This window comes from Aestuariispira insulae, assembly GCF_003385955.1.
Lineage (GTDB): Bacteria > Pseudomonadota > Alphaproteobacteria > UBA8366 > Aestuariispiraceae > Aestuariispira > Aestuariispira insulae.
In genome coordinates this window covers 541893-768768 of sequence record NZ_QRDW01000001.1, presented here as the reverse complement: position 1 = coordinate 768768, position 226876 = coordinate 541893, and the positions used below count along the sequence as shown (strand labels likewise).

At 54.6% G+C, this 226876-nt stretch carries 229 protein-coding genes and 3 tRNA genes; 121 read left to right on the top strand and 111 right to left on the bottom strand.

All coding sequences use genetic code 11. The features are described from left to right. The first annotated feature begins 218 nt into the window (after positions 1–218). The gene (locus DFP90_RS03850) at positions 219–605 is read left to right on the top strand and encodes a diacylglycerol kinase (protein ID WP_115935071.1); all 387 of its coding nucleotides are present in this window, start codon (positions 219–221) and stop codon (positions 603–605) included. Between the two features lies 1 nt (position 606). Here the strand turns inward: DFP90_RS03850 and hutG are convergent, their stop codons facing one another. After that, the gene (gene hutG, locus DFP90_RS03845; RefSeq protein ID WP_115935070.1) at positions 607–1398 is read right to left on the bottom strand and encodes an N-formylglutamate deformylase; all 792 of its coding nucleotides are present in this window, start codon (positions 1396–1398) and stop codon (positions 607–609) included. Positions 1399–1553: 155 nt separating this feature from the next. On the opposite strand from hutG, the gene DFP90_RS03840 reads away from it, so the two are divergent. Together DFP90_RS03840 and DFP90_RS03835 are read left to right on the top strand one after the other, a co-directional pair. Then, positions 1554–2702 carry a TauD/TfdA family dioxygenase gene (locus DFP90_RS03840; RefSeq protein ID WP_115935069.1) on the top strand — a complete coding sequence of 383 codons (1149 nt, stop codon included), beginning with the start codon at positions 1554–1556 and terminating at the stop codon, positions 2700–2702. A gap of 165 nt (positions 2703–2867) precedes the next feature. Next, positions 2868–3641, top strand: a complete 774-nt coding sequence (locus tag DFP90_RS03835) for a substrate-binding periplasmic protein (protein WP_181905172.1) — start codon at positions 2868–2870, stop codon at positions 3639–3641. A gap of 18 nt (positions 3642–3659) precedes the next feature. Here the strand turns inward: DFP90_RS03835 and DFP90_RS03830 are convergent, their stop codons facing one another. Then, positions 3660–4568: a LysR family transcriptional regulator gene (locus tag DFP90_RS03830; RefSeq protein WP_115935067.1), complete on the bottom strand. Its 909-nt coding sequence runs from the start codon at positions 4566–4568 to the stop codon at positions 3660–3662. A 131-nt stretch (positions 4569–4699) separates the two neighbouring features. Here DFP90_RS03830 and DFP90_RS03825 point away from each other — a divergent pair, with 131 nt between their 5' ends. Next, positions 4700–5959 (top strand): MFS transporter, encoded by a 1260-nt coding sequence (locus tag DFP90_RS03825; protein ID WP_115935066.1) that lies wholly within the window; start codon positions 4700–4702, stop codon positions 5957–5959. A 77-nt stretch (positions 5960–6036) separates the two neighbouring features. Here DFP90_RS03825 and DFP90_RS03820 read toward each other — a convergent pair whose 3' ends face one another. The 7 genes from DFP90_RS03820 to DFP90_RS03790 all read right to left on the bottom strand — a co-directional run bounded on the left by DFP90_RS03820 (position 6037) and on the right by DFP90_RS03790 (position 14930). Beyond that, complete coding sequence (locus DFP90_RS03820; RefSeq protein WP_115935065.1) at positions 6037–6996, bottom strand: ribonucleotide-diphosphate reductase subunit beta; 960 nt, start codon at positions 6994–6996, stop codon at positions 6037–6039. 209 nt (positions 6997–7205) lie between these two features. Further along, positions 7206–8195, bottom strand: a complete 990-nt coding sequence (gene oppF / locus DFP90_RS03815) for a murein tripeptide/oligopeptide ABC transporter ATP binding protein OppF (RefSeq protein ID WP_115935064.1) — start codon at positions 8193–8195, stop codon at positions 7206–7208. After that, positions 8195–9160, bottom strand: a complete 966-nt coding sequence (locus tag DFP90_RS03810) for an ABC transporter ATP-binding protein (RefSeq protein ID WP_115935063.1) — start codon at positions 9158–9160, stop codon at positions 8195–8197. The genes oppF and DFP90_RS03810 overlap by 1 nt, the downstream gene beginning before the upstream one ends. Positions 9161–9163: 3 nt before the next feature. Continuing rightward, positions 9164–10069: an ABC transporter permease subunit gene (locus DFP90_RS03805; RefSeq protein ID WP_115935062.1), complete on the bottom strand. Its 906-nt coding sequence runs from the start codon at positions 10067–10069 to the stop codon at positions 9164–9166. A gap of 1 nt (position 10070) precedes the next feature. Beyond that, positions 10071–10994 carry an oligopeptide ABC transporter permease OppB gene (gene oppB, locus DFP90_RS03800; protein ID WP_115935061.1) on the bottom strand — a complete coding sequence of 308 codons (924 nt, stop codon included), beginning with the start codon at positions 10992–10994 and terminating at the stop codon, positions 10071–10073. Positions 10995–11069: 75 nt separating this feature from the next. Next, on the bottom strand, positions 11070–12677 hold the full coding sequence (locus tag DFP90_RS03795; protein WP_115935060.1) for a peptide ABC transporter substrate-binding protein: 1608 nt from the start codon (positions 12675–12677) through the stop codon (positions 11070–11072). A 459-nt stretch (positions 12678–13136) separates the two neighbouring features. After that, positions 13137–14930: a ribonucleoside-diphosphate reductase subunit alpha gene (locus DFP90_RS03790; protein ID WP_245956986.1), complete on the bottom strand. Its 1794-nt coding sequence runs from the start codon at positions 14928–14930 to the stop codon at positions 13137–13139. 565 nt (positions 14931–15495) lie between these two features. On the opposite strand from DFP90_RS03790, the gene DFP90_RS03785 reads away from it, so the two are divergent. The 5 genes from DFP90_RS03785 to DFP90_RS03765 all read left to right on the top strand — a co-directional run bounded on the left by DFP90_RS03785 (position 15496) and on the right by DFP90_RS03765 (position 20131). Beyond that, positions 15496–16038 carry a hypothetical protein gene (locus tag DFP90_RS03785; protein ID WP_147300927.1) on the top strand — a complete coding sequence of 181 codons (543 nt, stop codon included), beginning with the start codon at positions 15496–15498 and terminating at the stop codon, positions 16036–16038. Positions 16039–16067: 29 nt separating this feature from the next. Beyond that, positions 16068–16739: a PspA/IM30 family protein gene (locus DFP90_RS03780; RefSeq protein WP_115935058.1), complete on the top strand. Its 672-nt coding sequence runs from the start codon at positions 16068–16070 to the stop codon at positions 16737–16739. 3 nt (positions 16740–16742) lie between these two features. Further along, positions 16743–17435, top strand: a complete 693-nt coding sequence (locus DFP90_RS03775; protein WP_218044560.1) for a YqiJ family protein — start codon at positions 16743–16745, stop codon at positions 17433–17435. Between the two features lie 70 nt (positions 17436–17505). Then, positions 17506–19287 (top strand): flotillin family protein, encoded by a 1782-nt coding sequence (locus DFP90_RS03770; protein ID WP_218044559.1) that lies wholly within the window; start codon positions 17506–17508, stop codon positions 19285–19287. Between the two features lie 88 nt (positions 19288–19375). Next, on the top strand, positions 19376–20131 hold the full coding sequence (locus tag DFP90_RS03765) for an SOS response-associated peptidase (RefSeq protein WP_115935057.1): 756 nt from the start codon (positions 19376–19378) through the stop codon (positions 20129–20131). Between the two features lie 6 nt (positions 20132–20137). Here DFP90_RS03765 and DFP90_RS03760 read toward each other — a convergent pair whose 3' ends face one another. From DFP90_RS03760 to DFP90_RS03740, 5 genes are all read right to left on the bottom strand, one after another. Then, positions 20138–21154, bottom strand: coding sequence for a TAXI family TRAP transporter solute-binding subunit (locus DFP90_RS03760; protein ID WP_115935056.1), 1017 nt, complete (start codon positions 21152–21154; stop codon positions 20138–20140). Positions 21155–21292: 138 nt separating this feature from the next. After that, complete coding sequence (locus DFP90_RS03755; protein WP_115935055.1) at positions 21293–22066, bottom strand: amino acid ABC transporter ATP-binding protein; 774 nt, start codon at positions 22064–22066, stop codon at positions 21293–21295. 18 nt (positions 22067–22084) lie between these two features. Beyond that, complete coding sequence (locus DFP90_RS23395) at positions 22085–23614, bottom strand: amino acid ABC transporter permease (RefSeq protein ID WP_115935054.1); 1530 nt, start codon at positions 23612–23614, stop codon at positions 22085–22087. 2 nt (positions 23615–23616) lie between these two features. After that, positions 23617–24738: an amino acid ABC transporter permease gene (locus DFP90_RS03745; protein ID WP_245956951.1), complete on the bottom strand. Its 1122-nt coding sequence runs from the start codon at positions 24736–24738 to the stop codon at positions 23617–23619. Between the two features lie 245 nt (positions 24739–24983). Then, positions 24984–25997, bottom strand: coding sequence for an amino acid ABC transporter substrate-binding protein (locus tag DFP90_RS03740; RefSeq protein ID WP_115935052.1), 1014 nt, complete (start codon positions 25995–25997; stop codon positions 24984–24986). A 551-nt stretch (positions 25998–26548) separates the two neighbouring features. Between DFP90_RS03740 and DFP90_RS03735 the strand changes: the two genes are divergently transcribed. Next, positions 26549–26950, top strand: a complete 402-nt coding sequence (locus DFP90_RS03735; protein WP_115935051.1) for a hypothetical protein — start codon at positions 26549–26551, stop codon at positions 26948–26950. Here the strand turns inward: DFP90_RS03735 and DFP90_RS03730 are convergent. Beyond that, the gene (locus DFP90_RS03730) at positions 26933–27220 is read right to left on the bottom strand and encodes a hypothetical protein (RefSeq protein WP_115935050.1); all 288 of its coding nucleotides are present in this window, start codon (positions 27218–27220) and stop codon (positions 26933–26935) included. The two genes, DFP90_RS03735 and DFP90_RS03730, sit on opposite strands and share 18 nt — an antisense overlap. Here DFP90_RS03730 and DFP90_RS03725 point away from each other — a divergent pair. Together DFP90_RS03725 and DFP90_RS03720 are read left to right on the top strand one after the other, a co-directional pair. Further along, positions 27194–27823 carry a flavin reductase family protein gene (locus DFP90_RS03725; protein WP_115935049.1) on the top strand — a complete coding sequence of 210 codons (630 nt, stop codon included), beginning with the start codon at positions 27194–27196 and terminating at the stop codon, positions 27821–27823. The two genes, DFP90_RS03730 and DFP90_RS03725, sit on opposite strands and share 27 nt — an antisense overlap. Before the next feature lie 186 nt (positions 27824–28009). After that, positions 28010–28426, top strand: a complete 417-nt coding sequence (locus DFP90_RS03720; protein WP_147300926.1) for a flagellar basal body-associated FliL family protein — start codon at positions 28010–28012, stop codon at positions 28424–28426. A gap of 21 nt (positions 28427–28447) precedes the next feature. Here the strand turns inward: DFP90_RS03720 and DFP90_RS03715 are convergent, their stop codons facing one another. Continuing rightward, on the bottom strand, positions 28448–28924 hold the full coding sequence (locus DFP90_RS03715; protein ID WP_115935047.1) for a hypothetical protein: 477 nt from the start codon (positions 28922–28924) through the stop codon (positions 28448–28450). A gap of 177 nt (positions 28925–29101) precedes the next feature. On the opposite strand from DFP90_RS03715, the gene DFP90_RS03710 reads away from it, so the two are divergent. The 3 genes from DFP90_RS03710 to DFP90_RS03700 all read left to right on the top strand — a co-directional run bounded on the left by DFP90_RS03710 (position 29102) and on the right by DFP90_RS03700 (position 31493). Further along, positions 29102–29809 (top strand): ABC transporter permease, encoded by a 708-nt coding sequence (locus DFP90_RS03710; protein ID WP_115935046.1) that lies wholly within the window; start codon positions 29102–29104, stop codon positions 29807–29809. Beyond that, entirely contained in the window at positions 29806–30606 is an 801-nt protein-coding gene (locus DFP90_RS03705; protein ID WP_115935045.1) for an ATP-binding cassette domain-containing protein, read from the top strand. Before DFP90_RS03710 ends, DFP90_RS03705 begins: the two co-directional genes overlap by 4 nt. Before the next feature lie 71 nt (positions 30607–30677). Beyond that, positions 30678–31493, top strand: a complete 816-nt coding sequence (locus DFP90_RS03700) for an ABC transporter substrate-binding protein (RefSeq protein ID WP_115935044.1) — start codon at positions 30678–30680, stop codon at positions 31491–31493. Positions 31494–31524: 31 nt separating this feature from the next. Here DFP90_RS03700 and DFP90_RS03695 read toward each other — a convergent pair whose 3' ends face one another. After that, on the bottom strand, positions 31525–31965 hold the full coding sequence (locus tag DFP90_RS03695) for a hypothetical protein (RefSeq protein WP_115935043.1): 441 nt from the start codon (positions 31963–31965) through the stop codon (positions 31525–31527). Continuing rightward, positions 31965–32297, bottom strand: a complete 333-nt coding sequence (locus tag DFP90_RS03690; RefSeq protein WP_147300925.1) for a (2Fe-2S) ferredoxin domain-containing protein — start codon at positions 32295–32297, stop codon at positions 31965–31967. The genes DFP90_RS03695 and DFP90_RS03690 overlap by 1 nt, the downstream gene beginning before the upstream one ends. Positions 32298–32428: 131 nt before the next feature. Between DFP90_RS03690 and gor the strand changes: the two genes are divergently transcribed. Further along, positions 32429–33781 (top strand): glutathione-disulfide reductase, encoded by a 1353-nt coding sequence (gene gor / locus DFP90_RS03685; RefSeq protein ID WP_115935041.1) that lies wholly within the window; start codon positions 32429–32431, stop codon positions 33779–33781. Positions 33782–33802: 21 nt separating this feature from the next. Here gor and DFP90_RS03680 read toward each other — a convergent pair whose 3' ends face one another. Beyond that, positions 33803–34324, bottom strand: coding sequence for a GNAT family N-acetyltransferase (locus DFP90_RS03680; RefSeq protein WP_115935040.1), 522 nt, complete (start codon positions 34322–34324; stop codon positions 33803–33805). 209 nt (positions 34325–34533) lie between these two features. Here DFP90_RS03680 and DFP90_RS03675 point away from each other — a divergent pair, with 209 nt between their 5' ends. The 3 genes from DFP90_RS03675 to DFP90_RS03665 are packed head-to-tail and all read left to right on the top strand — an operon-like array spanning position 34534 to position 37522. After that, complete coding sequence (locus tag DFP90_RS03675) at positions 34534–35739, top strand: aminotransferase-like domain-containing protein (protein ID WP_115935039.1); 1206 nt, start codon at positions 34534–34536, stop codon at positions 35737–35739. A gap of 59 nt (positions 35740–35798) precedes the next feature. After that, positions 35799–36479 carry a response regulator gene (locus DFP90_RS03670; protein ID WP_115935038.1) on the top strand — a complete coding sequence of 227 codons (681 nt, stop codon included), beginning with the start codon at positions 35799–35801 and terminating at the stop codon, positions 36477–36479. Next, entirely contained in the window at positions 36476–37522 is a 1047-nt protein-coding gene (locus DFP90_RS03665) for a sensor histidine kinase (protein WP_115935037.1), read from the top strand. The genes DFP90_RS03670 and DFP90_RS03665 overlap by 4 nt, the downstream gene beginning before the upstream one ends. Positions 37523–37549: 27 nt before the next feature. Here DFP90_RS03665 and DFP90_RS03660 read toward each other — a convergent pair whose 3' ends face one another. Continuing rightward, a complete protein-coding gene (locus tag DFP90_RS03660; RefSeq protein ID WP_115935036.1) occupies positions 37550–38098 on the bottom strand; it encodes a cytochrome b/b6 domain-containing protein in 549 nt (182 codons plus the stop codon). Positions 38099–38119: 21 nt separating this feature from the next. Continuing rightward, positions 38120–38431: a PepSY domain-containing protein gene (locus DFP90_RS03655; RefSeq protein ID WP_115935035.1), complete on the bottom strand. Its 312-nt coding sequence runs from the start codon at positions 38429–38431 to the stop codon at positions 38120–38122. 291 nt (positions 38432–38722) lie between these two features. Between DFP90_RS03655 and DFP90_RS03645 the strand changes: the two genes are divergently transcribed. Both DFP90_RS03645 and DFP90_RS03640 read left to right on the top strand, forming a co-directional pair. Beyond that, complete coding sequence (locus DFP90_RS03645) at positions 38723–40105, top strand: class II 3-deoxy-7-phosphoheptulonate synthase (protein WP_115935033.1); 1383 nt, start codon at positions 38723–38725, stop codon at positions 40103–40105. Positions 40106–40179: 74 nt separating this feature from the next. Further along, complete coding sequence (locus DFP90_RS03640; protein WP_115935032.1) at positions 40180–41298, top strand: beta/alpha barrel domain-containing protein; 1119 nt, start codon at positions 40180–40182, stop codon at positions 41296–41298. 21 nt (positions 41299–41319) lie between these two features. Here DFP90_RS03640 and DFP90_RS03635 read toward each other — a convergent pair whose 3' ends face one another. After that, positions 41320–42153 (bottom strand): hypothetical protein, encoded by an 834-nt coding sequence (locus DFP90_RS03635; RefSeq protein WP_115935031.1) that lies wholly within the window; start codon positions 42151–42153, stop codon positions 41320–41322. A 144-nt stretch (positions 42154–42297) separates the two neighbouring features. Between DFP90_RS03635 and DFP90_RS03630 the strand changes: the two genes are divergently transcribed. Next, positions 42298–43971, top strand: coding sequence for an NAD+ synthase (locus DFP90_RS03630; protein WP_115935030.1), 1674 nt, complete (start codon positions 42298–42300; stop codon positions 43969–43971). A gap of 28 nt (positions 43972–43999) precedes the next feature. After that, a complete protein-coding gene (gltX, locus tag DFP90_RS03625; RefSeq protein WP_115935029.1) occupies positions 44000–45337 on the top strand; it encodes a glutamate--tRNA ligase in 1338 nt (445 codons plus the stop codon). 2 nt (positions 45338–45339) lie between these two features. On the opposite strand, the gene DFP90_RS03620 is transcribed toward gltX, so the two are convergent. Continuing rightward, positions 45340–45939, bottom strand: coding sequence for a TetR/AcrR family transcriptional regulator (locus tag DFP90_RS03620; RefSeq protein ID WP_115935028.1), 600 nt, complete (start codon positions 45937–45939; stop codon positions 45340–45342). 123 nt (positions 45940–46062) lie between these two features. Here DFP90_RS03620 and DFP90_RS03615 point away from each other — a divergent pair, with 123 nt between their 5' ends. Further along, the gene (locus tag DFP90_RS03615; RefSeq protein WP_115935027.1) at positions 46063–46797 is read left to right on the top strand and encodes an SDR family oxidoreductase; all 735 of its coding nucleotides are present in this window, start codon (positions 46063–46065) and stop codon (positions 46795–46797) included. A 39-nt stretch (positions 46798–46836) separates the two neighbouring features. Here DFP90_RS03615 and DFP90_RS03610 read toward each other — a convergent pair whose 3' ends face one another. Then, positions 46837–47577 carry a substrate-binding periplasmic protein gene (locus DFP90_RS03610; RefSeq protein ID WP_181905171.1) on the bottom strand — a complete coding sequence of 247 codons (741 nt, stop codon included), beginning with the start codon at positions 47575–47577 and terminating at the stop codon, positions 46837–46839. Between the two features lie 216 nt (positions 47578–47793). Between DFP90_RS03610 and DFP90_RS03605 the strand changes: the two genes are divergently transcribed. The 7 genes from DFP90_RS03605 (at position 47794) to DFP90_RS03575 (ending at position 54891) form a co-directional block, all read left to right on the top strand. After that, a complete protein-coding gene (locus DFP90_RS03605) occupies positions 47794–48123 on the top strand; it encodes a hypothetical protein (RefSeq protein ID WP_115935025.1) in 330 nt (109 codons plus the stop codon). 430 nt (positions 48124–48553) lie between these two features. Continuing rightward, complete coding sequence (cysS, locus tag DFP90_RS03600) at positions 48554–49927, top strand: cysteine--tRNA ligase (protein ID WP_115935024.1); 1374 nt, start codon at positions 48554–48556, stop codon at positions 49925–49927. Positions 49928–49941: 14 nt separating this feature from the next. After that, positions 49942–51534, top strand: coding sequence for a citramalate synthase (cimA, locus tag DFP90_RS03595; RefSeq protein WP_115935023.1), 1593 nt, complete (start codon positions 49942–49944; stop codon positions 51532–51534). Positions 51535–51568: 34 nt separating this feature from the next. Continuing rightward, a complete protein-coding gene (locus DFP90_RS03590) occupies positions 51569–52156 on the top strand; it encodes a hypothetical protein (protein ID WP_115935022.1) in 588 nt (195 codons plus the stop codon). Then, on the top strand, positions 52149–52802 hold the full coding sequence (locus DFP90_RS03585) for a class II aldolase/adducin family protein (protein WP_218044558.1): 654 nt from the start codon (positions 52149–52151) through the stop codon (positions 52800–52802). Before DFP90_RS03590 ends, DFP90_RS03585 begins: the two co-directional genes overlap by 8 nt. Positions 52803–52807: 5 nt before the next feature. Beyond that, positions 52808–53908, top strand: a complete 1101-nt coding sequence (gene mtnA / locus DFP90_RS03580) for an S-methyl-5-thioribose-1-phosphate isomerase (RefSeq protein WP_115935020.1) — start codon at positions 52808–52810, stop codon at positions 53906–53908. A 506-nt stretch (positions 53909–54414) separates the two neighbouring features. Continuing rightward, positions 54415–54891, top strand: a complete 477-nt coding sequence (locus DFP90_RS03575) for a DUF1203 domain-containing protein (protein WP_115935019.1) — start codon at positions 54415–54417, stop codon at positions 54889–54891. 9 nt (positions 54892–54900) lie between these two features. Here the strand turns inward: DFP90_RS03575 and DFP90_RS03570 are convergent, their stop codons facing one another. Then, a complete protein-coding gene (locus tag DFP90_RS03570) occupies positions 54901–56325 on the bottom strand; it encodes an aminotransferase-like domain-containing protein (protein ID WP_115935018.1) in 1425 nt (474 codons plus the stop codon). Positions 56326–56407: 82 nt separating this feature from the next. Here DFP90_RS03570 and DFP90_RS03565 point away from each other — a divergent pair, with 82 nt between their 5' ends. After that, positions 56408–57046, top strand: coding sequence for a LysE family translocator (locus DFP90_RS03565; RefSeq protein ID WP_115935017.1), 639 nt, complete (start codon positions 56408–56410; stop codon positions 57044–57046). A 220-nt stretch (positions 57047–57266) separates the two neighbouring features. Next, positions 57267–58592, top strand: coding sequence for a GGDEF domain-containing protein (locus DFP90_RS03560; protein ID WP_115935016.1), 1326 nt, complete (start codon positions 57267–57269; stop codon positions 58590–58592). Positions 58593–58595: 3 nt separating this feature from the next. Here DFP90_RS03560 and DFP90_RS03555 read toward each other — a convergent pair whose 3' ends face one another. Next, complete coding sequence (locus DFP90_RS03555) at positions 58596–59471, bottom strand: S-methyl-5'-thioadenosine phosphorylase (protein ID WP_115935015.1); 876 nt, start codon at positions 59469–59471, stop codon at positions 58596–58598. Between the two features lie 122 nt (positions 59472–59593). Between DFP90_RS03555 and DFP90_RS03550 the strand changes: the two genes are divergently transcribed. After that, positions 59594–60328, top strand: coding sequence for an RNA methyltransferase (locus DFP90_RS03550; RefSeq protein WP_115935014.1), 735 nt, complete (start codon positions 59594–59596; stop codon positions 60326–60328). A 34-nt stretch (positions 60329–60362) separates the two neighbouring features. Here the strand turns inward: DFP90_RS03550 and DFP90_RS03545 are convergent, their stop codons facing one another. Further along, positions 60363–61262, bottom strand: coding sequence for a DMT family transporter (locus tag DFP90_RS03545; protein ID WP_181905170.1), 900 nt, complete (start codon positions 61260–61262; stop codon positions 60363–60365). 223 nt (positions 61263–61485) lie between these two features. Between DFP90_RS03545 and rpsD the strand changes: the two genes are divergently transcribed. From rpsD to DFP90_RS03525, 3 genes are all read left to right on the top strand, one after another. Then, positions 61486–62100: a 30S ribosomal protein S4 gene (rpsD, locus tag DFP90_RS03540; RefSeq protein ID WP_115935510.1), complete on the top strand. Its 615-nt coding sequence runs from the start codon at positions 61486–61488 to the stop codon at positions 62098–62100. Between the two features lie 422 nt (positions 62101–62522). Next, positions 62523–64496: an ABC transporter substrate-binding protein gene (locus tag DFP90_RS03530; protein ID WP_245956950.1), complete on the top strand. Its 1974-nt coding sequence runs from the start codon at positions 62523–62525 to the stop codon at positions 64494–64496. Between the two features lie 19 nt (positions 64497–64515). Beyond that, positions 64516–66762, top strand: coding sequence for an ATP-binding protein (locus DFP90_RS03525; RefSeq protein ID WP_115935011.1), 2247 nt, complete (start codon positions 64516–64518; stop codon positions 66760–66762). A 131-nt stretch (positions 66763–66893) separates the two neighbouring features. Here DFP90_RS03525 and DFP90_RS03520 read toward each other — a convergent pair whose 3' ends face one another. Then, positions 66894–68195, bottom strand: a complete 1302-nt coding sequence (locus DFP90_RS03520; protein WP_115935010.1) for a D-alanyl-D-alanine carboxypeptidase family protein — start codon at positions 68193–68195, stop codon at positions 66894–66896. Positions 68196–68473: 278 nt separating this feature from the next. Between DFP90_RS03520 and DFP90_RS03515 the strand changes: the two genes are divergently transcribed. The 3 genes from DFP90_RS03515 (at position 68474) to DFP90_RS03505 (ending at position 70736) form a co-directional block, all read left to right on the top strand. Further along, the gene (locus DFP90_RS03515) at positions 68474–69190 is read left to right on the top strand and encodes a hypothetical protein (RefSeq protein ID WP_115935009.1); all 717 of its coding nucleotides are present in this window, start codon (positions 68474–68476) and stop codon (positions 69188–69190) included. A 201-nt stretch (positions 69191–69391) separates the two neighbouring features. After that, on the top strand, positions 69392–69889 hold the full coding sequence (locus DFP90_RS03510; protein ID WP_181905169.1) for a phasin family protein: 498 nt from the start codon (positions 69392–69394) through the stop codon (positions 69887–69889). Positions 69890–70133: 244 nt separating this feature from the next. Further along, complete coding sequence (locus DFP90_RS03505; protein ID WP_115935007.1) at positions 70134–70736, top strand: DUF1013 domain-containing protein; 603 nt, start codon at positions 70134–70136, stop codon at positions 70734–70736. A 67-nt stretch (positions 70737–70803) separates the two neighbouring features. Here DFP90_RS03505 and DFP90_RS03500 read toward each other — a convergent pair whose 3' ends face one another. After that, positions 70804–71325: a PAS domain-containing protein gene (locus tag DFP90_RS03500; protein WP_115935006.1), complete on the bottom strand. Its 522-nt coding sequence runs from the start codon at positions 71323–71325 to the stop codon at positions 70804–70806. 239 nt (positions 71326–71564) lie between these two features. Here DFP90_RS03500 and DFP90_RS03495 point away from each other — a divergent pair, with 239 nt between their 5' ends. The 4 genes from DFP90_RS03495 (at position 71565) to DFP90_RS03480 (ending at position 75634) form a co-directional block, all read left to right on the top strand. Next, entirely contained in the window at positions 71565–72575 is a 1011-nt protein-coding gene (locus DFP90_RS03495) for a cytochrome-c peroxidase (RefSeq protein ID WP_181905168.1), read from the top strand. After that, positions 72572–73033 (top strand): tetratricopeptide repeat protein, encoded by a 462-nt coding sequence (locus DFP90_RS03490; protein WP_115935004.1) that lies wholly within the window; start codon positions 72572–72574, stop codon positions 73031–73033. The genes DFP90_RS03495 and DFP90_RS03490 overlap by 4 nt, the downstream gene beginning before the upstream one ends. A 47-nt stretch (positions 73034–73080) precedes the next feature. After that, the gene (locus DFP90_RS03485) at positions 73081–74775 is read left to right on the top strand and encodes an adenylate/guanylate cyclase domain-containing protein (protein WP_115935003.1); all 1695 of its coding nucleotides are present in this window, start codon (positions 73081–73083) and stop codon (positions 74773–74775) included. A gap of 79 nt (positions 74776–74854) precedes the next feature. Then, positions 74855–75634: an SDR family oxidoreductase gene (locus DFP90_RS03480; protein WP_115935002.1), complete on the top strand. Its 780-nt coding sequence runs from the start codon at positions 74855–74857 to the stop codon at positions 75632–75634. Between the two features lie 12 nt (positions 75635–75646). Here DFP90_RS03480 and DFP90_RS03475 read toward each other — a convergent pair whose 3' ends face one another. From DFP90_RS03475 to DFP90_RS03435, 9 genes are all read right to left on the bottom strand, one after another. Next, positions 75647–76417: a substrate-binding periplasmic protein gene (locus DFP90_RS03475; protein WP_181905167.1), complete on the bottom strand. Its 771-nt coding sequence runs from the start codon at positions 76415–76417 to the stop codon at positions 75647–75649. A 117-nt stretch (positions 76418–76534) separates the two neighbouring features. Beyond that, positions 76535–77293 carry a substrate-binding periplasmic protein gene (locus tag DFP90_RS03470; RefSeq protein WP_115935000.1) on the bottom strand — a complete coding sequence of 253 codons (759 nt, stop codon included), beginning with the start codon at positions 77291–77293 and terminating at the stop codon, positions 76535–76537. An 89-nt stretch (positions 77294–77382) separates the two neighbouring features. Further along, the gene (locus tag DFP90_RS03465; protein WP_115934999.1) at positions 77383–78447 is read right to left on the bottom strand and encodes an ABC transporter ATP-binding protein; all 1065 of its coding nucleotides are present in this window, start codon (positions 78445–78447) and stop codon (positions 77383–77385) included. Between the two features lies 1 nt (position 78448). Continuing rightward, positions 78449–79297: a sn-glycerol-3-phosphate ABC transporter permease UgpE gene (gene ugpE / locus DFP90_RS03460; RefSeq protein ID WP_115934998.1), complete on the bottom strand. Its 849-nt coding sequence runs from the start codon at positions 79295–79297 to the stop codon at positions 78449–78451. A gap of 3 nt (positions 79298–79300) precedes the next feature. Beyond that, complete coding sequence (gene ugpA, locus DFP90_RS03455) at positions 79301–80182, bottom strand: sn-glycerol-3-phosphate ABC transporter permease UgpA (RefSeq protein WP_115934997.1); 882 nt, start codon at positions 80180–80182, stop codon at positions 79301–79303. Positions 80183–80282: 100 nt separating this feature from the next. Then, complete coding sequence (ugpB, locus tag DFP90_RS03450) at positions 80283–81590, bottom strand: sn-glycerol-3-phosphate ABC transporter substrate-binding protein UgpB (RefSeq protein WP_115934996.1); 1308 nt, start codon at positions 81588–81590, stop codon at positions 80283–80285. 28 nt (positions 81591–81618) lie between these two features. Further along, positions 81619–82482, bottom strand: coding sequence for an HAD-IIB family hydrolase (locus DFP90_RS03445; RefSeq protein ID WP_181905166.1), 864 nt, complete (start codon positions 82480–82482; stop codon positions 81619–81621). Continuing rightward, on the bottom strand, positions 82479–83255 hold the full coding sequence (locus DFP90_RS03440; protein WP_115934995.1) for a DeoR/GlpR family DNA-binding transcription regulator: 777 nt from the start codon (positions 83253–83255) through the stop codon (positions 82479–82481). Before DFP90_RS03440 ends, DFP90_RS03445 begins: the two co-directional genes overlap by 4 nt. Positions 83256–83273: 18 nt before the next feature. After that, positions 83274–84026, bottom strand: coding sequence for a glycerophosphodiester phosphodiesterase family protein (locus DFP90_RS03435; RefSeq protein ID WP_115934994.1), 753 nt, complete (start codon positions 84024–84026; stop codon positions 83274–83276). A gap of 270 nt (positions 84027–84296) precedes the next feature. Here DFP90_RS03435 and DFP90_RS03430 point away from each other — a divergent pair, with 270 nt between their 5' ends. Together DFP90_RS03430 and DFP90_RS03425 are read left to right on the top strand one after the other, a co-directional pair. Then, entirely contained in the window at positions 84297–85313 is a 1017-nt protein-coding gene (locus DFP90_RS03430; RefSeq protein WP_115934993.1) for a glycerophosphodiester phosphodiesterase, read from the top strand. Between the two features lie 82 nt (positions 85314–85395). Next, positions 85396–85836: a response regulator gene (locus DFP90_RS03425; RefSeq protein WP_181905165.1), complete on the top strand. Its 441-nt coding sequence runs from the start codon at positions 85396–85398 to the stop codon at positions 85834–85836. 20 nt (positions 85837–85856) lie between these two features. Here the strand turns inward: DFP90_RS03425 and DFP90_RS03420 are convergent, their stop codons facing one another. The 9 genes from DFP90_RS03420 to DFP90_RS03380 all read right to left on the bottom strand — a co-directional run bounded on the left by DFP90_RS03420 (position 85857) and on the right by DFP90_RS03380 (position 93775). Further along, positions 85857–86189 (bottom strand): hypothetical protein, encoded by a 333-nt coding sequence (locus DFP90_RS03420; protein ID WP_147300924.1) that lies wholly within the window; start codon positions 86187–86189, stop codon positions 85857–85859. A 181-nt stretch (positions 86190–86370) separates the two neighbouring features. Then, on the bottom strand, positions 86371–88305 hold the full coding sequence (locus DFP90_RS03415) for a propionyl-CoA synthetase (protein WP_281269686.1): 1935 nt from the start codon (positions 88303–88305) through the stop codon (positions 86371–86373). A 213-nt stretch (positions 88306–88518) separates the two neighbouring features. Continuing rightward, positions 88519–89328: a PstS family phosphate ABC transporter substrate-binding protein gene (locus DFP90_RS03410; protein WP_281269685.1), complete on the bottom strand. Its 810-nt coding sequence runs from the start codon at positions 89326–89328 to the stop codon at positions 88519–88521. Positions 89329–89408: 80 nt separating this feature from the next. Further along, a complete protein-coding gene (locus DFP90_RS03405; protein WP_115934988.1) occupies positions 89409–90038 on the bottom strand; it encodes a YbhB/YbcL family Raf kinase inhibitor-like protein in 630 nt (209 codons plus the stop codon). A 387-nt stretch (positions 90039–90425) separates the two neighbouring features. Further along, the gene (locus tag DFP90_RS03400; RefSeq protein ID WP_115934987.1) at positions 90426–90941 is read right to left on the bottom strand and encodes a PAS domain-containing protein; all 516 of its coding nucleotides are present in this window, start codon (positions 90939–90941) and stop codon (positions 90426–90428) included. A gap of 64 nt (positions 90942–91005) precedes the next feature. Further along, positions 91006–91422 (bottom strand): HIT family protein, encoded by a 417-nt coding sequence (locus tag DFP90_RS03395; RefSeq protein ID WP_115935507.1) that lies wholly within the window; start codon positions 91420–91422, stop codon positions 91006–91008. A gap of 77 nt (positions 91423–91499) precedes the next feature. Continuing rightward, positions 91500–92015: a rhodanese-like domain-containing protein gene (locus DFP90_RS03390; protein ID WP_115934986.1), complete on the bottom strand. Its 516-nt coding sequence runs from the start codon at positions 92013–92015 to the stop codon at positions 91500–91502. A gap of 87 nt (positions 92016–92102) precedes the next feature. Continuing rightward, positions 92103–92849 carry a TIGR02186 family protein gene (locus DFP90_RS03385; protein WP_115934985.1) on the bottom strand — a complete coding sequence of 249 codons (747 nt, stop codon included), beginning with the start codon at positions 92847–92849 and terminating at the stop codon, positions 92103–92105. Positions 92850–92851: 2 nt separating this feature from the next. Further along, entirely contained in the window at positions 92852–93775 is a 924-nt protein-coding gene (locus tag DFP90_RS03380) for a sulfite exporter TauE/SafE family protein (protein ID WP_115934984.1), read from the bottom strand. Positions 93776–93970: 195 nt separating this feature from the next. On the opposite strand from DFP90_RS03380, the gene DFP90_RS03375 reads away from it, so the two are divergent. Continuing rightward, a complete protein-coding gene (locus DFP90_RS03375; RefSeq protein ID WP_115934983.1) occupies positions 93971–94207 on the top strand; it encodes a sulfurtransferase TusA family protein in 237 nt (78 codons plus the stop codon). Between the two features lie 2 nt (positions 94208–94209). On the opposite strand, the gene DFP90_RS03370 is transcribed toward DFP90_RS03375, so the two are convergent. Further along, positions 94210–95574 (bottom strand): adenylate/guanylate cyclase domain-containing protein, encoded by a 1365-nt coding sequence (locus tag DFP90_RS03370; protein WP_245956948.1) that lies wholly within the window; start codon positions 95572–95574, stop codon positions 94210–94212. 267 nt (positions 95575–95841) lie between these two features. Here DFP90_RS03370 and DFP90_RS03365 point away from each other — a divergent pair, with 267 nt between their 5' ends. Next, the gene (locus tag DFP90_RS03365) at positions 95842–96381 is read left to right on the top strand and encodes a PAS domain-containing protein (RefSeq protein ID WP_115934982.1); all 540 of its coding nucleotides are present in this window, start codon (positions 95842–95844) and stop codon (positions 96379–96381) included. A gap of 29 nt (positions 96382–96410) precedes the next feature. On the opposite strand, the gene DFP90_RS03360 is transcribed toward DFP90_RS03365, so the two are convergent. Then, positions 96411–97103 (bottom strand): class I SAM-dependent methyltransferase, encoded by a 693-nt coding sequence (locus DFP90_RS03360; RefSeq protein ID WP_115934981.1) that lies wholly within the window; start codon positions 97101–97103, stop codon positions 96411–96413. Positions 97104–97248: 145 nt separating this feature from the next. Between DFP90_RS03360 and DFP90_RS23325 the strand changes: the two genes are divergently transcribed. Then, positions 97249–97383 (top strand): hypothetical protein, encoded by a 135-nt coding sequence (locus DFP90_RS23325; protein ID WP_281269669.1) that lies wholly within the window; start codon positions 97249–97251, stop codon positions 97381–97383. Between the two features lie 35 nt (positions 97384–97418). Then, positions 97419–97556, top strand: coding sequence for a hypothetical protein (locus tag DFP90_RS22770; protein ID WP_181905164.1), 138 nt, complete (start codon positions 97419–97421; stop codon positions 97554–97556). Between the two features lie 85 nt (positions 97557–97641). Here DFP90_RS22770 and DFP90_RS03355 read toward each other — a convergent pair whose 3' ends face one another. Further along, positions 97642–98178, bottom strand: coding sequence for a FliM/FliN family flagellar motor switch protein (locus DFP90_RS03355; RefSeq protein WP_115934980.1), 537 nt, complete (start codon positions 98176–98178; stop codon positions 97642–97644). Between the two features lie 99 nt (positions 98179–98277). Between DFP90_RS03355 and DFP90_RS03350 the strand changes: the two genes are divergently transcribed. Continuing rightward, positions 98278–99393, top strand: a complete 1116-nt coding sequence (locus DFP90_RS03350) for a tetratricopeptide repeat protein (protein WP_115934979.1) — start codon at positions 98278–98280, stop codon at positions 99391–99393. A gap of 44 nt (positions 99394–99437) precedes the next feature. Here DFP90_RS03350 and DFP90_RS22765 read toward each other — a convergent pair whose 3' ends face one another. The 4 genes from DFP90_RS22765 to DFP90_RS03335 all read right to left on the bottom strand — a co-directional run bounded on the left by DFP90_RS22765 (position 99438) and on the right by DFP90_RS03335 (position 102581). Next, entirely contained in the window at positions 99438–99608 is a 171-nt protein-coding gene (locus DFP90_RS22765; RefSeq protein ID WP_181905163.1) for a hypothetical protein, read from the bottom strand. Between the two features lie 490 nt (positions 99609–100098). Next, complete coding sequence (locus DFP90_RS03345) at positions 100099–100839, bottom strand: PEP-CTERM sorting domain-containing protein (RefSeq protein ID WP_115934978.1); 741 nt, start codon at positions 100837–100839, stop codon at positions 100099–100101. Positions 100840–101102: 263 nt separating this feature from the next. Next, positions 101103–101810 carry a PEP-CTERM sorting domain-containing protein gene (locus DFP90_RS03340; protein ID WP_115934977.1) on the bottom strand — a complete coding sequence of 236 codons (708 nt, stop codon included), beginning with the start codon at positions 101808–101810 and terminating at the stop codon, positions 101103–101105. Between the two features lie 210 nt (positions 101811–102020). Continuing rightward, entirely contained in the window at positions 102021–102581 is a 561-nt protein-coding gene (locus tag DFP90_RS03335) for a phosphoribosyltransferase (RefSeq protein ID WP_115934976.1), read from the bottom strand. Positions 102582–102776: 195 nt separating this feature from the next. Here DFP90_RS03335 and DFP90_RS03330 point away from each other — a divergent pair, with 195 nt between their 5' ends. Together DFP90_RS03330 and DFP90_RS03325 are read left to right on the top strand one after the other, a co-directional pair. Next, a complete protein-coding gene (locus DFP90_RS03330) occupies positions 102777–104174 on the top strand; it encodes a D-alanyl-D-alanine carboxypeptidase/D-alanyl-D-alanine-endopeptidase (RefSeq protein ID WP_115934975.1) in 1398 nt (465 codons plus the stop codon). Positions 104175–104436: 262 nt separating this feature from the next. Beyond that, positions 104437–105120 (top strand): PEP-CTERM sorting domain-containing protein, encoded by a 684-nt coding sequence (locus DFP90_RS03325; RefSeq protein ID WP_115934974.1) that lies wholly within the window; start codon positions 104437–104439, stop codon positions 105118–105120. Between the two features lie 118 nt (positions 105121–105238). On the opposite strand, the gene DFP90_RS22760 is transcribed toward DFP90_RS03325, so the two are convergent. Next, entirely contained in the window at positions 105239–105397 is a 159-nt protein-coding gene (locus tag DFP90_RS22760) for a hypothetical protein (RefSeq protein WP_181905162.1), read from the bottom strand. Between the two features lie 170 nt (positions 105398–105567). Here DFP90_RS22760 and DFP90_RS03320 point away from each other — a divergent pair, with 170 nt between their 5' ends. Next, positions 105568–106164, top strand: coding sequence for a dimethylsulfonioproprionate lyase family protein (locus tag DFP90_RS03320; protein ID WP_115934973.1), 597 nt, complete (start codon positions 105568–105570; stop codon positions 106162–106164). A 91-nt stretch (positions 106165–106255) separates the two neighbouring features. Here DFP90_RS03320 and DFP90_RS03315 read toward each other — a convergent pair whose 3' ends face one another. The 8 genes from DFP90_RS03315 to DFP90_RS03280 all read right to left on the bottom strand — a co-directional run bounded on the left by DFP90_RS03315 (position 106256) and on the right by DFP90_RS03280 (position 113113). Next, on the bottom strand, positions 106256–106810 hold the full coding sequence (locus tag DFP90_RS03315; protein ID WP_115934972.1) for a PEP-CTERM sorting domain-containing protein: 555 nt from the start codon (positions 106808–106810) through the stop codon (positions 106256–106258). Positions 106811–106893: 83 nt separating this feature from the next. Then, a complete protein-coding gene (locus tag DFP90_RS03310; protein WP_115934971.1) occupies positions 106894–107448 on the bottom strand; it encodes a hypothetical protein in 555 nt (184 codons plus the stop codon). Between the two features lie 242 nt (positions 107449–107690). After that, a complete protein-coding gene (locus DFP90_RS03305; RefSeq protein WP_115934970.1) occupies positions 107691–108953 on the bottom strand; it encodes a M48 family metallopeptidase in 1263 nt (420 codons plus the stop codon). 156 nt (positions 108954–109109) lie between these two features. Continuing rightward, the gene (locus tag DFP90_RS03300) at positions 109110–109652 is read right to left on the bottom strand and encodes an ureidoglycolate lyase (protein WP_115934969.1); all 543 of its coding nucleotides are present in this window, start codon (positions 109650–109652) and stop codon (positions 109110–109112) included. A 113-nt stretch (positions 109653–109765) separates the two neighbouring features. Further along, positions 109766–110770: an allantoicase gene (gene alc / locus DFP90_RS03295; RefSeq protein ID WP_115934968.1), complete on the bottom strand. Its 1005-nt coding sequence runs from the start codon at positions 110768–110770 to the stop codon at positions 109766–109768. Positions 110771–110913: 143 nt separating this feature from the next. Further along, on the bottom strand, positions 110914–111432 hold the full coding sequence (uraD, locus tag DFP90_RS03290; protein ID WP_115934967.1) for a 2-oxo-4-hydroxy-4-carboxy-5-ureidoimidazoline decarboxylase: 519 nt from the start codon (positions 111430–111432) through the stop codon (positions 110914–110916). 5 nt (positions 111433–111437) lie between these two features. After that, a complete protein-coding gene (gene puuE / locus DFP90_RS03285; RefSeq protein ID WP_115934966.1) occupies positions 111438–112355 on the bottom strand; it encodes an allantoinase PuuE in 918 nt (305 codons plus the stop codon). Positions 112356–112402: 47 nt separating this feature from the next. Next, positions 112403–113113 carry a GntR family transcriptional regulator gene (locus tag DFP90_RS03280; RefSeq protein ID WP_115934965.1) on the bottom strand — a complete coding sequence of 237 codons (711 nt, stop codon included), beginning with the start codon at positions 113111–113113 and terminating at the stop codon, positions 112403–112405. Between the two features lie 390 nt (positions 113114–113503). Here DFP90_RS03280 and uraH point away from each other — a divergent pair, with 390 nt between their 5' ends. The 20 genes from uraH (at position 113504) to DFP90_RS03180 (ending at position 133246) form a co-directional block, all read left to right on the top strand. Next, positions 113504–113854: a hydroxyisourate hydrolase gene (gene uraH, locus DFP90_RS03275; protein ID WP_115934964.1), complete on the top strand. Its 351-nt coding sequence runs from the start codon at positions 113504–113506 to the stop codon at positions 113852–113854. A 20-nt stretch (positions 113855–113874) separates the two neighbouring features. Next, positions 113875–115347 carry a xanthine dehydrogenase small subunit gene (gene xdhA / locus DFP90_RS03270; RefSeq protein WP_115934963.1) on the top strand — a complete coding sequence of 491 codons (1473 nt, stop codon included), beginning with the start codon at positions 113875–113877 and terminating at the stop codon, positions 115345–115347. Further along, entirely contained in the window at positions 115340–117685 is a 2346-nt protein-coding gene (gene xdhB, locus DFP90_RS03265; RefSeq protein WP_115934962.1) for a xanthine dehydrogenase molybdopterin binding subunit, read from the top strand. Before xdhA ends, xdhB begins: the two co-directional genes overlap by 8 nt. 34 nt (positions 117686–117719) lie before the next feature. Further along, entirely contained in the window at positions 117720–118796 is a 1077-nt protein-coding gene (gene xdhC, locus DFP90_RS03260; protein ID WP_115934961.1) for a xanthine dehydrogenase accessory protein XdhC, read from the top strand. Continuing rightward, positions 118793–120355 carry an ABC transporter ATP-binding protein gene (locus tag DFP90_RS03255; RefSeq protein ID WP_218044557.1) on the top strand — a complete coding sequence of 521 codons (1563 nt, stop codon included), beginning with the start codon at positions 118793–118795 and terminating at the stop codon, positions 120353–120355. The genes xdhC and DFP90_RS03255 overlap by 4 nt, the downstream gene beginning before the upstream one ends. After that, positions 120327–121442, top strand: a complete 1116-nt coding sequence (locus DFP90_RS03250; protein WP_425452141.1) for an ABC transporter permease — start codon at positions 120327–120329, stop codon at positions 121440–121442. Before DFP90_RS03255 ends, DFP90_RS03250 begins: the two co-directional genes overlap by 29 nt. 21 nt (positions 121443–121463) lie before the next feature. Further along, positions 121464–122387, top strand: a complete 924-nt coding sequence (locus tag DFP90_RS03245; RefSeq protein WP_115934958.1) for an ABC transporter permease — start codon at positions 121464–121466, stop codon at positions 122385–122387. Between the two features lie 98 nt (positions 122388–122485). Further along, entirely contained in the window at positions 122486–123562 is a 1077-nt protein-coding gene (locus DFP90_RS03240) for a BMP family ABC transporter substrate-binding protein (RefSeq protein WP_115934957.1), read from the top strand. A gap of 116 nt (positions 123563–123678) precedes the next feature. Then, positions 123679–125025 carry a guanine deaminase gene (gene guaD / locus DFP90_RS03235; RefSeq protein ID WP_115934956.1) on the top strand — a complete coding sequence of 449 codons (1347 nt, stop codon included), beginning with the start codon at positions 123679–123681 and terminating at the stop codon, positions 125023–125025. Between the two features lie 53 nt (positions 125026–125078). Then, positions 125079–126098, top strand: coding sequence for an adenosine deaminase (locus DFP90_RS03230; protein WP_115934955.1), 1020 nt, complete (start codon positions 125079–125081; stop codon positions 126096–126098). Positions 126099–126180: 82 nt separating this feature from the next. Continuing rightward, positions 126181–126771: a hypothetical protein gene (locus tag DFP90_RS03225; protein ID WP_115934954.1), complete on the top strand. Its 591-nt coding sequence runs from the start codon at positions 126181–126183 to the stop codon at positions 126769–126771. Between the two features lie 2 nt (positions 126772–126773). After that, complete coding sequence (locus DFP90_RS03220) at positions 126774–127295, top strand: GNAT family N-acetyltransferase (protein WP_181905160.1); 522 nt, start codon at positions 126774–126776, stop codon at positions 127293–127295. Positions 127296–127392: 97 nt separating this feature from the next. Next, on the top strand, positions 127393–127866 hold the full coding sequence (locus DFP90_RS03215) for a hypothetical protein (protein WP_115934952.1): 474 nt from the start codon (positions 127393–127395) through the stop codon (positions 127864–127866). Positions 127867–127972: 106 nt separating this feature from the next. Continuing rightward, positions 127973–128320: a DUF1801 domain-containing protein gene (locus tag DFP90_RS03210; protein ID WP_181905159.1), complete on the top strand. Its 348-nt coding sequence runs from the start codon at positions 127973–127975 to the stop codon at positions 128318–128320. Between the two features lie 111 nt (positions 128321–128431). Beyond that, a complete protein-coding gene (locus DFP90_RS03205) occupies positions 128432–129484 on the top strand; it encodes an ankyrin repeat domain-containing protein (RefSeq protein WP_147300923.1) in 1053 nt (350 codons plus the stop codon). A gap of 98 nt (positions 129485–129582) precedes the next feature. Then, positions 129583–130698: a response regulator gene (locus DFP90_RS03200; RefSeq protein ID WP_115934949.1), complete on the top strand. Its 1116-nt coding sequence runs from the start codon at positions 129583–129585 to the stop codon at positions 130696–130698. Positions 130699–130786: 88 nt separating this feature from the next. Further along, positions 130787–131326, top strand: coding sequence for a DUF2975 domain-containing protein (locus DFP90_RS03195; protein ID WP_115934948.1), 540 nt, complete (start codon positions 130787–130789; stop codon positions 131324–131326). Between the two features lie 10 nt (positions 131327–131336). Then, entirely contained in the window at positions 131337–131546 is a 210-nt protein-coding gene (locus DFP90_RS03190) for a helix-turn-helix domain-containing protein (RefSeq protein ID WP_115934947.1), read from the top strand. 190 nt (positions 131547–131736) lie between these two features. Beyond that, positions 131737–132276, top strand: coding sequence for a DUF2975 domain-containing protein (locus tag DFP90_RS03185; RefSeq protein WP_115934946.1), 540 nt, complete (start codon positions 131737–131739; stop codon positions 132274–132276). 142 nt (positions 132277–132418) lie between these two features. Continuing rightward, positions 132419–133246 carry a MipA/OmpV family protein gene (locus tag DFP90_RS03180; protein ID WP_147300922.1) on the top strand — a complete coding sequence of 276 codons (828 nt, stop codon included), beginning with the start codon at positions 132419–132421 and terminating at the stop codon, positions 133244–133246. 72 nt (positions 133247–133318) lie between these two features. Here the strand turns inward: DFP90_RS03180 and DFP90_RS03175 are convergent, their stop codons facing one another. Next, positions 133319–134854 carry a sensor histidine kinase gene (locus DFP90_RS03175; RefSeq protein WP_181905158.1) on the bottom strand — a complete coding sequence of 512 codons (1536 nt, stop codon included), beginning with the start codon at positions 134852–134854 and terminating at the stop codon, positions 133319–133321. 171 nt (positions 134855–135025) lie between these two features. Continuing rightward, positions 135026–135439: a GFA family protein gene (locus tag DFP90_RS03170; protein WP_115935505.1), complete on the bottom strand. Its 414-nt coding sequence runs from the start codon at positions 135437–135439 to the stop codon at positions 135026–135028. Between the two features lie 392 nt (positions 135440–135831). Between DFP90_RS03170 and DFP90_RS03165 the strand changes: the two genes are divergently transcribed. Beyond that, positions 135832–138306, top strand: coding sequence for a methyl-accepting chemotaxis protein (locus DFP90_RS03165; RefSeq protein ID WP_115934943.1), 2475 nt, complete (start codon positions 135832–135834; stop codon positions 138304–138306). A 58-nt stretch (positions 138307–138364) separates the two neighbouring features. Here DFP90_RS03165 and DFP90_RS03160 read toward each other — a convergent pair whose 3' ends face one another. The 4 genes from DFP90_RS03160 to DFP90_RS03145 form a co-directional block, all read right to left on the bottom strand. Beyond that, on the bottom strand, positions 138365–138943 hold the full coding sequence (locus tag DFP90_RS03160) for a sortase domain-containing protein (protein WP_115934942.1): 579 nt from the start codon (positions 138941–138943) through the stop codon (positions 138365–138367). Beyond that, complete coding sequence (locus DFP90_RS03155; RefSeq protein ID WP_181905157.1) at positions 138940–141045, bottom strand: marine proteobacterial sortase target protein; 2106 nt, start codon at positions 141043–141045, stop codon at positions 138940–138942. The genes DFP90_RS03160 and DFP90_RS03155 overlap by 4 nt, the downstream gene beginning before the upstream one ends. Positions 141046–141169: 124 nt before the next feature. Further along, on the bottom strand, positions 141170–143707 hold the full coding sequence (locus DFP90_RS03150; protein ID WP_115934940.1) for a methyl-accepting chemotaxis protein: 2538 nt from the start codon (positions 143705–143707) through the stop codon (positions 141170–141172). 105 nt (positions 143708–143812) lie between these two features. Then, positions 143813–144730 (bottom strand): LysR family transcriptional regulator, encoded by a 918-nt coding sequence (locus DFP90_RS03145; protein WP_115934939.1) that lies wholly within the window; start codon positions 144728–144730, stop codon positions 143813–143815. Between the two features lie 187 nt (positions 144731–144917). Between DFP90_RS03145 and DFP90_RS03140 the strand changes: the two genes are divergently transcribed. The 4 genes from DFP90_RS03140 (at position 144918) to DFP90_RS03125 (ending at position 148572) form a co-directional block, all read left to right on the top strand. Further along, complete coding sequence (locus tag DFP90_RS03140; RefSeq protein ID WP_115934938.1) at positions 144918–146111, top strand: aminotransferase class V-fold PLP-dependent enzyme; 1194 nt, start codon at positions 144918–144920, stop codon at positions 146109–146111. 17 nt (positions 146112–146128) lie between these two features. Further along, a complete protein-coding gene (locus DFP90_RS03135) occupies positions 146129–147343 on the top strand; it encodes a urate hydroxylase PuuD (RefSeq protein ID WP_115934937.1) in 1215 nt (404 codons plus the stop codon). A gap of 115 nt (positions 147344–147458) precedes the next feature. Then, positions 147459–148010 carry an NMCC_0638 family (lipo)protein gene (locus DFP90_RS03130; protein ID WP_147300921.1) on the top strand — a complete coding sequence of 184 codons (552 nt, stop codon included), beginning with the start codon at positions 147459–147461 and terminating at the stop codon, positions 148008–148010. Continuing rightward, the gene (locus DFP90_RS03125; protein WP_181905156.1) at positions 148003–148572 is read left to right on the top strand and encodes a transglutaminase domain-containing protein; all 570 of its coding nucleotides are present in this window, start codon (positions 148003–148005) and stop codon (positions 148570–148572) included. The genes DFP90_RS03130 and DFP90_RS03125 overlap by 8 nt, the downstream gene beginning before the upstream one ends. On the opposite strand, the gene DFP90_RS03120 is transcribed toward DFP90_RS03125, so the two are convergent. The 3 genes from DFP90_RS03120 to DFP90_RS03110 form a co-directional block, all read right to left on the bottom strand. After that, on the bottom strand, positions 148544–148930 hold the full coding sequence (locus DFP90_RS03120) for a DUF1761 family protein (RefSeq protein WP_115934934.1): 387 nt from the start codon (positions 148928–148930) through the stop codon (positions 148544–148546). The genes DFP90_RS03125 and DFP90_RS03120 overlap by 29 nt on opposite strands. 115 nt (positions 148931–149045) lie before the next feature. Then, on the bottom strand, positions 149046–149657 hold the full coding sequence (locus DFP90_RS03115; protein WP_115934933.1) for a glutathione S-transferase family protein: 612 nt from the start codon (positions 149655–149657) through the stop codon (positions 149046–149048). A gap of 110 nt (positions 149658–149767) precedes the next feature. Then, positions 149768–150250 (bottom strand): aminoacyl-tRNA deacylase, encoded by a 483-nt coding sequence (locus tag DFP90_RS03110; protein ID WP_115934932.1) that lies wholly within the window; start codon positions 150248–150250, stop codon positions 149768–149770. 319 nt (positions 150251–150569) lie between these two features. On the opposite strand from DFP90_RS03110, the gene DFP90_RS03105 reads away from it, so the two are divergent. After that, the gene (locus tag DFP90_RS03105) at positions 150570–151826 is read left to right on the top strand and encodes a pentapeptide repeat-containing protein (protein ID WP_115934931.1); all 1257 of its coding nucleotides are present in this window, start codon (positions 150570–150572) and stop codon (positions 151824–151826) included. A gap of 5 nt (positions 151827–151831) precedes the next feature. Here the strand turns inward: DFP90_RS03105 and DFP90_RS03100 are convergent, their stop codons facing one another. The 4 genes from DFP90_RS03100 to DFP90_RS03085 form a co-directional block, all read right to left on the bottom strand. Continuing rightward, entirely contained in the window at positions 151832–152611 is a 780-nt protein-coding gene (locus DFP90_RS03100) for an SDR family oxidoreductase (RefSeq protein WP_115934930.1), read from the bottom strand. Positions 152612–152781: 170 nt separating this feature from the next. Then, positions 152782–153825, bottom strand: coding sequence for a hypothetical protein (locus DFP90_RS03095; protein WP_115934929.1), 1044 nt, complete (start codon positions 153823–153825; stop codon positions 152782–152784). A 122-nt stretch (positions 153826–153947) separates the two neighbouring features. Beyond that, on the bottom strand, positions 153948–154400 hold the full coding sequence (locus DFP90_RS03090) for a GNAT family N-acetyltransferase (protein WP_115934928.1): 453 nt from the start codon (positions 154398–154400) through the stop codon (positions 153948–153950). 31 nt (positions 154401–154431) lie between these two features. Next, a complete protein-coding gene (locus DFP90_RS03085) occupies positions 154432–156834 on the bottom strand; it encodes a hypothetical protein (protein WP_147300920.1) in 2403 nt (800 codons plus the stop codon). Between the two features lie 387 nt (positions 156835–157221). On the opposite strand from DFP90_RS03085, the gene DFP90_RS03080 reads away from it, so the two are divergent. From DFP90_RS03080 to DFP90_RS03065, 4 genes are all read left to right on the top strand, one after another. Next, entirely contained in the window at positions 157222–158451 is a 1230-nt protein-coding gene (locus DFP90_RS03080) for a DUF3095 domain-containing protein (RefSeq protein WP_218044556.1), read from the top strand. A 234-nt stretch (positions 158452–158685) separates the two neighbouring features. Then, positions 158686–159402 carry a substrate-binding periplasmic protein gene (locus DFP90_RS03075; protein ID WP_181905154.1) on the top strand — a complete coding sequence of 239 codons (717 nt, stop codon included), beginning with the start codon at positions 158686–158688 and terminating at the stop codon, positions 159400–159402. 111 nt (positions 159403–159513) lie between these two features. Further along, positions 159514–160278 (top strand): Hpt domain-containing protein, encoded by a 765-nt coding sequence (locus DFP90_RS03070; protein WP_115934924.1) that lies wholly within the window; start codon positions 159514–159516, stop codon positions 160276–160278. A gap of 67 nt (positions 160279–160345) precedes the next feature. Continuing rightward, positions 160346–160720 (top strand): response regulator transcription factor, encoded by a 375-nt coding sequence (locus DFP90_RS03065; RefSeq protein WP_115934923.1) that lies wholly within the window; start codon positions 160346–160348, stop codon positions 160718–160720. 4 nt (positions 160721–160724) lie between these two features. Here the strand turns inward: DFP90_RS03065 and DFP90_RS03060 are convergent, their stop codons facing one another. Next, positions 160725–162278 carry a peptidoglycan-binding domain-containing protein gene (locus DFP90_RS03060; RefSeq protein WP_181905153.1) on the bottom strand — a complete coding sequence of 518 codons (1554 nt, stop codon included), beginning with the start codon at positions 162276–162278 and terminating at the stop codon, positions 160725–160727. A gap of 224 nt (positions 162279–162502) precedes the next feature. On the opposite strand from DFP90_RS03060, the gene DFP90_RS03055 reads away from it, so the two are divergent. Next, positions 162503–162721, top strand: a complete 219-nt coding sequence (locus DFP90_RS03055) for a hypothetical protein (protein WP_147300919.1) — start codon at positions 162503–162505, stop codon at positions 162719–162721. Between the two features lie 263 nt (positions 162722–162984). Next, positions 162985–163200: a hypothetical protein gene (locus DFP90_RS03050; protein WP_115934920.1), complete on the top strand. Its 216-nt coding sequence runs from the start codon at positions 162985–162987 to the stop codon at positions 163198–163200. 23 nt (positions 163201–163223) lie between these two features. Here DFP90_RS03050 and DFP90_RS03045 read toward each other — a convergent pair whose 3' ends face one another. The 3 genes from DFP90_RS03045 to DFP90_RS03035 all read right to left on the bottom strand — a co-directional run bounded on the left by DFP90_RS03045 (position 163224) and on the right by DFP90_RS03035 (position 165303). After that, positions 163224–163760 (bottom strand): hypothetical protein, encoded by a 537-nt coding sequence (locus DFP90_RS03045; RefSeq protein WP_147300918.1) that lies wholly within the window; start codon positions 163758–163760, stop codon positions 163224–163226. A gap of 138 nt (positions 163761–163898) precedes the next feature. After that, positions 163899–164429 carry a PAS domain-containing protein gene (locus tag DFP90_RS03040; RefSeq protein WP_115934918.1) on the bottom strand — a complete coding sequence of 177 codons (531 nt, stop codon included), beginning with the start codon at positions 164427–164429 and terminating at the stop codon, positions 163899–163901. A gap of 49 nt (positions 164430–164478) precedes the next feature. After that, positions 164479–165303 carry a DUF547 domain-containing protein gene (locus tag DFP90_RS03035; protein WP_115934917.1) on the bottom strand — a complete coding sequence of 275 codons (825 nt, stop codon included), beginning with the start codon at positions 165301–165303 and terminating at the stop codon, positions 164479–164481. Positions 165304–165436: 133 nt separating this feature from the next. On the opposite strand from DFP90_RS03035, the gene DFP90_RS03030 reads away from it, so the two are divergent. The 3 genes from DFP90_RS03030 (at position 165437) to DFP90_RS03020 (ending at position 166836) form a co-directional block, all read left to right on the top strand. Next, positions 165437–165769 carry a DUF6572 domain-containing protein gene (locus DFP90_RS03030; protein ID WP_115934916.1) on the top strand — a complete coding sequence of 111 codons (333 nt, stop codon included), beginning with the start codon at positions 165437–165439 and terminating at the stop codon, positions 165767–165769. Between the two features lie 180 nt (positions 165770–165949). Next, the gene (locus DFP90_RS03025; protein WP_115934915.1) at positions 165950–166180 is read left to right on the top strand and encodes a hypothetical protein; all 231 of its coding nucleotides are present in this window, start codon (positions 165950–165952) and stop codon (positions 166178–166180) included. A 104-nt stretch (positions 166181–166284) separates the two neighbouring features. Beyond that, entirely contained in the window at positions 166285–166836 is a 552-nt protein-coding gene (locus tag DFP90_RS03020) for a histidine phosphatase family protein (RefSeq protein ID WP_115934914.1), read from the top strand. Between the two features lie 79 nt (positions 166837–166915). Here DFP90_RS03020 and DFP90_RS03015 read toward each other — a convergent pair whose 3' ends face one another. Further along, entirely contained in the window at positions 166916–167107 is a 192-nt protein-coding gene (locus tag DFP90_RS03015) for a hypothetical protein (RefSeq protein ID WP_115934913.1), read from the bottom strand. A gap of 182 nt (positions 167108–167289) precedes the next feature. On the opposite strand from DFP90_RS03015, the gene DFP90_RS03010 reads away from it, so the two are divergent. Next, positions 167290–167967, top strand: a complete 678-nt coding sequence (locus DFP90_RS03010; RefSeq protein WP_245956947.1) for a nitroreductase family protein — start codon at positions 167290–167292, stop codon at positions 167965–167967. A 161-nt stretch (positions 167968–168128) separates the two neighbouring features. Beyond that, positions 168129–168692, top strand: coding sequence for a hypothetical protein (locus DFP90_RS03005; protein ID WP_147300917.1), 564 nt, complete (start codon positions 168129–168131; stop codon positions 168690–168692). 70 nt (positions 168693–168762) lie between these two features. Here the strand turns inward: DFP90_RS03005 and tyrS are convergent, their stop codons facing one another. The 3 genes from tyrS to pspF form a co-directional block, all read right to left on the bottom strand. Next, positions 168763–170043 carry a tyrosine--tRNA ligase gene (tyrS, locus tag DFP90_RS03000; protein ID WP_115935503.1) on the bottom strand — a complete coding sequence of 427 codons (1281 nt, stop codon included), beginning with the start codon at positions 170041–170043 and terminating at the stop codon, positions 168763–168765. Positions 170044–170236: 193 nt separating this feature from the next. Beyond that, complete coding sequence (locus DFP90_RS02995; protein WP_115934911.1) at positions 170237–171295, bottom strand: carbohydrate kinase family protein; 1059 nt, start codon at positions 171293–171295, stop codon at positions 170237–170239. Positions 171296–171482: 187 nt separating this feature from the next. Next, the gene (gene pspF / locus DFP90_RS02990) at positions 171483–172469 is read right to left on the bottom strand and encodes a phage shock protein operon transcriptional activator (protein WP_115934910.1); all 987 of its coding nucleotides are present in this window, start codon (positions 172467–172469) and stop codon (positions 171483–171485) included. 162 nt (positions 172470–172631) lie between these two features. On the opposite strand from pspF, the gene pspA reads away from it, so the two are divergent. The 3 genes from pspA (at position 172632) to DFP90_RS02975 (ending at position 174117) form a co-directional block, all read left to right on the top strand. Then, positions 172632–173324: a phage shock protein PspA gene (pspA, locus tag DFP90_RS02985; protein ID WP_115934909.1), complete on the top strand. Its 693-nt coding sequence runs from the start codon at positions 172632–172634 to the stop codon at positions 173322–173324. 68 nt (positions 173325–173392) lie between these two features. Continuing rightward, a complete protein-coding gene (pspB, locus tag DFP90_RS02980; RefSeq protein WP_115934908.1) occupies positions 173393–173641 on the top strand; it encodes an envelope stress response membrane protein PspB in 249 nt (82 codons plus the stop codon). After that, positions 173638–174117: a PspC domain-containing protein gene (locus DFP90_RS02975; RefSeq protein ID WP_115934907.1), complete on the top strand. Its 480-nt coding sequence runs from the start codon at positions 173638–173640 to the stop codon at positions 174115–174117. The genes pspB and DFP90_RS02975 overlap by 4 nt, the downstream gene beginning before the upstream one ends. A gap of 287 nt (positions 174118–174404) precedes the next feature. Here the strand turns inward: DFP90_RS02975 and DFP90_RS02970 are convergent, their stop codons facing one another. The 3 genes from DFP90_RS02970 to DFP90_RS02960 all read right to left on the bottom strand — a co-directional run bounded on the left by DFP90_RS02970 (position 174405) and on the right by DFP90_RS02960 (position 178314). Further along, positions 174405–174992 (bottom strand): MOSC domain-containing protein, encoded by a 588-nt coding sequence (locus DFP90_RS02970; RefSeq protein ID WP_115934906.1) that lies wholly within the window; start codon positions 174990–174992, stop codon positions 174405–174407. 66 nt (positions 174993–175058) lie between these two features. Next, positions 175059–175871, bottom strand: a complete 813-nt coding sequence (locus DFP90_RS02965; protein ID WP_115934905.1) for a hypothetical protein — start codon at positions 175869–175871, stop codon at positions 175059–175061. A gap of 1 nt (position 175872) precedes the next feature. Continuing rightward, positions 175873–178314: a putative bifunctional diguanylate cyclase/phosphodiesterase gene (locus DFP90_RS02960; RefSeq protein ID WP_181905152.1), complete on the bottom strand. Its 2442-nt coding sequence runs from the start codon at positions 178312–178314 to the stop codon at positions 175873–175875. A 207-nt stretch (positions 178315–178521) separates the two neighbouring features. On the opposite strand from DFP90_RS02960, the gene DFP90_RS02955 reads away from it, so the two are divergent. Beyond that, positions 178522–179241, top strand: a complete 720-nt coding sequence (locus tag DFP90_RS02955; protein WP_115934903.1) for a glutamine amidotransferase-related protein — start codon at positions 178522–178524, stop codon at positions 179239–179241. A 120-nt stretch (positions 179242–179361) separates the two neighbouring features. Then, positions 179362–179547 carry a hypothetical protein gene (locus DFP90_RS02950; RefSeq protein WP_115934902.1) on the top strand — a complete coding sequence of 62 codons (186 nt, stop codon included), beginning with the start codon at positions 179362–179364 and terminating at the stop codon, positions 179545–179547. Between the two features lie 14 nt (positions 179548–179561). Here DFP90_RS02950 and DFP90_RS02945 read toward each other — a convergent pair whose 3' ends face one another. After that, positions 179562–181352, bottom strand: a complete 1791-nt coding sequence (locus DFP90_RS02945; RefSeq protein ID WP_115934901.1) for an adenylate/guanylate cyclase domain-containing protein — start codon at positions 181350–181352, stop codon at positions 179562–179564. 284 nt (positions 181353–181636) lie between these two features. Here DFP90_RS02945 and DFP90_RS02940 point away from each other — a divergent pair, with 284 nt between their 5' ends. The 4 genes from DFP90_RS02940 to DFP90_RS02925 all read left to right on the top strand — a co-directional run bounded on the left by DFP90_RS02940 (position 181637) and on the right by DFP90_RS02925 (position 185268). Continuing rightward, a complete protein-coding gene (locus DFP90_RS02940; protein WP_115934900.1) occupies positions 181637–182176 on the top strand; it encodes a PAS domain-containing protein in 540 nt (179 codons plus the stop codon). A gap of 3 nt (positions 182177–182179) precedes the next feature. Continuing rightward, the gene (locus DFP90_RS02935; protein WP_115934899.1) at positions 182180–183328 is read left to right on the top strand and encodes a methyl-accepting chemotaxis protein; all 1149 of its coding nucleotides are present in this window, start codon (positions 182180–182182) and stop codon (positions 183326–183328) included. Positions 183329–183465: 137 nt separating this feature from the next. Further along, positions 183466–184893: a class II fumarate hydratase gene (fumC, locus tag DFP90_RS02930; RefSeq protein ID WP_115934898.1), complete on the top strand. Its 1428-nt coding sequence runs from the start codon at positions 183466–183468 to the stop codon at positions 184891–184893. A gap of 60 nt (positions 184894–184953) precedes the next feature. After that, positions 184954–185268, top strand: a complete 315-nt coding sequence (locus DFP90_RS02925) for an HlyU family transcriptional regulator (protein WP_115934897.1) — start codon at positions 184954–184956, stop codon at positions 185266–185268. 30 nt (positions 185269–185298) lie between these two features. Here DFP90_RS02925 and DFP90_RS02920 read toward each other — a convergent pair whose 3' ends face one another. The 4 genes from DFP90_RS02920 to DFP90_RS02905 all read right to left on the bottom strand — a co-directional run bounded on the left by DFP90_RS02920 (position 185299) and on the right by DFP90_RS02905 (position 189581). Further along, positions 185299–186327, bottom strand: a complete 1029-nt coding sequence (locus tag DFP90_RS02920; RefSeq protein ID WP_115934896.1) for a histone deacetylase family protein — start codon at positions 186325–186327, stop codon at positions 185299–185301. Between the two features lie 90 nt (positions 186328–186417). Further along, a complete protein-coding gene (locus DFP90_RS02915) occupies positions 186418–187215 on the bottom strand; it encodes a dimethylarginine dimethylaminohydrolase family protein (protein ID WP_115934895.1) in 798 nt (265 codons plus the stop codon). 90 nt (positions 187216–187305) lie between these two features. After that, positions 187306–188523: an ornithine--oxo-acid transaminase gene (rocD, locus tag DFP90_RS02910; RefSeq protein WP_115935502.1), complete on the bottom strand. Its 1218-nt coding sequence runs from the start codon at positions 188521–188523 to the stop codon at positions 187306–187308. An 86-nt stretch (positions 188524–188609) separates the two neighbouring features. Then, positions 188610–189581 carry an arginine deiminase-related protein gene (locus DFP90_RS02905; RefSeq protein ID WP_115934894.1) on the bottom strand — a complete coding sequence of 324 codons (972 nt, stop codon included), beginning with the start codon at positions 189579–189581 and terminating at the stop codon, positions 188610–188612. Between the two features lie 202 nt (positions 189582–189783). Between DFP90_RS02905 and DFP90_RS02900 the strand changes: the two genes are divergently transcribed. Continuing rightward, complete coding sequence (locus tag DFP90_RS02900; RefSeq protein WP_115934893.1) at positions 189784–190248, top strand: Lrp/AsnC family transcriptional regulator; 465 nt, start codon at positions 189784–189786, stop codon at positions 190246–190248. Positions 190249–190276: 28 nt separating this feature from the next. On the opposite strand, the gene DFP90_RS23320 is transcribed toward DFP90_RS02900, so the two are convergent. Then, entirely contained in the window at positions 190277–192121 is a 1845-nt protein-coding gene (locus tag DFP90_RS23320; RefSeq protein WP_181905151.1) for a type I secretion C-terminal target domain-containing protein, read from the bottom strand. 228 nt (positions 192122–192349) lie between these two features. Between DFP90_RS23320 and DFP90_RS02890 the strand changes: the two genes are divergently transcribed. Continuing rightward, a complete protein-coding gene (locus DFP90_RS02890; RefSeq protein ID WP_115934891.1) occupies positions 192350–192676 on the top strand; it encodes a hypothetical protein in 327 nt (108 codons plus the stop codon). Between the two features lie 43 nt (positions 192677–192719). On the opposite strand, the gene DFP90_RS02885 is transcribed toward DFP90_RS02890, so the two are convergent. After that, on the bottom strand, positions 192720–193667 hold the full coding sequence (locus DFP90_RS02885; protein ID WP_115934890.1) for a LysR family transcriptional regulator: 948 nt from the start codon (positions 193665–193667) through the stop codon (positions 192720–192722). A gap of 62 nt (positions 193668–193729) precedes the next feature. Here DFP90_RS02885 and DFP90_RS02880 point away from each other — a divergent pair, with 62 nt between their 5' ends. Beyond that, a complete protein-coding gene (locus DFP90_RS02880; RefSeq protein ID WP_115934889.1) occupies positions 193730–194455 on the top strand; it encodes a CTP synthase C-terminal region-related (seleno)protein in 726 nt (241 codons plus the stop codon). On the opposite strand, the gene DFP90_RS02875 is transcribed toward DFP90_RS02880, so the two are convergent. Then, positions 194432–195100: a hypothetical protein gene (locus tag DFP90_RS02875; RefSeq protein WP_147300916.1), complete on the bottom strand. Its 669-nt coding sequence runs from the start codon at positions 195098–195100 to the stop codon at positions 194432–194434. The genes DFP90_RS02880 and DFP90_RS02875 overlap by 24 nt on opposite strands. Before the next feature lie 122 nt (positions 195101–195222). Here DFP90_RS02875 and dapA point away from each other — a divergent pair, with 122 nt between their 5' ends. The 5 genes from dapA to DFP90_RS02850 all read left to right on the top strand — a co-directional run bounded on the left by dapA (position 195223) and on the right by DFP90_RS02850 (position 198422). After that, entirely contained in the window at positions 195223–196137 is a 915-nt protein-coding gene (gene dapA / locus DFP90_RS02870; protein WP_115934887.1) for a 4-hydroxy-tetrahydrodipicolinate synthase, read from the top strand. Between the two features lie 4 nt (positions 196138–196141). After that, positions 196142–196756: a GNAT family N-acetyltransferase gene (locus tag DFP90_RS02865; RefSeq protein ID WP_115934886.1), complete on the top strand. Its 615-nt coding sequence runs from the start codon at positions 196142–196144 to the stop codon at positions 196754–196756. Between the two features lie 109 nt (positions 196757–196865). Further along, positions 196866–197453, top strand: coding sequence for a TetR/AcrR family transcriptional regulator (locus DFP90_RS02860; protein WP_115934885.1), 588 nt, complete (start codon positions 196866–196868; stop codon positions 197451–197453). A 91-nt stretch (positions 197454–197544) separates the two neighbouring features. After that, positions 197545–198105 carry a peroxiredoxin-like family protein gene (locus DFP90_RS02855; RefSeq protein WP_115935501.1) on the top strand — a complete coding sequence of 187 codons (561 nt, stop codon included), beginning with the start codon at positions 197545–197547 and terminating at the stop codon, positions 198103–198105. A gap of 95 nt (positions 198106–198200) precedes the next feature. Continuing rightward, positions 198201–198422: a hypothetical protein gene (locus DFP90_RS02850; protein ID WP_115935500.1), complete on the top strand. Its 222-nt coding sequence runs from the start codon at positions 198201–198203 to the stop codon at positions 198420–198422. A 2-nt stretch (positions 198423–198424) separates the two neighbouring features. On the opposite strand, the gene DFP90_RS02845 is transcribed toward DFP90_RS02850, so the two are convergent. The 3 genes from DFP90_RS02845 to DFP90_RS02835 all read right to left on the bottom strand — a co-directional run bounded on the left by DFP90_RS02845 (position 198425) and on the right by DFP90_RS02835 (position 200297). Continuing rightward, a complete protein-coding gene (locus DFP90_RS02845) occupies positions 198425–198937 on the bottom strand; it encodes a hypothetical protein (protein ID WP_115934884.1) in 513 nt (170 codons plus the stop codon). 187 nt (positions 198938–199124) lie between these two features. Next, a complete protein-coding gene (locus tag DFP90_RS02840) occupies positions 199125–199715 on the bottom strand; it encodes a pseudouridine synthase (RefSeq protein ID WP_342767787.1) in 591 nt (196 codons plus the stop codon). Positions 199716–199850: 135 nt separating this feature from the next. Further along, positions 199851–200297 (bottom strand): PAS domain-containing protein, encoded by a 447-nt coding sequence (locus DFP90_RS02835; RefSeq protein ID WP_115934882.1) that lies wholly within the window; start codon positions 200295–200297, stop codon positions 199851–199853. A gap of 266 nt (positions 200298–200563) precedes the next feature. Between DFP90_RS02835 and DFP90_RS02830 the strand changes: the two genes are divergently transcribed. The 5 genes from DFP90_RS02830 to acuI all read left to right on the top strand — a co-directional run bounded on the left by DFP90_RS02830 (position 200564) and on the right by acuI (position 205266). Continuing rightward, on the top strand, positions 200564–200944 hold the full coding sequence (locus tag DFP90_RS02830; protein ID WP_115934881.1) for a response regulator transcription factor: 381 nt from the start codon (positions 200564–200566) through the stop codon (positions 200942–200944). Further along, positions 200937–201533, top strand: a complete 597-nt coding sequence (locus tag DFP90_RS02825; protein ID WP_115934880.1) for a chemotaxis protein CheX — start codon at positions 200937–200939, stop codon at positions 201531–201533. The genes DFP90_RS02830 and DFP90_RS02825 overlap by 8 nt, the downstream gene beginning before the upstream one ends. Further along, positions 201514–203544, top strand: a complete 2031-nt coding sequence (locus DFP90_RS02820; protein ID WP_181905150.1) for an ATP-binding protein — start codon at positions 201514–201516, stop codon at positions 203542–203544. Before DFP90_RS02825 ends, DFP90_RS02820 begins: the two co-directional genes overlap by 20 nt. 89 nt (positions 203545–203633) lie before the next feature. Further along, a complete protein-coding gene (acuR, locus tag DFP90_RS02815; protein WP_115934878.1) occupies positions 203634–204281 on the top strand; it encodes an acrylate utilization transcriptional regulator AcuR in 648 nt (215 codons plus the stop codon). Positions 204282–204285: 4 nt separating this feature from the next. Then, positions 204286–205266: an acrylyl-CoA reductase (NADPH) gene (acuI, locus tag DFP90_RS02810; protein ID WP_115934877.1), complete on the top strand. Its 981-nt coding sequence runs from the start codon at positions 204286–204288 to the stop codon at positions 205264–205266. A gap of 77 nt (positions 205267–205343) precedes the next feature. Here the strand turns inward: acuI and DFP90_RS02805 are convergent, their stop codons facing one another. The 3 genes from DFP90_RS02805 to DFP90_RS02795 all read right to left on the bottom strand — a co-directional run bounded on the left by DFP90_RS02805 (position 205344) and on the right by DFP90_RS02795 (position 208338). Continuing rightward, the gene (locus DFP90_RS02805; protein WP_245956946.1) at positions 205344–206405 is read right to left on the bottom strand and encodes a TRAP transporter substrate-binding protein; all 1062 of its coding nucleotides are present in this window, start codon (positions 206403–206405) and stop codon (positions 205344–205346) included. 80 nt (positions 206406–206485) lie between these two features. Further along, positions 206486–207829 carry a TRAP transporter large permease gene (locus tag DFP90_RS02800; RefSeq protein ID WP_115934876.1) on the bottom strand — a complete coding sequence of 448 codons (1344 nt, stop codon included), beginning with the start codon at positions 207827–207829 and terminating at the stop codon, positions 206486–206488. Continuing rightward, a complete protein-coding gene (locus DFP90_RS02795; protein WP_115934875.1) occupies positions 207826–208338 on the bottom strand; it encodes a TRAP transporter small permease subunit in 513 nt (170 codons plus the stop codon). The genes DFP90_RS02800 and DFP90_RS02795 overlap by 4 nt, the downstream gene beginning before the upstream one ends. Positions 208339–208605: 267 nt before the next feature. On the opposite strand from DFP90_RS02795, the gene DFP90_RS02790 reads away from it, so the two are divergent. Then, the gene (locus DFP90_RS02790) at positions 208606–208965 is read left to right on the top strand and encodes a RidA family protein (RefSeq protein WP_115934874.1); all 360 of its coding nucleotides are present in this window, start codon (positions 208606–208608) and stop codon (positions 208963–208965) included. Positions 208966–208976: 11 nt separating this feature from the next. Here the strand turns inward: DFP90_RS02790 and DFP90_RS02785 are convergent, their stop codons facing one another. The 7 genes from DFP90_RS02785 to DFP90_RS02755 form a co-directional block, all read right to left on the bottom strand. Further along, positions 208977–209468, bottom strand: a complete 492-nt coding sequence (locus tag DFP90_RS02785; protein WP_115934873.1) for a GNAT family N-acetyltransferase — start codon at positions 209466–209468, stop codon at positions 208977–208979. A 3-nt stretch (positions 209469–209471) separates the two neighbouring features. Continuing rightward, a complete protein-coding gene (locus DFP90_RS02780; protein ID WP_218044555.1) occupies positions 209472–210428 on the bottom strand; it encodes an ABC transporter ATP-binding protein in 957 nt (318 codons plus the stop codon). Then, a complete protein-coding gene (locus DFP90_RS02775) occupies positions 210425–211273 on the bottom strand; it encodes an ABC transporter ATP-binding protein (protein WP_218044554.1) in 849 nt (282 codons plus the stop codon). Before DFP90_RS02775 ends, DFP90_RS02780 begins: the two co-directional genes overlap by 4 nt. Continuing rightward, on the bottom strand, positions 211270–212232 hold the full coding sequence (locus tag DFP90_RS02770) for an ABC transporter permease (protein ID WP_115934872.1): 963 nt from the start codon (positions 212230–212232) through the stop codon (positions 211270–211272). Before DFP90_RS02770 ends, DFP90_RS02775 begins: the two co-directional genes overlap by 4 nt. Before the next feature lie 5 nt (positions 212233–212237). Beyond that, positions 212238–213215: an ABC transporter permease gene (locus DFP90_RS02765; RefSeq protein ID WP_115934871.1), complete on the bottom strand. Its 978-nt coding sequence runs from the start codon at positions 213213–213215 to the stop codon at positions 212238–212240. A gap of 78 nt (positions 213216–213293) precedes the next feature. After that, positions 213294–214997 (bottom strand): ABC transporter substrate-binding protein, encoded by a 1704-nt coding sequence (locus tag DFP90_RS02760; RefSeq protein ID WP_115934870.1) that lies wholly within the window; start codon positions 214995–214997, stop codon positions 213294–213296. A gap of 153 nt (positions 214998–215150) precedes the next feature. Next, positions 215151–216530 (bottom strand): OprD family outer membrane porin, encoded by a 1380-nt coding sequence (locus DFP90_RS02755; RefSeq protein ID WP_115934869.1) that lies wholly within the window; start codon positions 216528–216530, stop codon positions 215151–215153. Positions 216531–217119: 589 nt separating this feature from the next. Between DFP90_RS02755 and DFP90_RS02750 the strand changes: the two genes are divergently transcribed. Next, a complete protein-coding gene (locus DFP90_RS02750) occupies positions 217120–220374 on the top strand; it encodes a hybrid sensor histidine kinase/response regulator (RefSeq protein WP_181905149.1) in 3255 nt (1084 codons plus the stop codon). 28 nt (positions 220375–220402) lie between these two features. On the opposite strand, the gene DFP90_RS02745 is transcribed toward DFP90_RS02750, so the two are convergent. Both DFP90_RS02745 and DFP90_RS02740 read right to left on the bottom strand, forming a co-directional pair. Continuing rightward, positions 220403–222361 (bottom strand): beta-N-acetylhexosaminidase, encoded by a 1959-nt coding sequence (locus DFP90_RS02745; RefSeq protein ID WP_181905148.1) that lies wholly within the window; start codon positions 222359–222361, stop codon positions 220403–220405. Positions 222362–222521: 160 nt separating this feature from the next. Further along, positions 222522–222597 (bottom strand) — tRNA-Thr (locus DFP90_RS02740). Positions 222598–222739: 142 nt separating this feature from the next. On the opposite strand from DFP90_RS02740, the gene DFP90_RS02735 reads away from it, so the two are divergent. From DFP90_RS02735 to DFP90_RS02725, 3 genes are read left to right on the top strand one after another with little or no spacing between them, the layout of a single operon-like run. Further along, positions 222740–223450, top strand: coding sequence for a hypothetical protein (locus DFP90_RS02735; RefSeq protein ID WP_147300915.1), 711 nt, complete (start codon positions 222740–222742; stop codon positions 223448–223450). A 19-nt stretch (positions 223451–223469) separates the two neighbouring features. Next, a complete protein-coding gene (locus DFP90_RS02730) occupies positions 223470–224726 on the top strand; it encodes a M48 family metallopeptidase (protein ID WP_181905147.1) in 1257 nt (418 codons plus the stop codon). Between the two features lie 17 nt (positions 224727–224743). Then, a complete protein-coding gene (locus DFP90_RS02725; protein WP_115934864.1) occupies positions 224744–225301 on the top strand; it encodes a hypothetical protein in 558 nt (185 codons plus the stop codon). A gap of 82 nt (positions 225302–225383) precedes the next feature. Here the strand turns inward: DFP90_RS02725 and rlmB are convergent, their stop codons facing one another. Then, positions 225384–226265: a 23S rRNA (guanosine(2251)-2'-O)-methyltransferase RlmB gene (rlmB, locus tag DFP90_RS02720; RefSeq protein ID WP_115934863.1), complete on the bottom strand. Its 882-nt coding sequence runs from the start codon at positions 226263–226265 to the stop codon at positions 225384–225386. A gap of 219 nt (positions 226266–226484) precedes the next feature. Here rlmB and DFP90_RS02715 point away from each other — a divergent pair. From DFP90_RS02715 to DFP90_RS23415, 3 genes are all read left to right on the top strand, one after another. Next, positions 226485–226569: transfer RNA gene (locus tag DFP90_RS02715), tRNA-Tyr, on the top strand. Between the two features lie 81 nt (positions 226570–226650). Continuing rightward, positions 226651–226724, top strand: a tRNA-Gly gene (locus DFP90_RS02710). A 57-nt stretch (positions 226725–226781) separates the two neighbouring features. Further along, on the top strand, positions 226782–226876 hold a 95-nt coding region (locus DFP90_RS23415; protein WP_425452147.1), incomplete at its 3' end, for a GTP-binding protein.

The following is a 226876-nucleotide window of genomic DNA, read 5'->3' as shown; positions in this document are numbered from 1 at the left end:
CCATAGTCCCTCAAACGCAGGCAATTGGCGAAATTTTGACAGATTATCTCTATATCAGAGAAAATAAAGAGACAATGCTGGTCGATCTCTGCCTTTGGTCTGTCAGTGGTATACTGGATAAACGATTGTCATATATTTGAAATCTGGTTTTGGTTGTATGTGGAATTTGGGGTTCCTATGTTGAGCGCGCTGTCAGATTTTGAAAAGGCTGGATTGGAATGAAGGGAAGCACCAGTATTTTTTCCGTAAAGCGGATCTGGAACGCGGTGGGTTATTCCATTGAGGGGTTTAAATCGGCCTTTCGCACGGAAACCGCATTCCGCCAGGAAGTGGTCTTGTCACTGGCTTTGGTGCCGGTGATTTTGTTTCTTGATGTCACGGCGAAATCGAAATTAATGCTGGCCGGAAGCCTGTTTTTGGTCTTGTTTGCCGAATTGATCAATTCAGCGATCGAGGCGGTGGTGGACCGGGTTTCGTTCGAGCGCCATGAACTTTCAAAAAAGGCGAAAGATATTGGCAGCGCCATTGTGTTCCTGGCGCTGGTCTATGCAGCCATTATCTGGGCGGTGATTCTTTGGCCTCTGTTTTCCGACGGTTTTGTTTAGTTCAGGGTTTGAACCTGATCATTTCCTCAATCAAGTTGCGCAACACGGGCTTGATGCCTGCAGCCAGATCTTCCCGATAGGCAAAGGGCGGTTCCTCATTCATATAGGTGATCTGGGAAAGCTCCAGCTGAACCGCATGAATGTTTTCATCCGGTTGTCCGTAATGCCGGGTGATATGCCCGCCCTTGAACCGTCCATTCAGGATTGATGTGTAGTCATTGGTTTCGCAGGCTCTGGAAAGCAGCTTGTCAGCCAGGGAGGCGGCACAGCTTTTGCCATTGGCGGTGCCGATATTCAGGTCTGGCAGGCGGCCACTAAAAAAGCGCGGCACCTGGCTGCGGATGGAATGGGCATCCCATAATAGGGCATAGCCATGTTTTTCCCGCAAGCGATCCAGCGTTTCCCGCAATTTGTCATGGTAGGGTTGCCAGTATAGCGGCACGCGCCGGGCGATTTCAGCCGGATTCGGCTGATCCGTCTCATTCAGATAGATCGGCCTTTCGTCGAAACAGTCGACCGGGCAAAGGCCGGTTGTGTTCTGACCGGGATACAGGTTCTTGTCATCGGCAGGCCGGTTCAAATCAACCACAAACCGGGAATGGGTCGCCACCAGAAGGCTGGCACCAACTTCGTCGGCAAAATCATAGAGCCGGTCCACATGCCAATCCGTGTCGGGCGTGGTCTTTGCGTTTTCCGTCATGCGGTCCGCGATATCCACGGGCAGATGGGTGCCCGCATGAGGGACAGAGATCAGAAGTGGGCTGTCGCCAGATGAGAAATGATAAATATCCATGGTCAAAGGATATAGCCCCCTAGCCGGGCAAGCTCAACCGGGGTCGGGCGGGTTTGGTTGAGTTTTATTGCAGCGGATGTGAGGAATTCTCAGTTTACGCTGAGGCCGTGCCGGGCGTATGGAATGCAGAGACAGTTTTGCGGAGGCTATCCACCATGACCAACATCAATGCCGGTACCATCCTTTCAACGGTTGAGAGTGATACCCGAGATTTGCGCGTGACCTGGGCCGATGGCCATGTCAGCCGTTTTCACCATATCTGGCTGCGGGATAACTGCCGCTGCCCGTCCTGCCTGCATGTGCAGACACGGGAACGCATTCACGATACTTATGGTATTGATCCCAATATCCGCCCGGAAGCGGTTTCTATTACTGATGAGGGCCATCAACTGTCCCTGACCTGGCCCGACGGGCATCAGACCGACCTGCCGGGCAACTGGCTGCGCCTGCGTTGCTATAGTGAGGCCGCACGGGAAGAACGTCGTGTCAGGCCGACACTCTGGGGCTCGGAAATCCTGAAAAATCTGCCCGAGGTTCAAGCCGGTGATGCGCTTGAAACCGATGAGGGCCTGCAGGATTTTATCCAGAAGATCCGGGATTACGGCTTGGCGGTGGTCCGCAATCTGGATTGCACGGAAGGCATGGTGGAAAAGCTGGCGGGTCGGATTTCCTATCTGCGCCAGACTAATTATGGCGTGGGCTTTGATGTGGAATCCAAGCCGGATCCCAATAATGTGGCCTATACCGCGATCGAGCTGAAGGCGCATACGGATTTGGCCAACTGGGAAAGCCCGCCGGGTATCCAGTTCCTGCATTGTCTGGATAACTCTGCCGAGGGCGGGGAAAGTGTTCTGGTTGACGGGTTTGCCGCTGCAGAAATGCTTCGCCAGCGCGACCCGGAGGCTTTCCGCCTGTTGAGCGAGGTGGAACTGCCTTTCCGTTTCATCGACAAGCATTGGGATCTGCGCTGGCATGCGCCGACCATTTCGCTCAGCCTGCAAGGGGATTTCCGGGAGATCCGGTATCATGCGGCTCTGTGCGCGCCCTTCGATCTGCCCCATGATCTGGTGGAGCCGGTCTACGCAGCGCTCAGGAGCTTCACGCAGATCCTGCGGGATCCGGCGCATGAGATTCGTCTCAAGATGGGGCCGGGCGATGTTATCGTGTTCCATAACCGCCGGGTTCTGCATGGACGCTCGGCTTTTGACCCCAATTCCGGGCGGCGTAAGCTGCAGGGCTGTTATGTGGATTGCGACGATGCCTGGAGCCGCCTGCGTGTTTTGAAAGGCGAAAACACGAACTGATACTTGTGACCGAACAGGTCCATTCGAAGCGTCGGCGGAATAACCGCCGACGTTCTTGCTTTTGGATAAAGCTCGAACGCAGATTTGCAGTTTAAACAATTGTTAATGAGCTAAGGAGGAAAATAGACTAGGATACATTAACTGAGGCTTGTCAGGGAGGTGCGGGTGAAAGTTGGGCTTTTCGGTATATGGCTTTTGGCAGCATTGGCCGGGATTTCACAGGCCCGTGCGGAAAAGGTTATTATCACCACCGGTGAATACGCGCCCTACAACTCACCTGATTTCAAACATTATGGTTTGATGCCGCGGTTGATTTCCGAGGCTTTCCGCCTGCGCGGGATCGAGGTCCAGTTCCGTTTTTATCCCTGGGCGCGGGCTTATGAATTGTCGAAACATGGTAAGGTCAATGGCACAGCCCATTGGTATGATTCTGCAGAACGCCGCGAGGATCATTTTTACAGCGACAATATTCTAGATGAAACCGTGGTTTGGTTCCATTTAAAGGCAACCCAGTTTGACTGGAATGAGTTGGAGGATGTCGGTAAATACCGGGTCGGCGCGGTGCAGGGATATACCTATAACGCGGCCTTCTATGAGGCGATTGAAAAAGGCCTCTTGCATGTCGAGTTTGTGCCGGAAGATACCCAGAATTACAAAAAACTGCTGATCGGGCGGATTGAGGCGGTGCCGGAAGTAATTGATATCGGCATGTATATCCTGCACCAAAACTTCCCGAGGGAGACGGTGGCCCTGGTGACCCAGCATCCCAAGCCCTTTTTCCAGGCCAGCACGCATCTGTTATTGTCGCGACAGATTGAAGATTCCGAACGCTTGATCAAGCTCTTTAACGAAGGCCTGGCGGAATTGAAGGCAAGCGGCCTTTATGATGACTATCTTCTGGAATCTCGTCAGGGACTTTATGCGCCTGCACCAGACTAATCTCTGCAGACAGGTGGTTCATTGTACCCGTGCACGGCATGTTTCTAAAATTTGCGAACGGATCCATCCGCAGGCCGGATCATGATGGCTGCGGCTATGCCAATACTGGTAAACAGCTAGGTCAGGTACTTCGACCGGGGGTTTGAAGGTTTTGATGTTGAGTGCCTCGCTGTGAATCCGGGCCATGCGTAAGGGGAGTGTGACGATCATATCGGATTCCTCGACAATCTTGGGAATGACCGACACATGGGGCAGGCGCAGGGCAACATGACGTTTGAGTGATTGCCGGGCAAGTGCAGTGTCAACAAGGCCCGGTCCCTGGCCCTCCAAGGAAAAAAGAATATGTTTGGCCTGGCAAAATTGCTTCAGGGTCAAGTCATCCCGGATCGTGCTGTGGGAATTAGAGACCAGAGTGACATAGGGATCCTTGAACAAAAGCTGTTGATACATGCCAGGCCCGTCCAGCTCCGTTGAAATCACCAGGTCATGTCGCCCGGTCCGCAGCATCTCGTATGCCCCTTTCCGGTCCACATGGCGGAAGGTGAGATCCACATGGGGGGCATTATCCTGAAGCTTTGCAATCAGTTCGGGCAGGATCAGGGAACCGATGATGTCGCTAAGCGAGATCCGGAAGTGGTTCTTGGCCTGGGCAGGATCAAAGCTTAAATCCGGCGTCAGGCAGGATCGCAAATCATCCAGGGCCTTTGCGATTGTTGGTTGGATTGCAACAGCATGATTGGTGGGCACCATGCCTTCGGCGGTGCGAACAAACAGAGGATTGTTCAGAGTTTCACGCAGACGGCGCAATGCGTTGCTCACCGCCGGCTGGCTCAGCGAAAGACGTTCTCCCGCCTTGCTCAGATTACGCTCAGTATAGATGGCTTCAAAAACGAGAAGAAGATTGAGATCAATGCCAGATAAATTCATGATGTGAATAATACATTATTTCTAATATCCATTTCCAGAATTTTAGTGGCTGCACTAGGTTTAATCGGAAGGCGGCGATAGCCTTTTCCTGATATAACGACCCCTGAAATTGATAAAAGAAGGCATGGCCAATGTCCTCAGTTAACCCCAACGTGGCGGGTACCCGCTTGTTTTCGCCGGTTCTGATTGCCGGTTGCCTGATCTTGCTGACCGGATTTGCGATCCGGGCCAGTTTCGGCGTTTTCCAAATTCCCATCGCAGAACAGTTCGGCTGGCTTCGGATTGAATTTTCCATGGCGATTGCGATCCAGAACCTGGCCTGGGGCGTGGGCCAACCGATTTTCAGTGCGATTGCTGAAAAATTTGGGGATCGCAAGGCGATTTTCCTGGGGGCGATCACTTACGCTTTGGGACTGGTTTTGAGCAGTTTCGCCGTCACGCCCGAGGCGCATCAATTTCTAGAGATCCTGGTGGGGTTCGGCATTGCGGGAACCGGTTTTGGCGTGATTTTGGCGGTGGTCGGGCGCAGTGCCAGTGCGGATAACAGATCTCTGGCGCTGGGTATCACGACGGCGGCTGGTTCCGCCGGCCAGGTGGTCGGACCGCCGGTGGCAGCGGCCTTGCTGGAAGTCATGCCTTGGAGTTCTGTTTTCATTGTCTTTGCTGTGGCGATCATTGCCGTGTTGCTGGCTCTGCCTTTCCTGCGGGCGGATGAGACGGGTGCCCAGGCACAACAGAAGCAAAACCTGGGTGAGGTCCTGCTGAAGGCGCTTAAAGACCCATCCTACCTGATGATCTTTGCAGGCTTCTTCTCCTGCGGCTTTCAATTGGCCTTCGTGACAGCCCATTTCCCGGCCTATATCGCAGAAGTCTGCTCCGCAATTCCACCCAATAGCGTGCTTCGCAGCATGGGGGTCAGTACGACGACGGCGCTTGGTGCCTTTTCCATCGCCTTGATCGGCCTGGCCAATATCATTGGAGCTGTGGTGGCCGGTGCGTTGGGTAAGAATTTTTCCAAGAAATATTTACTGTCCGCGATTTATACCGGGCGCACCATTGCCGCGGCCCTCTTCATCCTGTTTCCGATGACACCGACCACGGTGGTGCTCTTTTCCATCGTGATGGGTGCGCTCTGGCTGGCGACCGTGCCGTTAACCTCTGGCCTGGTCGCCCAGATTTACGGCCTGCAGTATATGGGAACTCTCTATGGGATTATTTTCTTCTCTCATCAACTGGGCTCTTTCATAGGCGTATGGCTGGGGGGTGTTATGTATGACGGCTATGGGTCCTATGACATGGTCTGGTGGGTTGGCGTGGGGGTCGGGGCCTTCTCGGCGATCATCCATCTGCCGGTTCGGGAGAATGCCAGGTTCCAACCTGCGGCAGCCTGACAAGGCCATCTTCCACAAAGAAAAACACCCCCGCCATTGGCGGGGGTGTTTCATTGAACGTCTGTCCTGGATCCGGTTCAGTCGAACGCTTCTTCCCAGGAGCCTTGCGTGGAGGCCCTGGAATATTCGGTTGCCCGGTTTTCAAAGAAGTTGGCATGCTCGACCCCGTTCAGGATCTCATCCATCCAGCGCAGCGGGTTTTTCTCGGTCTTGTAGATCGGCTGCAGGCCCAACTGGGTCAGGCGGCGGTCGGCAATATAGCGGATATAGTCCTTCACTTCCTGCGCGGTCAGCCCTTCAATCGGCCCCATCTCAAATGAAAGATCGATGAAGGCATCTTCGTGATCAACAATGGTCTCGCAGGCCTTGTAGAGGTCGCGCTGCAAATCCTCATCCCAGATCTCCGGGTTTTCAGAAATGAAGGTCCTGAACAGCTGGATGATGGATTGGGTGTGCAGCGATTCATCGCGCACCGACCAGGTGACGATCTGGCCCATGCCCTTCATTTTGTTGAAGCGCGGGAAATTCATCAGCATGGCGAAAGAGGCGAATAGCTGGAGCCCCTCGGTGAAGGCGCCAAACACGGCCATGGTCTTGGCAATATCGCGTTTGGTATCCACCCCCCAGACCTGCATGTAATCGTATTTGTCCTTCATCTCCTTATATTTGAGGAAGGCTTCATACTCGGTCTCGGGCATGCCGATGGTGTCCAGCAAATGGCTGTAGGCAGCAATATGGACGGTTTCCATATTGGAGAAAGCCGCCAGCATCATTTGAACTTCGGTGGGCTGGAAGATCCGGGAATACTGTTTCATATAACAGTTATTCACTTCCACATCCGCCTGGGTGAAGAAACGGAAAATCTGGGTCAGCAGGTTGCGCTCGGCTTCGGAGAGCGTCTTGTGCCAGTCTTTCACATCATCGGCCAGCGGCACTTCCTCCGGCAGCCAGTGAATGCGCTGCTGGGTCAGCCAGGCATCATAAGCCCAGGGATATTTAAAAGGTTTATAAACTGGACTGGCGTCGAGAAGTGACATGGACACACCCTTACTGTTCACGGCCTGAATTCTGGATCCTGAGGCGCGTGATTATCCTGTTCTAAATGATTTGCCAAGGCGGGGAACCAATCCGTCACGGAATAAATTCAATGACTTGGGAAATTCCCAGAATGGCCTGTGCCTCGGCAAATCATCTTATACCATATCTAGTGGGTGTGTGAAAGTTCCTTATACCAGATATATTCCAGTTACCCGCCGAGCTTTTGCCAATGCAGACAGGATACAGTATGCCCGGCCTCAACGCTTTCCGGCTGCGGTGCGGTTTTGGCGCACTCATCATCGGCAAAGGGACACCTGGTCCGGAACACACAGCCCGATGGCGGCGCGATCGGCGAGGGTAGGTCCCCCTGTAAGACCACGATCTCCTTATTGCGTTCCCGGTCCGGATCGGGAATGGGAACCGCAGAAATCAGCGCCTTGGTGTAAGGGTGGCGTGGATCGGCATAGATCGCATCTTTCGGCGCGATTTCCATCACCTTGCCCAGATACAAAACCATGATGCGGTGGCTGATATGGCGCACCACGGAGAGGTCATGGCTGATGAACAACAGTGACAGGCCGAACTCTTTTTGCAGATCCTGCAGCAGGTTGACCACCTGTGCCTGGATGGAAACATCCAGCGCTGAAACCGGCTCGTCACAGACAATAACCTTGGGTTCCAGGATCATAGCACGCGCAATGCCGATACGCTGGCACTGGCCCCCGGAAAACTCATGGGGATAACGGTTGATCATTTGCGGTAGCAGGCCGACTTTATCCATCATCTGGCGGACTTTTTCACGCCGATCCTTGCGGCTGATTTCCGGATAATGGGTTTTGAGCGGTTCGCCGATAATCTCACCGATGGTCATGCGCGGGTTCAGGCTGGCCAGCGGATCCTGGAAAATGATCTGCATGTCCTTGCGATAAGGCCGCATGGTTTTGGCATCCAGGCCGGTAATGTTGGATCCCAGCCAGGCGACATTGCCACCTGTCGGTTCGATCAGTTGCAGAACTGCCCGGCCAAGCGTGGATTTGCCACAGCCGGATTCACCAACGATCCCGAGGGTTTCACCGGACTTCAGCTCGAAGCTGACACCGTCGACCGCCTTCAGCGGCACTCTGCCGCCGAAAAAGCCGCCGCGCGGCACCTGGAAATGGACCTTGAGGTCTTCCACATTCAAAATCGTGTCGGACATTACGAGGCCTCCCGGAAACAGGCCTTGGCACGGCCTTCGGCAAATTCAATCAAGTTGGGGATGCTGCTGAGGCATTGATCCTTGCGATATTCACAGCGGTCCTGGAATGCACAGCCCACCGGCAGGTTTTGCAGGTTGGGTGGCTGACCCGGAATGGCATGCAGCTTGCTGGCCTTGGCTTCGTCCAGGCGCGGCATGGATTCGAGCAGCCCTTGGGTATAGGGATGCTGGGCATCATAGAAAATGTTCCGGACATCCCCTTTTTCCACGATCCGGCCACCATACATGACCATCACCCGATCACACAGGCCGGCCACCACACCCAGATCATGGGTGATCATGACGATGGCGGTATCCAATTCTTTTTTCAGATTGCGCATCAGATCAAGGATCTGTGCCTGTACGGTCACATCGAGCGCGGTGGTCGGTTCATCCGCGATCAAAAGATCCGGTTTGCAAAGGAGTGCCATAGCGATCATGACCCGCTGGCGCATGCCGCCGGAAAATTCATGCGGATACATATGAACGCGTTTCCTGGCTTCCGGAATGCCGACCAGATCCAGCATCTGAATGCTTTCCTTCAGGGCTTCCTCTTCCGTGCGGCCCTGATGCTCGATCAATACCTCATTCATCTGTTTGGAGATTTTGAGGTAGGGATTGAGCGAGGTCATCGGGTCCTGGAAGATCATCGACATGGTAACACCGCGGATTTTGTTCAACTCCCCGGTTTTCATGCCGATCAGTTCCTGGCCCTTGAATTTAACCGAACCGGTGGAGCGACCGTTTTTGGCCAGAAGGCCCATGATGGAAAGAAAAATCTGGGTCTTGCCCGATCCGGATTCACCCACCACACCGAGGCTTTCGCCTTTATGCAGATGGAAATCGATTCCGTTTACCGCGCTTACTTCACCATCCAGGGTCTGGAAGCGGGTTTCGAGATTTTTAACGTTTAGAATAGGAGACATGGATCACCGATCCTTCGGGTCAAGCGCGTCACGCAACCCGTCACCGATAAAGTTAAAGCAGAATAGCGTCACGGCCAAGAACGCCGCCGGATAAATCAGCATCCAGCTTGCGGTTTCCATCTGTTTCGCCCCTTCGGAAATCAGCACCCCCCAGCTTGTCAGGGGTTCTTGTACACCAAGCCCCAGGAAAGAAAGGAAGCTCTCGGTCAGGATAACCTGGGGGATCGTGAGCGTCATATAGACGATCACGGGTCCTAAGATATTCGGGATGATATGGCGGAAGATGATGGTCCGGTTGGATACGCCGCCCGCCTGGGCTGCCTCAATGAATTCCTTCTTTTTGACCGCCATGGTCTGGCCACGTACGATTCGGGCCATGGTCAGCCATTCAACGGCACCCAGCGCGATGAAGATCAGGAAGATGTTACGGCCGAAAATGACCATCAACAGGATCACGAAAAACATGAAGGGCAGGGAATACATGATGTCGACGAAACGCATCATGATATTGTCCACCCGGCCGCCGAAATAGCCGGCCACTGCACCATAGGTCACACCGATCACCAAAGAGACCGAGGTCGCCAGGATGCCGACCATCAGTGAGATCTGTGCGCCATAAAGGGTGCGCACAAACATGTCGCGGCCGTTATTGTCGGTACCGAACCAATGAGCGGCATTGGGAGCGCCAGGAAAGTCGGCCTCCCAGTCGATATCATCCAATGCCCATTGCGAAAGATAGGGCGCCAGGATCGCCATCAGCGTGATGATGGAGAGCAGGATCATTGCTGTGACGGCGGCTTTGTTCTTGAGCAGACGCGCCCGGGCATCCTGCCACAGGCTGCGGCCTTTGATTTCCGTCTGGGCCTGCAGAGGGGCCAGACGGTCAGCATTTGCACCAATATTTATCATATCAGCTTACTTTCAGTTTCGGATCGAGGAAGCTGTAGATCACGTCGACAATCAGGTTCAAAGAGATGATCAGGGTTGCGTAGAAAACCACCACGCCCATCACCACCGGATAGTCCCGGTTCAAGGCGCCATTGACGAAATACCGGCCAATGCCCGGTACATCAAAAATGGTTTCGATCACAACCGAACCGGTCACGACAGCCGCTGTTGCCGGGCCCAGGTAGGATACTACCGGCAACAGCGCGCCTTTCAGGGCATGGCGGTTGACGACCAGCTTTTCCTTCAAGCCCTTGGCCCGCGCGGTCCGGATATAGTTGGAGTTCAGAACCTCGACCATGGATCCCCTGGTCAGGCGGGCGATATAGGCGATCTGGGGCAGAGCCAGGGCAATGACCGGCAGGACTTTGTTGTAAAAGGAACCTTCTCCCCAGCCTGCCACCGGCAACCAGGAGAGATAGACCCCGAAAACCAGGGTCAGGAAGGGGGCCATGACAAAGTTTGGTATCGCAATTCCGGTCATGGCGATTCCCATGACTGCGTAATCGGTTCCTGAATTTTGTTTAAGTGCGGCCAGCGCACCCAGGCTGACCCCGATCAATACAGCCAGAATAATGGCCATTCCGCCGATCTGGAGGCTTGCGGGGAAGCCTTCAAAAATCAGGTCGGTTACGGTGAAATCACGAAATTTATAAGAAGGGCCGAAATCCAGAACCAACAGGTTGCCGACATAGTCGATATATTGTTCGACCAGTGGTTTATCCAGATTATAGGCGCGCAGGATGTTGGCCTCGATTTCGGGCGGCAGGTTGCGCTCCTTGTCGAAAGGCCCACCAGGGGCGGCCCGCATCATAAAGAAAGAAATGGTGATGACGATGAGCAACGTCGGGATCGCGCTCAAAAAGCGTTTTGAAAGAAAACTTAACATTATCTGTTGTCCAGAAGTTTAAAAAGGCCGGGATGAGGCGCATGAAGCGCACTCATCCCGCCGGAAACCAGACGCTTATTCCTTGATGGAAATATAGCGCCAGCGATGGATATCCTGGGCGTTGTCCACCCAACCGTCGACCTTCTGGGAAACGAGGTTTTTGGATACGTAGTAGTAGATCGGAATGATCGGTTGATCTTCCATGGCGATGGCTTCAGCCTTGGCCATGATCTCCGCACGCTTCTTGATGTCGCCTTCCTTTTCAGCATCCATCATCAGTTGGTTGAACTTGTCATTGTCATACCGGCCATAGTTATTGGCGCCGGTCCGTTTTTCCAACAGGGACAGGAAGTTCTGCGGATCGTTATAGTCACCGATCCAGGCCGCGCGGGCGATCTGGAAATCCGCCTGTTTCAGGTCGGCATAGTGAACTTTGACTTCCGCGTTGAACAATTCTGCTTCTACACCGATCTGTTTCCACATACCGGCGGCAGCAATGGCAACACGTTTGTGGTTTTCAGAGGTGTTGTAGCGCAGAGTGAATTTCAACGGGTTGTCTTTGGTGAAGCCAGCTTCGGCCAGCAGTTCCTTGGCTTTGTCCAGGCGTTCCTTGTAACTCATGCCTTTCCAGGACACATAGGACGGCTCGTCATAGTTACCGATGCCCGGGGGTACAAAGCTGTATGCTGCGATTTCACCGGTTTTCAGCACTTTGTTTACGATGGCTTCCCGGTTGATTGCCATGGAAAGCGCTTTGCGGACGCGGATATCGTTGAACGGCTCGATCTGGGTGTTCATCGGATAATAGTAGATGCCCAGATACGGTGCGATCTTGGTTTCCGCCGGCAGGTTTTCTTGCAGCCAACCGATCTGGTCGGAGGCAAAGTCGCGGGCAACATCGATTTCACCGGCGCGGAAGCGCTTCTGGATGGCGACACGATCTTCCTGGGTGTGGAAGACCAGGGTGTCGAGATCCAGGCTTTCCTTGTCAAAATATTCCGGGTTTTTCACCAGCTTAACGGTTGCGTTCGGCACCCAGCTCGCCAGGGTGTAAGGACCGTTCACCACGATATTGTCCGGCTTGGACCAGTCCTTGCCATGTTTTTCAACAACATGTTTCGGCACCGGATAGGCGGTGTAGTGGGTGAGGGCGGCCAGGAAATAAGGCGCCGGTTCATTCAGGGTGATTTCCAGCGTCTTGTCGTCGATGGCTTTAACCGCCAGCTCTTCCGGCTTCGCTTTACCGGTGTTCACCTCTTCGCCATTCTTGATGATATACATCAGGTAGGCGTATTCGGTGGCGGATGCCGGATCCAGCAAGCGCTGGAAGGAAAATTCGAAATCAGCCGCCGTGACCGGGGTACCATCGGACCATTTGTGGTCACGAATTTTAAAGGTATAGACCCGGCCGTCATTGCTGACATTATAGCTTTCGGCTGCACCCAGGATCGGCTCGGCTTTCGGATCCTCGGTCATGAGGCCCAGGAACATTTCACCGACAATGTTGTTTTCCCAGGTACCGCTAACATAATGCGGATCCATGGAGGCCGGCTCGCCCATCGGGGCAATGTTCAGGACTTTTTCAGCCCATGCCGCACTCGGCATGGCGCTAAAGGAAACGCTGGCACCGATCGCGATTGCGGTCAGGGCAGAGATCCCTTTCAATTTGTTGATTGCTTTCATCACAGTTCCCTCGGTTAAAACCTATGTTTTATTATGGTAACCCATGGGAAGACGGTTCACGGTTCACTGACCTGTGGCTATCAGTTTCCGATTATCGTTGTGGTTGTCTCCCCCGCGACTGTTCCGCCGCTTGTTTATAGCTGAGAACGGTAGTGGGATTGCGGCGCTGAATCAAGCAAGATTGTTGTAATTTCAAGCGAATTGGCTTTTGTGTCTGGTGCTGTTTTTCGCGAAATGAGAGAAAATTCAAGAAAATCAGTCATTTGCATAATGCTATGGCTGATCGGATTAGCATGTAAAAATACTATGGCTTGATACGTGAAAATACGGATGGCGATGGGTGAATTCATAAGGGGCGGCAACGGCACCGGGGGGCCAAGAAAAACCCCCGGACCCTTATTGGATTCCGGGGGCTTTCACTCTAAGAAACCGGTTCTATTGCTTGAAAGCAGCAGGGCCTTATTGGCAGGCGAGGCATTCTTCATAATCGGTGCTGGCCGGTGCTTCGCTGCCATTGACCTTGCCCATATGGGGGACGGCCACGGCGGCGGGACGGTGTTCGGCACCGGCTTCTGCGCGCTGGATTGATTTCGAGCGGCAGTAATAGAGGCTCTTCACACCCTTCTTCCAGGCTTGGTAGTGGATCTGATGGAGATCACGCTTATGCACGTCGGCCGGCAGGAAGATGTTAAGCGACTGTGCCTGACAAATCATCGGCGCTCGATCCGCCGCATGGTCAATCAGCCACCGCTGGTCAATTTCAAAGGCGGTCTTGAAGGTGTCTTTTTCGTCATCACTCAGGAAGTCCAGATGTTGGACAGACCCTTCATTGACCGTAATGGAGGACCAGACATCGTCGTTGTCCATGCCTTTTTCTTCCAGCAGTTTCTTCAGGTGCCGGTTTCGCACGTTGAAGGAACCGCTGAGGGTCTTGTGCGTGAAACTGTTGGCCGCGATCGGTTCGATCCCAGGCGAGGTGCCGCCGCAAATGATCGAGATGGACGCGGTCGGAGCAACGGCCATCTTGTTGGAGAAACGCTCCATGATGCCAAATTCGGCAGCATCCGGGCAGGCGCCTTTTTCTTCCGCCAGCTTGACGGAAGCCGCATCGGCCCCTTTGCGGATATGGGCAAACATTCGTTTGTTCCAAACCTTCGCCATGACACTTTCCACCGGCATGTTATTGGCCTGCAGGAAGGAATGGAAACCCATGACGCCCAAGCCGACGGAACGTTCGCGGGCGGCGGAATATTTCGCCCGGGCAAACTCGTCTGGTGCGTTGTCGATAAAATCCTGCAGGACATTGTCCAGGAAGCGCATGACATCTTCCAGGAACATCTCGTCGCCTTCCCATTCCTGGTATTTTTCCAGGTTGAGCGAAGAAAGGCAGCAAACTGCGGTTCTGTCGACACCATCCTTATCAATACCGGTGGGCAGGGTGATTTCCGCACACAGGTTGGACGTCTTGACAGTGAGGCCCATCAATTTTTGATGTTCCGGGATTGCCCGGTTCACGTGATCGATATTGATGATATAGGGCTCGCCGGTCTCAATCCTGGCGGTCAGGATCCGGATCCAGAGCTCACGGGCATTGATCTTGCGAATAACGGATTTGTCTTTCGGGCTGGTCAGCGCCCATTCGCCGCCTTCCTCGACCGCACGCATGAAATCATCGGAAATAAGGATGCCATGATGCAGGTTCAGCGCTTTCCGGTTCGGATCACCACCGGTCGGGCGCCGGATCTCGACAAATTCCTCGATCTCGGGATGCCATACCGGCAGATAGCAGGCAGCGGAACCGCGGCGCAGGCTGCCCTGAGAAATGGCCAGCGTGAGGCTGTCCATGACGCGGATGAAGGGGACCACGCCGGATGTTTTGCCGTTGGCACCGACTTTTTCTCCGATCGAGCGCAGGTTCCCCCAGTAGGAGCCGATGCCGCCGCCACGGGCCGCCAACCACACATTTTCGTTCCACATATCAACGATGCCTTCCAGGCTGTCGTTGCATTCATTCAGGAAACAGGAAATGGGCAGGCCGCGTTTGGTGCCGCCGTTGGAAAGAACCGGGGTGGCCGGCATGAACCAGAGTTTGGAAATGGCGTCATAAAGCCGCTGGGCATGGGCGGAATCATCGGCAAAATGCATGGCTACGCGGGCAAACATATCCTGATAGCTTTCGCCCGGCATCAGATACCGGTCTTTCAGGGTTGCCTTGCCAAACTCGGTCAGCAGGGCATCGCGGGTCCGGTCCATGACCACGCTGATCCCGCGCTCATTTTGCGCATGATCCCGCGTTTCCGTATCCAGATTGGCTTCGCCGGACTGTCCTGCCAGCATCGCTTCGAGGCTTTCTAGCCCTTTTCCATCCGCGTCCAAGGCGGCATCCATCATACCTTCAGGCACGTTTCTTTTCCCCTTCTTCCACCTGTTTATCCACAGGCGCTCAGCTCTGAGAGTACTGCACCACAAGCTGTTACGCGATTTACCCACAGCTGTGGATTTTTATGTTCTGAAAAGCCGGGAGAGCTTACCATATCTCGTGTTCCCTCCGAGCTGTGTAACAAGATATAGCGTGTTCATAAAACTGTCAAAACCAAACTGGTTCGACCGTTCGGTCAGGATGAGGCGAATCCGGGGAAAACCGCCATCTATTCGCATGCGGAACGATTCCGACGCCGCTGCCAAGGACAGTTTTTACGCGAATTTCACAAAAATCTGCTTCCTAATACTTGAAAGTATGCAAATGCATACTAAATAGTACATATGTCATGACAATAACCACATATGTGTGAGAATTATGCCGAACAAGATGATTCCGTTGAGCGTTCGGATTACGGAGGACGATGCCGCCTTCCTGGCCACGCTCAGTTATGACGGAGCTGCCAGTTTGAGTGAAAAAACACGGGCCTTGATCGCTGAAGCGCGGCGCCGGCGGGAAAATCAAGGCCATCTGGACGAGGCACTGCGGGTGCTGGAAGACATCCACAGCGCGCAGGACAGCCGACGCCGTGAGGTGGAACGACAAGAGGAAGCCCATTCCGAATTGTTGTCCCAGTTCTCCCGATGGCTCATGGATACACATATCCTGTTTCTGGAGGGGGCGGAGGCGGCCGGACAGTCTAAGTCGAAGGAGCGCGAGGGTGGGAAGGAAGCTAAGGGCTCGCGCCCATCATCAAAAAAGGCTGTCCGGCACGAATCGATTATCGCGTATGAGCGGCGTATGGCCGATCAGATCTTCCTGCTGATGGATCTGGTCATGCGTCAGGGATTAACGGAAAACAGCAGGAATTATGATCCTAAGGTGATTTCGAGCCGCATGGTGGAAATTTTGGAGTTGAGCCGCCTGCTGCAGAAAGATTAAATCTCTATCCAATTTCAAAGGGGGAAGTCATGAGAGATAATTTGTCCAACCGGGTTGGCCGGCTGATCAGTGGTACCGTGAACCGGATCGTTGATATGGCGGAAGGCGTGAGTCCGGATATGGTGATGGAGCAGGCGCTCCGGGAGATGGAAAAAGCCATTGATGATGTGCGCACCGAATTGGGCCGCGTGATCGCCGAAACCCATCTGGCAACAAATCGCCTGGCCAGTGAAAATCAAAAGCATGAAGAACTGGGGGCCAAAATCAAGCTGGCCCTGAATGAAGGTCGGGAAGATCTGGCCGAAGCGGCGGTGAGCCAGGTATTGGATATCGAGGCGCAGATTCCGGTGCTGGAAAATACCATTGCCCAGGCCAAAGCGCGTGAGGTGGAACTGGAAGGCTTTGTCGCTGCGCTGAAAGGCCGACGTGCGGAAATGCAGGAGGAATTGCAACAATACCGCAGATCTGTCGCCGAGCCGGCCATGATAGGCGAAGCGAATCCAACCGCGATTACCGGCAACCGGGTAGAAGCGGCTGTGGGCCGTGCGGAAACGGCCTTCAACCGTGTGCTGGAAAATGCCGGTGGCATGCCTGGACAGTCGCCGGATCTGAAAACCGCTAAACAGATGGCGGAATTGGAAGAGCTGGCGCGGGAACAGAAAATCAAAGACCGGTTGTCCCAGTTCCGGGACGGGAGCTGATCGGTGTTTGCCTTTTTCCTCAGTCCGGAAAACATGCCCTTCACTATTTCATTGGGGGTGATGTTGGCGATTGCGGTGCTGGAAGGCACGATGACCTTGTTGGGGGCCGGGCTTTCCGACGTGATCGACAGCCTCATCCCGGATCTGGATGGCGGCCCAGATATCGAGCTGGATCTGGATGCAGATGCGGCGGAAGGATTGGACGGGGTAGGACCGTCCGCCCTTTCCCAGTTCCTGGGCTGGCTCTGTTTTGGCCGGGTACCGGCGCTTATCTGGCTGGTCGGATTCCTGACCGTGTTCGGTCTGACCGGTCTTATGATGCAGCGGCTGCTGGCTGGATTCGGTCTGGGCTTGCTGCCTGCCTGGATTGCCTGGGCACCGGCATTGGCGATCTCCCTTCCACCGACAAGGCTGATGGGGCTCGGTTTATCCAAACTGGTGCCTAATGATGAAAGCTCTGCCGTTTCATCGGTCTCCTTCATCGGGCGCACGGCAACCGTAACCCTGGGGGTCGCCCGATCAGGCAAACCTGCTCAGGCACGGCTGACGGACCAGCATGGCCAGACCCATTATGTCATGTTGGAGCCGGATATGGATGGAGATGCCTTTCCAGCGGGAACGGACGTGATCCTGGTGAGAAAAGCCGGCGGCTTGTTCCGGGCGATTAAAAACGATCGGCCATCCCTGGCTGATTGATCCTAAACCTTTAACACTCTCCGGCCCGGCTTTGGCCGAGCCTCAGTAATCCACTTTTTTGGGGGAAGATATGAACTATACTTCTAATTATATGTCGGACACGACATTCATTCTGATCGCCGTGGCGGCGGTTGTGGTTGCGCTGGTCACATTCGGCTTGATCTGGGCGCGCATGTATACACGAGCCTCGAAGGAGATTTCCTTTGTGCGTACCGGTCTTGGCGGCCAGAAGGTTGTGATGAACGGCGGTGCGGTCGTTCTGCCGGTGATGCATGAAACCATTCCGGTCAATATGAATACCCTGCGCCTGGAAGTGCAGCGCCATAACCAGCAGGCCCTGATCACACGCGATCGTATGCGGGTCGATGTGCTGGCGGAATTTTATGTCCGTGTTCAGCCGACCATTGAATCCATTGCCAATGCGGCCCAGACATTGGGTAAACGGACCATGTATCCCGATGCCCTGAAGGAGCTGGTGGAAGGTAAGTTTGTCGACGCACTGCGTGCGGTGGCGGCGGAAATGACCATGGAAGAGCTGCATGAACAGCGCGTTGAATTTGTCCAGAAGGTGCAGGCTGCGGTTTCCGAGGATCTGCTGAAAAACGGTCTGGAGTTGGAATCGGTTTCCCTGACCGGCCTGGATCAGACCGACCGTGACTTCTTCAATCCCAATAACGCGTTTGACGCCGCCGGTTTGACCAAGTTGACTGACGAGATCGAGCAGCGCCGCAAGCGCCGCAACGAGATTGAGCAGGATTCTCAGGTTGATATTGATGCCAAAAACCTGGAAGCGGAACAGCGCAAGCTCGAGATTGCCAGGGATGCCGAATATGCCAGGCTGTCCCAGCAGCGCGAGGTTGAGGTGCGCAAAGCCGCCCAGGCATCCGAAATCGCGGCCCAGCAGGCGGCGCGTAAGAAGGAAGCCGAATCCGCCCAGATCGAAGCGGAGCAGGAAGTGGCCCTGGCGAAACTGATTGCCGAACGCAAGGTCGAGGAAGAGCGTCTGGGCAAGGAACAGCAGGTTCGCGAGCGTGAGATTGTCAAGCAGCGTTCCATTGAATCAGCGGATATCGAGCGCGAAAAAACCGTTGAGCTGAATAACCAGGAACGTGAGATCGCGATTGCGGAACGCTCGCGGGCAAAATCCGAAGCCGAGGCGGAAGCGGCTGCCGCTCGCGCATTGGCGGTCAAGGCAGACGAACAGGTGATCACGACCCGGGAAGCGGAAATTGCCGAACGCCGCAAGCAGGTTGAGTTGATCGAAGCCCGCCAGGCGGCGGAAAAGGCGGCGATTGAAGTGACCTATCGTGCGGAAGCCTATAAACAGGCCTCCGAGGATGAGGCGGAAGCCACCCGCATTATGGCCAATGCGGCCGCTGAGAAAGAAACCATTGAGGCGACTGCACGCGCGGAAGCAGAACGCCAGTTGGCGGCGGCGAAGGAAGCAACCTATGCCGCGGAAGCGGCCGGTCGTGAGGCGCTCAACAAAGCGGATAACCTGCTGGGAGCCGAGATCGTCAATATGAAGGTGAAATTGGCGCTGATCGAGAACCTGCAGAATATCATCCGCGAATCCGTCAAGCCGATGGAGCAGATCGACGGCATCAAGATCATCCAGGTGGATGGCCTGAATGGTGGATCGGCTGCGGCGGCCGCGACCGGTGGCGAAGGCAGCGGCAACCTGGCGGACCAGGTCGTGAACAGCGCGCTGCGCTACCGTGGCCAGGCCCCGTTGATCGACAGTCTGATGCAGGAAGTTGGCCTGTCCGGTGGTGATCTGGATTCCCTGGTCGGTGCGATCAAGGAAGGCGGGATCAAGAACAATGGCAAGGCGCTGCCCGAAGCGGACTGATGCCGGTTCGGCCTGACCTTTCCAAAAGGCTGGCTTATGATAGGGTGCCCGGAAGCGGGCACCCTTTTTTTATCGAAGGCAGGAAACCATGTGCGGCCGTTTTGCTCTTATGTCCCCTTTGGAAGCGATCCGGAAACTGTTTGGCCTGTCCGCGTCGGATGCCGGGCAGATGCCGAATATCCCGGCGCGCTACAATATTGCGCCGACCCAGGCGGTCCTGGGCCTGCGACCGGGCATGGGAGAGGATCTTGATCATATCAATCCGGGGCCTTTGAACCTGACCAGCTTCCGCTGGGGGTTGATCCCCAACTGGTCCAAGGATCCGGCCATGGGGGCGAAAATGATTAATGCCAGGGCAGAGACGATTGCGGATAAGCCGTCTTTCCGCACGCCGTTCAAACGGCGGCGCTGCCTGATCCCGGTGGATGGATTTTATGAATGGCGCACAGAGGGCAAAGGCAAGCAACCCTATTTCATCACCATGGAGGATGGCGACCCCTTTGCCTTTGCCGGGCTATGGGAATACTGGATGGGGGCGGACGGCTCCGAGGTGGAGACCTGTACCATTGTCACGACCACGGCCAACCGCATAGTGACACCGGTGCATCATAGAATGCCGGTGATTTTGGATGCTGAGGATTTTCCCACCTGGCTACGTGGCAGTGCAGATCAGGCGACAAGACTGATGAAACCCTATCAGGGCTATCGGGAAATGACGTACTTTCCGGTCGCCAAGGCGGTCTCCAACGCCCGGAACGAAGGGCCCGGCCTGATTGAACCCATTGAGTTGGAGACAGATCCGCGCAAGGGCGGCGAGGCAGGGCAGTTTAACCTGTTTGGCTGAACTGATTTAGGGCGCCAGCAGGCCCGCCTGCTGGTAATAGCGGGTGGCGCCAGGATGCATCGGAATGCTCTTTTCCGGCACGCCATAGCGCGGGTCGGGGAAGGTGTGGCGCGGGTTGTTGCGGTTGAAAAGCGCGCTGGTATCGCTTTGCCACAGGGCCTGGGTGATCTGTTCGATCAGCGTTTCGTCCGTATCTTGCCAGACAACCCACTGGACACCCATTTTCACGGTTTGGGTTTCCTTGATGCCTTCATAGGTGCCGCCGATGATGGCGTCGGTCTCAATGAAGGGGAAGAGGCTGAACAGCTGACGCCGGGGATAACCTTCCAAAGGCAGAAGGCGCAGTTCCATCCGTTCGGCTAGATCGGCAATGGCGTCAACGGGGGCCGCGCCGACCAGGAAAAGTGCGTCCAGATCCCCTCGATACAGCGCGTCGGAAGCCGGGCCTGGTTTCATGTAGCGCAGTGAAAGGTCACGCGGTGCAAGGCTGTTGGTCCGCAATACAATCAGGGACAGGTCCCTGGTGCCGGACCCCCTGGCGCCAACGGATATCCTTTTGCCGCGCAGATCCCGAACCGAGTTAATATCGGAACCAGCGGGCACCACGATATGGAGCGAGACCGGTGTCAGATTAGCAATCACCCGCAGGTTTTCCTGGGCCCCTTCATATTTGAACGGGCCGCCGCCGTGATAGGCCTGGAACGCCACATCGGCGCGAACCAGGGCGGATTCCAATTCACCACGCATCATGGCAAACAGATTGTCGATCGAGCCCGAGCGCGATTGTGCGACCGCAATCAATCCAGGCACGCCGCACACACCGCCTTCATTGCAGGGCAGGCTGCCCGGCGGGCGGCTGATACCGGCCGAAATGGCTGTCGAAAGAGCATAGAGGGTTTCTGTGGTCGGCCCGGCCCCGATCCTGAAAAAAGTCAGGCGCGGCTCACCGGCCAAAGCCTGTCCGGTCTGGCCCGCAATGGTCATGAAAAGGGAGAGCAGGGCGATCCGGATCGATTGTTTCATTGGCCTGTGATTTGGCGAAATTATTGTTTGCTTACATTCATTTCTACGCCTGCTGGGGGAGGCGGGCAAGAAAAAAGGGGCGGACACCAGGCCCACCCCTTTCACAATCAGATGATTGCCTTATGCGTGATCCGGACCTTAGTGGTTCAGGATCTGGCTGAGGAACAGCTGCGTCCGCTCGGACTGCGGATTGTTGAAGAATTCCTCTGGCTCATTCTGCTCAATGATCTGGCCGCCATCCATGAAGATGACCCGGTTGGCCACCTTGCGGGCAAAGCCCATCTCATGGGTGACGCAAAGCATGGTCATGCCTTCCTGCGCCAGATCGATCATCACGTCCAGAACCTCGGAGATCATTTCCGGATCCAGGGCGGAGGTCGGCTCGTCAAACAGCATGATTTCCGGGTTCATGCAAAGCGAGCGGGCGATCGCCACACGCTGCTGCTGGCCACCGGACAACTGGCCCGGATATTTATGGGCCTGCTCAGGGATTTTCACCCGCTCCAGATATTTCATGGCGGTTTCCTCGGCCTCTTTCTTCGGGACCTTGCGGACCCAGATCGGGGCGAGGGTGCAGTTTTCCATGATGGTGAGGTGCGGGAACAGGTTGAAATGCTGGAAGCACATGCCAACCTCGCGGCGGACCGCGTCGATCTGTTTCAAATCGCTGGTCAGTTCGGTGCCGTTGACGATGATCTGGCCCTGCTGATGCTCTTCCAGGCGGTTGATGCAGCGGATCATGGTGGATTTGCCGGACCCGGAGGGGCCGCAGATCACGATACGCTCGCCGCGGTTGACGGTGAGGTTGATGTCTTTCAGCACATGGAACTCACCATACCATTTGTGCATGCCATTGATTTGAACGGCGATTTCGTCGGTAATCTGTGCGCCGTTGGGATTTGCGTTCGCCATTATTCAGGCTCCCATATCTTAACGTTTATGACCAGTATGCAACTTGCGTTCGAGATAGCGGCTGTATTGCGACATGCCATAGCAGCAGACCCAGAACACGAATGCGGTGAAGACATAGCCGGTATAGGCCACGCTCTTGGCATTCCAGTTGGGATCCGCGATGGATGCCTGAACAGCGCCGAGCAGATCGAACAAGCCGATGATCAGAACCAGGGTGGTGTCCTTGAACAGGCCGATGAAGGTGTTCACGATGCCGGGAATCACGATCTTCAAAGCCTGCGGCAGGATGATCAGGCGCATTTTCTGCCAATAGGTGAGGCCGAGCGAGTCAGCGCCTTCATATTGGCCTTTTGGAATGGCCTGCAGGCCACCGCGCACAACTTCCGCCATATAAGCAGCAGAGAAGAGGGCCACCCCGATCAGCGCACGCAGCAGCTGGTCGAAGCTGACGCCGGGCGGCAGGAACAGCGGCAGCATCACGGAGGCCATGAACAAGACCGTGATCAGCGGCACACCGCGCCAGAACTCAATGAAGACCACACAGAGAACCCGGATCGCCGGCATGTTGGACCGGCGGCCCAGTGCCAGCAAGACACCCAAAGGCAGGGAGGCCACGATGCCGGTCAGGGCGATGACCAGGGTCAGCATGAAACCGCCCCACTGTTTGGTGGGGACTTCGACCATAGACACGACAACTACTCGATCTACCAACGTCATATCAAGTGAAGATGGTGCCGGTAAATCGAAGAAGAAACCAAGAACGAGGATTGCGAAAACAACAAGCATCGCAATACCGATTGTACCTCGGCGTTCCATCTCACCACTTTTTGTCAAAGCAAAGAGGCCAAGGAACGGAATTAATGTGATGATGATTGTGTCTAGGCGCACAAGCGAATAGATGACGGTGGAGCCTATCCATAGCTCTGTTTTGCCTGCTGCTGTCAATCCTAGCAGCAGTGCAATGGCAAGCAGGTAGAAAGCAGTCAGCACTATTCCGATTGTGCGTGCGGAGGGCAACCTATCATAAGATAGCAGGGCTATTCCGACGATAGGAAGCAAAACAACGATGACGTTGTACAACGAGATATTCGGAGTACCCCAGTCTCCACCCAAAAGCATGATCCAGGACAGGATCGGGTAGCCGATCAGCATGAACATGCCGATCCATTTCCGTCCCGGTGTTTTTTCGTACACCAGGGCGGCAATGCCGGCAAACAGCAGGATCAGCATGATATCGACCCGCCAGCGCTCGGTTTTCTCGTAGAAACCATAGACAAACTGGTCGAAACGGGCCCCGACAAAGGTCCAGCAGGCTGCGTCTGGGTTGGCCCGGCAGGCATCGGCCCCGCCGCTCCAGACCGCACTGGTGAAGAGCCAACTGACCATGGGCGGTACCACATAGGCCAGCAAACCAATGGAGACCACGGTCATCAGGATGTTGGCCGGGGACGAGAAAAGATGCTCGCGCATCCAGCCGACCGCGCCAACCGTGCTGGCCGGAGGCGGAAGATCCGGATGTCTTTCGTCGTTTACATAAGCTTTAGACATGATTACCGCTCCACCAGGGCCATTTTGGCGTTATACCAGTTCATGAAGATCGAGGTGCCGACACTCAAGGAGAGGTAGACAGCCATGGTAATGGCAATGATCTCCACTGCCTGACCCGTCTGGTTCAAAACCGTACCTGCAAAGACGGAAACCAGATCCGGATAAGCGATCGCGGTCGCAAGGGAGCTGTTTTTCGTCAGGTTGAGATATTGGCTGGTCAGGGGCGGAATGATTACGCGCAAAGCCTGCGGGATCACGATCAGACGAAGCGTCGGGCCGTTGCGCAGACCCAATGCATGGGCTGCCTCTGTCTGGCCGTGGCTGACCGCCTGGATACCCGAACGCACATTCTCCGCAATAAAGGCAGCCGTATAGACCGACAATGCGATGAAAAGGGCGATGAATTCCGGGATAATCACAAAGCCGCCATCCAGCTGGAAGCCTTTCATGACCGCATATTCAAAGGTAACCGGAGAGGATCCCATGAAGACGGTAGCCATGAGGTAGCCCAAGATCGGCAGGCCGATGATCAGACCAAGGCCGGTATAAAAGACCGGGAATTGTTCGCCGGTATTCATCTGGCGTTTGACGGCCCATTTATCGATCACGATGGTGGCGATGATGCCGACGATCAGGCCGATCCAGATCAAGTTGGAACCGTCCCCGAAAACCGGATCCGGCATGTAGGCGCCGCGGTTGTTGATGCCAAAGGCGATTTCCTCACCACGTTCATAGATGGAACGCGGGCTTGGCAGCGGTTTCAAGACCGCATGATACCAGAAGAAGATCTGCAATAGCAGCGGGATGTTCCGGAAGGTTTCGATATAGGCTGTCGCCAATTTCTGGATCAGCCAGTTATGCGACAACCGGGCAACCCCCATGATGAAACCCAGGATGGTTGCTGCCACCACACCGGTAAAGGCGATGATGATGGTATTGATCAGCGAGACCAGGAAGGCCTGTCCATAGGTGGATTCCTCGGAATATTCGAGGCCTGCCGTCTGGATGATGCCGAAACCGGCGGTGGATTCCAGGAAGCCAAAGCCGGACGCGATGCCGCGGGCTTCCATATTTGTTTGTGTATTGTCCCAAATGGACCAGCCGAACCAAAGAACGGCGATCAATGCAACAATCTGATAAAAAATCGCCCTTATTTGTGGGTCGTTTATTATTGATGACTTGGCCGGAGCGGCCTCTGAACCTAGCGTCATGTTAAATAGCCCCCTATCCCTGACGCGTGACCATGTACGGTTTCCCGTACAGCACAGCCATTACTGTCCTTCCCCACAGCATATTCGACAGTAATGGTTAAAATTGAGAAAAGGCGGCGCGTGAAGAACACGGCCGCCTTTTCCCTTAAACTACATCCTTAGCGAACCGGAGCCGCGTACAGGATACCGCCCTGGGTCCACAGCGCGTTCACGCCACGGTCCAGTTTCAGCGGAGTGTTCGGACCTACGGTTGCATCATAAACTTCACCGTAGTTACCAACCTGCTTAACGATGTTGTAAGCCCAGTCAGCGCCCAGGCCCAGGTCAGCGCCAACGCTGCCTTCTGTGCCCAGCAGACGCTTGATGGACGGGTTGTCGGAACCCTTCATTTCATCAACGTTTGCAGAGGTGATGCCCAGTTCTTCGGCATTGATCATGGCATTCAGGGTCCAGCGGGCAATGTCGCCCCACTGGTTGTCGCCGTGACGGACAGCCGGGCCAAGCGGTTCTTTGGAAATGATTTCCGGCAGAACCACATGGGCTTCCGGATCAGCCAGTTTCACACGCTGAGCAGCCAGACCAGAACGGTCGGTGGTGTAAACGTCGCAACGGCCGGCGTCATAAGCGGCCACAACTTCGTCTGCTTTTTCGAACGCAACGACGGTGTAGTCCATGCCCTGGGCACGGAAATAGTCAGCAACGTTCAGCTCGGTGGTGGTGCCGGTGTTGGTGCAGACAGCTGCGCCGGACAGTTCAGTGGCGCTCTTCACACCCAGGTCCTTACGAACCATGAAGCCCTGACCGTCATAATAGTTCACACCAACGAATTCCAGACCCAAGCTGTTGTCGCGGGTCGCGGTCCAGGTGGTGTTACGGGACAGAACGTCGATCTCGCCGGACTGCAGCGCGGTGAAACGCACTTTAGCGGACAGCGGGGTGAATTCAACGGCATTGGAATCGCCCAGAACAGCAGCAGCCATCGCACGGCAGAATGCTACATCCAGACCGGACCAGTTGCCTTCGTCATCCGGGTTAGAGAAACCCGGCAGGCCCTGGCTTACGCCACATTTGATTTTGCCGGCGGCTTTAACATCGTCCAGCGTGGCAGCGGATGCCATGGTGGTGCTGAACGCAATTGCCGCACCTGCGGCCAGAAGTGTTTTAAACTTCATTGGTATTATACCCCTATTGCTTCGGTTGTTGTGAGGCGCTGCTCGTCATCAGCCTTATGCTCCCTCAGGATTACACTCCCTCAAGATGTACTCCCATAATGGCTGTTTCGCACAGCTCTCTTAAGTCGTCCCAAACGGAGACAGTGAAATTAGTGCCTCCCTGCTTCCGTTGAGTCAAGTGACCTGTTCCACCAGTTCACAAAACTGCTTCCCGCTCATTCTGTAAACCTTGTTATTATTGGTCGAACGGTCACGGCCTCACAGTGACAGGTTCGGGCCGGTCTTTCCACTTCTTTTTGACCTTTTCGGTCACGATATTGGTATTCCAGCGACAGGAAAAAGTATGTTCATTTCAGCCCTTTGGCGAATGGGTGTGAAAAATTTCAAAAATCAACAGCATTTTAAATAATTGTTAATGAAGGATAATTTATAACTGATGCAGGTTTTGGCACGGCATTCGCATAGCATTCGGCACAAACAACTGCCGGATCAAAAATACCGGTAAAAAAAACTACTGCTTGGTTTTATTTTTTCGCCGGGAGAACTGGACGATGAATGATGAATTCGAAATTAAGATGAATGCCCTGGCGGGCAAAGACGTCGCGGATATGATTGATGAAATGGCACTGCCATTCCTCGATCTGGCCGAGAAACTGGAAGCCGCCCGCCTGAACGGGGCCGACAAGGCCACCTGGACCGCAATCATGGAGACCAACATCTTCCTTTGGCGGTTCATAGCAAACTTTCTGCCGAAGAATTTCGACCGGGAAGTGCCGGCCCGTGGCGGCGCAATGCTTGAAATGATTGCTGATTTCATGACCCGGGCATCAATGGCCATGCCGGACAATCCGGATACGGAACTGGTCGACAAGCTGGTTCGTCTGAATCTGAATATGTGCCATCAGATTCTCAGCATGCGCACAGATCAGGCCGATTCAGCCAGCGCCGCCTGAAACGCGCTCTGACATCGCCAGAAATCCCAGCCGCGCTTTCCATGTTTGGAGGGCGCGGTTTTGATTCCTGTCTTGGAAATGCAGTGCCTTCATTCGGATTTTAGGCAAAAGCGAATCACTGGGAATCTTTTTCCCGGAATCTTTTTTATCGGAATCTTCTGCCTTTCCGGTAACTTGCACCTGTTGCTGCTCCGGCAGGATCGCTTCATCTCCGAGCGGCTTTTTTGAAAAAAGTGAGAAACCTTGTTCTATCGACCAGAAGACGGCCATGGCCTGCCGCATAATCCCTTCAACGCCATTGTGGCACCCCGGCCCATTGGCTGGATCTCCAGTCTGGATGAGACAGGATCCGCAAACCTGGCGCCCTATTCCTTTTTCAATGCGGTGGCTTATGAGCCGCCCCAGGTAATGTATGCCTCCACGGCTGCGCCGGCCGGCAAGATGAAGGATGGCCGTGCGGTGAAAGATACGGTCTGCAATATCGAAAAGACCGGCGAGTTTGTGGTTAATCTGGTGACTTGGGACCTGCGTGAGGCGATGAACAAAACGTCGGTGAGCGCCGAGGCCGGGCAGGATGAATTTTTGTTGGCAGGGCTCGAAAAAGTGCCGTCAAAGGTGGTGGCGGTGCCGGGTGTGGCGGCGTCACCGGTGCGTTTGGAATGTCGTATGACGCAGATCGTGCCATTGAAATCTGCTGATCCTGATACACCCAATCTGGCGGTGTTTGGGCAAGTTGTTGGTATTCATATCGATGATGGTGTCTTGACGGATGGCCTGCTGGATATGGCAAAAATTGGACTGATCAGCCGCCTTGGCTATCGGGATTATGGGCGCGTTACCGATATTTTCCAGATGACACGGCCTGACGAATAGACCGCATGTGCCAAGACCGGGCCCGGAGAAAGTCCCTGGCATTAACAATTCGGTCAGAGAGTTCGATTAGTATCGTTTTTATGTGATTGTAGATCGACAGGATCAATTTTGACCGGCGGCCTGACATCGTGGATCGTCACCATGGAATAGAAGCCGCCGACACAGAGACAAGATAGGGAAGAAATCGTGATGCCGCCGATGGTCCAGAAATTAAAACGCCTGCTGTCCCTGGCGTGTCTGATGCTTGCGCTCGGCTATATGGGCGGGCATGCCGCTTATGCTGAAGATGATGATGGCGAAGCACTTCCCACATATTATCCGTTGCCGGGGCTTGCGGTACAATATGAGAGCAAGAATTGCGGTTATCGGACGGTGGTCATCGAGGCGCAGTTGCAATTGGCAGATGCCAAGCATATAGAGCGGGTGACGGCCTATTCACCGCGGATCATGGCGGATCTCTATGCTGCCGTTTCCAGATATCTGGACAAAAATAAAAAGATCAATGACAACCCGGTGAAGCAGATCATCAAGACTGTTTCCAACAAGACTCTTGGCCGGGGTCAGGTGACCGATGTTTTGATCATGAATGTGTTGAACCATTGATCATCCGAAACGGCAAAGTTCCTAGAGATGGCGGCTGAGCAGGCTGATGGCAAAAGCACAAGTACCCACCAGGCCGATCCCCATGAAAATCAACAGAGTGTAGCGGTGAAACGCCGCTTCCAGCGGCATCCGCAGGGAACGGACCAGCCGGAACAGGTTGGACATTTCCGCCCCGATCGCCCGCAGTTTCTGGCGCTCCATATTCTGCAACAGCTGAAAAACCAGCAGGATATAAATAGTGCCAGCGGTGACAACACAGCTGGCGATTATGGTGACGGGCACCAATGTCTTGACCCGCGGTGCGACATATTCCCCAAAGATCAGCAATCCAATGATGACCAGCATGCCAATGCCCAGGGTCTTCCACTGCATGCCCTTGGCAAATCGGATGGAATTGGCCGCTTCTTCATACATCATCAGCATTTCCGCATGTGTCTTTTCTTCCAACTCGGATGGCTGAAGTTCAAATTTCTCTTCTGTTTCCTCATTGGAAGTCATCTATCAAGTGCCTTTTGGTTAATGTTTGAGGATCACAACCTCTTTATTATGCCTCAAGACGGCAATGTTTCGGAAGACTTGTGTTAATCTGTATCTGCCTGCATTTCTTGACAGTGTGTTCGATTGCTGGTCAAAGCAGGATATTGATATCGTCTTGAGGCAGTGGTCTGACCGCAAATGGATGCGCTTCTTGATGCCGTGATGACGGCATTTTCCCTGATTTTGACAATGGATGCGGATCTGGTGGAGATTGCGGGCCTATCCCTCAATGTCAGCCTGACCGCCTTGTTGATCGCTTCTCTGATCGGCCTGCCTTTAGGCAGTTTGCTGGCGATGGCACGTTTTCCGGGCCGCCGGGTTTTGATCATTGTGCTGAATGCCTTGATGGGCATGCCGCCGGTGGTGATCGGTCTTCTGGTCTATATCCTTTTGTCGCGCTCGGGGCCGTTTGGTGTATTCGGTCTGCTTTTCAGCCCGACCGCCATGATTATCGCTCAGGTGTTGCTGGTGGTGCCGATCATCGCCTCCCTATCCCGGCAGGTGATGGAAGAACTCTGGCGGGAATATCACGAACAGTTCCGCTCTCTTGGGGTGGGGCCCTGGCGCACGGTTCGTGCGCTGATCTGGGATGGCCGGTTTTCCCTGCTGACTGCCGAACTGGCAGGGTTCGGGCGCGCCATAGCCGAGGTGGGTGCAGTCATGATCGTTGGAGGGAATATCGATCATGTGACCCGTGTGATGACAACGGCCATCGCCCTGGAGGTGAGCAAAGGCGATCTGGCGCTGGCGTTGGGCTTGGGACTGGTGCTGATCCTGCTGTCGCTGGCGACCAGCCTGGCGGGCTATCTGGTCAAGGAATTTGGTGAAAGGCGATATGGCGCATGACGGACCAGCCCCTGACAGCAGTGTCGCGCGGGATTTTGCCGCTTGAGCTTAGGAATGTCTCATACCAGGCGGGGGATAAACGCCTGGTCAAGGATGTTACCTGTCAGTTTCAGGCCGGACACCGCTATATGGTGATTGGCCCGAATGGCGCGGGAAAGACCCTGTTGCTCCGGCTGTGCCACGGCCTGCTCAAACCGGCGGCTGGACAGGTGCGTTGGCAGGAAAAGGACAAACGTCGGGTCATCAAGGGCCAGGCCATGGTCTTTCAACGCTCGGTCATGATGCGCCGTTCGGCGGCGGAAAACATCGCATTTGCGCTCGCTGCCCGGAATGTGGCGAAGGCGGAGCGCCGGGAAAGAGTCGAGCAGGCCTTGTTCCAGACTGGCCTGACGCGGGTGGCTGATCGACCGGCCCGGGTCTTGTCCCTGGGGGAGCAACAGCGCCTTTCCATTGCCAGGGCCTGGGCGTTGCGGCCAGAGGTTTTGTTCCTGGATGAACCTTGTGCCAGTCTGGATCCGCCCGCGACACATTCGATAGAAAAGCTGTTGATGGAAATATCGGCGGCGGGCACGACCTTGATTATGACCACCCATGATCTGGGGCAGGCGCGGCGTCTGGCGCAGGATGTCCTGTTTATGTTTCGCGGGCGGCTCAAGGAGTTTTCGGAGGCGGAGCGTTTTTTTGCCGGGCCGGAAAACGATCTGGCGCAGGCCTATTTAAAGGGTGATCTGCTCTGGTGGAAAAGGCGCCCGGAAGAAGATTGCGTTCAGACGCAAAACAAACCAAACAGGACGTGATTCCGGCGGTATTTTTTTTGAAGCCACGTTAGAAGACAGCATTGATTTTCATAAGAAAAATAGAGGTTTCTATGTTTTGTCGTGCGCTGACCATCTTGGGTGGCCTTTTTCTCGCGCTAAATGCCCAGATAGCGATTGCTGCCGAATTCATCACGGTTGCATCCACCACCTCAACACAAAATTCCGGCCTGTTTGATCATATTCTGCCGGCCTTCACGGAAAAAACCGGGATTGAGGTCCGGGTGGTCGCTGTTGGTACGGGGGCCGCGATCAAACTGGCGAAGAATGGCGATGCGGACGTTTTGTTTGTACATCACAAGCCGTCGGAAGAGCAGTTTGTTGCCGAGGGATATGGGGTTGAGCGATTCGATGTCATGTATAACGATTTCATCATCGTTGGCCCGAAAGCAGATCCGGCCGGCATCAAGGGGATGACGGATGTCACGGCTGCGCTTGCACAAGTTGCTGACCAAGGCGCGGCATTCGCTTCGCGCGGTGATGACAGCGGCACCCACAAGAAGGAACTGGGTCTCTGGAAGGAAGCCGGTGTCGATCCGACGGCCAGCTCAGGCAATTGGTACAACGAAACCGGTTCCGGCATGGGGGCGACCTTGAATGTGGCGGCAGCGAAAGATGCCTATGCGCTCTCTGACCGCGGCACCTGGCTCAGCTTCAAGAACCGCGGTACCCTTGGGATCCAGGTGGCGGGGGATACACGCCTGTTCAATCAATATGGCGTAATCCTGGTGAACCCGGACCGCCATGGTCATGTAAAGGTCGCAGAAAGCCAGGCTTTCATTGATTGGCTGCGTTCCGATGAAGGCCAGGCGTTGATTGATGGCTTTACCATCAACGGCGAGAAGCTGTTCAACGCCAACGCCCAATAAGGCGAAGTCAGATTAGGTTGGTGACGCCGGGTCAGAGGTTGCTTTCAACCGCATAGACCCGGCATTCGGACGTATTGTCGAAATCAAACAGATAAACCTGATTCAGGCCCACCCTCCGGTCCGGGTCATGCAGGTTGAAACCGGTGGAATCCGCATAACCAAATCGTTTTTTGCGACCGTCATCCAAATTGACGATGACATAATATCGTTTGTCTTTTCTCTGGTTGAAGCGCCCATGTGCGCAGGCGGTCGACAGGTTCTGGGAGAGAATGTTGGGCAACTGGCCTTGCGCGACAAAAAATTCAATTCTTTTGCCGCCGCGCCGGAATTGCGGTTTTCGCGTTTCGCTGGGGTAAAGTGCTTTACCCAGTCCGCCCAGCGGGATCCAATCCTTGCGGTTGGATTGCGCAAAGCCGGATGCCGCGCCGATCAAGATGGTTGCCGCAGTCACAAGGAAAAGGGCGCGCTTCATCACGAAACCTCCGCTTTCTTGGTTGTCGATGGTTCTGCAAACCGGTTCGCCAGATCTTCATAACGGCCTTTTTCCAGCAAATCGAGAATGGTGTCGATGTCGTTTTCCTGGACCCCGAACAGCATCGGGCCCTGTGGGATCAACTGCAGTATCGGGCCGATATGGCATTTGCCCATGCAATGCACGGTTTCCAGCTCCAAATCGCTGGTTCCGGCGGCAAGGCCCTTTTCGAGCGGATCAATGAGGCCGCGGCTACCATTTTGCCCGCAGGAGGGCAAAACGTCGCCGGCCCGCCAATTGATGCACAGGCGCAGCTTTGTATAGGGTTTCATCGGGCGGCTCATCACGATAACGTCAAACCAATTCAGTCTTGCAGCTTGCCTCACGGAACCCCATGTTAGGGCGCACGTCAACCGACAGAGTGCTAACCTAACCATTATACCAGTTATTCGAAGGAATTGTGATGACCAGCTTTGATTATGATCTTTTTGTCATTGGGGCAGGTTCTGGCGGGGTCCGCGCTAGCCGGATGGCGGCATCCTTCGGGGCGCGTGTGGCGGTTGCAGAAGATATGTTTCTGGGCGGCACCTGTGTGAATGTCGGCTGCGTGCCCAAGAAGTTATTCGTTTATGCCTCCCATTATGCGGAAGAGTTTCATGACGCCAAAGGGTTTGGCTGGTCCGTGGGCGCGCGCGACCATCATTGGCCGACCCTGATCGGCAATAAAAACAATGAAATTGAGCGGCTGAACGGGATTTACGGCAATCTCTTAAAAAATGCCGGTGTCGAGCTGATTGATGGCCGGGCGACGATTGTGGATGCCCATACGGTTGAGGTGGGCGAACGGACATTCACGGCGGAACGGATTCTGGTGGCGGTCGGAGGCTGGCCGATGGTGCCGGATATCCCGGGCAAGGAATTTGCAGCCACATCCAATGAGGCCTTTTACCTGGAAGAGCGCCCGGAACGGGTGATCGTGGTCGGCGGCGGTTATATCGCCGTGGAATTTGCCGGGATCTTCAAAGGTCTGGGGTCGCAGGTGACCCAGCTTTATCGCGGGCCTTTGTTCCTGCGCGGCTTTGACGAGGATGTGCGTCATCATCTGGCCGGAGAGATGCGCAAGAAAGGCGTCGATCTTAAATTCGACAGCAATATTGCCAGTATTGAAAAGTTTGAAAAAGGCCTGCGCGCGACGTTGGAAGACGGTTCCGTGCTGGAAGCGGATTTCATCATGTATGCCACGGGCCGGGTGCCGAAAACCGAGGGGCTCGGCCTGGAGCAGGCCGGCGTTGAGCTGGATCGCAAGGGCGCGATCAAGGTGGATGAGGATTTCCGGACTTCGGTCCCCAGTATTTATGCCATCGGCGATGTGATCGACCGGGTGGCGCTGACCCCGGTTGCCCTGGCGGAAGGCATGGTGTTCAGCCACAATAACTATAATGGCGAAGCGCGGAAGATGGATTATCAGTTTATTCCAACCGCCGTTTTCAGCCAGCCGAATATCGGCACCTGCGGCCTGACCGAGGAAGAGGCGCGGGCGCAATATGGCGAAGTCACACTCTATAAATCCGAGTTCCGCGCGTTGAAACACACCCTTTCAGGCAGCGATGAACGCACCTTCATGAAGCTGATCGTGGATAAGGCTAGCGACAAGGTGGTCGGGGCCCACATGGTTGGGCCGGATGCGGGCGAAATTATGCAGGGGATCGGGATCGCCATGAAAATGGGCGCGACCAAGGCGGATTTTGATGCCACTATCGGCATCCATCCGACCAGTGCGGAGGAGTTTGTCACCATGCGCACGCCGGCCAACTGATTTTTGGCGTGCGCGTCGGTATTAAAGATTACTCAGAGTGAACTGATCAAATTGACTGCCCCAGGCTTGTCTTGTCCCATCAGCTGTGAAACCCAGTTTCCGGGCAACGGAGAGGGACCGCTTGTTCTCCGGGGTGATCAGGCAAAGGATCTTATTAAGCGCCAATTCCATGAACGCGTGGTGTAGAAGGGCTTTTGCGGCTTCGGTCGCAAAGCCCAATCCCCATTGATCTTTGCGCAGGCGCCAGCCGATTTCGGTTTCCGGGCCGATATCTCCCACCGGCAGCAGCAGGATTATTCCGACAAATGCCTGGCCGGGGGCACGTTTCCGGATCGTCCAACATCCCAGGCCATCCGGATAGTGCGAGTTGCTGATACGATCCCGAAGCGTTTGACGATAATCGGCTTCCACAAAATTATCCCTGAATTCCGGAGTAATATGCCGCCGGACTTCCTGATCACGATCCATGGCGATGCAATCATCTAGATCATCCAGGGTCCGCGGTGTCAGAATGAGGCGCTCAGTTGTCAGTGAAGGCTGCATGATTTGGTAGTCAACAAATTGATTTCAAACGATTAAATCAATGATAAGGGAGCGTTTTTTTGCCGGCAAGATCATTTTGGTTTTGTAATAAATGCAAAAATATGCGCGTCACCACGAAATTTCGGTAAAAATCTGATTGACCCTGACTAAGAAAGCCATCATTCTTGCGGAAATAAAGGTCAATAATGCTGACGTAAATGGAGCGAGTCATGGATTGGGCAAAATCATTTTCAATGGATGCGGCGGCGGTACGTGGTTCTGAAATCCGCGAGCTCTTGAAAGTGCTGGCCGATCCGCAGATCCTCTCCTTTGCTGGCGGCATTCCGGATCCGGCTTTGTTCCCGTTGGAGGAATGCACCGCGATCCAGTCCCGGCTGCAGCAGGATGAAAAGGCCTTCCGTGCGAGTTTCCAATATTCCCAGACCGAGGGTTATACGCCCCTGCGCAGCTGGATTGCCGATCAGGCTGGCGGCGAGGCTTCGGGCATTGGCACAGCCAATACCCTTGTCACCAACGGCGCACAGCAATCCCTGTCGTTGCTGGCCAAAGCATTGATCAATCCGGGCGACAGGCTGTCGGTGGCCAATCCGACCTATCTGGGCGCGCTTCAGGTTTTTGGCAGCCGCCGTCCGGATTATTTGACGGTTGCAACCGATCAGAACGGGTTAATCCCTGAGGCGGTTGAAGAGGCGTTCAAGGCGGGGGCCAAGATCCTCTATACCATACCGGATTTTCAAAATCCGGGCGGCTTCACACTATCCGAGGAACGTCGTCATGAAATTCTGGCGTTGGCTCATGAATATTCTGTCATTGTCATTGAGGATACGGCCTATAGCGCGCTCTATTTCGATGCGCCGCCGCCGCCAAGCCTGTTTCAACTTGAATGTCAGGGCGATTGGGGGGCGGAGGACCGTCTTGTGGTCCAGCTTGGCACTTTTTCCAAGACATTGATGCCGGCTTTGCGGGTAGGCTGGACCCTGGCACCGGTCGCTTTGATTGAGAAGCTGGTGATCCTGAAACAGGCGGATGATCTCCACACCTCGACCATGAATCAGATTGTGGGCCATGAACTGGCCTCCACCATTCTGGCCCAGCATATGAGCGGTTTGCGCCATGCCTATGGTCAGCGGCGCGATGCCATGATGGCGGCTCTTGACCAATGGATGCCGGACACAGTGCGCTATACCAGGCCGGGCGGCGGGATGTTTGTCTGGCTGGAACTGCCGGAAGGATTAAGCGGTGTAGAACTGCTGAAACGCGCGCTGAATGAGGAAAAGCTGGCCTTTGTCCCGGGCGGCGCCTTCCATGCGGATGGCAGCGGCGCCAACACCATCCGGCTCTGTTTCTCCACCTGTAGCGCTGCTCAGATTGATGACGGCATCCGGCGTTTGGCCGGTCTGATCAAAGCGGCGTGAATGTCACCGCGTTTCCTGCTATATCTGAAAAACTTAAGATGAAGAGATATAGCGGGAAAATGCGGCTTTTATTCGTTGAAGATAATCCGGATCTGATGGAACTGGTGCCCAAAGGGCTCTCACGGGAAGGTTTTACCGTTGATCATGTGGCCGGGGTGGAAGACGCCTATGCAGCGCTGGAAACCACCCGTTATGATGCCCTGATCCTGGACCTGGGGCTGCCGGATGGTGAGGGGCTGGACGTGCTGCGCCGGCTGAGAGGGGGCGGCGGGGAAGCCCCGGTTCTGATCCTGACAGCCCGCGACGGCCTGGAAGACCGCCTGACCGGGCTGAATAGCGGTGCAGATGATTATCTGATCAAACCTTTTGCTCTGGAAGAGCTGGTGGCCAGGATTCGTGCGCTGTTGCGCCGGCCGGGCGGGGTTCTGGGTGTTACGTTAAACCTGGCGGCTGTTACTCTGGATACGGTTGCACGGGATGCGTCGGTGAATGGTGTTTCCCTAAAATTGCCGCGCCGGGAATTGGATATCCTGGAAACCCTGATGCGTCGGGCGGGCCAGGTTGTGCCAAAGGCGGTGATAGAAGACCGGCTCTATGGCTTTGATGATGAATTGTCGTCCAATGCGGTGGAGGTGAATATGTCCCGCCTGCGCAAGAATCTGGAAAAGGCGGGCACCGGGATCACGATCCATACCGTGCGCGGTGTTGGTTATTTGGCAACCGGCGGAGAGGGCGCATGACGGATAAAGGGCGGTCGATCACCATTACCCTTCTAAAACGGCTTTCGCTGATCGCGCTGGCGGTGTTGGTGATCATTTCCGCCATCATGCTGCATGAATATCAGGAAATTCTTGATGGTTCCGAAGGGGCGGACCGGATTGCCGATGAATTGATGATCGAATTCATCGAGGAATTTGGCTGGGTCATGGTTGCGACCATAGCGGCCGGTTTCGGCGTGATCATCCTAACCGTGCGCAGCAGCTTGAAGCCACTCATGGCTGTGTCGGAAGAGGCGGAAAAACTGGGGCCGGAAAACATGGATCAGCGCCTGAGCACCAACGGTGTTCCGAGGGAAATCCGGCCGCTGGTTGATCGGGTGAATGAGGCCTTGGACCGGATGGAAGCGGGTTATAAGCAGCAAAAGGCCTTTACTGCGGATGTCGCGCATGAATTGCGTACGCCATTGGCGGTGCTGCGCGCCCGGTTTGAGGCGGATATTGATCCACGCGCGGCTGAACCCTTCATCCATGATCTGGATTCCTTGGACCGGCTGATCGGACAGATGCTCAAAGCCTCGCAGGTGGAAACCCTGATTTTGCATGAGAATGACCAAACTGATCTATCGGCCATTGCGGCACGCGTGGTAACGGATATGGCCGTTCTTGCTATTGCGGAAGGGAAATCTGTGGAATTGATCGGAGCGGAAAATCCGATGATCGTGCCGGGTTTGGAGGAGGCGCTGTACCAGGCGGTCCGCAACTTGGTTGAAAATGCGCTACGGCACAGCCCGGCGGCTGGCGTTGTCTCGGTCATTTTGCGGGAGAATGGCCAACCGGTTATCGAAGTGCAGGACCGTGGCGAAGGGCTTGCAGCGGGGATCGAGGACAAACTGTTCCAGCGCTTTTGGCGCAAGGATCGCATGGGCGGTTCCGGGGCGGGCCTGGGGCTTTCCATCGTCGCCCGGATCATGGAATTGCATGGCGGGCGGGCCAGCGCAAAAAACGCAGCGGAGGGCGGGGCGGTCTTTACCTTGACCTTCCCGCCCTCTCCAGCAGCATCCTAAGTGATCTGCGGGGGTGTCAGATCAATCTCAGGAACTTGCTTTACGCGGATAGGGTTTGCGGCCGGTAACCATGGCCTTGACCAGGTTTTCCCGGTGCCAAAGTCCAGAGACGATCACGCCGCAGACATGGACAGTGATAATGAGCGGCAATGTTTCGGCAAAAGCCTCATGAATGCCTTCAAACAGTCCCTGTCCTGCAAATGAGGGCAGCGCCAGCATGCTGCCGGTGCCAGCCGTCACGGCAAGCCAGCCCAGCAAGAGCAAAACCATCCAGCCTCCGGCTGGGTTATGACCCAGATAGTGACTGTCATGGCCATAAATGAAGCCTTTCAGATAGGCCTTCACTTCCGTCGGGCGGGCCACGAAGTTTTTGAACCGGGCATGATGCGGACCAACAAATCCCCATAAAATCCGGAAGGTCAGCAATCCCAGCACGGAATAACCGGCCAATTGATGCAACTGTCCTTCTTCGTCATTCATCAGGTTGAACAGAACCATGATGACCAGGGTCCAATGGAAGACCCGGATCAGAGGATCCCAGACCTTGATGCCTGGTTCCCCGTTCTGGTTATTCATGTGCCGGGAGCTTCGCATGGTTTAGTCGTCCTCTTTCTGTGCGAGGATCCGACCTGATGCCGGGTCGATGGAAAGCTCCCATTCCTTGCCCTGGGCGTCGCTGACTTCAACTTCCAGGCAATTGTCTTCGCGCTCAATTTCCATGACCTTGTAGCCTTCGCCTTCGAGCATGGCGGCGATTTTTTCGTCGGCTAGGGCCGGGGCATTGGCAGCGCAGGAAATGCTGTCATTCGCGCGGGCGTCCGTAACACTGTAAATGGCGGCCCCGGTGGCCAGGCCGAAAACAGCGGCCATGGCGGAAAGGGTTAGCAGGCTTGTGTGGTTTTTCTTCATTTCTGATCTCCGTCGTCTGAGGGGTACGTTTTGGATGAGACGGAAAATGCGGCATGAAGCTGACGGCAACCTTACGAGATTTTGGAAAGTGGAAAAAAATGCTTCGGCTGCCCAGCCGGGTAGGAAAGGGGCTGAACTGGCGGGGAAATTTGCTATCTTTATGGGTGGAGCATGCGATTTCCGGTGGTCAAGGCTGGAAAAGACCGCTAGAACGCTTGTTCCCGAAATGTGCAGCAAGACGCACTATATGTACATTTGGGACTGAAATTTTGTAATCGTTGGAGAGAGAAAATGGCCGGAGAATGGACGCCGCAGAGTTGGAGGACAAAACAGATCCAGCAGGTGCCCGAGTATCCTGATCAGGCAAAGCTGGAAGCTGTCGAGGATGGGCTTCGTTCCTGTCCGCCGCTGGTATTTGCCGGGGAGGCCCGCCGCCTGAAGCGTGAATTGGGTGCCGTGGCGGAGGGCAATGCCTTCCTGCTGCAGGGCGGCGATTGCGCGGAAAGCTTTGCCGAATTCTCCGCCGACAGCATTCGCGATACCTTTAAGGTGATGCTGCAGATGGCCCTGGTTCTGACCTTTGGCGCATCCTGCCCGGTGGTCAAGGTCGGCCGAATGGCCGGTCAATTCGCCAAGCCGCGCTCTGCCCCCAACGAAGTGATCGACGGTGTGGAACTGCCCAGCTACCGCGGTGATATTATCAACGGTATCGACTTCACTGCTGACGCCCGCATTCCCGATCCGGAACGGATGATGCGCGCCTATAACCAGGCGGCCTCTTCCCTGAATTTGTTGCGTGCCTTTGCCCAGGGCGGCTTTGCCAACCTGCACAAAGTGAACCAGTGGAACCTGGATTTCGTGATCAATAGCCCGCAGGGCGAGCGGTTCCAGGAACTGGCCAAGCGCGTGGATGAAGCCTTGAGCTTCATGGAAGCCTGTGGCGTCAGCGACGAAAATGTCCCGCAATTCCAGGAAACAAACTTCTATACCTCCCATGAGGCACTGTTGCTTTGGTATGAAGAGGCGCTGACCCGCCGCGACAGCCTGACCGGGAAGTTCTATGATTGCTCGTCACATATGCTGTGGATCGGCGACCGGACCCGTCAGCCGGACAGTGCCCATGTTGAATTCCTGCGCGGTGTTGATAACCCGATCGGCATGAAATGCGGGCCGACCATGGACCCGGACGAACTGATCCGCCTGATCGATATGCTCAACCCGACCAACGAAGCCGGTCGACTGACCCTGATAGCGCGCATGGGCCATGATAAGGTGGAAAAACATCTGCCTGCCCTGGTGCGCAAGGTACAGAGCGAAGGCCGCAAGGTCGTCTGGTCCTGTGATCCGATGCATGGCAATACCATCAAGGCGGACAATGGTTTCAAGACCCGCCCGGTTGAGCGGATCCTGACCGAGGTGCGTGGCTTCTTTGATGTGCACCGTGCGGAAGGCAGCCACGCGGGTGGTGTTCATTTTGAGATGACCGGCAAGGACGTGACCGAATGCCTGGGCGGAGCCCAGGAAATCACGGAAAATGATTTGTCCATGCGTTACCACACCCATTGTGATCCGCGTCTCAACGGTGCCCAGGCGCTCGAACTGGCCTTCCTGCTGGCAGAAGAGCTGAAAGCGGCGCGTGAAGGCGGAGTCTCTGAACTGGCGGCGGCTTCCTGATCGGGAAGCCGTCTCCAATCCACCGGGTTCCGGCCCGATAAGACAATAACGATCTAGCGGTTCATGAGGGGAAAATGGCTGCGACGCCGGATATTCCAAACTGGACGGATGCCTATTTCAGGCGCACCCGTGAAATTATCGGTCGTTTTGGCGACAAGCCAGTAACCTATGCCATCTTCATGCGCAGGCCGGTGATTTCCGCGCCGCGCCTGGCCCTGGAATGGCTGGATCGGGTGGCAAAGGAACGTGGGTTCGACTATGAGGTTGATCTGCGTTTTGACGAAGGCCGTTGGGTCGGGGCCGGTGAGCCGCTGATGTATCTGACCGGGTCTTTCTTTAACTTGGTGGAATTGGAAACCCTGTTCCTGCAGCGGATCGGGCCTGCCTGTGTTGCGGCCTATAACGCCTTTTCCATGTGTATGGAATTGCGTGAGACTGCTTTCCTGGCCATGGATGCCAGACATTGTGCCGGGCTGGAAATGGCAGAAATTATGGCCTATGCGGCTTCCGTCGGCTCGGAACGGGCCCAGCGCAAAGGGGGCGCTGTTGGCTTTATCGGTAATGCGACAGATGCAACAGCACAATATTTTGGCCAGCCACGCGGTCTAGGCACCATGCCACATGCCCTGATCGGCTATGCCGGTTCCACCGTGCGCGCCGCCGAGATGTATCACGAAACCTTCCCGGACGAACCGGTAACGGTCCTGGTCGACTATTTTGGTCAGGAAATCACCGATGCCTTGGCCGTTTGTGACCGTTTCCCGGAACTGGCCGAAGATGGCAAGCTGGCTATGCGGCTTGATACTTTGGGCGGGCGTTTCTGCGAGGGGCTGGACCCTGCGGCAAGCTATGCGGTGCTGGAACGGCATTGCCCGGATGCGATCCGCGGCTATCGCACCGAGAGTGAGCTAAACTACCTGATCGGGCCTGGCGTTTCTTCCGCCGCGATCTGGCATATGCGGGAAAATTTGGACCGGGCCGGTTTCAAAAAGGTTCGCATCGTCGCCAGCAGTGGCTTCAGCCCGAATAAGTGCCGCACCATGGCCTTGGCCAAGACCCCGGTTAATGTGGTCGGTACGGGCAGCTATCTGCCGGAAAAATGGTCGGAAACCTATGCGACGGCCGATATCATCGAATATGGTGGCAAGCAATCCGTGAAAGTGGGGCGTGAGTTCCTGCTGCGAAAAAGCTGAGCTAAGATTATTGAGGGGCGGTCAAAGAACCGCCCCCATATCATCCAGCAGGGCCTTTTCGACATCCTCAAGCGCGGTCAGGCGTTGGTCTCCATAGCGCATACGCAGGCCTGCCAGCGCATCCTTGTCTTTGAGCATGTGAAAGAGGTCTGCATAGAGCGCATTGACCAGGATATGAAATTCCTCATTCCCAAAGCTCCATTCCATCTCGCCGGCGGTGGTGGCGGGTGGCATGTTGCGCAGAAAGATATCAATCATCCAGACACGCCTTTTCGGCACATCGCGGAAATATTGCGCGATATAGACGATGATATCCTGGGCCAAGATATTGGCGTTGGGATCATTGTAAACCAGTTCCCAATCAAAATTGTTACCGGCCTTGTTTTGGATTTGATCCACAATCTCCCGGCAACGGCTTTCGTAATCTTGCAGCAATTCCTTGCCGATCATCTGGGAAAGGGCCGCTAGAAAAGCCGGGATCACCCGTCGTGACAGGTTCTGGCCGGAGACCGCGTTCGATCCGCGCGGTGCCAGATAGGGCTCAAAATGATGAATGATCAGTCGTTCCAGCGGATAGCGCCGTTCGTCCCGCCATTGGGCTTCTTCTGCCGCCCGGACCATCTCTTCCCAACCATCATTGATCAGTTGAAGCAATTCAGGATCGTTGAGTGATTGCAGGTCCGTGATCACTTCGCCAAAGTCCTGCTGGGTCAACTCTCCGCTGTCTCGGGCGGCTCTCGAGGCCACACGGTCTTCCACCAGATCCAGGATCCGCGCGGTCAGTTGGGCCAGTTTGGATGGGCCATAGGGCAGGGCGTTATCGTTGGGTGGGGCGGTGTCTTCGGTATCTGACAAGTGTTGGCTTCCCTTCTTGCATGGTAAACAACCGGGCGCAGGACTTGATTTGTCGCCTGATTAAGGATAGTCCGGCAATTGCTGAAATGCCAAGCTGAACATTGGTATGATGAAAATCAGGTTTCACAACATGGATGCCTTTAAATGACCGACAGGTTGACCATCGCCCTTGCCCAGACAAACCCGACCGTAGGTGATCTTGAAGGCAATTTCGCCCTGATCCGGGATGTGCATGCGCGCGCGGCGAAGGCGGGGGCCGACCTGGTTTTGTTCAGCGAAATGGTTGTGGCCGGCTACCCTCCGGAAGATCTGGTCAAGAAACCATTTTTCCTGGATAAGGTTGAAGCTGTTGTGCATCGCCTGGCGGAATTGACCTACAAAAATGACACAGCGATGATTGTCGGTGCGCCCTGGCGGGTTGAGGGCAAGCTCTTTAACGCGGCGCTGTTGCTCGATGGCGGTGAGATAGCGGCGGTGCGGGCCAAGCATGAGCTGCCTAATTATGGGGTGTTTGATGAAAAACGCCTGTTTGATGCGGGTGATTTGACCGGCCCGGTGGTGTTCCGTGGTGTGGCGCTGGGCCTGATGATTTGTGAAGATATGTGGTATCCGGACGTGACCGAATGCCAGCAGGAATGCGGCGCGGACATCCTGCTGGTGTCCAACGGCTCGCCCTTTGACCGACGCAATGTGGAAAGCCGGATGCAATCGGCAGTCGCAAGGGTAACGGAATCCGGCCTGCCGATGGTGTATGTTAATCAGGTCGGCGGTCAGGATGAGTTGGTCTTTGACGGCGCGTCTTTTGTCTTGAACGCAGATAGGGGGCTGGTGCTGCAGTTGCCGTCCTTCGAAGCGGGCTTTGCCATCAGCGATTGGCAGCGCGGGGCCGAAGGTTGGCAGGCCGCTGCAGGCGAGATGATCAAACCGCCGGAGGACATGGAGACTATATATCGGGCGATGGTGGTGGGCCTGCGTGATTATGTGACCAAGAATGGTTTCCCAGGTGTGGTTCTGGGCATGAGCGGTGGCATTGATTCCGCCCTGTCGGCAGCGGTTGCGGTGGATGCGTTGGGTGCGGACAAGGTGCATTGTGTAATGATGCCGTCGCCCTATACCAGCCATGAGAGCCTGGAAGATGCGGCGGAAGCGGTGAAACTGCTGGGTTGCCGTCTGGATGAGATCAATATCGGTCCGGCGATGACAGCCTTTGATGAAATGCTGAAGCCGCTGTTCGGCGACCGGAACGCGGATATCACGGAAGAAAATATCCAGTCTCGTGCGCGTGGCCTGACCTTGATGGCTATCTCCAACAAATTTGGCAAGATGGTGCTGACCACCGGCAACAAGTCTGAGATGTCAGTCGGCTATGCCACACTCTATGGTGACATGTGCGGCGGTTATTCGGTTTTGAAGGATATCTACAAGATGGATGTCTTCCGTCTGTGCCGCTGGCGCAATGAGGGCAAGCCGCAGGCCTGGGCGGAAATTCTCAAAGGGCCCGACGGGCCGGTCATGCCGGAACGGATCATCACCAAGCCGCCATCGGCGGAATTGAGGCCCGACCAGAAGGATGAGGATAGCCTGCCGCCCTATGAGGTGCTGGACGATATCCTGGAATGCCTGATCGAGCATGAGATGGGTGTTGGCGAGATTACCGCCCGGGGGCATGCGCCGGAAACCGTTCAACGGGTCTGGAAACTGCTGGACCTAGCGGAATATAAACGCCGCCAGGCCCCGCCGGGTGTTAAGGTGACCAGCCGGGCCTTTGGCAAGGACCGGCGTTATCCGATCACCAATGCCTTTCGAAAAATCATTTGATTAACATATTAGAAAACAGGTTTTTTCCATGTCTGTGAAAGTTCGTTTCGCCCCCAGCCCCACCGGTGAGATGCATGTTGGCAATGCCCGCGTCGCCATCATGAACTGGCTGTTTGCCCGGCATTCCGGCGGGCAGTTCCTGCTGCGTATGGATGATACGGATGAAGCCCGCAGCACCAAGGCCTATGAAGAAGGGATCATGGCTGATCTGGAATGGCTTGGCATGGATCATGATGAATTCGCCCGCCAATCCGACCGCTATGGCCGCTATGACGCCGGCGTTGAAAAATTGAAGGCCGATGGCCGGCTGTATGCCTGTTATGAAACCCCGGAGGAACTGGAGCTGAAACGCAAGATCCAGTTGGGTAAAGGGCAGGCACCGGTATACGACCGGGCCGGTTTTACGCTGGGTGACGAGGAACGGGCCAAGCTGGAAGCGGAGGGTCGCAAACCTCACTGGCGTTTCAAGCTGAATGATGTCGCCGTGGAATGGGATGATCTGGGCCGGGGATCGGTGCATTTTGAACCTGGCCACCTCTCTGATCCGGTGCTGATTCGCGAGGATGGTCGTCCGCTCTATACGCTTTCCTCTGTGATTGATGATGGTGAACTTGGCATCACTCATGTTATCCGGGGGGAAGACCATGTGGCCAATACAGCCGTCCAAGTGCAGTTGTTCGAGGCGCTGGGTTTTGCCGTGCCGGCCTTTGCCCACACCCCGCTGATGATGGGGGCGGATGGCAAGGGACTGTCAAAACGGCTGGGCAGTTTGTCTTTGCGTGAAATGCGTGAGGCGGGCACGGAACCGCGCGCGGTCATGGCCTATCTGGCGAAGCTGGGCACACCGCATGCCCCCGATGGCTCGGAAACGTCGGCTGATCTGGCGCGCGATTTTGATATCGGCGCTTTTGGCCGGTCCAGCCCGCGCTATGAGCCGACCGAACTGGCTGCTCTGAATGCCAAGGTCTTGCATCATCTGCCGCTGGACGAGGTGCAGAGCCGCCTTGGCCGACTGGGGCTGGGCACGGTCAGTGAAGAATTTTGGCTCGCGATCCGTGGCAATATCGAAGTGATTAGTGATGCCCTCTATTGGCATGATGTCTGTTTTGGCGATATTGCGCCGGTGGCTGATGGTGAAGACCGGCCTTTCTTGAACGATGCAGCGGATCTGCTGCCGGAAGGGGATTGGCCGCAGGATGTCTACAAGGACTGGATCTCAAAAGTGAAAGAGGCGTCAGGCCGCAAAGGCAAGCAACTATTCCTGCCGATCCGCAAGGCGCTCACCGGGCGGGATAACGGGCCGGAATTGAAAGACCTGCTGCCCTTGATGGGGCGTGAGAGGGCAACTGAGCGTTTGAAGGGTTAAACTCAGCCTCTTTCAGGCAGAACGGATAGGGCGGTGTTGACGAAATTCTGCAATACCGCCCGGTCGGTCCCCGCCCGACCCATGACCGCAAGTGCAAGAACCTGTCCGGAAAAATAGTCGGCCAGGCTGTCAATCTCCGCATCTTGGGATAGCTCCCCCTTGGTCTTTGCCAGTGACAGTCGCTGGTGAAACGCATCCCTGCGTCGGCCATCCAGATCCTTGCCGAGATTGCCCAGGCTTTCAGGTAAATGACTATTCTCCACCAGGGAATTGGCGACAAAACACCCACAGGGATAATCTCCGCCGGTGACTGCATCGGCGACGGTTTCGAGGATTGACCGGATCGCGGCTCTGTAATCTCCCGGATGATTGCAAAAATCATCCAATAAGGGTTTTCCGAGCGCATTGAAATAATGATCCAGCGCTTTTGCATAGAGCGCTTCCTTGTCACCGAAATTGGCATACAGACCCGGCTTGGCCATACCTGTCGCCTCGGTCAGGTCACTCATGGATGTGCCGTCAAACCCCTTTTCCCAGAAAAGGGTCATCGCGGCTTCCAGGGCTTCTTCGGGATCCGTTTTTCTTGGTCTGCCACGGGGCATGGGGGTTCTTTCCAAATTAAATTACCGATCAGTATTTTATTCTCTTGCATTCTTTCCGCAAGCAGATAATTTAATACCAATCGGTATTTAAATATTGAACTGCTTTCCAGGAAAGGAAGAAAGATGGCGAAGATTGAAAATCAAGTGGCCTTGGTGACGGGTGCCAACCGCGGGCTTGGCAAGGCATTTGTTGAAACCCTGCTGGAAATGGGCGTTAAAAAGGTTTACGCGGCAGCCCGGTCGATTGAGACACTCCAGGCGGATTTCCAGGATGATCGGGTCGTGCCGGTGCGCCTGGATGTCACGGACCATGTGGCAATTAATGCGCTTGCGGCTGATTTGAAGGATGTCTCCTTGCTGATCAATAACGCGGGCATTGCGGGTTTCTCCGGCTTCCTGAAGCCGGAGGATATCAAGGTTGCGCGTGATGAAATGGAGGTTAACTATTTTGCCCCGCTGATGATGATCCGTGCATTTGCGTCGGCGCTTCGGGAAAATGGCGGAGGGGGCATCATCAATATTGCTTCCATTGCCTCCTATTTCAATTTTCCGGCCCTGGGCAGTTATAGCGCTTCGAAAGCGGCGACACATTTCCTGACCCAAGGAGCGCGGTCGGAGTTGGAGAAACAGGGAACCCACGTGGTGGGCGTTTATCCTGGACCGATAGAGACGGACATGACCGCAGCGGTGGATATGGAAAAAACAGCGCCGGCGGTGGTGGCCCGTCGTGTTTTGGAAGGTTTCCTGGCCGGAGAAGAGGATACTTTCCCGGATCAGGCCTCGCAGGAAATGTATGCCGGTTTCAGGGCGGATCCCAAAGCTATGGAAAAACAGATGTCCGAAGCGATGCCTGCCTGATAAAAAGGGGCGGGTAAAACCGCCCCTCTCTCCCAATCGTCAGCGATATTGGGCAACGATCTGATCGATAGCGCCGCTTTTCTCCATCTCTGTCAGCAACCGTTCGAACCGAACCTTTTCATCAAGGAAGGCGGATTGCCGCGACAGGGCGATATAGGAGATTTTACCAGGGGCGTGATAGCTGGCTTTTTTTAACGGAAAACCCAGCTCCCGCATCAGGTAATCGCCCTGCTGTTCGGGAATGATGCTGGTCCGATCTTTATGGCGGCGCAGACTGCGCAGGGCGACCGCATAATCATTGACGGCGATTTTTTTCATCGCCTGGTCTTGATCAAACGGGTCGAAATAGCGCGCGCCCCGCAGGACATAAACGGAGAAGCCGGACAATCCATCATAGGATTTGATATCCGGCGCATCGGGATGCAGGTAAAAAGCCTTGGTTTCCCTCGGCAGTTCTGCATCCAGATAGATCATATAGGCTTCGCGTTCGGGGGTGCGGTTCGGTCCCAGCATGATATCGGCCGTGCCCGCTTCCATCATGCTGAGCGCCCGTTTGAACGGGACTTCCTTATAGGTAATGGTGATCTTGGCCCGTTTGGCCACTTCACGGAAGATATCGATGTAAATACCGGAATAGGCCGGTTTTGATGTGTATCCGCTGATAATGCGATAGGGAGGCGCGTGATTTACCGCAACGATCAGGGTATCTGCCTTGGCAGATATTCCTGCGAGGAGGAACAGGAAACAGCAACCGGTTAATTTGAGCAACTGACTGAACATGATCATCCCATCAGCAATAGCGGTTTGATTTGATTATACGATACCCAGGTTAATAAGCGATAAAATACTGTGTCTTTTGTTTTGGACATATGCCGGATGATGGGGTGATCCGGTGAAGGGCAGAGGGCGTAAAAGAGAAGGGTGATGGGAAGCGCAACCAGATTTTGCGATGGAACGGGAAACGACTATTAACCTTGCAGCACATAGGAGCCATCCATGGAACAGAGACCATTCGCCCGTTTGAAAAACGCCCTGTCCCCAATCAATGCATCAACGGCCAATGATAACGATGATCCCGATGGTACCCGTTTGCAACGGGTCACTACAAACCTGGAACAGGCCCAGCGGCAGTTGCAAAAGAATCTTGCCGACTATCGGGCGACGCTGAAGGACTTGAAAAAAGCGATGGCGGGACTGGGGGCTGGTGTCACGGTTTATCAGGAAAAACTGGTTTCTCTGAAACAGGGCATTGACGGGTTCGGGGGGCGGTCACGCCATCTGGCGCGTGCGATGGAGGATGCGCTCCAATCCTGTCCGAAGGGCTGAAAATGGTGTGCGGTGGGTAAGAAAATGACCCATTTCTCAAAAGGTTAAGAAGATTCTGACATATTTCTGCAAAGGACTGTTGTAAGCCCAGTTGGGCACGGCTATAGTCCTCGCAACAGCAACAAAGTAACGGGGACTATAATGCAGGTATTTTCTCAACTGATCGAAGTTGCACCCTTCCTTGGTGCTGCGATTGTGTTGGCTGCATTGGCTATCCAGACCATGTCTGCAAATATGCAGGCAAAACCCGTGAAAATTAGACGCGACTGTTGTCGCCGGTCCAGATAACGGGACCCGTCAACAGTCGTATCCGGCCATTGACGCCGTCCAGGTCCCGTAAAATCCGTCATTTGCTTGAATAAGCAGCTCTCTTTGGGCTAAACACGCCTGAGATTTGAGTAAGCTGTGCTGACACCGGACCTGAGAGACCATGTCTTTGAAAATTTATGATACCGCGCGCCGTGAAAAGGTGGCGTTTGAACCCATCGATGCTAACGATGTGCGTCTGTATGTCTGCGGACCGACGGTCTATGACTATATCCATATCGGCAATGCACGCCCGCTGGTGGTGTTCGATGTCCTCTATCGCCTGCTGAAGGCCAGCTATCCGTCGGTCAAATATGTCCGCAACATCACGGATGTGGATGACAAGATCAACGCGCGCGCCAGAGAGAATGGCGAAAGCATCCGCGATCTGACCGAACGCACCAATGATCAGTTCCAAAGCGATGCCAAGGCGATTGGTTGCCTTGAGCCGGATGTCCAGCCCAGGGCGACAGAGCATATCCAAGAAATGCAGGATATCATTGCTCGCCTGATCGCGCGCGGCCACGCCTATGCGGCGGAAGGCCATGTCCTGTTCGACACCAAATCCTGGGATGATTACGGCAAATTTGCCAATAAGGATCTGGAAGAATTGGAAGCGGGCGCGCGTGTCGAGGTTGCCCCTTACAAAAAGAACGCTGCCGACTTTGTGCTGTGGAAACCCTCAGATGACGATACCCCCGGCTGGGATAGCCCCTGGGGCCGTGGCCGTCCGGGTTGGCATATCGAATGCTCGGCCATGTCTGCCAAGCATCTGGGTGAGAGTTTCGACATTCATGGCGGCGGGCTCGATCTGATTTTCCCGCATCACCAGAATGAGGTGGCGCAATCCTGCTGTGGGAATGAGGCCGATCGCGGTTTTGCCAAATACTGGATGCATAACGGCTATCTGATGTCGGAAGGCGAGAAAATGTCCAAGTCGCTTGGCAATTTCTACACCGTCCATGAATTGCTGGAAGATTTCCCTGGCGAAGCATTGCGGTTGGTTATCCTGCAGACCCATTACCGCCAGCCGCTGGATTTCTCCAAGGACAAACTGCGCGAGGCCAAAGCCATGCTGGACCGCATGTATGGCGCGCTTCGTGAGGTGGCGGATGTGGAAGCGGTCATAACCGACAGTGATCCGGTGCTGGATGCCCTGACGGATGATGTGAATACCGCCAAAGCCATGGCGGCCTTGCATGAGGCTGTCGGTGATCTGAATAAAGCAGCAACAGATGCCGATAAAGCGGCGGCAAAAGGTCGGGTCGAACTGGCCGGACGTTTGCTGGGGATCCTGCAACAGGATCCGGAAGCCTGGTTCAAGGGCGATGCCGGGGATGATGATGCGGGCGAGATCGAGGCTTTGATTCAAAAACGGGCTGACGCGAAGGCGGCAAAAGATTTTGCCACCGCCGATGCGGTGCGCGATGAATTGACCGCCCGTGGTATCGTGCTGGAAGACAAGCCCGGCGGCAAAACCGAATGGCGCCGTAGTTAAGGGAGGGCTGATCCATGGCCGATCGCATTTATTTGTTCGATACCACCCTGCGGGATGGTGCGCAGACCACCGGCGTTGATTTCTCTGTGGCGGACAAGATCGCCATCGCAGAAGCATTGGACGAGATCGGCATCGATTATGTGGAAGGCGGCTGGCCGGGCGCAAACCCGACCGACGACACGTTTTTCACTGAGCCGCCTAAGCTGAAAGGCGCCAAGCTGGTGGCTTTTGGCATGACGCGTCGGCCCGGCCGCAGCGCGGAAAATGATCCGGGACTGGCCCCGCTGGTCAATTCCAAGGCCAATGCGCTCTGTCTGGTCGGCAAGGCGTGGGATTTCCACGTGGATGTGGCGTTGGAAATCGAGCATGACGAGAATGTCGCCATGATCCGCGATTCCATTGCCTTTGGCCATGCCCGCAAGGGTGAAGCCATGTATGACGCGGAACATTTTTTCGACGGGTATAAGGCCAACCCGCAGTTCGCGTTGAAATGCATAACCGCCGCTTATGAAGCGGGCGCGCGCTGGATTGTTTTATGTGACACCAATGGCGGCACCATGCCCGACGAGGTAGAGCGGATCGTGCGCGAAGTGAGCAAACATGTGCCGGGCGACCATCTGGGCATCCACGCCCATAACGACACTGAGCAGGCGGTTGCGAATTCTCTGGCCGCCGTGCGGGGCGGTGCGCGCCAGGTTCAAGGCACCATCAACGGACTGGGCGAACGTTGCGGCAATGCCAATATGATGTCGCTGATTCCCAGCCTGATGATTAAGATGGGTTTTGACACCGGTATCAGTCCGGTCAACCTGAAAAAACTTACCCATCTGTCGCGTATGCTGGACGAGCGGCTCAATCGCGCGCCCAACCGCCATCAGGCCTATGTGGGCGAGAGCGCCTTTGCCCATAAGGGCGGGCTGCATGTTTCCGCCGTGGCGAAAGATCCAAAAACCTATGAGCATGTGGAACCGGAATGCGTCGGCAACCGCCGCCATATCGTGGTGTCCGACCAGGCGGGCCGGTCGAACCTGCTGGCCCGTTTGGATGATCTGGGGATCGAGATGCCGGGCGAGGATAAAATTCGTCTGTTGCTGGACAGCCTGAAACAGCAGGAATTCAAGGGTTATGCCTATGACGGTGCGGAAGCCAGCTTTGAGCTTCTGGCGAGAAAGGCCATGGGCGAGGTGCCGGTCTATTTCCGCCTGTCCCGTTTCCGGGTGATGGATGATCGTCGCTGGTCCGCCAGGGGCGAGCTGGTCACCGAATCCGAGGCCACCGTCACGGTAAAGGTCAAGGAAGAGGAAGTCATGCGCGTTGCCATGGGCAATGGCCCGGTCAACGCGCTGGATGTCGCCCTGCGCCAGGCCTTGGTCGAATGCTATCCGACCCTGCAGCATATGCATCTGGTGGATTATAAGGTGCGCATCATGCCGCCCCGGGCCGACGGCACCGGCACCGACGCGGTGACCCGTGTGGTCATTGAAAGCGCCGATGCGGAAGGCCACCGCTGGTCAACCGTCGGGGTTTCCGCCAACATCATCGATGCATCCTATGTGGCTTTGCGCGATGCCTATACTTATATGCTATATCGCGAGGGTGTTCGCTGATTCGCACAGCCGGTAAGCGATCTTGGGGGGATTGATGGTTACTGAGGACAAAATGGAACCCGATGCAAAGAAGCAGGCGTCAGGCCTTTATGGCAATTGGATCCTCTCGATGCGAAATAAACCGAGCTTAACGCAAAAGCTGGTCAGTTTACTCGGGTTTTTGCTGGTGATCTCAGGCATCATTTTTTTCGGATTTGGATTTGGCAAGACTCAGATTTATCTGGTGTGTCTTCTTTGGGTCGCTTGGCTGTTGGCTTCGCTCTTTTTCCGGGTCGTTTCCACATTCGTTTGGGGCATGATTATTTTTCACCCGCTTTTGTTAAAAGCGCCGGACCGCAAGATGATCGTCTTGCGACGCGTCTGGTTTGTTGGCACAGGCCTCTCCCTGCTTCCGCTGTTGCTTGCAACTAATTGGGCGAGCGCGCTGGGCCTGTTCATAATGATGGATCTGCTGTTGGCGCTGACCTGGACTTCGGCACAAATGAACCATGCCGAAATGCCGGGACATGAAGATGAAATTCGAAACGCTGCTCTTCTCTCAGGCGATCCGATGGCATTGACCTTTGCGGCACGGGATCCGGACAGTTCTTCTCGATCAAAGGAGCAGCCAAAGGGTGACTGAGAATAAGTATAGTCTCTCCCAGCAAATCATCGACACATGCTTGTCAATGAATGCCAGCGGCATCAACCATGGCACATCAGGCAATGTCTCCGCGCGTTTTGGCGAGGGTTTCCTGGTGACACCATCGGGGGTGCCCTATGAGGATTTGACGCCGGAGAAAATTGTCGAGATGGATTTGAACGGCGGTCACAAGGGCGATCTGCTGCCCTCGAGTGAGTGGCGCATGCACCGGGACATTTATGCTTCCAGGGCAGAGGCTGGTGCGGTGGTCCATACCCATTCGGCCCACGCGACCGCGCTGGCTACATTGCGCCGCGGCATCCCTTGCTTTCATTATATGATCGCGGTGGCAGGCGGCACGGATATCCGTTGCTCCGATTATGCCACCTTTGGATCTGCCGAGCTTTCCGAAACGATGTTGAAAGCCATGGAAGGACGCAAAGCCTGCCTGCTGGCCAATCATGGCTATATTGGTTTTGGCGCGGATCTTTGCAAGGCGCTGGCGCTGGCGGTTGAAGTCGAGGGGCTGGCCAAGCAATATTACACCGCCCTCCAGATGGGCGAGCCAGTCATTCTGAGCGACGATCAGATGGCTGAGGTCCTGGAAAAATTCAAAACTTACGGCAAGCAGCCGAATAAGGGATAAGCGGCATGAAAATCAATGGCACCCATTATCGTACCATCTGGCTGGCGGAAGACGGCTGGGGCGTGGAGATCATCGACCAGACCAAGCTGCCCTACGCGTTTGAGACTGTGACCCTGTGGTCCATGGAAGAAGCCGGTGTTGCGATTAAGGATATGCTGGTGCGCGGCGCGCCCCTGATCGGTGCGACGGCGGCTTACGGCATGGCACTGGCCATGCGGGAGGACCCCAGCGACATGAACCTGGGCAAGGCCTATGACCATCTGCTGGCAACCCGCCCGACGGCGGTCAATCTGCGCTGGGCGCTGGACCGGATGCGCGGCAAGCTGCGCTATCTGGCACCGAAAGAGCGCGAGGATTTTGCTTATCGCGAGGCGGCGCTGATCTGTGATGAGGATGTGATGATCTCGGAAGGGATCGGCCGTAGCGGCCTGGAAATCATCCGCGAGATCGCAAAGACCAAGAAGGATGGTGAGCCGGTCAATATCCTGACTCATTGCAATGCGGGCTGGCTGGCCACCGTTGATTGGGGCACGGCAACCGCGCCGGTATATATGGCCCATGAAGAGGGCATCAATGTCCATGTCTGGGTCGATGAGACCCGGCCGCGCAATCAGGGCGCCAGCCTGACCGCCTATGAACTGGGCCATCATGGAGTGCCGCATACCCTAATCGTCGACAATGCCGGTGGTCATCTGATGCAGCATGGGCAGGTGGATATGTGCATTGTCGGCACCGACCGCACGACCGCGAAGGGCGATGTCTGCAACAAGATCGGCACCTATCTGAAAGCCCTGGCAGCGCATGATAATGATGTGCCATTTTATGTGGCGCTGCCTTCCACCACCATCGACTGGACGGTGATGGACGGGGTGAAGGAAATCCCGATTGAAGAGCGCGGCGGGGAAGAGGTGACCCATCTGACCGGCAAAACCGCCGACGGCCGGGTCGAGACCATCCTGATCACGCCGGAAACCACCCAGGCCGGAAACCCTGCCTTTGATGTGACCCCGGCGAAATATGTCACTGCTCTGATCACCGAGCGCGGCGTGGTCAAGGCCGATGAGGCGGCCCTGGCCGAGGCGTTTCCGGATTTAGCTGCGGCTTAGTTTCTGACTCTTTCCGTAAGGTCAGATACATTCGGATGAGCAACTGAAACAGTAGCCCAAATACACGGTAACACCGATCGTCCAAAGGTTTACGCAGACTGTGAATACTCCAAGTTTTCGTGGGAATGCTCTGTGGCGGACAAAAGGCAGTGAAATCGCTAGCAGGAGCCATGCAATCATTTGGAAGGGAACCGAAGTTGACAATATGCCGGTTTCGCAGATCACCGACCGATAGTTCGTTTGTACAAGATATGCAGTGATGATGAGGTTTAATATCATGGCTGCAATCAGAATTACGCGAATAGGATTTATCGATTCCGCATTCATTTTTTTAAGCTTCATTACCAACCATTGTCTTGTCACCGAGAGGAGTCTTCATAGTCTGGATTGATAGACAAATTCGGAAATAGGCTCAAAAAAAATCGAATCGCAAGTATCGGGTGGGTTTGAAAATCCAGGCTTGGCATTCTCCTGTCAGACACACAAACTGACAGGAGCCTAGAGCGATGACCGACATTAAATTTTCCGCGATGCCGACTGAAGATGCGATGAAGTTTTGGGCCGGGGGCGAAGATGCTTATGGCATGAAGCCGGAAACCCAGATCTCGGATGGAGAGGGGGTTCCGTGCCGCCACTGTCTGGAGGATGTGGGCAAGGACGAGCCTTTCCTGATCCTGGCTTACAAGCCCTTTGCCGAAGACCAGCCCTATGCGGAAACCGGCCCGATCTTCCTGCATGCGAAATCCTGCCAGCGCCATGGGGAAACCGACCAGACCCCGGAAAGCTTCAAGAAGCGCCCCAGCTATCTAATGAAGGGCTATTACGCCAATGACCGGATTGTCTATGGCACGGGCCGGAATGTGGAGCCGGACGGGATTGAAGCCTATGCAAAGGAATTGTTCAGCGGTAATCCGGATATCGCCTATATCCATGTGCGCTCCACCCTGAATAACTGCTACAGCGCGCGGATCGACCGCGCCTAACCGAAACAATCAGACGAAGGACATGTCCGGCGCGGGCTCGGCCTGCTGCCGGATTTGTTCGAGCGCCAGGGCCAGCCGTTCAATACCCAATTCAAACTGCCGGTCTGTCGGGCAGGAGAGCAGGGCGACACGGATATGGCCATGATCGGCGATGATGCGGTTTGAAAAGCGGTAACCTTCAGTGATCAAAACCCCATGGCTTTTGGCTATGGGTTCCAGCATTTCATCCGTGACACCTTCGGGCAGGGTGATCCAGGCATGGGGGCGGCAGGCCTCAATCCCCTGAACCAGACCGCCCAGGCGTTTGCTGAGGGTGGCGGCGCGGGCTTTGGACCGCGCGATGCAGTCATCCGCCATCTTTGACAGCTGGTCATCGCGTTCCGCGATGTCGGCGGCGGCAGCGGCCAGCAAAGGGGACACCATCCAGCATTGGGTGGTGATGGTCTGGGCCATCAGCAGGTTTTGACGGGTCGGCACCAGGGCAAGCCCGACCCTGAGTGCCGGTGCGACCCGCTTGGACAGACCGGTCAGGTAAATGGATTGCTCGGGCAGCAGGGCGGCATAGGGCGGCGGGCTTTCGGGGTAGAGATGGCCATAGATATCATCCTCCACGATCAGAAGATCCCGCCGACGCGCGACCTCGCAGATCGCCTGCCGCCGTTCCAGGCTTGTGGTGATGCCGGTGGGATTCTGGCCGGTCGGTGAGGTGAGGAGCAACCGCACACGCCCATCGCGGCAAACCATGTCCAGCGAATCCGGCAGGATACCGTCTTCGTCCGTTTCCACCGAATGGCAGGTCAGGCCATGCTGGGCGATGATAGCGCGGATGCCGGGATAGGAAAGCGGTTCGACCGCAACCCCGTCGCCTTTGCCGGCCATTCGGCTGAGAATAGTGTAGAGCGCATGCTGGACCCCATGGGTTAGGATCAAGTCGCCGGGATTCAGATCCTGCAATGACGGATCAAGCAGGGGCATGAGGCGAGGTTTCATCTCATGATGGCCGCTGCCGTCGCCATAGCCTGTGATCATCACGCTGGGCAGTTTTTCCGCTGCACGTGCCATGGCCTGACGCACCAGGTTCTCGGCTTGCGAATGATGAATCTCATTTTGCACCAGATTGATCATGGAGAGGTCCGCCGACCCGCCGCTGCCGGGCGGCAGGATCACATTGGCGGTAAGACTGTCCGGTTCCTTGACGAAGGTGCCGCGGCCCACTTCCGAGGTGACCAGCCCCTGGCGTTCCAGCGCGGAGTAGACGCGCGCCATGGTACCAAGCGAGCAACCGGCCTCCCAGGAGGCCTGGCGCAACGGCGGCAGTTTGTCACCGGGTGTCAGCGTACCATCCTCGATCGCCCGGCGGAACAATTGTTCCAGATGGGGATATTTCGGGCCGGTTTCGGGCGCATTGTCCCGGATCATTTCCATTATTGTCATTAGAACAATTTAAATATTGTTCAATGAACAATCAAGGCGCAAATAATATGGCAGACCAAATCCGATCCGTTGGAGATGTACAATGCCTGTTCTTTTCCCCATTGAAGCGCTGATCCCGGCCAGCCTGTTTGCCCTGATGATGATTTCAACGCCGGGGCCGACCAATATGATCCTGTTGACCATGGGGGCGCATTTCGGGGTGCGCCGGTCAATGCAGTTCATTATCGGGGTCAATTGCGGCTTCCTGGTGGTATTGTCCCTGGTGGGGTTGGGGATCGGGGCCTTGTTCGCGGTTATGCCCGGCATGCGTATGGTCTTCATCCTGTTGAGTGGGGTGTATCTTTTGTATCTTGCCTGGAAAATTGCCCGGTCCAAACCGCCGCAGACGGATAATTCGGCACAGCTGGACCAGGGGCAGGCCGGCTTTTTCAAGGGCGTGTTGACCCATGTGTTCAATCCGAAAACCTGGGCGACAGTGACCACAGCCATGACTCAGTTCACCGACCCGGAATTGTCCCCCCTGATGGTGCAATCCATGATTCTTGGCGCCATATTCGTGTCCATCGGTATTCCGGTGAATATGGTCTGGACCTGGGCAGGAGACCGGATCATCGGTGCGATTCAGCAGGAGCGTACCAGGATCATGGTGAACGGCACATTGGCGCTCATGACCGTCGCGATTGTGCTCTATGTCATGATCGGCCAGTTTCTGGGCCATTAAGCCCTCAGCCTTATAGCGAGGCACCTATTTATCTGCTATGATCTGTCTGCCGGATGAATGGCCTCTTGCCGGGGCCGCTTCCGTCAGGACCCAAACAAGCTGGACCCGGGTTCCGAGGGGCAGGAATAAGGATGGCCTCGGGGCGAGCGTTGACGGGTTTTTGATGATGCCGGAAACCCAGGTGCGGGCGGGGATACCTGTTTGGAAGGAATGACAGGCCATGCAGGAAGGCGCGGTTCTTCAATTTCCCATTGCCGCAGTGCGGACCAATGCCGAGGGGACGGTTGATGCGATCAATCAGTCCGGGGAAAGCTTTTTTTCAGAATTGGAAATCCCCATCCGGCCGGGGGTTAATCTCAAATCAACGCTGGCGGGGCTGGATGACCGGGCCTGGTTCCTGGATGATGAAGGGTGCTGCCCGGTACAGCGATTGTTCAAGGAGACACCCGGCAGCATCCTTTTGCGGTTTTGTTCCGGTCGCTGGGTTGAGGTCCGCAACACCCCGTCATCGGCGGGCCAGGGTTCGGTATTTGTGTTCCAGGATGCGTCCCAGAATATGCTGCGTGACCGGGCTCTGGCGAACTTATGCCGGGCGGATATCTCGGATCCGGATTTTTACGATCTCGCCGCCAAGGCGCTGGCGGATGGCTTGGGGTACCGCTGGGCCTGGGTGACCCGGTTCCTGCCACAGGGCAATCATTGCCAGGTGATCGGGGCCCATGATGGCGACCAGATGATCGGCCAAGTCTATGCGGTGAGACACACACCCTGCGAACTGGTGGTGCAAAACCGGGAATTTACCTTCATTTCCACCCGGCTTGCGGAGTTTTACGCAAAAGACAAACCATTGGTGGATATGGGCGGTGAAGCCTATGTGGGTCAGATGTATTTCGGTGCGGATGGTGAGCCCTTGGGGCATGTCTTTGCCATTAACGATCATCCGGATTTTGACCGCTTAACGGCCCAGGAGGTTGCCTATCATGTCTCGCGTCAGGTTTCCTGGGCACTGGAATATCGGCGTTTGAAGCGCGATCTGTCGCATCAAAAACGGGTGGCTCGCCAGGATGGGCTGACCAATGCGCTGAACCGATCGGCCTTTGACCATGATGTGCGCCGGATCGCGGACCAAGTGCGCGATGGCCGCATGCCGGATTGCCTGATGGCTTATATTGATATTGATGGGTTGAAAAATGTGAATGACAGCCGTGGCCATATTGCGGGGGATGAACTGCTCTGTCTCTTTGCCCAGTCCCTGATCGAGGAGATGCGCGGCGACGACCGGGTTTATCGGATCGGCGGTGATGAGTTCGCAGTGCTCTGGCCGGGCACGCCTGGCATGAATGCGGCGCAGCTGGCCAACCGGGTGGCAACCGCAGCAAAGATTTTGCCGGGAGCGGGCTTCCCGGATGCCGGGGCCAGTTTCGGAATCTCCGCCATTTCAGAAGCGGACGGCGACCCGGATCAGTTCATCCGGATCGCCGATCAGCGCATGTATGAGGAGAAGGAGGATAACCGACAGAAACGGTCATCTCCGCCGGAAGCCTGAATTTCAGCCTTTAAGCACGCGTCCGGCAATGGCATCCATTTTGGCGACCAACGCGGGGTCGCGTTTTTCCGGGGCGGTCATGATCGCCATATCCAGGATCGTGTCGGTGCCACAGTTGGGTTCGCTGTCCCGGTTGTTGATATTGTCCGCAAGGAATTTGACCAGTGCTTTGGCTTTGTCCGCATTATCCAGCAGGGTCTTGATGACCATCTGCACATCGACGCTGTCATGGTCGGGATGCCAGCAGTCGAAATCGGTGACCATGGCGACTGTGGCATAACGGATTTCGGCCTCTCGGGCGAGCTTGGCTTCGGGCATATTCGTCATGCCGATCACCGAGCAGCCCCAACTGCGGTAAAGCTCCGATTCAGCCAGTGTCGAGAATTGCGGCCCTTCCATCACCAGATAGCTGCCGCCGCGGGCATAAGGAACTTTCTGTGCTTTCAAACCGTCTTCGGCGATGTCACCCAGCCAGGAGGAAACCGGGTGCGACAGGGGAACATGGGCGACCAGGCCCTTGCCGAAGAAGCTTTTTTTGCGGGCAAAGGTGCGATCGATGAACTGGTCCACGATGACAAAGGTGCCGGGTGGCAGCTCTTCCTTGAGCGAGCCGCAGGCGGAAAGCGAGAAAATGTCGGTAACGCCCAAGCGCTTCAGGGCATCAATATTGGCGTGATAGTTGATGTCTGACGGCGAGACCGCATGTCCGCGGCCATGGCGCGGCAGGAAGACAACTTTGGTGCCGCTGATCTCGCCGACCAGAAGGTCGTCGGACGGTTCGCCCCAGGGGCTTTCCACCGTCACCCATTCGGCACCGGTCAGGCCCTCGATGTCATAGAGGCCGCTGCCGCCGATGATCCCCAACACATGTTTGCTCATGATCCGACTTTCCTAGCTGATTGTTGGCTGGTCTGCCGTTGATAGTGCGCGCCGTTTCATTTGACAAGTGAATGGTGAATTATGGTAGAAGCCCGCAGGAAATCTTGAGGAAACAGAGCAAAATGTCAAAACAGCCCGTCATCATCCTGGTCGATCCCCAGATGGGAGAAAATATTGGCATGGTCGCCCGCGCGATGCTGAATTGCGGCCTGACGGAATTGCGTGTGGTACGTCCTAGAGACGGCTGGCCGTCCCAGCCGGCCAGGGATAATGCGGCCGGTGCGGATATCGTGATTGATGGCGTGAAACTGTATGACACCACGCAAGATGCCGTTGCGGACCTGCAGCGGGTCTATGCCACCACCGGTCGGCCGCGCGGCATGGTGACCCGCGTGGTGACGCCCCGGCATGCGGCGGGTGAGCTGCGTGAGGAAATTGGCCGTGACGTGAATTGCGGCATCCTGTTTGGCGGTGAGCGTTCCGGTTTGGTCAATGACGATGTCGCGCTGGCGGACGCCGTGATTTCGGTGCCGCTCAATCCCGATTTCAAGTCCCTGAACCTGGCTCAGGCCGTGCTGCTGGTTGCCTATGAATGGCTGATTTCGGTGGATGATACGCCGCCCACCCAGCTGGAGGCCAACGAAAATCCCCCGGCCAGCATGGCGGAACTGGATAATTTTATGAGCCGCCTTGGTGCCGGCCTGGACGAGGGGCGTTTTTTTAAATCGCCTGAGATGCGCCCGGTCACCCTGCGCAACATCCGAAACCTGTTCCAACGGGCTGAACTGACCGAACAGGATGTCAGGACGCTGCACGGGATCATAAAAGCCCTCAGGAATGCCGGGCCGCAAGGGTAGAGCCAAACTCTCGCCAACCCGTCATTTCTTTTAATCAGCCAGGCCCCAGAGGCTGGTTGCTTTTGGCTTTGCGCAGCCTGCGCAGGGAATGAATCAGCAGGGTTGCAATCACAATGCCGCCACCGACAAGGGCATTACCGCCGGGTTCTTCGGTGAGGACCAGCCAGACCCAGAAGGGGCCAAGCACGGTTTCAAGCAGCAGGAGCAGGCTCACCTCCGGCGCGGGTATATAGCGCGGGCCGATGGTCAGCATGCCAAAGGGGATGGCCTGGACGAGAATACCCATGACCAGAATATAGCCCCATTGCTGGGGGGGGTAGTCAAAGCTGCCGGCCTGGCCGATCATCAATGGGAACATGATCGCGGCGACCAGGAAACCGGAAAGGGAGGTGGCGGGAACCATGTCCACGTTTTTTGACCGGCGGATCATGGTGAAGACGGCTGCCATGGCGATCGCTGTGCCCAGGGCAAAGAGATCCCCCACCATATGACCGCCGCCCAGATCCTCCCCGATGACGATGAGGATGCCGACGAAAGCGCTGGCAATGGCGATCAAGGTGGCCCTGGAGACCGTCTCTTTCAGCACCAGCCAGCTGAGCAATGCGGCAAACATAGGCGCGGTGGCAATGATGATCAATGTGTTGGCAACGGTCGTGTTGGTGATCGACCACACGAAGCAAAGCGAGCTGGTGGCATAAAGAAGGCTGATGATCAGGCCGGACCGGCCAATAGCGCGATATTTGGCAAAAACGCCGGATCGATATTGCAGGCCGCTCCAGGCCAGAAGGGACAGCCCCATTAGGATTCCGCGCCAAAAGGAAGTGCTCCATGGATCCAGATTCACCAATCGAATCAACAAACTGTCTGGGGTCAGGATCAGGATGCCGAGGAAGGTGATCAGGAAACCTTTGGCATGATCGGAACTAAATGACATAAAGACCCTCCAGAAAAACCGCAGATATCCTTGAAAAAAGGCGATATCGGGGTTTGACAACCATCTAAAAATACATATGATGCGCCCGCTTCCCGGGAATGCGGATGGCCTGTCGTGCCGTCCCGCCGTCATGAAGTCAACACATGTTTCTTTGAAACAGTTGATGGAATTGCCGGACTACCGGGCCAAAAATGACACCGACTTTTATACGGGATATATTATTATGAGTAAGCGTCTTAGCTCTAAGTACAAGATTGACCGCCGTTTGGGCGTGAACCTTTGGGGTCGCCCGAAAAGCCCGATCAACAACCGTGAATACGGTCCGGGCCAGCACGGCCAGCGTCGCAAAAAGCCGTCTGACTTCGGCATCCAGCTGATGGCCAAACAGAAGCTGAAAGGCTACTACGGCAACATCGGTGAGAAACAGTTCCGCAAATATTTCGCAGAAGCCACCCGCCGCAAAGGCGATACCGGTGAGAACCTGGTTGGCCTGCTGGAACAGCGTCTGGATGCGGTTGTTTACCGCGCCAAGTTTGTTCCGACCGTGTTTGCTGCGCGCCAGTTCGTGAACCACGGCCATGTGGAAGTGAACGGCAAGCGCGTGAACATTCCGTCCTATATCGTTAAAGAAGGCGACGTTGTCACCGTTCGCACCAAGAGCAAAGAGATCCCGATGGTTCTCGAAGCTGTTGCAAGTGCCGAGCGTGAGATTCCCGATTACATCGACGCCGACCATAACAAACTGTCCGCCACCTTCGTTCGCGTACCGAAACTGGAAGACATTCCGTATCCGGTACAGATGGAACCGAATCTGGTGATCGAATTCTACTCCCGTTAAGTCGGGAGGGGGCGGCCGCCTTATATGGGCCGTGTATTCAAGAAAAGGCTTCCGGAACATTCCGGAAGCCTTTTTCTTTTTGCCATGTTCATTTGGATGACGGGCTCTCGGGAGAAGCCTGGTTTTATCAAATTTTTCAAAACTTTGATCGCAATCTCCATATCCTTAGGAGTTGAAGAATCCGATGCCAGAACACCAATAGGATTTGCCGTGAACGATTTGTTAACTAGCAAAACTGCATAATGAATTCATCCTTTAGCTGTGTTTTGCTGTGAAAATCAAGCTACCTGGGATAGAGAGATTGGCATTCAATATGTAATCGGTGTAAGCACCTTTAGACGGTATCAGAAAGATACGGGTCAAACCCGTGTCTCTGCCGGGGCTAGTCTGGGGGACGGCGAAGCTTCAGGGAGAAGATAGAAATGTATATCCGGAGCTCCAATCGGCAGCCAAGAACGCAGACAAATTGCCTGGGGCATTTGTCTTTCACCTGGATGAATGCGGCGTTTATGGCGCTGGCACTATCAGCGATGATCATCTGCTCATCTTCTGTGGCCTGGGCCGGGATCTACCGCCAGGCGCCCATGCTGGAAGCCAAGGTGGCCGAGGGCAGTCTGCCAGATGTCGATGCCCGGCTGCCATCCAACCCGATGTTGGTACAGCCGGTTGAAGAGATCGGGAGATATGGCGGCAATTGGCGTATGGCAATGCGCCGGGGGCGCGACCATGCTTTGCTTATCCGGACTATTGGTTATGAGAATCTGGTGCGCTGGAACCCGGAATGGACCCAGGTCATTCCCAATCTTGCACAATCCTTCAATGTGAATGACAAGGCCACTGAATATACCTTTTCGCTGCGCCGCGGTCTGCGCTGGTCAGACGGGGAACCTTTTACCGCTGACGATATCATGTTCTGGTACGAGGACGTGCTGCAGAATGAGACCCTGTCAACTGACATGAATGCCTGGCGCATTTTCGGCGGCAAATATTTTGCTGTTCAGAAGGTGGATGATTTTACAGTGCGTTTTGTTTTCCAAGAGCCCCACGGTCTTTTCCTGGACAACATGGCTGCGCCAGAAGGTGCGGAACCGACCAGTTATCCTGCGCATTATCTGAAGAAATATCATATCAAATATAACCCTGATGCGGATAGCGAGGCCAAAGCCGCCGGCTTTGCAGACTGGCGTGAACAGTTTTTTGCCAAATTCGGCAAGCCCGGCACCATCGATGACCGCAGCCGCTGGCTGAATTCAGAACTGCCGGTGCTTTATGCCTGGACGTTGGACGGAGAATATACCAAAGACGAGCCTTTGGTGGCGGTGCGCAATCCCTATTATTGGAAGGTGGATACGGCGGGCCAGCAACTGCCTTATATCGATCAGATCACTTATGAGGTGGTTGAATCGAAGAAGGATGCCCGGCAGGTTGCCCGGGAAGGTCGTATCGACATGCAGGTTCGCCATATAGGTAATTTCGCAGCTGAGGTGGTGCAGGATGGTTCGAAATGGCCGCAGATCCGGACCTTTGAAGCGATCGACACAGATATGAATTCTGCGGTTATCTCCCTCAATCTCAACCATAAAGATCCCGTGTTGCGTGGATTGTTCCAGGATAAGGCTTTCCGGGTGGCACTGTCCGTGGCCATCAACAGGTCCGCCATCATCCGGCGGGTGCTGGATAACCGGGGAGAGCCGTACCAGGCGGGACCGCGTCCGGAATCGGCACTGTATAATGAAAAACTGGCCAAGCAATTTACGGAATATGATGTGGATAATGCTCGTGCCCTGCTGGACCGACTGGGCCTTGAAAAAGGGGCGGATGGCATTCGCAGGCGGCCGGACGGAAAGCCGCTATCCTTCTTCATCGACGCAGTTGGCGATGCCAGGGCGGCCATTGTAGAGGAAATCGCCCGATATTGGCAGGCGGTGGGCATTGATGTTACGCCCCGCCATCTCGACCGGAATGCGTTTTACGATAACCGGGAAGTGAATGAGCATGACGCCTCAATCTGGGGCGGTGATGGTGGTATCGCTGTGATGCAGTCGCCAATTTATTATTTCCCCTTCACCTATGAATCACTATTTGCGGTGAAATGGGCGCGCTGGTTCCAGGATCCCAACGACAGCCGTGGCGAAAAACCCCCTGCCAAGGTATTGCGGCAGATGACACTGTACAGGCAGCTTGTTGCCCAGGGCGAGCCTGATGTAAGATCTCAGCTTATGAGTGAGATTTTGGATATTGCAGCCGAGGAATTTTTGGTTTTCGGTATTAGCCTACCACCGGTACGCTATGGCATTTATCAGCAAAATGTGGGTAATGTACCGGCTGTGATGCCGGCGGCCTGGAGTTATCCAACTCCGGCGCCCACAAACCCGGCGCAATATTTCTTCCGTTAGGTCCGGGGCAGGAGGGTGGATGTCTGTCGAGACCAGGAGTAGTGACAGTACGGGCGACAGGTTGGATAGCATTGACGGCTCATTGAAAAACATGCTCAACGGTTTGGCGGTGAAGGTCGGGCTGGCGATAGTCTTGGCCGAAATCATCGTGCTGTCTGCCCTTGGCACCTATTACGTCAGTCATCTGAATAAAGAAATCGACAACGCGGCGGCCAGCAGGCTGCATGCGGTGGGCGCATTGTTACAAGAAGCGCATCTGAAATATTCCTCGGTCGCGGACCGCCAGGTGATGACCGAACTGGTCGGCGAAGAGTTGGAAGACGGCATGGTGATTGGCGCGACCGGGAATGTCTTTCATGCACTGGACCCGGCCAACCTGGGGCGGGCGGTTTCCCAGATTGAGGATCTCGACAGCCGCTGGTTTGCATCCGATCAGGTAGAGCAGCAGATCATCGCGACAGAGGATGAGTTGGGCAGCCATTTGATCGGTATTACACCGCTTTTCACGTTTGACAGCAATAAGCCCTTTCTGTTTGCCTATGTCCGTGTGAATACGCAAAAAAGCGTTCTTCAGAAGAATGAAGTTCGGGATCGGGTTCTCTATGGCTCTCTAATCTGTGTGATCCTGACAACCATTATCATCTTCATCAGTTTCAACAAACTGATCCTGCGCCGCATTCGCCGCACGGCCAGATTTGCCAGGCGTGTCCGGGACGGCGATTTCGGGGCGCGTTTGCGTCAGGTGAGCTCGGATGAACTGGGGGGGCTGGAAGGGGCGCTCAACAGCATGGCCATTGAGCTGGCGCGACAGAAACAGGAACGTGACCTGGCCAATGCCCGTTTGCGCGAGGCCAATGAAACGCTGGAAAACCGGGTGGAGGAACGCACCAAACAGCTGCGGGAGGCTATTGATCAGCTGGAACGCGAAGTCGAGGGGCATAAGTTGACGGGGAGGGCTTTCCGTCGTCAAAGCTCGATCGTGCGGCTGTTGCAGCGTATTACCGTTGCGGCAAACGAGTCTGCAACGGTGGATGATGCATTGCAGGTATGCTTGGATGCTGTCTGTAATCATTTTGGCTGGCCGATCGGGCATGTCTACCGGGTGCGTGAAGATGGATCGGGCGAATTGGAGTGTGCCGATATATGGCATCTCGAGGATGAGATCCAATTCAACCAGTTTAAAAAGGCCACCGAAAAGGACCGGGTTGTGCTGGGTGAAGGCTTGCCGGGGCGGGTCTTGCGGAGCGGCAGCCCGGTTTGGATCACCGGTGGCAACCGTGTCCAGACCCCGCGTGAAAAGGCAGCGGACGAATGTGGGTTGGCGGCGGGTTTTGCCTTCCCGGTAATGGTGGGCCGTGAGGTGGTCGCTGTTCTAGAGTTTTACACCACATCCAGCCGAAAACCCGAGAGCGATTTGTTTGAAATCATGCGGGATGTTGGTGTGCAGCTCGGTCGTGTCGTTGAACGTCGCCGTGCGGAAAAACGGTTGCAAAAGGCCATGGTTCGAGCAGATCGGGCAAGTCGTGCCAAATCCGAGTTCCTTTCCGCGCTATCTCATGAACTGCGTACCCCGATGAATGCTATTCTGGGTTTTGGCCAGCTGCTTTATTCCAGTGAGACGGAAAAATTATCCGAACGGCAGTCCGAGCAGGTGGGAACGATCTTGAAGGCTGGAACGCATATGATCCACCTGATTAACCAGGTCCTGGATCTGGCGAAGATTGAGGCGGGTCATTATTCCTTGAACACGGAATATGCGAGTATCAAGGATATCATCGATCAAAGCCTCGAATTTGTCCGTCCGATGGCAAAGGCGAATGAGGTTACACTGGAGCTGGATCTGGTCGGTACCACTGAGCGCACGGTTTATGTTGACCGTCCCGCATTGGTGCAATCGGTTCAGCATATCCTGTCCAATGCGATTTTATATGGCGGGAAAAATAAGTCTGTTGTCGTGAGTTGTCTGGAAACAGCCGGTGGCTGGATCCGGATCAGCGTCCGCGATGAAGGACCCGGGATCTCCGAGAGAGATCGTGAGAATGTCTTTAAGGCCTTTTACAGGCTCGATGAGACAAGGGGCAATGGTGAGGGCACCGGCATTGGCTTGAATATCACCCGCCGATTGGTGGAAATGATGGGCGGCACCATCGATTTTGTCAGTGAAATTGGTGCTGGCACCGAGTTCTTCATCGATCTTCCAGGCTTTGATCAAAGTGACGACACGATCATCGCCAACGATATCCAGGAGCCAGCTGAGCTGGGCTAAGGGACCATGCCATTCTTGATGGAATGGGTGTTGATTTCAGTCTTTGTGAAATTGTGGTACCAGCCAATATCACCCGAGAGAAACATCGGGGGCAGGCAGGCCGAAGACGGTTAGGGGGCAGATCCTCGCGTTCATTCAAAACGCATGGCGAGCCGGTCTGGATGTTCAAGCACCAACGGCAGGCAAGCCAGCTTGGCCTGGATCACCACATTGCAGGCATGGCGGGCCTGGGGTTCGGTAAAGCCCACGAGACGTGCTTTATAGAGTCCCTGCTTCTGTTTCTCGGCCCGCTCCTTGGCGATAACGATTTGGATATTGCTGGCAATGTCACGCACCTGGACCGCGGCTTTTCTCGCTGCCTGTTGGGCGCGGAATTTCTGAGTGAATGCACCGACTTGAATGCCCCAGGAAACAAGGTTGTTTGCCCCTTTTTCCGGTGAAGGATCTTCTGTGGTTGGAAGCCGGGGAGATGTCACGGCGGCAACAGAATTCTCGCCGATGATAGCTGCGGTTTCGGAAGAGGCGCTTGTTGCGATCTGTTCAAAGGGATTTTCTTTGGCCGGTTCGCCATTCAGGGCAATGGGCAATTCACCATTTACCAAGGTCGGCCGGATCGCGGGGCGGATGCTGGCGATCAAAATTTTCCGGAAAGCCTTATTCATCAGCTTTTTCATATGGGCATTGCGGCTTTTGCCGGTACGACCACCAAAGACCACACCGACAACCCGACGGCCATTACGTTCCACAGAAGCAACAAGGTTGAAGCCACTGGCATTGATGAATCCGGTCTTGATGCCATCGGTGCCGTCATAGGATTTCAGGAGTTTATTATGATTATAGTATTTCCGGCCCTGATAAGAGAATTTCCAGGTATTGAAATACCGGTAATATTGCGGGAAGTCCTCTCGGATCTTCATGCCCAGGATCGCCATGTCGCGGGCGGTTGACATCTGTCCCCGGTTGGGCAGGCCTGACGCATTTTTGAAGGTAGTGTTGGTCATGCCCAGGGCCCTGGCACGGGCGGTCATGCGCCGGGCAAATTCCTTTTCACTGCCCGCCAGTCCCTCCGCCACGACAATGGCAACGTCATTTGCCGATTTGGTGACGAGGGCAAGAATGGCATCTTCCACTTTGATCCGGTCGCCTTTGCGAAGGTTGAGTTTCGACGGGCGCGCGCGGGTGGCGGCACGGGAAACGGGAAGCTTCTGATGGAGGCGAAGCCGCTTGTTTTCCAGGGCCTCGAATACCATGTAAAGGGTCATGATTTTGGTGAGGGAGGCAGGATAATTGCGGGTGTCTTCATTTACCGCATGATAGATCTCACCGCTGTCGGCGTCGATCACAAATGACGCATATTTTGCCAAGGCAACACCAGGCAAGGAAATAAGCAGAATCAATAATGCGGTAATAATTCGAAGTTGAATCTTTCGCATGCCTAAATAATAACCCTGAATACCTTAAATAAAGCCTTAACCGACCAAAACATGGAATCGAAGCCGATTCTAAAGGATTTCATCTGGAAGGTCTAACGAAAATCCGATGATTCAGGCTCATTTCATGTGCGGATTCTTCTATGCAAGTTCAGGACCAAAAAATGCCATATTGACCGGATAGGCAATAAGTCCCATTTCTTTGTCTGTCCCTTCCATATGAAGACTTGATCCATCGTTATGAAGTGATGAGGCTGCAAATTCCAAAAGGGGTGAAAAAAATGCACTTGCGTATATTGGCTGCCATTTCTGTTGCCGGGGCACTGTTGTCCGGCTGTGCCAGCGATGGTGAGGTCGGCAATATTTTCCAAAGAAAGACCACCTGGACGGATTTTGTCAGTGGGGGTGACATCAAAGCGGCCTGTGTTCCAGGTGCGGCCAACCGTTACCGTGCGGTCTATAATGCCAATCGGGCAGATCAGGTCCGTATTTATGATGTTGCCACCAATGCGGGGGGCGGGGTGTTGCGCACCCGTGTATTGGAGCATGCGATCAGCCAGAATTCCACCATCTGGCCGTTGGAAAAAAACACTTTGTTGGATCCCTCTGACAATAGCACGCCTTTGCCGGTGGCAGATGTCGCTCAGATCGAGAAGCTTTTTGCAACTGATGGCCTGGCTGCGCCGGCGCCGGTTGGCCGCCGTCTGTTTTCGGGGAGCTATTTTTGGTTGGTTTCCGGATGTGTGAATGGCCAGTTCCATTTCAATGCCTGGGAATATCCCGATGACAGTTTTAAGGGGCTTAACTTCCCCAACATGCTGTTTGCCCGGGATGATGATCCGGTCAAGATCGTTTTCCCACGTGGGGATGAAAGAATAACTGAGCTGAATTTGCGTGATGTGAATTTTGAACGGTCCGGTTTCAATCATTATGATTTCATCGTGCAGTCGGATGGGGTTTCCATGGGGGCGAGTTACCGCAACCGGGACAAGTTCTAACAAATTGAATTAGCGGAGTATTGTGCGTTGCAAAAGATAATTTGTTGCGATGCACAATATTTTTCTTGCAATTGTAATCTAGATTCCACATATTACGGATATAGAGTTTAGTTGCAGTGCACAAATGCACGTGCGGCCGACGTTGAGCCCAGTTGAGGCCCCGGCCGATTAGAAATTGTCTTTCATACCGGAGTTATGGAAATGACCACCGCTAAAGCGAAAAGTGACAACGCTGTTAAAGCCGGCGTTAAGCAAGTTGAAGAAGTTGTTGCCAACGGTAAAGAGACCGTTGCCAAAGCTGTTGCCGTGACCAAAGAACAGGTTGAAAAAGCATCTGACGCCACCTTGAAAGGTTATGATGACTTTGCGGCTCTGAACAAAGAAAACATGAATGCAATCGTTGAATCCGCGAATGTTTTCTCCAAAGGTTTTGAAGAGTTGGGCAAAGCTTATTTTGCTTTTGCTCAGACCGCCGTTGAATCTTCCGTTGAAGCCAGCAAGTCGCTGATGGCTGCTAAAACCGTTACCGAAGTTGTCGACCTGCAGGTTGACATGGTTCGCAATAATGTGGATGCGGTTGTTGCAGAAGGTACCAAACTTTCTGAAATGTCCTTCAAACTGGCGAATGAAACCATTCAGCCGCTGCAGGACCGTTTCAATGCGAATATCGAGAAAGCGCTCAAGCCGGCTGCTGCCTGATTGATTGCCGCCTTCATCGATGGCTGCGCGGGGCTCCCTTTTGGGGGCCCCGTATTATTTTTGGCGAATACCAGCGATTCCTGAGGCTTTGAAGGATTGGGAGTTTCGGTATTTTCCTTTGCCGCCCCTGCTGGCCCATGTTATAAACCGTTCAATCCCGACAAATTAGTCGTATTCCCGTGCCGCGGACGGCGCGGTCTACAGCTATGGGAATGACATGTTTTATTGATCGAAGGAATTTGGGATGACCAAACTTCTAATGCCCAAAGCCACCGCAGTATGGCTGATTGACAATACCACCCTGACCTTCAAGCAGATTGGTGCTTTTGTCGGCCTGCATAGCCTCGAGATCCAGGCGCTGGCGGATGCGGAAGTCGCACCGGGCATGCAAGGCATGGATCCGGTCCAGAATGGCCAGCTGACGACCGAGGAAATCAAACGCTGTGAAGCCGATGCGACCGCAATGCTCAAGATGGCAAAAAGTGACATCCCGCAGCCAGTTGTCCGTCACAAGGGACCGCGTTATACGCCGGTTTCCAAACGTGCGGACAAGCCCGATGGCATTGCCTGGCTGATCAAACATCATCCGGAGCTGAATGATTCCCAGATCAGCCGGCTGATCGGCACGACCAAGCCGACTATTGTCGCGATCCGGGATAAAACGCATTGGAACACTGAAAACCTGCGTCCGCGCTCGCCTGTTGAGCTGGGCCTGTGTTCCCAGCAGGATCTTTCCACTGAAATTCAAAAAGCGATCAAGGCCGGCCGTCAGCCGCTTGAAGAACCTGTGGTGGAAGAGGAAGTCAAAGAAACCATGCAGGAACCGACCTGGGAAGGTCTTTCCTGATCTGGCATTGTTGCCTGATGGTATATTCTAAGAAAACCCGCCGAAACCGGCGGGTTTTTTGTTTGTATCACGGTGAGCGGCGCCCGGCCTTATGCATAACCGCCTTCATCGCGGGATCTCCCTTGGCCAGTTCAAAGACGCTGAAAACGGTTTCCGGTTCGCCCTCCAGCGTGGCTAGCGGGCATAGAAGCCTTGCATAGCTGACCCTTTGACCATCTTGGCGAAGATAGTTGGAGATGCCGAAAACGGCCTTTTTGCTGTCCAATGCCTGGATGTGAACCCCGACGGCTGCGCGGGTGCTTTCGGAATCAAGGATTTCGCTGAACCAGCGCCCGGAGGCGTTGCCGCCAAGGCCGGTAAACTGTTCAGCCACAGTACCCAGCATCCTGATTCGTCCATCTTCCCGGTCCCGATGCAGCTCGGAAATCATCTGATGGCCCAGAATATCTGGAAACTCAGTCGGATCCAGATCTCGGCGGGAAGGAAGCTTGCCGGCTTTGGACACAAAATTGCTGAACCAACTGGCCGTAGCTGAAATGCGGGCAAAACGATCTTTGCCCGGAATTTCATGTGCAGATCTAATGATCAAGGTAACATACTCTCTAAGACGGCCTCATAAGCTTCCGCAAACAGGCATTAAACGATCATAAGACAGCGGGGGCTGCATCCTCAAAGATATATGGCGAACCAGCAATTGATATGCCATATGCGGAATAAAGAGTGCGATCATACTGTTAGGGAAAAGAGCGGATTTGGTTCCAGGACAATTTGTAAAATTCATCGACATCGGCTTCAATTGTCATCATGCAGGGCGGGAAACCGGAAAATATGGTTATTAGGCGGTTCGTTCTGGCAGCAGCTGCAGTATTTATCGGCTTATTCGCCATTCCGGCGGTCTTGATGGCACAGGAGCTGTCAACGGTGTTTGCGCGGCCCCAGTTTGATCCGGTTTCGGCCTTCAATCCCGCCAGCGCGGATAAAATCCTGTTAGGCAGGCACCTGTTCTTCGATCCGCGCTTGTCGGCGAGAAATGATATGGCATGCGCTTCCTGCCATCAGCCGGAGTATTTTTGGGCAGACCCGAAGGGAGTGTCATCCGGATCAGATGGCAGGCCGAGACCCAGGCGAACGCCGAGCTTGCTGGATGTGGGCTGGCAGCGGTCGCTGACCTGGGATGGCCGGGTGGACACCCTTGAGGGGTTTGTCTTACAGCCCGTCGCTCATCCCAAGGAGATGGCGCAGGATCTGGATTTGCTGGTTGATGAACTTATGGAAGTGCCTGGCTATCAAAGGCTGTTTGAACGCGCCTTCCCCGACGAAGGAGTAAGCCTCGGCGGTATCAGCCTTTCGATAGCGGCTTTCCTGCGCACCCTTCGTACCGGGCCAAGCGCGTTTGACCGGTGGATTGCAGGGGATGCTGACGCCATATCGAAAGAGGCCGAACAGGGATTTTATCTTTTCACCGGACGCGCCGCTTGTTCACATTGTCATTCCGGGTGGCGGTTCAGCGATGGCGGGTTTCATAATATCGGCACCGCCAAGGGGAATCCCGGGCGGGGGCGGTATGATCGCAATGACCCGCTAATGGTAGGCGCTTTCAGAACGCCCGGCCTGCGTAATGTGGCCGAGCGGAGTTCCTTCATGCACGACGGTGCATTTACCAGTCTTGAACAGGTGCTGGACCATTATGATTGCCAATGCGGCATGGCGGAAAAACAATCCTGGCAGGTAGCGCTGGATCGGAATGACAAGTTGAAATTACTCGCGTTTTTGAAGACACTGAGCGACGACCAACCGGTTGGCGACCCAATTCCGATAGAAGGACAGCCCATTCCATGACCAAGACTGTAATCCTTGCCGCGTTTCTGTCTCTGGCTTTGGCCGGCCCGGCGACGGCTGCCATGACGCCGGATGGCAAGATGATCCCGGTGCCGGAATATGACCAGGCCGAAGTTTTTGTCAAAGCGGGCGCGTTCGAAAAGGCAATGCCCCTGTTGCTCGAAACGCTTAGGCGCTATCCGACCCATGCCAGCGCCTGGAATCTTCTAGGGTTCATGGCGCGCAAGGATGGTGATGTTGAAAAAGCAGCCAGCTATTATGAACGCGCCCTCAAAGTGAACCCCGCCCATCTCGGTGCGCTGAACTATCAGGGGCATCTCTATATGGAAACCGGTCAGCCGGAAAAGGCACGGGCCAATTTGGATCTGTTGGGCAAAGCATGTGCGGTGAAATGTCCGGAATTTCTGCAATTGAAAGAGCGGATTGAAAGCGGCCTTTCCGGAAAATATGCGGATTGATTGGCTGGTCAGGCACCAGATCCCGGGTCAGGCAGGCGGAGTGACGGATGGTGACGGATTGGGATTTCAAGCAGCTCACTAACCGCCGTTTCTGGCATCTTTCCGCCGGGTTGGTGATGTTTTTCTATGTCACCTGTCATTTAATCAATCATGCCGCGGGCGTTGTTTCGGTGGATAGCGCCAATCTGGCGGAAGAATATCTGATCGAACTCTGGACAACGATTGGTGGCATTCTCCTGCTGAGTGCGGCGGTGCTGTTCCATTTGGGGTCGGCATTGTGGGTCACCTTCATTCGCCGCAGCCTGCGCATGCCGCTTTGGCAATGGAGCCAGCTGTTGCTGGGCCTCTTGATACCGGCACTCTTGATTGAACATGCCATGGCAACCGCCGGGGTGCGGCTCCAATATGGCATGGATCCGGATTATCGATATGTCCTGGCGATTTTCTTTCATTTTGCCCCTGAAAAACTGATTGGGCAGCTGAGTTTGCTTGTGGTGGCCTGGGGGCATGGATGTATCGGGCTTCATCATTGGCTTAAAATCCGGGACTGGTATCCCCGTATTCAGGCCCATCTTTATGCCCTATGCCTCATCATTCCGACCGCGGCGATTGCCGGTGTCATCTCAGCCGGTTTCGAAGTGCGTGCCCTGGTCCAGGATCCGATCTGGTCCTTTGATATGCTCCAGGAAATTGCCTATCCGGGCGGGGAGGCGGATCTCTTCGTTGCCCGTATGCGGGACTATTGGCTGTGGGGATATGCTTTGCTGATCCTGTTGGTCTTTGCAGGACGCTATATGCGTATCGCCCTTTATACCAGACGCAAGGGGGTACGGGTGACCTATCCCAGCGGCCGCCGGGTGCTGGTGCCGCCGGGTGCAACCCTGCTGGAAACCAGCCGGGCCGGGGGGATTCCCCATGCTTCGGTCTGTGGGGGGCGGGGACGCTGTTCCACCTGTCGTGTCCTGATCCTGGCTGGGGCGGATCAAGCCCTTGCCCCGCCTGATCCGCTTGAGGAAAAGGTGTTGGCGAATTTGAATATGCCGGAAAATGTCCGACTGGCCTGCCGGGTGCGGCCAACAGGGGATTTGCGCTGTGAACCCTTGTTGCCGGCTGACGTGACGGCGCGGGACGCCCTTTCCGGCGGGCGCTACAGGCTTGGCCAAGAGCTGGATATCGCGGTGATGTTTGCAGACTTGCGTGGATTTACCAAATTATCGGAAAGCAAGCTTCCCTTTGATGTGGTGTTTCTGTTGAACCAATATTTCAGGTTCATGGGAACCGCCATTGAGGATGCGGGCGGGCGGGTCGACAAATTCATTGGTGACGGAATCATGGCGCTGTTCGGCATAGATGGCGACCCGATGGCTGGTAAGCGGTCAGCCTTGATTGCGGCGCGGCAAATGGCGGCCCAGCTGGAAATTTTGAATGAGCGGCTGAAAAATGAACTGGGTCAGCCTTTGAAGTTGGTGATGGGCGTGCATTCGGGACCGGCCATTGTCGGCACTATGGGGCATGGCCAGGCAACGCAGGTGACGGCGATCGGGGATACGGTCAATACGGCGGCACGGTTGGAATCCCTGGCTAAGGAACATGATGTTCAGTTGATGGTATCCGACCGCGTCGGAAGGGATGTCGGCATTGACCTTGGCATTTTCCCGGCGGTTGAAATGGCCGTGCGCGGGCGCAAGGAACCATTGCAGGTGCATCCCATACGTTCTGCCGGGGAATTACCGGAGCTATAGTTGGGCGCGCGGGTTCAAATCAGCCCGATGAATACCTATCTAAACAAATAATATTGTTGATCTGGGAGACTGTCAGAAAATGGATATGGGTATTGCCGGAAAATGGGCGATTGTTTGTGCCTCGTCAAAAGGGCTGGGCAAGGCTTGTGCGCGCGCGCTGGCGGAGGAGGGGGTCAATCTTGTGATCAATGGCCGGACGCGTGAGCCCCTGGCGCAAACCGCAAAGGAAATAGTGGAGGCAACAGGTGTGGAGGTCAAGGCCGTTGCCTGTGACGTCACCACGGAGGAAGGGCGTGCTGAACTGTTGGCCGCCTGTTCTGCACCGGACATTCTGGTGAATAACGCGGGCGGTCCGCCGCCGGGCAATTTCCGGGACTGGGACCAGGAAGATTGGCACAAGGCGGTGGATGCCAACATGCTGGCACCGATTTTCCTGATTAAGGCGGTGGTGGACGGGATGATTGATCGCGGCTTTGGCCGGATCGTCAATATCACCTCGGCGGCGGTGAAATCCCCGATTCCGATCCTGGGACTGTCCAACGGTGCCCGGGCCGGTTTGACCGGCTTTGTGGCCGGGCTCTCGCGGGAGACAGCGGCCCATAATGTGACGATCAATAACCTGCTGCCAGGACCTTTTGAGACGGACCGCCTTGCATCCAACATTCAGGCCGCAGCGGATAAAAAGGGTGTTGATTTTGAAACCGAAAAAGCCACCCGCATGCAAAACAACCCGTGTAGGCGGTTTGGCAATCCTGAGGAATTTGGTGCCGCTTGCGCTTTCCTATGTTCTCGTCAGAGCGGTTATATGACGGGACAAAATATTCTGTTAGACGGTGGTGGTTTTAACAGCACGTTGTAAAACAGGGTGCGGTCAGCCGGCGGGCACGGCCGGGATTTCAAATCCATAATGGGTGAGGATATCCCGGTATTGCGCGCCGCGCATGAATTCTTTGAGTGCGATTGTGAATTGCCGCGCCAGGTCGGCGCTGTGATCCTTAGCCTTGGAAAATGCGATATAATCGGGCGCATAATCGATTTTTGGTTCAAGGAACCTGAGGTTGCCCGCGATTTTCATTTTGCGCGCCAGCGACAGCATGACGGGTTTATTGCCAACGGCTATATCAATCTTACCACGGATGAGGGTTGCCAGCAGGGTTCGGGTGGAATTCAGCTGCGTCTTGTTTAATTGATCATTTGCGCTGTAAGCCTCTCCGTGCCAATAGCCAGTCACATTACCAAATTGAGCGTCCTTGAGGTTATTCAGCTTGCCATCAAACTGAAGAGTGCTGTCCGTGGTGACCACCAGGGAACTGGACTCATAAAGATGGGGTATTTCCACATAGAGTGCATGTTCCGCGCGTTCGTCTGTTTTGAAATAAAGAATTACCATGTCGATCCGGCCTGTGGCCAAATTATGCTGGACCCGTTTCCAGGGAAATCGCTGAAACGTCAGGGTGTGTCCCAGCGCAGTGGCCAGATTTTGCGCAATCTCGGCAGCAGCACCCTTGAACATGCCTTCTTCTTCAAAATAGAAGGGGCTGTAATCAGTTTCGCTGACACCGACGACCAGCTCCTTGCCCCAGGTTGGTGTCATGGGCACCAACAGCAACAACAACAGATATAATGCCAGCAATCGCTTCATAGGGAACAGCCTTCCTAATCGGTCTGCCGGAACGGCAGTCAACTGCATTCATCAGGAAATTAGCATATTACTGGTTAATGCTTGGTTATCCGAGGGTATTTGCTTCAGCCTCCCGGTTCAATTTGTCAGCGTGGTGGAAAAACCGTGGCGTTCCAAAATCGCTTCATAACGGCCATCATCACGGATCTGTTTCAGTCCCCGGTTAAATTCGGACCGGATCTTTTCATGATCCCGGGTTTTTCGGGAAAGAGCCAAATGCAGGTCGGCCTTCAAGATCGCCTTGGGCAGAAAATCGATCATAGTGGCATAGTCTGGGGGGAACTGGGTTTTCAGGATATGGGTCGTGACCATACGGTCACCGACGAATAAATCCAGTTGCTGGCGCTCCAGTTCCTTGATGCCCTGTGAGAAGCCGCGCAATGGGCGAACTGTCAGACCTTCATCTTCCAACAAACCGATGATGCTGGCGCCGCGATGGGTGCCGATGCTGTATGGGCCAAGGTCGGAAAGATGGACATAATCTATCGGGCGGTCGCGCAGCTTGAACAGGACGGAAACCTCCTGGCCGACCGGATTGGTGAAAACCGCCCATTCTTCCCGTTCCGGGTTGCGGTTGGCCATGTAAAGGCCGTCCATTTTGCCGATCCGTGTCAATTCCACGGCCCGGGCCCAGGGCATGATGTGAAGCTCGGGCCGATAGCCCTGTTCATTCAGGACAAGTGATGCAACCTCCCATGCCCAGCCTTTTTCCGGCAATTCGGCACCAATGTAAGGGGCAAATTCCGCGGCCGTGATGCGCACAACCGTTCCTTCCGCTTGGGCAGGAAAAGCCGAACAGAGAAAACAAAGACAGAAGAGGATGATGCGCCTAATCATATACTCACCTAAATTTTCATAGGATTATATCGGATAAAGATTAAAGAAATGCGTGCATTCCAGTTTGAGCGCATCATCCCCTTTTTGTATCAGCGCAGACGCTTGCCGTGATCCGCATCAAACAGATAAAGCCTGTCCGGCCGGACGGTCAGCGAGATTTGCTGGCCGTTTTCTAGCGGGGGACTGTCGGGCAGGCGCACCACCACATCTTCGTCGACTCCGTGTAGACGGCCATGAACCAATGTTTCGGAGCCCAGCGGCTCAACGACATCAACCTCAAAGGCCAATCCTTGTTCATTCTCGGCGGCAAGGTCAAAATGTTCTGGCCGGATGCCAAGGGCGGCCTTGCCATTATGGGTGAGATGCCCAGGGCGCGGGAGACTTAACGCCTGGCCAAGGCTGATCTTGTCGCCGGAGAGGTCAGCAGGGATGAAATTCATGGAAGGCGAGCCAATGAAACCGGCCACAAACTGGCTGGCCGGATCATTATAGATTTCCATCGGTGTGCCGATCTGTTCCGCGACACCGCCATTCAGAACGATCAGGCGGTCGGCCATGGTCATGGCCTCAACCTGGTCATGGGTGACATAAAGACTGGTGACATTCAGGCGTTTTTGAAGCTTGCGGATCTCCAGGCGCATTTGCACACGCAGCTTGGCATCCAGGTTTGAAAGTGGCTCGTCGAACAGGAAGACCGCCGGCTCGCGCACGATGGCGCGGCCCATGGCAACGCGCTGGCGCTGGCCGCCGGAAAGCTGGCGCGGTTTGCGTTCCAGATATTCCTCCAACTGCAACAATTTGGCGGCTTCACGCACTCGCTTCTCTATCTCGCCGCGTGCGATCTTCTTGATCTTGAGCCCATAGGCCATGTTTTCAAACACCGACATATGCGGATAGAGCGCATAATTCTGGAATACCATGGCGATATCACGGTCTTTGGGTTCCAGGCGATTGACCAGTTTGCCCTTGATCAACATTTCGCCGCCGGTGATTTCCTCTAACCCGGCCACCATGCGCAAAAGCGTGGATTTGCCACAGCCGCTGGGGCCGACAATAACGATAAATTCACCATGCTCGATATTCATATCAATGCCATGGATGACCTGGGTCTCGCCATAGGCTTTGGTGACATTGGAAATCTGAACTTCAGCCATCTTATTTCTCCGTTTCCGTCAGGCCTTTGACGAACAGTTTTTGCATGCCCAGAACAACCAGCGCCGGCGGCAGCATGGCCATCAGGGCCGTCATCATAATGAGATGCCAGTCCGGCGCCTGTTCAGCGGCCTCCAGCATTTGGGTGATACCCATGACCACCGTGTACATGTCCCGGTCGGTTGTGATCAGCAGCGGCCAGAGATATTGGTTCCAGCCATAAATGAAGAGGATCACAAAGAGCGCCGCGATATTGGTGCGCGACATGGGCAGGAGGATGTCAAAGAAGAACCGCATGGGCGATGCGCCATCAATCCTGGCCGCTTCCAGCATTTCATCCGGGATGGTCAGGAAGGTCTGGCGGAACATGAAAGTTGCGGTTGCGGAGGCAATCAGAGGGACCGAGAGGCCCCAATAGCTGTCCAACAGCCCCAGATTGGCGACCACTTCAAAGGTTGGGATGATACGGACCTCGACCGGCAACATCAGGGTGATGAAGATCATCCAGAAAAAGAACATCCGGAAGCGGAATTTGAAATAGACGATCGCAAAGGCCGAAAGCAGCGAGATGGCGATCTTTCCGAATGCGATCATGATCGCCATGATCAGGGAATTGAACAACATCATGCCCACGGGTGGGCTGCCTGATCCCTCCAGCCCCTGAAACAGAACCAGTTTCAGGTTCGTGAAGAACTGGTCGCCAGGCAGCAGAGGCAGGGGCACCTGGGTCATGCGCACCGCTTCATGGCTGGATGCCACAAAAGTGATCCAAAGCGGGAACGCCACAACAGCAACCCCGAGAACCAGAACCAGATGGGAAAAGAACAGCGAGACAGGCCGGTTTTCAATCATGGATCAATACTCCACCTTCTTTTCCACATAGCGGAACTGAATAACCGTCAGGCCGATCACAATCCCCATCAAAATGACAGATTGTGCCGCCGACCCGCCAAGGTCCAGACCGACAAAACCGTCATTAAACACTTTGTAAACCAGGATTTCCGTCGCCTTGGCCGGGCCACCTTGGGTGACGGAATGGATGATGCCGAAGGTTTCAAAAAACGCATAAACCACATTGATCACCAACAGGAAGAATGTCGTGGGAGAGATCAGCGGCAGGATGATGGTCCAAAACCGTTTGGCGGGACCTGCACCATCAATGGCGGCGGCCTCGATCAGGGATTTCGGGATGGACTGCATGGCGGCCAGGAAGAACAGGAAATTATAGCTGATCTGCTTCCAGGCGGCGGCAACCACCACCAGGGTCATGGCTTCACCGCCATTGAGCTTATGGTTCCAGTCATACCCCAGGAAACCCAGCGCATAGGTCATGATGCCGAGGGTTGGGTCAAAGATGAAGACCCAGAGTGCCCCCGCGATGGCCGGTGCCACTGCATAGGGCCAGATCAAAAGGGTTTGATAGGCGGTTTTGCCTTTGATCACGCGATCTGCCATGGCGGCCATGACCAGGGAAAGTCCCATGGAAAGGCCTGCAACCAGCACGGAGAAGACAATGGTCTTCAAAAAAGAGTCTAAATAGTAGGGGTCTTCCGACAATTCGGCAAAATTCTCGAACCAGACGAATTCCGTGCTCATGCCGAAGGCGTCTTCAACCAGAAAGGACTGATAGACCGCCTGACCGGCCGGCCAGATGAAGAAAATCAGCGTCACGGCAATCTGTGGCGCCACCAGCAGGAAGGGCAAAAGAGAGCCCCGGTAATGTACCCGTTTCAGCATGGCAATCCTGCAATAGAAACTAAAGAATGGGAAAACGAAGAGAGGCCGGCCGCCCGGATGGATCGAGGCGACCGGCCCAGTTACTGGGAATTAGCGAGACTTACATGTTCGCTTTTTCAAATTTCCGCAGCAGCTTGTTACCACGCTCAACCGCTTCATCCATGGCGGCATCGGCAGATTTGGAACCGTTCCAGACGGCTTCCAGCTCTTCATTAATGATGTCGCGGATCTGGACGAAGTTGCCGTAGCGCAGACCGGAGGAGTTTTTGGTCGGTGCGTTCAGGCTCAGCTGTTTGATGGCGGTGTCGGTGCCCGGGTTGCTCTCGTAGAAACCCTGTTTCTGGGACAGTTCATGCGCGGCTTTGGTGATCGGCACATAACCGGTTTCCTGATGCCACCAGGCCTGGACTTCCGGGGAAGACAGGTAGGTCATGAATTTGGCCACACCTTTATAATCTTCCTGGTCATGGCCTTTGAGAGTCCACAAGGTGGCGCCGCCGATGATGGAGTTTTGCGGACCATCAACGACATCTTCGTAATAAGGCAGCATGGATTGGCCGAAGTTAAACTTCGCCTGTTCCTTGATGGAGCCGTAATAGGCAGAGCTGTTCATCCACATGGCGCATTCACCATTGGTGAATTTCGGCAGGGAGTCACCGCGTCGACCGGCATATTGGAACAGGCCTTCTTTCTGCCATGCGCCCAGGTTTGCGATATGACGCTTGACGGTGTCGTTGTTGAAGGTCAGCTCGGTGTCGAACCCGTCGAAACCATTGGATTTGGTGCCGGTCGGCATATTGTGCCAGGCGGTGAAGTTTTCAATCATCACCCAGGACTGCCAGCCAAAAGAAAAGCCGCATTTCTCGCCGCTGGCCAGAACCTTCTTGGATGCATCTTCCATTTCGGTCCAGGTGGTCGGAATCTTGGTGACGCCAGCCTTGTCCAGCATGTCTTTGTTATACCAAAGCACCGGGGTAGAGCTGTTGAACGGCATGGACAGCAATTTGCCATTTGAGGCGGTGTAATAGCTGATTACGGCCGGCAGATAGCTGTTTGAATCAAACGGCTCGCCCACATCATTCATCAGCTGTTCGATCGGGTAGACAGCGCCTTCAGCGGCCATCATGGTGGCGGTGCCGACTTCAAAAACCTGGACGATATGCGGCTGCTTCTTGGCACGGAAGGCAGCGACAGCGGCGGTCATCGTCTCGGAATAATTGCCTTTGTAGGCAGGAACGACTTCAAACTCATCCTGGCTGGCGTTGAAATCGGCGGCGATCTTATTCACCCGCTCACCATTGGCGCCACCCATGGCATGCCACCACTGAATTTCGGTTGCGGCCAGGGCCGCGGTGGAGGTCATGGTGACTGAAAGGCCAAGAGCCCCTGCGATCAATTTCGTTTTCATTTCTCTCTCCGTTATCGATAGTCTTGGTTTAACTTACTGAATTACCTGCTCTTTTGGCGGGTTTACCGATTGAATTTTTTATTGATTCCCCTCCCTCTTGTTCTGTTTGCGCGGTCAATAGCGCGTCTGCCATTTCGACAAAACCCAACCCGCTTTCGGCCTCGGTCACAAAGGCCGGATGATGGGACAGGCTGTTCCAATGAGGCCTGATGTTGGCCATGCCGACACTGTTTGGAAAAAACGCGAACATCGGTTCGTCATTGGGGGCATCACCCGCATAGAGAACCATCTCGTGCATGGCCTGTTCTTGCAGGCCAAACTTATCACCCAGTAATTTTCTGGCGGCTTTTGCCTTGTTGAAATCGCCGATCCAGGCATTGATGTGAATGGAGCTGGCCTTGGCATTGATGCCGGCGCGCCGGAAGGCACCCAAAGCAAAATCCACTTCTTCCTGGGGGGCGCGGCTGACATCCTGGTTATAATCGATCGCGACATCCGCCAGTCGGAAGGACTGGTCTTTGGCCAACTGCAGGGATGGGCATTGTGCGAGGATTTCGAAAGCGGTTTCCAGGATCTTGCCCTGGTTGGCGCTTTGCGTCTCTTCTTCCTGCCAGCGGTGGTAAATCAGACGGTTTCCGGCATCTTTGGTGATGTGAAAAGCACCATTCTCCCCAATCACCGCAGCCACCGGCCAGGTCCGCGCAATCTGATCGCACCAACCGGCACAGCCGCCGGTTACGGGGACAATCTGAATGCCAGCGCCATGGAGCCTGTGAAGGGCCTGAAAGGTTTCCGGCAGCAACTTGCCGCCGGTCGTGATCGTGTCATCGACATCGGTTAGCAGATAGCGGATTTTTCGGGCTGCCTCCGACGGCAGAGCAAGCGTGGTCACGATATGTCCTCCGCGCCGGTTTCTACGATGGCGAGACCGGGCCTGCGCAAGAGAGACAGGTCCTGTTCCCGCGGCAAATTATCGGTGTAGAAAGCATCGATCTGTTCAAAGCCACCAACCTTCACCATGGCGGGCCGTCCCCATTTGGTGCTGTCACATAGCAAGATCCGGTGGCGGGCATTTGCCAGGATGGATCGGGTGACATTGGCTTCCTCTTCCTGGAAATCCAGCATGCCGTAATCCGTTTCCAGGCCACCGGCGCCGATCAGGCCGATATCGACCCGGAAACGCTCGAAAAATTCTGTGGTTTCCTGTCCGACCAGATCCCGGTCGTTATGGCGCAAGCGTCCGCCGGAAACCTGGACATCAATGTCACTGTCCGCACAAAGAATGGCTGCAACATTCAAATTGTTGGTCTTGACCTTTAAGCCGGGTTTTCCCAGTAGTTCCTTGGCGACAAATTCCACGGTGGTGCCGATGCCCATAAAAAGAGAGGCGCCATCGGGAATATCCGCGACAGCCCGTTTGGCAATTACCTGTTTGGCATTGGCATTCAATGTTTGGCGGGCGAAAAAAGACAGGTTTTGTGAACTGGAAGACCGGCTTATACCGCCATGAACCCGCCGGGCCAGGCCATGCTCGCACAAACCGTTGATATCCTTGCGGATGGTTTGTGTGGAAACACGGTAATGGTCGGCAAGATTGTCGATTGCCAGGAAACCCTGGTCCCGGACCCAATTCAGTATGTCGTTTTGTCTGTCGTTCAATTGCATGGGAAAGACTCTGTTTGCTCAGGCCAGGGCAGGTGCACTGGCATGTGCCTGGCGGAATGCCAAAGGATCATCGGTGATCACGGCATCAATGCCCAAGTCCCAGAATTTGGAAACGGCCTCCGGGTCATTAGGGGTAAAGATATAAAGGGCGAGGCCGGCATCCTTAACCGCGGCCACATCGGCAGCATTCAGGCATTTATGGTCGGCATGGATGCTGTAGGCATTGATCTCCTGAGAGAGTTCCTGCCAGCCAGGTTCCAGGGCATGCATCAAAAGGCCGATACGCACATCAGGATCCATATCGCGGACCATGCGCAAGCCATCCCAATGAAAGCTTGAAATCAACAGCCGTTCCGGGTTGCTCCAGTTGTTCCGAAGACACTCCATCATACGGGGAACAAGGTCCGCGGCTTCATTTGCGTGGATCTTGAATTCGAGATTCACAGAAAGACCCAGGGCATCAACTTCCCGTAACGCAGGGGCCAGAAGGGGAAAGGTCTCACCGGTAAATTCCGGGCCAAACCAGCCGCCATTATCCAGTTTGGCTATGTCATTAAGCGTCATATCCGCTAATTGGCCGCTGCCGTTGCTGCATCGGTCGACGCTGGGATCATGGCAGATGATCAGTTGTTTATCGGCCAGAAGGGAAATATCGGTTTCGATCCATTTGATGCCGTTGGAAGCGGCCTGACGGAAGCTTGCCATGGTATTTTCCGGCGCGGTTGCCGCGCCGCCCCGATGCGCAATGATGCCTTCCTCAATGGCGGCCATGATCAAAATTCCCTTCCCATGATCGGCAAAACGATAAGTTTCAAATGAACTTTATAGGTTTCAAATTTGAAACTCAATAGTTTCGGTTTTATGTCTTTTTTTGCGACGATGTTGCTATTCAACTGAAGTATGAGTCGCAGTATTGCAGCGATTTATGACGAAATTGTTTCATGATGGTGAAGTTTCATATGAAAAGGTCAATTTCCGTATATTATCGAAAATGAAGCAGTTATACCTTTCAAGTGAAACTAACGCGGGAGGGTGGACTTGATGCGACTGGGACGGTTTTGGGTGGGTGGTTGGCTGTTTGGTGCCATTTTTTTGGTGATGGGAGTCGCCACCCCGCATGTAGGGGGGGCGGATGGCACTCATGTCTTTGATCTGCAGGGACATCGCGGGGCCCGTGGGCTTGTGCCGGAAAACAGCCTGCCCGGGTTTGAAAAAGCGCTCGCCATCGGGGTGGATACATTGGAAATGGATTTGGTCATGACAGCCGATGATGTGCTGGTGGTGCATCATGACCGTCGGCTGGACCCGGACCGGACTCGTTTAGCGGGCGAATGGCTGGCCGGTGAGGGGATGTTGATCCGGGATCTGACCCTGAATCAATTGGCTGCCTATGAAATCGGTTATCTCAGGCCCGGTAGCCGGGTTCGGGATCGTTTCCCAAATCAACAGGGTCTTGAGGCGGTCTCCATCCCCAGCTTGCAGCAAGTGATCAGCATGGCAGAAAAGAGAAGCCAGGGCCGTATCCGGTATAATATAGAGATCAAACATTCGCCTCTTTCTCCCACAGAGACGGTGAACCCCACGAAGGTGGTTCGTGCTCTGATACAGGTGATCCGATCTAATGCGCTTGAAGAACGCGCCGCCATTCAGTCCTTTGATTGGGGCGTGCTGGACCTGGTCGCCGAAAAAGCCCCGGACCTGTCACGGGTTTATCTCACGGCAGAGCGAAAATGGCTGGATAATCTGGGGCGCGGGCCGGACGGGACAAATGCCTGGCTTGGCGAGCGGGTGCCCGACTGGTCCCGCTCATCGGTGCCGCGGGCAATTCATGAACGTGGCGGTATGGTTTGGTCTCCCTTCCATGGGGACTTGACCGATGAGGCCTTGAAAGAAGCGCATCAATTAGGGCTTCTTGTGGTGGTTTGGACTGTGAATGATCCAGATGACATGCGTGATCTGGTCTTGCGTGGTGTGGACGGTATCATAACGGATTATCCGGACCGGCTGAGGGCTGTGCTGGCGGCGCAGTCCCGCACGCTGCCGCAGGCTTTTCCCTGAAGGCGGATTTGACAAGGCTGCCTCTATGCGCTGTTCCGGGAGGATGATAGCATGAATGGGCTTCTCTTTCTCAGGATGTGGAATGATGCCTTCATCGTCTTTTCATGTATTGGTGACGGGAATACGCTGGCGGGAGCGTAAATATCATTGGCTGCGTCTCATGACCCTCGGCTGTGGCCGGGTGACCTTTGAGACGGATGCCAAAACGGCGTTGCATTTCTTGCAGTCCCATGTGCTCTCGATGTTGATCGTGGATTTGGACCGTCCGGAGCTGGGTGGGGCGCTTCTCTTACGGGAATTGGCCGATAGGCCGCCGGAAAACGACCTGCCGATAATTATCGGCCTGGTGACGCCGGGGCGGTTTTCACACCAGGAACTACAGGAATTTCAACAGGTGGACCGATTTCTGGAAAAGCCGATTTGGTATGACAGCCTGAAAGGGGCGATGGAGGAATTGTTATCGCTCAAGCTCACCTACCGGGATATGCCGGCAACGCATTCCCTGCCGGACGATCAGGAATGATCGGGCCCCGTCGGACAGTTTCAGTTGGTGATGTCAAAATTTTTCAGAAATTCCGCCAGGGGATCCTTCTGGTCGCTCAGGCGGGGGCCTGGGATGACAGATCCGTCACCGGTCTGGTTGATGTAGCCGGACATCTCCAGTCTCAGAACAGCCTCTTCATATTCGATATTATCCAGATCGAAGCGCTGGATAACCTCAACCGGGTCGGTGCTACGTTCTTCATGGTCCCTGTTATGCAGGACCATCGCGGCAATTTTCACATCATTCAACAGCATCCCATGGAGATGCTGTAAATGATCAAAAAATGGCGACTCATGTATCAAGGCACCAATCTCACGATAGGTATGCGGCATGATTTCCATCCTTCACCCTGAGTTGTGCCTATCATATCACAAAAACGAATTTTTGTTATAGTACTAATTAATATCACGGATAGGTGAATCGCGCTATCGCAAGAAAAAGCGCCCGTTTTGTCGGGCGCTGAGGTCTCAAGGGGGATTTTGCTGGAGTAGGTTTTTCAAGCGGAATCGCGGTTCAGTTTTGCGCATATCCGATTGATTGCAGGCGTTCCTTGATTTCGTCCAAAATTGCCGGGTCATCTATAGTGGCGGGCATTTTCCAATCTGTGCCATCGGCAATGGCACGCATGGTGCCGCGCAAAATCTTGCCCGAACGGGTTTTCGGCAGGCGTTGAACGACGGTGGCTTTCTTGAAGGCGGCAACCGGACCGATCTGCTTGCGGACCAGGGCCACCACCTCTGAGATGATGTCCGCGTCATCTCGGGCTACACCGGATTTCAAGACCAAGAATCCCAGCGGCAGCTGGCCCTTGAGGCTGTCTGCGGCGCCAATCACCGCGCATTCAGCCACATCCGGATGGGAGGCCAGGACCTCTTCCATGGCGCCTGTGGACAGGCGATGGCCGGCAACATTGATGATGTCATCAGTGCGGGCCATGACAAAAACATAGCCGTTTTCATCCATGTAACCGGCATCCCCGGTTTGGTAGTAGCCCGGATATTCCGAAAGATAGGCGTCAATGAACCGTTGGTCCGCCTTCCAAAGGGTCGGCAGGCAGCCGGGCGGCAGCGGCAGCTTGACGCAAATCGCGCCCATCTCGCCGCGTTTTACTTCGTGGCCATCATGGTCGAGCACCTGGATCTCATAACCGGGAACCGCACGGGTGGGAGAGCCCGGAATGATGGGAAGTGGCTCGATGCCCATGCAGTTGGCAGCCATCGCCCAGCCGGTTTCGGTCTGCCACCAATGGTCGATGACCGGCACGCCCAGCTTTTCCTGCGCCCAGTTCAGGGTATCCGGATCGCATCGCTCTCCGGCCAGGAACAGGGTTTTAAAATGCGATAGATCATATTGCCCGATGAGCTTGCCGTCGGGGTCTTCCTTCTTTATGGCGCGGAAGGCGGTGGGGGCGGTGAACAGGGCTTTGACCTTATGCTCGGCGATCACCCGCCAGAATGTGCCCGCATCAGGCGTACCCACCGGCTTGCCTTCAAACAGCACCGTCGTGCAGCCATGCAACAGTGGTGCATAAACGATATAGGAGTGACCGACGACCCATCCGACGTCGCTTGCCGCCCAATAGACCTCTCCTGGCTCCATGTCGTAGACATGCTTCATCGACCATTTGAGGGCCACCATATGGCCGCCATTATCGCGCATGACTCCTTTAGGCTGGCCCGTGGTGCCGGAGGTGTAGAGGATATAGAGTGGGTCGGTGGCGGTAACGGATACGCATTCGGCCGGTTCAGCCTGTTCCATGCCGGCTTTCCAGTCATGGTCACGCCCGGCCGTAAGATCCCAGGCGGCCTGTTCCCGCTGGGTCACGACAATATTCTCAACAATACCGGGGGCCTCTTTTAGTGCATCTTCAATGAGAGGCTGGTAGGGAATGACGCGGCCGGGTTCAATGCCGCAAGATGCGGTCAGGATCAGCCGTGGGGTCGCATCCTTGATCCTTGTGGCCAGTTCATGCGCGGCAAACCCGCCGAACACAACAGAATGAATGGCACCAAGGCGCGCGCAGGCCAGCATGGCGACGGCGGCCTGTGGGATCATCGGCATATAGATCAGGACCCGGTCGCCTTTTTCGATACCCAGGGCGCGCATCATGCCGGCGCAATGGGCGACCTTATCCTTCAATTCCGAATAGCTGAGGGTTTTTTGTTGGTTGGTGATCGGGCTGTCATAGATCAGGGCGGCCTGGTCCCCGCGGCCCTGTTCCACATGCCGGTCGACAGCATTGTAGCAGGTGTTGCAGCGCGCTCCCTCGAACCAACGGTAAAAATGTGGCGCGCCGGAAGTATCCAGGACCTTGTTCCATGGGGCCTGCCAGTCGATTTCGTCCGCCGCTTCCGCCCAGAAGCCTTCGCGATCGCTTAAGCTGTGCTGATAAATTCTGTCCAACTGGTTCATGCCTGTCTCCCGGTTCGGTTGTCTCGGTTTTGGGATTTGGCCCTGGCCGGAAGGATTATGTGCCTTACCGATCCATTGTCCCTTCGTTCCTAACTTTTTCTTATAATCTTGCCGGAAAACAGGTTCCTAATGCAAGAAACATACGTTGGCGTATGGTGTTTTGAATTTTAATAGCCGAGCCTTCGGTCTGTTTCAAGATAAAAACATACGCATGCGTATGGAGGTTTTCGTAAGGTATTGAATAATATATTAATTTTGTTGCGATGCAGAGGGCTTGGATGAAAGGGATTGATGGCCTGTATTGCCAAGGATGATTCGGCCTCGCGGGCTATGTACGAAGCGGATGAAATTCAGTGCCTCTGGCCGAGCGGTATTATTCGGCTTCTCCGGCCCGAGCAGGAAATAGAGGGTGAGAATAACGGGATAGCTGTTATTGGCGATGCTGGCGGGGGTTGCTGCGATGCCATTAAGAGGGAGAGGATGTAATCCACGTTGTTCGCCTAAGATGGCCGAAAGGCTTATGGTGCCGATGGAACCGGGCAGGCGTTCCAGCCGGCTGGCCATATCCTGGTTGGACGTTGCGATGATGGTGCCGGGCCGATTGTAGGCATCTTTCATGGACAGCCACAATTCGGGATATTGGGATAGCAGCAGATCCGTCACGGGAGAGGATTGGTCGTGCATGATCAAGCTGATGGGGCCGCCACCGGGCCATTTGTTGAGCTGGCCACTATAGATCCGCTTGAGCAATGTAGGAGTAAGCTCGTGACCGGCCTGGTCTGAGCCTGTGGCAAAAACCAGGGCGGTCCTGGCGTATGGCAGGGAGAGAATGCCCGCTTTGCTTTCTTCATCCGTGGGCGGGCGGTCGCTGATGGCGATCTGGATGTCATCGGCCAGCAGGGCTTTCACGCATGATTCCAGGCTGGGTTTCGGTACAATTTTTATGACAGTGTCATTGGTGGCTGTGCTGTAGGCTTTTGCGAGCTGTCGCATGGTGCCTAGGTCCGCACCGGTGCCGCCAATCCTGAATGAGGCTTGACTGATTGTGATGAAAATCATCAACAGGAGAAAGGCCAAAATCCATGCTTGCAGAGAGGGGAGGCGCGAATGCGCCCGGAGATTTATTCCCTGCCGTTCGGTCATTCTCCCTGAAGATCCGGGTTTAATGAGAAGGTAGCCATTAGGCTGGTCTGGTCCAGGATGACCCCGTTCATGGCGGCTAGGGCTTCGGGGCCGCCAAATCTATCTGGAAGCTCCAGGCGGTCCACCGACAAGGCATAAAGCGTGAAGTGATAATGATGCATGATCTCATCATTCCAGGGCGGGCAGGGGCCGTCATAGCCGCCGTAATCACCAGCCATGTTGGCATCTCCGGCAAACCAGTCAGTATAGTTGTTCAGGCCTGCGCGGCCATGCAGAGTTCGGCCCAACGGTTTCCCCCGCGGTACAACACCGCTGGATGCTGATCCTTCGGTAATGCCGCCCAGATCAGGGGGGATATCGACTAAAACCCAATGGTAAAAATCCACCCGTGCCAGATCTTTTGAGACGGTGCGTCCTTCCTTATTCACATCATCTGGTCGGGAAGGAACATCCGGGTCATGGCAGACAAGGGCGAGCGACCGTGTTTCAACCGGTAGGTTGGCCCATTGAAAATCTGGATTGATATTCTCGCTCAGGGTTACATGGTTTTCCGGCGAGATACGGCAAAAGGCAAATCTCTCAGGCAAGCTCTGGTTATTGATGAAAGCAGTTGTTTGTAATCGCACTACAGTATTCCTTCCAACATCTTTATCCAGAACACGGCGTTTAATTTATAATAAAGTATTTTGTTTATTTTGCATAGTCTTAGGATTGAAATCTATTTACTTGCTCCGCTCTGTTTGTGGAGCAAGTGAGCTTTTAATATTCGATAGAAATATAATGGAGCGGAGCGGTCAGTCCGTTCATTTTACCACCGGCTGACGCAAAAAAATGACCGCGTGGTTGCTCTGGGGAGACACGCGGTCAGGTGCAGTTCAATCGGCGCGTGGTTGGGTGTTGTTGCGGAGGGCACCAAACCACGCCATAGCAAAACTAGAATTAGCCGTGGGATGTAACTATTCGATGACAGTTTCTTTATTTATGCATGACCGGCGGGGGGAGCCATGCATGTCTCACGGTATTTCGCACATCCGGACTTCCTGTATTTGATCCGGGTTCAGTTGCCAGAGGGAGCGCTGTACAAACTCGGGCGCTATGATGCGCTGGCCGATTAGAAGCATTGAGATTGTGCCAGCTTCGTTAACCAAGGGCATGAAGAGTCTTTTGGCCACTCGGGAAGCCCCCTGGTCGGGATGGCCGTATTCATGCTCCGCATAAAGCGCGTGAGGAGTTTCGGCAGCCTTTCGGAAGAGCGCAATTATGTGAGATCCGTAACTGCCGACCGGGGCACTCTCTTCCATGAAGGTGCCGGTCGGGTCCTGGCCAAAGGCTACTTTGGTGCCGACAAGCCTCACAAAGAAACGCTGATCCTGGCCGCGCATTTCGAGCAGCATGATATGCGGCAGCAATCTTGGGATATCGGCAGGATCAATGTCCGCGCGTGTGGGAAGGCTCTGGCCATCCCTCTTAGAAGACCAGTATGTATGCAGTCCTAAAAGGATCGGATCGTCAAAAGGCAGATCGAGCATGTTTTAATCTTCACGCCAGATGCTTGCTGTGGTCAATTAAAAAGAAGGAAGGTCGCGTCAGGCCCTATTGTCCGCCGACGTTGGACATTAGGGTTTTAAACCGCATGACGGCGGGATCTGTCTCATCAGCATAGGGAATTGTCTGCCCGACACCCCAGATTGGGCCGGGCCAGGCTTCATCAGCCTCAAAGCGCGCGATTATATGGATATGGAGTTGGGGCACCATATTGCCGAGGGCGGCCACATTCATCTTTTCCGCGGAAAAGGCAGTTTCCATTGCGGCGGAAACCTGGGTGATCTCCCGCAACAGTTGGAACTGATCTGTTTCTGGCAATTGGTGGATCTCTCGGATATCCGCTCGCCGGGGCACTAATACCAGCCAGGGAAAGCGGCTGTCATTCATGAGGAGCGCGCGGCAAAGCGGCAGGTCGCCGAGCAGAAAGGTATCGGCGTCCAGGCGGGGATGAAGCGAAAAACTCATAAAATTCAGATCCTGGAATTGGAAGAGGGCGGTCCATGAATTGGCCGCCCGCATCCTGCCCCTGTAAAAGGTCTCTATCAAGCTTTGACTTTGTTGTAGGGCAGTTTGGAGAGCAAGGACGCCATCATGCATGTGCCGGACAGCCCGGCAAATGCCAGCCCAGCCCCGACCGCAGCCGAAAGCCAATAAAAAGAAGGGGTGACGAAGCTGCCGAGCAAAACCCCCGCCAAAGTCAGGCTGCCCGCAATGATTTGCACCTGGCGCATGATGCTGATGGGGGCTGCCTTGTTTTCATTAACCGGCAGGCCGGCTTTTTGCCAGGCAGTTAAGCCACCCTCGATGCAGTTCGCTTCCACACCATGTTGGAGAAAGAACTGGCGTGCCTGCTCGCTGCGCATGCCCGACTGGCAAAGCAGGATAACTTTGCGACCCTGGATATCCGGCAAGCTCTGTGCCGTCAGCTGGGATAACGGTGCCTTGAGACTGCCGGGAATATGACTGCGGGCAAATTCATCCGGCTCGCGCACATCCAGGAAAATGCACTCCTGTGAAGAAAGCAGCGGGGCCGCCATTTCCGGAGACAGTTGGGACATTTCAGTTCCTCGACTAAATATAAGATTATTCTAATATAATGGAGTTGGCACAAAGGTCAAGAGGTCGGAGTGGGCTCAGAAAAGGGCTTAGCTCAGTTTCCGGAAGATCCAGTTGGCAAACAGGCCCGCAAGTACCGCGATCAGAATGGCGGCGATCCCGTATGAGGCGGGGTAAACATTGGCAAAGCGAAAAATTCGCGCGCCAAGGCCAAGTTTATTGATGAAAAGCGGGGTGGTCTGGGCGCTGACCACTTCACCATCTTTCACCAGAAGGGTTTCGATGATGTAGGTGCCGGTTGGAATGTTGGTGGGGAAAAACACTTCGGTCCTGAAAAGGTTTTTTCCGCGCCGTTCTATCAGGCCCGGCTCTTCACTATAGAGCTCCATCCGTTGCTTGTTACGGATCAAGGCCTCGCGGAACGGGCGAATCTGATAGTCTTCCAAGGGCGTTTCCTGATAATCCATTCTCAGATGGCGGACACCGACCTTATGGCGCCGTTTCATGGAAAGCGCCATGGCGTTCACCGCACCCTCCGTCTCCGCGATCTGGTAGAAGGAGGGTACATGTTCAAAGGTCACAGCCTGGGTATTCATCCAGATGCCGGCGACCCTGTCCTTCTTACGGACGACAACCTCTTCGGTGGGGCCGTGTGTGACCACGACAATATCACCATCCCCGTCAACAGCGCCGAACAGCAACAGCTCGGTCCCGGTAAAGCCGGTCGTGATGGCAACCATATGCTCGGACAAATCGGCAACCAGGCTTTCTGCACGGGCGCTCAGCGGCAAAAACAGCATCAGAGTGAGTGCGAGCAGGAACCGGTACATCAACATCCTTAATGCCCTCCGATCAGGCCGATGGAATAGATGTCCTCCGGCTCAATCAAAAGGTCGAACAATAGTTTGCCGCATACCAGCAGCACCATGGCGGCCAGCAGACCGCGCAGCTGTTCACCCCGTAATTTGGATCCCATCCGGGTGCCAATCTGCGCGCCGACCACGCCGCCGACTAACAAAAGTATGGCCAGGGCAATGTCAACGGTTTGGTTCAGATAGGCTTGGAAGAATGTGGCATTGGCTGTGACAAAAATGATCTGGAACAGGGATGTTCCCACCACAACAGATGTCGGCATGCCCAGCAGATAGATCATGGCGGGCACCATGACAAAACCGCCGCCAACCCCCATGATCGCACTCAACACACCGACCACGATACCGACCCCGATCGGCAGCAGGGCGCTGATATAAAGCTTGGACCGTCGGAACCGCACTTTGAAGGGCAATCCATGCAGCCAGTTATGCTGATTGCGTTTTGATGCGGTCAGAACGGCGCCGCTGCGGCTTTGGAACATGGCTTTGATGCTCTCGATCATCATCAGGGTGCCGATGATGCCCAAGAAGACGACATAAGAGAGCTTGATGACCAGGTCAATCTGGCCAAGGGTGCGCAGCCAGGCAAAGAGATAAACACCGGCAGTCGAACCGATCAGGCCGCCGATCAACAGGAAAATCCCCATTTTCACGTCAACATTGCCGCGCCGCCAATGGGCCAGCACGCCCGAAACCGAGGAGGCCACAATCTGATTGGCCTCGGTGCCGACGGCCACCGGTGCCGGGATGCCAAGGAAGAAGAGCAGGGGGGTCATCAAAAAGCCGCCACCGACACCGAAAATCCCCGATAGCATACCTACCCCGACGCCCAGTCCCAGGATAACGAAGATATTGACCGAGATTTCGGCAATCGGAAGATAGATGCTCATAATGATCCGGTTTTCATGTTGAGGCGCATCCGGGAAACAAAATTGCGGTTTGGCTGGTAAACATGATTGGATTCCAAGCCATTACATCGCAATGATTGGCTTTTTCAAACCCCACGTCAATAAAGCAGCTTGTCTTTTTCGCTGTCTTTCCAGAAAACGGGGGCACAATGTGCTTTGGTTGGTGGAGAATATCGTATGGCCGACGATTTTTTGGATGCATCGGGGCTGCTATGCCCATTGCCGGTTTTGAAGGCCCGGAAGAAGCTGAAAACAATGGCGGACGGAGATCTGTTGGAAGTTTATGCGACTGATCCCGGCGCGGAGAAGGACTTCCCGGCCTTTTGCCGGGCGCAGGGCCATCTGTTGGAAGAATGCCGCAAGGAAGGGGGGAAGCTGGTTTTCCGCATCCGCAAAGCGGCGGGCGGCGCATAGGCTTATTGTTCCTCACCACGATCATGATCATTGGAGAAACCTGTGGCGATGTCGGGTGAATAAATACCGGTTTTACCGGTGCGGCCACGTACCTGGATATGACCGATTTCGCTGAAATTAAATTGCGTCGCACAGGATTGGACCGTGTTTTCTCCGACGAGGATGTAACTGCCGAATTCCTTGTTCATCCCTTCCAGGCGGGCGGCTACATTCACATCATCCCCATGCACGGTAAAGACCAGCCTGTCCTGAGCCCCGATTGCCCCGATCGCTATATCGCCGCTGTTGATGCCGCAACGGGTGCGCAACGCATATCCTGGGCCAAAAAGCCTGTTTTTGGTGGCTTCCTGAATTTCCAGGGCGGTTTGAACTGCATTTTGGGCATGTTTCTCATTGGCGGTGACCGCATTGAAGGTGATCAACATCAAATCGCCCTGATATTGGGTGATCACTCCGCCGTGGCGAGAGATAATTTCCGACATGGCATCGAAATAGTCGTTAAGCATATTGGAAAGCTCAATGGCGGAAACCTTTTCCGCCACGGTTGAAAAGCCCTCGATATCGGTGAACATCACTGTGCAGAATTTTTCCTCTGCATCGCCGCGCTTTATCTCTTCATCCGCATGGGTGATGCGGTCTGCGATTTCCGGCGAGACAAATCGTGACAGATCCTGTGCCGCCATGCTGTCAAATACGTTTCTTTCAAATACACGCTTTGCCCGCGCAACGGCGACTGCAAGAATGATGGTCACCATCAGGATCGAGATGATCTTGTCTATTTCGGCGCCGATCAGGATGGCATTTGAGGTCATGTATTTGATGTAGTCCCGGGTGATCACCATCATCCCGTTATCCATATAGATCACATAGCCGACCAGGGTGGCCCAGCCGATCGCCGCGGCGAAGCCGGCCAATAGGATATGGCGGGGGTCAAACCTCAGTGTGCGGAGGGCAATGAAGATGAAGACATAAACCATGGTCGGCGCTTTAAGATAAAAGGCCGGGGGCTGGTCATATTGGATATGGAAACTCCAGATCAACACCATCAACAAGCTCATGTCCATGGCAAGTGAGATCCGCAACAGCCATTCAGGCAGGCGACCGCGGCTGGCGATGATCAGCCTGACCATGGTGAATGCAAGATAGATGCTCAGAATCCAGGGAACCGGATGAAGCTCCATCTGGGCAGGCGGTTTAGGAGCGATCGCATAAAGAAGGCCGAAAAAACTGACCAAGAGCAGCTGAAACCAGCTGATCAGGCGTTCACTTTGTGCCTGCTGGTCCGCAATGGATTGATAAACCCGGCTGGGCAGGTGGGACGGAGCTTTCCTGCCGAAGAGATATTCAGCCAGATCCTTTTGCATCATTGTAATATGCGCCTTTGGTGGATGTGGTTTGGTTGCCGTTTGATTGTCTGCTGCATAACCCAGCCAAGATAAAGGATTTTCTGCGCTTTATATAAATCAACAGAGCGTGAGAAAGCTGTTACGGGGGACGGCCTTGGAAGGAGGCGCCTGAATAAAAACGCTAGCTTCATAATTTTTACGCGAATAATTAACCATATTTAAACTGTCAGTTGATATGTTTTAATCTCGGAAATGGGGCTGGATTAATTTTGTATTCCGGGGGGTGAGATGCATATCCAGGATTATGATCTACAGGTTATTGACCATGTCCGGGACGGCGAGACGGCGGAGCTTCTCTCGGCGCTCAGCCGGCATTTGCTGGAATGGTGGACGGGATTCAAGGGCGGTAAACCGGGCTATCGTGATTTTGACATCGCCGATCATTTGTCGCTGGCCGACAATATTTTTTTGGTTCAGGTTTGCAGCCCGACACGATTTGAGATCCGGCTTTGCGGTGAAGCGGTTTCGGAAGTGATCGGAACAAATAACATGGGGCGCGTGATCAGCACCATGGGACCGCAAAATGACTCGGACGGCCGGGAATATGTGCGTCTGGCGCACTATTATCAGACCATCGTTGAAACGGGGCGCTGTCATATCTGCCTGGGGCAGCTTGTGAATCGTTATGATTTGGTCAAACGGTTTGAATCCGTTGATTGCCCCCTTTTTGCCAGGGATGGAACTGTCAGCCACATTATCGGTGTTTTGGTGCCCATTCCTGTTGTGCCGCCCAAGCGCCATTTGGTCATGGACCAGCATGTTTTATAATGTCGGGCCTGCGGGGAATGGCTTTTTGCCTAGGGCTTCATCAACAGGTTAACCCGCATGGGCTGGGCAAAGGCGTAATCGCCATTATGCGTCTCACGGGCAAACTGATGAAAACGGGCCTTCAGAAACGGGCGTTTTTGCTCGAAAATAGCGGCCCTGGCGGGATCGATCCGGATCACTTCCGCTTCCAGGCTTTCAAGGTCCGGATATTTATCTTCGGTTTGATGGATGATTTCCTGGCGGGCACGCAACCCGGTGGTGGCCGCGTCCCGAATCACGTCATAGGCGGCGGCCCGTATTTCCGTTTCATCATCGATCGGCTGGAACATTTCGAAGCTGGGGCCACTGGCAAGGGGTTCCGAAATATACAGCAGTCCGCCAGGACGCAGGGCAATAGCAGCATCCATCAGCGCCTTCATCTGGGAGCCGACCGGCACGTGATGCAGGGATGAAAAAAATGTAATGAGATCGACCGAAGCGGGCGCAGCCGGCAGGTTTTCGCCGGTACCACCTACATAGCGCTCTTCGGCGACCGGGGGATGGCGGCCTGCCGCGGCCAATTGTTCTGCATTGCATTCTATGCCCGTCACATCGGCCCCTTCAGACGCCATGAACCGGGTGAAACGCCCGTCGCCGCAGCCAACATCAATGACCCGCAAACCGGCAAGCTCGACTGTGCTGGCCAGCATGTCCTCACAGCTGGCGATGATAGGGCCGGTCATGATGTGATCCTCGTTTGACTTGAAACAACAGGCGGATTTTTCCTTTTTTTGATAGCCTAATGCTGGGAGCTGGTTAGAATCAAATCATGAGATAGTTCTTATTTTTCCGCCAGGACCTGTGGTTTTTGCATGGGTTCTGGCGATAATGATGCAGTCCCTGCATGGCTGGCTCGGTTTGGTCGATTTCCAGCATGCCCTGGTCGTTTTCCGTCATTGTGCTCCGATCGTGACAACCGTATATGAGCGACAGAAACTCTCGGCAAGCCGGGTGACGACATGATGCGCGGGATGCGCCTGTAAGAAGGAATTGGAAAGATGGTTAAGCGGCTGATCAATGCGCTGGGGCGCAAAAAGGCACTGACCCTTCGCGACTATCGTGAAACCCGTACCAGCCGTGAGATTGAAGATCTCTTGAAGCGTGCGGCCTTCGACATTCCGACCGACCGGGTTTGAGTGAGATAGGACGGCATCCGCCGGAAAAAGAAAAAGCCCTGCAGGATTTGCAGGGCTTTTTCTTTTTCCAAATAGGCAACTGGCCTCAATCCTGTGGCACTGTGCTGCGCTTGAAGACCTCTGTTACCGATACCGCCAGATGGTCCTCAACGACGACCACATCACCTTTGGCAATCGGCCGCCCTGCCACACGCAGTTCAACCGCATCACCCACGCGCCGGTTCAATTCGATGACCGCACCACGGCCGATTTTCAACAGGTTTGAAACCTTCATATCGGCAACACCCAAGACGGCAGTAATATCGACACCGATATTTTCAACGGCACTCACCGCGAGAGAAAGCCGGACATCGTCGCCACCGCCGCCACCACCGCCTGCATCGCCACCGCCAGCGCGTTCAGCTTGCTCGGCAGCAATGGCGGCCATCATATCATTTTCGTCGAATTCGTCGCCGTCATCCCCGCCGTCAGCGCCCCGTTCGGCCTGTTCGGCTTCAATGGCGGCCATCATATCATTCTCGTCGAACTCTTCATCGTCACCGCCGGCGGCCGCTTTCTCCGCCTGTTCGGCTTCGATGGCTGCCATCATGTCATTTTCATCAAAGTCGTCATCGTCAATCATGGCAAGGTCCAACTGAAAATACTGTTATTGAATCAACCCATTGTGACCGTGATTCCGGCAACTGTCCAATGGTTTGCCCTGTCTGGGCGTACGAGTCCGATGATGCAGATTATGGGCCAATTGGGCATTTTTGTGATTTGGGCGTCTCTGGATTGCCGTGGTGGAGCCTGCCCGCTACTCTTGGATTACAGAATTGAAACAGGGGCACGGGAATTGTCAAAAACCTTGGCAAAAGAACAAAAGCGATTTCGCCTGACAGAAAATGTCTTAGGCGGATTGGCGGGCCTTGTGATGATGGCTGCTGGTGCGCTGGCTGATGATCTGGCTGGTTTGATTGAACGGGCTGAAGGGGGGGATGCCGCGGCCCAGGTGGAGCTGGGCCTCGTCTACGAAGCTGGCGAACAAGTTCAACAAGATGACAAATCGGCTTTTATGTGGATCGAGCGGGCGGCAAAGGCCGGCAATGCCGAGGGACAGTTTTATCTGGGCTGGCTCTATGCCAACGGATATGGCGTGGAGACAGATAAGCTGAATGCCTTCCTTTGGTTTGAGAGGGCTGCCCGGCAGGGGCATGTGGATGCCAAAGACCAGCGTAAACTGGTTTTACCCGACCTTACACCCGCGCAATTGTCGGAAGCGAGAGCTCTTCTTGGCAATGTGGATACCAGCGATCTTGACCGTAAAAAGGCGGAAGAGGAAGAAATCGCCAAGGTAGGGGCGGAAATTGGATGGGATTATGCGGATTTACGCCGGGCCTATAACCAGCGGCGCTATGATGTGGTGCCTGTGCTGACCCGCCTGGCGCGCAATGGGGTGGGCGAGGCGCAAAATCTTGTCGGCTATCATCTCAAGCGGCTGGCCCAGGTCAATCCAGAGGATGAAACGCTTTCACGCGAAGCCTTTCGTTGGTTTCTGGAGGCAGCCCGCCAGGGCTATCCGGCGGCGCAATATAATCTGGGGCTCTGTTATCTTGAAGGGGTTGGCATCGACCGCAATGCCGCCAATGCCAATCGCTGGTTTACGATGGCCCGCAATAACCTTGCCCGGGAAAAACTGCCCAGTTATCAGGAGGCGACAGAAGAGTTTCGGGAGGCGTCGGAATATGCTGACCGTTATAAGGCGGCGATGCAGGGCTATGCCTCTGCCAGCCGGGAGTTGCGGGAGTTGGTGGAGCTGGGATTGCAGGAATCAAAAGCCCGCCGAAGCATTGAATAGCGTTGCGGCGGGCATTTGAAGGTCGGTATTAGCGTGCAACCCGATCAGGCAGCGAGCGAGGAATCATTCCAGGCGCTGGTCTGTTTACAGTTGGAGCATACGCGTTCGCCCGGCCAGGAGCTTTTGAATTCATTCCGGCACATCAGGCATTTACGCGGCTTACTTTCGTAATTGCGATCGGATTGCGGCTTTTTATTCTTTTCGGAATCGCTCACGATAATCCCTTTCTTATTGTCATAAACCCGTAACGTTTCTGCTGCTGAAATAGCCTAACTAGATTCAAAAGAAACGAGCCTATTTCGCAAATCGGGCTTGCAAAAATTGCATAGCTGACATTGCAGAATATGACGGGCACTAACTGGCACCTAAAAAATATATAGTGTCTGCTATGACTGGTTTAAATGGCGCGAACCATCCAATGCCATCATGCCGCGGCAAAATACCGCAACCGGTTCATGTATCACAGGATCAGGTAAACGGCATTGCGCCGCCTCTTCCCTTGAACCCCCCATAGCATGGGCCTTGCGACCCGGACACCTAGTGGGCTTATAAGCCATATCTGATTTAAAAATTCAAGAAAAAACGCCGCTGGTTGTCGTGAATGCGACCAACTGGCATTTGTCTGAGGAGAGCTTAGTCGGGGCGGAATGAAACCGATCGGCCAGGGGCCTAAGCGTCCAGATGGGGAGGAATTTCTGCTGCCGACTAACCGGAGTACCAATCCTGACCGGCCTTCCGCCGCCGCCAAGCAAAGCCAGCAGCCGTCAGGCCAATAGCGATAAGTCCCAGGGCATTTGGGCTAGGAACATCATGGCTGGTTTTTGTGAATTCGGTGATGTAACCGAACAGCCCGCCGGAAAACATGCCTCCATCAGGCGAAATTTGATGATCAAAAAACAGTTCCAAGCTGGCGGCCACCCAGTCTTCCAGCACGATATCCAGAGCCTGTTCGAGGGAATCATCGCTTAAAGGCAGTGCGGGAGAGCCATATGAATCAGCATAAAATGCCAGCAGCCCCCCATGTTTTATGCCCCTATCGTTTGGGGAGGCAGGGATGCTGGGCTGCAAGTTGAAGTAGATACCTTGGAAGATATTTGAAAAATCCTGCGTCAGCGGATGTTTAGCGTAGATTTCGATAGAAAACTCGCTTGAGCTGGTACCAATATATTCCTGATGAAATTGATGGGTTCCATTGACCCTGTAGACGCCGGAATCAGGTGTCATATCATTTAGGTCTGATACATCTTCCGTCTCAAACGAAAGGGTGCCCGAAAACGGATCGCCAACCCGGATAAGGCTGGCTGAAGAATGATAGCCGATGATGCCTTGGCTATCGATATTCCCTTTGTAGGTATAGGTTACGCTTGCCGCTTGTGCGAACTGGGTTATCCCCAGGCACATGGCCAGCGCAGACATCCATTGGATGCCTTTCAATAAGGTCTTCATAATCTGGATCCCCCCGAATCAAAGAATGGCTAGTCATGAGATTTCTATTGATTGCAGGGAGATTCTATTCCTGCCTGCCCTGTTCAGCAATATTCAATTTTAGGGGAATTTTGTTAAAATTTTTATTGAGCGTAGCGAGGGAATGCCGGCCTGATAGAAAATGCGGCCCAGAATGGACCGCATTTTTCTGTTTCGGGATAAGGGTATGTTGGCCGTGAATCAAAGGCGGGGCGCTTTTTTCTTCTGTCCAATGTTTGCTTCCGTTAAGCAGCCTGTTTTTTCCGGCGTGTGATACCCAGACCAGCCAGGCCGAACAGCATCAATGCCAGTGTGGCCGGGGCGTTTACATCGCCGATATCGCCCTCTTTCGTCCAGGAGGTGAAGGAGGCATAGATGCCGCCAAGGCGCTCTCCCCAGGGAAAACCGTCGCTGAAATCCATGTTGATGAAGGCTTTTTCCCAATCGTCCATTGCGATATCGAGGAGATTGTCGAATGAATCATTGGGCAGCACATTGCCTGCCTCCGATATAAAGCCGATGAACCCACTGACATGGACGTCCTTGCCTTCCAGCTGATTCGGGCTGGTTGACTGGAAATTCATGGAAATGAATTGTCGCGTGATCGTGGAAATCGGATGGCGGTACATAATTCCGGGTCCTATATCGTCCGCGTTGTAATTTCCTGAATTATGGGACATGTCCATCTGTCCATCGACCAGATACAAACCTGAATCTGGGTTGCTGGGTGATTGGTCAAAGACATTGTCCGTGGAGAAGGAAATGGTACCGCTCACCGTGTCGCCAAGCGCGAAATTCCGGTCCATGATGGTGCTGGGATCGTAGGAATAATCATCGATCCGGTCGATAACACCTTCAAAATGGTAAGTGATGATCGCGGCTTGTGCGTTGCCGGCAAGGCCAAAGCAGACCGCCAATGCGGATATCCAGCGGATGCCCTTGAATTTATTCATTTGATTGCTCCCCCAATTCTAGAGATTGTATTGGTAATTCTTTACCTATGGATGCAGCCTATCCGGCAAATTCCATCACCACAAGCGACAATTTTAGTTAAATTGCGTGTAAGATGTGGCTGTCCGTATCCAACAGAAATCCAAACGCGCTTCAATGGAAAAAGGCCCCGGATCGGGGCCTTTGATTTCAACGGATTTATGACTGTATTGTCATTCCTGGCGCGCCTTTGACCGGGCGGCGACAGGTTTATGCTTGGCGATCTCTTCTTCGCTCAATCCGACCAGTTCATGGGGGAAGACCAGCCATTCTTCGGTCTCATGGATGAAATAGTCAGGCGTGCAGTCAACCTTGCGCCGGGAGGGTTTGTAATAGACCGTTGCGATCTTGATGGTTTCCGGGGCGTTGCGGCGCGATTCCTTGTGGATTTTGTCAATCACCGCCTGCACGCTGCGGCCGGAATCAAACACATCATCAATGATCAGCAGGGAATCCTCCGCATTCACATTGTCGATGATGTAATGCAGCCCGTGAACGCGCACTTCATCGCGCTGATTGTCGATGCCGTCATAGGAAGAGGTGCGGATGGCGATATGGTCCGCGGTGACGCCTAGATGCTCCAGAGCCTCCTGGACCGCGATGCCGACCGGGGTGCCGCCGCGCCAGACACCAACAATATAATTAGGACGGAAACCGTCCTCGAAAATCTGCCGTGCGAGGCGGAAGGAATCATCCAGCAGTTCCTGGGCGGTGATAAAGTTCTTTTCTACCATGGAGGCACCATTTCTTCTTATTGCTCATGTTGGCGCTGTATATACAGCAAACGCCCGGAATTGGGAGGCGCAATTTCATCCATTATCCCCGAAACGGGCCAAGGGGTGAGAATTTTCTTCATATTCGTCTTTTAGTGGCCGCGAATCTGCGTCAGAAATTGGGGATGATAATGGCTGGCCGGGAGTGAATTGGGCATGTTAAGCGCACAAAGGGTGACAAGAGGACTGGCTTTGGCTGGGATGATCGGCCTTGGGGCCTGCTCGCCGACCTATCAGGAAGTTGTAACCCCATCCGCGCCTGCAATCGCACAGGATGCTGCCGAGGCTTTTGCCCAGCAGGGGCTGGATGGTGCACAGGCGGGATACTTACTGATTGACCAGGATAGCGGCGAGATCCTTTCCGCCTTTCACGCGGACAAGGCCCTGATCCCGGCATCCACCGCGAAGCTGCTCACGGCCGTTGCGGCGTTGGAAGTGCTTGGGCCCGGGCACCGGTTTGTCACCAAGCTTTGTCAGGCCGGCGACCACCTCTATCTTGTCGGTGGCGGGGATCCTGATCTTGATATTGGGGATCTGGCAGAAATGGCGGATGACGCGGCCGGTTTCCTGGCCAGCGTGGAGATGCCTGCTTCCTTCATCATTGATGACAGCTTGGCTCCCCGGGAATATGTCAGCGCGGACCAGCCTAAAAGCGCCTATTATAATCCGGAGGTCGGTGCGCTCACCATTCGCGATGCGCTCGTCTATATCCATTGGCAGCCGGAGGGCGGTAATGCTGTTTCCCTCTATCAATCCCCCGATACCGGTTTAACCGAGGTGCCCACCGACTGGCTATTGGAACTGCCGTCGGGTTCGAAAGGCGATGCCCGCTATCCCGTCAAAGATCCAGGACTTCATGCCGGGGCGGTTTTTCAGCAATTGGCGGTCGCCCAGGGGCTAGAGCTGCCGGAACCCGTGCGCGGCAATGCGCCAGATAAAGAATGTCAGGAAATTGCCCGCCATGAAAGCGCACCAATGATCGATTTGGTGGAAAACATGCTGGAAACCAGCAGCAATATCCAGGCGGAATTGATCGGCCTTGCTGTCAGCCGTGCATTGGGCGATCAGCCTGCAAACCTGGCCCAGTCTTCCGCACGGCTGCGGGATTGGTGGGCGCAGAAAGTTTCTGGCATGGATTGGTCCGGGATGGCCCTGAATAATCATTCTGGTTTGGATAGCGAAGGACGCATGACCGCCCGTCAGATGTTGGCGGTTTTGGAATATGTTGCGCGGAAACCCGCCCTGAAGCGGGCATTTTTTCCAAGGCTTGCGGTTTCCGGGTGGAAAGGCTGGCTTAAGGACCGGTTGGACCGTCCCGAAACGGCGCTTCGTGTCTGGGCGAAGACGGGGACCATGAATTATGGTGTTGCTTTGGCAGGCCGGTTTTTTGGTCAATCCGAGCGGCCGGTTCTCTTCGCGGTTTTCGTCAGTGATCTGGAAGAGCGTTCCGTAGCCGATGTTGGCGGGCAGAATGCCGTACCGGCGGGACAGTGGAACCAAAAAGCCAAGGCGTCGATTGACAGCCTGATGCGGTCCTGGTTGCAGAATTACTGAATTTTTGTATTTGGTTATAATTTAAATTAAACACCATTTAAAAAATGTGATATTGCCTTGCCGGTTCGCGGTACGATGGGTTAGATACCGCTACCGCACGGGTTGGGGGTGTCGGAAAAATTGACAGCAGCTATTCTTGCGGTTGTTGGGTTTTATACCAAATTGTTGAAAAACCGAGTTCCTCTTGGGTTGGCACATTGTTTGCGGTTAGATTGCCAATTAATTGTTTGAGGGGGGCACGAGTGTCACCCCAGGGGTTCACATGGCAGGCAAAATGACGAAATACGGAATTGCGGCAGCGGCATGTTTTGCCGGCATGGTCGGCAGTGCGAATGCCGCTGTGATTTTCTCCGACAGTTTTGAGGGCACTGCCAATACCCGCAGCTGGCAGGTTTACCAAGATTTTGGCGATTGGCATGCGTCCAGCGGTAAGGGGATTGAAGTCCAGACCAACCGCACGCTCAGCTGGATTGATGCCCAAGACGGCAATCAATATATCGAGTTGGACAGCGACAGAAAATATGGCGGGAAGGGCCGGGGCCATAGTTCCAACAGCGCGATGACCCGGGTCATGGCCCTGGTGGCAGGCACCTATAGCCTGGAATATTATTATGCACCGCGCACCGGCCGCAAGAATGACAATCTGATCAATGTCTATCTGGATGGTGCGTCAGACGGGCTGATGAGCAATATGATCGGTTCTTCCGATGGGCAACGCACCCGCAATACCGACTGGATCCTTCAAACCATCACGTTTGAAGTGGATGGGACCGATAACGATTATGCGCTGACCTTTGCCGCTGGCGGCAAGGCCAATACCCTGGGCGGTTTCCTGGATAATGTGACCCTGACCCGGATCGATGTTCCGGCTCCGGCGGCTCTGGGGCTTCTGGCCTTCGGGCTGGGCGGCCTGGCGATTGCGCGCCGTCGCAGGAAAGCGACCTGATCGGATTTTACCGGTTTGAATTGGCAAGGCCCGCAGTTTTCTGCGGGCTTTTCTTTTTTTTGGCGTTTTCGATGGAATGCTCTGATCAGCGTTGCCTGTTCCGCAGATGACAGGCGGATTAGTTGTAGGCCAGGACCCAGGAATCAATGGCGGTTAGGAAGGCGGCACCCGCGCCGGCGGCGATCATGGAATAGCCCGCGCCGGACAATAGCTGGCGAGCGGTTGCGCTGAACGGTTGGGTGCTTGTTTTTGGGGTTTTCTGTTTGTCGTCTGACATAGCAAAAGGTGATGGGGGCAGTGAGTGCGGAAGGATCTGCTCCTTACCCTGCTTCGGCGGCCCGGTAAAGATAGTGATGTATCAAAAATTGCCTCGGTTCCGTTTACGCGTCGGCAGCCTTTCGGATAAGCTGGCCGAACTTGGGGCTAGTTTTCTGGAGATTAACCTGAATGACCATCCAGGCCGGTCAGTCGTTATTCCGTTCCTTGAAGGCGCTGCTGGCGGGCATCGATCATCCGGTGTTACAGCAATTCATGCAGAGCTGGCCGGAAGAGCGGCCAATGGTCCGGGAGTTGGCGACGCGCCCGCTGCCGGTCCTTTCCTGGCTGGAGGAGGCCCGGCGCAATGCCGCGCCCGAAGCCAGCCCGGTGGTGCAGTTCCTGTGCAATCATGCCGACGAGCTTTTCTGGAGCCAGACATACAGCATCGCTGATTTTGGCGAGCAGTTTCTGGACCGCTATGCCTGGTGCGAAATCGTCGGGCAGCGCGGGGTGGTGGAGAGCGATCAGATAGCCTGCGGTTTCCTGATGTTGGGGCCGGACACGGAATATCCGCGTCATTGGCATGCAGCTGAAGAGATATTCATCCCCCTCTCGGCGCCGTCCCATTGGGTCCGGATCGAAGAGGGGGACTGGACACGGCTCAAAGCCATGGATATCGCGCATTTCACCGCCAATCAGCCCCATGGTTTACGGACCGGAAACGGTCCTCTGGTGGCGGTCTATTTTTGGCGCGGCGGGGATCTGGTGCAAAAGGCGCGTATCTGACCAAGCCTTTTTGGCAAAGCAAAAAGCCCCCCGCTGATGCGGGGGGCTTTTCCTAAAGGGAGCTCTGTTGGTTCAGACCGGAACTGGGGCGTTAGCCGCGGTGGCGGGCGCGCAGTCCGGCCACTCCCGCCAAACCGATCAGCAATAGCCCAAGGGTTGCGGGGGCCGGTACGTCCGTTCCCGCTGTGACGGTGAGTGTCATTTTATTTTCTTCCCAGCCATTCCCATAGCCGATCTTGTTGAATTCCAGCCATGCACCAGGGCTTTCATATACATCCGGAGCGACAGAGCCGTTTTTCGGTGTCAGAGTGACGAACAAGAAACTGTAGCTTTCGCCCGGTGCCAGGATGATCTTTTCGATATCCTGCCACATTGTGCCATGATCCCAGCTGTAGTCGGCATCCTCGACCAGCGAGCCGAGATAGATGTTGACCGCGGAAATGGTGTTGCCGATCAGGCTCCCGGTGGAGCTGGCGTCATTGCTGAGCGTCGCCCAGAATTCGACTGTGTCGGTGGTGCTGACCGTCTGCGCCGGATTATCGATACTGAAGTCGACAATCAAAGCTGCCTGGGCCGGTGAGGCTAGGGCGATGCCACCAAGGGCGAGACCGGCCAACAGGGTGATTTTCTGAGCAATTTTCTTCATCGGACCCCTCCAATTTGAAGATGAATTTTTTTATCCCCGGAGGCGGGATGCGCCTCGGGGAAATAATGGCTTAATGGATGCGGTCAGGCGCGGCGGCGGCCAAAGCCGACCATGACAAGGCCTAGCGCGATCAGGCCCAGCATGCCCGGCGCCGGAACATCGCTGCTGTCCACAACGGTCACGGTGAAGATATTCTCCATCCAGCCGCCATACAAAACGCCGTTAACGGTGATGTCACCACCGTTGCTGCTATAGGTGCCGGGCGCGACCGGGCCGCTTACCGGATTGAGGTAGCCAAACAGGAACCGAATGCTCTCACCCGGTGTCAGGACGAGGTCGAGAAACGATTCAACCGTGCTGATCGGGGTATTCCATTCATAACCGGCGCCAACCTGAACCAGATCGCCCCAGTAAATGCTAAGGCCGATCGGCTGGCCGTCACTGAGGAAGGTTTGGTCGGATGTGCTGCTGTTGCTGAATGTCGCCCACATTTCGATCGTGTCATTAGGCCCGGCGATCTGGTTCGGATCTTCAAATTTGAAATCAAGGATCAAAGTCGCCTGGGCCGTCTCGGCCAGGCTGATTCCGCCCAGCGCGAAGCCGGCGAGCATAGCAAAAACTTTCATGAAATTTTTCATGATATTCCCCCCACGAATTGTAAGTCTCAATTAGGACACAAGAGCTGACCCATACGCAAAATTTGTATCATATACGGAAAGGCACTGTTTGCTTGGGATGGGACGGGAGAGTGTGTGGAGCGCGATTGAGAGTTGTCAAAAATATCGACAGTTTGCCCAACAAAACGATAAGCGGCGCCTTGTAACTGCGATTTTCCCTTTGGGTGTTTGGAGGTTATGTTTGGCATTGTAGTGGTCGGGAGTTATCGATCCGGTGCCCAGAGTTGAATGAGGCTGGTCCCAACATGGTCCTTTTGCGCTTCAAATTCTGCTGTGATGGCATTGCGTTCTTCATCCTCTATTCGAATGGTGGGATTGTCGACGAAATGGGATTGGATGAAACCGATACGTTGGCAGGTTGGTGGATGTGTTGCATCCAGACGGGCGTCTTCCTTTTGTGACAAGCGGGAAAGGCGATCCAGCTCACAGGCAGGAAGATTCTGAAGATGGGAAAGCGAGCGTTTCAGGATTTCCCGTCCCGATTGCCGGGTGCTTACGATATTCTTTGAAGCGAAATGATGAAATTGGTCAGATAGGGCCAGTTTCGAAAGGCTGGTTTTCATGGCTTGGGTGCCTGACGCAGATGTCGCCAGGTAGTCAGCGAGAAATTCGGCGCGTTGGCTGTCCCGCCAGAGCAAGATTAACATGAGCCATAAAAGCGGAAGCACGAGCCAGGAAAGTCCCCACAGAAAGTAATGGGTCACCATTTCGAAAATGGTCGCATCGGGATCATATGGCTGACGCAGGTAGTCGAGAAGGGCAGCAAGTGCCAAAAGGGCTGAGTGCATAAAGAAGCCGCGCGTTGCATCGCCGTTGGCACCGTGGGAAAACTCATGTGCAAGGACGGCAACACGTTCTTCCCAATCCAAGACTTCCCACAAAGGCAGACCGATCCACAAAACAGTTTTCCGTGGAAAACCAACCTGGCCAAAAGCTGCGTTAAAATCTTCGTCGACAATGATGAGATCTGGTCTGGGGCTACCAACTTGATCAGCGATCCGATCACAAAGACTGAATAGGCTGGGGGCTTGATGTCGCGACAGGCCATTTTCGGGCGCTTTTCCAAAGCGGGGGCGCATGAGAAAGAAAAGAACTAGGCAGGTGAGGCCCAACAATATCTGGGGAATTGACGGCCAGCCAAATATTAAAAAATAACCACCAGCAAGGGCCAGGGCCGCTGTTAAGAGATGGACGGATAAAGAAAGGATCGTGGCGAGAATACGTGATGCTGTCCATTTCGGCCGTAAGGCTTCTGGGCTGCTGGTTCGAATTTCCTCATACAGACGGTTCCCATGTGATACCCCCTGATCCCGGAAAATCCGTTCTATCCAACTGTCGCCATCTGCCGGGTCAAATTTACCGATATTCCATTCGCATGTCGGATACCATTGCCTGAATTCCTTCACCGCATGAATCTGACTTCCACAATCCGGGCAAACACAATCCTTGGCTACCCAGTTTTCCATTACCGTAGTCACGTTTCCCCCGCAGCGCTATTGATTGAGTAGATAGAAAACTCAATAGCGCGAGAATGAGGGTAGTGCCAGCGTTATGAATAATTGGGGAATGCCACCTGTTGCCGCTGATGTTGGTCCCAATGTCGGGTGTTTTGGGCAACAGTATTACTTATTGGTCAACTCGTTTGGTTTTGCCAAAACAATCCCCCCATCCTCCCCAAAATAAAACTCATCACAGTTGTTCCCCTCGCCGCCGCGGTCGACGACCAGGAAGTTTTGAGCCTCATTGAGGGCCAGGACCGGGTGGTGCCAGGTGCCTTTCAGGTAGTTTACCCCCTGGTTGCCCTGGGCCAGGAAGGCGCGCAGGTTTTTCGGATCGACCGGTTCATCGCCGGCTTCAGCGACCAGGACCAGATAGGGGCGGCCTTCCAGCGGGATGAAGGCCTGGCTGCCCAGCGGGTGGCGCTCAACCATTTTAACATCCAACGGATATTCCAGGGGCTGGGCCGCGAAGATGTTGATCAGCGTGCGGCCATGGCCCACATCCGGGCTGACATCGACCCGAGCCAGATCGTGATAACGTTCGGTATTGCCGTTATTGATGGTGAAATGCTTCGCCCCTTCGGTTTCGATCACATCGCCAAATGGCTCGAAGGCCTCGCGGGTCAGCGGGGCGATGTCGAGGGTGATGTAGGCCACATTGTCCATGATTGAGCTTCCCTGTCACGGATCCCCGGGTCCCGGCCCGGGGATGACGTGGTTTTTGATCAGGCCTTTCCAGGCCCGTCATCCCCGGCCTTGATCCGGGGATCTCTCGTTACTTATTTCGCCGGTTTGCCAAAGAGGCGCAGGCGGCTCACCCCGCCGTCCGGATGGATGTTCAGGCGCACATAATTCACCTTGCCGATCTTCTGGACCTGATCGGAATATTCATGGATCGCATCCATGGACATTTTCTGTTTTGGCAGCAGGGTTTTCCAATAGATGGACTGGCTGGTCAGCGCATCTTCCGTGCCCCAGTCGACAAAGGCCGCCTGGATGGAGCATTCGTCTGGGAAGTTGCCTTTGAAATGGGCGGTGTCGATCTCGATCTTTTCAATTTCGCCCGGCGCGCCCAGCGCAATGATGCACCAGTCATGGCCCGGCTCGCGCCGCCGCCTGGTTTCCCAGCCATCGCCCATATTCACGCCCCGACCCGGCGCCAGCAAATTGTCCGGCACGCCGAAATGCGCGTCATTGCAGGCAATCGCCCGGCCGCCATTGACGGTTGCCGCCAGATCCACCAGGCCACCGGTTTCTTTGGCCGACCAATCCACTTGAGGTACGCCGTAAACGCGCAGACGCGCCACTCCGCCATCGGGATAGATATTCAGGCGCAGATGGGTATAGGCGGCATCATCCGCGATCTCGAGATAATGGTGGGTGTCGCCGGACAGGTTGGTGGCGGGCAGGATCTCGACCCATTTGGCGGCTTCGGCGGGCACGTCGGCATCGGAGATGCAGGCATCGATCGAGCAGGCCGGGGCATAGTTGCCGGTGAAATGGGAGGTGTCGATGTCAAACCCTTTGATCACGCCCGCCAGGCCCAGTTTGACGATGGCATAGTCATAGCCTTCGCCACGCTTTCGGCGGCTTTCCCAGCCATCCATCCATTTACCATTTTCGTCATATTTGCCATCGATGAAGACTGCGGGTTCCGGGTTCAGCATGCGGCTGACTTCGGCAAAGAAATCATCGGTGACGAAGGTGGCCTTGGTGCCCAGGCGCGGCTGGGCCAGGTCAATATAGCGCTTGGTGAAGGCGGGGGCGTTAGTGTCTAGGGTCATGGTCGTTCTTTCATGCAGGGGGCTTCTAATCGGCGGATTACCAGGGCAAGCCCGGAAATGACGGGAAGGGGAAGCACCGTTTCTCAATTTCATCTAAGCGTCATCCCCGGACTTAATCCGGGGATCTATGGGGTATTGCCCCCTTACATCTCCATCATGCGCAGCCGGGCGATCTTGTTGATCTCAGCCAGCGCGGTCGCAAACTCGGTGTCCGTGTCATTGTGGATGCGCGTCTCAAATCCTTCCAGGATCAGGGCCTTGTTGGCATTGCGTACTGCCATGATGAAGGGGAAGCCGAACTTTTCCTTGTAAGCGTTATTCAACTCGTGAAACCGGGCCAGTTCCTCCGGCGTGCATTGGGACAGGCCCGCCCGGGACTGTTCATCGGTGGAACTGTCGGTTAGCTCGCCGGCCAGCGCCGCCTTGCCCGCCAGATCCGGATGCGCGTTGATCAGGTCCAGCTGTTCCTGGGGGGAGGCATCGGCCAGCACGGCGGCCATGCGGTCGGACAGGTTTTCCACCTGATTGTCGGAATCGCTAAGGCCCTGTTCATAGGCGCGGTCTGCGACCCAGGGGGAATGTTCGTAAACGCCGCCGAATTGGGCCAGGAACTGGTCCCGGTCCATGTTGCTTGGCTCGCATTTAAACTGTGTGCCGCTCATGATCTTTATCCTCTAGGCGCGTGCTGTTCATGCCAATGGCGGGCGATATCAATGCGGCGGCAGAACCAGACATCCTGTTTCTTTGCGGCGTAATCGACAAAGCGCTTGAGCGCCTGGAACCGGCCCGGCCGCCCGATCAGGCGGCAATGCAAGCCGATATTGAGCAAACGCGGGGTATCGATCCCTTCGTCATAAAGCGTGTCGAAGGCGTCGCGCAGATAGGCAAAGAACTGGTCGCCGGAATTGAAACCCTGAAATGCGGCAAAGCGCATGTCATTGGTATCAAGCGTGTAAGGCACCACCAGATGCGGCTTGCCGTCAGGCCTGGTTACCCAGAAAGGCAGGTCGTCGTTATAATCATCGGCATCATAAAGGAAGCCGCCTTCCTCCATCACCAGATTGCGGGTGTTGGGGCTGGTTCGGCCGGTATACCAGCCCAGCGGCCGTTCCCCGGTCATCGATTTTATGATCTCGATCGCCTTGTGCATATGCTCGCGTTCAATCTCTTCCGGCACATATTGATAATCGATCCAGCGATAGCCGTGGCTGCAGATCTCATGACCGGCGGCCAGGAAGGCATCGACCGCCTGCGGGTGCCGTTCCAGCGCCATGGCGACACCGAAAATGGTCAACGGAATGTCGTAATCCTTGAACAGCTTCAGGATCCGCCAGACACCGACCCGGCTGCCATATTCATAGATCGATTCCATGCTCATATGGCGCACGCCTTCGCGCATATCCGCGCCGACGATCTCTGACAGGAAGGCTTCACTGGCCTTGTCGCCATGCAGGATACAGTTTTCGCCGCCTTCTTCGTAATTGAGCACGAATTGGACGGCGATACGCGCGCCACCCGGCCAATTGGCCTTGGGCGGGTTGGCACCATATCCGATCAGGTCGCGCTGATAGGGCTGGGTGGTCATGGGTTGGATACTCGCTTGTTTTTGTTGTTCTTCATTATTCTGTATTCTCAGGCCGCGTCGGTGCGTTCCAGGCTGACCCGGGAGAAGATGGCCTTCAAATCCGGTGCTGCCTCGCCGCCATCCAGGTTCAATTTGTCCTCGCAAGCCTGGATATGCCGGTCCATCAACGGCACGGCGGTTTCCGCGTCACCGGCCCGGATCGCATCCACCAGCTCCTGATGGTCATTGTGGGTACAGATGGTGTTCCCCGGCGCTTCATATTGCGCAATGATCAGGGATGTGCGGGTGACCAGTTCTTTAAGGTAGCCTTTCAGCGTGTCATTGCCTGCAATCTCCGCAAGCCGCATATGGAATTCGCCGGAAAGGCGGATGCCGCCGGAACGGTCGCCTTGATGATAATGGCGGTCTTCCTCGCGGATCAGCTCTTCCAGCTCATCCGCCGACTCGTCGGTGATATTGGCACAGGCAAGCCTTGTGATCCCGGCCTCGATCAGCCTTCTTGCGGCGAAGATGTCGCGTGCCTCATCGACCGAGGGGGCGGAAACCACTGCGCCCCGGTTGGGGCGGATCTCGACCACCCGTTCATGGGACAGGCGCTGCAGAACCTTGCGGATTACCGTGCGGCTGACATTGAAGATCTCGCCCATGGCGTCTTCGGCCAGCTTGGTGCCGGGGGCCAGGCGCTGTTCCAGGATGGCGTCGAACACCTCTTGGTAAATCCATTCATCCTGGTTGCGTTTCGGCTTGCGGCTGGTCATGCCCTTACAATCCCTGTGGTGATTTTTGTATCCGTTGTCTGCATCATACAATTGTATCCAGTATATTGCAACAATGTATCCAATTCACCGGGCAAAAAATTGTACCGGATATTTTTCTGAAAAGAAGAGCTGATTTCTTGCGGATTTGTGAAAGAAAATTACGCGGAGAGCGGGAAGAAGGTGCTGCCTATATATAAGGTGTTGGCTCTCAATGGGTCGCTTTTCTCTAATTTGTTGAAAAGCATTATATAATTTAATTGAACACAAAAATGGAAAAAAATTGTGTACATTCATGTGTGCAATATGACATAATGCCATCGTGATAAAAGCGCCATGTGCGTTTGAGATAATAATGTATGCCGCGAAAAGCGGTGGATAGGAGAGGAAGAGATGGGGCGTTTAACCACGCATGTGCTTGATACCGCGCGCGGCTGTCCCGGCCAGGGCATCAAAATCGAGCTTTTCCGACTGGATAGCGGGCGTGAGCTGGTGACGGAAGCCGTGACCAATGATGATGGCCGCTGTGACGCACCCATCCTGGAAGGTGAGGCCTTCACCGCCGGTAAATATGAGCTGGTGTTCCACGCGGGCAGCTATTTCGACGCACAGGGTTATGACCTGCCGGAGCCTAAATTCCTGGATGAGGTCTCTCTCCGGTTCGGCATCGCACAAGCGGGTGAGCATTACCATGTGCCGCTTTTGCTGTCGCCCTTCAGCTTTTCCACCTATCGCGGCTCTTGAACAGGCAGAGGCAGTAGATCATGAGTGAAGGAATTCGTTTCGTCTTCCGCGGAGAAGTGCGGGAAATTGACAAGATTGATCCGACCCTGTCCGTGCTGCGCTGGCTGCGCGAGGTCGAGGGGGCCAGCGGCACCAAGGAAGGCTGTGCCGAAGGCGATTGTGGTGCCTGCACCGTGGTGCTGGGCGAACTGGTGGACGGCTCCATGCAATATCGCGCGGTCAATGCCTGCATCCAGTTCATGCCGACCCTGCATGGCAAGCAGCTGATCACCGTTGAGGATCTGGCGAGCCCCGATGGCGCGCTGCACCCGGTTCAAAAGGCGATGGTGGAGACCAGCGGCTCGCAATGCGGGTTCTGTACCCCAGGTTTTGTGATGTCCATGTTCGCCATGAAGGTGAGTGAGGGCCGCCCCAGCCGCGACCGGATCAATGACGTACTGGCGGGGAACCTGTGCCGCTGCACCGGCTATGGCCCGATTATCGAGGCGTCGGAAAAAATGTATGACGCGGGCCCCGAAACGGCCTTTTTGGAAGAGGAAAAGCGCGTTGTCGCCCTGTTGGAGGGGCTGAGTTCCGACGCAATGGTTGAGACAGCGGATAAAGGCCGACGGTACTTTGCGCCGGCCCGTGTGGATGATCTGGCACGGGTTTACACGGACAATCCGGATGCGGTTATCGTGGCGGGTGCCACCGATGTCGGCCTGTGGGTCACCAAGATGCACAAGGATCTGGGCACGGTGATTTATCTGGGCCGGGTCAAAGAGCTGAAAGAGATGAGGGTAGCGTCAGGCTATTTGGAAATCGGCGCAGGTGTTTCCTATACCGATGCCTGGGATGAGATCAAAAAGCATTACCCGGATTTTGGCGAGCTGATCCGCCGGATCGGTTCCACCCAGGTGCGCAATGCGGGCACCATCGGCGGCAACGTGGCCAACGGCTCTCCCATTGGTGACACGCCGCCGGCTCTGATCGCTGCGGGCGCCAGGCTGGTGTTGCGCAAAGGCGAAGAGCGCCGTGAGATCGATCTGGAAAGCTTTTTCATCGACTATGGCAAGCAGGACCGGGGGATCGGCGAATTTGTCGAGATGGTGAAGCTGCCGCTGCCCAAGGCGGGATCGAAATTCCGTTCCTATAAGATTTCCAAACGGTTCGACCAGGATATTTCCGCCGCCTGCGGGGCTTTTATGGCCGATATCGAAAAAGGCCAGGTCAAGGATATCCGGATCTGTTTTGGTGGCATGGCGGGCACGCCGGCGCGCGCCAAACATACCGAAGCAGCCCTGATCGGCAAAACCTGGGACGAAGAGACCGTTAAGACCGCCATGGCGGAAATGGTCAAGGATTACAACCCTCTAACTGACATGCGGGCGAGTGAAGCCTATCGTGCCAAGGTCGCCCGCAACCTTCTTTACAAGTTTTTTGTAGAGACGTCGCAGGTTGGGGAAAAAGTGAATACCCGCGTTGTCGGGGACAGGGAGCTGGCGCATGTCTGATCGCACTATGGCAAATGAAAAAAACAATGCCGGCATCATCCAGGGCGGCGTGCATCAGAACCATCTGCATGACAGCGCGCACAAGCATGTCAGCGGCACCGCGATCTATATTGATGATCTGCCGGAACTGCCGGGTTGTTTGCAGGTTTATATCGGCATGTCGGAAAAGCCGCATGCCAAAATCAAATCCATTGATGTCAGTGCCGCCCGCAAGGCCGAAGGGGTTGCCTGTGTGCTGACGGCGGATGACATCCCCGGGATTAATGATTACAGCCCGGTTATGGGCGATGATCCGATTTTTGCCAATGAACTGGTGGAATATGTCGGGCAAAGCATGTTCGCGGTCGCCGCTGATAGCATTGATAATGCCCGCGCGGCAGCCAGCCTGGTCAAGGTCGATTATGAAGAATTGCCTGCGATCCTCACCATTGAAGAGGCTTTGGAAAAGGAATCCTATGTGTTGTCTCCCAATGAGATGAAGCGCGGGGATTCCGCCACTGCCCTGGAACGGGCTGAAAACCGTCTGAAGGATCGAATCCTGATCGGCGGCCAGGATCATTTCTATCTGGAAGGCCATATCGCGCTGGCGATCCCGGGTGAGGATGATGACGTGCTGGTCCACAGCTCGACCCAGCATCCGTCCGAAGTGCAGCATAATGTGGCCAAGGCGCTTGGTGTTTCTGATCATTGCGTCACTATTGAAATCCGGCGCATGGGCGGCGGTTTCGGCGGCAAGGAAAGCCAGCCTGCGCTGTTTGCAAGTGTTGCGGCCATGGTGGCCAAGAAAACCGGCAAGGCGGCAAAGGTTCGCCTGGACCGGGATGACGATATGGAAATGACCGGCAAGCGCCATGATTTCATCATGGATTATGATGTGGGGTTTGATGCATCTGGCCGGATCGAGGGTATTGAGTTCATCCAGGCCTGCCGGGCTGGCAACTCTGCCGATCTGACCGGGGCCATTGCCGACCGCGCCATGTTCCATGCGGATAATGCCTATTATCTCGAAAATGTGACGATCAAATCCTATCGCTGCAAGACCAATACGGTTTCCAACACCGCATTCCGCGGTTTCGGCGGCCCGCAGGGCGTGGTCGGGATCGAGCGTGTGATTGATGCGATCGCCAATCATCTGGGCAAGGATCCGCTGGAGATCCGCAAGGTGAATTTCTACGGCACGACCGATCGCAACGTGACGCCTTATTACATGACGGTCGAAGATAACGTGATCCACGAACTGGTGGTCGAACTGGAAGCGGATGCTGATTATGCGGCGCGGCGCGCCGATATCCGGGCATTCAACGAGAACAGCCCCTTCGTCAAGAAGGGTATCGCGCTGACACCGGTGAAATTTGGCATTTCCTTCACCACCACTTTCCTGAACCAGGCCGGTGCTTTGGTCCATGTCTATACAGATGGTTCGGTCCATCTGAATCATGGCGGGACTGAGATGGGGCAGGGGCTCTATACCAAGGTGGCGCAAGTGGTTGCCGAGGAATTCCAGATCGACAATAACCGGGTCAAGATCACTGCGACCAATACCGGCAAAGTCCCCAACACCTCAGCAACGGCCGCTTCCAGCGGGGCCGACATGAACGGTATGGCCGCTCAGGCTGCTGCCCGCACGATCAGGAACCGTCTGACCGATTTTGCGGCGCAGAAGTTCCAGGTGAAGGCAGACGAGGTGCGGTGGCTGCCCGGCCGTATCCAGGTTGGCGCGGAAGAGATGACTTTCCCCGACCTTGTGAAACAGGCCTATCTAGCGCGCATCTCGCTTTCTTCGACCGGTTATTACGCCACCCCGAAGATCCATTATGATGCGCAAAAGATGCAGGGTCGTCCCTTCTATTATTTTGCATATGGCGCGGCGGTGACCGAGGTTGAGGTCGATACCCTGACCGGTGAATATAAAGTCATGCGCACGGACATTCTGCACGATGTGGGCAAAAGCCTGAACCCGACCATTGATCTGGGGCAGGTGGAAGGAGCCTATATCCAGGGGGTTGGCTGGCTGACCACGGAAGAATTGGTCTGGCACCCCAGCGGCAAATTGTGGACCCATGCGCCTTCGACCTACAAAATTCCGGCCTGCTCTGACCGGGCACCCGAATTTAATGTTAGATTGTGGGACAAGGGCAAGAATGCCGAGGAAACCATTTACCGGTCCAAGGCGGTGGGTGAACCGCCGTTGATGCTGGGTGTTTCCGCCCTGATGGCGCTTTCTGATGCGGTGGCTTCTGTTGGAGGATACAAGATCCATCCGGGTCTGAATGCACCGGCAACCCCGGAACGGGTGCTGGATGCGGTGGACCGGGTGCGGGAAGCCGCCGCGGGATAATTTCCCGACCAGAAGGAATAGTTAAGGAACGATCATGGCAGAATGGCTGGACAAATTGAGTGAGGTGACCGGGGCGGGCGAAGATGCCGTTCTGGTGACTGTCGCCCATGTCCGCGGTTCCGCCCCGCGAGAGGCCGGGGCCCATATAATCGTTACGAAGACACGCATTCTGGAAACCATTGGCGGCGGCAATCTGGAATTCAAGGCGATCGACAAGGCTCGTGAAATCCTGGGCTCCATCGGTGATGCCGTTTGTGTGAAGGATTATCCGCTTGGACCGGCGCTGGGCCAATGCTGCGGTGGGGTGGTTACGCTCACCTATGAACCGGTCCGTGCCAGCGGTACCGGATGGCTGGTCAGCCATGAGGCGCTTGTGGCCGAGGGGCGGAAATTTATCTCTGTGGTGGACCTGGACGGCCATCGCGGTCGACAGGCGGTGCCGGCCGACAGTTCCGCCAAAGACAAAGTTTCGATCATGATGGAGCCCTCCATCATGAAAACAGCCTACCGGGTGATGCAATCCAACCCGGTGGAAAAGAATAATCTGATCGTGGAAGACAAGACCGGTAAACGCTATCTTGTTGAAACCATGGAAGATCAACGCCAGCCGCTGTTTCTGTTCGGTGCCGGTCATGTGGGCCGGGCTCTGGTGCACATGCTGGAAGGGCTTCCCTTCCGAATCACCTGGGTCGACAGCCGTGCCGATCAGTTCCCGGAGGCTTTGCAGGGGATAGAAACCCTGGTGGCCGAACAGCCGGAAACCGCAGTGGCAAAAGCGCCTAAGGGGGCGTTCTATCTGGTCATGACACATGATCATGGCCAGGATCTCGAAATCACGGCAGCCATCCTGGAACGGGGTGATGCTGCCTATGCCGGGGTTATCGGGTCCGATACAAAGCGGGCCCGTTTTGAAAAGCGCCTGAAAGAGCGCGGTATCAATCTGAATAAAATAGACAATCTGGTCTGTCCCATCGGAATTGATGGCATTACAGGCAAGAGACCGGTAGAAGTTGCCCTGGCAGTGGCTGCGGAAATGCAGATCACCTATGAGGCCCTTTCTGCCGGCAACAGGGAGGACGAATGCGAATCGAACAGGGAGATCACGGAATGAGCAATTCTGTGCATAACGCCGGTTCCGTGCCGCGCCTGGCACTGAAAGGCGTGACCAAACAATATCCCGGATGTCTGGCCAATGACAGCGTCGACCTGACGATCATGCCGGGCGAAATTCATGCCCTGTTGGGGGAGAATGGCGCAGGCAAGTCAACGCTGGTGAAATATATCTATGGTGTGGTCAAGGCCGACGCCGGTGAGATGCGCTGGAACGGTGAATTGGTTGATGTGGTCAATCCAAACTTTGCCCGCCGCCTCGGTGTTGGCATGGTGTTCCAGCATTTCTCGCTGTTTGATTCCATGACCGTGGAAGAGAATATCGCGCTGGGCATCGCGCCGGAGTTGGCCGGGCCCGGCCTGGACAAACGGATCCGCGAGGTTTCCGAGCAATATGGCCTGCCGCTGGATCCCAAGCGCCATGTTTTCTCGCTTTCCGTGGGTGAACGCCAGCGGATCGAGATTGTGCGCTGCCTGCTGCAGGATCCGAAATTGCTGATCATGGATGAGCCGACCTCGGTCCTGACCCCGCAGGAAGTGGAGCGCATGTTCGTTACCCTGCGCCGGTTGAGCGATGAAGGCGTCTCCATCCTCTATATCAGCCATAAGCTGGATGAGATCAAAGCGCTCTGCCACAACGCAACCATCATGCGTGCGGGCAAGGTTGTCGGCGATTGTGACCCGCAGGTCGAAACGCCAAAAACAATGGCGGAAATGATGATCGGCACCCATCTGGTGGCCCCGCAACGTGATGAAACCATGGTAGAAGGCGATGCCCTGCTGGTGGTTGACGGGCTTTCCATGGAAGCCGAGGACGAGCACGGCACCAGCCTCAAGAATATCAGTATGGAGGTACGCTCCGGCGAGATTTTGGGTATTGCCGGTATCGCCGGTAATGGCCAGACCGAACTGATGGATGCGCTTTCCGGCGAGGTGCTGGCGGATCATGAAAATGTGGTCTTGATCAATGGTGAACTGGCCGGCCGCATGGGCGCCGGCGAACGCCGTGATTTGGGTGTCGGTTTCGTGCCGGAGGAACGCCTGGGCCATGGTGCGGTGCCTGATATGAGCCTTTGGGAGAATGCGTTCTTGAGCGGCATGAAGCGCAAGGATCTCTTGATCAAGGGCTTCATGGATGTGGTGAAGACCGTCGATTATGCGGAAAAAATCGTCAAGAATTTCAAAGTGAAAACTTCGGGCGTTGACCATAACGCTTCCTCCCTGTCAGGCGGGAATTTGCAGAAATTTATCATGGGCCGCGAGATCATGCAGGATCCGACCGTGATGATTGCGCTGCAGCCCACCTGGGGCGTGGATGCCGGTGCTGCCGCCGCCATTCACCAGGCGCTGTTTGACCTGGCGAAAAAGGGGGCGGCTGTCCTGGTGATTTCCCAGGATCTGGATGAACTGTTTGCGGTGTCTTCCCGCATTGCGGTTATCGCCGAAGGTAAATTGTCCCCGGCAAAACCCGTGGAAGACCTGACTGTGGAGCAGATCGGTCTGATGATGGGCGGCCTGCATGGTATGCCGGATGAGGGAGGCCAGAAACGTGTTGCTTAAGTTAGAATCGCGCGGCGAGATTTCGCGCTCAATGCTCTATGCGACCCCGCTGATCGCGGTGGTCCTGACATTGATTACCGGGTTTTTCCTCTTTGTATTTCTTTTGGATCCGTCCAAGAATGCCAGTGCCTTTGATGCGCTCTATACATTCTTTGTGGATCCGGTGATTGCCAGCGGCGGTATCGCCGAATTGCTGGTCAAGGCAACGCCGATCATTCTTTGTGCGATCGGTTTGTCCATGGGTTTCCGGGCCAATGTCTGGAATATCGGTGCCGAAGGCCAGTTCGTGATCGGCGCGATCACCGGCACGATTGTTGTGCTGGCTTTCTATGATGTTGAAAGTGTCTTCATCCTGCCGATGATGATGGTTGCGGGCACCCTGGGCGGCATGGCCTGGGCGGCGATCCCGGCGTTCCTTCGGACCCGGTTCAACACCAACGAGATCCTGGTCAGCCTGATGTTGACCTATGTGGCGGTCCTGGTTCTTTCCTGGGCGGTTCATGGCCCGATGATCGACCCGGATGGCTTTAACTTCCCGCAGACCCGACTGTTCCACGATTCGGCACTGTTGCCGATCATCTGGGAAGGCACACGTCTGCATTTGGGTGCGGCCCTGATGCTGCTGGTCGTGCTGGCGGCCTGGCTGATCATCAGCCGGCATCTGATCGGTTTCCAGATCCGTGTGATCGGCATGGCGCCCAAGGCGGCAAGCTATGCCGGTTTCAAGGAAAAGAAACTAATCTGGCTGACCCTGCTGGTCTCTGGTGGTCTGGCTGGTTTTGCCGGCATCCTGGAAGCGGCGGGGCCGGCAGAGCAACTGGTGCCGACCTTCCCGCAAGGCTATGGCTTTACCGCGATCATTGTTGCTTTCCTTGGGCGTCTTCACCCCGTTGGCATCTTCATGGCCGGGCTCTTGATGGCGCTGACCTATCTTGGCGGGGAAAACGCGCAGATTATGCTGGGCATGCCCAAATCCGTGACCGGGGTGTTCCAGGGCATGCTGCTGTTCTACCTGCTGGCAACCGATGTCTTGATCCGTTACCGGGTTCGCATCGGCTCGGCGGTCGCCAAAAGCGCGAATGCGTAATCAGGACGGGGAGAAAGAATAATGGATAGTGCAATTGTAATCGCTTCGGTACTGACCATCATGACTGCGGCAACCCCGCTGGTTTTTGCAGCCCTTGGCGAATTGATTGTTGAGAAATCAGGTGTCTTGAACCTGGGTGTGGAAGGCATGATGATTGTGGGCGCGATTTGCGCCTTTGCCACCGCCGTGACTTCCGGCAGTGCCTTCCTGGGGATTATTGTCGGGATGCTGGCAGGTGCGGGTTTGTCCCTGCTGTTTGCGATCCTGACCCAGAATCTGATGGCAAACCATGTGGCCACCGGCTTGGCCCTGACCATCTTCGGCATCGGCCTGAGCGCCCTGATTGGCGATGGGTTTGCCGGTCAGAAGCTGGACCCGCTGCCCAAAGGCATTCCGGGCTTGAGCGATATTCCGGTGATCGGACCGCTATTGTTCGGCCATGATATCCTGGTGTATTTCTCAATTGTTGCGACTGGGGCTGTGGCCTGGTTCCTGACCAAGACTCGGGCCGGCATGATCCTGCGTGCGGTTGGCGACAATCATGATGCGGCCCATTCCATCGGCTATTCCGTGATCAAGATCCGCTACATGGCGATTCTCTTTGGCGGGGCCATGGCCGGTTTGGGCGGGGCTTATATCTCGCTGGCTTATTCACCGCTCTGGGCGGAAGGCATGACCGCGGGTCGTGGCTGGATCGCATTGGCACTGGTGGTCTTTGCGACCTGGAAGCCCTGGCGGGCGTTCCTGGGGGCCTATCTGTTCGGTGGTGTGACGATCATTCAGTTGATTATTCAGGGATATGGCATAAACATTCCAGCCCAGTTCCTGTCCATGCTGCCATATCTTGCGACCATTGTGGTCCTGGTTGTGATCTCCAGGGATAAGTATTTGGTGAAAATGAATGCGCCAGCCTGCCTCGGCAAGTTGTTCCATGCATCTCACTAAACCGAACGGGCTCGTGATCCCTGCCGATGGCAGGGGTCTGGGCCGGTTCCAATGACAGTAGTTGAACAGGAAATGAGCTTTAACAAGGGAGTGTATTAATGTTCGGATCAACTTGGAAAAAAACCATCGGCGCACTGGCCGTTGCAACCGGCATGGCTGCCGCCGGGCAGGCCGCCGCCGAAGATACCAAGGTCGGTTTCGTTTATGTCGGCCCGATCAGCGATCATGGCTGGTCTTACATGCATAACGTTGGCCGCGAAGCCATCGAAAAGGAACTGGGCCTGACAACCACCTATGTGGAAAGCGTCAATGAGGGCCCGGATGCTGAACGTGTTATCACAAAGCTGGCCAAGGATGGCCATAACCTGATTTTCACCACGTCCTTCGGTTTCATGAACCAGACCCTGAAAGTGGCGAAACGTTTCCCGAATGTGAAGTTCGAACATGCGACCGGTTTCCGTCGCAGCGATAACGTATCCACCTATTCCGCCCGCTTCTATGAAGGGCGTTATGTGGTGGGTCACATTGTCGGTAAAATGACCAAGACCAACACCATCGGCTATATCGCTTCCTTCCCGATCCCGGAAGTGATCCGCGGCATCAACGCCACCATCCTGGGCGCGCGTAAGGTGAACCCGGATGTCCAGATCAAGGTTGTCTGGGTGAATACCTGGGTTGACCCGGGCAAGGAAGGCGACGCAGCCAAGGCCCTGATCGACCAGGGCGCGGATGTGATCATGCAGCATACGGATTCCCCGTCTCCGCTGCAGGTTGCCCAGAACCGTGGTGTTTGGGCCGTGGGCCAGGCATCCGACATGAAAACCTTTGCGCCGAAATCGCAGCTGACTGCGATCATTGATAACTGGGCTCCCTATTATGTGGCCCGCGCCAAGGCTGCCATGGACGGTTCCTGGAAAAGCGAAGACACCTGGGGCGGCTTCAAATCCGGCATGGTTCAATTGGCGGATTATAACGAAGCCATCCCGGCTGACGTTGTGAAGCTCGCAGAAGAAGTGCGGGTCGGTATCACCGATGGTTCCATTCATCCCTTTGCCGGTCCGATCAAGAACCAGGCTGGTGAAGTGATCGTGCCTGAAGGCGAGGTCGCTGACGACAAGACGCTGCTGGGCATGAATTTTTATGTTGAAGGTGTTCAGGGCGAGCTGCCGCAGTAAGGCACAAGCTCTCACTTAACACCGCCTTAATCAGCCCCGCTCGATGCTCGGGCGGGGCTGTTTTTGTGCCAAATTCAGAGTTTTTCTGGCACAATATGCAAGTATCGGAGACGAAAATGACTGTGCGAGACGATCTTCCCTCCAACGCCAAACGCCAGGTTTTGAAGGGCGCCTATCTGACCTTCACCGGCGATCCGTTCAAGACGGATCCGGCGGATTGCTACCTCTATGAAAGCGATGGCCTGGTCGTTTTGAAGGATGGCAAAGTGGAGATGATTGGCACGCGCAGTCTGATCGAACCGGAACTGGCGGAGCTCGACTATGAGCTGACCGATTACAGTGGCTCTGACAAATTGATTATGCCGGGGTTCGTCGATTGCCATGTCCATTACCCGCAATTGCCGATCATCGGGGCCTACGGTACCCAGCTGCTGGACTGGCTGAATAAATACACCTTTGTCGCCGAGCAGGCCTATTCGGATATAGATTATGCCAAGGCGGTGGCCGAAGTCTTTTTCAAAGAGTTGCTGAGGGCGGGCACCACGACAGCGGCGGCTTTTTGTACCGTGCATCCGCAGTCGGTGGATGCGTTCTTCTCGGAAGCGGCCAAGTTGGATCTGCGTATGGTCGCGGGCAAGGTGATGATGGATCGACATGCACCAGAAGCCCTGACCGATACCGCGCAAAGCGGCTATGACCAATCCAAGGCCCTGATTGAAAAATGGCATGGCAACGGCCGTGCGCTTTACGCGCTGACGCCACGCTTTGCACCGACCAGCACCCCTGAGCAGTTGGAAGCGACCGGTGCCCTGCGCCGGGAGCATGAGGGGGTCTATGTGCAGTCGCATCTTTCAGAAAACACCGATGAGATTGCCTGGGTGAAGGATCTGTTCCCGGGTCGCAAGGGCTATCTTGATGTGTATGACCATTACGGCCTGATCGGGGAAAAAACCGTGTATGGCCATTGCATTCACCTGACCGAGGATGAATGGGGACTGATCCATGAAAGTGGTACGGCGATTGCGGCCTGTCCAACCTCTAACCTGTTTCTTGGATCCGGTCTGTTTGACCTGGACAAGGCCAAGATGCAGGGCAAACCGGTCAAGGTTGGCATGTCCACCGATGTGGGCGGCGGGACCAGCCTTTCCATGCTGCAAACCTTGAATGAGTTTTATAAGGTCACCCAGTTGAACAAGTTTTCGCTGAACGCCATCAGGGCCTATTATCTGGCGACCAGAGGCGCGGCGGAGAGCCTCTATCTGGGGGACAAGATCGGCAGTTTGGAAACCGGTATGGAGGCCGATCTGATTGTCATGGACCTGCGCTCCACGCCGTTGATCGATTTTCGCATGAATACGGTGAAGGATATCGAAGAAACACTGTTTGTGCAGATGACAATGGCGGATGACCGCGCCATACTGGCGACCTACGCAAACGGTCGGTTGGTGCATGCGCGGGACTGATCATCCCAACGGGCTGAAAACAATCATAAAAGAGACGATATAAAGGGTCAGACATGATCGATGCCTATGAATTGTTCGCCAAGCTTCCCAAGGCGGAACTGCATCTCCATATTGAGGGCAGTTTTGAACCGGAATTGATGTTTGAGATTGCCCGGCGCAATGAAATCGATATTCCCTTCGCGACAGTGGAGGAATTGCGTAAGGCCTATGATTTTTCAAACCTGCAGGATTTCCTGGATATCTATTACCAGGGCATGAATGTGTTGCAGACCGAACAGGATTATTACGATCTGACCTGGGCCTATCTGGAGCGTGTGAACGAGGATAATGTCCGCCATGTGGAAATTTTTTTCGATCCCCAGGGACATACCGAACGCGGTGTGCCATTTGAGACGGTGATCACCGGAATTCGTGCTGCGCTTGAGGATGGCAAGAGCCAACTGGGAATTTCCTATAAACTGATCATGTCCTTCCTGCGCCATTTGAGCGAGGAAGATGCTTTTGATTGCCTGGAGCAGGCAAAACCCTTCCTGAAATGGATCGACGGCATCGGTCTGGATTCCTCTGAAAAAGGCAATCCGCCGGAAAAGTTCGCGCGGGTTTATGAGGATTGCCGCGGTCTTGGTTTGAAACTGGTGGCCCATGCGGGTGAAGAAGGCCCGGCGGACTATGTCTGGAGTGCGCTCAACATCCTTAAAGTGGACCGCCTGGATCATGGCAACCGCTCGCTTGATGATCCGGAACTGGTGGTGCATCTCGCCGACCGGCAGATGGCATTGACCGTCTGCCCGCTTTCCAATCTCAAGCTGTGCGTGGTCCAGGATATGAAAAACCACCCGATGCGGGTGATGCTGGAAAAGGGCCTGCTGGTCACGCTCAACTCCGATGACCCCTCCTATTTCGGCGGCTATGTGAATGATAATTTCAAAGCCCTGCATGACGCCCTGGACATGTGCGTGGAAGAGGCGGTGGCCCTGGCCAAGAACAGTTTTACCGGATCTTTCCTGGAGGCGTCTGACATTCGAGGCTGGCATGATTTAATTGATGCCCAGGTTGCTGAAATGGCGGGCTGACCCGTTCACAGACAAACTTGTTCCACTTGAAACAGGCGGCTATTCTCAGCCGCCTGTTTTTTGTTGGGGAGAAAATTAAAAAATGCGTTTGGTATTTGGAGCGGTGATCGTTGGTATCTCCATGTTTGCCACGGCTTGTGTGCCGATGACCCCCATTGAGGAAATGGAAGTTGTCACGCCTTTAAAACTTGATGGCGAGCCTGTGCAGGCCGCTCTTGAGATTGAGGAGGGCCGGCGGAACATTTCAATGGTGTTGTACAGCAAGGGAGGGTTCTCCGGCTTTGACCAAAAAGATGCGGACCAAATGGTTGTTGATATGGGGGCAATCCTGAAAAATGAGAGTTTGTTTTTGACCAGTTCTGACCAAAAACTCTTGTTGCATGTTGTGAGTTTATCCCTGCATTTGAAGCCTGTTAAGGCAGATTTCGGGCATTTCCCCGCATATGCCAAGGGGGCTTATGAGCTGCGCACCCTAGATGGTGAGGTCGTGTTTTCAACCAATATAAGAACAGACGCTGAGACTGTTTTCCCGGAAGACGGAATTATTGAAGCACAACTTAAAAACATGGCCCAAAGGAACGCTGCAATTGCAAATTTTGTCGCCTTGCGTGACGAGATCGCTCAGAACAGTGAAGTGATCAATGGGAAGCTCGGGGCAAAGTTGGGGGGATGACGATGACAATAGCTTATCCGGAGTTCGAAACTGAGCGCCTGAACCTGCGGCTATTGGGTGAGGAAGACGCGGCCTTCCTGCTGGAATTGTGGAATGATCCGGGCTTCATTAAAAATATCCGTGACAAGAAAATCCGAACCCTGGATCAGGCATTGGAAGAGGTTCGCAATGTGATCCTGCCCGGCCATGAAACCAACGGCTTTGGCATGTATCGGATCTCACGCAAGGGCGACGATACGCCCATTGGCGTTTGCGGTTTGGTTAAGCGGGACAACTTTGAGAATGCAGATCTGGGATATGCTTTTTTACCTGACTACTTGGGCATGGGCTATGCGGCGGAAGCGGCGGCTTATGTTCTGGATGAAGCCCGTGACCGATTGGGCATGAACCGTGTCGTGGGGATTGTCTCGCCGGATAATGAACCCTCGATCCGGCTGCTGGAAAAATGCGGGTTCATCTTTGAACGCATGTTTGTCTATGAGGAAGGGGAAGAGCCGATCCGCTTCTATGGCCTGGCGCTTTGATTGCATAAAATACCGGACAATAGGTTTTGACCGGACCACCGATTCCAGAGGATGATGGTCGTTCAGGCCTTTCAACCATGTCGCGAAGGACAAGGGTGTGCGGATCAAACTCGCCAGCCGCGTTGTAAACCAGGTAGCACCCTTCGGGCGCAGGGACAGCATTCTGGCAGGCGCGACCCGGTTCAGTCTGGCAGATCAAGCGCAACGCTTTTTTGAAAAATTCATGGTGCTGGAGGAGTGCTTTGATCCGGCCCTGGCGGCGCTATATGCCGACGAGGCACGTGTGATTTTGTCCACGACCTCTGCCAGAGGGGTCGAGAGTCGGCAGGTGTTTTCCGGCTGTCAATGGAAATGGCGCCTGTCGCAACGGCTAGAGCAAGCAAAGGCTCTGGGCGATGGCAATCTCTATTCCGATATCAGTTACAGCCTGCGCGGCAATCGTGTGCATATCCGGGCGGATCGTTATTCCACGCTTGGCGGATACACGGATCACGGTTATTACATGATCCTTCAGGAAACGACCTCAGGACGTTTCCTGATCATGGAGGAATGCAGCCTTAAATTCACATGAAGGGCCACCCGTTACAATGACGAGAGTTCAGCCGCCGCCGGCCATCAGGGACCCGAAGGTGCAGGACGCATTTGACCAGGCAGAACCACCTGTTCGGGATCGCTTGATGGAATTGCGCGCCCTCATTTATCAGGTGGCGGCCGGTATACCTGAGGTGGGACCGTTGACGGAAACCTTGAAATGGGGCGAACCCAGTTATTTGACAGAAGAATCCGGCAGCGGGACCACGATACGGATCAACCGCGATAAAAAACGGGAAGGTGGTCTGGGACTGTACGTCAATTGCCAAACCAGCCTCTTAGGTGAGTTTCGCGCTCTTTATGGTGATCAGCTGGCCTTTGACGGCAATCGCGCTATTCTCCTCGACTGCAGGGACAGGCTGGCAGAAGAGGAACTTAGACACTGTATCGCTTTGGCTCTCACGTATCACCGGCGTCGCAAAACCGGCGGATAAGTGTCCAGATACCGTTGTTGTCTGGCCAAACTCAAACTTTTGGGCTATGTGCTGGTTCTCCGCCATTTCGCTCATTGCTTCAGGGCGTTTCACAAATTCATGAGAATGCGCGTGTCCAGGTCGATCCGTTTCATCGCAACAATATCCTTCTTTTTCTTCCTGACCGGCTGTGGCCTGCATATGGCAGGGCAAACGGATGGGAAGAATTCGAGGGCTGATAAAATTGTCCGGGAGCCATTGCCTGCGGGGGCATTGCTGGATAATCGTCCGGAGGAACTGGCTGCTGAGGCTCTAAAAAACGGAGATTTCCGTTTGATCCATGTGGGATATGGCTGGTACGAGACATCTCCAGGGGTGAATTGTGCTGTTTATCCGCTCTCGAGATCCGGGATCCGCCATGTTTTTCATCTGAGCTCACAGGAAACCGCAGAAAACAGAACCTATCGGGCGCAGGTTGCGGATTTCAGCCGACGCTACAACCACGCTGTGATCAGCGACGAAAGCTATCCCGACTATGATATCTGCTATCCGGCTGATGAAGGCTGGGTCAGTGGTCGTTCTTCGCCTTCCGAACTGGCGGAGTTTTTAGGCTGGAAAGGCGACCCTGGCCGTGTTGGTGAGGGCAGCAATTTACTGCGTGCCGCCCGTTTTGGTCATCTGCAGAAAGTCGAAGCTTTCCTGAAGCGCGGGGAAGATCCGGACCAGATCGATGCCTGGGGACTATCGCCTTTGAACTGGGCTAGTGGCCGGGGCAGAAAAGATATCGTCTCGGTGCTTCTGGCCCATAAAGCGGATTTCAATTTTGCCGGTGAGAGCCAGCCCGCGCGATTGCTGATAGGTCCAGAATCGTTGAATGCGAGCCTGCGCCTGGCATTGCTGGCCGATCACGTCGATATTCTCGATTTATTGGTCAGCCATATTCGTGAGCGGAAACAGGGATGTCAGGCGGAAACGATCCTTGCGCCCGCGGTCGTGATGGCTGCGGAATTGAACCGAGGCGGTGCCTTAAAAACCATCTTGCCAGCAAAAGAAGCGGAAACCATTTGTCCGGCGACCGGCAAAGCATTGCTGGAAGCGATTGCAATCGCCCAATCCAACAATCATGCGGTATTGGCAAACTGGTTGCAGGAACAGAGGGATCTGTGGCCGGATCAGGTAAAATAAGTAGCCTGTTCACGATTTATTAGCTCTTACTGTCTACCATCCAAGGTATATTGACCTGGGGCGGGTTCCATTCCGGGCCTGAAGGGAACAGTTATTGAATGTTGGCTGAAATTGAGTGTGAGACCTTAGGCAGGAAGCCGGTATTGTTGGCAGGCGGCGATCGTCGACAATTTGACAAGGTGCGGCCGTTTCTCAAACATAACTATGATATTTTTGTCGCAGAAGAAGGCTGGGAAGCCCTCGATCTGGCGGAGAAGCATCGTTTTTTTCTAATCGTGGTCGACAGTCATGTTCAGGGAATGGGCGGTTATGCTCTGGCCAGGAAACTGAGGGGACAGTTGCAAAAACGCCGTTCCGGTCTGATCATGATTGTCCGCGAAGAGGTGACCAAAGCCTGTGCCGCCGTGGAGGAGGGGCTTTGTGATGACTATATTCTCGCGCCCTATGATACCGGTTCGTTCCTGTCGAAATTCTGGCAGTTAAGCGATCTGATAACCGAGATGACCTGGGACCAACTGCCTGAACAGCAGAGATTATTCCTGAAACGTACCAAGGATTACTTTGACGGCATATCCCGCAATGTCGTCCGGGAGGGGTGTTTTGAGGCTAAGGCAGTTAACGATACCAAAGCAGAAGTCATCAATGCCACATTGAATGACAGTATCTTTGGGATACTCGATCTGCTCTGGAATTATCATCAGCATACCTATGTCCACTCCATTCGGTCCTGTGCCTTGATGGCGATTATGGGGGCTGCGATGGGCTTTTCCAAAGATGAAATGTCGATCCTGGCGGAAGGCGGTCTGCTGCACGACCTCGGCAAAATCCAGATTCCGAAAAATATCCTGGACAAGCCAGGAGCGCTGAACCCCAAAGAGGTGGAACTGATACGTGAGCATCCGCTATGGTCTGCCCGGTTCATCCGGGATTCGAAAGGACTGAGAGAGGAAGCTGCGCGGGTGGCCGAGCGCCATCATGAGCGCATTGACGGCAGCGGTTATCCCTATGGGCTGCGCGGTGCAGAAATAGATGAACTCAGTCTGGTGACAGGCATAGCCGATGTGTTTGCCGCGATCACGGAATCGGTTCCCTACCGCAGCGGACGGTCCATTGGCGGAGCCCTGGAAATTATGCGGGAGATGCGGGGGAAGAAGCTGGAAGCCGGCCTGTATGATAAATTTGAAGAGATTATGCAGGACCGTTTTTTGATGTAAATTTATCGAAAAACGATAAAAAAATTGACCCAAGATCATCTCGACGCTAATCAGGGCAGAGATATTCAACGATCTTGGGGGATCTTTCATGCCATCGCAGAAGCTGCGTCAGCTCATTTTGATTTTAAGGGTGCTGGTCTATCTGGTCATCCTGCTTCAATTGGTCGGGTTCGCTTCGACTTATCTCGCGGATGAGAAGATTTATCTCAAGATCGATGGTGAAATCTGGGAACAGCGTATTCTGGGGCTGTCGATCCCGCATCAGATTGTGATTGGGATTTACATGTTTATCCCCTCCGCCATTTTGATCGGAGGGCTTTTGCAGATTGCGGGCCTATGCAATCACTTTGCGGCGGGCGTGATTTTTTCCTCTGAGACGGTTCGGAATTTCAAACGTTTTGCCATGGCATTAGTGCTTCTGGGCATGGTGGATATGTTGATAACGCCCTTGTTGATTGGTTACTTGAAACTGGTCGATATCACACCTGCTTGGCCGGATGTGGATTTGTCGCTGGTGCTCGACCTTCTCTCATTGGAAGTGGTGATGGTCGGGGTTTTGTTCTTTGTCATTGCCCGCATTATGGAAACAGGGCTCGCCATGAAAGATGAAATGGAACTGACCGTATAGGATTTTATATATGGCAATTGTTGTAAATCTTGATGTTATGCTCGCCCGGCGCAAGATGAAACTGGGCGAACTGTCGGATATGATTGGCGTGACCAACGCCAATCTATCGATCCTCAAGAATGGTAAAGCCAAGGCGGTCCGGTTTTCCACGCTGGATGCGATATGCCGTGCCTTGGAATGTCAACCGGGAGATATCCTGGAATTTTCTGAAGAAGAATGACACTTATTCTTCAGGTGCGCAGTTATATGCGAATCTTATGATCAATCCAGGCCCTGAATATCCTTTCAACTGAAACGAATAAATTTGTTTACCAATATTTTTTTATCGAAAAACGATAAAAAAATATTGACCGTCGAACGAACTCAGCTTATTGAAGTTTCAACGATCAACGAAACTGGGTCATTCTCCGATGCGTGAACAGAAAATTGCACAATTGGTCAGCATTTTGCGCTGGATGGTGTATCTGGTGGTCATTGTTCAGATCGGTACGGTGGCAACACTGTTTTTATCTGATGACAAAATCTATTTTGTGATGGCGGATGGTATCTGGTCCCAACGTATTTCTACCCTGAATGCGGCGGATCAGCTTTTTGTATCGACCGTTCTAGTGATGCCGGTTGCAGTGTTTCTCTGGGGGGTTAGCCAGATTGCGCTGCTATGTAAATTGTTTGAAGCAGGCATGATCTTTTCTCTGGATGCCGTGCAGTCTTTTAAGCGGTTTTCGATCGCGCTGGTGATGGTTGCCCTGGCGCAGACCGCTGTTGTGCCGCTGTTGATCGTTTATCTGTATAACCGGGATGTATTGCCGGCGATACCGGAACCGGTGCCAGGACAGATCCTGTCAGTTCTCAGGGCGGATATCTTCCTGGTTGGGGTTCTATTCTGGTTGATTTCCAAGATTGTCGAAACGGTGATGGAGATGAAATCCGAATATGAACTTACCGTTTAGTAAAGGCTGATAGCCCCCGACCGGGCTTAAAAATCATCAAGTGAGTTAGTTAGCAGTAACGGGGAAACCGGCTTTCCACGACGGGATCTCTTTGTCGAAATTTTTTCGAAAGTGGAAAAAGAAAGTGGAAAAGGACAATGTTATGAAACTGAATGCATTGGGTGGGATCGCGCTTTTGGCGATCGGGTCTGTTAACGGGGCATATGCCGGTGAATTTTCCTATACCGTGGGGGGAGGGATGTTTGTGGCGCCCGATTATGAAGGCTCCGACGAATATGAAGGCGGGATCATGGCCGAGCTTGGTGTTGGTTACGAACGCGAACTTGATCCGAAGGAGGGCGAGACAGATTATTTCTTCGGACTGCAGGATGCATCCCTGAGTCTGAATAACGGACTTGATCTGGGTATTGCCCGGCTCTATCGGCCGGAAGGCATGTATCGCATGGGCCTGGGGCTTGGATATGGCGGCGGTCGAGAGGCCAGCGATAATAACGACCTGCGCGGCCTTGGCGATATCGATGACTACGCGGAAGGGGCTCTCACACTGGAATATTTCAGTCCGGATGAAGCCTGGAATGGTGGGCTGACTTTGTCACAGGATTTGAGTGGTGAAACCAGCGGTTCGACCCTTACCGGTTATGTCGGTTACACCTTCCCGGTGGCAGACAATATTACTTTGACCACCGCGGCAAACGTGGTCTGGGCCGATGATGATCATATGCAGGCCTATTTCGGCATCTCTGACCGGCAGGCCTCTAATTCTATTTACAGTCGTTACAGTGCCGGTTCAGGTCTCAAATCCGCGGGGGTTGATCTGACGTTGAACTGGATGTTTGCCGAAGATTGGGCCGTTATTGCCAATACCGGTTATACCCGGCTTTCCGGAGATGCAGCCGACAGTCCAATCGTCGACCAGAAAGGGAGCGAAAACCAATTCATCTCTATGGTCGGCGTAATGTACCAGTTCTGAGCGCGCATTCGGAACTGGCCAGTGGAAATCCCCGGGAGCACCCCCAAGCTTCCGGGGATTTCTCATAAAGGGTCAATCCTCCAGGGATCGCTCGGCAGGCAGGGAGACAGTGACAACAGTGCCCTGGCCCAGGCTGCTCTTCAGATCAATCCTGCCACCATGCTGTTCGATCATGGCCTTGACGATGGAAAGTCCCAGGCCAATGCCTTCATGCTCACGCGCGCTGCTGGTCTCCACCTTGGTAAAGGGCTGGAAGATGGTCGATTGCTTGTCAGGCGGGATGCCGATGCCATTATCCTGGACGGATATGATTGTTGCGCCGTTCGGTCCGGTGCCGGTGGTGACCCGGATCTCACCGTCAATGCCCGTGAATTTAACGGCATTGGATAAAAGATTGATGATGATCTGTTTCATCCGCCTTTCATCGGCAAGCACCAGAGGCAGGCTGTCACAAGTTTGAGTAATCAGCTTTATCCGTTTGTCCTTAGCGCGCCCCTGTATCATTGCAAGGCTCGAAAAGACCGTTTCATTAAGGCAGACAGGGCATTCTTCCAACTCCATGTTGCCGGATTCGATCTTGGACACATCCAATATGTCATTGATGATGCCCAGCAGCAGGGCACCGGATTGATGGATAGAGGCTGCATAATCCTGATATTTTGGATTTGAATGCGGCCCGAGCAAACAGTCCCTCATTGCTTCGGAAAATCCGAGAATGGCGTTGAGCGGCGTACGCAACTCATGGCTCATATTTGCCAGAAATTCCGATTTCGACCGGTTCGCCAATAAGGCGTCGTCACGGGATCTGATCGTTTCACGCTCGGCCCGCTTGCGGGCGGTGATATCCTGCATGATCGCAACGAAGACAGGTTTCCCATCCACGTTCATCATCTGCAGATGGACCTCCACATCATATAGGCTGCCATTGGAGCGTTGCTGAACGGTCTCAAATGTCTGCTTTTCCTGGCGTCGATGCTGCAAGGGTTCGAGCAGGAAATCAAAATCCTGGCGTTGCATCTCAGGCATGATCTCCAGAGGGGTCATGCGTTTCAGGCTTTGCAGATCATACCCAAGATTGCGCCGCGCCCCATGGTTGACCTCGACAAACCGGTAGGTTCGTGCATCAAAAACATAGATCTCGTTCAAGGATTTGTCGACGATATCGCCCAGCATCTCTTTGAGGGCCAAGGCGGATCTCCGGTCGCTGACATCTTTGTAGGTGGTTATGAACCCACCACATTCCAGCGGATTTCCTGAAATTTCAATAACGCGCCCCGACCCCAGAGTGCGTTCAAAGCAATGGGGCAGTCCTTTGCCGGCCAGGTCCAATCGTTCCCGGACCAGATTTTCGGTTTCTCCAGGCCCGTAATCCCCGCGTTCGGCATTGTACCGGAGCAGGCTTTCCAGAGTGGTGCCCGGCTGGACCAGCCATTCCGGCAGGTCAAGGATCTCCAGGACACGGTCATTGCTATAGGCCAGCCGATTATCCGGACTGAAAATCGTGATACCGTGATCCAGGCTTTCAAGGCCCTCGAGGATCAGATCCCATTTATTGTCTGGATAGGTTGTGCTGGCGGATTGCGCAGCCAAATCATTTAGCAAACTCATTCTTCCCCCAATGAAATTCATTCCCCCAAATGAATCGTTACTACCAGTGTAGTTTAATTGAAGGTCACTGCAACTGTTCAGATGTTGAAGATTGTATTTTTGCTATAAATGAGGGTCGGCGGGGGCGGTTGCCGGCCCCCGGCCAGCCCGGAAAAAATGGGTGTGGGCGGATCAGGTCTCCACAATCGCCCCAATCGATTCCAGAAATTCTCTTTGCGTTAACCGGGGGTGGTCCCCCTGGAAGGCGTATCCATCCGGCTTGCTATCCACATAGATCTCGCCAGAGAGCTTAAAGGGGCTTTTATCATCAAAGGCACCAACCCATACGATGGTCTGGCCTGTTTCCTTAAGCCGATAAAACAAATGCGTGCCACATTCCTGACAGAATCCCCGCTCGGCCCATTCAGAAGACTGATAGGCTTTTATATTCTCTTCGCCCTGGAAGGTTACTTTGCCGACTGCGACTGCCATGGCCGGACCGGACCAATGTCGGCAGGTATCGCAGTGACAGGCATGATAATGGGTTTCGACATCCTCCGCTTCGAATTTTACTGCGCCGCAGAGGCATTCTCCTGTCATTGTCATCGGTTCAATTTCCTTCTTTGTTTTCCTGTTGAATATCTCCGGCACCGTCAGTTCCTATTTTGGACCGAACTCATGATGGTCTGGACCATAGCCGAAAGCTACTGACAACATTCTGTCAGGATTATCGACATGGTAGAAATGGCGCATCTTTTGTTAAGGAATTCGATTCCCATCACCAGCTCCCCAAAAAATCCAGGACACCGGGAATTGCCTTGAAAAACATAAATATGTAGCAAACCAACTAATAATAATCCGGATAAGAGACTGAAAAACATCAATATCGTAATCAGGGATTTGTTAATGATTAGCATGCAATAATACAGAAAGGAGATGTGAGATTGGCTTTCTAGAAGGTTTGTGCGGGACCAGATTTTTATCGGGGGGAATTTTCGATGCTGTTAAACCGATTCAGGCTTTCCAAGAAGCTACCGTTGGCCATTGTTGGTCTGGTGGCTTTGGGGACTTTGGCCACTGCTTTATTTGCTGATTACCAGTCAAAACAGTTTTTGGTGGAGTCTTCGCAATCAAAGCTGATGGCACTTATGCAGTCCCGCCATAAGGCGATTTCCGACTATCTAGGGACGATCAATAGTGATCTGGAGATCATGGCGGCCACGCCCAATACCACCGAAGCGCTGCTGGCGTTTGAGGGAGCTTGGGATGTGATGGAAGGTGATCGGACCGCAACCCTCCAGAGACTGTATATTGAGGAAAACCCGCATCCCACCGGTGCCAAGGAAGAGCTGGATTTTGCCAATGACGGATCCGGCTATTCAGCCGTACATGCGCAATATCATCCCTGGTTCAGGACGTTTCTTCGGGAGCGCGGGTATTATGACATTTTCCTTTTCGATCTGGATGGCAATCTGATCTATACGGTTTTTAAGGAGCTGGATTATGCCACGAACCTGAATAGTGGTCAGTGGCGTGATACGGACTTGGGGAATGCGTTCCGGGCGGCTGCGGCCAATCCGCAACCAGGCTTTCAGGCATTCTTTGATTTTCAACCCTATGGGCCCAGTGCAGGCGCGGCTGCCAGTTTTATCTCAACGCCATTATTCTCCGATGGCAAACTGGCCGGAGTTTTGGTTTTCCAGATGCCGATTGATAAAATCAACGGCGTGATGCAGCAAACTGCGGGCATGGGGGAAACCGGAGAGACCTATCTGGTCGGCAGTGACAAACTGATGCGCAGCGCTTCGCGTTTCAGCGAAGAAAGCACGATTTTAAAAACTCGCGTCGATACAGATTCGGTCAGCCGGGCGCTGTCCGGTGAAACGGGAGTGCATGTCGCGGCAGACTATCGTGGAGAGATGGTTTTTTCAGCCTTCACCAGTCTAGAATTCATGGGGGCGAATTGGGCGATACTGGCGGAAATAGATGAAAGAGAGGTGCTCAATCCGATTGAGCAACTCCAAATTCAAGTTGCATTGATAGCGGTAGGGGTCCTGATCGTAACCGCGATAGCCGGCATCTTTGTAGGCCGCAATATCACAAGTCCGCTTTCACATATGACCGGCGCGATGAAGGAGCTGGCATCTGGCGATCTGGATGTCAGAATCCCGGCTCAGTCGCGGGAAGACGAGATTGGTGACATGGCCTCAGCGATGAAGGTTTTCCGTGATAATGCGATGGAAGCCCAGAATATGCGGGAGGCACAAAACCGGGAAAAGGAGCGCCTGAATCAGGAAACTCGGGAGAAAATGCTGCAAATGGCGGACAGTTTGGATAGTGAAGTCCAAGAGGCCGTCAGCCGAATAGAAGAGAAGACCGGCAGTGTTCAAGAAGTTGCCCGGAATATGAATTCGGTTGCGAAAAATACCAACAGCCAGATGACATCGGTCAATTCCTCGGCACAGCAGGCCACACATGGTGTTTCTGCCGTTGCGGCTGCGGCAGAGGAAATGGTGGCGTCCATCACTGAAATCACCCGTCAGGCCAAACGGTCCGCGTCCATTGCTGCCAAGGCCATGGAGGAGGCAGAACGGACCAACGGCACTGTCCGGGAGCTGGATGATGCTTCCCAGCGGATTGGCGATGTGGTCTCGTTGATTACCGACATCGCGGAACAAACCAATCTGCTGGCTCTGAATGCGACCATTGAGGCTGCACGTGCAGGGGATGCCGGGAAGGGCTTTGCGGTCGTCGCCAACGAGGTCAAAAGCCTGGCAACTCAGACCGGCAAGGCAACCGAGGAAATCGCGCAGCAGGTCAGCACGATCCAGACGGAAACCTCTTCTGCAGTTCAGGCGATTGCTTCCATTGGCGATACGATTAGTGAGATCAACAAGAGTATCTCGATGATCGAAAGCAGCGTAGAGCAACAGAATGTCGCCACAGAGGAGATCAGCCGCAATGCCCAGGAAACATCTGCCAATACCAATGAAGTGTCGGCTATCATCGGCGATATCTCTGGGGAAACTGCAAGCGTCGGTGAATTATCTGACAGTGTCCGGCAATCCATTGGCGAGATCGCCGGCCGAATGACGGATCTGAAGCAGAACCTGACCGTGATTTTGCGCGAGTCCTCTGCCGGAAACCGGCGTTCTTCCGAACGGCTGAAAGTGGATATGGCCGGCAAGGCCACACTGGCTGATGGAAGGGTGGAAGAATTCCGTATCCATGATTTGTCGCCCCATGGGCTCGGCCTTGAGCCACCACTTGATATTCCGATCGGCCAGGAGTTCAAGGTGACCTTGTCAGGGCATGAAATGTCGCTGGATACCCGTGTGATTGATCAGTCGGAACGGCGCAGCCATGTGGCATTTGTTGGTCCGCAAGAACAGCAGGAATGGGTGGCGAGCAATGTGATCGGCCGGATCGTGCAGCATAAAACCGCTCAACAGGCCCCCTTGGCGGCAGATTGAACGAAGGTCCTGCAGAAACGGGACCGTCTTGCCTTTGGGCCGCCGGTCCCGTCTTGCGTTAATGCTGCATCGAAACCCTCTCTATGACTTCACTGGCCAGGACCACATATCGGCCGGGGCCGCCGGCGAGAAGGGCGTCAAATGGATAACAGGTGACCAGGACCAGCTGGGATCCGTCTTCGGATGGGGACAGCATGATGTCTTTCACATTCCCGCTGATCATCTCGGTTACCTGATAATGCCGCACGTTCCCGCCGGCAGTTTCGAGCCGCAGCAGATCATCCTTTCTGATATCCCGCAGAAAGCGGAAATGCGTATCTCGATGGCCAAAAAGAACCGGCGCGTTATCTAAACCACTGGCAACCGGTCCGAACGCCAGGCTGCGGGCAGAAGGGTCATCCAATATGAATTGGTCGATGTCCAACCTAGCCATGGTCAGTCTGGCACCGGGATGAAAGTCGGCCCAGGGCCAGGGGCGCTGCTGCTCTCCAGTATCAATCTGTTTGTCCCAGGCCTGATGGATCAAAATGGGCGCGAGCCAGGCCTTGCCGGCGATCAGGGCGGCATTGCCAAGCTGCCAAACGCCGATACCTCCGAGCAGGGCAAGGACCGACCAAAGCCAGAAACGCTGTTTCATCGGGCGGTTCTCCGACCCAGAATGAGGAATGTAATCAGTGCGGTAAACAAGGCGGCAAATCCCAAAATCAGGTTCAGGGTCATAGGCGTTGCCGTGGCAGGACCCGCCAGTTGGCGTTGCTGCTTGAACATATCCAATCCCTTTGCCGCATTGGCCGAGAGCTTTTCTGTTTTCAGGTCTGTCAGATGCGGCCGAACCGGGGTTTTATCCACGGCAACGAAACTGGTATAGGGGCTCAAAATCGCATGGCTGAGAGCAACATCCAGAACAGAGAGCCGAATGGTCTCTTCAGATAGTCCATGTGCTTTCAAATCCATCAAAGCTTCTACTTTGCGTCTTGCCCATAATTTAGCGATGCCGGAGCTTTTTTGAGCATGCTTTACAGACAGGTATTCTTTCCAATCCCGGTTCTTGAAACGTCCCTGTAGGTTAAAATCGGCGTCTGTTACTTCCCGACGGCTGACAAAAACCACAGGCTCTCCGTCATAGAGATCCGGAATTTGAGGTGGAAAGCTCTCGGCGGGGGATGCGTCTGCGTTTTCCATTGTGACATCCGTCATTGATGGAAATTGCATCCGGCTAAACAGAGCATCCATCCGGTTCTCCGCTTCGCCAAGATTGGTGATCAGTGTATAGCTGCCCCGGCCGAATTCTGCCGCCTTGCGCATGAACCAGCCATTGGGCGCGGGGCCCAGGCCGACGGTAAAGAGGCGTGCCGATCCCAGATTTTCATGAACCAGCTGGAACAGTTCTGTTTCGTTGCCAACGGCACCGTCAGTCAGGAACAGGATTTGGCGCAGGGCATTTTCGGGCTGTTTATCCCCAAGCGCGCTGGCCAGGGGCGGATACATGACCGTGCCGTTATTGGCTTCCAGCCGGTCGATGAAACTGCGGGCATAGCGCAGGTTCTCCGGACCTGCCGGGCGGGATTCGCCAAATAGGCGCGTCATGGAATCATCAAACCGGATAATGTCAAAGTGATCCTCCGGGCGCAGTTGCGAGACGGCCTTTTGCAGGGAGGCCTTTGCCTGGCGGATGGAATCCCCCGCCATGGAGCCAGAAGTGTCGATGATAAAAGTGATGTCACGGGGCAAGGTTGTTTTATCCCTCTGGGCTTCTGCCGGCGGCATCACCATGGTCAGGATGTATTCTTCCTGGCCAGCGGTTTCGCTGAAGACCAAGGTTTGGGGACTGGAGCTCAATGCCATTTTCCAGCGCAGAACGAAATCCCGGTCTGCCGGCATTTCGCCATCCTTGAGGGTGATCCGGTAACGGCCGCCTTCGAGATGCAGGCTGTTAAATTGGTGACTGGGGCTTTCCAGCAGGGATAACTCCGTTCCCGCATCCAGATTGACGGTCATCCGTGTCGGGTTGACCGGTTTGGCATCATAGACGCCGGTTGCCGGGCCTGTGATGGGCTGTTCCATTGCGTTCCTGTCGGCGATGACGGTCGCCATATGTTCGGCGTCCGGCCTCGGGAAAAAGCGGGGGAGGACAACTGTCGGCAAGGTGGCGCTGAATTCCAGGCCAGTGCGTTTCACCAGGGATTGAAAGCGGATCTCGACAGAGATTTCCTCGCCCGGTCCGATATTGGCGATTTTGGTTGTGAAGACATTGGGGCGGTTCTGGCTGAGCAGGCTGGCGCGTTTGCCTTCAGCGACCGCGCGGGCATAGGTTCGTTTGGCCTGTTCCTTTTCCTGGATCTCACCTTCAATGCGCCTTTCCCCGATGATCAGGGTCATGCCGTCGACCGCAGCATCATCGGGTAAGGGGAATAGGTAGATCCCTTCAACCCAATTGCCACTGTCATTGCGGAAAGTCTGTTGAACCGTTCCGCGTAGAACGATGCCTGCGATATCCACTGTCATATCGCTTGACTGGGTGAGGGCGGGCGTAAGGGGCGCATCCTGGCCGGTTTCACGGAAAAACAGACCGAATTCCTGTTTGTTGTCGGTTGGAGAGGCCCCCAGGGCGGTCATGCTCCATAAGACCAGCAGGATGACGCCCAAGGACATGCCGGTTGCCATGCCGCATATGATCCGGCTGAGCCGTGGGCTGCATAAGATAGTGATGATTTTTCTATTCACCTTGCCAACAGACATGATCCACCTCCTCGATGCGCTGATGAGGAAGCTATTGGGCCTGGGCAACATGGCCGGATCGCACCGGAAAAGGGGCGATGATGAGATGAATTAGGACGATTTCAGGGCGCGAGCGCCAGCTATTTCAAGCTGTCTGCGGTGCTTCGCCCCCTTCGTCGGTAATGGAACCGGATTTGCCACCAACCAGGGCCTCCAGCTTACCGGTTATCGTAGAAATGCCCTCGGTGATTGCGGTTAACTGTTCGGCAAGGCTCAGGTTGTTGTCAGCCTGATGCTGCAGATCCTCCATGCTATCGGCAACCCGTGTGGTGCTTTCGGCGGCGATAGAGGATTTTTCTGCAACGCCGTCAGCGGCAGTGAGAACGGCCCCGATCTTGTCCGTGACCATGTTGCTGCGCTCGGATATCAGATCAAAGCTCTCCGCGATCTGGTGAGTAAAGCCTTCCTGTTCATCGACCGACTGCGCGATATGGCCGATCTCGGAATGCATTTCTTCGATGATGCCGGCAACCCGCTCGACGATGCCCCTCGTGTCGCCGGTCTTGGACTGAATTTCGGTGATCATACCGGCAATCTCGTCAACGGCCTTTGCGGTTTGCGCCGCCAGGCTTTTAACCTCGTTGGCGACGACCGCAAATCCCTTGCCGGCCTCACCGGCACGCGCTGCCTCGATGGTGGCATTCAAGGCCAACAGATTGGTCTGCCCGGCGATATCCTTGACCAGATCCAGCACGGCGGCAATCCGGTTGGTGGCATCATTAAGCCCTGTGACCGATGTGCCGGCCTGGGTGGCATCCGTTCGGGCGTCACTGGCGATCTGCAGTGCGCCGCCAGCCTGATTGCGGATATCCTGGATGCGGTTGGCCACCCGTCTTGCATTATCCTTGGCAGAATCCACCTGTTCGGAAACCTCCCGCGCGCTTTCATGGATCGCGTCCGCGCTGTCCTTCACCTCGGACGCGGCATTTTCGATGGCCTGGACACCGTCGTTGACCTGGCTTGTTTCATCCCGCGCGGTATGGATACGCTTGGCAGCGGTCGAGGATTGGCCACTCAGATCTGAAGAAATTTTGGCCAGACGGTCACTCATGGCGGCCAAGTCCCTTGTGCCGGTCGCGACGCCCTGGATCAGGTCATCCATCACCTGATTGTAGTAACGCGCCAGTTCACCGGATTCATCGCCCGCCGTTTCATCCAGGCGATGGCCAAATTCCGCGCGCCCTTCCGCCAGGCGGCGCAAGGCCGAGACCACTTCTCCGGTGCCGAGTTGGGTCTGGTGCTCGGCGACATTCAGCCCGACGGATTCATCCTTTTCCTTGACCCGCATGCCGCCGCCAATATTGGTGCTGTCGAGAATCTTGAAAGCGAGGAACGAAATACCGAACGCCCAGACAAAATTGAGGGCGACCCCCTCAAGCTGTACCAGAAACTGGGTGAAACGATCACCGGCCAGCATGGCTTCCGCTGAGGCGAAAATGGGAATGCAAAGCGTTCCCCAGACACCGGCAAAGCCATGAACCGAAACCGCGCCGACAACATCGTCCAGCTTGAACTGCCGTTCCAGCCATTCACCGCCCAGTGTGGTGATGGCGGCTCCGATCATCCCGATCCAAAGGGCACCATGGGTGGTGACGGCATCGCAGCCTGCGGTGATGGCCACCAATCCGCCCAGCAGGCCGTTGGCCATGCGCTCGGGTCGGAAATAGCCATGTTCCCAATTGGTGCGGACCCGGCGGAAGGGACTGGCGGATTCTTGAAGATAGTCATATTCGGCAGGCAGGGTGTAATCGAGATAACGGCCCAGCAACATGCCAACCAATCCGCCGGCGACTGCTGAAACAAAGGTATTCACGATGATATGGGCAAAGGCGGGAGTGCCTGCCGTTGTGCTGCCGCCATTAAAGCCGAACCAGCCGATCAGCAGGATAATCGCGCCAAAAATCGCCAGCACCGGATTATGGCCAATGAAGCGGATCGGCTTGCCATTTTCGTCAAATCGGCCCAGGCGCGGGCCCAGCACAATGATCGCGGCCAGCGCCACCCAGGCCCCGGTGGAATGGACCACAGTGGAGCCGGCAAAATCGATGAAACCCTGATCGGCAAGGAAGGCCGGATTATCGCCATTCAGCAGATTGCCCCATGACCAATGGCCGAAGACCGGATAGATGATAAGAGCGATAAGCAAGGTGGCGACCAGATAGCCCACGTAATTCATCCGTTCCGCCACCGCGCCCGAAACAATGGTGGCGGCCGTGCCGCAAAATGTGACCTGGAAGATGAAGAAAGTCAGCGTCCAGTCAGGTAAGGTGTCAAACGCAAACAGATCCCATTCCAGCCCGATGAAGCCGCCCATACTGTCGCCGAACATCAACATGAACCCAACCCCGCCAAAAACCATGCCGGATACAATCAGATCTGCCATGTTCTTCTGGGCCACATTGATAGAGTTTTTCGACCGGACCAAGCCTGCTTCCAGCAGGAGGAAGCCCCCTTGCATGCTCAGGACCAGGGCCGCAGCAACCATGGTCCAGACATGATCCAGGTTGCTTTGCACACGATCTGCCGCAGCCACCTGCTCTGCCAGGGCCGGCAGGGGAAGGAGCAACAAACCGATGAAAAGAAAGGGGCTGGCGGCGGGAAAGAGTCTTCGGGACGGACGCACAGGCAGATCCTCGCAAGTTTCTCACATCCCCCCAATAAGGTTCTTGCGATGAGTGTAGTCGTACGAGGTTAATCCATTACTAAGAATGCTATCAATCTGACTCTGTCAGAGCGAGAGGTTTGCGTCCCAATAGGGCCGGGGGCCAAATCTCTCAGCCAGGAAGTCGATGAAAACACGTACTTTTGGTGGCAGATACCGGCTATGCGGATAGATTGCGCTGACCGAAAGATCCTGCGGCATATAGTCGGTTAGGACCGGGACGAGGGCACCGCTCTGGAGATGTTCCGATGTTTCCCAGGTTGATTTCATCACCAATCCCTGGCCGGCCAGCGCCCATTGCAGCAATACTTCGCTATTGTTTGAATCCATGTTTCCCGCAACGGAATATTGCACCGCCTCGCCATTTTCCAAAAAGGTCCATTTGAACTGGCGCGAGCCGGGAAACCGCAGCAGCAGGCAGTTATGATCCGCCAGATCGGCGGGTGTTTTGGGGATGCCGTGTTTTTTCAGATAGTCCGGGGCCCCGCAGATATAGCGTGTATCGGGAGCCAGGGTCCTGGCAATCATGCTGGAATTATCAAGCTTGCCGACACGGATGCCGATATCCATCCCTTCCTCGACCAGGCTGACCATGCGTTCGGTCAATTGCAGGCGGACCTCCACATCCGGATAGTTTTCCATAAAATCCGGAATGATGGGGGAAACATGCATTTTGCCAAAAGAGGTGGGCATGGTGACCTTCAGAACACCTTTCGGAGCCTGTTTTTTTTCCGAAAGTGTGCTTTCCACTTCTTCGATCTGTTGCAGGATATGGACACAATGATCGAAATAGACTTGGCCTTCTTCGGTCATCTGCACCTTGCGGGTGGTCCGGTTCAACAGACGCACGCCAAGCCTGTCTTCCAGCTTGGCAATGCGGTTTGAGACCACGGCTGGCGACAAGCGCAAATCATGGCCGGCCCCTGAAAGAGACCCCAATTCCGCCACGCGGACAAAGACCGCCATATCGTTCACATCATGCATGACCGCACCTTTTATCAAGTAAAATTTGAAAGTAAATATATATTTTATATTATTCTATAATTGATGATTTACTGCGATATTGCAACCCGGTAAAAATTCGAGCCCCGCCACGGATCCCAGGATCCCAATGGCGTGGTATCCGACGATGGGTCGGACAGTAAAAAAGAGAAAAAGCGGGAGCGACCACATGTTGGTGACAACTCATCTTTTCACACCGGGACCTACCCATATGCCCGAAGCGGTCCGGCGCGCCATTGATGTGCCGCTGCAGGACCACCGGGCACCGGATTTTCATAAACTGGTTCTGCCGCTGCAGGAGGATTTGAAAAAAATCTTTCGGACAGAGAGTGGCGAAATACTGCTTTTTGCCGGTTCCGGCACCAGCGGCTGGGATGCGTCCCTCGCCAACTGCCTGTCACCGGGCGACAAGGTGCTGACCGCTTCTTATGGCCATTTTTCCGACCTCTGGATTGCCATGTGCAAACAGCACAAGCTTGAGGTCGAGGTGATCGAGGGCGCCTGGGGAGAGGCCGCCCCGATCGCCGAATATGCCAAACGCCTGGCGGCGGATACCAATCATGAGATTAAGGCGGTCCTGGTCTGCCACAATGAGACAGCGACCGGTGTCACCAGCGATGTGGCTGCTTTAAGGGCGGCCATGGATAAGGTGAACCACTCCGCCCTGTTGATGGTGGATGGTGTCAGTTCCATTGGCGCGCTGGAATTCCGGATGGATGACTGGGGCGTGGATCTGGCGGTCTGCGGCTCGCAAAAGGGCTTCATGATGCCAACAGGCCTTTGCATCCTGGGGGTCAGCCAAAAGGCGCTAAAGGCTTCTGAAGTGGCAGAAAATCCGCGCGGTTTCTTTGATTTCAAGGGGTTGTTAAACCAATATAAGGGCGGCTATTTCCCCTATACACCGGCAACCACTCTGCTGCACGGGCTGGCCCAATCCTGCCTGATGATCCTGGAAGAAGGGCTGGATAATGTCCATGCTCGCCAATTCCGACTGGCCGAAGGCGTGCGCCGCGCGGTTCAAGCCTGGGGCCTGGAATTATGTTCACGCCGGCCGGAGGTTCATTCCGATACGGTGACCGCCATCCTGGTGCCGGAAGGTTTTGACAGCAATGATGTGCTGAAAACAGCTTATAATGATTATAACCTGTCTTTGGCGGCGGGCCTGTCCAAGGTGGCGGGCAAGGTGTTCCGCATCGGTCATATGGGGGCGGTGGATGAGTTGATGCTGTTGGGCGCGCTCGCTACCACGGAAATGGTACTGAATGATGTCGGCATCAACGTGACACTGGGCAGTGGTGTGGTCGCCGCACAGAAATACTATCGGGAAAGTAAACAGGCAGAACCGCAAAAAGCGGTCGCCTGAGGGGAGAAAGTAAAACCATGTTTGACGTGAATGTCGCCGAATGGCTGAACCTGCTTTTGCGCTGGGTTCATATCATCACCGGGATCGCCTGGATCGGGTCGTCCTTCTATTTTGTCTTCACCGATGCCAGCTTGCGCCCGAACAAGGCGCTGAACAAGAAGGCCCATGGGGAAACCTGGCAGGTCCATGGCGGCGGCTTTTACCATATCCAGAAATATCTGGTGGCGCCGGACAAGATGCCGACCGAACTGCATTGGTTCAAATTCGAAGCCTATTTCACCTGGTTGTCGGGTTTCCTGCTGTTGAGCGTTATTTACTATCTGGGTGCCGATGCTTTCCTGATCGACAGTTCGAAGCTGGATATTACCGCGAGCCAGGGCATCATGATTTCCATCGCCATGTTGGCCGGAGGCTGGATCCTCTATGACCTGCTCTGTCGCTCTCCGCTGGGGGACAATTTAGGTCTTCTGGCGCTGTTGGTTTTCCTGCTGGTGGTGGGGGCTGGCTTTGCCTTTACCCAGGTTTTTGCCGGGCGTGCGGCCTATGTCCATGCGGGGGCCCTCATCGGCTCCATGATGGTCGGGAACGTTTTCTTCGTGATCATTCCGAACCAGAAGAAGGTTGTAAAAGCGCTGACAGCTGGTGAGGAGCCGGCGGCGATCCTGGGCAAGCAGGCTAAACAGCGTTCCATGCATAACAACTATCTGACTCTTCCGGTCCTGCTGATGATGATTTCGAATCATTATCCGATGACCTATGGGCATGATTACAGTTGGCTGATCTTTGCCATGATCCTGGTGATCGGCGGGCTGGTGCGCCATTACTATAATTCCAAGAATGCAGGTATTGAAGCGGGTTGGATGAAGTTCCTTTATCCGACGGCAGGTGCCTTGATGCTCGCGTTGATTCTGTTTGTTTCCTTTAAGCCGGGTGGCAATGAAACCCTGGCGGAAGGAGCTGATGCCGTTACTGCGAAACAGGCTTTCGCTGTTGTCCAGCAACGCTGTGTCGCGTGCCATTCCTCGTTGCCGACTCATGAGGATTTCGACGAGGCACCGGGCGGGGTCACATTCGACACGATCGATGATGTACTGGCCCACTTGGACGCCATTAAACAGCAGGCGGTGGATACGGATGCCATGCCGCTTGGCAATATGACAGAGATGACCGAAGAAGAGCGTCAACTGCTCGGTCAGTGGATTTCCTTGGGTGCTAAGGTTGCTTCACCTTAGTGCTTACTTTCCCGAAGCAAAACTGGCCGGAATGTTCGCATTCCGGCTTTTTTCTTTGCATGAAGGGTGTTTCAGACCGATAACGGTTGAAACGCAATCAACCAGGGGAGAGCAGATGTCCAGGATAATCACGAGAAGTTTGATCGCCGTGGCCATGCTGTTCATCCTTCATGGCCAGGCCTGGGCAGAGGAAGAGCGCGCGGAAAAGGTAATGGTCGGTCAACTGCTGGATTATTGCCTGCCCTCCCTGGTCTCAGGCCAACCGGTCCATGAACTGGTTAAACTATCCCCCAACGGGAAACGACTGCTGCGCTTGAAGGAAAGATCAAGCGAAGCTTTTTTGAATGGCCAAGCGGGGGATGCCTGGCTGGTTGGGGGTGGCCCGGAAGTTGTGTTGGCGGCCTTGCAGGATGTGGCAGTGTGCCAGGTATTTGCCCGCGAGGTGGAACCCGAAGCCCTGATGCAGCAGTTGGACAGCTGGTTTGACAGTCAGGAATCTCCGTTGAAACGGGCTGAGCCGGATCAATCGGAACCGATGATTCTTAACCGAGAATATTGCGGGCCTTTCGGCTCGGTTTCGGTCGTGATCCAGGCGTCGGCTATCAAGGAAAGCGGTCATGACGTTCAGGGATTGATCACGTCAGGCCGGGTTGCCAACTGTGAATGATGTCTTAGCCGCGGTGCCGATTTACCATCAAGTACGAAATATTCCCTATGGCGGGATCGGCCAGCGCCGTGTGGAGGATGTCTTGGTGAACGGGCGCGGATCTTGTTCCGGCAAACATCTCTTGCTGCAAAAACGACTGAGACAGGCGGGGTATCGGGCTGAGGTCGTGACAATTTTCACCTGGTTTGATCTGGGCATCCCGAACCACCCCGCCATGCCGGATGAAATACGTGCGATGTTAACCGTCGGGAAGGTGCCGGACTATCACCATTATGTTGAACTGCATATTGGGGAAAGAGTGTTGAAACTGGATGCCACTTGGCATGACGGGCTGAAACCCTTTGGCTTTCCAGTCAATGATTGCTGGGATGGCGCAGGAGATACGGTCCTGGCTGCCCCGGCAGTCGATTATTTCCCGCCGCAAGATGATTTGGCCGGGTTCAAGGCGGCTAAGGTTGCCGCTTTGAGCCAGAATATGCAGGAACGGCGGCGGCGATTTTTTCAAGCCACCGCAGACTGGATAACAGAATTGCTTAGAGCAGAGCCTGTGCTGCGATCATGATGGCTGCCATGACCGCGACATAGCCGATCTCAATCAGGATCGCGGTTACTTTTTTTTGTGCATAAAGACCACCCGAAGCCATCAAGGCCATTACCATGGCCACGACCAGCAGGCAGGTGAAAAGACTATTGCTTGCTGCGGTTATGCCGACCAGCCAGGCCAAGAGAAATGTGCCGCCGGCCTGGATCATCATGGCGATCGCCGGCGGGGCGGCGGCCTCTTCCTTTTTCTTGCCGATGCCATCAAGCCAACGGTCGAGAAACAGGACCGGAGAATACCAGAGCCACCCCAACAGATAGGCGATTGCCGCGCCAATCCCGACAGCCAGCCAATTGATGTTCGCTGTGATTTCTTCCATCTATGCCACCGATTGTTATTTAACGCATTTGTTAAATCATTGAATTAACAGAAGGGCAAGAACGGAAAAGGCCCGCCGCGACCAAAAAAATCGCGGCGGGAGGGCACCCCCTGGTTCAGGTGGGCAGGGATTTTTGAAAACCGTCGAACTGGCTGATACGGGCATACCAGTCATTGATGTTGGCCTGTTTCGGCATGGCATCGGCCAGGCAAAGCTGGAAAATATTGCTGGCCACGGAAAGATCAGCAATGGTGGCTCGGTCTCCCGCGAGATAGGGCCTGTCGGCCAGCCCTGCATCCAGAATTTCGCTGAGTTCCTTCATGGCCTCATGGCTTCTGGCAATGGCATCCTTGTCACCATCCTCACCCATGAACACACTGTTCAGGACGATGCCGACCACATGAGGGCTGAGGCGGCATTGATTCCAGTCCAGCCATTGTTCGACCCGTGCCCGTTGAACGAGATCGCTTGGATACCAATTATCCAAGGCATGTTTAACACAGAGATACCGGAGAATGGCATTGGATTCATGGATTTTTACGCCGGTTTCTTCATCCACCAGGCTGGGGACTTGGTGATTGGGATTAACCGCCAGATAATTCGCGGTCAAATAATCCCCTTGATCCATGGCCACATGTTCCAGGCGATAAACCAGTCGGGCTTCCTCCAGCAGGGAATGAACCCGACGGGCATGTTGGGAATAGGGAAAATGGTAAAGCACGTACATCTGTCTAACCTGTCAAAAGAGTAAAAAAAAAGCGGCCTTCATTGCCGTCGACAGAAGTCATAAAACAGGCATACTGACAGCATTCTGTCAGTAGGATGTCAGGGGAAGGATTATAGTGCTTTCCAGTTTTGCACACCGACATCGGCATGCAGCATATCGGCGGTGACCCGGCGGAACTCTGCGCCGGACATATGGACAAGGCTCTCATGGTCGCCGGCTTCGAAATAGACATCCGCTTCCCGGTTCAATTGCTCATCCACCAGGGTTTCAAGGCCATAGGCGGTGCCAAGCGCGGGGATGGCACCCGGATCGCAATCTTTGAAAATGGAGGGAATTTCCTGTTCCTTTGCGACGCGGACCCGGTCTTGCAGGCAGCGACGCAAATGGCGCATTTTCACATGGCTGCTGGCGGGAACGACAGCAACAAGATAGTCAGAACGGGATTTTAACAAAACCGCTTTTGCCAATTGTTTTGCGGAAATCTTGGCCGCCTGAGCTGTGTGTGAGGCTGAAAAAGTGCGCGGATGCTGCACAACACGATACTGTGCCTGCCGATCACTGAGAAAACGCCGGAGATTTTCCGAAACAGCCAAGGTTTTTCTCCTGATTGCCTAAGACAATCGAGTACGGTCCCCCATTTTTTTTGCATGCCAACCCCAATAGGATAGCAAAAAATACATCAAAAAAGAATGAATCCCGATTTAAAACGGTATTTCAGGAATTTAACCCGCAATCGAACGCACTGAACGGGCGTGTTTTCGACCCTAATTCCCGATATGATTGATTTAGAATGATGGAATATTGTATCCTAATGGTCGCTGGATTGGCTGTTTCCGGCAAAACTCGGGAAGGATAGTCACCCATTGCCCATGGCGGCATCGGGGGATTTTCTGATCGTGAGGGGGAAATTTGATGACGGACAACCGGGAAGAATTCCTGAAGGCGCTTGGCCCGCATGAGCGCTACACCTCAGGCCGGGGTGGTAAGCTATTAACCATCAAGAACGCAATATTACGTGAATTGGAACTGGACAGCGTGGATTTGCGTTACGCAGTGTTGGCGGGATCGGATATGGCGCGCAGTATTTTCCGCAATGTCAATCTGGAAGGGGCGGATCTCTTCGCGGTGAATCTGTTTCACAGTGACCTGACAGGATCACGGCTTTTCCGGGTTGATTTGCGCGGGGCCAATCTGAATAACTGTAAGTTGGCCGGGGTTAATCTCCGGGAGGCGGATCTTAGGCCGGGACAGTTGGCCTCGGTCACGCGCGCAAACCCGACCCAGGGGATGGAGCTGATCCCGACCAATCTGGAAAATGCTAATTTGGAACATGCGGATCTTAGCCATGCCGACCTGGAATGCGCCAATTTGGCGGATATTCAGGCGGCCAGCGCCAACTTTTCCGGCGCCACCCTGTTCGGGGCCAATCTGAGCGGTGCGGAGCTGAGCCATTGCGATCTGGAAGGGGCAAAGCTGAAAGGCGCGATATTGGCCGGAGCCAGCCTGTCCCATGCCAGTTTGTGCCATGCGGATCTCCGGGGGGCTAATTTACGCAATGTGGATCTGGCCACGGTTGATCTGTCCGGGGCCAATCTGGATGGGGCGATCTATTTCACGCAGGATCAGCGCATAGAACCCTGGCTGGCACAGATCCTGGCGAAACATGCTCAATGGGTGCGCACCAATGGTGAGAATGGCAACCGGGCTGATTTCACGGGGGTGCAACTTGCCCATGACAATCTGGCGAACTCAGATTTAAGCGGTGCGTTGATGGTGGAATGCGATCTCTCCGAATCTGTATTGTGTAACAGTCTTCTGTTGTTGACGGAATTGAAGAAGGCGCGACTGAAAGGGGCAGATCTTGATTTTGCGAATTTGAGCGGGGCGGATCTTAGCCAGGTGGACCTGCGCGGTGCCCATGGTCGCAACGCCAATCTTGGCCATATCCGACTGCATAATGCGGAAGGAAATGATACGGGCCGGCGGTGGGCGACGAAGCTGGTTGGGGCCAATCTTGACGGTTCGGACTTCCGCGGGGCCGATTTCCGTGGCGCGGACCTATCGGAAGCCTCTTTCAACGGAGCAAACCTCAGTGGAGCGGATTTGCGTGAGACAGTCCGCCAGGGGGCCAGTTTTGAACAGGCCATCCTGACGGGGACAATGATGTGAACCTACTATCCGGGGGACGCTGCGGTACCGGCCAGCAAGCCGCCGTCAAGCGTCAACTCGGCTCCGGTCATATAACAGGCGTCATCTGATGCCAGCAGCAGGGCGAGGGCGGCTACCTCTTCCGGCTGGCCGAACCGGCCTGCCGGCACGTCTTTGGTGAAAGTTCTGAGATTTTTTTCCCGTTCTTCGCCCTCTCCCAACATGGCTTCCCACATGGGCGTCAGGATGGCCCCGGGATGGATGGAATTGCACCGGATATCCAACCCCTGTTGCGCACAATAAAGGGCGACGGATTTACTGTGATTGCGCACCGCCGCCTTTGAGGAGGCATAGGCCGCCGCTAGGGGAATGCCGACCATGCCGGATCGCGACGAGATATTGATGATGGATCCGCGACCTGATGGCCGCATGGCGCGGATGGCGTAACGGCACCCCAGAAATACCCCGTCCAGGTTCACTGCATGGACGGCCCGCCAGTGTTCCAGGCTGGCCTGTTCGGGATCATGGGGGTGTGCTTCTTCTTCAAAACCGGTGATACCGACATTATTCACGACCACATCCATGTCAGGATAGGTGAAAGCAATGCGATCCCAATCGGCCTCAAGCCGCACATCCAGGGGTTCAAAGATGCATCCCAGCTGTTGGGCCAGTAGAGAACCGGCTTGGATGTTTTTGTCGGTCAGAATGACCTCGGCCCCTGCCTCTGAAAAAGCGGTGGCGATAGCTTGTCCGATGCCGCGGGCCGCGCCGGTAATCAGGCAGCGCTTGTTCTCAAGTTTTTTCATGATGGGTCCTGGATAGAATGAAGAATGGACAGACTGATCCCGCAGGTATCAGCGAATAAAACTGGCATGAGCCGCTTTAGCGGTGGCCTTTGTCCATGTCATCTCACTCCCAGGATATATGGTCACCACCAGGATAGACGTGCCTATCTCCGTGATCAACAGGCGAACGATCAGGCGATGGTTCTTAAGAGGATCTCGGCGCCCCGGCCTTGTCGGCCATCATCGTAGTCAAAGTTGAACCGGGCAATTTCCCGTCCACCTGCCAGGGGGCGGTCATTATAGACGGCCTCATTCAGAGTGATCCGTACGATACCGCTGTCGGAGAGGTTGTCCACGCGGCCATCGCCAAAAGAGAGTTTCAATTTGTCAAAAATGGCATCTTGGCTGTCAATGACGCCATCTTGATTGTCGTCGAACCTTGCCAACTCCGCCAGCCCATCCCTGGCACCATGCTGGTCGCCGAACAATTCCCCGCCATGATCGATCCGACCGTTGCCGTTCCTGTCATAGGCAAGGAATGCGTCATTTGCGCTGATCCAGGCGGATTTTTCCTTTGATCCGTCGGCGTTGAGGTCAAATAATACGCCATCTTCCAGGGGCAGGGTGTCAATGCCATTACCATCCATGTCAAAGACCAGGGGATCTTGCATGATAGTTTCCGGTCGGATTTTTCCGGTAATATCCATGGCATAATATTCGATATTGATCTCGACCCGCTGAAGGTTGATGTGTGTAACCTGATCCTCCTGACGGATGCTGAGATCAATTTTTTCTATGGCAACTGAAACTGTAAGCGAGTCCACCGACAGTTCTTTTGCGCCATTTGAGGCTTTCAGCGCGGTGGCTTCGCCCAGCTGATTGGCGATCCTCATGGCATTTTGATCAATATCGGATGCCTGGCCTGCCATGGGGCCGAAGGTCGCCTTCAATTTATGTTCGAAGGTCCGCGTCAGATGATTGAACAGGTTATCCATGGTGAAACGCTTTGCCATCTGCGCGGCGGTTTGGGCATATCCCAGCGCGTTTCGAGCGGCATCCGTCAATTCAATAGTCAGCGCGGCGGATTGTTCCAGAAGATCCAGCTCATCAGCCAATGAGGATAACGGAGTTTTGGGGCCGGCATTGGAGTCAGGCTTTGTTCGTCCGCCATTTGTATCCTGCCCGGGACGCATGTTCACATAGGCGTGGCTGTTCACGCCTTCCAGATTCCCCATGACAACCTCCCTTCTGGTGGATGAATTGGGATTGAGCATTCCGCCTGCTGCTTTGTCTTCTGACATGGGCAGGCGGGAAATATTCTATCACAATGCCACCAGGGGTTAAACGGGGAATTGAATCAGTTCAAGGCTTTGGACATTTTTACGTGGGTGTCGTTGCGGCCGATTTCGGTAAAGCCATGGGCGACGGATGTCCGGATCGCGGGCAAGTTTTCATCCCGAACACGCAACAATAGGCTGCGGGCATCCAGGTTTTCTCTTGCATATTCTTCCAGCAATTCCAGGATTTTTTTGCCCCGGCCATCCCCGCGTTTGTCGGAAATCAGATAGAGATGATTGACAGTCCACCGACCCGGCGCAGTTGACGGCGACAGGCAGGCATGGCCGATGATCGAGTCTTCTTCCATGACCCAGAAAGAAAGAGATCCGCGATCTGGATTCAACCGTTCCGACCACTGGATCGGACAAAACGGATAATCCGCCGAAGGCCAGACCAAGTTCAGGTCTTCTTTTGCCGTCAGCATCTTTTTCAGCATTTCAAGGTCGAGCGGGTCGTTTTCAATCAGTTTCATCGTCGTCAGTTCCTCTCTGCTACCTGCCGGTTCAGGTGTGGCCTTCTCCCGTATTATGGTGTGCTCGCCCCGATCGGTTGAAAATCAGGGCATGTTCCATTGTCTCAAATTGTCGTTGCAGTTTTTTGAACTTATTGTTCAGTGGAACAACAAAGGCTTCGAACTGCAGGTCCAACTTTCCCCTGAGGGCGCTTACGGCATCATGGCCAAATGAAGGCCATTTGCTATTTGGACCATTTACTCCCAGCACATAGAGCGGGGAATCCGGGCGGGCGGTAATCTGTTTTCGGGCTAGGAAAGCCTGTTCAACTTCCGGGATCTTTGCGATCGCTTGGATCAGATCCTTCATTTCTTGTGAGCCCAGATCATGTTCAATCAGGATGTCGGAGTCAAGCAGACGCCCACGTTCCGCAAGATCGAGCCGGAAATTAGCCTTTTCGTGCTGCAGTTTCTGGCGCCAAATCCCCAACAATGCCGAATCGTCCATCTCTTCCAGGAGCTCGACGGCATCTGCGCAGATATCAATACTGAGTGCCGGGGTTTCTTCGATCGCGATCTCCAGCATTTGCAGGCCGCTTAGATTGCGATCATGCAGTCGGAACCAGCCGGCTGTATAATTGGCTTCCGGATTGCGCGGAAACTGGATCAACATGGTTTCATAGATATCCGCTGCCGCGTCCCATCCATCCAGATATCGGGCGATATCAGCCCATTCAAGCCATTGTTCTTCTGTGAGTTGGCCGTCTTCATAGAGCGTATCAAGCTCTTTTTGCCGCTCTGATAATGTGCGGTAATGGCTATGGCAGGCGTCCCAGACCGGTTGGGATTGCTGCCACCAGATCATATTCAATGCATCTCTGATGCCTGGCTCGGCGTCGCCCAGCAAAGATTTATCCGCGGAAAGATTGAGGCGGTCGGGGATTTGCGGGTGAAGGCGTAGATCCCGCAGCCGCCCTCGAAGATCACGGAACGCAAATTCGATATGCCCGCGTGGCTGCGGTATTTTGCCGCCGGCCAATTCTGCCATATGTTTCCGGACGGCCTTGGAGGCAAAGAAGCGGCTGCTGATATCATAGGGCAGCTCTTTAGGATACCGGTTCTGGTAACTGCGCCTGTAGAAATCGTCCCAAAAGACGGTTTCATATTGCTTGTGGCTGACATAGGTGCTGGTGATGCTCTGGGCTGTTGCATCAGGTCCGGTTTCTTTTACTGCAACCTTGTCGGCGGTCTGGATCTGTTCGGTTACGAGAAATCGTGCCAATGCATTGAAGGACGGCGCAAATTGATCCAGGAAGGGGCGTAAAATGGCATCAGCAAAGGCTTTGTCATTCTTCTTGCGCGCCCGCATATGTTGGAAAATCTGCTGCCATCGATAGAGCCAAGCCCCCAAGCGGTTGCCATGCTGATTATGCCGTGCCAGTTCTCCGATCAGAGCCGACTGGAATTCCAGGGGAGACAGGGATTGCAGTAAAGGCAGGCCGATGACCAGTGTGAACCGGGGAACCGGCCAGAAACCCGCTGAACCAAGCGGTAGAAATTCAAGCTGGTAGTCGCCGGTGATAAGCAGATTTTTGATGGGTTTATTGCCGGTCTTCAAACAGCTTTCCTGGATCATCTGTTCCAATGCCGGAGTATCTCCGGGGGGGAGCGGAACCCCGGTGGTTTTGGGCAGGCTGGACTGAATCAATCGGGCGACGGCCAACAAGGTGAGGCTGGCACTCAGGATGAGGGCTGGCAACGCTATATCCGCCTGAATGCTGGTGGCGGGAAGCGATAGGACCAAGATAAACAGGATATAGCCGAGGGAAAGAACCAGCAATATGAGCAGGGTTGGAAAGAAAATGAGTCCCAAAAAACCGGCGGACACAACTTTCGCACGGTAGAGCAGGGGATGGTTTTCATACAGACTTGCTGCCTCATCCCGGATTTCGCGTAATTCCGGACTGTCTGCGGTCCAACAGCCCGCCCGATAGCGTTTCCGGGCGACGAATATCTGAAAACAATAAGCAAATAGCGCGCACCAGAGGGATGCCATGCCATAGGCCAGGAATTCCGGTGTGATGGCCAAACCGGCCAAATCTGGGCTGGCGCGATATTTGTTCACCAGATCCGAATGTATGAAAACCGGATCGATACCTTTGCGGCCATAGGCCGTTACAATGTCCCCTGGCTGGATGGAATGGTTGTTTGAAGGGAGGATGATCCTGACCATGGCTGTGCCACCGGCCTGCCGACCGAGACCGCTTTTTCTAAACCAGCTCTGTTCGGTCTTTTCGATTGTGATCATTGCCGGTGCCAAACCAGCGCTTTCCAGCGCGACGATGCCTGTTCTGGCTTCCGTCAGCATGCCGAACGCAAGAAAGGCCGCGCCGAAAAGTGGCAGCCAAAAGAAGCTTGCTTTGATCAACTGGCGATACAAGTTTACTCCAACCATAACCCCCGTCCGATTTTCCTATCAGGACGCCCATTTCTTTCTGCCAGGGAAAAGGTGGGCATTTCATATTCTTAACGCTGCGCGGGCCGTCATTATTAACCGCTGTTGCAACCATTGGATTAAATGCTCCTCCGATTCAAAGAGCGGGTCAATTTAAATAATTTTGCTCGAATTTTATCTATTTCACATTTGGAATGCTATGATTTGCGCGGTTTATAGGTGAGTTTTCTGCAAAAATCGTTGGATCATCAGACAGGTATTATTGGGAGATTAATGTCTACTAATGGTAGAGTGTTAGGGGGTTGTTAACGAATTGTTCTGCGAATTCAAAGCTTTATATGTCAGCACGTGGTTTGTCCGGTTATAGTTATGGGGAATTCAAGAGGGATGAGCTTGAGAATGTCCAAGGGATCGGTTGTGGCGGACAGTAAAAATTTTTATCAGGATTTGCAGGCTTTCACCGATTTCAGAAAAGTTGCCGATCCTGAGCTTTATCACCCTGTGCCGGATGATTGGGTTGTCGCCGTGGCGGATATCCGCAAATCCACCATAGCGGTTCAAGAAGGCCGCTATAAGGATGTAAACATGGTCGGCGCCTGTTGTATCACCGCGGTGCTGAATGTGATCAAGGGGTGTGAAATACCCTATGTCTTTGGTGGTGATGGCGCGACTTTGATCATCCCTTCGGACTTTGTTTCCGCTGCGCGCGAGGCACTGATCCGGACCAGCGCCATGTCTGAAGAGCAATTCAAGCTTTCACTCAGGATCGGTTTCGTGCCGGTGGAGGAAATTCGCCGCCGTGGTGCCGATGCCATGGTCGCGCGCTTCGAGTTGAGCCGGGGTAATCCGCTCGCCATGTTTTCCGGAGGCGGGGTGGAGCTTGCAGATCAATTGGTCAAAGAGGATGATGGTCGCCAGGGCTACCAGGTGATGGAGCGCGCGGCCGACGGTCCACCGGATCTCACCGGAATATCCTGCCGGTGGGAGCCCCTGAAGGCCCGAAACGGCAGGATGCTGGTGCTGCTGGTGCGGGCGATGGCAGAGGGTGACCCGGAACAGAGATCCAGGGTCTATCGCAGGATCATGGAGGCCTTGCAGGATATCCTGGGAGAGGATGCCCGGAATGCCAGTCCGGTCACGGATGAAAGCCTGTCTTTTCGCTGGCCGCCGAAGGGCCTGGCCGCAGAAGCACGGGCAACCCGCGGCCATCAATCCTATCGACGACGATATTTCAAATTGCTGTTGGAAAGCGCGATCCAGTGGGCCTGTAATCTCCTTGATCTGAAAGCTGGTGATTATCGTGGTCATGCCTATCGACAGGAGCTGAAGGAAAATTCCGATTTCCGGCGATTTGATGACATGTTGCGCCTTGTATTCGATTGTAGTCCGGCCCAGGTCATACAAATTCGGTCCATGCTGGAAAAGGAACGGGCCGAAGGGCAGATTTGTTTTGGTACCCATGAATCAGATGAGGCGCTGATGACATGTTTGGTCTTTTCCCTGGCGGCCAGCGAGCATGTTCATTTCATTGATGGGGCGGATGGTGGTTTTTGGCGGGCGGCCATCGAGTTTAAACGGCAATTGGCTGAAGTGAGCGCGGACGCGCAGGAGAGATAAATCTGTGCCCAGCCACCAGCCAAAATCATGGAACGTTTTGTTTCCTTTCGTTTTTCTCATGTTCCCGATAGACTGTCACAGGCTGTTGCTAGACTTTCTATACCTGACACATTCTTCGAATATGGGGGGGAAGTGACTAATCCGAACATGATGCTCCGTAGCGTTTGCACCATATTGTGGCTCTTGGCTGTGGCGGGATCGGCTGCTAATGCAGAAGACCCTGGAAAAGATCCGTTGACCTTGAATATTGGCATAGGGTTTTCACTCTCACCCTATATCTTTCAGGGGGAAAAGAGAGGCGCGGAATTTGAACTGGTTGCGGCGGTTCTGGAGGATGCGGGTTACCGGATGCGATCGCGCTTTGTATCTATGAACCGACGGGTCCATGAGTTCGATCGTCAGCAACTGGACGGCATCTTGACTGTGACCCGTCCAGTGGTTGCCAATGCCTGCCTGACCCGGCCATACATCCATTATCAGAATGTTGTTGCTTCACTGGCGGAGCAGGATATCGAGCTTGGTGGGATCAATGATATGCGCGGTTACAGCATCGCGGCTTTTCAAACGGCCCACAAGGTGATCAGTCCGGAATTTGCGCGCATGGCAGAAGAGCATGATGCCTATATGGCGCTTCCCAACCAATTGAACCAAGTGCAGATGCTTTACCGGAAACGGGTTGATCTGGTCGTCAGTGACATCAATATTTTCCGGTGGTATGCCTTGATTTTGGGAAACGAGAATAAGATCGATCCTACAATGCCGATCCGGGTGCATCCTCTGTTCCAGCCCTCTCCGAAAATGGCCAGCTTTTGGGATCCGGAGGTATGCAGGGCTTTTGACCTTAGCTACGGAAAGCTTCTTGCCGAAGGTGAAGTCGCGCGCATTTTTCAACGCTATGGCCTCTCGGATTCCATCATAGAGAATGCGGTGGATATTCAGTTTGGAAGCTGATTATTTTTTTGAGTGGCTGTCGAACAGCAGGCCGAAGTTTGTTATCATGAAGCATTCGATGGATCCTAGGGGCCGGCCTAGCAGCCGGAATGCAACGTACAAGGAAAAAAAATGCTGCCGGATTTGGAACGGATCCGAGAGGAATTAAAAGGAGAATTCCTTCAGGACTGTCGGGAAAAACTCTATAGTTTGGATGAAATTCTTTGCCGATTTGACAGTGGGGACGGTGAGACGTCCCAGTTGGTTTCTGATTTCAAGCTGCTGGTCCATTCTCTCAAGGGCAGTGCTGGCAGTTTCGGTTTCGCCTCTGTCTCCCATATTGCCCATGCCCTCGAGGATTATATTGCCCCCTTAGGCACCGATAGTCCGATTCCATCCACCGAAGCCGGTCATTATCTCAAGGTGTTGTCTGAGATCATTGAGTCAGGTCGTGATCTCGGAGAGGAAAAAGCGGTTGCATTGATCCGGAAACTGCCGACCCATGCAGCCGACACGGACGAAGACGGGCCTGAAAGATCGGTGGCTTTACTGCATATTCCCGAAAAAGTCTGGTCAAAAATCATGTCGGAGGAGTTGTCGCGGCTTGGCCTGCGCATCTCAAACGCTTCGACCCCTATAGAAGCCATTGATTGTGGACTGACGTTAAAGCCGGCGTTGTTTGTGACCAGCATGCAACTGCACCGTATGACGGGCATAGAATTGGCTGAGATCTTCAAGACCTTGGCCATGATCGGAGATACGAGGATCTTGATTCTGGCGTCCAGGCCGCAAAAAGAACTGGATGCTCTTTCAAGGCCGGACAACACATCTTTCCTGGAAAAAGGGCCGGATTACCGGACGGGTTTGGAAAACTGGTTCGAACGGGTCCTATCTTGAGAAGTTGTTAAGGTTCCCGGACTATTCTTGATCGTGAAACTTTAGGTTGTTGGTGGCAGGAATATCCATGGAAAATGATAAGGTTCGGATAGTTTTGGCAGATGACGAATTGGTCATCAGGAAGCTTGTATCCGCCCTGATTGAACAAACTGAGTTTGAGCTTGTTGGCGTTGCGGCAGATGGTGCAGAAGCCCTCACCATGTGCAAACAGTTGAAGCCGGATGTCTTGCTTTTGGACATTCACATGCCGGGGTTTAGCGGCATCCGGACACTCAAAAACCTGTTTGAAAGTGGTGATATGCCGATTGTTATTTTGCTGACCGCCGAGGATCAAACAGACATCGTTGATGATTGTTTCCGCTATGGGGCGAAGTACCGGGTGAATAAAAACAGCCGTATGGATACGTTGCCTGATGTGATCCGGACGGCTACGGCAACCTGACGGCCTATTTCAAAGTTATTTCTGAGAGTTTAGCTTTCACCAGTGCGAGCCGACCAAAGGCGCGCGCACGCCACCAATTGTTTGTCACCTTACCCGCTAATCCAAGTGCCTTTTTGAATCGCCTTGTCGCTTCAATTGGGTCGCCTTGGGTCATAAGCTGGATCGCCATGCTGCTGAGTAATGTGATGCGGTCAAAATCGTTTTTGATTGCTGCCATCGCATCTAGCGCAAGCCGGTCAATCTCGACCTGCATATCATGATCACCTTTGGCCTGGCCATTTCGGATGATCATGGCAATTGACCAATAAGTTCTGGCTTTCATGTTTGCTTTCTCAATGCTGCCTGCAGTGGTCAGGGCTGCGGGAAACGCCCCTAAATGGGCTTCGGTTTCGGCAAGCCGGGCCAGGATATACTGGGACGAAAATCCTTTGGTTTCAGACTGGTAATCGCGTGCACGTTTGAGCAAGGCCGTTGCAGAGGGCAGGTTGCCATTCCGACTACGATGAATGGCTAGATCACAAAGTGCGACAGCGAGATAGCGAAGTGATTTTTTCTTTTCGTGCCGGAAAATCGCCTGTTCCAGAGCACCTTCATCACCCATGGCTGCTTTTGCACCGGCAATCATGATCAGTGCATTTTCACGTTCGCTGCCATCCTGTAGGGAATGGCTCTCCGAGAGGGCGTGATCCAGAATGATCATTGCATTTTCCGGTTCGCGTTCCCGCCAAATCCGTGGTGCGAGCGTTGTTAGAATGTTGATCCGATCGAGGTGATCGGGCAGGGCATTTGCCGTTTTCAGAATTTCCGAGGTCAAGGCGCGATTTCCCGGTGTGGCGACAAGCAATTCGGCAAGGGCTTTCAGCCGGGTGGCGGTGTCGGGAATCTGGTGGGCCAGTTTGTGGGCATCATCCAGACGGTTTGCATGGGCCAGAACCGCGACCTGTTCCTGAAGGGCAACAAGCATGAGACGAGGATCCTCAAGGCGTCTTATCGTGAGGCGGGCCTCGTCAAACCGTCCTGAATAGGATTGCGCTTTCATGATGTCCCGGAAAACCCACTGGCGCATTTCCGGTTTGTTAACCGCTTTGGCGCTTTCGAGCGCTTCATTGATCAAGCAGTTTACCGTTGGCTTTGTCAGGCACCGATCGAGATTACGTGTCGGGTCGGCAACTTCCCGTGGGACTGGCAGCGAAACGAGATCCCGCGTTGCCTCGTTCTTCAAGAGGGCTGTGCGGGCCCACTCCTGATCCTCGGTTTTTTGTTTTTTCAGGTTGCTGAGCAGGTTTTCCGGGCGTCCTCGAGTACGAATATGGTCCAATAAGTCCGGGCTGGGGCGGCCATCAACGGGCAGGCGGTGTTGTTCCTGATAATTAACGATGACATCTAATAGCTGTGTGTCGGGAAAGCCATTTACCTGACCGGAATAAAGACCCATTTCCGAAAATTCACGTTGCAGGTCCAATACCAGCTGTGACCAACCCGTTTCCCTGGTTTCGTCGAAAACTTTCGGCGAGGCAGCCTGGGCCTGCCCGGAGGCGAATAGGATAAATCCAGCCAAAAGGAATTGGCATAACCAAATACCATACGGTTTTGGTGCCTGTGTGCTTCCCCCCGTCGCAAAGCGGGTCAAATTCATCAGTGTTTATGCCCGGAACTGCCATGTCCTGTTTTTTCGATCATTGTCCGTCAACCGGGTTAATATCTGGTTTCCAACATGAGGATATTTTAGGCGGTGTTCGAAAAAAGATTTGAATTGTTCATTTAATGTTCTATTTTGGGTTCATGGATATACAAACACAGCTCTGGATAGAGGATGCGGCAGCGGTGCTGCGGGAATTGGAAAAAAGGCTTGGTGAAGCTGAACCTTCGTCGACGGCGGGCCTTGCCAATGCTGCGCGTCGCTTGTTGAGGTCCGTACCGACCGAAGCGAACGTCTCCCTGGTTGGTCCCGGCCTTTTTGATAAGCAACAGTTTGAAATGGTGTTGCCGTCCACGGATTAACCATTGGTAGATTTTTAATCCATCAATTCCACTAATCGTTATCTCTTTTTTAACCAATCCAATCCTAGACTATCATTCAGTCTAGTGGGGGCTCTGTGGGTTTGGAATGCTCCCGAAATTCCTTGGTTAGCTTGATCCCCCGCCATGGTGCAGCATGGCGGGGGTGTTTTTGTCGATATGCTTCATTTGGCATGCGGTTTGCTTGCAATAATTGGAGGAGTATTGCGCCAAAATAAGGTGCCCTAATGCAAGGAGAACAGGGAATGCAGATCCGAAAAAACAATCTGCGTGGGCTGGAAAAAATGTTGCGTTGTCGGATTTGCGGGATGCCAAGCGAACCCATCAGCAGTGATCCGGACGTGCAAGAAACCGATTGGCGCTGCACCCATTGCCACACCACCTATCGATTATCCTGGGAGGTATGGGAAAAGCTTGGTGACAAGGATGTGGTGTTAATTCCCAGAGGTTTCAGTTTCTGATAGTGCTGTCACCGATAACGGGGTCAGCGCAAATCCTCAATGACATTGGAAAAACTGTTGAGTTGGGCAGGGTCGTCAAAACGTTTTCGAGCGGAAATTCTCGCATGTCGCCAATTGTATTTGAGCATGATGATGCCATCTTTGCGCTGATCGACGAAAATCCTCAGTAATTCCCTGTTCAGAGCGGGGTTTTTGTCATTGATATCTGCCCCGGTTTTATCGCAGGCGGTTTCTGCAATATAGCCATCTTCCAGTCCTGTTCCGTTGCGGAAGCGACCACGGGTCAAAGGTGGTTCCTTACAGAGCAGCATGGCCTGGCGCATGGTTTGATCGACCAGGCTGTGCATGGCTTCTTCACTGTTATCTTTCAATTTGATCAGGGTAATCATCTGTGACCAATTGCCGGGCGTTTGCCCTTCCGGCAGGTAAAGTGTTTCCTGCCGATCATCTTTGTTGCTGTGAGAAATCTCATTCCAGCCATTCGGCGGTACGAAATGGGATCTGCTATCCCCAGCCTTAGCGTTGGAAACCGGCAGCCGTGCCAGCAGCAAGGCAGTCATGAATATGACGCCAATATATCTTACGGTCATTTGGGCCCCCATTTGTCCAACCGACTCTTCTTGATCAGGAGTTTTAGTAGACTTGGTCAGGCCAATCTCAATCCCCAGGAGAATTTAACCTGTTTGACCGGGGCGCTGTCAAGCGGTGGCAGTGATGTATGACGAAGCGGATTGTGAGGGGGGAAGAACGGTGCCGTTCCAATAATAGCGGACGGCGCCAATCAACTGGGTCACGGCCCCCTCGGCATTGACAAGGGGACAGACAATCCGGCAGGCCCGGTCATAATGATGATCGGGTGCGAGGGATGCCCCCTCAGAATAGCGCGGCGTGGCAGAGAAAACAACACGCCTGAGTTCCTGTATCAGGGGAGCCGTTCCCAGATCGGTCAATTCGGTCAGGCGTTTGTTATTCAGTGATTTTCCGTAGGCTCGATCCAGCTCTATGCCGGTCAGCCGCTGCAGGAAATCCAATTGTCCATCCTTCGGGCCGCGCAGGATATCGGCATAGAAAATCTTTGGAAAAACAGCGGCGGGCACTTCGAAAACATCGAAATGGTCTGCGCGCGGCAAGCTGAAATTGGTCGCCAGGCTCTGCCAATAATCGTAGAGCAGGCGAAGTTTGTCATCTGCCAATTGTCCGGAATGATTGATCGTCTGTGAGGTCAACATGGTCAAATTATAGGGGGCTATTTATTAAAATAGTGCGAAGGAATGACCGTCAGGGCTGGGGGGAAGAGTCGTTCAAACGCCAGTCATATTGATGCCGGTTCCATCGTTCATAGGCCGCCAGGCTGTTTTTAAGGGCCGGCGCGGCATAGGTCCTGATATGACGTATGACCTCTTGTTGACTGGCGCCGAAATCTTCCGAAAACCAGTGATAGATGCTGGAGACCACCAGATCGCCTCCCTCAAGGTGAACAGCGCGGGGATGGTTGATGAAATTGCTGGCGGCCCGGTCCAACTGTTCGTCGAGCCTGTCGGCATCAAAGGCTTCCCTAAATAGATCCGGACAGCCAAGGGAGGCACAGTTAACCGCGTAATGCAGGCGCGGATCCTGCCAGATCGGGCGGAGTATCCGATGCTCGATATCATCAAGGCTGAGGGCCTGCATGGATACCGTGATCAGTTTGGCACCCCAGGGACCGTCGGAGAACCATCCGGGGGATATATCAATGTCACGGATGGTTTCAACCGGATAATGATCCAGGATGGTTCTGACAGTCAGCGCATTATAAAGATTGATCCAATAGGCCATTTGCTGGGGACGCGAATAGCGGCCAATTTCAACCCGGCTCATTGCGGCAAGATATCGATCAAGCGACGCCCGATCCATGGCGGTGACCCTGCCATAGGAAAATCTTGAAATACCATCGGCAGTATTGGAGAGATAGCGCTGCAGAAGGCCATTCCATCCACTGTGATCTATTCTCAAGGTGGCGGTAGGATCATGTTTTTCCCAGAAAGGCCATAGATCAGCCTTTGGCGCAGCCAATGATAGATTTGGGAACAGCAATAGCAGAATGATCAGGCATGGTTTCTTCATTGTTATCCATTCAGTGGCGAAAAGAACATATGGTGCTTCTCATCCGTATTAAACGGATCATGGGTTGCAAGCGAGTAAATGATGCTGAAAAATATGAGAGCTTCATTTGAACATGACAGACCGGTAAACAGTAATGGCAGTTGAGCAGACCGACATCATCGATCTCATCGGGATCGATCAGGAGACAGACGAAGTTGTGTTGACCATCACCGACAGCTTGCCCTGGGAAGGCCGGGAAGATGATCATCTGTTTCTTTTGCAGGAAAAGATAAATACCTATGTCGGTTTTATCGAAAGCGGCGATATCCTGGCGGAATTTCCAGAAGCGGAAGGCCGAGAGCCAGTGATCACGATCGTTGGCAAATATGCTTTGCCGGATGCAGCGCTTGATTTCGTCCGACAGGCCGAATCGATTGTCGCTGCCCGGGGGATAAAGTTCTGCCACGAGCTGGTCCAGCTTCACTGAACGCCTGGTCGGCAAAAAAAAAGTCATCACGCCAAGTGACGGATATCGTGCTGATAGGCAATCGCTTTTCCTGGATATGGCATCTGAGCTGACATGCTTTGGCGGCGCAAAACGCTGGCCTGGCCTTGCCATTGATGTCTCATTCTCGTTACCCTTAACGTAGATTTTAGGGTGGAACGAATGTCAAAAACACTGATTGAAGAGCTCGCTGACCTTAAACGGGTTTTTGCCGAGGACAGTGCCGAAGCGGATCTCATTCGCCGGGCAATGTTCATGCTGGATGATCAGGAAAGGGTCATTGGCCGGTTGAAAGACGAGCAGAAGCAGCAAGGGCTTCTCTCCCCGCGTGGGCGGCATGCCATGGACAAACTGCAAGGCCTGGATCTCGCGCTTGGTGGGAAACTACAGTGATTTTCCGTTCCCCGCCGATTTGTTGAGGCGGATGGGGTTGAAATCCCGATGATCGTGCGTAGGTTGTCATCGGATTTGTATGATTAGTCTACCCCGAGGAAGAGATGGCCATCTATTTTATCCGACATGGTCAATCCGTGTTTAATGCGGCCTCGCTCAATGGTGAGCCTATCCCCGATATTGTGGATGTGCCGCTCACCGGTGAAGGGCGCCAGCAGGCCAGGGATCTCAAGACGCAAGTTAAAGAATTGGACATTGACCATGTGATCTGCTCACCTCTGACCCGGGCGATCCAGACTGCTTTATGTGCGTTTGAAGATGTCGCCCCGATCACCATTGCATCCGGGCATCATGAAAAGCTGTGCAGTCCTTGTGATATGGGGCGGTCCCCGGCGGCGCTTGCCCGTGACTTTCCCGGGCTGTCCTTTGGGCATTTGCCTGAAAAATGGTGGTATCAAACGCCTGCCGGACGTGATGGGTTTGAGGAGGAGCCGGACGATCATTTCTTCGCCCGGGTGCGGGCGTTTGAAAGAAGTCTGCAAACGCTTTCGGGAAAGACAGTAGCGATTGTCGGTCATGGCCTGGTTTTCAAGGCAATCACTGGCAAGATCATGAGCAACTGCGAATTGCTGCCTTTTGAACCGCAGATGGTCTGAGGGCGAGAGGGTAATACCCCGCCGACGATAGCGGTTCGTCATGATCTTGATTCAGAAAAAATCCCAGTATTAGCATCACTCAGTGCAGGCTGCCGCTATCTTGGCGCTGAAGGTCGTCGATGGCACGAATAATCTTCAGCCAGACCCGTTGGCCTCTGATGTCACCTTCTTCCAACAATGTTTCGGCTTTGGTTGTCGCGTGTAACCAAGCCAGCTCACCATGCTCTTTCAATAGCGTGGCCGCGGTGATGTAGGCATCGCGGTCGTTCATGTCTGTCCCCGGACATTAGCGAGCCCCTCCTGGTAATCGTTATACACGCTAATGGAATTGGGTCAAAGGTATTCAGGTAACTGTTTGGTGATGGTTCAGGTGGATGGCCAGAATTATAGTTGAAATTTCAACTATAATATGTTCTATCAAATCGGAAGATTCATGAACGGGGATTCAGAGATTTGATCGAGACCTATAACCCGACCCCTTTGCCGGATTATCGCGAATATCCGGAAGAGGAAATGCGCCAGAGGGCCGATGCGTTTTATGCTGAGATAAAACGACGTCATTCCGTTCGGCATTTTTCGGACCGACCGGTCCCGCGTGATATCATCGAGCGCTGTTTGCTGGCGGCTGGCACGGCCCCCAGTGGTGCCAATCACCAGCCCTGGCATTTTGTTTGTGTTTCGGATAGCGGGATCAAACAACGGATCCGGGGCGCGGCGGAAATTGAAGAAAACGGGTTTTATGGTGGTCGTGCCGGCCAGGAATGGCTGGATGATCTGCAAAAGATCGGTACGGATGCCCATAAACCTTTTCTGGAACATGCTCCTTGGTTGATCGCGATTTTCGCCCAGAGGAATGGCGAAACCGAAGAGGGAGACCGGCGCAAGAATTATTATGTGCCTGAATCGGTCGGGATCGCGACGGGCTTTCTGATCAATGCCCTGCATCACAGTGGTTTGGCGACCCTCACCCATACACCAAAGCCGATGAAATTCCTCAATGAGATCTTGGAACGTCCGGACAGCGAGCGGCCCTATATCCTGTTGGTGGTTGGCTATCCGGCTGAGGGGGCGGAAGTGCCGGCACATGCTCTGGAAAAGAAGAGCTTAGAGGAGTTGTCCACTTTCGTTTGAGGCAGGGGTGACAGCCACCCGCCCGGAATCTTTGCAGATCCTTAACCTTTGAGGGGTAGGCTTGAAGGCAGGCTTAAGGGTTGAATGCGCAAGGCAGGGGCGGGTGGATGCCGCAAATCATACTGGCAATTATCCTTATTTCACTCCTATCGGGCTGTGGCATGAGCCAGGGCGCTCGTCATGAGCCTGTGGCGATATCGATGGATCTGAAGGCCTGGTCGGCGTTGAATACGGTCTGTGTACCGGGATTGGACGCTGAGGGGCAGACGATGGCATTGATGCGTGATAGCGCGGAGAAACTGACCGGGCGTCCCCATATGTCAGCTAAAGAAAAGGCCGCAGAGCAAGGCCTTTATCTGACCCGTTCTGAGGCCTGGAAATATGATGATGGCACGGGCAGCTTTCTGATCGCTGTCAATCTGTTGGGGCGCAGCAAATGCGCGGTGATTGCCCGGGGCTATGGCTTTGATCCGGGCCAGATCATTGAAGCGGACAGCCGCTATTATTTTGTGTCCCAATGCCCGGTTTATCTGCCGAGGCAGAGGCGTTCCCAGGCATTCCGGCTTTACCGGTCCGCAAATGATTATGGAGTGTTGGCGGCCAGCTTTGAATTCGGCCAGGCGAATCGCAGGATCAGTGGCTGGATCGTAGCCCGGTTTGATGACATGCGCGCAGGAGACGATGATGTCCGGGATTATTGTCAATATGTACAACGAATCATCTGAGTGAAGAACATATCTGGAGCACGAACCGGGGGCAGGGCGACCGGGGCAGGGAATTCTGCCCCGGTTTTGTTTAACCAACCTGAATAAGCGCATGGCGCTTTCGTCCCGCCGACAGCCGCAAAGAGCTTCCTGCAAACAGGATATCGGGACCAAGAACAGCTTTTTCATCAGAGATCACCGAACCGTCAAGCCGGGCGCCGCCTCCCCGGATCAGCCGTCTTCCCTCGCTTTTCGTTTTGCTTAGGCCGCTGAGCACCAAGAGATCGGCCAGGGATAGACCGTTGCGGCTGTCATCAAGATCAATATTGATGACGGGCAGATCGTTGCCGGTGGCGCTGCCTTCAAACACATCCTGGGCGGCACGTTCGGCCTTCAAGGCTGCCTCCATGCCGTGATTGAGGGCAGTGGCGTGGCTGGCCAGCACCTTTTTCGCGCTGTTGATTTCGCTCCCTCTCAGGGCTTCAAGATCTTCAATGGTTTCCAGATTGAGATCCGTGAAGATGCGCAGGAATCGGCCAACATCCTCATCGGCGCAATTGCGCCAGAACTGCCAATAATCAAAGGCTGGCAGCCGGTCGTCATTGACCCAGACAGCCCCATCGGCTGTCTTGCCCATTTTGGCACCCGTGGCGGTGGTCAGCAAAGGGGTGGTCAGTCCAAAGACTGTCTTGCCGGTGATCTTGCGCACCAGATCAACCCCGTTGATGATATTGGCCCATTGGTCCGACCCGCCAAGCTGTGCCACACAGCCGAACCGGCGGTGCAGTTCCAGGAAATCGTAGGCCTGCAAAATCATGTAGTTGAATTCCAGGAAGCTGAGATTTTGCTGATTTTCCAGGCGGGTTTTAACATTGTCGAACCCGATCATCCGGTTGATGGAAAAATGGCGGCCGATATCGCGCAGCATGTCAATGTAGTTTAATTCATCCAACCATTCGGCATTATTGACCAGAACAGCATCGGTCGGCCCGTCCCCGAAGGTGAGGAATTTTCCGAACACTTTCCGGATGCCGTCAATATTGCGTTGAATATCTGCGTCGGAAAGCATTGGTCGGCTGTCTTTCCGAAAGCTGGGATCGCCAATGCGGCTGGTGCCGCCGCCCACCAGGATGATCGGTTTATGCCCGGCACGCTGCAGGTTGCGCATCATCATGACCGGCACCAGGCTGCCCACATGCAAACTGTCGGCCGTGGCATCAAAACCGAGATAGATTGGGGCGGGCCCTTCTGTCAGGGCATTGTCCAATCCCTCAATATCGGTGCATTGATGAATGAAGGTGCGCGGGCGCAATCGCTTGATTGCGATGGAACGGGGTTGCCAGTCCGGCCAAGAGTTTTGGGTGTTATTCATCTTTTTCGGTCTCCAAATCGGCCGGAGCCAGGGAGACCTGTCCGAAATAACAAAAGCCGCCCTGGCGGCGGCTTGTGTTTGCATATCACTCGTCCGCGCCGCCCCTATGGGAGACGCGCAAAATAAACAGCGGTGATGTGCATCATTTCAGTCATGTGTTCCATATAGGGGGCATCAGCATCGACTGTCAAACTCAATTTTCCATGGCGGTGACAAGAGCATCAAATCCCATCAGGCCAGAATGGGTATCGCTGACCTTGATGACCGAGGCCGCATTTCGGGTGGCGGCCTTCAGGCAGGTGGTCATGTCTGCGCCGCTGGCCGCAAAGGCGGCAAAGGTGCTGGCAAAGGCATCACCCGCGCCGGCGGTGCTGCCAACCTTGATCTTGTCGGCGGGAAAGAATGTGATGCCATCCTTGGTGCCGGCATAGGCCCCTTCAGAGCCGTTGGTGATCAGAATGATCTTGGGGCCTTCCTCGCAAACGCGTTCCACCAGCTTTTCCAATGTGCGTCCGGCAAGGCCTGTGCGTAGAAGCTTCGGCCCGTCTTTGGGAGGTTGCTGTTTGCCGCGCTTTGGCTGACCTTTCGGGATTAGGGTCAGGGCAAGCTGTTCCGCCTCAACCGCATTGATAGAGAGCAGATCCACATGGGCCAGTGCCTCGCGCACATCGCCCGCCCAATAGGTCAATTGACGGATGCCGGGATTGACGGCGACAAAGGCGCCGGCCTGTTTGGCCAGTTTCACGATCTTGGGGAAGCAGGCGGCAGAATCCCCGGACAATCCCGCCACATAAACCAGGTCACGCCCGGCAAATAGGCTGTCGGTGACTTCTGTTTCCGTCAGGGCGACATTGGCACCGCGGCTGGTGAAAATGGTCGGGTTGCGCACATGGGAGGAAACCATGATCGTCTTGCCGGTCGGCAGGCTTGTGTCGCGAATGACCAGGCGGGTATCGATATTTTCCGCCCTGAGTGTCTCCAGTACCGTGTCACCCTCGTTATCCTCGCCAATCCTGACCACGCAGGCGGCATCATAGCCGAGCCTTGCAATGGAGACGGCAGTATTGGTGGCGCCACCGCCGACTGAGCTGTTGACGGAAGCAACATCGATCTTGCGGCCTTCTTCCAACAATAGGAAGGAAGAGGCGGCGTTGCTCATGGTCATGCGCTCAATGTCGTGATCGTCAACGGCTGCAATCACATCAATGGTCGCCGATCCAAAGGTCAGGGCTTTTTTGCCTGCAAAGCTCATGGCCGGGTCTTCCTTCCTGAAATAGACTGTCTGAAGTTGCTATGATCGCCGGTTCTGGTTAAGCCTGCAACCTGTCATAAGGGGTAGGTTTCTGCCAGCCTTTCCATGTAGGACAAAGGCATGAAAGGGTGGGTTTGTAATACCAATCCTACCCATGGGACGGGGAAATCCTCCAGGGTTACTGAAATCAGCCCGAGATTGCGTGTTTCTTTAACAGCCGTCTGAATTGGTGGTAGCTGAGGTCAAGCTGCCGGGCTGCCTCGGTTTGATTGTGACGGCATTTCCGGAGGCTTGTTTCCAGAATATCCTTTTCGAAATCGGCCACGGCCTGATGAAAACTGGGGGGCAATGGCGTTTTCCCAGAGGAGGGGGGGGCTTCTGGGGATGGTTGACTAATCCGCCAGGGGCAGACGAATGCATCGAAAATCAGACTGTCCAGTGGGTTGTCTGGATCCCGATGGCGATGCACGCTGCGCTCGATCACATTTTTCAACTCACGCACATTGCCCGGCCAATTATGAGCGGTCAGGGCAAGCTCTGCCTGTTTGGTGAAGCCGGAAAAATGGGGATGATCCAATTCACGGGACATGTCCCGTGCGAAAAGGTCGGCTAACAGCATGATATCCAGGGGGCGCGCCCGCAAAGGCGGTACATTCACCACATCAAAGGCCAACCGGTCGAGCAGGTCTTCCCGGAATTTTCCCTGCCTGGCCAGGGCTGGAAGATCCACATTGGTGACACCAACCACGCGCACATCGACCGACAGGGTTTCCGAGCCGCCGACCCGCTCAAATTCACCATATTCCAGCACACGCAGGATTTTATCCTGAGTTTCCGGTGCGGCGGTGGCGATCTCATCCAGGATCAGGGTGCCGCCGTCGGCCCGTTCGAACCGGCCGCGATGACGCCGTTCCGCACCGGTGAAGGCACCGGCTTCATGGCCGAACAGTTCGGTGTCCAGCAAACTGCTGGTCAGTGCGGCACAATTCACCTTGATCACTGGGGCCTGCCAGCGTGCGGAGAGGAAATGCAGCCGCTCAGCAATCATCTCCTTGCCCGAACCGCGTTCCCCGATCACCAGGGTCGGTTTGTTGAGCGGGGCCAGGGAGGAGATCTGTTCCAGCATCTGCAGGAAAACAGGATCTTCGCCGATGATATTTTGTGAATGAGCCATTTATCGCTTTCTGCTATCGAATATCGAAAAGTAATGTCGTAAATCGACAGTATATTTTCAAGGAGAAAGAAAAAAATCACACTAAATCAAAGGCTTAATGTCTGGCACGGCTCTTGCCATGTAGAGGGCAGAGTTCAACGACCTGATCAAGGATATAGACGAATGGGTATTTTCTCTCGTTTTACCGACATTATGAATGCCAATCTGAATGCGCTGATGGACCGGGCTGAAGATCCGGAAAAGATGGCGCGTCTCATGATTCAGGAGATGGAAGAAACCCTGGTGGAAGTTCGATCCTCTGCGGTGAAGTCCATTGCGGATAAAAAAGAGATCGAGCGTCGCCTTGCGGAGCTGAAAGACGGTCAAACGGAATGGTCGGAAAAGGCTGAGTTTGCCATTTCCAAAGGACGGGAGGACCTGGCCAAAGGGGCATTGGTTGCCAAACGCAAACTGGCGGATCAGGCAGATGCCCTGAGCGCGGAACTTGGCCATGTGGAACAGGCACTGGCGAAATATAACGATGACATGTCTAAATTACAGGCGAAGCTGGAAGAGGCCCGCGCCAAACGGAAATCGATCGAGATCCGGATGAAGTCTGCGCAAAAACGGGTGAAAATCCGCCAGACCCTGAATGACGGGAGGATGGAGGAGGCCTTCAGCCGCTATGAGAATCTGGAACGGCGTATTGATGAGTTGGAAGCGGATGCGGAATCCTACGACCTGGGCAAAGGTGGGGCCAAAGATCACAGCGCTGCTCGTTCTCTGGAGCAGGAACTTGCTGATCTTGAGGCTGAGAATGGTGTCGAGGAAGAATTGGCGGCCCTGAAAAAGAAAATGGCTGACAAGAAAAAGTGAGCCATGTGATCTTGCACCTTCAAGAATGATCAATATCTATAATAAACACGCAGAAAGGCGCATCCTTCATGTTCTCCGGCGCTTTCGGATTTGTTCTGATGATCCTGTTCCTGGTGGTGGTGGCACCCCTCTGGATCATCTTTCATTTCATCACACGATGGAAACAGATGAAATCAGTGCAGTTGAAGGATGGTGAAACCGTCGTTGAGGCTGTCGAGTTGAAACGGCTTCTGGAACGGGCGGAACGGTTGGATGACAGGGTCCGGACTCTGGAAAAGCTCCTGGATGCTGAAGCCCCGGGATGGAGGGAAAAATGAAATGCCATTCGAATAAGCGGAAGACGGGGCACAAGCGTCCCAAAGGCGGCGTGATCCGCCGGGTAACCGGTGGCCTTGGCCATCATTTCGGTTTGCATCGTCATTGGGTGGAGGCTGGTTTCATCGTCTGTCTGGTGGTGAATCCGCCCCTGGCGATTTTCCTATTCCTTGTAGCCTGGTTCTGGGTGGATCATCCGGGCAAGGTTGAAGGATGGTGGTCTCAAATGCGGAATTTTGGCCGTGCGCCGCATGTGGCTGCCGCCAGCGCGACGGGGGCCGGCACAGCTTATTCCGGATATCGTGAGACGGAAGAACCCCGATTCTCGGAAAAGATGGAAGAATCCGACCCGTTTTTTCAGGATCTGAAAGACCGGTTCGATGATCTGGAGAAACGTGCAGGTTCCATGGAAGAGCATGTGGCGTCTGAAGAATATGAGCTGCGCCGCGAATTCCGAAAAATGGAAGATGGAAACTAAAAAAAACGTCGGATAAATTGACAAATCCCTGCTTGAACATTCGTCGAGGATTTGTCAAATAACTGAAATAGAATTTAAAACTCCGTGTGGCATGAATGATGCTGCGACAGCTGTGGGGGCAGGTGTTAGGAGAGATAGGGGATTGGCAATGTTTGAAACGGATAAACCCGCCTTCACGAAGGTGCTTGCACCTTTTTTCATGATTTTATGTGTCATGCTGATACTTGCGGTCGATGGGGCGAATGCCGCAATCGTCTAGATATTCGTGGCATTGACCATCATTTAGGTCAGCCTTCGGGATTATAAAGACGGCGCTGGTCCGGCAGATGCAGGCTGACCAGGTCGCCGTGCTTTATCAGTCCTTCCCGTTCCACCCAGGCGGTTACACCACGGCGATGAATGGCCGCGGCAGGAAAGCGTTTGCCTTTTCCAGGGTGAAATTTCTCGATCACTTCGCCGGGATATTTGCAGGGGTGGTTTTCCATATCAACGACCAGTGAGGCGCCGCTTTCAAAGATCAGGCGGGCAGAGGGTGTGACATGGGTAAAATCGGGAATTCCAGTCAGGCAGAGATTGGCGCCCAGCCACTCCGGTTGCACTTTCTCAATCTCAAGCCGGTCCGCGATTTCTGCCAGTTCTTCCTGCGAGAGAATGGAGACCTGTCTGGTGTTTCGGATCTCAGTACCAACTTCATATTGGTGCCGGACCCGGGAACAGGATGGTCGTGTCAGGCCGGAATAGCTGTTCCCCTCAAACCCAGCGTAATTCACCGTGACGGCCTCAATCGCTTCCGTTTGCAAGCCGGTTTCACGATTGTGGTTGATGAATAGTCCTGCAACCGTGCCTGTGATCCCGCTATTGCGCAACGCCGGCATGTCCTTGTCTCCCCCGCATTTTTATCAGGGCGCGAGGATATCGTCTGACAAGGGGCGAGGCAACAGTCAGCGCGGGGTTTCCAGGATGAATTTCGTTCTCTGGTCTAGATGCAAATTTTCGAGTGACGCACCGTAATAGCGATTAACCAGATCTTCAATCAAGCCGCTTTTTTGTGCATGTTCCATGACAGCGGTCAGCAGAGGGCCGCGGCTCTGGTCATTCCTATTGAGGAAAAACTTGAAATCGCGGTCATATATGAACATTAGGTTCTGTTCTGCCACGAGGGCCGGATATTGCGCAATTTCCAGCTCGACTTCGGTGACCGCCCGCGAAAAATAATGAATGTTTGATATCTGGCGGCGTTTTTCAGATTGCAGGATGGAGAAGATTGACCGCCAATCGCCGGGAGCGACGGTGTAGCTCAACTTATTGAGCCGCCAGACATCGATATCAAACCAGTTTTCTCCAAATCCGCCAGCTAGGTTCATATTCCTGAAATCGTCCAAGGTTTTGACCGGGTCAAATTGGCTTTGTTGTTCCGGAGAAATCAGCAGCACACGATGCCCGGCCAACCCTCCGGTCAGCCCCACGGGAATTGCTTGGTATTTCTCGTTTCGTTCTTTGGATTCGAGCATCCAGTGGATGTCCAGTTCACCATGCTCGAACAGGGCAATAATGCGTTTCTGGGGCAGGCCGGTCCGTTTGATCAGGGTAAGCTTGTGTCCGGCCTGCTCAAAAGCTTGTTCCAGCAGTATGTGATAGAATTCGTACGTTCGGTCAGTCTGGTCGGCAATGCGCAGTGTCATCTCGTCGGCAGCGGCCTGTTTGCCGAAAATGGCTGCAACAACAATCAGGAAACTGAGAGGCAGCCGTTTCATGTCACACGGCCTCCTCGTTCCTGTAGGCCCTGCTGATCCAGGCGGTGGCTTCATCCGGCGAGAGCGGCTTGGAATAGTGGTAGCCCTGGAATTGGTCGTAGCCCATGCCTTCCAGTATTTGTGCTGTTTGTTCGTCCTCGACCCCTTCCGCAATCAATTCCATGCCCAACTCATGCCCCAGCAGCGAAATGATCCGTGCCAAAGCCATGGCATCGCTGTCTGGCAGGTCTTCCACAAAGGACCGATCCAGTTTGAGATAGCTGATCGGCATTTTCTTCAGATAGCTCAGCGAGGAATATCCAGTCCCGAAATCGTCCAGTGCGATCATGCATCCGAAATCCCGGAGGGAGTTGAGGATCGGTAGAATGTCATCGATATATTCCGCAGTGGCCGATTCCGTCAGTTCCAGTTGCAGAAGGTCGGCGGGGATATCGTAGCGTTTGACGGTGCTTTTGTAGAAATGCGCGAATTTTTCTGATACCAGCTGCAATGCCGACATATTGACGGCAACCGGGATATTCAGGTTATGGGCGCTGATCCAATCGCTGACCTGGGCCGCAGCAATTTTTAAAATCTGTTCTCCCAGTGGCATGATCAGGCCGGTTTCTTCGGCAATCGGGATGAAATGGTCGGGCGGCACGTACGCGCCGTCTTTCTTCCAGCGCACCAGGGCTTCAAACCCGCACAGCCGACCAGTATTGGCCGCGACCTTGGGCTGATAGAAAAGTTCGATGGCATCGGTATTGATCGCTGCGCGCAGGGCGATCTCCATCTCCATGCGATCCAGGATGGATTTACCGATGACCGCATCATACAGGCGGATGCGTTTGTCGGTCAGCGGTTGTGCCGTATCCATGGCAATCTCAGCATTTTTCAGCAGCTCATCAATATGTGAGCCGTCGCCCGGATAAACCGCGATACCGATGGAGGCCTGCAAAGTGATATGACCGTCCTGGATATCAAAAACATTTTTGAAGCAATCAAGCGCCGCATAGCCGATCGAGGCGATCCGCGCATTGCTGCCCTGATGGCGGACCAGAACGCCGAAGATGTTTTCGCCCAGGCGGGCCAGGACAACCTTTCTCGGCTCCAACGCATTTTGCAGGCGTTTTGCGACCGCGCGCAAAATGTCATCTGCAACCGTTGCGCCATATCGATCCCGCACCGATTTGAACCGGTCGATGCCGATGACCATGACGCTGAAACGTTCCGTATCCTTGCGGATCTCGTTTTCGACCTCTTCCCGGAACAGAGTCCGGTTGGGCAGGCCGGTCATGACATCCTTGACCGCCATATCCCTCAATTCCCGCTGAACCCGCCGTTTTTCAGTGGTGTCCACTAATACGGTCTGAAGGGCGGGGCCATCAATCCAGTTGACGCTGCGGACCAGACCCTCCACAAAAATCTCCTGGCCGTCCCGACGGATCCTTTTTTCCTCGGTCAGGGTTTTGGTTTCCTTGGGGGCCAGTTCATCCAGGCGGAAGATATGGGGCGCGCGCCCTTGTTCGTCGAGTGGGAAGGTGTTCAGCATGCTGGTGCCGAGAAAATCGTCAACCCGTTGGTATCCGAACAGATGTGCCGCTGCCCGGTTGCAAAAAAGAACCTTCTCTTCGCGGCTGATGATCCAGGCCTGGACGGAGCCTTCGATCAGATCCCTGAAACTGCGTTCCGAACTGGCCAGTTGATCGCGGCCTGCCAGGAACTGCTCCAGGACTTGCCGGAAACGTCCGGCCACCAGGCCAATTTCATCATCGCGCCGAATTGTCTCCAGCTCTTTGATCAGATTTTCCTCCTGCCCGGTTTCTTCGGCCTGGGTGAGGATGCGGGACAGGCGGTTCAGCGGCCTTGTGACATTCAGGACCGAGAGCAAAAACACCGTCAAGGCGAAAGTCAGACCGGTCAGAAGCATGGCCTGCAGGCTCGCCTGAAACCGGTCGGAAACATGGTCATCAACCGTGTCGAGGGACGGGCCCAGGATCAATTCGCCGATGGTGGTGGTAATCTGCTCCTGCTGGCCGTTTTCCGCGTATTCCAGAGAAGAATGGATCAGCGGGATACTGATCTGCAGGCCGTTTAATTCTCTGTCGATCCAATGCCGGATCACATCTGTTCCCGCCTCGTCGACGGAGGGGGAATCGGAAAGCAGGATCACAGGCGTGCCGGTTTCATCACGTACTTCCACATGTCCGATTAGAGGATCGTTAATGAGATCCTGCGCGGCAACATCCAAACCCTGCTCATTAAGCGACCAAAGCAAGTTGGTGACAGAGTTATCTACGTTGGTTGCAATGGTCGTCAGTTGAAGCTCCGTTTGCTCAACTGTACGGCTGATTGCGATCCGCAAAAAGAATGCTCCGGAAACGGCCGCGACAATGACCACCACAAGGATGGTTACCCCTGCGAGTTTCCAGCTCAGGCTTTTATACCAATCCCCACCTTTCATCCCTACTTCTTTCTTTTTGTGCCCCGGTTGGTCGAGCATAGGTTAACAGCCTTTAAAATATATTAATTTTTGCCATCGTGCAGTCTCCAAAAGGAACCTTTTCAGGATCGGCCCTCCAATCCGGCGATCAGAAGGCTTGAACAGCGCTTCTGCCTTATGGCATAAAGGCGGCGAAATATTGTGATCACATTACAGGAAGTCTTTGCGATGCATATTGGAATTCTCGAAACAGGCCGCCCCAGCGAGGATCTGATGGCGGTGCACAAAGACTATCCCCATATGTGCCAGCGTCTTCTGGAAGAAGCGGGCAGTGATCTGGAGTTTTCGCAGTTTGCGGTGCTGGATGGGGAGCTTCCGAAGGACCCTGCGCAATGTGATGCCTGGATGATCACCGGATCAAAATTCGGGGTTTATGAAGGTCATGATTGGATTGAGCGTCTAAAAAGCTTTCTGCGCCAGGCCTATGACCGTGATGTGCCGATCATCGGCATCTGCTTTGGCCATCAGATTCTGGCGGAAGCCCTGGGCGGCAAGGTGATCAAGTCGGATAAGGGCTGGGGCGTTGGAGTTCACTCTTATCCCATTCGGGAGACGCGGGATTGGATGGAAGCGGGTAAAGAAGCGCTTTCCATTCAGGCCTACCACCAGGATCAGATTGTAGATCTGCCACCGGACGCAACGGTATTAGCCGGCACTGATTTCTGCCCGAACGCCATGCTGGTTTATGGCAACAAGGCGCTATCATTCCAGGGGCATCCGGAATTTCAGGCCGATTATGCCGAAGACCTGATCAAGGCGCGCCGAGGGGTTCTATTGGCTAAGGATGTTGCCGACAAGGCTTTGAAAACAGTCAGGGACCAAAGTGATTCAAATCTTGCGGCCCGATGGATACTCAATTTCCTGCGGGATCATCAATCTGTTGCCTGACACATTTTTTTACAACTTCTGTGCAGTGTGACAAAAATCTGAGACAATCTTTCCGCATTCTAATGTCCTGGGCGGCGGCATTGGCTGACGTCGCCTGGCAGACAGCAAAGGATGCCTTGAATGACGAACGATAACGAAACTGCGCCGGCCCCTTCTGGGAATATGGCGACCTATCGTTTGCGGGGAGCCAATCATCATATTCTGTGTCTGCTGGAAGATTACTTCCTCCAGCAATGTGAGCCGTCGGTACGAGCCAAGAAGCTTGGCTTCACCTTGATGCGTGCGCCTGAATTCTGGCGTATGTGAAGGGGACTAAAGGCTCAATAATCGATGGTAAAGAGGCTGACCAAGCCTTCGCGTCCACGCAATTGTGTTTCGGCGACGAACTTCAACTGATCGAGGCCAGCTTGTTTGCGGGTTTCATCGGAAATCAGGATCCTGGTGCCATATTCCTTATTCATCTGTTCCAGACGGGCGGCGGTATTCACCGCATCGCCATGAACTGTATAATTCATGCGTTTTGCTGCCCCGACATTACCAGCGACCAACGGGCCGGTATTAATCCCAATCCGGTTCCGTAACTCCAGGCCCGCATAGCGTTTCTGATGCAGTCGTCTTTGCATCTCCTGGGCGGCACGGATGGCCTTGACCGCATGGTCCGGGTCGGCCACGGGCACATTGAAGACGGCCAGGATCGCATCTCCCTGAAATTGGGTGATGATCCCGTCGTTGGCCTCAATAACATCAACCATGTCGCTGAAATAAGCATTCAACAGGCCGACAATCTCGCCCGGCTGGATCTTTTCCGATATGGCGGTAAAACGCTCGATGTCACAAAACAGCACGGTTGCGATAGTCGATTGCGGGGCGAGACCGTCCGGATCATTGATCAGTCTTTCCGCCACTTTTTCCGGCACCATCCGGCCAAAAAGCTCGCGGATATGGGTTCTTTCCTTCAGGCCTTCGATCATGCCGTTGAAGGCCTGGAAGGCATCATCAATTTCGCGCAGACGACTATGGCGCAATGGTTTGAATTCTTCCAGTTTGTTGGCTGAAATTTGTCGGGAGGCCTCGGCCAATTCAACAATTGGATTCGCGGTGCGGCGGCTGATGATGAACACCACGATTACCGCCAGGATGAAGACAATTAATGCGACAAAAATGGATTCGATCAACTCGCGAACAGCTTCAATCTGCAGGCGTTCATCGAAATAAAGGCCAACGGTCAAGGGCTTGTCCGCGAAGCCTTCAACCCTGGTTTCCAGATAGGCATATTCCACATCCTCAAAACGGGTCCGGCCAATGGAATATTCATCGCCCAGGCCGGGGAGCCTCGCGCCGATCGGCTGTTGACTGATCCGGCCGGCCAGGATCGGGTCGCCGATTTCCCGGATCAACGGCAGCGGGGCATTCTCGGTGCCAACCACTGGCAGATCTGCCAGGGCCTTGTGGGCGATGACCTGATAATCCCCATACAGGACATAGGGAACATAGGAATAACCATCCCCAAGGCTTGCAAGCCTCTCGGAAACGCCGCGCACGCTTTTTGCCTGGATCAGCATGCCAAGAAAAACGCCTTCTCGACGCAGGGGGGTTGCATATATGACTGAGCCGCCAGCCATCTCCCGAACCCAATAAGGTTCCAGCCATTGCCCGCTTGCCCAATGGGCCGATTGCGACAATACCTCCAGGACATCTTCATCCTGGGACCAGTCGACTTCCTGAACGACGTCTCCCGAATCGAAATCCAGGCCCAGACCTTGGCCAAAGTCATCAACCACGGCCATGAAACCGAGATTGGGTGTGCCTGCCCCCGTACCGGAAAGAATATCCACCAATTCTACCGGCCGCTCCAGCGATAAGGATCCTTCCGCAAAACCGGCGGCGATCCAACTGGCCTGTTCTTCAATGGGGGCGGTTTCAAAATAGATATGCAATCGGGCGGCGTTGGCCAGGCTTCTGGCTTTCTCAGCCTGCAGGGCCAGGGTGTTTTGGGTGGCGGTGCCAAATCCCAAAACGAAGATGAGAGTCAGGGCCACAATCAACAGACCAATATTGCCGACCTGCAGCAGGGTTTTGATCGAGATCATGCGGGGTTTCTGAAACTTCATGGATGTCCCTGATAGCCAGAGGGGAAACCTGTTTTTAGCATTGGCCTCATATATAGGATTGTTTTTCCGAATTAAAAAGCGCTTCAAGTAATATTAACCTCTGCTGATATAACATTCTGGATGACTTGCGTTAGATCAATTGGGTGATTTTGGTTTTGCGATAGAATGCAATCTGCAAATCGAATGGAAACGGTGTTTTTTGCGGAGGTTTCCTGCTGCTCTTTGGTCCTGCGATCCTTGATGGCGGGTCCTGATATACCGACGCACCCGTGAAAGAGGGGATCATGTCTAATCTTACACAGAAGAAAATCCTGACCGGTGTCGAGCGAACCTTTGATGCCAGTGAGATTATTGTGACCAAGACGGATCTGGCCGGGAAGATGACCTATTGCAACAGGACCTTCCTGAAGCTGGCGGGGTATGAGGAAAAAGAATGTCTGGGGGTGCAGCACAATCTGATCCGGCATCCGGACATGCCGCGTTCGGTTTTCAAATTGCTGTGGGATACCCTGCAGGCGGGCCAGGAAATATTCGCCTATGTTAACAACCGTTCCAAGAATGGGGACCATTATTGGGTTTTGGCCCATGTGACCCCCAGTTTCAGCGCGAATGGCGAGGTTTTGGGCTATCACTCCAATCGGCGGGTGCCGAACAGGGCGGTAATTGATGAGCATATCATCCCGCTCTATGCGCAGCTGCTGGAGATCGAAAAGAGCCATGAAAGTCCCAAAGAGGGGATGAATAATGCCGTGCAGACCGTGATGGATCTGCTGCAGGAGAACAGGGTTGGTTTCAACGAATTTATGTTCTCTTTGGGAGTATGAACCATGTTTGGGCAGCATGAGGCGCAGCTAAAATATGCGCTTCATATTGTGAATCTTGCCGCCGCCGGTGATTTCGAGGCCAGGATGACCAATATTTCCGCCAAGGGTACCCTTGGTGAATTGATGAACTCAATCAATGACCTGATTGATCGCTGTGACGCCTATGTCCGGGAATCGGCTGCATGTATGGAACATGTGGCTGAGAACCAATATTACCGGCAGATCATCGAAACCAGTATGCTGGGGGCTTTCCTGAGCGGAAGCCGCAAGGTCAATGGCGCGCTGGGCCATATTAAGGGCAAGGTGGGCGAATTTGGCGATGTGGCCAATGATTTTGAGAAGATCGTCTGCGATGTCGTGGATACGGTGGCCAGTGCTTCGACCGAGTTGAATTCCTCTTCGGAAACCATGACGCGGATTGCCGGGGATACTACTCAGCAGGCCACTTTGGTTGCGGCGGCTGCTGAAGAGGCCTCAAGCAATGTGGAGACGGTTTCTGCGGCGTCGGAAGAGCTCACCGCATCGATCCGGCAGATTACCGACCAGGTTTCCCATGCCTCGAAGTTGGCGAACGAGGCGTCGCTTGATTCCAACGCCGTTGCCAGCCAGATCGGCGATCTGCGCCAGGCCTCGGAACTGATAGTGAATGCGGTCAATCTGATTAATGATATTGCCGATCAGACAAATATGCTGGCGCTGAATGCCACTATTGAAGCGGCACGGGCCGGTGCCGCAGGCAAGGGGTTCGCGGTTGTCGCCAATGAAGTGAAGGCCTTGGCCCAACAGACCAGCCAGGCCACGGAACAGATTGGGCATTATGTCCATTCCATTCAGGATGCGACTCGGGCAACCGTTGAAGGGGTTGAAAAAATCTCCAGCAAAGTGCGGGAGATTGATCAGGCCAACGGAGCGATCACAGCAGCGGTCGAGGAACAATCGGCCGCGACCAGTGAGATTGCCCGCAATATTGTTCAGGCATCCGCTGGAACAACGGAAGTTTCTCAGAATATTTCGAATGTCACCATGGCCGCCCAGGAAACCGGCGGGGCAGCCGGAGAGGTTAATGGCGCTGCGGCGGAGTTGGCTACACAATCCGAGACTCTGCGCACTGTGGTAGATCGGTTTCTGGAAGCAGTGCGTAAGGTGGTTTGAAAGCAAGCTGTGCTGCGGATTGGGCTTGGCGGGGTTTCATTAAATGATCGGGCCGTGAACCGGATGCCAGTCCGCGGTTGATCCTGATTAAGTGGGTGATAGGATGACCCCTCATTCAGATGGAATAGGGGAAGGCCATGTCCAGTTCTGAAAAGCCCGGAATGCGTAAGGAAACGGATTCCTTTGGTGAAATGCCGGTGCCGGAAGACCGGTATTACGGTGCCCAGACAGCGCGATCCCTGGAAAGCTTTCCAATCAGTACCGAAACCATGCCGGTGCCGGTGATCCGGGCTTTGGGCTATATCAAACAGGCGGCAGCCCGGGTGAATGCCGGATGCGGTAAACTGCCGCCGGATCTGGCGAACGCCATTGATCAGGCCGCCGGCGAAGTGGCGGCCGGGCGCTTTGACGATCATTTTCCCTTATCGGTATGGCAGACAGGGTCCGGCACCCAGAGCAACATGAACGCCAATGAAGTGATCGCCAATCGGGCGAATGAGAGTCTCGGACAGCCGCTTGGCACCAAATCGCCGGTACATCCCAACGACCATGTGAATATGGGCCAGTCTTCTAACGATACCTTCCCGACCGCCATGCATGTGGCAGCGGTCATGGAGATTGAGGAAAAGCTGTTGCCCGCGCTGTGGCATCTGTTGGCGGCTCTGGAGAAGAAGGCGGATGATTTTGGCGGCTTGATCAAGATCGGCCGCACCCATCTGCAGGATGCGACACCGATCACATTGGGGCAGGAATTTTCCGGTTATGCGGCGCAAATGGGAAAAGGGATCAAACGTCTGGAACAATCACTGGAAGATCTTCGGGAGCTTGCGCAGGGGGGGACAGCGGTGGGGACCGGTTTGAATTCCTTTGCCGGTTTTGATGATGCCTTTTCTGCCATGCTGTCGACCCTGACCGGGTGCAGCTTCCGTCCAGCCTCGAACAAATTTGCCGCTTTGGCCGGTCACGATGCCTATCTGGCGGCACATGGGGCGATCAACGGTCTGGCCAGCAGCCTCTTTAAGATCGCTAATGACATTCGTCTGGCGGGTTCAGGGCCGCGATCAGGCTTGGGCGAGTTGAAGCTGCCGGAAAACGAACCGGGCAGCTCGATCATGCCGGGCAAGGTCAATCCGACACAGTGCGAGGCGCTGACCATGCTGTGTGCCCGGATCATGGGCAACCACACCACCATGAACGTCGCCGAAAGCCAGGGGCATTTTGAGCTGAATGTCTTCAAACCCGTCATGGCGGATGCCATGCTACAGTCGATCCGCCTTATGGCTGATGGCGTCCGCAGCTTCACCGATCGTTGTGTTGCCGGCATTGAGGCGGATGAGGAACAGCTGAAAAGACTGACCAGGCGATCCTTGATGCTGGTGACGGCACTTGCGCCCGAGATTGGCTATGATAAAGCGGCGGAGGTTGCGAAAGCGGCCCATAAAAGAGGCACCACTTTGCGGGAAGAGGCCCTGCGGCTTGGGCATGTCACTGCGGATCGTTTCGATCAATTGGTACGACCGGAAACCATGATTGGCCCCGAGGAAAAACCGAAAGAAAAGCCGTAGGGTAGGGGCTTTGCGTGTCTGCTGGCTTGATCTCGGGGTGGGAATGGATAAGCTGCCGGAATGATGTCGATATTTTCAAAACTGTTCGGGGGCGGTGCTCCCAAGGAACCGGATCAGCCCAAGCGGGAAGAGCCGGTGGACTATCAAGGGCTTTCCATTGTTGCCGCGCCGGAAAAGGCGGAAGGGCAATGGCGGCTTGCCGGTTATATCGTCAAGAAGACCGAGACCGGTGACCTGGAACGGTTTTTCCTGCGGGCCGATACCTTTCCCAACCGGGATGAGGCTATCGATTTTGCCTTGAGAAAAGGGCGCCAGATCATCGACCAGCAGGGCGATAGGCTTTTTGCCAATGGCGAGCCGACGGGGCGCGCCTGATCGCTTTGCAGGGGGCAGGAGGCGCTTTTGTCAGCGCCCCTCGAAGCCAGTTAGCACATTCACCGCATTAATCCCGATCTCTTCAACCGCATAGCCGCCCTCCATGACAAACAGGGTTGGGCGGTTCAATTGCGCAAGTCTTGCGCCATAGCGTTTGAAATCGTCACTTTCCAACTTGAAAAATGAAATTGGGTCATTCTTGAAGGTATCGACACCTAGGGAGACGATTATCGCATCCGGGCCGTAAACATTGATCTTGCGACAGGCATCATCCATCGCCGCACCCCATTTATCGTAAGCAGTGCCGGGCCCCATGGGATAGTTTTCGGTAAAGCCTCCGCCTTTGCCCTGGCCCTGTTCGTCCGCATGGCCGAGGAAATAGGGATAGGAATCCATCGGATCGCCATGCAGGGACAGGAACTGGACGTCATCGCGGCCATAGAAAATCTGTTGGGTGCCGTTGCCATGATGGAAATCAACATCCAGGATTGAGACCCGCTTGGCCCCCTGGTTCAGGAAGGCCTGAGCGGCAATGGCCGCATTATTGAAGAAGCAATAGCCGCCATATTGGTTGGCGGAGGCATGATGCCCCGGGGGGCGGCAGAGGGCAAAGGCGGAAGCTGCACCATCCGCGATCGCTTTTTGCGCAGTCAGGGCAACATCCACCGCGGCCCGGGCCGCTTCATAGGTGCCGTCGGAAATGGAGGTGTCTGCGCCAATCGAATAATAGCCCATCTGGCCGTCAACATGATCCGGGATGACTTGGCGCAGGTCCCGGGTCGGCCACATATAGGGGATGGCGTCGCCCTTGTTACCGTCCGCGACCCAGCGTTCCCAGCATGTTTCAAGGAAATCCACATAACCCTTATCATGGATGCCATAGATCGGATCCAGGCCGAATTCCTGTGGTGCGATGATATTGCCCAGTTCAACCGTCTTGGCGCGTTCGAGAATATGTTCCGCTCGCACCGGGCATTCAAAAGGTGGTACCAGTTCGCCACCGGACAGCTCGGTTTTGACATTGCGCAGGCGGTGTTTCTCGGTAAAGACGGTCAGCATGGCGTAATCCTGTTCCTGATGAATGCTTGTCTGTCTGGCGCAATCTAAATTAAATGAATATTTAAGTTATCCGGCGCCAGAGCTAAACAATTATTTATTAGGGGCGAAGCGCAGGGACATGCAACTGGGGCCGCCATCAACCAGTGCTGCCTGTTGTGTCGGAACGATTTCTACCCGATAGCCTGCATCTTCCAGCATTTGTGCCGTTTTTGGAAAGCCCTGGGAAACAATCACCCGGTCATTGACCCGGATCGAATTGGCGGCGGTTTCTTCGCCGCGCGGGACTTCCAGCACTTTGAAGCCGGAAAAACAGGCGGCATCCTTCAACCGGTAAGTGGCCAGGATGGTACTGCTATCCAGAAGGGAGCAATCGGTCTTGAAATGAAGGACACCTTCCGGCGTGTCCACTTTCTCGACCTTATGGCCGTGTGTGGCCAGCTTTCCCTTCAATTCTTCAAAACCCGCCTGGTTCGTGCGCGCGGACAAGCCCACCAGGATCGAATCATCGGTCATCAGAATATCGCCGCCATCCACAAACCCGTCCTCGATGGTGAGGATTGTGTCATAATAGGTTTCGAGGGCGGGGCGGATGGCCTGGGCTTCTCCTTCGCGGCTTTCTGCGCCGGGACGCAGCACGACCGCCAAGTCGGGCAGGCAAAGGGCCGGGTCTTCGACAAAGACGGAATCGGGAAACTCCTCCAAGGCGGGCAGCACTTCCACTTCAATACCGGCTTTTTCCAGGGCCGCGATGTAAAGGCCGTGGTCTGAACGGAACTGGTCCGGGCTCGGCGTGCCGGTATCTTCCGCGCGCAGACCGTCGATGATGGAATGGGCGGGCACCCGGCAGATGGCGTTGGTGAATTGGTAGGAACGGCCCTGTTGGCTCATGACTGATACTCCCCGTAAAAAAGGCTCCGGTTGCGCAAGATAATCCGCCGCCGGAGCCCTTTCAATCGTTATTATACATTTGTAATATTGTTAGGCGTTCAAGGCAGATTTGATTTTTTCCAGGGCCCAGTCCACTTCCTCTTCCGTGATCACCAACGGGGGGGCGAAACGGATGATGTTCTCATGGGTTTCCTTGGCCAGGATGCCGTTTTCCTTCAGGGCCTCACAATATTGGCGGGCACCGCCGGCAGCCGGATCAAATTCAACCGCCAGCATCAGGCCGCGTCCGCGCACCTCAACGATATGGTTGTTCTTGATCTCTTTCAGGCCTTTCAGGAAACGCTCGCCCATCTTGGCGGCATTGTCGATCATGCCTTCTTCCAGAAGTACTTTGAGGGCGGTACGGGCGATGGCGCAGGCCAGCGGGTTGCCGCCAAATGTGCTGCCATGTTCGCCAGGGCGCAGAAGGCCCAGAACCTCGGAATTGGAAAGCACGGCGGATACCGGATAGAAGCCACCGGATAGTGCCTTGCCCACCAGGGTCAGGTCCGCCTCAATGCCTTCATGCTCTTCCGCCAGCAATTTGCCTGTGCGGCCCAGGCCGGTCTGGATCTCGTCCAGGATAAGCTGGACATTATGCTTGGTGCAGATCTCGCGGACCCGGGTCAGGTAACCCGCCGGCGGGATCATCACACCGGCTTCCCCCTGGATCGGTTCTACCAGGAAGGCAACTGTGTTGGGCGTGATGGCCGCTTCCAGGGCATCGGCATCGCCAAATGGCACGATCTTGAAGCCGGGCACGAATGGGCCGAAGCCATCGCGTGCGGTTTCATCGGTGGAGAAGCTGACAATGGAGATGGTCCGGCCGTGAAAGTTATTCTCGCAGACGATGATCTCGGCCTTGCCATCTGGCACGCCTTTTTCCGCGTAGCCCCATTTGCGCACGGCTTTGATGGCGGTTTCGACCGCTTCCGCGCCGCTGTTCATCGGCAGGACCTTGTGGGAATTGGTGGCGTCGCACAGTTCTTGATAAAGGAAGGCCAGTTGGTCATTGCGGAATGCGCGCGAGGTCAGGCAGATCTTTGCCGACTGTTCTATCATCGCCTCCCGGATCTTGGGATGGCAATGGCCCTGGTTGACCGCGGAATAGGCCGCCAGGCAATCCATGTATTTATTGCCTTCGGTATCCCAGACCCAGACGCCTTCACCTTTTTCGATGACCACATCCAGCGGTTTATAGTTGTGAGCGCCCAGTTCCGCTTCAACGGAAATGAAATCTTCGGTGGTGAACTGGTCTTGTCTGCTCATGCTCTGATCCAACATTGGTGATACTCCGGATTACAATCGATTTTATCTCAAAAAGCGCTTTTTGTATTGAGGCTTGGCCCAACCCGTTAGACGGCAGCTGGAACGGATGGCAAGAAAATCTCGGCCAGCATGCAGCGGATGCCGCCGCCGCCGGCGGATTCAATCATGTCGATATTGCTGCCGATCAGTCGACCATGCTGTTCCAGTCTGGCCAGTTGGTCAGGTGTGAAATGCGCCCTGGCCCGGTCGGAAAGGACGATCAGCTTTTCACCAGATGTGCCAGCCAGCTGCAGGATGTTGCCGCAAAAACCCTGTTCCATCTGTTCTCGGGTGATGGTGATTACCTCTTTGTCCTGAGAGAGGACGGGCAGGATTTCGCGCTTATAGGCTTCGTTCTGAATACATTGCTCACAGATGACGGCAAATGTATCGCCAACCGCCATCATCACATTGGTATGGTAGATGGGAAGGCCGTTGGCATCGGCGGTTTCAAAAGCTATCACCTGGCGATAGCCGAGACGGTCGGCAAACTGGTCCAGCAGGGCGCGCTCACAGCGCCTGGAGAGGGCGGCATAAATGATCCGGTTCTTGCGGTCGATCACCATGGCGCCAGTGCCTTCCAGGATACCGCGGCTGCCGTCGGCTTCGCCAATCTCGACCCTCTCGCGGATGATGCGGCCGGCATCATCCAGCACGGTTTCGATATGGGATTCCTGGCGCTCCAGCCGGCGACTTTCCGATTTCATCGGGAAATAGGTGATCCGGCCATCGGATTCTGTCGCGAACCAATTGTTGGGGAAGACCGCGTTGGGTGTGTTGGGTGCACCCTCGGCCTTGTCGACAACAATCACATGAACCCCATGTTTGCGCAGCTCGGCAACCACTCCATTGAACTCGCCAACGGCCTTGCGGCGAATCTCGGCGATATCGCCAATGCCGGGTGTGCGCTGAAAATGATTGTCTTCCGCCGTTTGCGGATCATAAGTGAAATCCAGCGGCCGCACCATGGCGACGGATGATGCAATATAGTTGTATTGCCCGTGTTGCGAATATTCCATGCTTCCCGATCCCGAAAGAGCAAGGGGTCCGGCCTGGTTTTTTTACCGGTATCCCTTTGATTCTGTATGTTATGGCTCGATTGGGTTTGAACTTTCCCGTGGCTTTCACTATAGGGATCCGGCTAGGAAATGTGCTCGCATTTTCGCAAGGAAATGCTATAGAGAATACAAGATTGTTTCATTTTTGGGCTAAAAATAGAAAATGTCTCTCACCTTGGATGCGATCGACAAAAGAATACTGAAATGCCTGCAAAAAGAGGGGCGCATCACCAATGCCAAGCTGGCGGAGGAGGTTGGGCTTTCCGCGGCGCAATGCCTGCGCCGAATGCGGCGATTGGAAGATGAAGGCGTGATCGACGGTTATTCCGCCCGTCTGAATCTGAAGAATCTGGGACTGGGAATTACCGCATTAATCATTGTCAAAATGGCCAATAACAGTGACGAAGGCGTTAAGGAGCTGCGCCGGTTTGTCGAGAGCCATCCGGAAATCATTGAATGCCATGGCACCACCGGCCCAGCCGACTATATCTTGCGCGTCGTCAGCCCGGATATCGGCCGCTTTGCCACTTTCCTGGCCAATGAGCTCAGCCTGTGCAAGGGGCTGGAGAAAACCGAGTCCCATATTCTGATGGAAAATGTGAAGGAAAACGGGCCGCTGCCATTGTGACAACAGCCCGCCGTTCCATTGCGCTGGGTTAGACGGTCGCGGTCATCTGGAAGAAGGTTTCATCCTGGATGCTGCTATTGGCGATGTCGGATGCATCGGCAGCGCCGAATGTGGAAATGGCTGTCACCAGTTGCTGAATGTTGCTGCCGGATGCGCTCACAGAAATGATCCGGGAGAGATCATCATTGGTGAAACTGACATTTTCCAGCCGGGCCACTTCGGTGAAACTCAGGCCGGTCACATGGCCCAGGTCCCACCAGCCAGCCTTGCCATTCTGGTCAATGGCAATAACGGTGTCGACGCCATCTTTATAAGCCCAAATATATTCATCCAGATTGCCATTGGCGTCATGGGCCGAGACCAGGCCGCCCAATTCTATGCGATCTCCTTCCGCCTGATTGAAATCACGGATCACGGCAACATCTTCCTTGTCGGTAATGACAAAGGTATCCGCGCCGCTGCCGCCGGTCAGGTAATCCGCATCTCTGTCGGCGATGAGCAGGTCATTGCCGCTGCCACCATCCAGCCAGTCCGTGCCGTTCCCCCCATGCAGGATATCGTTTCCGCCGTGACCATAGAGGCGATCACCTTTGTCCGCGCCGTTGATCATGTCATTGCCATTGCTGCCGGCATCCAGGACATAGCCATGATTGTTGATCTCGCCCAATTCGCCAAGTGTGCCGGATGTTCCACCAAGACCGGTCAGGTCGACAAGATATTGTTCCAGAAAACCGTCGGCACCGGCCTGTACGAAACAGGCCTGGGCCACCTGCTGGTTGGATCCCAAGGCCCAATCAGTCAGGGTGATGCTGCCGTCACTGCCATTGCCGGTCAGATTGAGATCCAGGACCAGATTGTCGGAGATGATCGAATAGGCGACATTGACCAGATTGACCCCGATCGGCAGGTACAGGGTGGATGTACCATTTGCCTGAATGATTGCGTCATAGCCGGGTGCGGAATAGACAATACTGTTGTTGCCCTGGTTGTCCGCCACCACACAATCACTTTCAATCACCAGCACGTCATTGCCGGCCCCGCCGTTTAAAATCGTGCCGGGGCTCGAGGTTATTAGGTCATTTCCAGTGCTGGCCCCGCTATTCAGGCCCATGTCGATATTGCTAACGCCGTCTTCTCGTAACAGCGCGCGGATACCGTTTTCCACATAGAGCTGGCTGGAATGCTGTTCCAGAAGGGCTGTCAGCGCATTCCCGGACAGGAAGCTCGGCACATAGCCCAGCATGCGGGAATAATAATTCATCATGCTGTCAGAGAAATTCCATTCAATCTCGGTACCGATCTGGCCCGGATAAACCGTGACGGCATCGCCGAGCCAGCCGCTGCTATTCTCATATTGAAACAGCCGATCGGCATAGCTTTCAACGCCACCAAAAACGGACGCAGCCCCCAGGCCGGGAGATCCGATCGTATAGCCGCTGACTTTGTCCGCCTGGTCTCCCAATGCTTCCATAAGGTCATTCATAGCCCATTGCGCCATCGCGCCGCCCAGGCTGTGGCCGGTCACCATGATATTGTCATATTGGCCGGCGACCGAGATCACATAGCTGATCAGGCTGGCCACTTTGTCGGTCAAGTCCCGGAAGGGTTTGGGGCCCAGAAGATCATATTGCAACACGTCCAACAGGCTGTCGGTGCCGCGGAAGGACAGGACCAGGCTTTTTTCGCCGGCCACTTCCTTTTCCGCAACATAGCCAAAGGATCCGCCATTGTCAGCCACCTGCAGAAGGTCCCAGCCGAGGTCGCTGACACTTTCTTCCAAGGCACTGCCGTCATTGTAGGCGGCCGCCGCGAGGCTGTTCATCTCAACACCGCGGGCAAAATCATACTGTTCGGATGTCTCCGTGATACTCATGAATGTGACTCCCTTTATGCGTGTGTATTGTTTTTTTTGCATACTCACACGGGATGTGAAATAAATGCAACAAAAAATTACTTATAAGGAATATAAATTACCTATACGTAAATTGGCAGGGTTATTGCTGTAAGAATGATATCGAAAGACAACCGTTGTTGTTGCCAATGCGAATCATGGCAAGGAACAGTGGAAAGAAATTTCTGAAAAAACAGGTGGCGCATCATCATGAGAAGAAGCATTCAACAGGCCGTTGGCGAACGTTATGCCAGGCTGCTTGATAGCATCGGATTCACGGCGGAAGATGTGGAATCCCTCTGGGGTATCAAGGCGAAGACCACACGCCAGATCATGGAAGGGGACCTCTCGCTCCTGGAAATGGCACCCACCTTGCTGCGGATCACGGATGTTTCCGGTTGCGGACGCAATTATTTCAGTGAAGATCTGGAATTCTATGAACCGCATCAGGCCAATGACCGTGAAGAAGAGGCTGAAATCATCTCGCTGGATGAATTCCGCAAACTTCAGCCATCGGACAGCGGTTCACGGGACTGATCAGGATTTTCCGCCCGGCAAGGCAGACCGGGCATGATCTTCCCTAGGCGGTCAGACCATCAGAAACGATGCCGGCGAAGAGATCACGCGCGCGTAAAATTCCGGAGGCTCGGGCGGAGGCAAAATGCCATCCCAGATCAACCGAATAATCTGACAGGGACAGTGGGCAGGCAATCATGGCCAGGCCGGTTTGCCCGGCGATGGCTTTTGCCACATGCCTGGGAATAGTGGCAATGGCACCGGTCCCGGCCAAGAGATAGGAAAGCGCACCATAATGGCTTGTGGAAAGCGCAATCGTGCGTTTCAGTTTTCGTTCCTGCAGGACATCATCGACCGCGCCGGTCAACCCATCATAGGACACCAGGATATGCGGACGGGCGAGATATTCCTCAAGCGATACTGAATGCTGTTCTGATCGGCTTGCCGGATCTATCAGGCAGGCATAATCCGACCGGCCGAGGGCTAGGCGCTTAACCTGCGATCCGGTGAGGCCGCCCCCGGTCAGGGTCAGATCCACCTGGCCGTCCACCAGGGCTTTTGCGGCAAGCCGGCTGTTCACCTGATGGAAGACCAGTCGGCTTTTGGGCGCGTGATGCCTAAAGGCTTTAGCAAGGGCGGGGCCGAAGGCGAGCTCATAATCATCGGAGAGCCCCAACCTCAGGAGAGGGGGAAATGCGTGATCCGGATCAGGTGTGCCTGTATCAAAGGTCTGGCCGATGGCATCCAGCGCCGCCAATATCCGGGGATAGAGTGTGACCGCCCTGGCGGTGGGTTTCATGCCGGCCTGAGTGCGGGTCAGCAGCGGGTCGTCATAAAGGGCGCGCAAACGGCCAAGGGCCGAACTGACAGCGGATTGGGACAGGCCCAGGCGTTTTGCCGCGCGGGTGACATTATTTTCACGCATTAAGGCGGCAAAGACGGTCAGAAGATTGAGGTCAATCTTCCTGAAATCAATTTCTTCAATATCTGTATTATTAATTATCTGTTTCATGGATGAATGTTTGGCCTGCTAAACCGCCTTTGTCAAAAACATCAGTTGGAAAAGGCCTCTCTATGCGCAAATCGATCAGGATCGCCCTTGTCGGGGATTACAATGCAGACGTTCCCGCCCACAAAGCCATTCCGGCCGCATTGGCTCTTGCGGGCAACGCGCTCGACTGTGATGTGCAGGGTCATTGGATAGGCACGGCGGAGATTGCGGGCAGCATTGACGCGAAGCTGGCCGGCTGGGCGGGGATATGGCTTGTCCCGGCCAGCCCTTATGACGATGAGGCGGCGGCTTTGGAAACGGTCCGATTTGCCCGGGAAGGCGGGGTGCCTTTCCTTGGGACCTGCGGCGGATACCAGCATGCCTTGATCGAGTATTTCCGCTCAGAGATCGGAATTATGGGCGCGGATAGCCTGGAAAATGATCCTACCGTCACCGATCCGGTGATTGCTCCGCTTGCCTGCGCTTTGATTGAGGTCATGGGGGACGTGCATTTCCTGCCAGGCAGCAGAATGGCCGCATTACACGGATGTCCGGTCGTGCAGGAAGGATATCGCTGTAGTTTCGGAATTAATGCCGACTATGAAGCGCGGCTGGCCGGCTCAGGGTTGGTGATCTGTGCCCGGGACGGGGCAGGGGATCCGCGGGGTTTTGAACTGGAGGGCCATCCGTTTTTCTTTGGAACCGGGTACCAGCCGGAACGCGCGGCTCTGGCCGGGCGGAACCATCCGCTGGTCAATGCCTTTGTCCAGGCTACCATGCGAAGGCTAGAAATGACTGTCGCTGCCTGACTTCACCAGAAAGCTCTGGAACAGGGTGTCGAAGATGGTCCGGGTATCGGCTTCATCGATGAACATCATGATCTCGGTATAGGTGGAAGCGATCTCGATCAGGTTGATGTTTTGCAATGTCACCCGCTGTAACAGCATATAGAGCATGCCCGGCACATCCACATAGGATTTGGCGAATTGCACGGTGACCGCGGCCACATGGTCATAGGCGGCGATGGGTTTTTGCCGGCAATTGTCATCTAGCCAGCCACGGTGGCGGTTTTCCACCACCATGGTAATCTCATGCATGCCCTGGGAAAGAGAGCAAAAACCGCTTTCCTCATGCACCCTGGAATAAAGCCGATTCAAAATGCCATGCAGATCCGGCGCTTTGCGGTAGGTGACCGCGCACAGGCCGGAATTGATATTGACCGCGTCGATGACAAACCGTTCAGGTTTGGGCGTGTCCGATTTGATCCTGGACTGCAGGCGCGAGAGATTCATGGTGATCGCGGTGACTTGGGCTTCTTTTCTGGCACGCGATTCCACCAACGGCTGTAGATAGCGCGCCAGCTGGGTCAGGTTGAACAAGCCATGATGAAACCCGAATTCCAGGAAGGGGTTCCCTTTGATGATGTCCTGCAAAACAGTCGAAATAGAAATCATATTGTTATATTTATAACATAATTGATGAAAATAAAACTTTTTCATCTAATTTTTTGTTTTGCCGTTTTTCCGCCGTTAAGGTCCGCCAAAGTTCAAAAAACTCAGGGCAATGGAGACCCCTTATGACTGCGATTTTCACCGGCACCTACACGGCTATCGTCACCCCGTTCACAGCCGATCTGTCGGTAGACTGGAAGGCTTTTGCCGGTTTGATCAAACGGCAGGTGAAGGCAGGTGTGGACGGTGTCGTGGTTCTGGGCACCACCGGTGAGGCGCCCACCGTGCAAGGCCGCGAATATGTGGAGCTTCTGTCTTTTGCCGTCCAGGAAGCGGCGGGCGAGATCGCGGTGATTGCCGGTGTTGGTGGCAATGATACCCAGCGCACCATCGAACAGGCCCGCCAGGCCGCGGCAACCGGGGTTGATGGCTTGCTGGTGACCTGCCCCTATTACAACAAACCGACCCAGAACGGGATTGCGGGTCATTATCTGGCCGTGGCGGAAGCGGTGGACCTGCCGCAAATCATCTACAATATCGCTGGGCGGACCGGTGTGAATATCCAAACGCAGACCATCGTCGCGCTCTCAGAGCATCCCAACATCGTTGCAGTGAAAGAGGCCTCTGAAAATGTCGAACAGATCATGGATGTGATCAGCCAGACACCGGATGATTTCTCTGTGCTATCCGGATCGGACAGCCTGACCTATTCCCTGGTGGCGCTTGGCGGCAATGGGGCGATTGCCACCATATCCAACCTTGTGCCCGAAGGGGTTAAGGAGATGATCGATGCGGGGCTGCGCGGGGATAAAGCGGCATCATTGGCGGCCCATTACCGGTTGCTGCCGCTGGCCCGTACCTGCTTTGTCGAGAGCAATCCGATCCCGGTCAAAACCGCCCTGGCGGAAATGGGGTTGCTCATCGAATCCTTCCGTCCGCCCATGTGTGCCATGGAGCCGGATAACCGGGAGGTTTTGTTCCGCTGCCTGCGCCAGCAGGGATTGTTGGCCGGTGAAGTTGAACCCCTGGCGGCGGAATAGGGGCATGACGGAAAACAAACCGGAGGAAATCCTGCGCGCCCGCGCGGCTCAGGCTTTAGGCAACGCCTTTTGGGAAGATCCCTTTTTCAAGGCGATCATGTGTGATTTTGTCGATCACCCGGAAGAGCGTGCCTGCCGGATGCAGCGCTATTTCATTTTCGCCATAGAAGAGGCGTTTGAGATTGGCCGGGTCGATCTGGATGGGGAACACCAGGGCGGTGCCGCCGTTTGGGTCACGGAACAAAACCAGGGACGCCTGGCGTCCTTCCGGCGGGAGAAGGCGGCCTTCCTACAGGATTTGCTGGGACCGGACGGCAAGGGAAATTATCAAAGCATCACCGGGTTCATGGGAGACCTTGCCCCGGATCCAGGGGCTGGTCCCCTGTGGTATCTCTCTATCCTGGGGGTCGATGCGGTGGCCAGGGGGCGCGGACTGGCCGGGCAGGTGCTTGCGCCGGGTTTGCGCGCGGCGGATCTGAAGGGGGTGCCGACCTACTTGGAAACGTTCAATCCGGTGGCGGAGCGGGTGTATGGCCGTCTCGGTTATGAATTGGTGAGCCGGACACCAGAACCGGTGACCGGCCAGGATTGCCTGATCATGCTGCGCCCGCCGCTGTGACGTGTTTATTTACCCCTCGATACCAACTTGAACCCGGCTTTTTGCCGGGTTTTCTTTTTAATCACTATGGCTATATAATTGACCAATTGTTCCAGTATGGTTGGATGAGATGCCAAAAACGATCACATATGACAAAGAAAAAGTCCTGAACCAGGCTATGATCCAATTCTGGAAAGCAGGTTATGAGGCGACATCCGTACAGGATCTGGTGGAGGTGACGGGGATCAACCGGGCCAGTATCTATAACAGTTTTGGTGATAAGAAGGGGCTGTTTCTGGCAGCGGTTGACCATTACCTGAAACAGGCCAATGCGAAGCGCGTGGGCGCGTTGGAGCAAGATGGCTCTGCGATCGAGGCGATCCAATCCTATCTCGAGGATGTGGTCGCCTTTTCTTTTTCTGAAGGGCGGAAGCTGGGCTGTCTGATCACCAATTCCCTGGTCGAGGTATCTCCGCTGGATATTGAAATCGGCGCGCATATCAAACCGGTGCTGGATAAAGTTGAGGATGACTTCTATCAGGCGCTGCTCAGGGCGCAAAAGCAGGGTGAGATCCGTCCCGGCGCGGATCTGCGTGCGCTGGCGCGGTTCCTGACCGGTCAGGTGCAGGGCCTGCGGGTTCTGGCTCGTGCCGATTCAAATGAAGGCAGGATGCGAGACATGGTGATTGTGGCCATGAATGCGATTAAGGTATCTTGACATTTAAACTGATCGTTCCAATATAAAGCGAATGAATATGGCGCTATCTTTTGCTGCCAATATCTTTTTCTCTATTCCCGGGAACGAAACCATGAGCAAACTTACCCCGCTTTTTCCTCGCCAGCCGGTGCCTAATCTTGATGTCGCCACGGTCGGCGGCGGTCGCTGGAAACTTTCCGGACAAACGCCGGAAAATTTCACCATGGTTGTTTTTTATCGCGGCCAGCATTGTCCAATATGTGGCCGCTATCTTGCGGATCTGGAGCGCAAGCTGGCGCAATTCAAAGAAAAGGGTGTGGATGTGGTTGTCATTAGCTCGGATGACGAAGCCCGCGCGACCCAGGCAAAAGCGGACTGGAACCTGGAGAATGTGACGGTCGGTTATGGGCTGGAACTGGATAAAGCCCGGGAATGGGGCCTCTATATTTCCAGTGGCCGTGGCAAGACCTCCATCGGCATTGAGGAACCAGCACTCTTTTCCGAGCCGGGCCTGTTCCTGGTGCGGCCCGATGGCGAGCTTTATTTTGGTACCGTACAGACGATGCCCTTTGCCCGGCCCAATTTTGCCGAGATTCTGGGGGCAATCGATTTTGTCCTGGCCAATAATTATCCGGGGCGTGGCGAAGTCCTGGATCACAATTCCGCCGGATAGGCCGGATCTCTTCTGGCCGATGCGAATGTTCGGTCCGGCCAGGATGATCTCTGGATGCGGGGAGGCTGAAAATGCGGGAATGCGGACAACGGGCAATGAGGGGTTGCCTTGATGGGCAGGCGCTGCGACGGGCATTCATGATTGCCGCAATCGTCGGGCCGATCCTGACAGTGATCAATCAATGGGAAGCGGTCACCGGACCGGCCAGTTTCAGTTTACTGAAAGCTGGCCTCTCGGCGGCCGTCCCGTTTTGTGTTTCCTTAAGCAGCTGCTTCCTGATGCTCTACAAACAATGCGCGGAAGCGGATCATTTCTAACCCTACCGTGCGACAGACAGGTTCTTGTGCAGCAACCGGCTGATCAATCGCCCTCTGGCATTGGCGTGCGCCGGATGAGTCACATCCCGCTCCAGAGGCTGCCAGTCGGGATCTTCCGGATCCAGGCCCAGTGTGGCGACATAATCGCGATCAACAACAAAAAACTGTTTTTTGTACCCCAATAGATAGCCGTTCGTTTCTGACCGAATCCTGCGGGCTTCGTTGATATCGGCTGACCAGATATTGAAATGGGCATAGCATCGATCAGGATAGAGAAGGGTGCCGAAATCGGAAACGCTCTTGTCTCGAATGACGCCCAGTAAATGAGACCAGCTGCGAAAACCCTGTTCCCGGGCCAGCATGGTCAGGCAATCGCGGCGACGGACCAAAGCCGGGTCCGTATGAGGTTTTGCAAGGCGCCGGTTCAGTCGGGCCAAATCCATCGGATTGCCTTTTGCCAATTCACGATGGAACAGGCGCGCGCGATGCTTCAGGGTGAGAATGATATCCACCATAGTCGTTTCTCCAGATAGGAACCTTTTACCCGCGCCGATCGGTTCCAGAGAACCCTATGGGTGATTAAACACGAAATATATTAATCCGGGGTGAGGCGACTTTTGGGCGGGCAAGGCACCCCCGGGCACCTTATGGCGGCGAGTGTATCCAGACCGGCCCGCATGTGCAAGAGGGCCGATGTCAGGCCTAGAACGGGCAGGGGGCGGTGAAGGCGATCCTTTTACCTGTGGCCGGATGGATGAAAGAAAGACGGTGCGCGTGCAATTGCAGATGGGGCACTTTTTTCTTCAACTCGTCCGGGGCGTAGAGGCTGTCTCCCAGGATAGGGTGACCCAGGGAGAGCATATGAACGCGCAATTGATGGGACCGTCCGGTAACGGGGGTCAGCTCGACCAGGGTTTCATCAGGGCCACAGTTCAAAACCCGCCAATGGGTCTGGGCGGGCTTGCCCAGATCATGATCGACGATTTGCCGGGGCCGGTTGGGCCAATCGCAGCGAAGCGGCAGGTCTATGGTTCCTTCCTGTTGATTGATCGTGCCACCGACACGTGCAAGATAGGTCTTTTGGGTTTCCCGATCCTGGAACAGTCGGGACAGGGCACGATGCATCTCTTCGCCCAAAGCCATGACAATCACGCCGGATGTTTCCATATCCAGGCGGTGTACGGTTAACGCGGTGGGGTGCAGGCTCTGCGCCCGCAGCTGGATGCTGTCTTTTTTTTCGGGCAAGCGGCCCGGAACGGACAGCAGACCGCTTTGTTTGTTGATCGCCAACATGTGCTCATCCTGGTGGAGGATCTCCAGGAAGGGCGTTTGCGGTGGGGAATAGATGGGCTCCATCGTAATGTCCGGACCCTGATTAATTATGCGCGATCAGGATCAAATAGGCATTTTGAACTGGAAAGTCACGCCTTAGCGGTTTTCAGGCCTTTGATTGACAGCCAGACAGCCAATCAAACGATCGGCCCGTTCCCCATCAGAAGAGAGCGGCAACAGCAAGCGGCTGTATTTGACATGAGGTTTGCCGGCAAATCCGGCATCAAGTTCATCAATCCTGGGCTGGAAATTGATTGCCACATCATCCAATTGATTTCGCGCATGTTGTAATTGCTCATCATGGATGAATTCATTGAGATAAAGCCCGGTCAGATCCTTGCCCAATGCTTCGGTCAGACCAGTGCCGACCAGGCTAATCTGGTAATTGCGCGGTGTTTCCTCAACCCGGTAGATGATCAGATTGGGTAAAAGCTTATGAAACTCAATCGGGTCCATGTCTGATCGGCTGGGGGCCGCGCGCTTTCCGCGTTTCTTGTTCCAATATTCATAGAATTTTTGATGAATGCTGTGCTGGAAATGCATGTGTGATCAAGCTTTTACTGAGAACGGTACTGAAAGACGATCCGTTTTTAGGCGACCGGCAATAGGGGTAACTTAGTATGTATGATTGGGTTCCGGCAACCGCTGATTACTGGAAATAAGACCTTGCGGACAGTTGTGATCCGCGAAGCAGGTTTCTCTTCCTCGTTGAATCGTCGAAATGAACAATAGGATTAGTAATTAAACCTTTTTAAAGAGATCACGGCAATAATGGGGCGTCACTGGATTGATAAATGTGAGGGAAAGCCGTGGAACCGGTCGAAACCATTCTGGTCGTAGATGACAGTAGATTTGCCCGCCAGATGTTGAAGGCGGTGGTGAAAAGCTATTTGCCGGAGGCCGAAATCCATGAAGCCGGAGATGGGCGGGAGGCCGTCAGCCAGATGCAGGCAATACCAGCACAGTTGGTGTTCATGGATTATAATATGCCGGAAATGACTGGTTTGGAGGCTATCGAGGCAATCTCCAAGGATCATCCGGAAACTCTTTTTGCCCTGGTGACGGCGAATACCCAGAAAATACTTCAGGAACGGGTTTCGGATTTGAATGTGCGCTTTTTATTCAAGCCGGTGGACAAGGATAAGATCGGCCAGTTTCTTCAGGAAGAGAAAGTGATCCCCAATGGCTGATTGGGATCCGATCATGATTGATGCATTGTCCGAGGTCATGAATATGGCGGTCGGCGGTGCTTCAGAGCTCTTAAGCTCCATGGTTCAGGAAGAGGTGATTCTCAAGGTGCCAAAGCTGGAATTTGGGAGCCTTGCCGAGGTGCATGATACGATCTGTAAGCGTGAGGGCGGCGATCTGGTGGCGATTCAGGAAATGTTTGAAGGATCCTTCGCTGGCGAGGCGCTTTTGATCTTTCCGGCCCAGGAATCCCTCTCTCTGGTGGCAGCGATCATGGATAACGGGGATCTGGAGGAAAACCTGACCGAGATCGCCCGGGAAGCCTTGATGGAGATAGGCAATATCATTCTGAATTCCTGTCTCGGCACGATCTGTAATCTTCTGGAATATGAAATCGAAACCAGCCTGCCAGCTTTCCTCAGCTGGAAGATAGACGAAACCGACAGCGACCGCAAAGAGGGGATCTTCGTTCATATCGATTTCCAGATGAAAAAGACCGGCACAACCGGTTATCTGGTGATTTTCATGTCTCAATCGTCGCAGGACACATTGCATGCGGGGATCTCGAAACTTGTCGAAAGCTATGGGTGATCCGGACAAAGATGCTGAAGCGGTACTGGGAGCCGAGGACCGGCTGAGTGATGCCGTGGCGTTTGGCCTATGCCTTGTCTCTCAGGAGTTGAAGATCATCCGTTGGAACCAATGGCTCGCGGACCATAGCAGTATCAGCGCTGCCGAAGCCGTAGGCCGGACCCTTTTTGATCTTTTCCCGGAATTGGAGAAATCGAGATTCGCCTTCAGCCTCAAAGGCACCTTGGCCAGCGGCATGGCGGCCTATCTGTCCCGATCCCTGAACCAGTCGCCTTTTCCCCTATTTTCGAAATCCCCTGGTGCCAGCCGGGACGAAAGACTGCAACAGGAAATCCAGATCATGCCGTTCCGCCTTGGGTCTGGGGCCAGAACGGCCCTTGTGCAGATCCGTGATGCGACCAGCGACTTCAGCCGTGAACGTGAATTGCGGCAGCTGAATGAAGATTTCAGGCAGGCTCGGGTTCGTGCGGAAGAAGCCAATCTCACTAAGTCACAATTCCTGGCGGCGATGAGCCATGAGATCCGAACTCCTTTGAACGGTGTGCTGGGCATGACCCGGCTGCTCAGGGATAGTGAATTGAACAATGCGCAGATAGAACTGGTGGAGACAATCCTGTCGTCGGGCTCCACATTGATGGCTGTGCTCAATGACGTTCTGGATATGAGCAAGATCGAAGCGGGCGAATTGGAACTGGAAAAGGTTGATTTTGAGCCGCGTTCCTTGATTGTCTCGGTTGTTTCCATGTTTAGAACACTCGCGGAAACCAAGGGGATTAAGCTGGAGCTGGATTATCAACTGCCGGACGATTTTGCCCTGAAAGGGGACCCGGCCCGCTTGCGTCAGATTGTCTGGAACCTGCTGAGCAATGCGATCAAATTCACTGAAATCGGGGAAGTGCGCCTCGCTTGCGAATTGCGACCCAAGCGTGATGACGGGAAATTGGAAATACAGCTGCAGATTTCCGATACTGGCATTGGCATTGCCGAGGAAATGCAGGAAAAAATCTTTGATCCTTTTCAACAGGCCGACAAGTCGACAACGCGGACTTATGGAGGGACGGGGCTTGGGCTTGCTTTGGTAAAGAATATTCTTTCGGCGATGGAAGGGACCATCTCGGTTGAAAGCAGTGATGGCGAAGGTACCTGTTTTACCCTGCTGCTGCCGATGGAGGAAGGCTGGTTTGGGGCGATTGACACGGATAAGAGCTATCAACCCAGCGGCGTTATTCCTGAAAACCGGCGTATCCTGGTCGCGGAAGACAATATGGTAAATGCCAGGATTGCAGAGGCTTTTCTCAAAAAACGCAATCAACTGGTGACCGTGGTGGAAGATGGCCAACAAGCGGTCGATGCCATGAGCAGCGGAAATTTCGACCTCATCTTCATGGATGTGCATATGCCGGTCATGGATGGCTTGGAAGCGACGGCGGCGATCCGGGCTTTCGATGACCAGGAAAAATCATCAGTCCCGATTGTCGGGCTGACCGCAGATGCCTTCATTGAAAATCACCGTATTTTCCGGCAAGGCGGCATGGATGATGTCCTCACCAAACCGGTGAATGAACGCGCGCTTGACCGTGTCCTCTATCATTTCCTGTCCCGACGAGCACCAGTCATGGTGGATGAACCGGATGACAAGGATAAATCTCAAGCCGGCTCGGAGATATTCAATCGTGCCGGCTTTTCCCGGGTCGCAACGGCTGTCAGCAAAGATGTCCTGCTAGATATCCTGGCGTCTGCGATTACCAGCTTTGACCGGGAGATGATGAATCTCAAAGTGGGGATCAGTCAGAAAGACGGCGCACACTGTCGGGAGGCGCTGCACGCCATCAAGGGGCTTGCCAGTACCATTTCCGCGGACCGGTTGGCCGGATTCACCGGGCAGCTGGAACAGAATGGTGCTGATCCGGCCGATTTGGATTTGATCTATCAGGAATTGTCCGGCCTGCTTCAGGAAACCGAACAGGCCATTGATGTTGAATTAAATCGAATTCGAGAAGCAAAAACCTGATCCCGGACCATGATCCCGGTCCCGAAAATTTCCTTCTGTATTTTTATAGATGATCGGTCTAATATTCCCTTCCTTGAAGGGGCGTGATCATGCCGGAAATGCCAAAGAGGGGCCGAGGACGCCCCAAAAAGCAGGATGCAGAGAAGAACGACATCCGTGCGCAACTGGTCCGCAGCGGCATAGAAATCCTGACGGCAAAAGGGTTTTCCAGTATGGGGCTGGACGAATTGCTGGAACGGGCCGGTGTTCCAAAAGGGTCTTTTTACTACTATTTTGATAGCAAGGAAGCCTATGGCCTGGCGGTGATCGCAGGCTACGGGGAATATTTTGCCAAACGTTTGGACCGCTCTTTGCTGCGGTCGGATATTTCCCCGCTTCAACGCCTGCGCAATTTCATTGCAGATGGTGAAAACGGCATGATGCGTCATGATTTCCGGCGTGGATGCCTGGTGGGCAATCTTGGTCAGGAAATGGGGGCAACCCATGATGTTTTCCGGGAGGTGCTGGAAGACACGCTGAAGGATTGGGAAGGCCGGGTCGCGGTTTGCCTCGAGCAGGCGCGTGACCAAGGAGAGATCGCAGCGGATGCCGACTGCCATTCACTTGCCACCTTTTTCTGGATCGGATGGGAAGGCGCGGTACTCCGGGCCAAACTGGTTCGTTCACTGGCTCCCATGAAGCAATTTGCCCAAGTCTTTTTCGATCATTTGCCAAAACGACTAACGGAACGGGGATAAAGAAATGAAGGCCATTTTGATAGAAAATGCGGATGAAAAATACCAATCATCCCTGACGGAAGTGGATGAGGCCCGCTTGCCCGATGGCGAGGTAACTGTTGCGGTTGATTATTCCACGCTGAATTACAAAGACAGCCTGGCAATTACCGGGACATCACCGGTGGTCCGCCAATTTCCCATGGTACCCGGCATTGATTTTGCCGGCACGGTGACCGACAGCGCCAGTGATGACTTCAAAACGGGCGACAAGGTGATCCTGAATGGTTGGGGCGTTGGTGAAGTTCATTGGGGCGGATTGGCGCAAAAGGCTAGGGTCAAATCCGACTGGCTGGTGCCGTTGCCGGCTGCATTTACCCCGCGTCAGGCCATGGGCATCGGAACGGCGGGCTATACAGCCATGCTTTGTGTGTTGGGGCTGGAGAAACATGGCGTGACTCCTGATAAGGGAGAGATTTTGGTGACCGGGGCTGCCGGCGGGGTGGGGTCGGTGGCAATCGCCCTCTTGGCAAAGCTGGGATATAGGGTCGTTGCCTCAACCGGTCGGGCCAGCGAAGCGGAATATCTTAAGGGGCTTGGGGCTTCGGATATTATTGACCGCAATGAACTGTCGGAAAAAGGTCGTCCGCTGGGTAAGGAACGTTGGGCCGGTGCGGTGGATGCAGTCGGCAGCCACACATTGGCGAATATCTGCGCCACGACCAAATATGGCGGTACCGTCACGGCCTGCGGTCTGGCGCAGGGCTTTGACCTGCCGGCCACCGTGATGCCCTTTATTTTGCGCGGTGTGACCTTGGCTGGCATCGATAGTGTCTATTGTCCGAAAGAACGGCGGCTGGAAGCTTGGAACCGGCTGGCCGTTGATCTGGATATCGGTTTGATTGACGCGATGATGACGGAAATTTCCCTCTCAGACGCGATCAAAACGGCGGACCAACAGATGGCAGGCCAAACCCGGGGGCGTGTGGTGGTGGATGTGAATCGCTGATTGCCCATGGCATCGGATGCAAAAGAAAAGGGGCGCTGTGGGGCGCCCCTTCTCAGTTTCAGCCAGGCTTTGGGGGCTTAGCTGTAACGATACGGCTTACCGGCTTTTGCCATGGTGGCCTGGTATTCTTTCAGAATTTTAACAACCCGGGCACTACGATCGGACTGTTCGGCGATCTCATCCCAGAATTTCATCGCTTCATCCTCGACGGTTTTCCACTCTTCGTCGGGGATGGAGGTCAGCTTCATCTTGGTGCCCTGGGTCCGCAGTTGGGCTTCCCCACCCCAATACCAGTGCTGACGGTAATAATGGGAGCTGTCCATGCAGAGTTTAAAGAGCGTTTTGAGATGCTCCGGAACCTCGTTCCAGCGGTCTTCGTTGGCAAAGAAGGAACCGCACCATGCGCCGGAGATATTATTGGTGAGGAAATAGTTGGTCACATCGGCCCAACCGACGGTGTAATCCTCGGTAATACCGGACCAGGCGATGCCGTCCAGTTCGCCGGTTTGCATGGCGACCTCGATATCCTCCCAGGGGAGGGTGACCGGCACCACGCCAAAGCGGGTCAGGAAGCGGCCGGCTGTCGGGAAGGTGAAGACGCGTTTGCCTTTCAGGTCTTCCAGGCTGTTGATTGGATCAACGGTGGCAAAATGGCACGGATCCCAGGCACCGGCGGACAGCCATTTAACACCCTCGATCTCGCCATAGGCTTCTTCCCAGATCTCGTTCAGGCCATATTGGTTAAAGAGAACCGGCACATCCAGGCTGTAGCGGCAGGCGAAGGGGAAGTAGCCGCCAAAGACGGAAACATCGACCGGCGCGGCGATGGAATCATCGTCCGACTGTACTGCGTCGATGGTGCCGTTCTGCATGGCGCGGAACAATTCACCGGTCGGGACCAGCTGATCTGCGAAATAGAGCTCGATTTCCATCTCACCGTTGGCGGCCTTATTGAAGGCGTCGATCGCCGGCTTGATCACATGTTCAGCCAATGCCGGGCCGGCATAGGTCTGCATACGCCATTTAATTGTCTTGTTGGCCCCGTGAACGGCGGGGGCGGCAAGGGTTGCGGCACCGGCGGCGGCAGCAGCACCAACACCGGCTTTTTTCAAGAAATCACGTCTTTTGAGCGTCATCATTTTTCTCCCTGTTTGACGTTTCAGACTTCGGGTTTTGGCCGGTTTTCCGGCCGGTTACTAAACTGGATCCTCTCGCCTATTTATCGACCGCGCAGATCCACATTCTCCGGCAGCCACAAGGCGATTTCCGGGAAAAGGGTTACAATTCCTAGCGCGGCAACCATGATCAGCACGAATGGAGTCACGGATTTATAGATGTCTTTCAGGCTAATTTCCGGCGGGGCCATGGCCTTCATCAGGAACAGGTTGTAGCCAAACGGCGGTGTCATATAGGCGATCTGAACCGTGATGGTGTATAAGACGCCGTACCAGATTGGGTTAAAACCAAGTGCGATGATCAGCGGGATGTAAAGAGGGGCCACAATCACCAGCATGGCGGTGTCATCGAGGAACATGCCCAGCAGGATGTAGGAAAGCTGCATTAGCAACAAAACTTCCCAGGGGCCAAGACCCCAGCTGTCCAGGAACAGGCCTTCAATTGCCTTGACCGCGCCCAAACCGTCAAAAACGGAGCTGAAGCAAAGGGCCGCCAGAATCACCCACATGAACATGCAGGTGATGGTCAGGCTTTTGCGCATGGAATCTTCCAGCACTTGTTTGGTCAGGCGGCGTTTCCAGGCAGCGGCGACCAGCGCGGCAGTGGCACCGAAGGCGGAGCTTTCCACCAAACCGGTCACGCCCATGAGCAACAGGCCGGTCATGGAGAAGAAAATCAGCAAGGGCAGGATGCCGGCCTTCAAAAGTGCCAGCTTTTCCCCCATGGGCATGTCGCGTTCTTCTTTCGGCAGGGCCGGTCCCATTTGGGGCTGAAGCTTGCAGCGGACAATGGTGTAGAGGATGAACATGCCGGCCAACATCAAGCCCGGCACCACACCGGCAAGCCAGAGTTTGGTCACCGGCTGGCGGGCGATCATGCCATAGAGGACCAGGACGACACTGGGCGGCACCAGGATCCCAAGCGAGCTTCCCGCCTGGATCACCCCGGTCACCATGACTTTGTCATAGCCGCGGCGCAACAACTCAGGCAGGGCAATGGACGCACCGATCGCCATACCGGCGACCGAGAGGCCGTTCATGGCGGAAATCGCCACCATCAGGCCCAATGTCCCGACCGCAAGGCCGCCAGGCAGCGGCCCCATCCATACATGGAACATTTTGTAGAGGTCGCTGGCGATGCCGGATTCGGACAGGATATAACCCATGAAGATAAACAAGGGCAGGGTCAGGAGCGGGAACCAGCTCATCAGCTTGGTGCTCTGGGCGAAAGCCATATCGACCCCGCCAGTGCCCCAGAACATGGCGGCCATGGCCCCGACAAACCCGATCGCCCCAAACACCCGTTGGCCTGTCAGGAACATCAACACCATCGTGGAGAACATCAGGATGGCGACGGTCTCGTAACTGAGATCAATACTGTCAATCATACCAGGGTCTTACCTTTGGACTTTGCCCAGTCCTTGAAAAATTGCGAAATGGACTGCAGCAGCATCAGGAAGATGCCCAGCGTCATGATGGATTTTATCGGCCATACATAGGGCCGCCAGGCGGAATAGTTCCGCTGGCCATATTCAATGGAATAAAGCGTAGAGCCGACCGCGCCGATCAGCAGGACAACCAGGTAAAAGACGAGGCAGGCAGAGGTCAGGGTATCGGACAATCCCTGTTTCCGCGGCGACCACCGGCCGTAGAGCAGGTCCATGCGCACATGGGCATCCTGCTGCATGGAATAGGGGCCGCCCAACAGGTAATAGGTAACCATCAGATATTGTGCGATCTCGATGCCCCAGATGGGCGGTGCACTCAGAACAGTCTTGGAAAAAGAAATATATAAAAGAACGCCCATCATGGCGAAGATCAGATACATCGTCATCCGCCCGATGCGGAGGTTGATGGCATCGACCCATCGCACATAGAGCCTGATTGCCTGGGGCATTATTGTCTCCCACTCACCTTAGTCTTTTGAGCCCTGTCTGCCGGCAGGCATCGGCATAAAGCCCGCGCCAGCTTATTCACTGCAGGCAAACTAGCATCGTTCGTTGTCCAGGCCCCGTGACGAAATGGATCACAGAAAGCCGGACAAATTGTCGGCACAGACAATATCTTCATGAAATATCAGAGAAAGTAAGGGGCACGGTCTGGCCAGTAACGGGGAAACCGGCTAGGACCATGTTTGGTGCAAACAAATTTCAGGAGTGTCCCGATGACCCAGCAGGCAATAGAAAGAAAGCACACCGGCGCGCGCATGAGCCGGATCGTAAAACACGGCCCGACAGTTTATCTGTGCGGTCAGGTCTGTGATGATGCCAGCGCGGATATCACCGCCCAGACCCAGCAGATGCTGGCCAAGGTGGATAGCCTGCTGGAAGAGGCAGGTTCATCGCGTGAACATATGTTGTCTGCCACTATCTATGTCAGTAGCATGGGCGATTTTGCCGCCATGAATGCTGTCTGGGACGCCTGGGTTCCGGAAGGCCACGCACCGGCCAGAGCCTGTGTTGAAGCGGCCATGGCGCGGCCGGAGCTGAAAGTGGAGATCAGCGTGATTGCTGCCGTGAAATAATGCGGGGCCGTTCAATCCGGCGTGATCGGCAGCATGTCGGATGAAAACAGCATGTCACGATAAATTCCCGGATCGGAGCCTTCTATGAGAATGGCGCCGATCCGGTTTTGGTAAAATTCGACCGGTCCCACATCGCCGATGATGGCATAGGCATAGCCTGCGCCCCTCATGGCTTTGAGCGTTTGGTACAGCAGTTCGGATCCGATGCCTTTCCCCCGGGCGGCTTGTCCAACCCCGGTCGGGCCAAAAAAGCCAAGTGCGGTGGTATCATAACAGGCGAAGCCAAGGATTTCCGGTCCCTTATGAGCGACCAGCAGGGTCGACGGCGCCCGGGCAAGGGCGGCAGCGGCCTCTCCTCGCCAGATCTTGCCGAAATGTTCTTCTATCCACCCAAGGATTACCGGTGATTCCGGCGCGTGGGCGCGGCGGATGCGCACATCGGAAAGGTTCTTGTTGGCTTCGATCATTTCTTCCAGATCATAAAGCCGGACCAGCATATCCATGGCTCAAATCCTGCAGTCACGGACAAAATGACCGGGGGAAATCTCAATAATCCGGTCATTGTCCAGTGCTGCTGCGGCTCTGACCCTGTCGCCATTGCTCCGGTCACCGGACTGATTGAAGGGCACACCTGCTTGCGGCACAGCAGCCAGTAACAATTGGGTATAGGGGTGTTGCGGGTCGTCAATAACCGCTGCCGTGGGACCCCATTCCACCAATTGGCCGGCATAGATTACTGCGGTTTCCTCCGCCACATAGCGGGCGGTTGCGATATCATGGGTGATATAGAGCAGGGCGATATTCTTTTCTTCCTTGAGCTGCTTAAGCAGTTTCAGAATGTCGAGGCGGATTGAGACATCCAACATGGAGGTGGGCTCATCCGCAATGATCACCTCGGCTCCAACCGCCAGTGCCCGGGCGATGTTGATTCGCTGGCGCTGACCACCGCTCAGCTCATGGGGGTATTTCCGCCGGGTGATCTCCGGATCCAGCTGGACCAGTTCCAATAACTCGCTGATGCGGTCCTTTTGATCCAGGCCACTTTGTTCCAGTCCATGCAGCCGGATCGGCCGCTTTAGATGATGTTCAATGGTATGAGCCGGGTTCAAGGCGGCGAAAGGATCCTGAAACACCATCTGGATCGCGCTGGAAAGCACTTTCCGATCGGCCCGGCGTTTGCCGGCAATCAGATTGCGTCCGCGATAAACCACCCGGCCTTCGCTGGGGCCGTAAATCCCGGCCATGACTTTGGCACAGGTACTTTTGCCGGAACCGGATTCACCGACCAGGGCCATGGCACGGCCGGGCGACAAGGCCAGGGAAACATTGCGCAATGCATGAATATGGGATGCCGGCTGGAACCAGGATTTTTTGGTGAAGGTCTTGCTCAGGCCCTGTACGGCGAAAAAACCATCCTGGCCAAAATCGGGTTTGGACATATGCTCGTCTGCCATACCGGTCATAACAATACTTCCATTTCTTTTTGCCGTTCCAGGGAGGGGCGCAGGGGCGGGATCGACCGCCAGAGGCTGGCGGTATAGTCATGTTCCGGCGCTGTGCTGATGGCATGAGCTGTATTCAGCTCTACCAGGCGGCCCTGCAGCATGACCCCGATCCGTTCGCAAAACTGCGACATCAAAGTCAGGTCATGGGTGATGAAGAGCACCGAAAAGCCAAGTTGTTCACGCAAGCGCATAACTTCGGAGAGGATCTCCTGCTGAACGACCACGTCAAGTGCTGTGGTCGGTTCGTCCATGACGATCAGCTTCGGTTCCAACGCCAGCGCGATGGCGATGGCAATGCGCTGACGCATGCCTCCGGAAAACTGATGTGGGAAATCATTGAGCCTCTCCGGGGGAATGCCGACCAGATCCATGAGATGGCACGACCGTTCTTTGATTTCTGCCCGGCGCATATTGGTGTGGGCCCGGAATACATCGCGGAACTGCTCCGCGACGGTGATGACCGGGTTGAGTGCGGTCATGGCATTCTGGAAAACCATGCTCACCTCGCGCCAACGCCATTGGCACAGCGCCTTCTCGTCCAGCGCCAAGATATCCTGTCCTTCCAGATGAATGCTGCCCTTGGAAATCAGGGCAGGGGGCTGATGCAATCGGGTAACCGCATAGGCAATAGTGCTTTTTCCGCAACCAGATTCCCCGGCCAGACCGAAGATTTCACCTGGCTGAATATCAAAACTGACATGGTCGACAGCCCGGAAATCCGCGGCATCAGTTACATAATCCACGCAGAGATCCCGAACTGAGAGGATGGGACGCGGAAAACTGTCGGTCATCTGCCCGTTCATTTGGACCCCTCCTTTTGCAAAACGGTGTCATTGCGGGTGGCGGCTGCCATTGCAGCGGCATTTACGGGCGGTTTGTCTTCCGGATCACCCGCCAGTCTTTTCTGGTAGCGTTTCAACCGGCCCAGCGTGCGTAAGCGCGGGTTGGCAATTTCGTCTATTGCGAAATTCAACTGCGACAGACCGGCACCGAACAGGGCCAGTGCCGCGCACGGGGCCAGGATCTCCCACCATGCCCCGACGCTGATCGCTGATGATGTCTGTGCGTGATAGAGCATGACCCCCCAGGAAACGGCAGAGGGATCTCCGAGGCCCAGGAATTCGAGTGTGGCTTCGGTGATGACGGTGTAAATCACGGAACCGATAAAGTTGAAGCCGATAATGGAAAGCAGGTTGGGCATCAATTCCACCAGGATGATGCGCCAGGAGGATTCGCCAATCAGTTCGCTGGCCTGGATGTAATCGCGTTGGCGCAGGGAAAGCGTCTGCGCCCGCGTGACCCTGGCCCCCCAGCCCCATGAGGTAATGCCGATGATGAATGCGATCACCATCGGGCTTGCCTCGCCAATAAAGGCTGCCAATACCATCAGGAGCGGCAGGTTGGGGATCACCAGCACGATATTGGTCAGGAAATTGAGAAACTCATCCACTTTTCCACCGAAATATCCGGCGGTGATACCGACCAATGTGCCAACGGCGGTGACGATGAAACCGGCGAGAAACCCAACCAACAGGGATGTCTGTGTGCCATGAACCAGTTGGGTGAACACATCCCGGCCCATGCGCGTGCTGCCCATGATTTGCTCGGTGTTGGGCGGTTGATGAGGCCGTGCAACCCGATCATTGGGGCCATGATCGGAGAGGATCGGTGCACAAAGCGCGATCAGCATGAAAAACAGCACAATCGCCAGGCCGACCAAGGCGCGCGGATTTGAAAGAAAGCTTCGGGTGATATTATTCATGGAACTCAAGCCTTCCGGAGCCTGGGATCGAGATAGACATACAAGACATCGGCGATGAAATTCGCGCTCAGCATGGCGGCGGTCATAATCATCAACTGGCCCTGGATCAGGGGATAGTCACGAGCCAGGATGCCCTGGAACAAGACATAGCCGAGGCCTGGATAGTTAAAGACAATCTCGGTGATCAGTGATCCGCCCAAGACGATGCCTAACGTCATGGCAAAGCTGGTGATGCTGGGCAGCAGGGCGTTTCTGGCGGCGTAATTGTACCGCAGCCGGGCATCGGAAAGGCCCTTTGCACGACCCATGGTGATGAAATCCTCGCCCAGCAGGTTGATCATATTATTCCGCATGGTGATCAAATAGCCGCCGACTTGGACCAGCGTCAGGGAAATCACCGGCAGAACCGCATGTTCGGCCACGCTGGCGATGAAAGCCCAGGAAAAGGACGGATCGAGATCGGGGGAGTAGGCATATCCCGACGGGAAGAGATCCAGGGCAACAGAAAGGCCGTAAAGGAAGATCAACGCCACGACCACGGGCGGCACGGATTGCAGGACCAGGGAAGTCGGCGTGGCGATCCGGTCAACGCGTCCGCCCCGCCGCCAGGCGGAACGGATGCCAAGCCAGGAGCCGATCGCAAAGGCCATCAGGGTAGACAGGCCGACCAGGAACAAGGTCCAGGGCAAGGCCCGTCCGATAACCTCATTGACGCTCAGCGGGAAAAACTTGATCGAAAGGCCAAGGTCACCGGTGAATACGCTTTTGAGATAATGCAGATATTGGGTGAAAAGCGGAGCATCAATGAAACCGAATGTGGCACGCAGCGCATCGAGACTTTCGAGCGGCAGGGTGGTACCCGCCTGGGAAAACATCATTGCGATCGGGTCGCCCGGCATCATGCGGGGAATGGAAAAATTGAAGGTGGCGGCGCAGAGAAATGCAACTAGATAAAAAAGAACGCGCCTCAGTAGAAATCCCATGACTCCTCCGGAAATCAGAAAAAAAAAGGGGCCGCCCTCACAAGGAAGCTAGGGGATATCGGGCGGCCCAGGCCCGCGTTACGAGCGCGGTTTTAGAGAGAGAAGGTGAAGGAGACGTGACGGGTTGCCAGCAAAGACTTCAGGCTTCGCCGCCGGGTTATCGGCACTGAACCAGCCGTCGAACCGCTGGGAATTATATTCGTACCAGGTCGGGTTGTTGAACAGCGGCACATAAGCCTGGTTTTCGGCGACAATGGCCTGGACCTGATGCAATGCCTTGCGCTGCTCGTCACGATTGGCGGTCAGCTTATACTGATCCAATGCCTTATCCAGGCTGTCATTCATAAACCGGGTCGCGGCAAAGCGGCTCTTGCCGGTATAGCTGGAATGGAATGCGGTATTGAACTGACGATAGGGGGTGACGCCGGCAAAATAGGCGTTGATGCCGATATCATATTCGCCATTAATCAGTTTCTGACGCCAGACAGAGGCATCCGGTGTGCTGATCTTGGCATTGATGCCGATTGCATTCAGACCTTCCGCTGCCAGTTGGCAGGTATTGACCCAGTCGGTCCAGCCGTTCGGCACGATGATGTCGAACGTGATCGGGCTGCCATCGGGATTGTCAATGAAGCCATCTCCATCGGCATCCTTGAAACCGCCTGCAGCCAGCAGCTTGCGGGCATCGGCGGGATTGTAGCGGGCGAATTTTCCAAACTTTTGTTCCACATCCTGGCTAGCCCAGCTGTCAAATGCCCGGCCGACACCGCTGGCATATTCATTGGGGCTGGGATAGCCGTAACCGGCGATATCGACCATGGCCTGACGATCCATGGACATGCTGACCGCGCGGCGGAAATTGACGTTGGAAAAGGCTTTGCGGTTATTGTCGTTGGGGGACTGGAAATTGATGTTCAAGGCAACTGTCGGACCCGCCGGGAACCAGTATTTATGGTGAGCGGGATCCGCATCAACAAAGGTCTTCTCGATATCGGGAATGAAGGCACCGAACCAGTCCAGGTCACCTTTCTTCGCGGCCGCCAGCAACTGGTCATTGGTGGCCAGCTGCGGAAAGCGCATGCAGTCGATTTCCAGGTTTGCCTTGTCCCAGTAATGCGGGTTGGCACATTGTACATACACCTGTTCGGTGAAACGGTCGACCTGAGTCATCGGGCCAGTGCCGACGGGATTTTCATTGGCGAATGACACGGGATCGTCCACCTTGCTCCAGACATGTTCCGGAACGATATAGACCCTCACCAACTCGATGGCTGCCGTGGTGTCTGGAGCTGCCAGGGTAAATTCGACCGTATGGTCGTCTATCTTGCGAACTTCGCTGATCACTTCCCAGATGCTGCGCAGGTCAAGCGCCTTGTTTTCACGCACCAGGCGAAACGTGTAGAGCACGTCATCGGCATTGAAATCCTCGCCGTCGGACCATTTGACACCTTCGCGCAATTTGAAGGTGACAGAGCTCAGGTCGTCTGAGTATTGAAAGCTCTCGGCCAGGCGGAATTCAGGCTGACCGTCCTTCATCTCATTGAAAATCGCCAGCGGTTCATAGATGAAATGTCGTGTGCTGTGCAGCCTCGTCGTTTCATTGAACGGGTTGAAGTTGCGAACGAAGCTTTGAGTCAGCTGGGCTACGGCGGTCAATGTTACCTTGCCGTCTGTATCGGCCTTGGCCGGCATGGTAGAGGCAAGGGAAACCAGCGCGGTTCCAAGGGCGGCGAGTGCGACGCCGGACCATTTCTGTTTAAAGGGAGTCTTCCTGTTCGTCATTTTTCTTTCTCCTTGGCCGACCCTATCATGTTTTGGGACAGGGGGCGCAATTGGGTTGCTCATACTTTGTCGACTGCGAGGCGATGGATTGTGAAGGGTGCAAAGACGTCAAAATCGTAATAATTAACGGTTTTGCACCCTTCTTCCTGCCTGTTAGAAAATCTCGATTGGTACGATGACCTGGAATTTCACATCCCGCTCGTCCTGGAACAGGTTGCCGTAGTTGGTCCAGGAAGGTTCGCCGGACTGGTTGTCGTAGTTGGTGTAATGCATCTTGAAGAGTGTGCCTTTGAAACGGCCGTCCTGAACGGTGTACATCACATCGAAGTTATAGGCGGATTCCTTGGCCCCGGTTTTTACGGGTGCGTCAAAGTTGCCACCCCAGCCTTTGAGGTCCCAGCCATAGGCGTAAGATGCCCCGACTTTCCATCCCGGTGCATCCAGATCCTTCATGTCATAGGTGGCCCCGAAGAAAATCGCTTTTTCATTGTCATGGTTCCAGTCAGACCGGGAATCCCACCAAATGTCGAAGCGGCCCTGGGAGGAACCGTAGCTTGGAGTCATACGCGGCAGAAAATAGCCGTAGGCACCTTCCGCCTTAACCCAGGTAAACTCGGTTCTGAAATTCCAGTTGCCATAATCCAGAGCGGCTGTTGCAGCCTGGGTCCATGCCAACCCGTTATAAACATCGTTGGAGCTGCGATCGTCCGCATGATCATCCATGCCGTAGAACTGATAGCTCAAGGACAGCCGGGAATTGTCGAGAACATCAAACCCCTGCGAAACCTTCGCCAGGTAGCTGTTCATGAACCCTTCAGCCTGCCCGAACCCGGCTTCGAGAAGCGGTCCATCGTCAAACTGATATTTGACGCCTGCACTATGCAGGTAATCGATGATCTTGCTATTGCGGTCGCGGAATTCCGCGGTGCGTTTGAACCAGGGTGCCTTATACTGGTCCGCAATGCCGTAGTTGAATGAGAAATTCCCGGCCGTCCCGTCAAACTGAACCCCGCGATAGGTGCCGGGCAGATAGGACCAGTTGACACCAAGCGTGCCGGCATTCATCTGTTGCAGACCGGCCTTTGCTTTGACGGACCAATCTTCTTCCTCATGCTTGAATTTCCCGTGGGCCTTGTAGATGCTCAGCCCCGAGGCTTCCTTGTCATAGGTTCTGCCGGTGATGCGTGTGCCGTGGAAGGACATTTCATGGCCGTTGCCTTCCTTGCTGTTGGCAAGATCGGTCGCGCCGAAAATCCCGGCGTCAAAACCGAAGGCGTCAGCGGCATAGCCCGAATTGAAGTCGAGCGCGGCATTTAAGGTTACATGATCAAGGTTGGCTTCGTAATTTCCGTTGGCAGAGGCCCGGCGATCACGGGTGCGCTGCCAGTAATACAGGGTTGCGTTCAGGTGACTGTCTTCCCACAAGGGGGCGATGGTCGCTTCATCGGCCTGAGCCGGGGCGATTGCGGATGCTGCCAGCATCGCAAGGGCGGTTCCGGCGAGCAAGGTTGATTTGGTATAGGCAATATACATACGTTCCTCCCAATCAGTTAGGGCAGGTGTCAAAATTCGGTCATGCAGAAACGTGGCGAGAACTTGTCTCGCGGTTGGTTCAATGCATGTTTTCGGTCAGTTGGAAGTTGTATTCATATCCCGTATGGCCGGTCCCGTTTGTTCCCGCGGCCAAGACAATGAATGTCCCCTCTCAAGCCCGGGTCAGGGTGTTTTTGCTGAAGTCATCTATTCCTCCCAAAAGTGAATATCCCTGTCAGCGCAATTTCCTTTTTTGGAAAACGGGCCTTTTCCGGCTCCATCGCGCTTCTTGATCGCAGACCCGAAAGGTTTGCGTCTAAGCAATGAGAGGCGTGTTAGCGCGGCGGGGTCAACAACGGTTCGGCGAATTTGGCGATTTTTACGCTTTTGACGTTAGAAGTTTGACGGTTTCGTCTGCTAATGTTCGAAATGATAAAAATGACCGGCAAAGAACGGGACCGGCATCAACAGGGAAATGACGGGGGTGGCAGCTTTGCCAACAAAATTCGACTTCCGGAGGAAACTCTATTTAGCTTTTTTCGCCTTGAGCTTTTTTCCATGTGTCATCATAGCGGGAGCTTTCCTCAGCATGATGGCGGCCAATTCGGAAAATAATGCACTGGATCGGCTGGCCAATATTCGCAACACCAAGGAAAATGAGCTGAACCGGTATCTTGACGGTTTGCGGCGTCAGACAGATGGCTTTGCGCGCAGTGACTTTGTTAAATATAGCGTTGGTCGCTTTTACGGTTTCAGCCACGCCTTTCACCGACTGTCGCCGGATCCGGATCAATCTTCCGCTATATTGCGCGCCGCGTTTCAATTGGACGCAGCGCTTGCCCCAGATGAAGCCGCTGCCTCGGTCCATGAATATTTGTCGGTTCATGACCGATTCCATGCGGGTTTTGCCGGTATTCTTGAAACGTCGGATTTCGATAATCTGTATTTGGTCGACCGAACGGCAAGGGTTGTCTATGCCGCTGAGAAGGATGGATATTTTTCTAAAGACCTGACGGAGCCTGCATTGGCCGATTCCATTCTGGGAAAATGTTATCGGCGTGTGATGGCAATGACCCAGATGACACCGGATCTGAATGATGTCTATGTTTATATGGACTATGCTGGGCTGGAGCAGGGACAAGCGGCGATAATCGGTCGCCCGATCGTCCGTCACGGCTCGGTGGAAGGGGTCGCCCTCTACCAATTGCCACAAACGCCTTTTGATCAGTTGTTCAAGGTCCCGAAGGAGAACCAACTGGGCACCCGGATCTATGCGGTTGGGAGCGAAGGGCGCATCCGGGGCGGGCTGCCTGACACCAATCAGATTGAAAGCCCTATTGCTAAGGCTGCCTTTGAGGGAAAGACCGGCAGAATCGAAGCGGAAAGTTTTGACGGCGATTTGGCTTTTGCCGCCTTCACCCGGTTCCAGCGCGATGACCTGGACTGGGCCCTGATCGTGGAGCAGAAGCGTGTGGATGCCATGGCAGAAAGCCTGTCATTGCGCAATTCGGTGTTCTTGATCATTGGCGCTATGATTTTGGGAATCCTGGGTGGGACGGCCTATCTGGCGCGATCCTTTACCGCGCCACTGAAAAACCTGACGGCTGTATCCGAGGGGTTGTCACGAGGGGAGCTGGAACTGCCGATCCGTGATCTGGGGCGTCAGGATGAACTGGGCCAATTGGCACGGGCTTTCTCTTCCATGCGCGATTCTATTCGAGAACAGATCGGATTGATTCGGCAAAAGAATGCGGAATTGAAAGAAAAAGTCCAGTTGATCGAAAGCCAGAACCTGGAATTGCAGAATGCAGACCGGATGAAAGATGATTTCCTGGCGGCGACATCCCATGAATTGCGTACGCCCGTGAACGGGATTGTTGGCATTGCGCAAACCATGTTGGATGGCATTGCCGGGGACATGACCGATGGACAGGCACGGCAATTGTCACTGGTGATTGCCAGCGGCCAGCGTTTGTCCCGCCTGATTGATGACCTGTTGGATCTCAACAGTATTCGCGAAGGGCGGTTTCGTGTTGATCTGCAATCTATTGATGTTCATGTGCTGATGCAGCATGTGGTCAGTCTGATCAACCATACAAGGCCTGCCTCCAACGTGGAGATTACCTTGGTCATGGATGAAGAGCTGCCGCCTGTGCTGGCAGACCCGGCCCGGTTGGAGCAGGTTTTGTTCAATCTGATCGGCAATGCGTTGAAATATACCATCCGGGGCAGGGTCTCCGTGGAAGTCCGCAAGGATGGCGGGCGCGTGGCCATTGCGGTCCACGATACCGGACCCGGTATTGCCAATCAGGATATGGAGCGGATATTCGAACCGTTCGTGCAGTTGGAGAATGTTTCGACCCGGCGCCGCCAGGGAAGCGGGCTTGGGCTTACCATCAGCCGCCAGATTGTCCAGTTTTTCGGCAGTGAGCTTCATGTGGGCAGTACCAAGGGGCTGGGGGCGAGCTTCGGCTTCTCTCTGGCCATTGCCGGTTCGCCTGCAGAGAATCTGATTCCAGAACAACTGGATCAGATGGTGCCGCAAATCATGTTCACGGAAGAAGAGATCGATGTTCTGCCGACGCTTCAGCAAGGCAAGGGGCGGGCGCGGATTTTGATTGTTGATGATGAACCGGTCAATCTGCAGGCTTTGCACAATACCTTGCAACTGGCCGGATATCAGGTTCAGGTTGCATCCGAAGGCCGCAGCGCGCTCGATCAGATCCAGGATGATCCACCTGATGTGGTGGTGCTGGATGTCATGATGCCGGACCTCAGTGGATTTGATGTCGCCAGGATGATCCGCCAGGATTTTGACCTGACCGAACTGCCGATTCTTATGCTCACGGCCCGTTCGCGATCACAGGATATGCGTGAAGGCCTTGCGTCAGGGGCCAATGATTATCTGACCAAACCATTTGATAAAGATGTTTTGCTGGCAAGGCTCGAAAATCTGCTGGGGGTTCGGCAGGCCTCCCGAAAGGCGAAGGAAAATGAACGCCTGTCGGCAGAGATTGCGAAGCGGGAAAAAGCGGAAGAGGCCCTGCGGGCGTCCCGGCGCAGCCTTTTCAGGGTGTTGGAAGAATCGACAATGCCGGTGCTGTTAGCGGCAGAAAACCGGGTTATTCATTACTCGAACCCGGCGGCTGAAACCTGGTTGGGGGCGGATTCAAACAACCTGGAAGGCAGCCTTCTGGATCAATTGACCCGAAGCGAGATTATCTTGGACCAGTCATCTGATGACAGTGGTCCGCGAGAAATTGAACTGTCTTTGGAAAATGGCCTGTCCCGTCACGCCAGCCTGTTTCGCTTTGGTGAGGATGAAGGTTCCGGCTTTGCTGTGGTGGCTTTGAATGGCTGGGCATCCGGGCAGGGGGGCAATGGCACAGAGCAGCGCAAGGTAGAGGCTTTGCTTGGAACAGCCGCGTCGGCTATGGCGGATCAGAAGGGCCGCCTGGTGGAGGAAATCCGTACCCTGGAACCGGAGCTGGATATGGTTGCGGATCGTTGGGTGCCCACTGATGAGCTGGATTACCGCCGGGCCATTGTTGCGGTCATGACCACGGCACTGGACTGCTGGGCTTCTGCCTGCGGCAAAGGCAAGGTGGAACTGGCGGAAGAAAGCGGCATCTGGCGGGCCTATCTGGATCGCAGCACCTATCAGACCCGGACGTTGGACAAATATCTGTTGGTGGAGACAATGCCAAAACAACCGCGCTGGCGCGACGTTTTACGCACCGGGGAATTTGTGTTGAGGGCTGGGCTGGAAGAGGAAGACCGGCGTCTTCTCACGGCGCAGCTCTCCGAATTGAAGCGCCATCTGCGCCAAAGACGGCAGGTGTAATACCTGCCGTCTTAGCGCCAGCCCCCGGTCAAAGGGTGGGCATGAGAGTGCTGATGGCGCGGAAACGGTTGTAATCCTTGCTATCGGGTAGGATCCAAGCCCCTTCGGCAAGGGCGGATAGCCGAGGAAAGACCAGCATGTTGAACCCTGCGATATCGTGGACATGTTCTGTCCAGAGGCAGGCCTGGATCCCCAACATGCGGCCAGAGCTGGATTGGTCCGGCCAGTCTTCCATCACATCATAACGATAGGCGTCTTCCAGGCTGTTCACGCCTGCCCAGCCGGTACCCGGGCTGGACCAATCTGTGCTCTGGGCGACATCAAGATAGAAATGCTGGGCTGGGGCCATGACAATATCGTGGCCTTTTGTGGCCAGTTCGAACCCGATCTCGGCATTCTGCCAGGCGATCAGGTAGTTGCCGCCGCCAGGGGCAATGCCGCCTTCGGCAGCAGCTTCTTCCCAGCCCCCGATCCGCTTGCCGAGATTTTTAAGGACCCGGGAGGCTTGTTGCAGAAGGTGGGCCTGGATCCGGTCCTTGCCGGAGATGCCGCTTGCTTCACTCCACTTAAGGCAGGCGGGGCTTTGCTCCCAGGATCCTGGCGCCACCTCATCACCACCGATGTGAAACCAGGGGCTTGGAAAAAGCTCGGCGACCTCCGTCAGAGCTGTTTCCAGAAAGCGGTAGGTTTCCGGCATGCCGGGATTGATCACGTTATTCTTGAAATATTGGACGCTCTTGGCATGGCTGCGGTCTGCCGGGTCAACCAGTTCGGGATAAGATTGCAAAATGGCAAAACAATGGCCGGGCAAATCAACCTCGGGAATAAGCTCCACGCCCAACCCTTCGGCCTGGCGCAACCATTGCCGGATGGTTTCTCGGTCATAAAATCCGCCATATTTGTCCGCGCCGGAGTGCAATTGTGGCGGTATCGCCAGCCCATGCCCGCGATAGGCTCCAATCTCGGTCAAGTGCGGCAGGGAAGGCACTTCAATTCGCCACCCCTCATCATCGGTCAGGTGGCAATGAAATCTGTTGAATTTCTGCCAGGCCAGAATGTCGATGAAGCGACTGACCTGCGGGGCTGGGAAGAAATGCCGGGCCATGTCCAGATGACCGCCACGCCAGGAAAAACGTGGCCAGTCCCTGATGTCGGCTTTCAGGGGGAAAGGGAATAATTCCGGGTTAAGGTGACTTGCAATGCAGATTTGAGCCAGGGTGATCAACCCATGCCGCAGCCCGGTTTCGGTGCCGGCATCCAGCTTCGCATGATCCGACTCTATGGTCAGGCGGTATGATTCGTCTCTTGGACCCTCCCCCAAACTGATCAGCAGAGCTGGCCCCTGATTGCTGCTGTCTCCCGCCAGAAAAGAGGGCTGTTCGGGATAAAGCCTCTGCGCCAGGGAGAGAATGTTGTCGATAATCCGGCGCGCCTCATCCGGCAGGTCCTGGCTCAGATGAAAAGCCGGGGCTTCCTTTCCGGACCAGTCGGATATGTCGGCATGCTGAGGGCAGGGCAGGACCCCCAGCATGGGGCCAATTGAGGGGGCGTTATCTGAATTGCCGAGACCATTGGGCTCGTGCGGAGCCTCGACAGAGGCCATCGGCTCGATCCTGACCGGTATCGGCTTATCGGCCTCACCCGGAAGTGTGAGAAAAGCTGATTTCGGACCGTCATTGGCATGCAGCAGTTCATGACCCGGATTGATCAGCGTGACCTGCCATTTTTCACCAGGTTCCAGACTACTGCCTTCGGGAGGGGTCAATACATGATAGGTGGAGCAGGCGTCGGCCAGATTTGCGCCGACTATGGTTGTCTCACTGGTGATGAAGACAATCATGGTCACATGCAGCGCGAAATCGGTGATGGTATGATTGCCGCTGTTTTCCAGACATAATGTGACGCGCCCGTTTGTATCCCTTTCCGGCTGCCAGGAAGAGCTCAGGATAAAATTGCAATCGGAACCGGGATCTAGAATCTGCCCCATGGTGAACCTCCCGTTATTATTGTTCATACAAAGAGATTCAGCTGTAACGCCCCGACGGTCAGTCGTATAGAAACCGCCATCGTCAATTCCGTCAAACTCGCGTCAAATCAGGAGGGTAATAAACAAAACCCCTCGAAGCGGATGTCACTTCGAGGGGTTATGGTGCCAGCTGCGGGACTCGAACTCGCGACCTGATGATTACAAATCAACTGCTCTACCATCTGAGCTAAGCTGGCGATGCGGGCGTTCTTAACTGGTCAATCCGCATTTCGCAAGATGAAATTCAGCGGAAGATAATATGATTGCAAGCTACCGTTGCAATCGATAACGTGCGGCGCTGCTGTATGCAGGGCAATATGTTATTTTTTGGGGGGTCTCTTGTATAAATTTAATACGATTAAGGTGATGTCTGTCTTGTTGCTCGGACTGACGGTTGCTGCCTGTCAGACCACAAAGGTTCACAAAGCAGACCAGGGGGTGGTTCAGCTCAATGGCAGCAAGGTTCTGGTGATGCCGCTTGATGTGGAGCTTTACGAACTCTCGGCGGCCGGCGCGAATGAGCCCCGGGCAGATTGGACCCAACAGGCGGAAGCCAATATCAAACAGATTCTTGATGAACGTCTTGGCACCTATTCCATTCAGGTGGTGCGATCCGAAGATTTGGCCAAGAGCGAAGAGCTTGCTATCCAGGAAAAGCGGGTCATCAAGTTCCACGAGGTTGTGGGCAATAATATTCGCTATCACAAAATTGCAGCTTTCAACAATCTGCCGACCAAACAGGATAAATTTGACTGGACCCTTGCGGAAAAGGCAGCCTTCCTGCGCGATTATTATGATGCGGATTATGCGCTGTTCATTTCTGTGCGCGACAGCTATTCCAGCGCCGGTCGTGCGGCGATCATTGCCATTGGCATGGTTCTGGGCGTCGGTATCCAGGGCGGCCAGCAGGTTGGGCATGCCTCCCTGGTTGATCTGAACGATGGTGATATCGAATGGTTCAACTTCCTCTACAGCTCCACCGGTGACCTGCGCAAAAAAGAGACTGCGCCACGCGTTGTTGATGGTCTGCTGGCAGATTTCCCGGGTTGATCAAGCAGGGGTGTGTCTCATGTGGATGAAGATGAAACGCCTGATTGCCGCCGGCACGGCGTTATCTGTGCTGTCGGCCTGTGTTGCTTCGACCCAGCCGCAGCAAAATGCGCTGCCGACGGACGGCGGACAAGTGTCAATGCCGGCGCTGGACCAGCTGGAACCGGTGGAGGTGAATTCCACGCCTGAACTTGATGTCAATTATCGGCCTAAAGTGACCACCGATGAAGGCGGTTGGTGGATGAAGATGGACCGGTATGAGGAAAGTCTTCAAACGCATGCAAGCTTGGTGCGGGACGAGGATCTGAACGCCTATGTGCGGGGGGTCTTGTGCCGGTTGGCCAAGGACTATTGCAAGGATATCCGGGTTTATGTTGTCCGGAAGCCAGGCTTTAACGCGTCTATGGCCCCCAACGGGTTGATGGAAGTCAGGACTGGTCTGCTGTTGCGGGTCGAGAATGAAGCGCAACTGGCAACGGTGTTGGGGCATGAACTTGCCCATTATTACAAGCTTCATTCCATCAAGAACTGGCGTACCCAGCGCAATACGCTGGATGCGATGGCCTTCCTGACCCTGGGGACGGGCATTATCGGGCTTGGCGCGACAATTATCGCATTGGGCGGCCTTTCAAGCTACAGCCGATCCAACGAGGCGGAAGCCGATGCTGTTGGCCTGGTTCTCATGGATCAGGCGGGCTATGACCCGGCGGAAGCGGCGATGCTTTGGGGCAAGGTGAAGCGTGAGTATGCGGCGTCGAAGGATGCCGATATGCGCAACAGTTTCTTTGCCTCACATCCAGAAGCCCAGCAGCGTGAGAAGACGCTGGACAATCACGCGCGATGGCTGAAACGCAACGGGCCAGAGCGGGAGATTGCCCAAGCTCCCTTACGTCAGCGGCTTGCGCCGTATCTGCAGTCTTTCCTTGAAGACGAGTTGGCCCAGGGTGACTTTGGCGCGCTTGAGGTGGTTTTGCACGATATGGAAGAGGCGGGCCGTGCACCGGTATTAGTGGCCTATTTCAAGGGCGAGCTCTATCGCAAACGCGGCGATGAGGGGGACCTGGAGAAAGCAAGGGATTCCTATCTCGCAGCCGAAGAGTATGCCAAGGAGCGGGACGTGGATGCGCCGTCTGGTCTTTATCGGGCGTTGGGTCTGATTTCGCTGAAAGAGGGCGAGCAGGAACGAGCGCGCATGAATTTTGAACAATATCTGCAACTGGCTCCGGATGCCCATGATGCGGCCTTTATCCGCCAGATGCTTGAACAGATTTCCTGATTGGAAGGATTGGCAATATGAAAATGATGAAACAAATGGTCGCTGCGGCTGCTCTTGCGCTGTTGGCCGGCTGTAACGGCTATGCTTTGGTCAAGCCAGAGCAAGAAGTGAAGATCGCTGATGCTTTCAGCTTCAAGACCACCCAGGAATGGAACCGCCTGAAACAGGGGGATTCGGATTTTTGGACATTGGACGGAATTGGTTTGCAGCTGATGTCTGTTAAGGCCGGTATCAAGGACGGAGAAAAGATCGCTGATCACGAAAAGGCAGCTGTCTACAAAAACGGTATGACAACACTGGAACTGCTGGAAATGATCAAGACGGATTTGGTTGCCACCGACCAGCACAATATCGAAATCCTGGATTCCCGACCCATCAAATCCGGTGGCTACGATGGTTTTATTGCTGAGTACCGATTCGAGAATAAAGACGGCCTGGAATATAAATCTCTTGTCCGTGGGATTGTCCACGACGACAAGTTGAGCTTGATGCGCTATTCCGGCCTAACGGATTATTACTACAATCGCGGTCGCTCTGATGTTGAGCAGATGATGGTCAGCATGCAGCCGCTTTGATCGATCCAACGGTAATGAGATAAAAAAACGGCCCTGTTCCATACAGGGCCGTTTTTTGTTGGGCTGAATTGGTCAATTTCGTTCAGTCGCGCCTGGCCGTGATATCGTAAAGCACAATGGCCGCCGCGTTGGATACATTCAGACTGCCGACTGCGTTTTCTGCCATCGGGATGCGTACAAGATGATCACAATGATCCCGGGTCAAACGGCGGAGGCCGCTGCCTTCGGCCCCCATGACGATCACCAGGCGGTCGGGCAGGGCGAGATCGGGTAATTCAACATCCCCTTCGCCCGCCAGGCCGACTGACCAATAGCCTTTTTCCTGGGTCTGCTCTAGCGTCCGGGCCAGGTTGCCGATCCGGATCAGGGGGACTGATTCCAAAGCGCCGCTCGCACTTTTTGCCAAGACGCCTGTTTCCGGCGGGGCGTTGCGGTCCGGCAAAATCACCGCATCGGCACCAAAAACGGCGGCGGATCTAAGGACGGCGCCGACATTATGGGGATCGGTCACCTGGTCCAAGACCACCAGCACGGATTTTTCCCCGGCGGAAAACAGGATATCTTCGATGGCCAGTTGGCGTAGTGGCCGCACAAGGGCGGCAACACCCTGATGTACCGTGCCGTCGGGAAAAAGCCCGTCCATCTGCTCCCGGTCAACCCGTTCGGCCTGGATCCCCCGCCTGGCGGAGAGGGGGAGGTATTCATCAATCTGGCCGCCTGTACATATCACACGCTGGATATCGCGCTCCTGATTGGCCAGGGCTGCCTGTACAGGGTGGTTGCCATATAGCCAGAAAGAGTCACCTGATCCGCCTGGAATACGCGAACCGGTATTTCTTTCCTTATTTCGATTCTGGCCCCGCCCGGCCCCTTTGGACGGCGTGGCGGATTTTTTCGATGTCGATGCGGCTCCACGGGCAGAATGATTCCGACCGGAACCGCGTTTGGAAGTGTTTCTGCTCATGATCTGGTAGTATGGGGGAAACGCGTTGCAGGCAAGTTAGTTTTTCGAATTCGAGGGATTCCGGCGGTTCCGGCTAAGGGGCGCAAATTTTTTTTCGATTTTTGAAAATTTCTTTTCGGTTAGCCGTTGACAATAGGGCCGCCAAGCCATAAACCCCGTTCTCGCCGCAAGCGGTGAATATCGGTGGTTCCACTGATGACAAGTTGGTCGTCAAAATGTGGTGGGATGCCCGAGTGGCTAAAGGGGGCGGACTGTAAATCCGCTGGCTATGCCTACGTTGGTTCGAATCCAACTCCCACCACCACTGATATTTTGCTGCGTTGTGGCATGTCGCGTTTCTGTCGCGGCTCGATCGTTAGAGCGGGATTGGAAATCGGCGTAGCTTGCGGGTGTAGCTTAATGGTAAAGCCCCAGCCTTCCAAGCTGGTTACGTGGGTTCGATTCCCATCACCCGCTCCAAAAATTTGAATGAATGACCTGTGCTTTGGACTGATGGTCTGACTAAGGACTCGGAAGATGGCTAAAGAAAAGTTTGAGCGTACAAAACCGCATTGTAACGTCGGCACCGTTGGTCACGTTGACCATGGTAAAACCACGCTGACCGCTGCAAT

Bases quoted from the DNA above. Each gene is read 5' to 3' on its own strand.
- DFP90_RS03850 (WP_115935071.1), top strand. From the start codon at position 219: ATGAAGGGAAGCACCAGTATTTTTTCCGTAAAGCGGATCTGGAACGCG.
- hutG (WP_115935070.1), bottom strand. From the start codon at position 1,398: ATGGATATTTATCATTTCTCATCTGGCGACAGCCCACTTCTGATCTCT.
- DFP90_RS03840 (WP_115935069.1), top strand. From the start codon at position 1,554: ATGACCAACATCAATGCCGGTACCATCCTTTCAACGGTTGAGAGTGAT.
- DFP90_RS03830 (WP_115935067.1), bottom strand. From the start codon at position 4,568: ATGAATTTATCTGGCATTGATCTCAATCTTCTTCTCGTTTTTGAAGCC.
- DFP90_RS03825 (WP_115935066.1), top strand. From the start codon at position 4,700: ATGTCCTCAGTTAACCCCAACGTGGCGGGTACCCGCTTGTTTTCGCCG.
- DFP90_RS03820 (WP_115935065.1), bottom strand. From the start codon at position 6,996: ATGTCACTTCTCGACGCCAGTCCAGTTTATAAACCTTTTAAATATCCC.
- oppF (WP_115935064.1), bottom strand. From the start codon at position 8,195: ATGTCCGACACGATTTTGAATGTGGAAGACCTCAAGGTCCATTTCCAG.
- DFP90_RS03810 (WP_115935063.1), bottom strand. From the start codon at position 9,160: ATGTCTCCTATTCTAAACGTTAAAAATCTCGAAACCCGCTTCCAGACC.
- DFP90_RS03805 (WP_115935062.1), bottom strand. From the start codon at position 10,069: ATGATAAATATTGGTGCAAATGCTGACCGTCTGGCCCCTCTGCAGGCC.
- oppB (WP_115935061.1), bottom strand. From the start codon at position 10,994: ATGTTAAGTTTTCTTTCAAAACGCTTTTTGAGCGCGATCCCGACGTTG.
- DFP90_RS03795 (WP_115935060.1), bottom strand. From the start codon at position 12,677: ATGAAAGCAATCAACAAATTGAAAGGGATCTCTGCCCTGACCGCAATC.
- DFP90_RS03790 (WP_245956986.1), bottom strand. From the start codon at position 14,930: ATGGACCGGACCCGCGATGCCCTGCTGACCGAGTTTGGCAAGGCAACC.
- DFP90_RS03780 (WP_115935058.1), top strand. From the start codon at position 16,068: ATGAGAGATAATTTGTCCAACCGGGTTGGCCGGCTGATCAGTGGTACC.
- DFP90_RS03770 (WP_218044559.1), top strand. From the start codon at position 17,506: ATGAACTATACTTCTAATTATATGTCGGACACGACATTCATTCTGATC.
- DFP90_RS03765 (WP_115935057.1), top strand. From the start codon at position 19,376: ATGTGCGGCCGTTTTGCTCTTATGTCCCCTTTGGAAGCGATCCGGAAA.
- DFP90_RS03760 (WP_115935056.1), bottom strand. From the start codon at position 21,154: ATGAAACAATCGATCCGGATCGCCCTGCTCTCCCTTTTCATGACCATT.
- DFP90_RS03755 (WP_115935055.1), bottom strand. From the start codon at position 22,066: ATGGCGAACGCAAATCCCAACGGCGCACAGATTACCGACGAAATCGCC.
- DFP90_RS23395 (WP_115935054.1), bottom strand. From the start codon at position 23,614: ATGTCTAAAGCTTATGTAAACGACGAAAGACATCCGGATCTTCCGCCT.
- DFP90_RS03740 (WP_115935052.1), bottom strand. From the start codon at position 25,997: ATGAAGTTTAAAACACTTCTGGCCGCAGGTGCGGCAATTGCGTTCAGC.
- DFP90_RS03735 (WP_115935051.1), top strand. From the start codon at position 26,549: ATGAATGATGAATTCGAAATTAAGATGAATGCCCTGGCGGGCAAAGAC.
- DFP90_RS03730 (WP_115935050.1), bottom strand. From the start codon at position 27,220: ATGGCCGTCTTCTGGTCGATAGAACAAGGTTTCTCACTTTTTTCAAAA.
- DFP90_RS03715 (WP_115935047.1), bottom strand. From the start codon at position 28,924: ATGACTTCCAATGAGGAAACAGAAGAGAAATTTGAACTTCAGCCATCC.
- DFP90_RS03710 (WP_115935046.1), top strand. From the start codon at position 29,102: ATGGATGCGCTTCTTGATGCCGTGATGACGGCATTTTCCCTGATTTTG.
- DFP90_RS03705 (WP_115935045.1), top strand. From the start codon at position 29,806: ATGACGGACCAGCCCCTGACAGCAGTGTCGCGCGGGATTTTGCCGCTT.
- DFP90_RS03700 (WP_115935044.1), top strand. From the start codon at position 30,678: ATGTTTTGTCGTGCGCTGACCATCTTGGGTGGCCTTTTTCTCGCGCTA.
- DFP90_RS03695 (WP_115935043.1), bottom strand. From the start codon at position 31,965: ATGAAGCGCGCCCTTTTCCTTGTGACTGCGGCAACCATCTTGATCGGC.
- DFP90_RS03690 (WP_147300925.1), bottom strand. From the start codon at position 32,297: ATGAAACCCTATACAAAGCTGCGCCTGTGCATCAATTGGCGGGCCGGC.
- gor (WP_115935041.1), top strand. From the start codon at position 32,429: ATGACCAGCTTTGATTATGATCTTTTTGTCATTGGGGCAGGTTCTGGC.
- DFP90_RS03680 (WP_115935040.1), bottom strand. From the start codon at position 34,324: ATGCAGCCTTCACTGACAACTGAGCGCCTCATTCTGACACCGCGGACC.
- DFP90_RS03675 (WP_115935039.1), top strand. From the start codon at position 34,534: ATGGATTGGGCAAAATCATTTTCAATGGATGCGGCGGCGGTACGTGGT.
- DFP90_RS03670 (WP_115935038.1), top strand. From the start codon at position 35,799: ATGCGGCTTTTATTCGTTGAAGATAATCCGGATCTGATGGAACTGGTG.
- DFP90_RS03665 (WP_115935037.1), top strand. From the start codon at position 36,476: ATGACGGATAAAGGGCGGTCGATCACCATTACCCTTCTAAAACGGCTT.
- DFP90_RS03660 (WP_115935036.1), bottom strand. From the start codon at position 38,098: ATGAATAACCAGAACGGGGAACCAGGCATCAAGGTCTGGGATCCTCTG.
- DFP90_RS03655 (WP_115935035.1), bottom strand. From the start codon at position 38,431: ATGAAGAAAAACCACACAAGCCTGCTAACCCTTTCCGCCATGGCCGCT.
- DFP90_RS03645 (WP_115935033.1), top strand. From the start codon at position 38,723: ATGGCCGGAGAATGGACGCCGCAGAGTTGGAGGACAAAACAGATCCAG.
- DFP90_RS03640 (WP_115935032.1), top strand. From the start codon at position 40,180: ATGGCTGCGACGCCGGATATTCCAAACTGGACGGATGCCTATTTCAGG.
- DFP90_RS03630 (WP_115935030.1), top strand. From the start codon at position 42,298: ATGACCGACAGGTTGACCATCGCCCTTGCCCAGACAAACCCGACCGTA.
- gltX (WP_115935029.1), top strand. From the start codon at position 44,000: ATGTCTGTGAAAGTTCGTTTCGCCCCCAGCCCCACCGGTGAGATGCAT.
- DFP90_RS03620 (WP_115935028.1), bottom strand. From the start codon at position 45,939: ATGCCCCGTGGCAGACCAAGAAAAACGGATCCCGAAGAAGCCCTGGAA.
- DFP90_RS03615 (WP_115935027.1), top strand. From the start codon at position 46,063: ATGGCGAAGATTGAAAATCAAGTGGCCTTGGTGACGGGTGCCAACCGC.
- DFP90_RS03610 (WP_181905171.1), bottom strand. From the start codon at position 47,577: ATGTTCAGTCAGTTGCTCAAATTAACCGGTTGCTGTTTCCTGTTCCTC.
- DFP90_RS03605 (WP_115935025.1), top strand. From the start codon at position 47,794: ATGGAACAGAGACCATTCGCCCGTTTGAAAAACGCCCTGTCCCCAATC.
- cysS (WP_115935024.1), top strand. From the start codon at position 48,554: ATGTCTTTGAAAATTTATGATACCGCGCGCCGTGAAAAGGTGGCGTTT.
- cimA (WP_115935023.1), top strand. From the start codon at position 49,942: ATGGCCGATCGCATTTATTTGTTCGATACCACCCTGCGGGATGGTGCG.
- DFP90_RS03590 (WP_115935022.1), top strand. From the start codon at position 51,569: ATGGTTACTGAGGACAAAATGGAACCCGATGCAAAGAAGCAGGCGTCA.
- mtnA (WP_115935020.1), top strand. From the start codon at position 52,808: ATGAAAATCAATGGCACCCATTATCGTACCATCTGGCTGGCGGAAGAC.
- DFP90_RS03575 (WP_115935019.1), top strand. From the start codon at position 54,415: ATGACCGACATTAAATTTTCCGCGATGCCGACTGAAGATGCGATGAAG.
- DFP90_RS03570 (WP_115935018.1), bottom strand. From the start codon at position 56,325: ATGACAATAATGGAAATGATCCGGGACAATGCGCCCGAAACCGGCCCG.
- DFP90_RS03565 (WP_115935017.1), top strand. From the start codon at position 56,408: ATGCCTGTTCTTTTCCCCATTGAAGCGCTGATCCCGGCCAGCCTGTTT.
- DFP90_RS03560 (WP_115935016.1), top strand. From the start codon at position 57,267: ATGCAGGAAGGCGCGGTTCTTCAATTTCCCATTGCCGCAGTGCGGACC.
- DFP90_RS03555 (WP_115935015.1), bottom strand. From the start codon at position 59,471: ATGAGCAAACATGTGTTGGGGATCATCGGCGGCAGCGGCCTCTATGAC.
- DFP90_RS03550 (WP_115935014.1), top strand. From the start codon at position 59,594: ATGTCAAAACAGCCCGTCATCATCCTGGTCGATCCCCAGATGGGAGAA.
- DFP90_RS03545 (WP_181905170.1), bottom strand. From the start codon at position 61,262: ATGTCATTTAGTTCCGATCATGCCAAAGGTTTCCTGATCACCTTCCTC.
- rpsD (WP_115935510.1), top strand. From the start codon at position 61,486: ATGAGTAAGCGTCTTAGCTCTAAGTACAAGATTGACCGCCGTTTGGGC.
- DFP90_RS03530 (WP_245956950.1), top strand. From the start codon at position 62,523: ATGTATATCCGGAGCTCCAATCGGCAGCCAAGAACGCAGACAAATTGC.
- DFP90_RS03525 (WP_115935011.1), top strand. From the start codon at position 64,516: ATGTCTGTCGAGACCAGGAGTAGTGACAGTACGGGCGACAGGTTGGAT.
- DFP90_RS03520 (WP_115935010.1), bottom strand. From the start codon at position 68,195: ATGCGAAAGATTCAACTTCGAATTATTACCGCATTATTGATTCTGCTT.
- DFP90_RS03515 (WP_115935009.1), top strand. From the start codon at position 68,474: ATGCACTTGCGTATATTGGCTGCCATTTCTGTTGCCGGGGCACTGTTG.
- DFP90_RS03510 (WP_181905169.1), top strand. From the start codon at position 69,392: ATGACCACCGCTAAAGCGAAAAGTGACAACGCTGTTAAAGCCGGCGTT.
- DFP90_RS03505 (WP_115935007.1), top strand. From the start codon at position 70,134: ATGACCAAACTTCTAATGCCCAAAGCCACCGCAGTATGGCTGATTGAC.
- DFP90_RS03495 (WP_181905168.1), top strand. From the start codon at position 71,565: ATGGTTATTAGGCGGTTCGTTCTGGCAGCAGCTGCAGTATTTATCGGC.
- DFP90_RS03490 (WP_115935004.1), top strand. From the start codon at position 72,572: ATGACCAAGACTGTAATCCTTGCCGCGTTTCTGTCTCTGGCTTTGGCC.
- DFP90_RS03485 (WP_115935003.1), top strand. From the start codon at position 73,081: ATGGTGACGGATTGGGATTTCAAGCAGCTCACTAACCGCCGTTTCTGG.
- DFP90_RS03480 (WP_115935002.1), top strand. From the start codon at position 74,855: ATGGATATGGGTATTGCCGGAAAATGGGCGATTGTTTGTGCCTCGTCA.
- DFP90_RS03475 (WP_181905167.1), bottom strand. From the start codon at position 76,417: ATGAAGCGATTGCTGGCATTATATCTGTTGTTGTTGCTGTTGGTGCCC.
- DFP90_RS03470 (WP_115935000.1), bottom strand. From the start codon at position 77,293: ATGATTAGGCGCATCATCCTCTTCTGTCTTTGTTTTCTCTGTTCGGCT.
- DFP90_RS03465 (WP_115934999.1), bottom strand. From the start codon at position 78,447: ATGGCTGAAGTTCAGATTTCCAATGTCACCAAAGCCTATGGCGAGACC.
- ugpE (WP_115934998.1), bottom strand. From the start codon at position 79,297: ATGATTGAAAACCGGCCTGTCTCGCTGTTCTTTTCCCATCTGGTTCTG.
- ugpA (WP_115934997.1), bottom strand. From the start codon at position 80,182: ATGCTGAAACGGGTACATTACCGGGGCTCTCTTTTGCCCTTCCTGCTG.
- ugpB (WP_115934996.1), bottom strand. From the start codon at position 81,590: ATGAAAACGAAATTGATCGCAGGGGCTCTTGGCCTTTCAGTCACCATG.
- DFP90_RS03440 (WP_115934995.1), bottom strand. From the start codon at position 83,255: ATGCAATTGAACGACAGACAAAACGACATACTGAATTGGGTCCGGGAC.
- DFP90_RS03435 (WP_115934994.1), bottom strand. From the start codon at position 84,026: ATGGCCGCCATTGAGGAAGGCATCATTGCGCATCGGGGCGGCGCGGCA.
- DFP90_RS03430 (WP_115934993.1), top strand. From the start codon at position 84,297: ATGCGACTGGGACGGTTTTGGGTGGGTGGTTGGCTGTTTGGTGCCATT.
- DFP90_RS03425 (WP_181905165.1), top strand. From the start codon at position 85,396: ATGATGCCTTCATCGTCTTTTCATGTATTGGTGACGGGAATACGCTGG.
- DFP90_RS03420 (WP_147300924.1), bottom strand. From the start codon at position 86,189: ATGCCGCATACCTATCGTGAGATTGGTGCCTTGATACATGAGTCGCCA.
- DFP90_RS03410 (WP_281269685.1), bottom strand. From the start codon at position 89,328: ATGATTTTCATCACAATCAGTCAAGCCTCATTCAGGATTGGCGGCACC.
- DFP90_RS03400 (WP_115934987.1), bottom strand. From the start codon at position 90,941: ATGCTCGATCTGCCTTTTGACGATCCGATCCTTTTAGGACTGCATACA.
- DFP90_RS03395 (WP_115935507.1), bottom strand. From the start codon at position 91,422: ATGAGTTTTTCGCTTCATCCCCGCCTGGACGCCGATACCTTTCTGCTC.
- DFP90_RS03390 (WP_115934986.1), bottom strand. From the start codon at position 92,015: ATGTCCCAACTGTCTCCGGAAATGGCGGCCCCGCTGCTTTCTTCACAG.
- DFP90_RS03385 (WP_115934985.1), bottom strand. From the start codon at position 92,849: ATGTTGATGTACCGGTTCCTGCTCGCACTCACTCTGATGCTGTTTTTG.
- DFP90_RS03380 (WP_115934984.1), bottom strand. From the start codon at position 93,775: ATGAGCATCTATCTTCCGATTGCCGAAATCTCGGTCAATATCTTCGTT.
- DFP90_RS03375 (WP_115934983.1), top strand. From the start codon at position 93,971: ATGGCCGACGATTTTTTGGATGCATCGGGGCTGCTATGCCCATTGCCG.
- DFP90_RS03370 (WP_245956948.1), bottom strand. From the start codon at position 95,574: ATGATGCAAAAGGATCTGGCTGAATATCTCTTCGGCAGGAAAGCTCCG.
- DFP90_RS03365 (WP_115934982.1), top strand. From the start codon at position 95,842: ATGCATATCCAGGATTATGATCTACAGGTTATTGACCATGTCCGGGAC.
- DFP90_RS03360 (WP_115934981.1), bottom strand. From the start codon at position 97,103: ATGACCGGCCCTATCATCGCCAGCTGTGAGGACATGCTGGCCAGCACA.
- DFP90_RS23325 (WP_281269669.1), top strand. From the start codon at position 97,249: ATGATGCAGTCCCTGCATGGCTGGCTCGGTTTGGTCGATTTCCAGCAT.
- DFP90_RS22770 (WP_181905164.1), top strand. From the start codon at position 97,419: ATGGTTAAGCGGCTGATCAATGCGCTGGGGCGCAAAAAGGCACTGACC.
- DFP90_RS03355 (WP_115934980.1), bottom strand. From the start codon at position 98,178: ATGATTGACGATGACGACTTTGATGAAAATGACATGATGGCAGCCATC.
- DFP90_RS03350 (WP_115934979.1), top strand. From the start codon at position 98,278: ATGATGCAGATTATGGGCCAATTGGGCATTTTTGTGATTTGGGCGTCT.
- DFP90_RS03345 (WP_115934978.1), bottom strand. From the start codon at position 100,839: ATGAAGACCTTATTGAAAGGCATCCAATGGATGTCTGCGCTGGCCATG.
- DFP90_RS03340 (WP_115934977.1), bottom strand. From the start codon at position 101,810: ATGAATAAATTCAAGGGCATCCGCTGGATATCCGCATTGGCGGTCTGC.
- DFP90_RS03335 (WP_115934976.1), bottom strand. From the start codon at position 102,581: ATGGTAGAAAAGAACTTTATCACCGCCCAGGAACTGCTGGATGATTCC.
- DFP90_RS03330 (WP_115934975.1), top strand. From the start codon at position 102,777: ATGTTAAGCGCACAAAGGGTGACAAGAGGACTGGCTTTGGCTGGGATG.
- DFP90_RS03325 (WP_115934974.1), top strand. From the start codon at position 104,437: ATGGCAGGCAAAATGACGAAATACGGAATTGCGGCAGCGGCATGTTTT.
- DFP90_RS22760 (WP_181905162.1), bottom strand. From the start codon at position 105,397: ATGTCAGACGACAAACAGAAAACCCCAAAAACAAGCACCCAACCGTTC.
- DFP90_RS03320 (WP_115934973.1), top strand. From the start codon at position 105,568: ATGACCATCCAGGCCGGTCAGTCGTTATTCCGTTCCTTGAAGGCGCTG.
- DFP90_RS03315 (WP_115934972.1), bottom strand. From the start codon at position 106,810: ATGAAGAAAATTGCTCAGAAAATCACCCTGTTGGCCGGTCTCGCCCTT.
- DFP90_RS03310 (WP_115934971.1), bottom strand. From the start codon at position 107,448: ATGAAAAATTTCATGAAAGTTTTTGCTATGCTCGCCGGCTTCGCGCTG.
- DFP90_RS03305 (WP_115934970.1), bottom strand. From the start codon at position 108,953: ATGGAAAACTGGGTAGCCAAGGATTGTGTTTGCCCGGATTGTGGAAGT.
- DFP90_RS03300 (WP_115934969.1), bottom strand. From the start codon at position 109,652: ATGGACAATGTGGCCTACATCACCCTCGACATCGCCCCGCTGACCCGC.
- alc (WP_115934968.1), bottom strand. From the start codon at position 110,770: ATGACCCTAGACACTAACGCCCCCGCCTTCACCAAGCGCTATATTGAC.
- uraD (WP_115934967.1), bottom strand. From the start codon at position 111,432: ATGAGCGGCACACAGTTTAAATGCGAGCCAAGCAACATGGACCGGGAC.
- puuE (WP_115934966.1), bottom strand. From the start codon at position 112,355: ATGACCACCCAGCCCTATCAGCGCGACCTGATCGGATATGGTGCCAAC.
- DFP90_RS03280 (WP_115934965.1), bottom strand. From the start codon at position 113,113: ATGACCAGCCGCAAGCCGAAACGCAACCAGGATGAATGGATTTACCAA.
- uraH (WP_115934964.1), top strand. From the start codon at position 113,504: ATGGGGCGTTTAACCACGCATGTGCTTGATACCGCGCGCGGCTGTCCC.
- xdhA (WP_115934963.1), top strand. From the start codon at position 113,875: ATGAGTGAAGGAATTCGTTTCGTCTTCCGCGGAGAAGTGCGGGAAATT.
- xdhB (WP_115934962.1), top strand. From the start codon at position 115,340: ATGTCTGATCGCACTATGGCAAATGAAAAAAACAATGCCGGCATCATC.
- xdhC (WP_115934961.1), top strand. From the start codon at position 117,720: ATGGCAGAATGGCTGGACAAATTGAGTGAGGTGACCGGGGCGGGCGAA.
- DFP90_RS03255 (WP_218044557.1), top strand. From the start codon at position 118,793: ATGAGCAATTCTGTGCATAACGCCGGTTCCGTGCCGCGCCTGGCACTG.
- DFP90_RS03250 (WP_425452141.1), top strand. From the start codon at position 120,327: ATGAGGGAGGCCAGAAACGTGTTGCTTAAGTTAGAATCGCGCGGCGAG.
- DFP90_RS03245 (WP_115934958.1), top strand. From the start codon at position 121,464: ATGGATAGTGCAATTGTAATCGCTTCGGTACTGACCATCATGACTGCG.
- DFP90_RS03240 (WP_115934957.1), top strand. From the start codon at position 122,486: ATGTTCGGATCAACTTGGAAAAAAACCATCGGCGCACTGGCCGTTGCA.
- guaD (WP_115934956.1), top strand. From the start codon at position 123,679: ATGACTGTGCGAGACGATCTTCCCTCCAACGCCAAACGCCAGGTTTTG.
- DFP90_RS03230 (WP_115934955.1), top strand. From the start codon at position 125,079: ATGATCGATGCCTATGAATTGTTCGCCAAGCTTCCCAAGGCGGAACTG.
- DFP90_RS03225 (WP_115934954.1), top strand. From the start codon at position 126,181: ATGCGTTTGGTATTTGGAGCGGTGATCGTTGGTATCTCCATGTTTGCC.
- DFP90_RS03220 (WP_181905160.1), top strand. From the start codon at position 126,774: ATGACAATAGCTTATCCGGAGTTCGAAACTGAGCGCCTGAACCTGCGG.
- DFP90_RS03210 (WP_181905159.1), top strand. From the start codon at position 127,973: ATGGAATTGCGCGCCCTCATTTATCAGGTGGCGGCCGGTATACCTGAG.
- DFP90_RS03200 (WP_115934949.1), top strand. From the start codon at position 129,583: ATGTTGGCTGAAATTGAGTGTGAGACCTTAGGCAGGAAGCCGGTATTG.
- DFP90_RS03195 (WP_115934948.1), top strand. From the start codon at position 130,787: ATGCCATCGCAGAAGCTGCGTCAGCTCATTTTGATTTTAAGGGTGCTG.
- DFP90_RS03190 (WP_115934947.1), top strand. From the start codon at position 131,337: ATGGCAATTGTTGTAAATCTTGATGTTATGCTCGCCCGGCGCAAGATG.
- DFP90_RS03185 (WP_115934946.1), top strand. From the start codon at position 131,737: ATGCGTGAACAGAAAATTGCACAATTGGTCAGCATTTTGCGCTGGATG.
- DFP90_RS03180 (WP_147300922.1), top strand. From the start codon at position 132,419: ATGAAACTGAATGCATTGGGTGGGATCGCGCTTTTGGCGATCGGGTCT.
- DFP90_RS03175 (WP_181905158.1), bottom strand. From the start codon at position 134,854: ATGAGTTTGCTAAATGATTTGGCTGCGCAATCCGCCAGCACAACCTAT.
- DFP90_RS03170 (WP_115935505.1), bottom strand. From the start codon at position 135,439: ATGACAATGACAGGAGAATGCCTCTGCGGCGCAGTAAAATTCGAAGCG.
- DFP90_RS03165 (WP_115934943.1), top strand. From the start codon at position 135,832: ATGCTGTTAAACCGATTCAGGCTTTCCAAGAAGCTACCGTTGGCCATT.
- DFP90_RS03160 (WP_115934942.1), bottom strand. From the start codon at position 138,943: ATGAAACAGCGTTTCTGGCTTTGGTCGGTCCTTGCCCTGCTCGGAGGT.
- DFP90_RS03155 (WP_181905157.1), bottom strand. From the start codon at position 141,045: ATGTCTGTTGGCAAGGTGAATAGAAAAATCATCACTATCTTATGCAGC.
- DFP90_RS03145 (WP_115934939.1), bottom strand. From the start codon at position 144,730: ATGCATGATGTGAACGATATGGCGGTCTTTGTCCGCGTGGCGGAATTG.
- DFP90_RS03140 (WP_115934938.1), top strand. From the start codon at position 144,918: ATGTTGGTGACAACTCATCTTTTCACACCGGGACCTACCCATATGCCC.
- DFP90_RS03135 (WP_115934937.1), top strand. From the start codon at position 146,129: ATGTTTGACGTGAATGTCGCCGAATGGCTGAACCTGCTTTTGCGCTGG.
- DFP90_RS03130 (WP_147300921.1), top strand. From the start codon at position 147,459: ATGTCCAGGATAATCACGAGAAGTTTGATCGCCGTGGCCATGCTGTTC.
- DFP90_RS03120 (WP_115934934.1), bottom strand. From the start codon at position 148,930: ATGGAAGAAATCACAGCGAACATCAATTGGCTGGCTGTCGGGATTGGC.
- DFP90_RS03115 (WP_115934933.1), bottom strand. From the start codon at position 149,657: ATGTACGTGCTTTACCATTTTCCCTATTCCCAACATGCCCGTCGGGTT.
- DFP90_RS03105 (WP_115934931.1), top strand. From the start codon at position 150,570: ATGACGGACAACCGGGAAGAATTCCTGAAGGCGCTTGGCCCGCATGAG.
- DFP90_RS03100 (WP_115934930.1), bottom strand. From the start codon at position 152,611: ATGAAAAAACTTGAGAACAAGCGCTGCCTGATTACCGGCGCGGCCCGC.
- DFP90_RS03095 (WP_115934929.1), bottom strand. From the start codon at position 153,825: ATGGGGAATCTGGAAGGCGTGAACAGCCACGCCTATGTGAACATGCGT.
- DFP90_RS03090 (WP_115934928.1), bottom strand. From the start codon at position 154,400: ATGAAACTGATTGAAAACGACCCGCTCGACCTTGAAATGCTGAAAAAG.
- DFP90_RS03085 (WP_147300920.1), bottom strand. From the start codon at position 156,834: ATGGTTGGAGTAAACTTGTATCGCCAGTTGATCAAAGCAAGCTTCTTT.
- DFP90_RS03080 (WP_218044556.1), top strand. From the start codon at position 157,222: ATGAGCTTGAGAATGTCCAAGGGATCGGTTGTGGCGGACAGTAAAAAT.
- DFP90_RS03070 (WP_115934924.1), top strand. From the start codon at position 159,514: ATGCTGCCGGATTTGGAACGGATCCGAGAGGAATTAAAAGGAGAATTC.
- DFP90_RS03065 (WP_115934923.1), top strand. From the start codon at position 160,346: ATGGAAAATGATAAGGTTCGGATAGTTTTGGCAGATGACGAATTGGTC.
- DFP90_RS03055 (WP_147300919.1), top strand. From the start codon at position 162,503: ATGGATATACAAACACAGCTCTGGATAGAGGATGCGGCAGCGGTGCTG.
- DFP90_RS03050 (WP_115934920.1), top strand. From the start codon at position 162,985: ATGCAGATCCGAAAAAACAATCTGCGTGGGCTGGAAAAAATGTTGCGT.
- DFP90_RS03045 (WP_147300918.1), bottom strand. From the start codon at position 163,760: ATGACTGCCTTGCTGCTGGCACGGCTGCCGGTTTCCAACGCTAAGGCT.
- DFP90_RS03040 (WP_115934918.1), bottom strand. From the start codon at position 164,429: ATGTTGACCTCACAGACGATCAATCATTCCGGACAATTGGCAGATGAC.
- DFP90_RS03035 (WP_115934917.1), bottom strand. From the start codon at position 165,303: ATGAAGAAACCATGCCTGATCATTCTGCTATTGCTGTTCCCAAATCTA.
- DFP90_RS03030 (WP_115934916.1), top strand. From the start codon at position 165,437: ATGGCAGTTGAGCAGACCGACATCATCGATCTCATCGGGATCGATCAG.
- DFP90_RS03025 (WP_115934915.1), top strand. From the start codon at position 165,950: ATGTCAAAAACACTGATTGAAGAGCTCGCTGACCTTAAACGGGTTTTT.
- DFP90_RS03020 (WP_115934914.1), top strand. From the start codon at position 166,285: ATGGCCATCTATTTTATCCGACATGGTCAATCCGTGTTTAATGCGGCC.
- DFP90_RS03015 (WP_115934913.1), bottom strand. From the start codon at position 167,107: ATGAACGACCGCGATGCCTACATCACCGCGGCCACGCTATTGAAAGAG.
- DFP90_RS03005 (WP_147300917.1), top strand. From the start codon at position 168,129: ATGAGCCAGGGCGCTCGTCATGAGCCTGTGGCGATATCGATGGATCTG.
- tyrS (WP_115935503.1), bottom strand. From the start codon at position 170,043: ATGAATAACACCCAAAACTCTTGGCCGGACTGGCAACCCCGTTCCATC.
- DFP90_RS02995 (WP_115934911.1), bottom strand. From the start codon at position 171,295: ATGAGCTTTGCAGGCAAAAAAGCCCTGACCTTTGGATCGGCGACCATT.
- pspF (WP_115934910.1), bottom strand. From the start codon at position 172,469: ATGGCTCATTCACAAAATATCATCGGCGAAGATCCTGTTTTCCTGCAG.
- pspA (WP_115934909.1), top strand. From the start codon at position 172,632: ATGGGTATTTTCTCTCGTTTTACCGACATTATGAATGCCAATCTGAAT.
- pspB (WP_115934908.1), top strand. From the start codon at position 173,393: ATGTTCTCCGGCGCTTTCGGATTTGTTCTGATGATCCTGTTCCTGGTG.
- DFP90_RS02975 (WP_115934907.1), top strand. From the start codon at position 173,638: ATGAAATGCCATTCGAATAAGCGGAAGACGGGGCACAAGCGTCCCAAA.
- DFP90_RS02970 (WP_115934906.1), bottom strand. From the start codon at position 174,992: ATGCCGGCGTTGCGCAATAGCGGGATCACAGGCACGGTTGCAGGACTA.
- DFP90_RS02965 (WP_115934905.1), bottom strand. From the start codon at position 175,871: ATGAAACGGCTGCCTCTCAGTTTCCTGATTGTTGTTGCAGCCATTTTC.
- DFP90_RS02960 (WP_181905152.1), bottom strand. From the start codon at position 178,314: ATGAAAGGTGGGGATTGGTATAAAAGCCTGAGCTGGAAACTCGCAGGG.
- DFP90_RS02955 (WP_115934903.1), top strand. From the start codon at position 178,522: ATGCATATTGGAATTCTCGAAACAGGCCGCCCCAGCGAGGATCTGATG.
- DFP90_RS02950 (WP_115934902.1), top strand. From the start codon at position 179,362: ATGACGAACGATAACGAAACTGCGCCGGCCCCTTCTGGGAATATGGCG.
- DFP90_RS02945 (WP_115934901.1), bottom strand. From the start codon at position 181,352: ATGAAGTTTCAGAAACCCCGCATGATCTCGATCAAAACCCTGCTGCAG.
- DFP90_RS02940 (WP_115934900.1), top strand. From the start codon at position 181,637: ATGTCTAATCTTACACAGAAGAAAATCCTGACCGGTGTCGAGCGAACC.
- DFP90_RS02935 (WP_115934899.1), top strand. From the start codon at position 182,180: ATGTTTGGGCAGCATGAGGCGCAGCTAAAATATGCGCTTCATATTGTG.
- fumC (WP_115934898.1), top strand. From the start codon at position 183,466: ATGTCCAGTTCTGAAAAGCCCGGAATGCGTAAGGAAACGGATTCCTTT.
- DFP90_RS02925 (WP_115934897.1), top strand. From the start codon at position 184,954: ATGATGTCGATATTTTCAAAACTGTTCGGGGGCGGTGCTCCCAAGGAA.
- DFP90_RS02920 (WP_115934896.1), bottom strand. From the start codon at position 186,327: ATGCTGACCGTCTTTACCGAGAAACACCGCCTGCGCAATGTCAAAACC.
- DFP90_RS02915 (WP_115934895.1), bottom strand. From the start codon at position 187,215: ATGAGCCAACAGGGCCGTTCCTACCAATTCACCAACGCCATCTGCCGG.
- rocD (WP_115935502.1), bottom strand. From the start codon at position 188,523: ATGAGCAGACAAGACCAGTTCACCACCGAAGATTTCATTTCCGTTGAA.
- DFP90_RS02905 (WP_115934894.1), bottom strand. From the start codon at position 189,581: ATGGAATATTCGCAACACGGGCAATACAACTATATTGCATCATCCGTC.
- DFP90_RS02900 (WP_115934893.1), top strand. From the start codon at position 189,784: ATGTCTCTCACCTTGGATGCGATCGACAAAAGAATACTGAAATGCCTG.
- DFP90_RS23320 (WP_181905151.1), bottom strand. From the start codon at position 192,121: ATGAGTATCACGGAGACATCCGAACAGTATGATTTTGCCCGCGGTGTT.
- DFP90_RS02890 (WP_115934891.1), top strand. From the start codon at position 192,350: ATGAGAAGAAGCATTCAACAGGCCGTTGGCGAACGTTATGCCAGGCTG.
- DFP90_RS02885 (WP_115934890.1), bottom strand. From the start codon at position 193,667: ATGAAACAGATAATTAATAATACAGATATTGAAGAAATTGATTTCAGG.
- DFP90_RS02880 (WP_115934889.1), top strand. From the start codon at position 193,730: ATGCGCAAATCGATCAGGATCGCCCTTGTCGGGGATTACAATGCAGAC.
- DFP90_RS02875 (WP_147300916.1), bottom strand. From the start codon at position 195,100: ATGATTTCTATTTCGACTGTTTTGCAGGACATCATCAAAGGGAACCCC.
- dapA (WP_115934887.1), top strand. From the start codon at position 195,223: ATGACTGCGATTTTCACCGGCACCTACACGGCTATCGTCACCCCGTTC.
- DFP90_RS02865 (WP_115934886.1), top strand. From the start codon at position 196,142: ATGACGGAAAACAAACCGGAGGAAATCCTGCGCGCCCGCGCGGCTCAG.
- DFP90_RS02860 (WP_115934885.1), top strand. From the start codon at position 196,866: ATGCCAAAAACGATCACATATGACAAAGAAAAAGTCCTGAACCAGGCT.
- DFP90_RS02855 (WP_115935501.1), top strand. From the start codon at position 197,545: ATGAGCAAACTTACCCCGCTTTTTCCTCGCCAGCCGGTGCCTAATCTT.
- DFP90_RS02850 (WP_115935500.1), top strand. From the start codon at position 198,201: ATGAGGGGTTGCCTTGATGGGCAGGCGCTGCGACGGGCATTCATGATT.
- DFP90_RS02845 (WP_115934884.1), bottom strand. From the start codon at position 198,937: ATGGTGGATATCATTCTCACCCTGAAGCATCGCGCGCGCCTGTTCCAT.
- DFP90_RS02840 (WP_342767787.1), bottom strand. From the start codon at position 199,715: ATGTTGGCGATCAACAAACAAAGCGGTCTGCTGTCCGTTCCGGGCCGC.
- DFP90_RS02835 (WP_115934882.1), bottom strand. From the start codon at position 200,297: ATGCATTTCCAGCACAGCATTCATCAAAAATTCTATGAATATTGGAAC.
- DFP90_RS02825 (WP_115934880.1), top strand. From the start codon at position 200,937: ATGGCTGATTGGGATCCGATCATGATTGATGCATTGTCCGAGGTCATG.
- acuR (WP_115934878.1), top strand. From the start codon at position 203,634: ATGCCGGAAATGCCAAAGAGGGGCCGAGGACGCCCCAAAAAGCAGGAT.
- acuI (WP_115934877.1), top strand. From the start codon at position 204,286: ATGAAGGCCATTTTGATAGAAAATGCGGATGAAAAATACCAATCATCC.
- DFP90_RS02805 (WP_245956946.1), bottom strand. From the start codon at position 206,405: ATGATGACGCTCAAAAGACGTGATTTCTTGAAAAAAGCCGGTGTTGGT.
- DFP90_RS02800 (WP_115934876.1), bottom strand. From the start codon at position 207,829: ATGATTGACAGTATTGATCTCAGTTACGAGACCGTCGCCATCCTGATG.
- DFP90_RS02795 (WP_115934875.1), bottom strand. From the start codon at position 208,338: ATGCCCCAGGCAATCAGGCTCTATGTGCGATGGGTCGATGCCATCAAC.
- DFP90_RS02790 (WP_115934874.1), top strand. From the start codon at position 208,606: ATGACCCAGCAGGCAATAGAAAGAAAGCACACCGGCGCGCGCATGAGC.
- DFP90_RS02785 (WP_115934873.1), bottom strand. From the start codon at position 209,468: ATGGATATGCTGGTCCGGCTTTATGATCTGGAAGAAATGATCGAAGCC.
- DFP90_RS02780 (WP_218044555.1), bottom strand. From the start codon at position 210,428: ATGACCGGTATGGCAGACGAGCATATGTCCAAACCCGATTTTGGCCAG.
- DFP90_RS02775 (WP_218044554.1), bottom strand. From the start codon at position 211,273: ATGAACGGGCAGATGACCGACAGTTTTCCGCGTCCCATCCTCTCAGTT.
- DFP90_RS02770 (WP_115934872.1), bottom strand. From the start codon at position 212,232: ATGAATAATATCACCCGAAGCTTTCTTTCAAATCCGCGCGCCTTGGTC.
- DFP90_RS02765 (WP_115934871.1), bottom strand. From the start codon at position 213,215: ATGGGATTTCTACTGAGGCGCGTTCTTTTTTATCTAGTTGCATTTCTC.
- DFP90_RS02760 (WP_115934870.1), bottom strand. From the start codon at position 214,997: ATGACGAACAGGAAGACTCCCTTTAAACAGAAATGGTCCGGCGTCGCA.
- DFP90_RS02755 (WP_115934869.1), bottom strand. From the start codon at position 216,530: ATGTATATTGCCTATACCAAATCAACCTTGCTCGCCGGAACCGCCCTT.
- DFP90_RS02750 (WP_181905149.1), top strand. From the start codon at position 217,120: ATGATGGCGGCCAATTCGGAAAATAATGCACTGGATCGGCTGGCCAAT.
- DFP90_RS02745 (WP_181905148.1), bottom strand. From the start codon at position 222,361: ATGGGGCAGATTCTAGATCCCGGTTCCGATTGCAATTTTATCCTGAGC.
- DFP90_RS02730 (WP_181905147.1), top strand. From the start codon at position 223,470: ATGTGGATGAAGATGAAACGCCTGATTGCCGCCGGCACGGCGTTATCT.
- DFP90_RS02725 (WP_115934864.1), top strand. From the start codon at position 224,744: ATGAAAATGATGAAACAAATGGTCGCTGCGGCTGCTCTTGCGCTGTTG.
- rlmB (WP_115934863.1), bottom strand. From the start codon at position 226,265: ATGAGCAGAAACACTTCCAAACGCGGTTCCGGTCGGAATCATTCTGCC.